Source organism: Fictibacillus sp. BK138, assembly GCF_004216955.1.
Lineage (GTDB): Bacteria > Bacillota > Bacilli > Bacillales > Fictibacillaceae > Fictibacillus.
In genome coordinates this window covers 2,269,019-2,499,704 of sequence record NZ_SGXL01000001.1, presented here as the reverse complement: position 1 = coordinate 2,499,704, position 230,686 = coordinate 2,269,019, and the positions used below count along the sequence as shown (strand labels likewise).

Below are 230,686 nucleotides of genomic sequence, written 5' to 3'. Positions count from 1 at the left end.
TTACTTATACTATGGCTTGGGGATGGATGATGGTTCCGCTTCCGAAAGATATCATTCTAGCCGTTTGCGCAGCACTTATCGCTCCACGTATTAATATCGCGCGAAAAAAAGTAATGTCACATCAAACAAAACACGCATCATAAAAGGGGAGACGCAAAATGACTTGGAATCTGCTAGCTGAGAAGGTTTTGCAAGGTGAGGAGGTCACGAACGAAGAAGCACTTTCCATTTTAGAATGTCCAGATGAAGACTTGCTACTGCTGCTTCACGGTGCTTATCAGGTTCGTAAACACTATTATGGGAATCTCGTAAAATTAAACATGATCATCAATACGAAATCCGGTGCATGTCCTGAGAACTGCGGCTATTGCTCGCAATCTATCGTTTCAACGGCTCCGATCGAAACGTACAGAATGATGGATAAAGACGAGATGGTGAAAGGTGCAGAAACGGCTTATAACCTGAACGTCGGAACCTACTGCATCGTAGCAAGCGGCCGAGGACCCACGAACCGGGATGTGGATAAAGTCGTAGAAGCTGTAAAAGAGATCAAAGATACATACGGATTAAAAGTTTGTGCTTGCCTAGGAATTCTAAAGCCAGAACAGGCGGCACGTCTAAAAGAAGCAGGAGTGGACCGCTACAACCATAACTTGAACACTTCAGCTCGAAACCATGAAAATATCACAACATCTCATACATACGATGACCGAGTGAACACAGTTAACGTAGTAAAAGACAGCGGAATCTCACCTTGCTCAGGGGTGATCGTCGGCATGAAGGAAACGAAACAGGATGTGATCGATATGGCACGAAGCCTTAAAGTACTTGATGCGGATTCCATTCCGGTTAACTTTTTGCATGCCATTGATGGAACACCGCTCGAAGGAACGGATGAACTGGATCCGCGCTATTGCTTAAAGGTTCTGGCATTATTCCGCTACATCAATCCAACAAAAGAAATTCGAATTTCAGGCGGACGAGAAGTGAATTTACGAAGCCTTCAGCCACTCGGGCTATATGCAGCCAACTCCATCTTTGTTGGTGATTACCTTACAACAGCAGGGCAGGAATCAACGGCAGATCACAAAATGCTGGAAGATATGGGATTTGAAATCGATAGAACGCCTGTAACCGCGCAATAAAAATAGTAATTTGATTGAAAAGCCGCTCCAAGCCTTGTTACAATAGGAACTATTCTATTGAAGACAAGTGGGAGTGGTTTTTTTGGAGAATTGGGAAAAATGGATGGGAAAGATAAATTGGGCTGAAATCATGCTAGGAGCAGGATTATGGGCTGCGAAATTTTTATTGATCATCGTCATGTTTATCATCATCCGATCGATCGGAAGACGAATCATTAACCGAATGTTTGATAGAGCGGCATCTCACCGCAAGATGTCGAGCGGTCGGATCATCACATTGCAAAAGTTAGTTGTGAACTTATTTTCTTATGTTTTAATATTTGTTTTTGCAGGTATCGTGTTTAAACAGTTCGGACTTGAGATTGGTACCCTGATCGCAGGAGCTGGTGTCGTTGGCCTCGCTATCGGATTCGGTGCACAAGGACTTGTAAGTGATGTGGTAACAGGTTTCTTTATTTTGCTCGAGAAACAGATGGAAGTTGGCGACTATGTAACAATTGGCGGTGTTGATGGTATCGTTGAAGAAGTTGGTCTGAGAACGACGCATATCAGAGCGTTTGACGGAACACTCTCGTACATGCCCAACCGTGAGATCAGTACGATACAAAACCATTCCCGTGGCAACATGCGTGCATTGGTGGACATCGGAATCGCTTATGAGGAAAACATTGATCAAGCTGTAAAAGTACTTCAAGAAGCTTGTGACCGTGTGAAAGCAAACAATGAGAACATTGTGGAAGGTCCGAATGTACTTGGTGTTCAGGCGCTAGGTTCATCAGATGTTATAATTCGTATTATCTCAAAAACACATAATGGGGAACAGTGGGCAGTAGAGCGCGAATTGCGTCAGGCTTTGAAAGAGGCATTGGATGCAAACGGTATCGAAATTCCATACCCTCATCAAGTGAACGTAGAAAAAGGTGCATAAGAAAGCCGGGAGGTTCCCGGCTTTTTCATATTTATATTTAGCATTTTTCACTCAGAGTTCTGCTTCACTCTTTGTTCGGAAAGATAATCAGTCAGTGTCTTCAACCTGTTTTTATTAGCCATGATATATAGAATGTCATTTGCGTGGATCTCTGTTTTTCCAGTCGGTGTAATGAGTTCATCACCGCGAATCATTGCACTCACTATTGAATCCTGTGGCAATGTGATTTCTTCTAGCGTCTGTCCGATGATCTTTGCATTCTCAGGAACAAAGAACTCTACAATCTCTGCATTGGCCTTACCGATCGAAACGAGTTCCAGAACGTGTGGAGAAGTGGGTTTTTCTTTCTCCGTAAGCTTTAGTTTCTGAGCGACCCATGGAATCGTTGAACCTTGAATGAGTGCAGAGGTCAGCACGACGAAGAATACAAGATTAAAGAATAGCTGGCTGTTTTCTACTCCTTCAATTAAAGGGAACGTAGCCAGCACGATAGGAACCGCGCCTCTTAATCCTGACCATGATAAAAATACTTTTTCCTTAAAATCAAAAGGAGAAAAATAAGTACTTAAGAAAACACCGATCGGTCTTGCGATAAAGATAAGGATCAGTGAGATAATCATACCTTTCACGATAATTCCAATGTGGAACAATTCACTCGGGAAGACAAGAAGACCTAGGATCGCGAACATTAAAATTTGCATCATCCAGGCAAAACCTTCGTTAAAACGAACGATCGAGTTTTTATAAGTTAGGTGGTTGTTGCCCATTAATACAGCGGCTACATAAACCGCAAGCAGTCCGCTCGCACCGGCAAGCATCGTCACCCCATAGCAGAGGATTGCAAATGATAAGGCGAATACCGGATACAGACCGCTTGATTCAAGCTGTATGCGATTGATGGCATAAACGGCTAGCTTGCCAAAAAGGTACCCGAATACTAACCCCATTCCCATCTGCCAAAAGAAGGAGAAGATCAGACTAAAGATGGAACTTGTTTCTCTTGTTAACAATTCGATAAACGTAATCGTCAAGAACACAGCCATCGGGTCATTAGATCCTGATTCAGCTTCTAGCGTTGAGGATAGCTTATCTTTTACGTTTTTACCTGATAACACAGAGAATACAGCTGCAGCATCGGTTGAACCTACGATTGATCCAAAAAGAAATGCCTCTAGCCAAGTGACATCGAGTAAAAATTTTACCGCAACAGCAACAACTGCTGTTGTTAGAAATACACCGAATGTTGCGAGAGAGAGAGAAGGGTACAAGATGGGTTTAACATTGTTCCATTTTGTCTGCAATCCTCCTTCGAATAAAATAATGATAAGTGCAACTACACCGACCAGCTGGGTAAGGTGAGGATCATCAAAGTATATAAAGTTTAGTCCGTCACTTCCTGCAAGCATACCGATTCCGATAAAAAGTACGAGGGCCGGTACGCCGAATCTTGATGAGAACTTAGTGGTAATAACACCAAGCAATAAAAGAACTGCCAATAATAAAATAAAATAATCTACGTTAAGACCGCCTTCGAACATCTCAGCTCTCCTTTTTAGTTAATTTCAATGCTGTTTTTGAAAGATGTTGATTGTCCAGATGTCGCTTTCCGGGGGGCGTGCGGTGAGCCTCCTGGCGCTTTGCGCCGTTAGGAGTCTCACCTGTCACATTCGTCACCCAGGAGGCTCGCATCTTGCACTTCAATCAACTTATTAATGAAGCAAAAGAATTATAAGCAAGTCATTTTGAAAAGAGCCTTTTTCTAACATGCCTATACAGTATTGACGACAAATATTGTCTAGAAACAATTGACAATTTATCCAAAAGAGGGTAGTGTTGACCCATAAAGAAACGAGAAATGAGCATCACCTTACAAGGTTTAGAACATAAACTATTAATGTAAAGTTTTTTCTCCTTCATTTGCGGGTAAGGTTAGTTGAAGAGATTTTCAGGAGGGATTGAACGTGTCAGCGGACCATCAAAAAAGAGAGAACTTAATTGCTGATCTATTGCTACATAACATATATAAAACAAAAGATGGACGTCATCTATACGAGCTTTCTTTGCAGGATCTTGAACAACAATTTCAGGATATTCTTTCACCGCCTGCACAAGAAAAACCACTTAATAATATATGAGAAATAGATTTTAAAAAACTGGTTAATATAAGCCAGTTTTTTTGTATGATTTGTAATTAATGATTAAAACCGCCGACCAGAAACTTTGTATCCCAAACAAATAATACGGACCTAATCGATAAAAGTTTCAAAGAAAAAGAAGACTTCCTGTGTTTTGGAAGTCTTCTTTCTTTCGTGCTGATTATTTGTCTTCTGTTTTTTCTCCCCAAACTTCGGTGTTTTTAAGACCGATGCTCGATGGATAGAATACAGGATTTTTGCCTTCTTTTTTCTGCTTCATATAATCTCCGAGAGCATCAAACGCAATTTTTCCTAACAAGGAGATTGCAATAAGGTTGATGATCGCCATTAATCCCATGAACATATCCGCTAAACTCCAAACGAAGTCAAGGGATGCGATTGCACCGAATCCTACCATTCCAACAACTGCAATTCGATATAAGAATAGCCACATTTTGTTTTGGCTGATGAATTCAATATTGGATTCACCGTAATAATAGTTGCCGACAACTGAACTGAATGCAAACAGTAGAACGATAATAGCTAGGAACGGGCCGCCCCATGATCCAAGGAGGTTGTTCAATGCTTGCTGAGTAAGGATGATACCGTCAGCTTCTTCAGATGTATACATACCAGAAAGAAGAATGATGAATGCTGTAGAAGAACAGATCAACAATGTGTCTACGAATACACCTAGCGATTGAATCAAACCTTGTTTTACAGGGTGACTGACATCAGCTGTTGCTGCTGCGTTTGGCGCACTACCCATACCCGCTTCATTAGAGAAAAGTCCGCGTTTGATCCCATTCATCATCGCAGCACCAAGTGCTCCACCCGCTACTTCTTCTAATCCGAAGGCACTTTTAAAGATTAAGCTGAATACTCCTGGAAGTTCTCCGATATTCGTAATCATCAAAAATAGAGCGATTAAAATGTAAAGCACAGCCATGATCGGTACGATGATTTCAGAGACTTTTGCAATTCTCTTTATACCACCAAAGATAATAACAGCTGTAACAACAGCAAGGAAAATACTTACGTAAACAGGCTTAATATCAAACGACTGTCCAAAAGCGCTTGCGATCGTGTTTGACTGAACAGAGTTGAATGCAAGTCCGAACGTGATTGAGATCAAGACTGCGAAAATTACCCCCATCCAGCGAGCGTTTAAAGCTTTATCCATGTAATACGCAGGACCGCCTCGGAAAGCGACTCCATCACGTACTTTGTAGATCTGAGCCAAAGTACTTTCAACAAATGCCGATGCAGAACCGATCAATGCGATCAGCCACATCCAAAAAACTGCTCCAGGTCCGCCAGCTGTGATAGCAAGTGCTACCCCGGCTAAGTTACCTGTACCAACTCGCGAAGCGGTACTGATACAGAATGCCTGGAAAGATGAAACGCCTTTTTTATCAGCAGTTGCCCCTTCACCTAATAAGCGAATCATCTCGCCAATCATCCGGAATTGAACAAATTTCGTTCGAACCGTGAAATAAAGACCTAATCCGATTAACATGACAATCAGGATATAAGACCATAAAACCGTGTTAACATCACCAATAATATTGTTAAGCAAATCCATTTAAATACACCTCAATTAGTCTAATGTCTCTCTCAGCTGTACACCGTTTTCAAATGTAGCAAAACCTCACATGTTTTTCAATTAAAATTTTTTCCATTACAAATTTATTCCAATTAGAATGTTCCCAAATCTATTAATAAATAAACTAGAAATTCTAAATAGAATCAGTGAATTTTCTTTCACCTTACGATTTCGAATGAATAATATAGATAAAGTCGATTGATTTAATCGGAATTAGAAACGAGGTAGAGAGAATGGAAGGCGGAACATCCTTATTCCTGCAAAAATTTATACAATCTCCTTTACAGATAGGCAGCCTGTTTCCAAGTTCTGCTGCCTTAGCGGAGAAAATGACATCAAATTTAAATTGGGAAAATATAAACCAAGCAGCGGAATTAGGTGCAGGAACCGGGGTCATCACTCGTTCGATCGTGAAGAACATGCTTCCCAACACCAGACTGCATATATTTGAAAAAGACAGCGAAATGAGGAAAGGACTTCAAGTGAAGTTTCCTGAAGCCTTTTTTTATGAGGATGCGTGTGAAATCATCAAGAGCTTAGGAAATAGCGAAGGGACACTAGATGCTGTTTTTTCTGGCCTGCCATTTACTAATTTTAATAAAACTCTCCGGACAAAAATCGTTGATGAAGTTTATCGATCCTTAAGACCTGGCGGAATACTCGTTGCGTTCCAATATTCCACACAAATGAAGAAGTCCTTCCAGGCAGTATTTAAAGAAGTGGATATCTCTTTCGTTCCGAAAAACTTTCCTCCAGCATTTGTGTATATTTGTGAAAAATAAAAAAACCGGCACCCCATGCAAAAGGGTACCGGTATAGATCTTAACGGTAAGAATGGTCTAAATGATCAGATATGAGATGCTTATGAACCATTGCTTCCATTCCTGTAATGATTAAAGCCACCAAGATCGAGCCCCATATTGAGATTGTCACAGCTGGCAGAATGAGCGCCAGCAGATAGACAAGGATAAATGTCGCTGCAAAATCAATCATCAGCTGCTTCCCATATGAGATTCTTGAGATCATGATATATTCCATAAGCACGCCGATTGGAGCAAGTACTGCCGTGATCCAGATGATGGGCTGGACAAGCTCAAAGTCAACACTTTTAAAAAGGAAGTTGGCTAGAATAAGAACTAGCGGAATTCCTAGAAATTTAATCATCAAGCTTTGCATGATGAATCACTCCTTATAAGTTATTGTTTTGCTGGCTGATCTCGCCTTCATCCAAGTACAGGTTGGCATCTTCAAGTTTTTGATGCTGATCCAAAGATTCACCGCGAAAATTTTTATTTTCTGCTGTTTTTAGTTCTCTTTTTTCTCTGTTTTTGTCGCTCTTCATCATTTTTAGCTCCTTACGTTTTTAGTACGACTTTGATGCAGTCTTCCTTGTGGTCATTAAATAAATCATAGCCCTTTGCTGCTTCATCCAAAGGCAGAGTATGTGTAATGATCTCGCGAGGATCGAATTCTTCAGCCATAATCTTATCCATTATCGTGCTCATGAGATGGATGACAGGAGCCTGTCCCATTTTTAGCGTGACGTTTCTTGAAAAGAATGCTCCAAGCGGGAAGCTGTTATAGAGACCGCCATATACACCTGTTATCTGTACCGTTCCAAATTTACGAACGGCTTTTGTTGCGATCTGAATGGGTCCAAGTGTACCGCCTTGAAGTTTCAGCGTTTGTCCCACTTTTTCCATCGGTGATTTTTTACCGTCCATTCCAACACAATCAATTACAACATCCGCACCGCCAAGCGTCATTTCTTTCAGGTGCTCACCAGTATCTGCAAACTTTGAAAAATTAACAGTCTCTACATTGTTCATCTTTTTTGCTTTAAGTAGTCGGTAATCCAGATGATCAACTGCGATTACACGGTTTGCGCCAAGCATCCATGCGAATTTTTGAGCATAAAGACCAACAGGTCCGCAACCAAGAACAATAACCGAATCTCCTTTTTTCATGCCGCTGTTCAGCACACTCCAGTACGCTGTTGGAAGTACGTCAGATAGGAATAAAAAATATTCATCTTCCATTTCAGCTGTATCTGGGATCTTAAAAGGAGTAAAGTTTGCAAATGGTACTCTTAAACACTCGGCCTGACCTCCAGGATAATTACCGAATTTTTCGGAGTACCCTAAATATGCACCAGAGTCGTAATGCGGATTTGCGTTGTCACACTGGCTTTCCATCTGATGCGTGCAGAAGTGGCAGCTTCCGCAAGCTACGTTAAACGGAATGACAACACGGTCGCCTTTCTTTACAGAAGTTACGTCGGTCCCAATCTCCTCGACAATGCCCATCGGTTCATGCCCGATAATATATCCTTTCGGGAGAGGGAAGTTCCCTTGATAAAGATGCAGATCAGAGCCGCAAATCGTAGTAGACGTGATCCGCACGATAATATCATCCTTTTTCAACAGCTTCGGATCCTCGACCGACTTCACTTGTATATCTCGTTTTCCTTGATACGTAACAGCTTTCATCTTCTTTCCTCCAATTCAACAATCCCTATAAGAATGAACGTTGAGGCAGTGTTTTATACCTATTTTCAAAAGATATCGTTTAGAGTGTCATAAAAAGGCAAGAGAGTGGGTATTACTTCAATAAGAAAGTATTATAAGGAGGCGGGAGAGGTGGAATATTCGCTGTACAAAAAAGACGGCAAGTTTCCATGTGATGTTACAGTTGATTATGAAAACATGGTCTTTACAGTGCGGGACAGCGATACGACCGGCGAAGTGTTCAACAGTGCGAGTGAAGTTGCCGAATGGATCAAACAGCATTGGTCTGTGGAACAGTTTCAAAAACCTGATGATTATTATGATTTGATGAAGCATCTCGAAAGTTCTCTGCAGGAAGAAATTAAATACGAATAACGAGTCAAGCCAGGTGTTATTCACTTGGCTTTTTTTATGGTCGTAAATGGAGAATTCTGGCATAATGATAAAAACAAGATGGGGGAATTCACCAATGAAAACGCGGGACTTTGAGCACCTCTTGCCTTCATTATTCGGGTCGTGGCTAAAGACTTTTGAAGATGAAGGAGAGTATGGTTTTACATACCGAATCGAAAAGGATAATAAAAGAGTAGCTTACGCAACAAATTTAACTCCTGAAACGGTAGAGAAAGCAGTACAAAGCAATGCTGATCTGCTTCTCACCCATCATGATGCATGGGATTTTCTTTACGGTATGAGAGAAGAGTGTGTAGCTGAATTAAAAAAACACGACATCTCCCATTTTTTTATCCATTTGCCACTCGACTTTGTGGAATTTGGGACATGCACATCATTATTCAAGCAGTTAGAAATTGATGAGATCGCTAACTATTCTTCTTTTAAAAATGATGAAGAGATTCCAGGAATCGGAACCTTCCATCAAGCCCTATCGTTCACAGAGCTGAAAAGCCGACTGGAATCTAAACTGGATGAACCCGTCAGGGCTTGGCAAAACCATGACCGGCCAATAAAAAACGTGGCTATCTTAACAGGGGCAGGGAATAACTCACGATTAATAAAGTTTGCGAAAGAAAATGACTGCGATGCCTTTATTACAGGAGAAAGAACCTTGTATTCTGTGCTGTATGCTAAGTTTGCTGGAATAAATTTATATGTTGGCAGCCATACGTTTACGGAGATTTTTGGTGTAGAGAGTTTTGGAAGAAAAGTTAAAGAATCTTACCCTAATATTGAACTTATACGAATAAAAGAAGATCACATCGAATCTGTTGAGGATTTTATTTAATCTTGGACATCAATCAACAAGCCTCTATTTGATTAGAGGTTTTTTTGTACCATTCATAAATTCAGTTCTTCTAATCCGAGAAAATCCGTACATATTAATAGAAGTGCTTTTTACTTAAAAGCATATTCATTTAATGTTACATAACAGTATGGTAAACTAGTATTAAGTGACATAGAATCAGGTGATGATTAGGTGGAATACGTTGAAGCGTTAAGGGATATTAAACAAATTAATGCCATAAAGCGATATTTAAAGAGACAATCAGAACGTGATTATGTTCTTTTTGTATTTGGTATTAACACAGGATTGAAGATTACGGAATTGCTCACCATTAAAGTTGAAGATCTCATGACTGAACTCAATGGAATAAAAGACTATTATTCCTGGATTCCTAAAGAAGGTGAGTCCAAAAAAGAGATCTTTTTGAATGAAACCGTTCAAAAAATATTGCATCAATATATACTGAATGCCAATTTGAAAAGCGACGATTTTCTTTTTTTATCTAAAAAAACAAAGCTTCCGATTACAAGACAGCAGGCATATCGCATTATCAGCTGTGCGGCAGATCAAGTGGGAATCCAAGGTAAGATCGGTACCAATTCTTTGCGTAAAACCTTTGGTTTTCATGCCTATAAAAGAGGCGTCGCGATATCTCTTCTTCAAAAGCACTTTAATCATTCAAATCCTTCTGAAACACTTAAATATCTGGGAATATCAAAAGATGAAAATATTAAAACCCAGATTGATGTACGGCTCTAAGATTTTGTTTACTAAAATCCAAAGGAGGTATTCTTTATGTGTAGAAATAGAGAAATACCAGCTTGGATGCACGCTAATTGGAGGTTGAAATATGACAGAAGAAACAGTATTGAATCATCAGATAACCGAGCAAATGAATAAGCAGCATCGCAAATTAACAAAGGGAAAACTGGCCTTTCGTACAATTCTAATTACATTTGGAGCGATCCTGATGGCGGTTGGGCTTGAAATTTTCTTAGTACCCAATCATGTTATTGATGGCGGGATTGCTGGTATTTCAATCATGGCTTCCCATCTATCCGGTTTAAGTCTGGGAATCTTCCTATTCGCACTCAACTTGCCTTTTATTTTTATCGGATATAAACAAATTGGAAAAACCTTTGCTATTTCTACTTTGTATGGAATTATTATTCTTTCTGTCGCAACAACACTTTTACACCCCGTACCGCCTTTTACAGATGACTTGTTGCTAGCGACCGTTTTTGGCGGGATTTTTATCGGAGTTGGGATCGGTATGGTTATCCGAAGCGGGGGTTCGTTGGACGGTACAGAAATATTAGCGATCTTGTCCAACAGCAAACTGCCTTTCTCTGTTGGTGAAATTATCATGTTCTTTAATATCTTTATCCTTGGAGCTGCAGGTTTTGTGTTTACGTGGGACAGAGCAATGTACTCATTGATTGCTTATTTTATCGCATACAAAACGATTGATTTAACGATCACAGGTCTTGAGGAATCGAAGTCTGCGTGGATCATTAGTGAGAACCATAAAGACATCGGTGACGCGATCCTTCATAGACTCGGACGCGGAGTGACGTATTTAAAAGGTGAAGGAGCTTATACGGGCGACGAAAAGGGCGTTGTGTTCTGTGTAATCACTCGTTTGGAAGAAGCAAAACTAAAAGACATCGTGGATGAATTTGATACCAGCGCATTCCTTGCTATTGCAGACATAGCAGAGGTAAAGGGCGGAAGGTTTAAAAAGAGAGGAATCCACTAACGAAAAAAAGAGGGAGTCTCTTATTAGGTAACGGATTCTCTTTTAGAATCGTAAATCACAAGCTTTGTAGCATATGAAAAATTAAAAGTAGCCAAAAAGCTCGGAAAAGGAAAAAAGGTACTCGCTGTAATTCCAAGCAACGGTGAAAGATACTTAAGCACACCGCTTTACCAATTCGAAGACTAGCATAACCGCTCCCTTATGGGGGCTTTTTTTATGCGAGAGATAAAGACCAAAAGTGAAAATGACATTATAAACGACCAGATTTGTTCTGGTCGTTTTTTAGAGAGTTAAAATTATTAAAAAATCAAAACAAATTAAGAGGTTCTTTTCATTTCTTTTGTTTTCTTTCCCTGTGTTTCCGTACGTTCATTAAGTTTCCGCAATTACTATGATAACACCAGACCCGGCTTCGGTTTTTGCTCACATCAAAAAAGACCCATCCACATTTTTCGTTTTTACATATCTTTAAGCGTCCAATCTGATGGTTTGAGAGTAGATGGGCAAAGGATTCTACAATCTTTGCCATTACCCAGTTCCAATCAGGGTTAACTGGCTTTTCTGTTAAACGAAGATTTCCTGACTCATTCCTGATCTCCTGTAGAAAAAGAGAGCAATATAAATAATCATTCAGTTGATTCACATCATTATCGGTCAGTTGTTGGTTGTGAGTTACATCTATCACAAGTTTCCGTAATAGAGCTCGAAGGGTTTTCAGTCTTTTAATCTTTTCTTCTGTCATGCCTTCATTGATTGTTAACTCCCAGGGAGTTAACAATTCATTCATCCATTTTGTGTCATCCAGTCTGTCTATATAAGAGTCATCATGGATGCCATCTCTCCATTCACTATTTAAAAAATCGATAAACAAAAAATCCACAAAAAGTCCTCCTTGCTACATTAATAAATTCTATGATAAATTGTATGTAATCAGTATAATCGTTTTAGACTATTACATTCAAACTTTTTACATCACGATTACATTTCCTTTTGAAAGGGTGTTTAGGATGGAAAAGTACAATCCTCAAATTAACCACACTTCACTTTCGCTTCGAAAACATCATGACTTCAATAAACTCTGGTTTGGAGAGACTGTCTCTTTATTTGGAGCAAAAATTTCCGAGTTAGCTTTTCCGCTATTGGCAATTTCCGTGCTAGAAGCCAATCCGTTCCAAGTAGGGCTGCTTGGTACACTTCGTTTTCTTCCGTTTCTGCTTGTTACTTTGTTCTTTGGCGCATACCTGGACCGCAGAGCCCGCCGTCCGGTTATGATTTTTTCAAATCTAGCAAGAGGGGCTATACTGCTGCTTATCCCACTCTTATATATAATGGGAGAACTCCGTATAGAATACCTCTATGTAAGTGTGTTCCTGATTGGCTTGCTGGATGTGAGTTTTGATCTTGCTTACTTTGCTTATCTGCCAAGTTTGATTAAACGGGAGCAACTAAATGAAGGGAACAGCAAGCTGCAAGCAACCGCATCTATTGCAAATGTTGGAGGAGGAGGAATTGCCGGGATAATCATTCAAACTTTCACAGCCCCCATCGCTATTTTCATAGATGCTTTGTCTTACATGGTTTCTGCCATAAGTATTTTATTCATTAAAAAGAAAGAAACACCTCCTGTTATCAAGAAATCTCAGCAATCCATCTTCAAAGAAATTAGAGAAGGATTAAGCCTTGTTTTTTCTAATCCATACATCAGCAAGATGGCTGGGGAAGCGGGTACGTACAATCTTTTGTCAAACATCATTTCAACGGTTTTTATCATATATGCTGTAGAAGAGATCAAACTGCAGCCGGGTATTCTAGGAATCATTTTAGCAAGCGGGGGAGCTGGAGCATTTGTAGGATCTTTTTTTGCTGCTAGAATTACGGAAAAACTTGAAATAGGACCTGCTATCATTTGGGGAACTGCTGTTGCGTGCTTTGCACCTATGATTCTTTTAATGGTACATGAAGCTTCTTTATTCGGTTTAATACTGTTAATTCTATCTTATATTTTAAGTGGATTTGGAGTTGCAATCTGCAACGTAAATATCATAACCATCCGTCAGTCTGTTACTCCTGACAATATGCTGAGTAAGGTGAATGCGAGTTATCGTTTAATTGGCTATGGAGGAATCCCGATAGGCGCATTTTTAGGAGGTTATTTTGGAGAGGTATTAGGCTTATATCCAGCACTAATGATAGGTGTTTTGGGTATGCCATTATGTATCTTGTGGCTATGGTTTTCGCCTATGAAGACATTAAAGAGGGACCTTCCCGCTACTGGAACCAGTGTATCTTAAAAAACGCTGTTTTCGCAAAACCTTGCTGTTTTTGAAAGTAGTTAATTTCCGTGCATTGTGGCTCGCTTTTCGCAGGGGCCTTTCTGAGTATATGGAGTGCGCTCACCTGCTCCGCTCCACTGATGGTTTTAAAACCCAATCTGCTCCTGCTTTCAGATTTTCTGCTACGTGATCAGGCTGTACGTCTGATGTTAAGTGATTTTGTTCATAAGCAGCAGCTCCTGATCCAGTAAGCACTAATATGGCAATACATCCTGCAGATTTTGCAGCCATTATATCTGTCCAGCGGTCTCCGAATACGGCGCATTTTAATAAATTTAAAGAATGCTCTTTTGCCGCTTTTTCGAGCATTCCGGTGGACGGTTTTCTGCAATGGCAGCCTTCTTTATGGTGATGAGGACAAAGATAGATTTCGTCAAAACCAAAAGCTTTAAGTTCTCTGACAAAGTCGTCCTCCGCTGCTTCTGATCTGCTGATTCCAGGCTGATTCGTAAAAGAAAACACTTTAATTCCTTTACCATTGAATCGTTCAATAACTTCAGCTGTATAAGGAAATAACTTAAATTCTCCGGGATATTCAACGATATCTGATCCGCCGATTGTTCCGTCACGGTCTAAGAAAACAGCTTGAAGACCATCATTCAAAATGAATCAGCTCCTAATCAAATTTAATGTCTGCATGCGGGCAGCGCTCTTTTAGCAAGCGAAGGAACTTATCTCGGTCTTTCGGTGAAATAAGCGCCATTCCGAATTGGTATTTTATATGTATTCGTTTTAGTGATAACGCCGGACTGGAAAGGGGGTTCCATGTTTTGTGTGCAGAAGTGATCTCACGGTAAGGAATTCTTTTGTTTATAGGTCCGCAGCGGATCATTAATTCTTTATCGTCTAATACATAGTAAGTGGAAAACCAAAGCCAGCAGATGAAAAGGATGATCACAAGATTCAGGAGAATAGCAAAAATGGATTCTCCTATTTCTGCTTTCTCTGAAATAAGCGCAGAGTAGCTAAGGAACGTTCCATAGCCGATGCTGCCAAACAGAATAAGTCCTAGCCAAACATCTCTCTTTGATGTGAATTTCAAGGTAAATTACCCCCTAAAAAGTGAAATTGTAATAACCGAAAGCTGAAGGAGCAGGAACAAGCAAACTGTAATCACTGCTGTGTTTTTCTTTTTATAAGCGTACCTGAAAAAGTAAACGACAATAAAGATAACCACAATATTCAGGCTAAACAATATAGGTAAATGAAAGGCTTCTGGTAAGTATGAACGAACCAGCTTTGGGAGGAAATCCGGTAAAAAGATAAAAAATAATAACAGAAAGCCTATTAAGCTATGTTTCAAAATAACACGTCCAGTCAGGAGTATACCTTTTCCTTCCATTATACGGTAAAATAGGTGGGGCTTGCAGATAAATTTCAAAGGGGGCAGGACATGGAAATCTTATTGATAAGACATGGAGAATCAGAGGCTGATATTTTACAAGTTCACGAGGGAAGAGCGGATTTTGAACTGACGGATCGAGGACGGAAGCAAGTAAAAGCGATGGCTGAAAAAGTGAAACATGATTTTCCGCCAGACTTCATTTATGCCAGCACGCTGAAAAGAGCGAGTGAAACAGCTCGAGTTTTGGCTGATACGATCGGATGTCCGCTTCAGTATGAGGAAGAACTGATGGAACATAATAACGGAGTACAGGCGGGGTTGAGTTTTGAAGAAGCGAAAAGTCTGAAAGCTCCGGTATACATGCATGACCGGTTTGATGAAGGTGAATCACATATCGAGTTTCGAATGAGGATCGAGACCATCTTTTCTAAGATATTAGCGGACTCCGTACATAAAAGAATTGCGATCGTTGCTCATGGCGGTGTTATCAATTGTCTTCTCCGGTCATTTTTTGACATGCCGATCTCGAAGAATTTTTATTTCAAAAATGGAGATACAGGAATCAGCCTCTTAGAAATCAGTGAAAAAAGTAAAGTTGTTCACTTTTTGAATAATACGAGCCACCTCGATACGAATGAAGAGCTTAAGTCCTTTTAAGCTCTTTTTTTTATGCTGAGAAACACTTCTCTGTAACTTTTTACATATTCATCCGTATTGACTAATAGGGTAAAGAAACACAAGAAAAAGGGGACAGTTTATGAATATCTTATTATTTTCAATAGTTGTGGGGCTGGCGGCAGCGCTTGTGGTCCTGCCGATCTCACCAATTAAAAAGCCGTCAAAAAAAGAAACGAAATACAATATGACTTACGCGATCATTGGGACGGTTATTTGCACTGTACCAATCGTGTTTGCTTTCTATTATGTTACGAATCTAGACCGCAACTTTTCTTCTATCTGGATGCTTGCAATCATCATGACAGGATTAGGAGCATTTTTTGCGACAGGGAAAGAGCGGATGATCAAATTGCTGCTTTTCACCCTGAGTCTTTTTATCGGCGTATATTTTTTAACGGCCGGTCTATTCAATGCTGACGAAAAATATCAATCGGCAAAAATGCAGCAGAAGACTGAGATTGATACGTTCGATGAAAAAGAAACGCCAGCGAGTGTTCCCCCAAAGTTTGCGCGCAACAAGATGAGAAAGTCATTTGGGCAAGTACCGAACACGAGCTATTATGAGCTTGGCAACCTCCAGATTCAAAAAGTAGATGGAAAGTACGTGTATATTGCACCTGTAGAGTTTTCCGGTTTCTTTAAATGGTGGAACGGCGATGTGACGCCTGGTTACTTTACGCTTAGTGCAACTGATTCTTCAGCTAATCCGAAGTTTATTAAATCCGATATGCTGTATACTCCATCGTCTTATTTTAACAAAAACATGGAACGCCACATGCGGTCGGCATATCCTGAATACATCTTTTATGGCGATCCGCAGCTGGAGATCGATGATAACGGAAAACCTTATTATGTCCGTTCATATGGAGAGTTTGTCTCTGCGCGAAATGGGTTTGAAGTAAAGGGAAGTATTGTCGTCGATCCGAAGAACGGAGACACAAAAGATTATAAATTAAAAGAGGTGCCAGCCTTCATTGACGGAGCTGTTTCACCAGAGACGGTTAGTCTGCAGAACAGTTATTTTGGAAATTATGTTCATGGGTTCTTGAACAGCAAGTTCGGCAAGAAAGATGTTAAGCTTCCTTCTGATGAAGGTACGGAAGCTAATGTAAGTCCGATCTTTGATGAAAACGGAGATATGTATTACTTTACAGACTTCACGAGTCCAAAAGAGGGAGTGGATTCCATGCTGGGCTACTCGCTTACGAACGCGAGAACCGGCAAGGCTACCTACTATACTGGTAATCTAGAGGTATCGTATATGGATTCGCAAGGTGCACTGCAGATTATCCAGAAGAAATTCATCGAAAAGAAATGGGACGGTGAAATGCCTGTTCTTTATAATTTTTATGGAGAAGCTAGCTGGTTGACGCCGGTACTTGATTCGAATGGATTTTTACAGAATTATTTTATCGTTTCTGCATCAAATCCAGAAATCTCTGTATACGGAAACACGCCGAACAATGCGCTGAAACAATATAAAACAGCTCTGCAGCGCGGCGGGGGAAGTGTGGACGGAAGTTCTGATGCTGAAGAAAAGCAAATTGGCGGCACCGTTCTTCGTGTGTACAAAGAAAAAACAGGTAACTATACGATCGTGTCTTTCTTATTAGACAATCGTCAAAGCTATATTGTTTCTTCGGAAAGCAATCCGCTCTCTATCTATCTTAAAGAAGGCGATAAAGTGGACGTAACGTATCAAGATACAGGAGAATCCTTTTTGCCTGTAACTGAGATCGCGATTAAAGGACTCAATTAAACAAAAAAAAGCAGTGCATTTCAAGATTGAAATGACACTGCTTTTTCTTATATTTTATTGCTCCGGTACATAGCGTCTTGCCCCAGAGAACTCAACAGCATAAGCAGGTGTTGAGATCGGATCCATGCGAACGGTAGAAGCTGTGTTCGGTGAATGGATCATCATTCCGTTTCCAGCATACATCGCAACGTGATGCACGCGGCCTTTTCCTTCATCATAAGCAAAGAACATGAGATCTCCAGGCTGAAGCTGATCTTTATCTACGATCAGTCCTTCTTTTGATTGTGGTCCTGAGTCTCGTGGAATCGTAATGCCGTTTGCTTTATGAACGGTGTGGGTAAAACCTGAACAGTCAAATCCGAACCCTGCCGCTCCTGCCCAAAGATATGGAAGTCCAAGAAACTTTTTCGCTTCTTCTACAAGCTGTTCACCTGTCGGAACAGGAATATCTTTTTCGCTCTTATAAACCTTTGCATCCTCCGCTTCCAGCCAGCGTACTTTACCTTCTGGCGTTAAAACGGCAATCGTATGACGGAAAGCTTTTAAAACTGGCAATCTTGTATTGTAGCTTAGTTCTAATTCTTGTTTATGGCCGAAAGGTGCTTTTGAAAGCCATGCCGTCGGACTTGTAATGAGAGCAAACGGTTTACCATCTGCACGCTCAAATCGGTCTGAGGTTGTAAGTTGTCTTAACGGCATCCAACCTGGATATCCAAGCTCGTTTCTTGGAGTGGGCTGCCCATAAACCGCAACTTTTACCCATTCGCCTTGCTGTTCTAAAACTCGGACCTTTTGTCCGTAAAGAGCTTGGGTCTCAAGTTCTCCAACAAGCCAAAGCTTTTGTTCATACGACATACTTGTTGTCCATCCTCTAAGATCAACAGGATTCGAGAGGGAAGGTCCATCAACATCATCACGTGCTGCATCTGGATTTGACCATAATGTAGCAGCTGCTACATCCACATACAGATCTTTACCGATTACATTTGTGTCAGCTGTTCCTTTTTCAGCAGAAGCGGTGTTTGTGAACATGCCCATTAACATCGCAAGCGAAAAAAGAACCTTCATAAGTTTTCGCATTTTTTGTCGCTCCTTTTTCTCTTTTTCCTCACCATTCGAGTTTTCTCTAACCTTTTCCTCTAAGGAGAACGAAAGATAAGCCAAATATCCTTTTGTTGAAGCTTCATAACATGAAACTAAGGTACTAAAAAAGGGGAATTTCGGGTCAAAAGAAGGGGAGGAGAATACGCGAGATGAAAATAAAAAAAGACTTAACTCAAAAGGATCAATTTCTCTTGAGCAAGCCTCTCTTGCTTAACTAATCAGAAAACGATTTATATCCATCAAGTGGTTTCCGTAAACGACAAAAGCGGATAATACTCCTGCCAGAAGAAGGTACAAAGCAAGGACTACGATCTTCGTTTTCATGTTTGATACATAATAATTTTTTTGCTGATCGTATACTTTTTTGGTTTCTGCTTTTTCAGCAAGCAGACTCTTTTCATAAGCTTCAAAATAAGCGGCAGTGTTGAAGTCTGGTAACACTGGAAGAGTAGCGATTCCTTCAGGATCTGACTCGTGATAAGCCTGTGCCAGAGCTTCTCTTTTATTGCGGTCTTTTTCAAATTCTTCCCGCAGCGTTTTCAGGAAACGCTCACGGTTATTGAGCATCTCAAGCTCTACAATGATCTTATGCTTCTCAATCTTCTTTTTATCCTGCAGGATGGGAAAAGTAAATCCTGTCGGAACACTGTCCTTTAAGCGGTTTTTAGCAACACGAACATCTTCTATATAAGTTCCGATGATATGAGAAAAGTTTGGCATATCGCGGTATTCGTTTAGCTCTTGCTGGATGTGTGAAAGCTTTTGCTGTTCAGCTTCAAAAGCTTCTAAAGTGAGCTCTGTTTTTTTATGCTCAAAATCTTCACGAACACGTTTCCACCAAGTCATAATTCCAAAAAGAAAGACTAAGAAGATAATCGGGTCTGGTGATAGGAACAAGTACGGAATAACGATAAGAAGCCCGACAAACCAAATCTTTGTCGATAACACACCAACGATTCTTCCGCCATCCAGCGGAGAGACAGGAAACAGGTTGAACAAGTTGATCATAGCTCCTAAAAAGATAACAAGACCCCAGAACGGCTGCCCGGTAGATTCGTATAAAAAGACCGCAGGCAAGAAGGACATAAGGCCGAATAAAGGACCTGCATATGCGATATAAGCTTCGTCTTTTGCATTCTTAGGCATTTCCTTCATGCCGATCGCTGCACCCATAAATGGTATGAATATAGCGGGTGATGTCTTTATCCCTTTTTGTTTCGCTGCGACCAGATGTCCCATCTCATGAACAAATATGAGATAGACGATCGCTACTGCAAATTTCCAGCCGTAAAAGACGGCATAAGCACCCATCGAAATGAACATGGATATGAGCGTTGCGAATTTACCAAGTTTTAATAAACCAAACACCCATTTTAATTTACTCATTAAGAACAAACCAATACCCGCAAGAATCGTCCATAAACGGGACTGGTTTTGCTTTTCTGCTTTTTCAGCCATGTATGAATCCCCCAAATGATTTCTTAATTCTATCTTAAATGATATACGTTTGAAGTGGAAGGAAGTTTCTTTTACGGCGGTTTTCGCAAATTGTGATTCATTACTAACGGAAATTCGGCTCATACGGGCTCACACGTTGGTACATTCTGCCTGACATACACAATTTATTTGGAACTTCTAAAGAATGGGAAGTGACCGAACAAAAATCAAACCCCACCGCACAAAAATTCTGATGAACCGAACAATTTTTCTGTTTAACCGAACAAAAAAAGACTGTTGCTCAAATAGTGTCCGCCTCAAAAAGACTCCCGTAAGTCTAAAGAAGTAGGGCTTGTCTTTCGGAAGTCTTCATAAAGAAATTTTGCTGTTTTTTTACCAAATAATGCGGGTATACGAATTAAAGTACCCCTGTAATGTTAAATGATTGATTCGAATGATGTGTAAAGATGAGAAGGAGGGATCGGTTTGCCTGTACAAAATGAACAATTGATCCAAGCAGACCCTTTTGTGTTGAGCAAATCGGAAGTTGTTGACGCTGTTAAGAGGTACTTGAACAATGAAGGCTATGAAACAAGAAACCTTGAAGATCTTTTCGGTATTGATCTGGCAGCAGCAAATGAATACCATACGCTGTTAATTGAAGCGCAAGGAAATCATGCAGAACACCACGAGAAAGAAACTGTATTTACAGGCAGTCAGCTGGATAAACATATGAGCTGTCAGCTTGTAAAACTGCTGAAAAACTATGAAAAAAATCCAGCGAGAACGCTAGTCATGGCAAATCCAGATACCCCTCGAATACGAAAGATGGCAGAAAATATAAAGCAAGCGCTTGATGATCTAGGTGTTGTCCGATTTTGGGTAAAAGCAGATGGAAGTATTGAGTGGGAGTAGAAGAGTATAAAAGGAAAGCACCGGAGCTATCTTTCCGGTGCTATTTTACTTTTTCGATTGTATCGTGGCTTTGTTCATATAGCTCAGGGAGTACGTTCATTTCTTCAATATCACGTTTCGTTTTTTCTGTACCAAGCAAGTAGAGATAACGGAAAACTTCATAAACGAGCTTGCTGTCTTTACCGCGGTGGTATTCTGCGTTAGATTCTTCAAAATGGCGCTTTGGCGAAAAGATATCAAGCCCTTCTTGTTTGCTGTTGGCATGCATCTCATGGAATAAATGCTCAAGCTGCATTTTCTCATCATAAGTAGCCTGTATTTCAAAATAGTGAATATGATCATCTGTTGGAAGCGGCTGAATATCACCTTTAGCTGTAACAAAATAAGCTTCTTTTTGTACCATATCAAAAACCTCCTTTTTCTTTTCATTCCTCATAAAAGAGATTTCAAAACATGGAGGAACTAACCATTCTAAATAATTAAAGAAGGCTGTTATCTTTAACTTTGTTGCTATTGGAAGTGGTTGACGTCCGTTCCAGGATGCTCGCCTTCTGCGGGGCGGGCGGTGAGCTTCCTGGCGCTTTGCGACTTTAGGAGTCTCACCTGTCCCACTTGTCCCGCAGGACAAGGAAGGCATCGACAGCGAAACATCGCACGAAGAAAATTGATTTTCATTTTCGAGAAGTCTCGAACCTTGCACTCCAGTCGACTCGTCAATGGAGAAGAAAGATATTCAAAATAATATCTTATAGATAAGAGCCAACAAAAAAGAAGCTATTTGTAGACATAGCTTCTTTAATATAGATCTGCATTTCGTTTTAATAGGGAATACACATACATATCGTAATATTCACCGTCTGCTTTTTGGTACTCTTTTAATAGTGCCTCTTGATTAAACCCGAGCTTCTCAACAAGTGCTCTTGATGAGGAATTCTCTGGTCTGATCGTAGCTGCGATACGGTTAAATTCCATTCCGTTAAAGCCATAATGGATAATTGCTCTTAATGCTTCATTCATAAAGCCTTTATGCCAATATTCCCGGTTGAGTTCATAGCCGACTTCTGTACGCTGATCCGACTTGCTCCAGTTATGAAAGCCGCATGTTCCGATCAGTTTATCTTCTCCTTGGAGAACGATCCCCCATCGAATAGCACTTCCAGATTTAAAACCTTTCTCAAACGCTTCAATGAGTGAAAAGGCATCTTCTTCTGACTTCAAAGGTTCCATTCCGTAAAATTGCATGGCTCCTGCGTCTGAAAAAGTAGAGAAAATCTCGGTGATATCAGACTGCAGGACGGGCCGAAGCTTCAGCCTTTCTGTTTCAATAACGGGGAAATTATCATACGTGTTCAAAAAAGCACCTCCTTTTTATGAAATAGATTTAAGATTCATTTCATCTATAAAAAGCTGAGTTAAATATGGATCCCACTGTGTACCTTTTCCGTCTTCCAAGATCGCCAGAGCTTTTTCATGTGTCATGCCTTTTCGGTATGGACGATCGGAAGTCATAGCATCATACGCATCTGCAACCGCAATAATTCTTCCGAAAATAGGGATATCCTCACCTGCAAGCTGCTCGGGATAGCCGTTCCCATCATACCTTTCATGATGATAACGCACACCAGGTAGCAACGGCTTCATCGCATCAAACGGCTGAACTTGTGCAAGGATATCTGCCCCGATTACAGGGTGCTTTTTTATCTGTTCAAATTCCTCAGGGGTCAGTTTTTCTTCTTTTAATAGTACGATATCGGGTATTCCGATTTTGCCTATATCATGAAGCAATGCTGCTTTCCTGAGCTGCAAAAGCTGCTGAAAAGGAAGTCCAGCCATCTGGCCGATTTTCATTGCATAATCTGCCACACGAAGGCTATGCCCTGCTGTGTATGGATCTCTAGCATCTAATGTAGCCGCCATCGTCGCAAAAAAGCTCTCAAGCAATTGTTTGTTCTCGTGTTCACGCGATTGTATCGCTCGTGCCATATGGTTGAATCCTTTTATAAGCTTTGAAAACTCATCCGAATAAAGATCATCTACTCTTGCATTTGAGTTGCCTGTGCGAACTTCATACATCCCAGCTTGAAGTTCGTTCATGGGCTGTTGGATATCCTTAAAAAGGAGATAAGCACCAAAGATGGCAAAAGAGATGCCAATAAGAAGCACGAAGAATGCCCAGCTCCAGTAGGAACCGTTAACAGGTGAGTCTAGCTGATACAGCCTTACCTGATTTGCCAAAGCAAACAATAACAGTGGAAATGTCCCGATAAAAAGTGTGCTCCACTGAATTTTACGCTGGATAGAAATATGTCTGGAAGTTGCTAAAGATAAAATGACGCCATGGTCTTTCAACGTTTTCTCTTGAATGTTTCTTAAAACAGGCTGAACAGCTTTTGTTGTTAGAAAGAATTCAATGATCGCATGCATTCCAGCAACTAAGATCGCTCCAAGTGAAGCAAGATATATGTAGTAATAAGGTAATGTTAAGTATTCAAAGTAAATAGCTGCAGCTGTTAAACACACCGCCGGAATAGATAGACCAAAAAGATGGGGACCCAGGATCCGCTTCACCGTCCGAATAGGGAAATGATGCGCATGAAAATAAGCTTTTTCTGCTAGCGGCAGAGCGGGCGTTTTTTTACTGAAATAAGTACGAAATACAGAAGTATGCATACGAAAGAACAAGTATTCTAATAAAAACATGATGATGCAGGAAGATACAAGGATACCGCATAATACAAAGATTTCTTTGACCGAAAAACGGAGTGTGGTGAATAGAAAGACGCCGCCAACTCCTAGAACCGCAGCAGTTGAGCCAATTACATAATTCTTTAATAATCGTCTTTCAAACTGTTCGTGTATAGTCAATTCTCCACCCGCCTTTCTTACTATTACTTTTAAAAAGATACTAATAGCATACCTTACAAAAACTTGGAAAAAAAGCTATTTTTCTACACTTTCTTACATTTTTTGTGGGATTAAGGATTTTCTTATTATGAATATCGTATTTTTTTCCTTTTCTTTTAGCGAAAAGGTAGAAGTAAAGGCTGATGCGGACTCACAAGGGGGAGAATTCTTTAAAGTATAGCATGAGTGTGAAATGTACAAAATACACGGGATGGATAATTTCTGAGGAAAACGGGTATGAAATGGTATACGGATGCAGGAAGGGAGCTAGAATAATGTCATTAACTACACAAGAAATGGACCATTTTAAACAAATTTTAGTTGCAAGAAAAAAAGAGATAAAAGATATGAGAGAGAGAAACGACTCTTTTGGAAGTGATTCTGAATTCCCTAAAGAATCCACGGGGGAGTTATCCAACTATGATAATCATCCAGGAGATCTTGGAACAGAGTTGTTTGAAAAAGAAAAAGACATCGCATTAAACGACCTTCATGAAAAAGAGCTGGAGGATATTGATGCAGCGCTTAATAGTATAGAAAGAGGCAAGTACGGAATTTGTAAAACGTGCGGAAAAGATATCATAAAAGAACGATTGGAAGCTATTCCGTCTACACTCTACTGCAAGGAACACAGCCCAGGTCAGCATTCCTCAGATGACAGACCAGTAGAGGAAGCAGTTTCTGGTCCGGATTATTCGAGAAGAAGCAATGACGGAAAAGATGCTACTTTCTTTGACGGGGAAGATGCATGGCAATCCGTAGCAAAGTACGGTACGAGTGAAACTCCGTCAGACTTCACAGATCCTGAAAAACAGGATTATAACGAGATGTATGAAGACTCTGATGATGATGATGGCTATGTAGAAAACTATGAAGGTTTTGTAACAACAGATATAACAGGTAATGAGAGAAATGTTGTACAAAACCGTAAACATGAAGAGTACGAGGAAGAGTTGGATCGAGAAGAAGAAAGACAGTTAGACCGGGATAAGTACGATAAATAAACAGGACGAACAGCCTATGTGAATGATACATAGGCTGTTTTTATATGTTTTTAAATAACTGAATAAGTAGATGACAAGCGAAACCAAGTAAACCTGCCCCTGCTAATCCTGTCATTACTCTAATGGTTATATCATTAATGAATGTGCGAAAAAAGTGAAGGGTAAAAGCAACATTAATATTCCATAAAATAATGCCAGCGATAATAAACAAACTTAATAAAGCATTAATCCACCACGCTGAGCCATTGGGGATATTTTGAAGCGTACCTCCATATATGCCAAACCAAAACAAGAAATTAAAAGGGTTCATTAATGCGAGTACAAAACCTGTCCAATAAGGCTTATGTTCGGGTTTCTCCTCATTCATCGAAAGAAATCTTTTTTCTGACCAAGCTTTTCTTATGGTTGAAATACCTAAGAACAAAAGCATAATAATGCCGGTAACCAACATGGCGATTTGTACGAAGTTGTTCTGAAGGAAGGGGGAAAGCCCCAAAAAAATGATTAGCATGAAGATGAAATCTGCGCTTACTGCTCCTAACCCTACGAGCCAAGATGGCCAGAAACCTCCTGATAATCCACGTTTGATCATCTCAAGTTTAATCGGACCTACCGGAACTGCTAGACTGATCCCAAGCATCATGAAATGAAAACTCAAAACCCAAAACTCGCTCAAACTTATTCCTCCTGAGGGTTGTGCTTGTCTATCTTTTCTTCAAGGATATGAGTATATGAAATAGATTATTACGGCAGGAAATGTAAAACCTTTAACGAACAGTACATTAAAGGTTGTAACTATCATCTGCTAAAGGAGCCAAGTCCGTGAAAAAAGCGTGTTTGCTTATCATTGATGTTCAAAAAGGTTTTGAGGATGTAGATTTTTGGGGAGAACGAAACAACCCGAATGCCGAAGTTAATATGCTTACATTAATAGATGCATTTAGAAATACGAACCTACCTGTTTTTCATGTTCAGCACCAGTCGGAAAATGAGAATGCTCCATTGCATCCGACGAAATTAGGTTATCAGCTGAAAACAGGATTTGAACCTAAAGAACATGAACCCCTTTTTATTAAGAGTGTAAACAGTGCATTTATTGGAACATCGCTAAAGGAAGAGTTAGACAAACAAGGAATTCATCATCTTATTATTGTGGGGTTAACAACAAATCATTGTGTATCTACAACAGTAAGGATGGCTGCTAACTATGGATATAGCGTTTCTCTCGTGCAAGATGCAACAGCGGCTTTTGCTGTAACCTCCTATAATGGCAGAAAATTTTCAGCTCAAGATGTACATGAGTCAGCTTTGTCGCATTTGCACGGGGAATTTGCTGAAATTTTAAGTACAGAAGAAGTTTTGGCGAAATGGGTAAGATCATCGCACTATATACAATAAAACGTAGACAATATTCCCCAGGAAATGTCGGATACTGTTAATGGTTTAGAGGTTTTGTTTTAAGGGAAAAATGAAAAAACATTCATAATAAGATAATTTAGAGGTGTCATAAAAACATGGTGAAAAATCAAATAGAACAGCTGATGAGAGAACCAGAACAAGAATTAGAGTTTTGGAGAGAAGAGGATCAGCAAAAAGAACTTGTTAGAATGCGTTATGTTCCCCAAGGTGAGGGAGGATATTTTCAAGTTACCTATTTAGATGAAGAAGAAGGCATCATCGGATCCCAAGTTCTTGATGAAGTGGAAGACGCAGAACGATTCTTACAAAAGAATCAGCCAGCTATATAAATAAACCAGAGGATTAATCCTCTGGTTTTTTATTGTATGAATTTCTTCTCGCGCAGCCATTCTGCAGAGTGTTTTTCACATATCTGAAGGTCTTCAAATTGATCAACTTTATATTGAGAAATTATTTCTTCAGCCGTTTTATGAGCAAGTTTCATCTCTTCTTTTGTTATGTCTCCATTATCAAAGGCTGCCATTAATTCATTATCATCAAGTACGAAAATCTCTTTATCGGGCAAGATTACGATATCCAGATCAAGGTCTAAAAACCAAGGGATCCCTTCTTCGTCCACACCGTGCTCTTTGCACATGTCAATGTAGAATTGAACCGTGTCTCCATTTTGGTCCAGAACAGTAGTTATCGTATATTTCTTGCCTTCTGGAAAGTGCTGGAGCCATGTATAGCCATTGTCAGCAATACACACCTCATGATTCTTGTACTGAACAACGAGTGGTTCAGACACTGCTTTTAGATGAATCGCAGTAACTTTACCTTTGAAACAACCGTCTTCTTTATGAACGACCTCAAAGTTTCGGTCTGTAACTCTTTTCCAATCGGGTCGGTCAGCTCTTTTATGTTCCATACGCACCTCCATGTTTTGTAAAATTATAGCAAATTTTGTTTGAGAAGGGAAGGAACCGGATGGGATATGAAGAAGTGAGTAATAAGTATGGAATCATGTGTTTTCAATTAGAAATAGGAGAGTAAGAAACTTCATCTCCAAAAATGAAAGAAGGAAGAGGTAAAATAATGAACATTAAAGCGGATAAATATGAGTTAACGTCGCATGATGGAACAAAGATTACGGCATATGATCATGGTGGATCAGGAGAGACTTTGATTTTTCTTCATTATTTAGGTGGAAGTGCACATTTATGGCATCCAATTATCCCGCAATTTTCAGAGGAATATCGGATTGTGACCTATGATCTGCGGGGACACGGACTCTCTGATCAGCCAGAGAACGGCTATACCTTTGAAGATACCGCGAAAGATCTTGAGGCAGTAATGGATTTCTTTTCGATTAAAAGCGCCCATCTTGTTGGAAGTTCTTATGGAAGTATGGTGGGGGCTTATTTTGCTTCAACACGTACTAATCGGGTATTATCACTCGTGGCTTCCGAAGGTGCACTTGTAAATGATACAGGGGAAGATGGCAAGTACGAGGAATCTTTCGAAGAGCATATCTCACAGTTTAGAGATCAATTAGATCCAGAGTATGATTCTGTAGAAGCTTATAAGGATTACTACAAAGAGAACTGGAAACCATGGAACGAAGCACGTGCTTATTATGTGGAGCATTATGTACCCCGGGTAAAAGAAAACGGGAAAGTCGGGCCACGCACAACAGGTGCGACGATGGAAAAAATTATCGCGGAAATTTATTACACGAACTTTTTAACCTGGTATGAGAAAGTAAAGTGTCCTGTTTTGTTCTTGCCTGCTGAAACGGAAGGAGATCTGGCTAAAAAAGAGAGATTCATTGAAAGAGCTTCAAAGGTTCTTCCTTTTTGCAGAAAGGTCATCATTCCGGGAACGACTCATTTAATGATGTACGATCATGAAAGGGAGCTTGTTCAAACGATTAAAGATTTCTATGCTGAAATACCTGTTTCGGCCAAATAAGAAAGGGCTCCTCTAAAAAAGGAGCCCTGATTTTATGAATGCTGCTTTTTCTTTGCGTTTTTTTGTTTGTAAAACTGTTCTAAAGCCATACAGGTCAGCATTCCCATAATCAGTCCGTTGCTCAGAAGAGTTACGATGATACTTGGCCATTCTTTTAGTGCCGCAGCAGGAATGAACAGGCTGCCGATCCCGACCATGAGGGATGTGCTGATTATAAATAGGTTTGTATCTGATTTAAGCTCTGATTTATATTCTCTGAACACAAGGCCGATCATACTGGAAAAAGGAAGGAATATGGTCGCATATCCTACCGGTGCTGGAATACCTGCAAAGAAAAATGTGAGCGGCGGAAAAAAGCTGATGACGATGATGAACGCATTTCCCAAAATGAAAGCTAGTCGGCTAAACATCTTAGTAGTTAAAATGAATCCTGAAGCACCAGATATCGGTACACTGGCTACGGCCGAGAACAGACCTGCGATCCACGTATTCAGCCCCATCATGATAGAAGAGCGGTTATAGTTGATCGGTTCGTACTCTTCATTTTCAGACTCATACGCTTTTTCCACCACGTTGATGCTGGCTACCATATTTGTCAGAAGTAATAGTCCTACAAAAAGAGAAGTAAGAATGGCTCCTCCTGATAACTCAGGCATTCCCCACGCCAGCCATTCAGGAAAGGCGATAACCTTCGCAGAATGCATGTTTTCTTTCGTTAAGTCTAATAGTTTAAACAGCCCCCATCCCAATATCAGTGAGATAAGAATGGAATAGCTCCTGAGCCATCGCACTTTCGATTTTCCAAGAACGATCGATAATACAAGGATAAAAAGTGATGCGGCTGCAACTTTTGCATCGGCACTTTCCTGCAGATACCCGATCCCAAGCATTCCTTTTATAAAAGAACCACTTAATTGTGAAACGAGTAATATAAGATATGTTCCTGTTACAAGAGGAGTAAAGAGTGCTCTGACCGAAGTGATGACACGAAAAGCACCTAGAAGAAAAAATAGAATTCCGCTTATCAGCATACCAGCTGTTAGCTGCTGTAATCCATCGGCTGCGGTCAATGCCCCTGATGCAACGATCCCTGCGTAGACGGTAAAAACTCCCCACCATAATCCAGCTGGTCCTTCGTTAATCGGGAGTTTATGACCGAACAAAACTTGTAGAATAGCAGAGAGTCCGATGATAAAAAAGGAGCGCTGCAGAAGGTCTGCTGTTTCCGCTTGTGTCATACCGAATGCATCCCCGATCGCAATCGGTGCGACAAGACTTCCAGCCAATATAAAGACCATCCATTGAAGTGAGGAAAATGTTAATTTCATAAGAACACCTTCTGTTATGTATTTCTATTAAGCTATTTTCGTATACATTGTTGTTTTTAAAAGTAGTTGATCTCCGTTTCAGGATGCTCGCTTTCCGGGGGGCGTGCGGTGAGCCTCCTCTGCGCTTTGCACCGGCAGGAGTCTCACCTGTCCCGATTCATAGAAGTATCCTTGCTCCTGCGTCTACAAGTAAATGCTACCGATGTTAGCTTCCTCGTCGCATGCCTTGCGAGAAGTTTCTCATGTGGTAGGCACGCACCTTGCACTCCTATCAACTTGTCAATGAAGAATTGATTTGAAAGCATCAATCTTAAGAAAATAGCCTTCTTTTATTATAAACCTTTAACTAGTTTAGCAGAAGGAAAGAGGTTTAGAGGGAAGTAGAGTAAGGGTAATTTTCTGTAAGATACAAAAACAACAAGAGGTTCGAATTTTCTGTAAATATTTTTTCGGGCTATCCTCATAAAAGATATGACATACCCGAAACATATAGACACAGGTAATGACGAACCATAAACAAAGGACGATCTAAGATGCAGAAACTTACACACGATGATGTTATTCAATGGTTAGAGAAACATCTATTGGACTTTGAACAGTTTACGCCTTACTTGTTTACTTCCCAATGGATTCATTCCTTTTGCAAGGATAAAGAAAATGGAAATGAATTCGAAGTGAAATTGGATACTTCGGGTCAAGAGTTGTTCTGTCGATTGCTGGACAACCTCGATCAAGATGGTACTTGGAAATGGCTTGGGACTTTTAATCACACAGGAGAGGTGAAATCATGAGAATTGATGGACAACAACCGGTACAAAGAAAATACGATGTTAACAAAATGTATCAGCAGCCTTCTGTTAAGCCTCCGTCATTTGCCAAAGACGAACTTTACATATCAAACGAAGCAAAAGCATTGAATGATCATGCTCAGCTGAACATAAGAGAAAAGAAACTTTTGGATATAAAAAAACGCATCGATGCTGGTGAGTACCAGATCAATGCGAATGAAATTGCAAAAAAGATTTCACAGTTCTACTCCATTTAATTATTTTTTGTTTTTCGTGCCGCTTCTCTGTCTTAATAGAGAAACGGCATTTTTTATGAAAGGCGGTATGGGAACATTCAACCTGCCTGCATTTTCAATCATGGATAATAATTCATTTGATAGATAAAAAAAGATGGTGGCGGATTGGATATATAAACCGCCTAATAATTGATCGAGAGAGTGGGCTACTGCAACTATGGCAAATACCATCACCTTCTTTAATATTCCTTTAAAGCCAACCTTACTGTTCAGTTTTCCCTCATATGCTGATGCTGCCATACCCGTGATATAATCCAGTACAACGAATAGAACTAATGTTTTGAATAAAAGGCTTGGTGTTCCAAACAAGAAGCTTGAAAACGCTCCTAAAGAAACAACGGCCATGTGGTAAAACATCGACCATCTTTCCACTCTAAATTCCTCCCTTATCTCCCAATAATGTAGTATATGCTTGTTTCTCATCACCTGAAATGGCGGATGCCTAATGCTTGTCCTCCTATTTTTTAGAAGCTTTATTTCAAATGTGTTAAATAGTCAAAAAATTTAAAAAATAGCGAGTCAGACGCGCACTATATCTGTTACAATGAAACAAATCCGGAAAGGGAGGAAAGAAATGCAATGAACAAAATTACGTTAGGCTTGCCTCCACATTGCCACAAAGTATCTTGTGACGGAAGAATGATCAAAATTAAAGACTCAGGGAACAACAAATGGGCTTTTCCGCTCTCTGGAACAGAAAATGCAGTTGTCGAAGAAGTTAATGATGAAACAGGACTGCTTACCATTCATGGAAAGGATCAGATACTGGCAACCCTTGAAATGCCGATTCGTTTTTGTGAAGTGGGAAGAGGCTGGCTTCTCGATAAGTTACCTAAAAAGAAACGTGTAAAATTAAAATAAAATTGCCGCACAGCTGGGTTCGTCCTGGCTGTGCGTTTTCATTCTATAAATCGTTTTGTTATCAGAAAAAGAGACACGAACGATAAAATATTTTTATATCAACAACAACAGACTTGAAGGAAAATAATGTTATAATGATGATGTAACCGTGTAGATGGGGTGAATGAATTGGGAATAGCACGCCTGCCTGCACACTTAAATCACATCGCTTGGAACCGGAAAATCATTAACGTTTTTTGGGTGATTGTCTTTGTGTCAGTGTGCGTTGAGGTAATCAACAGCTTTTTTACAGAACGGCCATTAAAGGAATTTTATTTAGAATTCGTATTATTACCTACGCTTCTTCTATCACTTGCGGCTTTCTTCGCCGAATGGGGCTATAGAAAGCAGGGGAAATACACTGACTATATCATTATAGGTTCAGCTAATTTAATCTCTGGAATCTTAGTGGGTGTACACTCAGAGATGTATGTCATGTATGCTTGCTTTTTCTTCCCCATGCTGATTTCAACTATATACTTTGATAAAAAGAAGATCTGGCTTTCTTTTGGAATCAGTCTGATGATTTACTTAGTATTATCGACATTTCATCCTATTGTAAGAGAACTAAATGATGTAATGGCACAGCTCTCGATGGCGTGCATCTTGCTGACATCCACTACGATCTGTATCGGCATCATGAGCAGAGGGTACGAAATTGGACAGCATTTAATAAAGACCCAAGCTGAACACCAGGAGCTGATGGTTAAGTCTACGATCATGGAAAAACAAGTGAAGACAGATGCGCTAACGGGTCTGTACAATCATATGGCATTCTATGAGTACATGGATGTGTTGCTTCTGCAAGCAGACACGTATCATTATCCGCTTCACTTAGCGGTTATCGATATTGATAATTTTAAAAAAGTAAACGATACATATGGTCACGGAATAGGGGATATTGTTCTAAAAAGAATTGCATCTGCCATAAAGGAAAATGTATCAACAGATGACTTTGTCGCCCGATATGGCGGGGAAGAGTTTGTCGTCATATTAAATGATGTAGATGAAGATAAGGCTTTTAGAATTCTTGAGAATATTAGAGCCGTTGTACAAGGTCTGGAGCATTCCGAAATCTTAGAGGAAAGTGTCACAATCAGTGCTGGGTTGCAAACGTACCGGACAGGCATGCACAAACAGGCATTTTTTGAAGGTGCAGATAACAGTCTGTATGTTGCTAAACGTCAAGGGAAGAATCGTGTGATCATTCAGGAGTGCAGCGAGGCATTGCAAATTTAATAAGCAGTATTTCAAACAGTAGGGGAATATCCTTGCTGTTTTTCTTTTTCTTCTAAAACTCTTGTCCATGCATATGTTTGTAAAGATATAGCATGGAGGTGAGGGCATGAGTGGACGGAAGAAACAAATATTGCAGATTGCCGCCACTTACATCGGCACTGTTGTTGGTGCCGGATTTGCTACCGGAAGAGAGATCGTCGAGTTCTTTACGAAATACGGATCAGCTGGTTTTGCCGGCATTGTGATAAGCGGGTTCCTTTTTATCGTAATTGGGACAAAGCTGATGATTATGGCGAGAAGGATCGGAGCATCTTCATTCGATGAAATGAATCATCACCTGTTTGGAACAGCAGCATCTCGAGTTGTAAATATCTTAATGCTCATCATGCTTTTTGGGGTAACAGGTGTCATGCTATCAGGAACAGGGGCATTGTTTCGCGAACAGCTTCATCTGCCATTTCAGGCGGGAGTCATCTTAACACTTATCGTGACGTATTTAGTAATGAAAAAAGGAATAGATGGGATATTGTGGACCAACTCGCTAATCGTTCCAATCATGATTCTGTTTTCGTTAATATTATCTTTTTCGATGTTTGATTCTGGTGGACGGCAGCTTTTTGTTGCCGATGATTTTACTGGCGGATGGAAATGGCTTGTCAGTCCGTTTACTTACGCCGCTTTTAACTTAACATTGGCCCAGGCAGTGCTTGTTCCTCTTTCAAGGGAAGCAGCTGACGAATCAGTTATCAAATGGGGAGGATTCATAGGCGGGTTAGGTCTGACGTTTATCTTGTTAAACAGCCAGTATGTCCTTTATTCTGTCCCGCGTGTGCTAAGCTACGAGATACCGATCGCAGAAATAGTGGGCGGACTCGGAATCATGGTCCATTACTTTTTTGTACTCGTAATCTATGGTGAGATCTTCTCTACACTAATCGGGAATCTATTTGGCCTTGCAGGCTCACTTAGAAAGAATATAAGACTATCAAGCAATGCAATACTTATTCCCTTGATGCTGGGAAGCTATTTGCTGAGCCAGGTTGGCTATGCAGAATTGCTGCATTATTTGTATCCAGTCTTCGGGCTGATCGCATTAATATTTTTAACAGTTGTTTCTGCTAAAAAGCTGAATTGATGAATACATTGAAATATAGATAAACAAATTGATGTTTAGATGAACTGAAATTGCTGGAAGGGAAAAAAGGAAATGGCGTATTACAATAAATTAGTCCGTGATAAAATACCAGAATTGCTTGAACTCGCGGGAAAAAAGGGGACGTTCCGCATTCTGGGAGATAAAGAGTTTGAAAGTGAGTTAAAGAAAAAGCTCGCTGAGGGTGTGAAAGAGTACCGAGAAGCGGTGAATGAGAGTGATGCTGCAGAAGAGCTGGCAGGATTGTTTGAAATTTTGATTTCGCTTACGAAAGTGCACCATCTCACATTAAGGGAGCTGGATGAAATAAGGCAGGAAAAGGCGAAGAAGCATGGGCGGTTTCATGAGCGTCTCTTCCTGATCAAGGTGGAAGACTAAGGCAGGGGGTCTGACCCCAGACAAATACAAATCGTCGATTTGTATTTGTCAGAAAGACATAATGTATGATTTTGGAAAATTATATGATGATGCTACATTTTTATGTGATTAACTCAATTTTTTATGTGATGATCTTCACTTTTTATGTGATGAAGGTTAAAAATTATGTGATTATTTTATTTGAACATATCCATCTTATAAAAAAGCAAAAACAAGCACGCTCATACTGCTTGTTTTTGCTTTTTTTCATTATAAAACAGATAAAACAAGAAAAAACATGCAGAAAATATTTGACAAACAAGCATAATGCCGCATATGATTAGAGTACCACGTGGAAATAATAGGTAATGGAGGAAAATTAGTATGTTTTCTGAAGAAAGAAGAGAAAAGATCTTAGAAGTGTTAAAAAATGAAGGTCGTGTTCTTGCAAAAGAGTTATCAGATGTCCTCCAAGTTTCAATTGATTCAATTCGCCGTGATCTTTCAACATTAGAAGATAAAGGGCTTGTTAAACGTACACATGGCGGTGCAATACCTGTGACGGAAGTGAAGAAAGGTCCTGCTGCACCGGCAAAACGCTATACCGAAGGATCACAACATGAGAACGCCATTGCGAAAGAAGCTGCAAAATGGATTCAAGCGGGGGATACACTTTTTATCGGTGGAGCGTCGATCCATTATGTCTTACTCAAATATTTACCTTCCGTTCCACTCACGATCGTTACAAATTCCTTGAAAATTGCGGATGCCCTGCGTGAGCGTGAGAACATCGATTTATATCTAATCGGTGGAAAAGTGAAGAATTCCGGCAATATGACAGATGCTCTTGCAACACAGCTTGTCAGTCAATATTCATTTGATCTCACATTCGCAACGGGAGGCGGAATATCAGAACGCGGAATGAGTACTGCTACACCTGAAGCTGCTGCTTTTATGAAAGCTGTCGGATCCGTATCGAGAAAGAGTGTTGGTCTTTTTCCGCACCATAAAATCGGAGTTAATGCCTTTGCGAAAGTTGGACCTGTTTCAAACCTTGAAGCCGTTATAACTGACGACGAATCAGTACGAGAGCATCTGCACGCAATCGAACAGCAAGGTGTTAAAGTTATCATCTCAAACTCAGAAAAAACAGAATGATAATTTCATAACAAACAAAAGGACCCCCGAGTGGAGGTCTTTTTTTATTCATTATGCATCATTAAGGCTAGGTCGCCTACATCTGATTTTAGGAACACTAACGGTCCGCCGTTTCCGATCGAACCGTTTTTTAAATTGGGCAGTTTGATAATTTCTTCACCGATTGAATTGCTCATTTGTGTTCGCAAGTGTTGCGGCTGTTCTTTTGTAGTGACTGTAATATCTCCTACGTCAGACTTTGCAGTAATGTCTTTCTCGATGTTTTGCACTTGAACGTCGATGTCTCCAACATCTGACTTAGCTGAAACAGCTGCCACTACATCTTTAATAAAGATATCTCCCATGTCAGTAGTTAACTCGACATGCTCCGCTTTTATATCATTTAAAGTGATGGAAGCTGCATCTGAACTTACTTGCAGCAGTTGGAATTCTTTCTTTGGCAATTTTACGATTAAATTATAATCGCCTGAAAAAATGGAAAAGAGATGTACGGTTTTCTTTTCTGAAACATCGACTGTGAGTGTGTTATTTTCATCGGTTACAGAAAGATACAGATTATCTGCGTACTTTTTTTCAATATTGCCTTCCAATCGTACTTCGATCTCATCACTTTCATGCGGCATAACCGTGACATCTCCTATATTGGATGAGACTTCAATATCCTTTATCTTGTTAGCAGAGAATAAGTGCTTCTCTTCGACTTTCGCAAGATTAAATGGAGATTCCCCCATTACATACAACACAGCATTTCCCGCAATTGAAAAAACAATCAGTATAAGTGCAATACGCACGATCCGTTTAATATTCATGTATATTTCCTCCTAATAATCCTGAGGTTAAAAGATAGATAGCTTAAGGTCATTTTGTATACTACACGTGAGGCTTTTAAAGCGCCCGCAAAAAAGAGAAGCCCTAATCCGATTAGACCGAGAATCAAAAATACTTCTTTCAAAAAGGTTGCTGTAAGTCCGTCTTGAAACAGTAGGAGGAAAGGGGAGACGAGAAGTGCTCCCGATACGATAACGAGTACAACTGGTATTAGTATTAAAACGATAAATGGTGCGAGTACAAAAATTAAATTGAACAAACCTAATCCGAGAGTCGCAAAAACGGCGCGTGTAACGGAGCTTAAAGATGGATCTTCTTCTGCTCTTGTAATTTCAGAATGAGCAAGAAGTTCCTTTGCTATTTTTCTCGGACTGCCAAGCCCTGAGATAATATCCTCATCCGATCTGCCGCTTTCTTGTGCCATGTTAAAATGCTCCTCATAATCTTCAAGAACTTCTTTCTGTTCATGAAGAGGAAGCGATTTTATTTCTTTTGCTAGTTCATTTAAGTACGTTTTTTTATCCACTTGTTATTCCTCCTCCAGCATTTCGTTAACACCTTTAGTGAACTGCTGCCAGTCTTGTAAAAGTTCATTCTTCAGCTCAATGCCTTTTTCCGTTATTCTGTAATACTTTCTAGGCGGCCCTTCGTTTGATTCCATAAGATAGGTTGAAAAGAGACCTTCTTTTGTAAGCCTTCTTACAAGAGGGTAGATGGTACCTTCAGAGATCTCGAACTTTTTTGATATCTCCTCCACTAACTCATAACCATAACGGTCTTTTTTTGAGGTAAGAACAAGTACACATAGTTCAAGAACACCTTTTTTAAATTGGACATTCATCTTTATACATCACCACTTTACTCAGTACTGTTTATTGCAAGGTACTGTTAAGTAAGATATTACCATCTTGTTTTAAAATACGCAAGCTTAAGTTTGGGAATTTTTTCATAAAAAAAGATTGTGAGATTTGCTTACACATATCCTTTCTTTTAATAATCTTTCATTTACCCTATAAAAATACCGCGTAATTTCTACTGGAATTGAGGTGACGACATTGCTTCATTCTTCTCATTTCACGGCTGAGGAAAAATTAATGATCAAAGAACTGAAAAACAAGATCAGAACAGTTAACATCCCTGATGAAAAAAAGAAACTTGAACAGCAGCTGAATGCGATGATGGAAAAAGCATTCATTAAAAAGCAGCTTAGACGAAGAAATGAATTAAATTGATCTGGAATCCACTTCAACTAAAAAAGAAAACCTTTGCAAAAAACTGAATTGCATGTCTATTTTGGAAAGCAGTGACAGTCATAACTTGTTTATGTTAAAGTGACACTAGTCTTTTTCAGATGGACAAACGTTTTCTAAGGAGTGGACACAGCATGAATCAAGAAGCAGCATTGAAAAAAGACATCGGGCTTTCTGTAGCCATGTCCATCGTTATTGGAACGGTAATCGGTTCGGGTATTTTTATGAAGCCTGGAAGTGTGCTCGAATACACTGGGAATTCGAATCTGGCTTTATTAGCATGGGCTCTTGGAGGTCTCATTACACTCGCTGGGGGGCTTACGATCGCTGAAGTAGCGACACAGATCCCAAAAACGGGCGGTCTTTATGTATATATGGAAGAAGTATACGGCAAGCTTTGGGGTTATTTGAGCGGCTGGGTTCAAACAGTCATCTATGGTCCTGCAGTAATCGGAGCGCTTGGCTTGTACTTTGGTTCATTAATAGCTAATCTTTTTTCTTGGGAAAAATCGTATGGTCCTTGGATTGGCATCGCGACTGTACTTTTTCTTACGATTGTAAATAACTTTGGAACAAAATATGGCGGATTCGTACAAAACCTGTTCACGATCGGCAAGCTTGTCCCTATAGCATTGATTATTGTGTTTGGGATTACGGAGGGGAACGAGCAAATCCTAAATTCTTCAAGCGGATCTGTAGTCGAAATCAGTATGGGGGCAGCTATTTTAGCAACTCTTTTTGCCTATGATGGGTGGCTGATGGTTGGATTTGTAGCAGGGGAGATGAAGAACCCAGGGAAGACATTGCCTAAAGCAATTATTGGAGGCATTTTGATCGTAATGGCGGCTTATCTTCTCGTTAATATCGCATTGCTGCATATTCTCCCAGCTTCTGAAATCGTGAGACTTGGTGAAAACTCAGCTGCAACTGCGGCCACTATTCTTTTCGGTCCATTAGGCGGTAAACTAATCGCGGTCGGAATAGCCGTATCGATCTTTGGCTGTTTAAACGGTAAAATCTTAACGATTCCTCGTGTGCCGTTTGCGATGGCAGAGCGAAATCAGCTTCCTATGGCAAAAACGTTCAGCAAGGTTAGCGAAAAGTACGGTACACCAATCGCTGCAACATACTTGCAGGTTGTAATTGCCATCATCATGATGATCCTGACAGATCCGGATTATCTATCAGAGATGGCGATCTTTGCTGTTTATATCTTCTATATCTTTGCCTTTTATGCGGTGTTTAAGCTTCGTAAACGAAATAAAGGAGCTGCACGCGTATACAGTGTTCCGCTGTTCCCGGTCGTTCCGATCTTTGCGATAATCGGTTCAGTGTATATTGTGGGTGCAACGATCATGAATGACCCGTTTGATAGTTTGACTGCCATATTTATAACAATAGCTGGACTGCCAGTCTATTATTTGCTGCAGCGCAAGAATCAAGATTCATTATAAAATTGAAAAAGACCCTCGCTGGGGTCTTTTTTATTGTGCGATATTATTTGAACGACTGGATTTATAATTTGACTCTAGCCAATGGGATATCACATCTAATCCATCCGGGTTCAATGGCCTTGAAGGAAGGATCTTCAACAGCTTCTTTACTCTTACCATAGTTTTGTCTTCCTGCTGAAAACGGAAGCCATGCTCCATATTCTTAATCATATGAGTGTCAGAAGGTCCCTGTACTAGTGTGTGAAGCTCATCTAAGAGGGCTGGATCAACAAGTGCATCTTTGTCACCACAAATTGCTATAACAGGATAGTTTATCTTCTTCAAGCCATCTCTTGGATTATAGGCAAAGTGCTCTCTGAACCACTTTGCAGGCTGTTTTAATAGGTAATAAACTTTGTAAACATCTTTATTAGATCCTATAATTTTCTGTATTTGCTTCCGTGTTTTAAGTTCTGCTTTCTTTTCATTAATGAGTAACCTCATAAGGAATCCTTTTAAACCTTTAGAGCTCTTTAATTCTTGGTAGGTAAATAAACGCTGATGTGTTGTGAATTCATCTAAATTACCAACTCCGCCAGATAAGAGCATCAATCCATTGAGTGATTGTCTTTCCGATAATGCTGTGCCGATTATTGTGCCTTCACTATGACCTGCAACGATAATTTTATCTGGATCAACAAGAGGATGTTCTTTTAGGACTTGAAGTGCTAGTTCCGAATCCTCGACGAGATCCCAAAAGCCGGTTGATAACCAGTCTCCTTCACTTTTGCCTGTTCCTCTTTTATCGTATCGAAACGTGATAAAACCTAAATTTGTTATGTGCTCAGCAAGTTCACTATAAACATTTAGCTGATATTTTCCCTTCGGACCATTTCCGTTGCGATCCAGAGGGCCAGACCCAGAGATAAGCAGAACGGCTGGATATTTTTCATTGCTGTCGATCGTTTCGGGGATTGTAAGAGTGCCATACAATTTTTTTTGCCCTGCAACTTCAATTTCTTTTTCTGTGAATAATGGAATCACATTGAAAACCTCCGCCTCAAAATGGAAAATACTTCTTAATATTGATATTAGTACAAAGGTTTACAATTGCAAATATTTATTTTTCTTTAGTGATTCATAATAAAACCCGCCAGGAGAGTCCTGACGGGAGAATATGAGATATATGATAGCTTATACGCTTAATAGTTCTTTCATTTCACGATAGCGAGATGAAAGGCTTGCTGGTGATACACCGTATTTCTTGGCTGTTTCAGCTTGTGTGGAGTTAATGCCTCTAATATCTTTAGATACGAGGTAGTCCAAAGCTGCAGCATAGATTTCTTCTTTACGGATGGCTGGTTTGGATTCGTTGATATATTCATCCCAAAGTTTTTCAGCCTCTTCAACCACTTCGGTTTCCGCATTGGCTTTAACAAGTTCTGTTACAGCTGTGTACTTCTCATCCTTCTCATCTGATGTCGCAGAACCTTCTGCATTTGCCTCAGCTGCAGGCTTTTCAGTGCTAGCTTGCGTTTGATCTGCTTTAGGCTTCGGAACTCCTGCCGATATATCAATTAAAGAAAGCTGCAGTACAGCCGGGAACTGATTTTTGAAAATCTCTTTAGCATCTGCTAATGGCTGCAGTTTCTCGATTGCTTCTTTTAATGGCGGCAATTCAGAAATTGGCATCTCTACATAACCGACATAAAATTCGTAATTGATGCCGTTCGATACGAGTGTTCCAAGCAATGCGCTGTCTGCTTTTGGCTTATCAGCTGCGTTGATCGTCACATCGTACACTTTGTCTGTCCAGATGTCTTTCACTGTAAAAATAAAGCCAGTTTTTTGTTCAACCACTTTATAAAGGGAAGGAACTGTATGGGTCCAGCCTGCTAAGATCTCAGCAACTTCAGGCTTCACTGAGTTCTTCACCTTTTCAACATAAAGCTCAACAGGTGTTCTGCCGTCTTTTATCTCAGAACAGAAAACTTCCCAGCAAACAGCGATGTTCGCATACGTTTGCTCCTGGTCCTTGCCAACCGGATATTTCTTCACATACTCAGACGTACGCGCTGCTAGATCTTGCTGATAGTTCTCAAGTGCATATTTGATGAGTCCTTCCTGATGAAAGGATACTTCACGTGTCTGCTCTTCTTTATGTAAGCAACATTTCTTATATTTTTTTCCGCTGCCACAATAGCACGGATCGTTTCTTCCTATCATTGACATGCTATTCCTCCAGTTAAACCACTTACTTATCCTGTACATACTAGCATAAATCGGATTTTTTTCAAACAACTAATCACCAGACAACATTTTATCATAAAAAAGGATAAGAAAAAATCATTCAATAGGTTGGTTTTTCGTGTCCTGAAACCTTTTTTTAGTAAAAAGCGTCTAAGCCAAAAAGGGGGATTTACGATATGTGGAAATTTTGGAAAGTGTGGGTATTGATCTGTGTCTTATTATTAGGTGCCTGCAGCAGTACTGGGGGTAGTAAAAAAGAAGCTTCACATGACATGGCAGGAGGCGAAAGTTCTGAAGCGAAGACGGAAGTTTCTAACTCATCTGCTGATGAAGGAACAGCTTCGCCAGAGAAAAGTGACAAAAAGCAATCGATTCGAGATCAGCGGAAAGTGATCTATAACGCGGATCTGCGGATTACCGTAGACAAACTGCAGAGCGCGATGGAAACGGTTCGAAAGATGGTTGAAGATAAAGGCGGTTATATCGTTGAATCTACTACGAATATCGGTGAGGAAGGTTATGAGGACGGGATGATGGCCGTACGAGTTCCGATGAATGGTTTCCGGCCCTTTTTGCAGGAAGTAAAGGATTTAAGTGAAGGTTCTCCTCATGAAAGTGTGCGAGGAGAAGATGTTACAGAAGAATATGTGGATCTGTCTTCTCGCTTAAAGGCGAAGCAACAGGTGAGAGATCGTCTCGAATCCTTTATGAAAGAGGCTGAAAGGACGGAAGACTTATTAAAAATCTCTGCAGATCTTGCCAGAGTTCAAGAAGAGATCGAACAAATAGAAGGAAGACTTAACTTTTTAAAAAATCAAAGCGATTATTCGACCGTTACGATACAGTTTGAAGTAAAGAATTTGAAAGCAGAGAAGCTGCAGACAGGTGACCTGAACACTTGGAAAAAAACGAAGATGCTATTCATGGAAACGGTGAATTTCTTTGTTTCTGCAATTTCGATTATCGTCGTCGCACTAATTGGATTAGCACCTTTGTGGCTTGTGTTGATTCCCGTTGTATTCTGGTTGTGGAGAAGGAAAAAAGGGCAAAAGAAAAAGCCGGGTTCTCCGACATCCATGTAAGAAGTCATTAAGTTGTGTTCATGTCAGATTTGTTAGTTGACAGTTACGTCAGAAACACCCTCTGCAGCACGGATTATAGTCCGGAAGCTGAAAGGGTGTTTTGGCTTTTACGGCACCTTTATGGTGAACCGTTACCAAAAGCCTTAGCCGAGAAATGCTTTGTATTCTTCAGTCAGTTTCATAAAACGTTCTTTATCTTTTTGACCCAAGGCGTTGTCGATTTCTTTTTCATAATATTCCTTGTAATAGCTGTGCAGAGCTTCATCCAGAACCATTTGGGCAATAAGGCTGAAGGCAAATGGGTCTCTTTTTTGTTGTTTGTACTGCACCATCTCATTTTGATTTTTGTTAAAAGAAGTGTTTTTGTCTTTCATCCTGTTTTCCCTCCTTGAAATTATCTCCCTATCCAATTTAACCTTTTATGTTTCTAGGTTTCTACTAGTATACTGAGCAAGGTGCCCAATGACAACCATTTTATTTGAAAATTCTGAAAAAATTTTTGATAATCATTCCAATGTACTGTGTTTTCACCACCTTTTGGTAATTTTGTTAACGAATTGACTCGTTTTGTCAGTAGGATTTCTCATTTGTTACAAGTGTTATAATTTAGTGTTATTTATGTGTTTATTTTGTGTTACTTACTATTTCCCCGTATTTTGGAAGGCTTAAACACTGAGAAACACATATTTTAAAAAAACGTTGACTTTTCGTCTGGTATGTGAGTAGGATTGTGTTAAATCAATATCGTCATTTCCGCTAGGGGTGCTTATGTTTGTAAGCTGAGAGAAGGTGCTAGCCTTCGACCCTTTGAACCTGATCCGGTTAATACTGGCGTAGGGAAGCGGCGTGGTCCATTACTATCTATAATCGTAATAGCCACCCGCTTATTATTTGCGGGTGGCTTTTTGTGTTTATAGTTTTAGGAGGGGAACGTGATGGGACAATTGATCAAAGTTTGCAAAGCACTGACAATCGCAGGTTCTGACAGTGGAGGAGGAGCAGGTATTCAGGCTGACTTGAAGACATTCCAGGAATTTGGTGTATACGGAATGTCGGTTCTGACTGCCGTTACGGCTCAAAATACGATGGGTGTACAAGGGGTGTATCCAGTGCCTCTGGCAGGGTTGGAACAGCAATTACAATCGATAGGAAGCGACCTTAAGCCTGATGCGGTAAAAACAGGGATGTTGTTTTCGGGTGAATTTATTGAAAGAGTTGGCTATTTTATTAAAAAGTTTGGGTGGAGCAACCTCGTCGTCGATCCTGTGATGGTTGCAAAAGGCGGAGCGACCCTTTTGGGGAACGAAGCTCTAGAAGCGATGAAAAAGTACATGCTCCCCCTCGCAAAAGTGATCACACCTAATATTCCTGAAGCTGAAGCGCTGACAGGAGTTGGGATTACAAGTGATGAAGCAAGGCGTGAAGCGGCTCGCATTCTGTGTGGTATGGGTGCCGGATGTGTAGTGATAAAAGGCGGACATATGGATGAAGAGTTTGTCTCAGACCTCATCTACAACGGTAATGAGATGTGGGAACTAGTTGATAAACGGGTTTACACAAAAAATACACACGGCACGGGCTGTACATTCTCAGCTGCAGTTACAGCTGAATTGGCTTACGGAAAAACGATGGAAAATGCCGTTCGGAATGCTAAAAACTTTATACAGACAGCGATCGAACATGGTATCGATGTCGGTTCTGGACATGGACCGGTCAATCACTTTGCTTATAGGAGGATTCTTCATGAACAGCACTAGATTACAAGTATGGAAAGCATTTGTGGAACAAATCAGGAAAGAGCGCCCATTAGTTCACCATATTACAAATCACGTAACGATGAACTTTCTTGCTAATGGTGTTTTAGCTGCAGGTGGAAGTCCTATCATGGTCCATGACGCACGGGAAGTTGAAGACGCAGTTGCGGTGGCTGATGCTTTGGTCCTTAATATAGGAACTTTGGAAGAAGCTTCAGCTAAGTCTATGAGACTTGCATTTCGTAAGGCCATGCACTGTGGAGTGCCTGTCGTCCTCGATCCTGTAGGTGTAGGACTCTCTTCGTTCCGCCAGGAAACCATTAAAGACTTGTTGTCAGAATATTCACAATTGAAGGGGGTCAGTCCCCAAACAATTCTGACAATTTGCGGGAATGCAGCAGAGATGAAGTTTCTTGCTGGTCTTGGCTGGGATGGCCGAGGTGCAGACGGTGAGCTCGGCAGGTCTGAAGATGATCTACACCAGCTTGCTATAGCTGCTGCAAAACAGACGGGGTGCTTAATTGCGCTGACTGGAGAAAAGGATATTGTTTCCGATGGAGAAAGGGTTATCGAACTTTCACATGGACATCCGATGCTCTCACTTGTGACAGGAACTGGCTGTTTTGCAACTTCAATGATCGCGCTGTATCAGGCTGATCAAAAAGAGGAAGCCGTACACAATCTACCTTTATTAGAGCGCACAGCTCTTGCACTTCTGATGCTCACGAAAGCAGCAGAGGAAGCTGTGAAAACTTCGAGAGGACCTGGAAGCTTTCAAACAAAGCTCTTAGATGAACTCTTTTTATTAGAAAGTACGACGTCCATTTGGGAGGATGACATCAATTGGTTAGAGCTCCCAGCAGCAGTTGTTGAAAGAGGTGCACACACATGACGACACTCTCACAAGTGAACCTGGCTCATAAGCTATCACTCTATTTTGTGGCAGGAACGATGAACTGTCAGTCTCCAGAGTCTTTCCGTGAAATCCTGCTTCACGCTGTTAAAGGCGGCATCACAGCTTTTCAATACCGTGAAAAAGGTGCCCATTCCTTAATAGGTGAAAAACGGTTGGAAATTGCAAAGATGGCTAAAGAAATCTGCAGGGATCACGGTGTTCTTTTTATCGTGAACGATGATCTGGAATTGATGAAAGCTGTGGATGCTGATGGTCTTCACGTTGGGCAGACAGATGGCAGTTTAGCTTTCATCCGCAAAGAGACAGAAGGGAAGATTCTCGGCGTTTCCGCGCATACCCTTGCTGAAGCAAAAGATGCTGTTGAACATGGAGCTGATTATATCGGAGCAGGCCCGATCTACGCAACTGTTACAAAACCTGATGCGAAGGAGCCTGTAGGAACAGGAATCTTCCGAGAGTTTCGAACAAACGGGATCACGGTTCCTGTTGTTGGAATTGGTGGAATCTCTCTCGGAAATGCCGCATCCGTTATAAGAGCGGGTGCAGATGGAGCGGCAATCATTTCAGCGATCAGTCAGTCAGAAGACCCAGGTAAAGCATCTCGTGAATTGTTACTAGATATATTAAACGCAAAGAGGGGATTGTAAGTGAAGATTTCAGTTCAGAAGCTGACGGTTATGGCCATGTTTGTTGCTATAGGGACTCTGGCTTCACATGTATTTTGGATTCCAGCTGGTGTTGCAAAAGCCTTTCCTGTTCAGCATGCGATAAATGTCATCGCTGGTGTAACATTAGGTCCGATACCAGCTGTGATTGTAGCATTTGCCATCGGACTTTTGCGTAATTTATTTGGTGTAGGCTCGCTGCTTGCTTTTCCAGGGGGGATGATTGGAGCATTGTTAGCGGGGTATTTTTATAGAAAACTTAAAACGTTTGGAGCAGCAGCGGCAGGTGAGTGGATTGGAACAGGTGTTATTGGAGCGGTTGTTGCAGTTCCAATCGCAGCCCTCTTCTTAGGATCGAAGACAGGCGCATTCTTCTTCGTGCTTCCGTTTCTCACAAGCTCTGTCGCGGGCGGTGTCATTGGATGGGTGATTCTCCGATTGATTGGAAAAAGCTCATACGTAAAACTGAATGCAGAGCAGCAGCCTGAAAAATCTATGTAAGATCATGCACCGAATAGGCCTTCAAATCGTACACTGAGTACTATCACCCGGTGAAAAGGGGGCCTTTTATCAGATGAAAAAACGACCAAAACAGTGGGTTTATGCCGAAATGCTGCTTATGTTCCTGGGGCTGCTGCTCGCGATCTATAACGGCAAGTATTGGGAGAGCCCTTCTGTATTGTTTTCGATCTTAATGACGGTATTTATATTCCGCGCAGTGGAACGAAGAATATTTAAACAAAAAACAGAATTTTGGTTTAACGTCGGGATGGCTGGGATCTTCCTTATCCTTGGCGTCATACCGCTTTTATAAAATGATTCAGAATGCAGACTGTTATAGATAGGCAGTCTGTTTTTTATGTTTTTAGGCAAGTGTATATTTTGAGTAAATCTTTGACATAATGAAGCCTATCGTAATAAAATAACTTTACGTAAAGTATTTTTTTTACGTGAGGAATGAATTTAAAAAAGTGAGGTGATGTGAGTGAACAGGAATCAACCCGTACCAGAAACATTTGTCGTCACAGAGCCAGAACAGGCTGCGGCACTTCTGCATCCTGTCAGGTCAGAGATCATAAGCTTATTGAAGGAGCCGAGATCGGCAACAGAACTATCAAAAGTGATGAATGATTCCGCTCAAAAGGTGAACTATCATCTGAAGACACTGGAAAAAGTCGGGCTTGTTATGCGGGCAGGCGCAAGGAATGTAAGAAACCTTGTAGAAGTTCTTTATAGAAGTGCGGGAAAGACTTTTCTGTTATCTGATTCACTCGGTCTGTCACAAGAAACCATCCGAAAGCTGAAGGATCAGACTACACTCGCTCATGTATTGTCTCTGACGGAAAAAATAAAACGAGACGCGGTATCCCTGATGGAAGAGGCTGAGAATGAGGAAATTCCGAGTGCGGTCATGGAGATGGAGCTCTCACTTTTAGGCGTTGAAGAACGGCAAGCTTTTCTGCAAGATTACACAAACATGCTATCAGAACTGATCAAAAAACATCATGATCCAAAACAAGGAAAATCCAGAACGTTTCATGTCTCAATGGCGATGTACCCAAAACCTGAAGGAGGCGGCACAGCGTGAAAGAAGAACAGAAGAGTACAATTACACCAATAAAAACAGATCATGTCTCAGAAGAAACAAATGTGATCCCGATGAAAAAAGAAGTGCAGGTTGAGGGCGCTGACAGTCAGCAACAGCCAGCGAAGATTATTTTTATAACATCAGGATTCGGTAAAATAAATGTACCACACACAACGAGCACAAGCCCGATGGCAATCGCGGCATAATTAGGAGGAAAACAGATGAACTTAATCCCAATGGTTGTTGAATCCACGAACCGCGGCGAGCGTTCGTATGATATTTACTCAAGGCTGCTAAAAGACCGTATCATCATGCTCGGAAGTGCCATTGATGATAATGTGGCGAATTCGATCGTAGCACAGCTTCTTTTCCTCGCAGCTGAAGATCCTGATAAAGACATTTCCATCTACATCAATTCACCTGGGGGCTCAGTGACTGCAGGTCTTGCGATTTATGACACGATCCAGTTTATCAAACCAGATGTATCCACGATCTGTATCGGCATGGCAGCATCGATGGGTGCCGTTCTATTAGTAGCAGGCGCAAAAGGAAAGCGGTATGCGCTTCCGAACGCCGAAGTCATGATCCATCAGCCGCTCGGCGGAACACAAGGGCAGGCATCTGACATGGCCATCCACGCTAAACGTATTCTGCAAACACGCGAGCTCTTGAATAAAATCATCTCAGAACGCTCTGGACAGCCGATTGAAAAAGTAGAAAAAGACACAGACCGCGATTACTTCATGTCAGCAGAAGAAGCATTAAAATATGGAATCATCGATAAAGTAATCGAAAAGATCTGAGCTGGTTTGTAAGTCCGTTTATTCTGGGAAGTGAAAAGTAAAAGATGAAGAGAAGCCAGCCCGAGCGGGGCTGGCTTCTCTATTTGGGAAATGGGGTCTGACCCCAAACAATTTATTTCCCGCTTGCCATATTCTTTTCTTCTCTAGAAGGAATGCTTGATTTTACGTGTCGAAAATCACTATTTTCGTAATGGACTTGTTTGTTGTGTTAATCTATTGAAAAGATACATAGTCTGGAAGTTTATGAGTAGATAAAGAAAGAAGGAATGCAGCATGGCCACTTCAACAGGAAAGACGCCAAGCTTAGCGTCTTCACAGCAGAAGACCATTTATTCAATTTTATTTGCTATTAGTTTTGTTCACTTGTTAAATGACTCGATGCAGGCGGTAATCCCTGCAATTTTTCCAATTTTAGAGAAATCGATGGGGCTTACTTTCACACAGCTTGGGTGGATTGCCTTTACGCTCAATATTACTTCATCTGTCATGCAGCCGATCGTAGGCTGGTATACAGATAAAACCACTTCTCCCTATTTATTGCCATTTGGAATGATGGCTAGTTTAATAGGTATGTTAGGGATTGCTTTTGCTGATTCATTTTATATGATTATCATCTCTGTTATTGGGATCGGACTCGGATCCGCGGTATTTCATCCAGAAGGTTCACGTGTTGCTTATATGGCAGCCGGGAATCGGCGTGGTCTTGCACAGTCCATCTATCAGGTTGGAGGAAACTCTGGGAGTTCATTGGCACCTGTGATGACTGCTCTTGTGTTTGTTCCGCTTGGTCAGTTTGGTGCGGTGTGGTTCACATCGTTTGCAGCAGTTGCTATTTTTGTTCTGTTTTATGTATCAGGCTGGTACGCAAAACAGCTTGCTCATTTTCCTCGTGTAAAAAAACAGACCGGTGAGAAAAAAGCGATCGATAAAAAACGTAAAAATCAAGTCATTCTGGCGATGGCTCTTCTTGTATTCCTTGTGTTCGGCCGGTCATGGTATTTCTCAGGAATCAGCAACTATTATCAGTTTTATCTGATTCATGATTACGGCTTAACGATTCGCCAGGCACAAATCTATTTATTTGTATTCATGGCGTCAGGGGTGCTCGGTACATTCTTCGGCGGACCGATTGCAGACCGTTTAGGGAAGAGGAACATGATCTTTTGGTCGATGGTCGGAACAGCACCACTCGCACTTCTTTTACCGCATGTCGGATTATGGGCAATAGCACCGCTGTTTTTCATGATCGGTTTTATTTTAAACACCAGCTTCTCGGTAACAGTGGTTTATGCGCAAGAATTAGTTCCTGGAAGGATCGGAATGGTTTCAGGATTAATTGTAGGTCTTGCGTTCGGAATGGGAGCACTCGGTTCAGTTGTACTCGGTAAGGTAGCGGATGTTACAAGCATTTCCTACACCATGCTGCTCATCAGCTTTTTGCCTTTGTTAGGTCTTTTGACCGTGATGCTGCCAACGGACCGCACATTAGAAAAGTGGTCTAGAGAGTGAAAAAGGGATGGGGGTCTGTCCCGGGGACAGACCCCCATACATAAAACAAAAATCCTTGCCGGCATGTCGGCAAGGATTTTTATTCATTATTGGTTATTCAATCTGCGATATCTGGCACTTGCAAACATAAACACGCCATAAGCGATAAAGCCAAGGGCAACGATTGCAAGGAGTACCGGACCGAATGGCTGCTTCGAAAGCTCTAGAAGTGCACCGTCCAGCCCTTTTGTTTCTTCAGGATTTGCAAGGATAGCGGTGCGTATGAGAAAGAAGCCGATAATCATAAATACGATCCCTCGGGCTATCATCCCGAACGTGCCGATGTAGCCGCTCCATTTCCATTCCTTCTTGTTCATCTCGTTTTTCTTTAAATCTTTTTTAAACTTGCGGGAAATCGCTCTGAACAGGAAAATAACTCCGATTATGCCAAAAATCAGTCCTCCGATCGCAACCAACAACTGTCCGAAAGGCTGTGCAAGCATCTGTGCCGACAAAGTCTGATAGGTTTTATCCGACGATTCGCCTCTTGCCCGAAATAGAATCCGCAAAGCACTGATGCACATCGCTGTATAAACACCTGCAATAAATAAATAGCTCAGTCTGCTGAACCACCTTTTCCAGCTATGGTTGACGCATTCGGGATCAAAGACTGCTTTCGTGATCTGCCAGAAAGCATAGGCGCTTAATCCAACGGCAAGTACAATCAATAAGACAGGTCCGAAAGGCTGCTGAGCAATCGTATAAAGTGCCCCTTGCGAGCTTGCTTCATATAGATGTGTACCGGTGGAAGTGATCAGGGCAAGAATTCCAATTACAACATACACAATGCCCTTTGACAGGTATCCAATTCTGGCAAAACGATGTATCCATGGACGGAAAGATTCAAAATGGTTCTTAATCTTATCCTTATACGTTTCTTTTTTTACGAATGGCTGTTTTACAGTCAAAATCGGCTCTCCTTTCAGAGCAAATCACTTCTCGTTTCTGGTGGGTTGTATAACAAATAGATTCGGTACAGGTTACTTATGATGGTTTTGGTAACTGCATAAGCCGGAATAGCGAGCAGCAGACCGATAAAGCCAAAAGCAGCACCAGACATCAGTACGACTAATATGATGGTTAGCGGGTGAATACGAAGCTTTCTTCCCATGATCTGAGGAGATAGGATGTTACCTTCAACCTGCTGTACAACAAGAGTTACAAAAGCTACTTTAATCGCCATCACCGGGTCTTGAATGAGCCCTACCAAAAGAGCAGGGAACACCCCGATAAATGGTCCAAGAAAAGGAATAACATTGGTCAACACAGCAAAAAGAGCCAGTACGAGTGCAAACTTAAGGCCGATGATCATATAGCCGGCATACATAAATACTCCGACAAATATGGCCACCAATATTTGTCCTTTTATATAAGAAGACAGTGTTGAATCGATATCACGCAGAATGGCAGCGACATCATGTTCCATGTGGTGAGGAACAAGTCTTAGAAAATAATTAAAGAACTTTTTGTCGTCCAGTAATAAATAAAATAGGATAAACGGTACCACCAACAGAACGAGTGCGATATTCGTTAAAGTAGTAACGAGAGCGATAACGTCTTTGGAGATGGAGCTTGTGAACTTTTCGAGGCGTTCAGTAGCAAGCTTAGCAACCTGTGTGCTGTCAATGAATGATTTGTTTTCACCTGTGACCATTTTCCCGGTTTTTTCAGTAGCCTCACCAATTTTTTTAGGGAAGTCATCTGTAAGGTTTGTCACCTGATCCGCGACAATAGGAATGGCAACACCTGAAATTCCGGTGAATGCTAAAATTAATCCCAGCATGACCAGGAAGATAGCAAGAAATTTTGGCACCTTCTTTTGGATCAAAAAACGAATGAGCGGGCGAAGCAAGTAATATAACAATCCTGCGATAAACACCGGAAAGAAAACGCTCGAGATCACAAGATACAGGAAGTCAATAAGATAGTCGATTTTCCCTAGTAAGAATAGAATCGTGAGTACGAGTACGGCACCTGCCCCGTACTTAAAGAATGAGTGCTGATACCACATAAGACGTGACCTCCATTTCATATTAGTATTCTTTTCCCTTTTTCAAAAACTGTAATCTTTTTTACAGAAAATATAATTGACTTTTTTAAAGAGCGCTGATAGATTGAAAGGGTAAATGTAAACGTTTACGTAACAAGAAAGCAGGTAGATGTTTTGAATCCGACAATTAAAGATGTAGCCAAGTATGCAAACGTTTCAATTGCGACGGTATCCCGAATCGTTAACGGGCTGCCAGGCTATTCGGAGGACACGAAGAAAAAAGTTCAAGAAGCTATTGAAGCTTTAGGCTATCAGCCGAACGCCATTGCTCGGGGACTGATCAACAAACGGACGCAGACGATCGGAGTCCTGTTTCCAGAAGTGTCCGGAATGCTTTCTTCAGAAGTGTTAGAAGGTGTCGAGAATGCTGCTCATGACGGCGGATTCAGTGTCATCGTCTGCAATACGACTTCCAGCGGGAAGCGGACAGTCAAATATTTGCGATTATTGCAGGAAAAAAGGGTAGATGGCATCATCTTTGCCTCAGAAGACGTGAAGGAAGAGTACTACAAGATTTTTCAAGAGATGAAAGTTCCAGTTCTACTCGTATCAACTGCATCATCAAACTATGATCTTCCTTTCGTCCGAGTAAACGATTTTGAAGGAGCTTTCCAGGCAACTGAGCACCTTATAAAAAAAGGGCACAAACAGATCGGGATGATAGGCGGCAGCAAGAATGATCCGATTGCGGGAGTTCCCCGTATGAAAGGTTTCAAGGAAGCACTTCAAAAGTATTCCCTCGCCTTTTCAGTAGCTCACATCACAACGAATGAAGGCTATCGTTTTCAAAATGGAAAAGAGTCATTGCCTGTGCTGCTGAAACAGCTGCCGAATATGACCGCTCTGTTTGCTGCGAGTGACGAGATGGCCATCGGAGCGATGTCCGCAGCGCATCAGCTAGGCATTAAAGTACCAGAAGAACTGTCGATCATCGGATACGATAATCTGAAGATCGCAGAAATGTGTTACCCTGCGCTGACAACTGTCTCACAGCCATTAAAAGATATGGGACAGACCGCAGGCGAGATTTTAGTTAAATTGATTAAAGGTGAAGAAAAAGAAGCAAAAAGCCGTTACATGCCATTTACAATCGTAGAGAGGCAGTCAGTCTGTGATTTACGCGACAAGTAAAAAACGGAGGCAACATTCGCTTCATTTTTATTTAAGAAAGACGTAAACGTTTACGTAAAACGCTTACACATATATAGGAGGCATACACAAATGATTAAAGTAACCGTATGGAACGAGAACCGCCACGAGCAGAAGAATCCGACAGTGCAAGAAATCTATCCAAAAGGAATTCATGGTGCGATCGCTGAATTTTTAGAGAACGCAGGCCACGATGTGAAGACAGCAACACTTGATGAGCCAGAGCACGGCTTAACAGAGGAAGTGTTAAACAACACAGATGTACTGGTATGGTGGGGACATCTTGCACATGACGAAGTGGATGATGAGATCGTGAACAAAGTCCAGCAGCGTGTATTAGAAGGAATGGGTCTATTAGTACTTCATTCAGGTCATTTTTCTAAAATCTTTAAAAAGCTAATGGGCACGTCTTGTGACTTGAAATGGCGTGAAGCTGACGAAAAGGAACGCATTTGGATCGTGAATCCTAGCCATCCGGTAGCAAACGGTCTTGGTGAGTATATCGAACTTGAAAAAGAAGAGATGTATGGCGAGCACTTTGATATTCCAGCTCCAGATGACCTTGTTTTTGTGAGCTGGTTTGAAGGCGGAGAAGTGTTCCGCTCAGGTTGTGCTTACAACCGTGGTAAAGGGAAGGTCTTCTATTTCCGTCCAGGGCACGAGACTTACCCGACTTACTACAACAAAGATGTTCAAACCGTAATCACGAATGCTGTGTCTTTCCTAGCTCCGTCTGGAAGCCAGGCTCCTGTATACGGAAACGCAAAACCGCTTGAAGCAATTGGTGCAAAATAAATTAAAGGTTTTTACGCAAACACTTTGTTGTTTTGAAAGTAGTTGATTTGCGTTCCAGGTCGCTCGCTTTCCGCGGGACGATCGGTGAGTCTCCTTCCGCTACGCGCCATTAGGAGTCTCCACCTGACGACTCGTTCCGCAGGAGTCTCGCACCTTGCACTCCAATCAATTTTTCAATGAAGTGAAAGAAAATGAACAAATTATCAAGAAGGAAATAAAATAACCAATCATGAGGAGGAAGTTATTATGACAGTAAAAGTTGGAATTATCGGATGTGGCAGTATCGCCAATCACCGCCACTTGCCGGAGTATGCGGCAAACCAGGATGTTGAGATCGTTGCTGTATGTGATGTTGTAAAAGAACGTGCTGAAGCGGCTCAAGCTGTTTACGGCGGGAAGATCTTTACGGACTATAACGAGCTGCTTGCTCTTGAGGAAGTAGAAGCCGTAAGTGTTTGTACACCAAACTACCTGCACGCACCCGTTTCAGTTGCTGCATTAAAAGCAGGGAAGCACGTATTATGTGAGAAACCGATGGCAACTTCACTAAAAGAAGCTGAAGAGATGATTGAAGCAGCTGAAAAAAGCGGCAAGACTCTCATGATTGGACACAATCAGCGTTTCGTTCCTGCACATCAAAAAGCGCGTGAGATTATTGCGAGCGGAGAGCTTGGAAAAGTGTACAGCTTCCGCACGGCGTTCGGCCACCCAGGACCTGAGGCATGGAGTGTGGACGGGAAGAACAGCTGGTTCTTTAAGAAGGATGAAGCATTTATCGGTGCGATGGGAGACCTTGGCGTTCATAAAACGGACTTGATCCGTTATATCCTTGGGGAAGAGATCGCTGAAGTTGGAGCTTTTGTAGAAACAAGTGCGAAGGAATTTGCTTCCGTTGATGACACAGCGGTTTGTGTATTAAAAACAGACAGCGGCATTATCGGAACTCTCGCTGCGAGCTGGTCATACACGGCGAAAGAAGACAATTCAACAATCATCTATGGAGAAAAAGGCATTCTTCGCTTAGAAGACGACCCTCAATACTCACTTGTAGCACAATATACAAATGGGTCGATTGTTCGTTATGAGCTGGGTGCGATCCAGACGAATGAAAATCAATCAAACTCTCATGTTGTTGATCATTTTATTGAAGCGGTTGAATCAGGTGAGGCACCGCTCATCACTGGCGAAGAAGGCAAGCGTTCACTTGCAGTCATCCTTGCAGCGTTAGAGTCAAACGAGAAGAAGACAATCGAAAAAGTTAAAACAGGAGTACACGCATGAAATTAAGAATCGGCATAATCGGGGCTGGCGGCATCGCACAGGGCCGTCATATCCCCGCATTTCAACAACTTGGAGATCAAGCAGAAATTACTGCGATCAGTGATGTGAACGTAGATGTAGCTAAATCAGTTGCTGAAAAATTTCACGTACCGAACTTTTTTACAACCTATCAAGAGATGTGGCCGCATGTGGATGCCGTTGTCATCTGCACGCCAAACAAGTTTCATAGAGAAATAACGGTTGCGGCTCTTGATGCAGGTAAACACGTACTCTGTGAAAAACCGATGGCGATGACTGTAGAAGAATGCGCCGAGATGGTTGAGGCTGAAAAGCGTTCTGGAAAAGTACTTTCCATCGCATATCATTATCGTTACATGAAAGAATCCCAAGCCGCAAAGCGTGTAATTGAGGCAGGTGAAGTGGGCAATCCTTTCGTCGTTCGTGTTCAGGCTCTGAGAAGACGCAAGGTTCCAGGCTGGGGCGTTTTTACGAACAAAGAGCTTCAAGGCGGAGGTAGTTTAATAGATTATGGGTGCCATCTGCTGGATTTAACGTTGTGGCTTCTGGATAATCCCGCGATCAGTGAAGTTTCAGGACAAACGTATAATACGATTAGCCGTGAAGCGGAGCAGGTAAACCAATGGGGTTCTTTTGATGCAGAAACGTTTGAAGTGGATGACCATGTTACGGCATATATCCGTTTAGCGAACGGCGGAACGATCCTGTTTGAAACATCATGGGCTGCAAACATTCCAGATGATGCAGAAATGGTTCGGATCTCAGGTGACCGCGGCGGGCTAGATGTGTTTCCTTTTTCGGTCAATAAAGCAGAAAACGGTATGATGACGACTACAAAAGCAGACTGGATCCTTGGAGAAGATGATCCGGGACTTCCACAGGCTAAGAATTTTATTGACAGCTGTCTAGGGAAAGCTGAGCCATTAGTAAAAGCGGAAGAAGCGATGGACACGTCTCGTGTCATTGAAGCAATCTATGCAAGCAGTTTGATGGGGAAAAGCGTCCCTGTTGAGAATGGAAAAGGAGTGGAGAAAGCATGAAACTAGGAGTATTTACAGTTCTTTTTTCGCAAAAGTCATTCACTGAAATGCTTGATTATGTAAAAGAGGCAGGCGTTCAAGCGGTTGAGATCGGAACAGGTAACTACCCTGGCAATGCGCACTGTCCGCTGGATGAATTATTAGCGAGTGAAGACAAGCGCAATGAATATCTGCATGAAGTAGAAAAGTGCGGTTTAACCATTTCGGCATTTAGCTGCCACGGGAATCCGTTGTCTCCTGATGAGGCGTTCGCGAAAGAATCTCATGATACTTTTGTAAAAACAGTAGAGCTTGCAGGGCTGATGAACATCCCTGTTGTGAACTGTTTCTCAGGAGTTCCTGGGGATTCTGAAAGCGCAAAGTATCCGAACTGGCCGGTATCACCGTGGCCGAACGAGTATAGCGACGTACTAAAGTGGCAATGGGAAGAGAAGCTCATTCCTTATTGGCGTACATGGGGTCAGTTCGCTAAAGAACATGGTGTTAAAATCGGTTTAGAGCTTCACGGCGGTTTCTTAGTCCACACGCCATACACGCTGTTAAAACTGCGTGAAGAAACATGTGACGCGATCGGCGCCAACCTTGATCCATCTCACTTATGGTGGCAGGGAATCGATCCGGTCGCTGCAATCAAGATCTTAGGAAAAGCTGGAGCGATCCACCATTTCCATGCGAAAGACACATACTTAGATCAAGACAACATCAACATGTACGGCTTAACAGACATGCAGCCATACGGCGCTGTTCAGAACCGTGCATGGAGCTTCCGTTCAGTAGGCTGCGGCCACTCTGTTCAGGATTGGTCTGATATGATGAGTGCACTTCGTACGTACGGCTATGACTATGTGGTGAGCATCGAGCATGAAGATCCGATCATGTCGATTGAGGAAGGCTTCTCTCGTGCTGTGAAGAACCTGCAGTCGATCCTCATCTCTGAGCAGCCAGCCGAGATGTGGTGGGTCTAGTACAAAAGTAGGGGTCTGACCCCAGACAAATACAAATCGCCGATTTGTATTTTTGGGGCGCACACCCCTTTGATTAAGAAAGCCTAAAATCCATACTACGGATTTTAGGCTTTTTTCATTCACTCATTCACTTATTCCAACGAACCGAACCAATAAAGAACCAGCTAAATCTTCCTTACACGCATCGTATCGCGAACGACTGGCCAGTTCTGTGGGAAAGGAATACCCAATACCCAGAAGCTGACTCCGCGGAGGCCGTAATCGATGGCAGTTCGGTATTTTGCCTGAACGCTCCTGGCGTCCTCAAACCAGACTTCATGCTCTTTGCCTTGGTCATCAATATATTTAAAGAAAGGGGATTGATCATCCTCATCAAATTCAATAGCTACATTCTCTTGGGCTGCCAAATTAACCGCTGCAACTGGACTTAATGTTCGTGCAAAAGTTCCTTGAACAAATGGCAATGTCCAGTCGTATCCATAGGTAGGGACTCCCATCATGATTTTCTGCCGTGGTATTGCAGTAACGGCATAATCTAGTACTTTTTTAACCTCGTCTAATGGTGCAACTGCCATCGCTCGACCTCCTGACCAGCCCCATTCATAGGTCATAACGACAACGAAATCTGCAATTTCCCCGTGTGCTTTGTAATCATGTCCCTCATATAATAATCCAGGTTGTTCTTCCGTATATTTAGGAGCAACAGCTGTTGAAACAGAATATCCTAATGGTTTAAATTTGGAGACTGCGTGTCTTAAGAAATTGTTATAGTCTTCCTTGTTTTCGGGATACACATATTCCAAATCAAAATTAACACCACGATATCCCTTCGTCTGCATCGTATTCAAAATATTATTCAAAACGGTTTCTTGCAACGTTTCACTTTCAAGAATTGTTTTTGCTAAATCAGAATCGAATGCTCCATTTTCTATATTGGTGATTCCCATTAACGGAGCAGCACGATTGATTCTGGCTGCTGCAAGAACTCCTTCATCCTGAAGCGAAGTCAATCCTCCCGTCTCGGTTAAAGAATAGCTAAAAGGTGTAATATACGTTAGATAAGAACCGACATTACGAACTTCGGTTTGAGCAGCAGCTCCCATATTGGTTATATAAGCATTCACTTCTTTTACTGGCCGTTTATAAGGAATGGAAAGCCGAGTCCCCGTATAGATCAAAGCAGGATTGGCAATATTGTTCTCCCTTTGTAAATCTGCCACTGAAGTGCCGTAGCGATTTGCGATCGCATAAAGGGACTCACCTTGTTTCACGACATGTACAGGTATATCTATTACTTGCCCCGTATAAATGACGGAAGCAAGAGGTATGTTGTTCCAGCCTATTAAACTTTCAACAGTCGTTCCGAAGCGGCTTGAAATCTTGTAGAGTGTATCTCCTGACTGAATCGTATAAGTGGGGAAAGCATTAGGTATAACAAGTGCCTGACCAACTACTAAAACATTCTGATTCTCAATTCCGTTAACCTTGACGATTGATGCTATCTGAACACCGTAGCGCTGAGAGATCTGCCAAAGAGAATCACCCCTTTGAACCACATGAATGTACATAAACACAACGCCTCCTTTTACTCTGTAACTAATGTATTAAAAAAAGCCCCACTTTATGAAGAGGACAGAAGGGGGGACAGACCCGGGTCTGTCCCCCTTTTCGCTTTAAAGCTATAAAGAGACAATAAGCAAAGAGACGTAAATCTTTAATTGACAGTTCATGGCAGTATCAACTATAATTTTAAAAAAACAACCAGAAACATCGATGAGGGTTAGTACATTGATCTTGTCTTCTTTAGAGAGGGAGCCGCTTGCTGAAAGGTTCCTGCTGACAGCCAATCGAACCTGCCTCTAAGTTCTGATTCCGATACTAGTTGAAGATATCAGCGGTTCAACACCGTTATCATGAAAGAGTGTAAAGCTATGCTTTGAATTAGGGTGGTACCGCCATGTCAATGGTCCCTAATAACAAGCATAGCTTTTTATATTTACTAAAAAGCGGGGTGCATCTAATGGCAAAGGATTATGTAAGAGACGTAACAAGTATGGATGACGATTTTGCACAGTGGTATACAGATGTCGTAACAAAAGCTGAACTGATCGATTATTCGAGCGTCCGCGGGTCTATGATTTTAAGACCTTACGGATATGCGATCTGGGAAAACATTCAGAAGCAGCTGGATAAACGGATTAAAGAGACGGGGCATGAGAATGTCTACATGCCGCTCTTTATACCAGAGAGTCTGCTGCAAAAAGAAAAAGACCACATAGAAGGTTTTGCACCTGAAGTTGCGTGGGTAACACATGGCGGTGAGGAGAAGCTGACAGAGCGTCTTTGCGTCCGACCTACTTCTGAAGTACTTTTTGCTGAGCATTTTAAAAGCATCATCCACTCATACCGTGATCTGCCTAAGCTGTATAACCAGTGGTCGAACGTTGTACGGTGGGAAAAAACAACGCGTCCTTTCCTTCGTACATTGGAATTCCTTTGGCAGGAAGGGCATACGTGCCATGAAACAGATGAGGACGCCCATGAGGAAACGGTGCGTATGCTTCATGTTTACGCGGAACTTTGTGAAGAGTATTTGGCAGTACCGGTCATTAAAGGACAAAAAACGGAAAAAGAAAAGTTCGCGGGAGCTAAATATACCTACACAATCGAAAGTCTTATGCATGACGGGAAAGCTTTGCAATCCGGAACTTCCCACCATTTGGGAGATGGATTCGCAAAAGCATTTGGCATCGAGTTCACAAACAGAGAAGGCAAACTGCAGACGGTGCAGCAAACTTCATGGGGCTTTACAACACGTATTATTGGAGCAATGATTATGGTCCATGGTGATGACAGAGGACTGGTCGTACCGCCAAAGATTGCGCCAATTCAATTAATGATCGTGCCGATCGCTCAGCATAAAGAGGGTGTACTTGATTTTGCATACGATCTCAAAGAAAAGCTTTCAGCGACAATTCGTACAGGAATTGATGCGAGCGATAAAAAACCAGGCTGGAAGTTCAATGAGTATGAGATGAAAGGAATTCCGCTCCGTCTTGAAGTGGGACCGCGTGACATCGAAAAGCAGCAAGTTGTACTCGTCCGCCGAGATACAGGAGAGAAACATACGGTCTCAATCGAAAACTTACAATCGCAAATTCAAGAAATCTTAGCTGCAATCCAACAAAGCCTATTTGAAAAAGCGAAAAAACACCGCGAAGAGAAAACGTCGGTTGCTGTTACTTTCGATGAATTTAAAGAAAGTCTTACAAACAATGGTGGTTTCATAAAGGCTATGTGGTGCGGGGAAGAGGCATGCGAGAACTTCATTAAAGATGAAACAGGTGCAACATCACGCTGCATGCCGTTTGAACAAGAAAAGCTCTCGGACAAATGCGTGTGCTGCGAACAAGAAGGAAAGCATCTTGTCTACTGGGCGAAGGCTTATTAATTCAACGTCTATCGTACAAAAAAAAGGGGGGACAGACCCGGGTCTGTCCCCCTCTTTTTTTTCGCTTCCCTCTATGCAAAAAATTATTTCTGTATAAAATAGATAGAGTGACAATGAATCTAGTAAGGGGAGTAGTTTTATGAAAAATACGTGGAAAGCTTATCGTTCTCCGATCATTTTGCTCATTGCGATAATAATCGGAAGTGTGATCGGTTCAGTGATGGGCAAGGATGCGGCGGTTCTTAAGCCGTTCGGGGACTTATTTTTAAATGTTATGTTCATGATCGTTGTTCCGCTTGTTTTCTTTTCGATCTCAGCGAGCGTCGCGAACATGGCTGGAGCAAAACGATTTGGCAAGATCATAAGCTCAATGCTGATCGTTTTTACGTTAACAGGTACGATCGCTGCCGTTACAAGTATGGCTGGAATCAAGCTGTTTCCTCCATCTGAAGGTGTTAATATCGATCTCGTTAAACCTGATGCGGCAAATGAAGATATTTCGATCGGTGATCAATTAGTCAGCACAGTTACGGTGCCTGATTTCGTTGATCTTTTGAGCCGTGCGAACATGCTTGCACTTATTCTTTTTTCTGTATTATTAGGACTTGCAACATCAAAAGTAGGAGAGAAGGCTAAGCCTCTAGCAAATTTCCTCACAGCGGGAAGTGAAGTAACTCTTCAGATGGTGAAATACGTGATGTATTATGCGCCAATTGGTCTTGGGGCTTACTTCGCGGCACTCGTTGGAGAATTCGGACCTACGTTGCTAGGTTCCTATTTTAAAGCAGTACTATTCTATTATCCATTTTCCATTCTGTACTTCTTTGGTTTCTTTACGCTTTATGCTTGGATGGCACACGGCAAGCTTGGTATTCGAGTGTTCTGGAAAAACATGCTTTCACCGTCAGTTACAAGTCTTGCAACATGCAGTTCAGCTGCAAGTATACCGGTTAACTTAGAAGCGACGAAAAAGATGGGTGTTCCTGATGATATTGCAGAAACAACAATTCCGCTTGGTGCAACGCTTCATAAGGATGGATCAGTCATTGGCGGCGTGCTTAAAATCACTTTCCTTTTTGGGATTTTCGGGATGGATTTTTCGGGGATCGACACATACTTCCTTGTTGGTGCGGTAGCGCTTTTAGTAGGTATGGTAATGGGAGCGATTCCTCAAGGCGGACTGATCGCTGAGATGCTGATTCTGTCGTTGTTTGGTTTCCCGGTTGAGGCACTCCCGATTATTGCTGCGATTTCTGCTATTATTGATCCTCCCGCAACATTGCTGAACGCAACGGGTGACAATGTAGCAAGCATGATGACAGCGCGTTTAGTGGAAGGCAAGAACTGGCTTGCAAAGAAAGTTTCTCCTCTTAAAGAACAAAAAGGCGCATAAGAGATTATAACCACACAACAAAGCCCTTCAACTCAGAAAATGAGTGAAGGGCTTTCTTTATAATATTCTCTCTTCCACAGTGATGCCTCTTAAGTGTCCGGCATCACCATATTTGCAGATACGCAGGTACTCACCCCACACACGAGATCTTCCTTCGTGTGTAAGATGCCAGTTATCCCGCGTTATGCCCTCGTCACTGTAAACAGCAGGAAATCCAAAGGGAGCAAACCGGACTGTCTCAGGCAGATGTTTCTGCAGCGTACGAATCTGCCTTCCAGCTACATGTTCTTTCGTGACCACAAGCAATGACTTCACTTTTGTAAAATCGAATACCTCAAGCGCATATATAACATTTTCCATCGAGTTCCTGGAACTATCTTCGTACAAAATACATTCTTCAGGCACGCCAGCTTCCATGATCTTTCTCCTGATCACGTGTGATTCCGGCGTTGTTCGTTCTTCCCAACCTGCATGCTTTTTTCCAGTAGGACTGACTCCTCCCGTTACAATAAACAAGCTGCTCAGTTCGGAACGATAAGCTTCAATCGCTTTTTCCCAATGACCTGGATGTGTTCCCCCAAATACAAAAACAGCGTCACATGGTTCTGGTTTGTCATCATAATAAAAAACGATGTCAGTCAGCCAATCGATCTGCGTCTTCGTTAATTCAGGTACATTTTCAGGTTCTTTCGCAATGAGTGGTTTCAAGCTGATTCCTCCTAAGCCGTTGCTTTTACAGCAGTTTTAGTAGCAGAGAACCGGGTGAATGCCATCTGGAACAGAAACATACCCATAACGCCTGACAATAGATATAAACTTCCCATCGTCCAAGACGGTAAAAACGCTCCGATTGTAAGACCGAGTGATCCAGCGATCTTTGCCGCTTGAAAAACCAGACCGTTCATCGCCATATACGAACTTCTCTTCGTCTCATCTGCCAAATCTGCCAAAAATGCCTGCCGGATCGGAACGTAAAGCAGTTCGCCGATCGTGTACAGAAGAACTGCACTCATCAGAATACCCATAGAGTTGGAGGCTCCAACGATAGCGTAGCCTACAGAATACAGAGACAACCCAATAAAAAAGACTTTCATATCATTGAACCGTTTCATCTTTTTAGTGAGCCATATGGTTAATAAAACGACAAGCACTGTGTTTTCGGTAGATAGCCAGCTCAGCATTCGAATACCTGTCATCTCGAACGAAAAGCCATTCCAGAAGGTTAGAGTACGTACCGCAAACTCTTGGTCCAACCGTACACCGATGTAGTTAGACATTTGGAACTCTAAAGACAGGATGCAGATGCTGCCCGCTACATAGAGCATGAAGGTTTTATCATGCATAACAGAACGATAGTTTTCAATCACTTCACGCAAAACGTTTCTTTTTTCTGAACTGACCGCAGCACGTTTTGATTCAAACGACTCGGTCATCCAATACGTAACAAGGATCCATGTGAATACCGAAACAATAGTAAGAACTGAAAACAGTTCGAAGCGGTGAGATTTAAACAGCAATCCGCCAATGATAGCTCCTAAAGCAATCGATAGATTGATAGACCAATAGTTTAAACTGTACATAAATTTCCGGTTTTCCGGTGTACTCACATCAATAAGCATCGCTTCAGCTGCCGGATTCATCAGTCCAGAGCTGACGCTCGAAACCAACATCATGGAAAATGTCAGCCAGACAGAATCAAGAATCGGCGAATTCGCCAGTGTCATAACAGCGAATGCAGCGACCTGTATACCTTGTGCTGTTACCATCACTTTTTTCCTGCCGACCCTATCAGCGATATATCCTCCATAAAAACTAACAAATAGTGAAACTAACACGTTTACGATCAAAAGAATACCAGCCAATACTTGGCCGACCTTCATAGAAAAGTAGATCGCCATGAACGGAAATATCATCGTGCCAACAATCCGTGTCAGAAAAGATGTTATGATCCGGATCTTTATATTCCGGTGTAATTCTCTAAACCCCATTTAAAGTCACTCTCCTTGTTTCCAATTTTATCTAGAAAAAGGAGAAGAAAAAGGGTAAACTTTTTATTATTATTTCCCCTTTTAATAAATTGGAGGTAACCCTATGAAACTGCTCGATTATTATGTGAGTCTCCGGCTGCATCAAAAAGAGAACGACTACACAGATTCAATGAAGATAACCGTCCAAGAACTTGCTGATGTTTTGTGCTGTACGGAACGAAATATTAAAATCCTTTTGAAACGTATGGCAGCAGAAAACTGGCTCACTTGGAAACCTGGAAGAGGGAGGGGAAACACCTCAACGCTAACTTTCCATCATGATATACGTTCCGGCATTCTGGAGATCTTCCATCAAATGCTGCAGAAAGAGGATTTGAACGCGGCTATTAATCTATTAAAAGAAAATCTTCCAGAGGATATTAAAGAAGAACTTCATCACACGCTCAACACTTACTTTGGCTATCAGGAGAAAGGGCGAGAAACCGCGAAAGATGTTCTCAAGATTCCGATGACACGAAAGCTATCCACACTGGATCCAGCCTTTGTATCTGTCTCCTCTGAATCACATTTTGCCCGGCAGATCTATGATACGCTTCTGCAATATGATGAGAACGAAAAAAGATTTGACGCGCATCTAGCTCATGATTACGACGTATCAGCGGACGGGCGGACGATCACCTTTTATTTGAGAAAAGGTGTTATGTTTCACCATGGCAAACATATGTCTTCTAAAGATGTACGGTATACCTTTCAACGGTTAAAAGACCAGAACGCGAACTCGCCGTGTCAATGGCAGACAGCACTTGTATCAGATGTTAGGTGTATGGGACCATACACGATTCAATTTTTCTTAAAAAGAAAGACGAGGATGTTCCTTCATTTTGTAAGTTCGATCTCAATGGCTGTCCAGCCGGAAGATGAAACAGCTTTGATTGGAACCGGTCCGTTCTCTGTCACGGACTTTCGTGAGGATGTACTCGTATTAGAAGCGAACACTCATTATTTTAAAGAAAGAGCATGGCTTGACCGGATTGAGATCTGGCAGATTCCCGAGAACTCAAAAGTAGCTCTTCATTATGAACTGCCGGAATCGGCAAATGAACAGGCAGGTGAAGGGGTCGACCTCTTGCAGGTAGGCTGCAACTATATCACGTTCAACTTAAACAAAGATTCCATCGTCCATAACTGGCACTTTAGAGATGCAATCTATCATTTGTTTGATATTAAGCTGATGATCAAAGAGCTAAAGAAAGACAAACTGTTGGCTGCAACCAGTCTTTTTCCTGAAAAGAGCCTTGAGAATCCGCCTGGTGAAAAAACATTGAAACAGGCTGAAGAATCCCTAAAAGCATCAGGTTACAACGGTGAGATTCTTAAATTAAGTTTTTTTGATATGAAATACAGCAATGAAGATGCAACTTGGCTGAAGAAGAGAGCGGAATCCATTGGTCTGAATCTGATGCTTCATCCTTTTCCACTGACGGAATATTACAATGAGGAAGTGACTAGAGACTCAGATATGATCATTATGGGCGAAATGTTCGAGAACAACATTGTCCTTGCTTTTATAAACTTTTTTAAACATAAAGCAAGTTTCGTTAATCGTTTTTTGGCAGGGAAAGAAGGGGAGCATGTCCAGCGAATCGTGAACCATCTTATGGATGAAGAGGATGAGGAGAAGCAAAAGAAGTACATGGACGAAATAGAACATTATCTGCATGAGATGAGACTTGTACTGAACAGTTATCATACATACCGGAAAAAGAATTTCCCTGCGAGCCTTAAGAATGTTTCGATGAACACGTTCGGTTGGGCGGATTTCCGAAAGATCTGGATCAAGCCTGCTGTAAAATAGAAAATCGCTTCAAAAATCAGGTCAAGTCAGATGAATTCAGCTGGCTTCTTCTTCTAAAAGCAATTTATCACATAAAAAAGGATGCTCATCACATAAAAATTGCTCCTCATCACATAAAAAATCGTGTTGATCACATAATTAACCATTTTATGGAAACGAGATGACGAATAAAGTTCCCAAAACGATTCAAAAAAAGAAGCTCGGTTTCCCGGGCTTCTTCTCTTATTTAGAAAAATAAATTTAAAACAAAATAGGATAATGCAGCAAGTGTTGCTGAGATCGGTAATGTTATACACCAAGTGATCAACATGGTCTTAGCAGTGCCCCACTTAACACCTCTTAAACGGTGAGAGGCACCTACGCCAAGGATAGAAGATGTAATAACGTGCGTTGTACTAACAGGAATCCCTAGAACTGAGGCACCAAGGATTACGGAAGCACCCGTTAGATCAGCAGAAACACCGTTAACCGGACGAATCTTCATAATCTTTCCGCCGACTGTTTTGATGATCTTCCATCCACCTACTGAAGTTCCAAGTCCCATTGCAAGAGCACAGGAAACCTGAACCCATAATTGAATATCTGTACTATCTGTATAGCCGTTCGCGATTAAAGCCATCGTGATGATACCCATCGCTTTTTGAGCATCGTTCGTACCATGTGAATAGGCTTGGAATGCAGCCGTTACCACTTGAACTTTTCGGAAATTATTATTTGTTTTTGTTAAATTAGCATTTTTGAAGATACGTTTGATCAAATGATAGAATACAAACCCAACTGCAAATGCCAGAATTGGAGAAAGCAATAATCCGTAGATAATTTTCAGGAACCCGGAATAGTGCAAAGCCTCAAATCCTGCAGCAGCAATTGCTGCACCAGCGATCGATCCGATGATCGCATGTGATGAAGAACTTGGGATACCGTAGTACCACGTAATTAAATTCCATGCAATCGCTGCGATTAATGCAGCTAAAATGACGACTGACCCGTTTTGAAGTGTAAATGGATCAACAATGTCTTTTGAGATTGTTTTTGCAACACCTGTAAATGTCATAGCTCCGACAAAGTTCATGACAGCAGCCAAAAGAATGGCTTTTCTAGGTGATAAAGCTTTTGTTGAGACCGATGTTGCAATGGCGTTTGCTGTATCATGGAATCCATTGATAAAATCAAACACTAATGCTCCGATCACAACTAGTATGGTAAGAATTAATATAGAATCAAATTCCATTGCAATTACCCGTTACGCGTTTTTCATGATAATGGATTCTAGTGTATTTGCAACGTTCTGGCAGCTGTCGGCGATGCCTTCAAGTACATCGTACATTTCTTTGTACTTGATTACTTTGATTGGATCCGTTTCAGTAGCGAACAATTGACGCTGTGCCTCACGATACAAATCGTCACATTTTGATTCATAATCTTTGATCTTAATAGCATGTTCGCGCATATCAAGAAGTTTTTTATCAGCAAGAAGATTCACAGTCAGCAAAATCTCGTCTGCACTTAATTTGATGTTTTCAACAAACTTAACCATATATTCATCAGGGTTTGTGATGGCATAGATATCGAAAAGGGCAGAAGCCTGTTCTATTCCATCTAGAATATCATCCATGCTCATAGCAAGTGATAAGATGTCTTCTCTTTCGATAGGTGTAATAAATACTTTGTTCAATTCCATGATAACGGTATGAACATAAGAATCGCCCTTTGACTCAAGTTCTTTCAAATGATCAGCAAACTCACGCAGATCATCTTCATTATTGATCTTGAAATCGTAGAAATAACCAGCAGATTCTTTAAGGTTGCTTGCAATGTCAGTAAGCATTACAGCAAACTTATCCTTTTTCTTTGTAAACATAAGTACCCTCCAAAAGAAATGTCTTTAAGTCTTTTTCTTTAACCCTTTATATCCAGCAGTTATTTATGTCTTTTTTAACCACCCAACACATTATACAAAATAATTGTCGAAAAAGAATGAATTGTAATCAAAAATTTACAAAACTTTTATTCAATCTTTGTTTCTTTTTACTTTTCCCTAACAAAAATAATATAAGCAAATAAAAAAGCTTCCTGGTTGAAAGCTTCTTTGAATGACCTTTTATGCAAACGTTGTTTTATATCGTAAGCTCTTTTTCACTTCGGTCTATTCCTTTGGTTTGGATAATCCATAGAAGAACATTTGAAAGATATCTGACGCTAATTTTTTTCCGTTCTCACCAGTAATCATGGAGATCAGCATATCGTTATTAAAAAGCTGGATGTATAACATGATCGATTGCTCAGAAAGTTCTGGATTGATTTCACCCGTTTTTTGCGCGTCTTTAATTAATTTTATAATCATTGGGATGGCATAAGACGATTGAAATTCAGTTAAATAACCCCTCAATTCTTCGTCAACTAACATCATTTCTCGTATAACTTCTGGATGAATATTAGCTACCTGCTTCGTTTTATGAAGGATGCTTGTCGTCATTTTTTCATGAAATGAGATGTCTTTATCAAACAGTTCTTTATGAAATTCATATTGTTCAATGGTGTAATCTTTGATAACTTCCCTAAACAATGCTTCTTTGCTACCAAAATGGTTGTAGATCGTAACTTGTGAAACACCAGCTTCTTTGGCGATGTCTTCGATTTTTATATCTTTAACCCCTTGCTGCTGAAATAGAATAAAGGCGGCTTTTTTTATATCTGTTTTCTTTTGTTCTTTTCGGCGTTCATATCCGTTCAAAACACTTCACCTCAATAATAGGATAAAACATTTTTTGAAAAATAACAAACGCCATATTTCAAAAACTTCTTGCCAAAATATTGATATGGGTTTATGATAATTTTGAAATATACGAATATAAATATTTCAAAAAGAAGGTGTGCTTTATGATAAATGTTAAAAAGCTTACTAAACGTTTTACACCTGAAAAAGGTTTGTTTGATTTAAATTTCGAAGTAAAAAAAGGGGAAGTCTTTGGCTATATCGGACCAAACGGAGCAGGCAAGTCTACAACGATACGCCATTTGATGGGTTTTATGAAACCGGACGATGGAGGTTCTACTATCAATGATCTGGATTGTTGGGCAAAGTCAGCAGAAGTTCAAAAGCTGATCGGATATCTCCCTGGTGAGATCGTCTTTTTAGAAGGAATGAATGGTCTGGATTTTTTAAACCTAATGCAAAAAATGAGAAAACAAAACGTGCCTCAAAAGAGAGATGAGCTGATTGAGCGGTTTCAGCTGGATGTAAAAACCCCTATCCGCAAAATGTCAAAAGGGATGAAACAAAAGGTAGGGATTATTGCAGCCTTCATGCATGATCCAGAGGTACTGATCTTAGACGAACCAACCTCAGGGCTTGACCCGCTCATGCAGCGTGTATTCATTGATTTAATTTTAGAAGAAAAACAGAGAAACAAGACGATTCTGATGTCATCCCACAGCTTTCAGGAAATTGAGCGCACGTGTGATTCAGCGGGAATCATTAAAGATGGCAGGCTTGTAGCACTAGAAGATATCCATTCATTAAGAACCGTGCAAAGACGTGTATTCGAGGTAAAAGTTAAAAAAGAATCGGATGTTGAAACCATTCGTCAATCCCAGCTCCAAACGGAGGTCATGGGGAAAAAGACCGTTCATATTACCGTGCAAGGAAATGATCAGGAGTTTGTTCAGTTACTTAGCCATTGTGAAGTGGAACACGTCGATACGAGACCGCAGGATTTAGAAGATATCTTCATGCACTATTATGACAGAAAGGAAGTGGTGAAATGAGCTGGCCACTATACTCTTCCATGATGAAGAGCCATGCGAAAATGCTGGGTGGATTCATATACGGAGCAGTTGCATATATCGTATTGATCATCTGGATCTATCCTTCTATAGCCGACATGAAGGGATTCAACGACATGATTAACGCACTGCCAGAAGGTATGCGCAAGCTGATCGGCATGGAAAATGGGATCAACTCACTGGCTGATTATATTGCAGGCGAATTTTACGGCATGTTATTTTTAATCATTCTTATGGTTTATGTCATCTTAACCTCTACCCGGTTAATGGCGCGCCTAGTGGATCAAGGTTCTATGGCATATCTGCTTGCTACACCAAATTCAAGGCTGAAAATTGCTGCTACTCAAGCTGCAGTAATCATTACAGGGCTAGCGTTGATTGTTGCTTTTACTACACTTAGCGGAATTGCCGCAAGTGAATGGCTCATTTCAGGTTATGAGCTTGATGTTGCATCATTTGTAACACTAAATGTATTAACGTTCCTCATTTTTCTCGTGATTGCCGGATATTGTTTCTTCATTTCATCATCATTTAATGATGAGAAAAAGGCGCTTGGTATTTCTGCCGGGCTAACCCTTTTCTTCTACATGCTGAACATGGCAGGAAAGCTGAGTGAAGATACAGAATGGCTATTGAACTTTACGATATTCAAATTGTATGACCCCATTAAAATGATTAATAACGAAACAGATGCCCTGTTAACCGGCACGATGCTCGTAATGGCTGCACTCGTTTTATTCGGCGGAAGTTTAGTTGTCTTTAAGAAAAGAAATCTTCCTTTGTAGATTAGCTTTTTGTATTGACTAAAGCATCAGTTTTTTCTGCTACATTGAAAGTTGGTTGGAGCGAAAGGGTGCGAGACTCCGGCGGGATCAGCGGGACAGGTGAGACTCCTAATGACACATAGTGTCAAGGAGGCTCACCGCACGCCCCGCGGAAAGCGAGCATCCTGAAACGGAGATCAACACTTTCAAATTTTTTGAAAACCTGAAGCGGAAATCAACTACTTTCAGTTAACGACTTTCATTCCATTCTTTGAAACAAAGATGTATAATAAAAATAACATTTGACGTGTCACTTTTTTTAAAGGTCCCACATAGAATAGTAGGGCTAGGAACCGAATATTGGATAGTTTTCAGGCTGCTGTCGTTTAGACGGCAGCATTTCTGCTTTTATAAGGGTAATGAGGATGATTGTTATTATCAATACGTAGGAGGGAAGTTTAAATGGAACTCTCTGCACGGACCCAGCTTATACTTGCTACCACGGCGGGTTGTTTAATTCTATCCGCTTGGCTCGTTGAAACGTATTCCCAGTCACCATTTTATGTGCTGTTCTATATACTGGCGTTTATTGTAGGCGGTTACGCAAAGGCAGTTGAAGGCATACAAGGCAGTATCGAGGAAAAGCAGCTGAATGTAGAACTATTAATGATGTTTGCCGCGATTGGATCGGCTGCCATCGGCTATTGGGGAGAAGGTGCTGTCCTCATACTGATTTTTGCCTATTCTGGTGCGCTCGAAAGTTACACCCTTCAAAAAAGTGATAAAGAAATCAAATCGCTCATTTCTCTCCAGCCTGAAGAAGCATGGCTAATCTCAGGTGACCAAGAAATTCGGGTAAATGCTTCCAGTCTAGAACCTGGTAATTTGATAAAAGTAAAACCTGGTGAAAGAATTCCAGCAGATGGCATCGTAATGAAGGGAAAGTCTTTTGTGAACGAATCAGCTTTAACAGGTGAATCCTTTGCAAGAGAGATCGAGCTCTCTTCAGAAGTATTAGCAGGTACCCTAAATCAAACTGGACTTCTCGAAGTTTCCGTAACGAAGCATATGAAAGATTCCGTTTTTCAAAGAATGATAGACCTTGTGAACAGGGCTCAGAGTGAAGCACCGCCGGTTCAGAGGAAGATAGAAGAGTTTGAAGCGAAGTATGTGTTGTTTGTTCTATTAGCTGCAGCATTAACGGTGCTGGTACCTGGTTCCACAGGTATGTGGAGTTATTCAGAATCGTTATACCGTGCGTGTGTTTTACTGGTTGTAGCATCGCCCTGTGCGCTTGTTGCCTCGACTATGCCAGCATTGCTTGCTTCACTTTCAAATGCAGCCAAGCAAGGGATCCTTTTTAAAAGCGGTGTTTTCCTTGAGAAGCTAAGTATGGTAAATGTGATTGCCTTTGATAAAACAGGAACACTCACAGAAGGTAATCCATCTGTAACAGAGGTAAAGTACGTTCATCCTTCAATCAAAGAAGAAATTCTGGTTCCGATCATCTATACGATAGAAAAAAACAGTACCCATCCCTTAGCAAAGGCGATCTTAAATAAATTGGAGCCGGATTATAAAGATAACCAGAAAGAACTCATCTCTTATGAAGATATTCCTGGATTAGGGGTTAAAGCCGAAGCTGCGGGTATTCAATGGAAGATCGGCAGCAGGGAACTGACGGGTATAACTGAAAAAAGAGAGTCAAAATTAATCGAAGATCTAACAAGAGATAATGAAGTTACAGGACAGACGGTAGTATATGTCACTGCTGATCATGAGCTCGCAGCTTATTTTTTAATAGGTGATACAGTACGTGATGAGACAATCGATGCTATTGAGGCTTTGAAACAAAAGCAAATATTAACGCTGATGCTGACCGGAGATTCAAAGCGCGGAGCCGAAATGATCGGCAGGCTTGCCAAAGTAGATGAAGTGGGCTACTCCTGCATGCCTGAAGATAAAGTGAATACAGTCAAGAGATGGAAAGAACGCCAAGCTGTTGTGGCTATGATCGGGGATGGTGTGAATGATGCTCCGGCCCTGGCAGTTGCGGATGTTGGCGTTGCGATGGGAATGGGAAGTGACGCTGCGATTGAAACAGCGGATGTTGTGCTAGTTAAAAATGATCTAAGCAAGCTGCTATATGCTATGCGTTTATCAGAACGGTTATCAAAAATCGTTAAACAGAATATCATTTTTTCAATTGGTGTTATTCTTTTCTTGCTGTTGGCAAATTTCTTTCAGGTTCTGACACTGCCTTTTGGGGTGATCGGACATGAAGGGAGTACAATACTTGTCATTTTAAATGGGCTCAGGCTGTTGAAAGGATAAAGAGGGGAAGTTGATCTCAGCTCTAAGGGTTCGCTTTCCGCGGGGCGGTCGGTGAGCCCTCAAGGCGATGAATGCCTGCCAGAGGCTCACCTGTCCCCCTAATCTCGCCGGAGTCTCGCCCTCTCCACTGCAATCAACTTGGCAATGAAGAAACCTCAGAAAATCCATCCAAAAACAAAAGTCTTAGGAATAAACCCAAACACAATAGGAAAAAGCCGGACATCGCGTCCGGCTTTTTCCTTACAATCATCAATATTTATTATTTACATCACTTTGCTTTTTCTCATAGGACGTGGAATCTGTTCCTGTCATTGTACGGGGTTTTACTACAGCAGTAGTATTTGTTGAAGATTGCGTGCTGTAACCGTCTCTTTCAGCTTCCTTTTTTGCTTCATCGATCGCTGTTTTTGTTTCACTTTTAGCTTCTTTAACTGTATTTTTTGCTTCCTGCAGTTTTTGACGGGCGGAAACTGACATGCTGCTGGATTTATCTTTCATAGACTCAACAGCATCTTTTGCGTCCATCTGGCCAAGCTTGGCTTTTAGCATTGTCTCATCTTTCTTTTGCATGGTACGCTCTTTAAGCTGGATAGATTTATCACGCAAATCGTTTCTGAACTCATTGCCTTTTTTTGGTGCATATAAAAGTGCTGCAGCAGCACCTACTAAACTCCCGACTACAAGTCCAGTTGTGAACCTAGATCCAGAACCTTTTTTATTATCATATGTTTCACGTGTTTGGAAATCTGAATGCGTAAATACCGGTTCCGCTGTTGTAGTGTGTGATGTGTAATTATTTTCGTTATGCATGATCAATTCCTCCTTTTTTGCTTGTATACAAATCGTACCCGGATGTGCAAAAAGTTAAACACTCACGCTGTTTATGTATAAGCTAAAAAGAAGGAGTCTGTCCAAATCGAGGCATAGAAAAAGCCGGGATATACCCGGCAGGTTTTCTATTTATTTCATTAACTCTTAAGTTCAGGAAGCATCCGGATTTCCTCATTCATGGATGATTTACAAATGGGGCATTGAGGTTCTTTTTGCAAAGAAAAGTCAGCACGCATCCAGCATGAGCAGCCGTCACTCGAACAAGCCCACACCTTCGTTTCTACGTCTGGAATCGGCTCTGCAGGTTGTTTTGAAAAAAAAGCCATAGATATCCCCCTTTTCTGTTCTACTTATAGTATACGCTTAATAGAGGAAAAATATGTATCATTTTGATTACATATTTAAAATAAGTTCATTTTTCGCCGAGATCTCTTTTGCCCAGCGAGCGTGAATCACCTTTATTTCATTGGGGGAATGAATGGTTATGTCAGATTTTAAGAACCATAAATAGTCTGCTATTTTATTGATGTGATTTAACAAAACCCTACCCTTGAGCATGATCGTTCCATCATCAAGTTTGACGATAAACTGTTTAAGAAAGGGATGCGAGAAGCAGTAATCTGTTTTTTTAGGTGCAATTTCAGCTACGAGCTCCAAATAGGAACGCGGAGTTATTTTCGCTGCCCAGTTATGTATGGTGATATCAGTAAAGTCTTTTGTATCCATAGGTTCATAATTGATTACTGCTTGTTGGATATCGGAAAGTTTAAACACATGAAAATCTGTCAGTGAGTAGCAATAAGCTGGACAGAACCACTCTCCATCTTCATTGTAGATTCCGATTGGCTGGATGTTGCAGTATGTTTTAGAATCTTGAATATGATAAAGAACTGTCACGATTTTTTGTTTTATTGCCGCTTCAAGCATTACTGGTGCATGCAAATTTTGCTCAGGAAGGGGGAATTGTAAATATAGGCGTTTTTGAACGTGCTCCCAACTTTCTTTAGCATCCGCTGGCAAGTATTGAAGAAGTTTATGAGAGACAGATCTGCTTTGGATTTGATAAGGAAAACTTTCTGCCTCATAGGAGTGAAGACTAAATAAAATTGCGGAAGCTTCCATCTCAGTGAACCCAATTGGTGGAAGTATCCGGTCGTTTTCTATCCGGTATCCGCCATGTGGACCAAACTCCGATATGATGGGCAAACCCATTTCCATAAGTCTTAATAGGTCACGCTGTATCGTACGAGTAGAAACCTGAAATTCTACCGCTAATTCTTTTAAGGTAAATTGTTTTTTAGTATTAATTGATAGTAATAGTCTTTCTAATCTTTTTATCTTTGACATGTTTGACCCCTAATTGTTGTATTCAAACTTTTGTACTATTCGGTTGTATTTTATATCGTACATAATTACTGAATTGTTAGTGTTTTAAAGAATATAATAGAAATAAAAGGTGTAAAAAAAAATAACACGCTATCCGTTCGAGATAGCGTGTTAATTGTATAGTATGAAAAGTAGTAAGACTAAGCTGCGATTATTAGTAAGGGCAGGGTGGTTGGAATATTAGTTTTTAACGATCGAAGAAAGGTGTTCGATACATTCAACCATATCAGCCAGCTGTTTGTCTGTTAGCTGTGACATGTATTTTGATAGAACACCATTTCTTTTTTCCTGAATCATCCCGAAGGCATCTAAACCAGTATGGTTCAGCTGTACATAGACGATTCGGCGATCCAATTCCGAACGATAACGGTCCACTAACCCTCTTTTTACAAGTCTGTCAATGATGACAGTAGTAGCACTTGCACGAACTTTCATAGCGTCGGCAATTTCAGAAACGGTCCACTTTTCACGAGTAGAAAGTGTTTTCAAAATTTGAAACTGAGTAGAGGTAATTTCTTCTTCTTCCCAAATTTCTGGTTTTAGCACGTCCATGATTTCTACAAATGCCTTCTCTATCCGCTCTACTTCTATCAAAACATTTCTACTATCTGCTACCACTTTCACAGTACTGCCTCCTTAGCTTACATTACTCCTATTTTAATATAAATTTCCGATAAGTTCCATTAATATGTAGTATAAAGTATCTAGTTACCAATGTGTATCTCTGCGCTAGTATTTAAACTATTGAAATATAGATTTAATTTAGCAATAAAAATATATTGCGGGCATAATAGAGGATTTCTTTCACGAATATCTAATAGAAAACAGAGAGAAAAAAGGGGGAAGAAAGATGGCACGTATTGCTTGGATTACAGACAGTACAAGCTGTATTACACAAGAGGAAGCGAAGCAGCTTGGCATACATATTATACCGGTATCGGTCATTATGGGAGAAGAGGTATACAAAGATGGTGTTGATATTACACCAGATGAATTTTATACAAAATTGGAAACAATTACCGAACTTCCGAAAACAAGTCAGCCGACTGTTGGTGAGTTTTCTGATTTCTATGAAGTGCTTAAGCACGACTATGACTGCGGTATCGCTGTACATGTATCAGAGAAATTCAGTGGCACCATTAACGGATCCAGGCTAGGAGCAGATATGGCAGATTTTCCTGTGCATATCGTTGATTCGAAAATTACTTCTGAAGCAATGAAGCAGCTGGTTTTAAAAGGAAAGAGGTTAGAAGAAGAAGGGATTGCACCAGAAGAAATCGCTTCAAGATTGAGAGGATCTGCGGATCAAGTGAAAGGATATGTATGCATCGGAAGCTTAGAGCAGCTGAGACGTGGAGGAAGATTATCAGGTGCAAGTTTCTTGGTTGGAAACCTCCTGCAGATCAAACCAATCCTTACATTTGATGATGGATCACTTGTCCCATTTGAAAAAATAAGAACGTTAAAAAAAGCAGAGTCGCGTGTTCTTGCTCTTTTTGAGGAGGCTGCGGCACGAACCTCTGTAAATGGAGTGAGTGTCGTTTATAGCGGTTCATCTGAAAAAGCCGAAGATTGGCTGCACCTATTAAAAGAAAAATATCCAGACATAACAATTAATCTTGGTCAGCTGAGTCCGGCGATCGGAGTACATGTGGGGGCAGGTACTCTAGGCATCCTCTGGTTTGAAGACTAAGATGTAAGAACAAGCGAAAAGAATAGTGTAAAAAGTAACAGGGGACAGACCCGGGTCTGTCCCCTGTTACTTTTTTAAGTTTTTTTGCGAACAGCCACGATGATCAGTAGGAACCAAACAAGCAGCAAGGGAAACAGATAATGCATTTCCTGAAACAGCTCCAAAGAAAAAAACTCTTTTAAAATGGTACGCAGGTTTGTCAGGATGATAACCCCGCCGGCGAGCACTCCTAATAATGCAGGTTTTAAATGTTTTACAAGCCATGCGGCAAACGGAGCAGCGATGACCCCGCCGACCATCATGGCCAATACGATTTGCCAGTAAAGGGTATCCCAGCCGATGAATAAAAAGAAGCCGATAGATGCTGATAAAGATACAGCAAATTCGCTGAAATTCACAGATCCGATAACTATATTTGGTTTTAAATGTCGTTGTGTAAGAAGCAGTGGTGTCGTCAAAGGACCCCAGCCTCCGCCGCCTGTTGCATCTAAAAACCCGGCAGCTAAACCTACAGGTCTATAAAGTTTTACTTTTTTTTCGGACTCTATTTTATCAACAGGCATCGCTGCAATTTTTAACAGTAAGAATCGGAATATCACATAGATGCCTAATCCAAGTAGGAATAAAGAGATGTAAGGTTTGATGAGTACAGCTGGTATATAGCTCAAAAAGGCTGCTCCTGTAAAAGCACCAATCGCTCCAGGAAGCACTAGCTTTTTAACAATATTGATATCGACATTTCCAAACTTGAAATGAGAGTACCCAGAAGCAGCTGATGTCACAACTTCAGCCAAATGAACAGAAGCGGATGCGATCGCTGGGGTAAGTCCAACCATTAACAGGAGAGTTGTAGAAGTTACACCGTAGGCCATGCCGAGTGATCCATCGATCAACTGAGCCATAAGACCGATCACGGCAAGCACTATAATTTTTTTCACGTATTGTCCTCCAATAAACCGATATCCTATAGATTATGTGGACAAACGTGAATCTGTTTAGGCAAAACCCTGTGAGTCTTCAGATTCCTTGTAAAATAGATAAAACACCCGCAAAACATGATTAAATAATTGTTTTTTTGATCATTTTTCGATAAGGTAGTAGACAGTGTTGCATGTAAAGGTTAAGAGCCTTTATTTTGTGGAATAATACAAAAAAGTACGAAATACATAAAATGGAGTGATTTGAACAATGGAAATCGGATTGATCGGCCTTGGTAAAATGGGCTTTAATATGGCATTGAACATGAACGATAAAGGTTATACCGTTATCGCTACAGATGTTAACAAAGACACAGTAAAAGAGATTTCTGAACAAGGCGTAAAAGGTGTAGAATCCGTAGAAGAATTAGCAAATTCATTCTCTGGAAGAAAAGCAGTTATTCTTCTTGTACCTGCAGGTGAAATCGTTGACCAAGTAATCAACGAACTTAAACCGCACCTTACTGAAGGAGATATTATAGTTGATGCCGGAAACTCCATGTACAAGCATACACTTCGCCGCTACGAAGAGTTAAAGGCTGATGGTATTCATTTTGTGGATGTTGGTACTAGCGGCGGAACGGACGGAGCTCGCTATGGTCTTTGCGCGATGATGGGCGGAGATGATGATGCAGTAAATTATCTTGCTCCTTTATATGAGAAAATCTGTGTTGAAAAAGGTTTCTTAATTACAGGCCGTGCTGGATCTGGTCATTTCTTGAAGATGGTTCATAACGGCATCGAGTACGGAATGATGCAAGCGATCGGAGAAGGATTTGAAATCTTGGACAAGAGTGATTTCGATTATGACTATGAGGCTGTTTCGAGAGTATGGAACAATGGTTCTGTCATCCGAAGCTGGCTCATCGAATTGATGGAGAACGCGTTCAGCAAGCAGCCTAACCTGGAAGATATCCGCGGCGTTATGAACTCTTCAGGAGAAGGGATCTGGACAATTGAAGCTGCACTTGATTATCAGGCGTCAGCTCCAGTTATCGCACTTTCACAATTCATGCGTTTCCGTTCATTAGAAGATGACACGTTCCACGGCAAGGTAGTCGCTGCTCTGCGTAATGAGTTCGGCGGACATGCAGTCGTGAAAAAATAATACGTTGTTTAAAGACCTCTGTGCCCGGGTAAAAAAGCAGAGGTCTTTTACTATGGCTATTTACGCAAACTTTGTTGCTTTTGCATGTGGTTTACTTTCGTTCCAGGATGGTCGCTTTCCGCGGGGCTGGCGGTGAGCCTCCTGCCGCTCCGCTCCAATAGGAATCTCACCTGTCCCACTGGAGTCTCCCACCTTGCACTCTAGTCAACATGTCAATGAAGAAAAGATCGAAAAAAAACCATCTTTTAGAAAAGAGCCTTTACTATTTAGAATGAGAGAAGTTGACTTCGGCTTAAGATGCTTGCTTTCTGCGGCACACCAAAAGTTAAAATTTCACAGAAAAGATCTTAAAAATAAACATATACTATCAATGACCTGAAAGGGATAGGAGTTTAGATTATGGAAAACAAATATGTACGCGAGTCACGCACTGTTAAATCTTCAGTTGTCCTGCCACCTGATACAAACAATCATGGAACGCTCTTCGGCGGCAAGCTTATGGCTTATATTGATGATGTTGCTGCTATTTCTGCTATTCGTCATGCACGTAAACATGTTGTTACCGCTTCGACGGATTCGGTTGACTTTCTGCAGCCAATTAAAGAAGGATATTCCGTTTGTTTAGAGTCGTTCGTGACTTGGACGAAAACCACTTCGATGGAGGTTTTCGTGAAAGTGATTGCAGAGAACTTGTTAACAGGAGAGCGCAAAGTGTGCGCGGTTTCTTTTTTAACGTTTGTAGCCATGGGGGAGGATGGGAAGCCGACACCAGTGCCAAAAGTCATACCTGAAACAGAAGAGGAAAAATGGCTGCATGAACATGCACCAGAACGGGCGATTGCCAGAAAGAAACGCCGAGAAGAAAGCAAAAAATTAGCAAAAGAATTCGGTGTGAAAAAGCCATGGGATTCAATTTGAGCATAAAGATATATTTTTAAAAATTATAGATGTTAAGATTCGCAAAATGAGAATAAGGTGATATAATAAAGTTAACCTTTTTCCAGCCAGGGATACAGAACCCTGGCATTAATCTTGTTAAATTGTTTGAAGCCCCTAATTTGTTGGTAAAACGAATTAGGGGCTTTTTTGTGCTGTAAATTTACATATCCAAGGACCGTTCCGCAAATGCTAAGAAAAGATTGGAAAAAAGGCGGATGGTTATGCGGAATAGAAGAAAACGCCCAGTTATCAAAACCCATAAAAAATTATCAGATATGATTGCGGATAAAAAAGCAGGCGAAAGTTCTTCTCTTCAAACGAAGTCAGGTTCTTCAGTAGTTGGAGAATCAAATGATGAGCAGCAACAAGTAAAAGTAGGAGAACTTAGCCCATCATTACATATCAATGTTGATCGAATTAAAAAACGTCTTGGGAATCCGACTGACCTTATTATCCGGGAATTTGAGTTCGAACTTGAACAAAAAGTAACAGCAACTCTCATATTCCTAGAAGAAATGAACGATACACAGCTCTTGAGTGAATTTATTTTGGATCCGTTGATGAAACTTACATCTGATAAGCAATCATCTCCAGTCCCTGTTGAGCATGCACTTCATTACATTAAGCAGAATGCATTAGCTTTAGGCAGAGTTCTAGATGTCGAGACTGAAGAAGAAATGCTTGAGGCGCTCCTCGCTGGATTAAGTGTTTTATTAGTTGAAGGTAACACGAAGGGCCTTAAGATGGGCACTAATGGCGGGAAGATGAGGAACATCGAAGAGCCGACATCTGAAGTTGTCATTCGCGGTCCGAAAGAAGCCTTCACGGAATCCATGAAAACAAACATTTCATTGATCCGAAGAAAAGTAAGATCTCCGGATTTACGGATTGAAAAGTTCGTGGTGGGTGATATCACGAGGACAGATCTAGCGATCGTTTATATGGATAACATCGTTAATCCTTTAATCGTGCAGGAGATAAAAGAAAGAATCGAACAAGTGAAAACAGATGGATTACTTGAAACGGGACAGCTCGAAGAATTTATACAAGACGAGACTGTTACTGTTTTTCCGCAATTGATGAGCACTGAAAGACCAGATGTGGTTATCGGAAACATCTTAGAAGGACGTGTCGGCATTATTGTAAACGGAACGCCCTTCTCTCTTATCGCACCTACTCAATTCATACAGTTCTTTCAATCGTCAGAAGACTATTACATGAGATATGACATTAGTACATTTTTGAGATTACTTCGTTTTTCTGTCTTCATTATCTCATTGATCGCACCATCCATTTATATCGCGCTTACAACCTTTCATCAGGCAATGATCCCGACCACATTGCTTTTCGGGCTCGCTGCTCAGCGTGAAGGTGTTCCTTTCCCGGCTATAGCGGAAGCAATGGTTATGGAGATTACTTTTGAGATACTGCGTGAAGCGGGTATTCGTATGCCGCGTGCTGTTGGGGTAGCCGTATCGATCGTTGGAGCACTTGTATTAGGGCAAGCTGCTGTTCAGGCAGGACTCGTATCACCTGCTATGGTTATCGTTGTTGGGATTACAGCTGTTGCGAGTTTTGCGATCCCATCGTTTGCTGTTGCAACATCAGCCCGATTACTTCGATTTCCTCTGATGATTATCTCTTCTGTGTTTGGATTTTATGGAATAACTCTGGCGCTGATCGTGATCGTTGCTCATTTAACGAGTCTGCGTTCATTTGGAATTCCATATTTAAGTCCGTTTGCACCGATACAAACACAGGACTTAAAAGACAGTTTATTCCGTTTTCCAGTCTCTCATTTATTTAAACGACCAGAAAATCTGGCAAAGAAAAATCCAACACGTACACTGCCTTATCAAGTTAAGAAAAAGAGAGAGGAGGAAACAACACGATGAGTTTCTTGAGATGTTTCATTCCTTTTTCTTTATGTCTCCTTATTCTGACAGGCTGCTGGGATCAGAATGAGCTGGATGAGCTATCGATCGTGATGGGAATCGGTATCAATTTAGATGAAAAAGGGAATCTGATCGTTACTTATCAGATAGTGAACCCAACCGAAGTCGCACCTGGGGTTTCAGGCGGAGGCGGTGGGAAACAGCCTGTATTTACGGTTTATGAAACAAGAGGTAAGAACTTGATGGAGGCTACCCGAAAAGCGACTAAACAAACTTCACGCCGTTTGTTTTTTGCGCATGCACGAATGGTTGTATTCAGCGAGAAACTGGCAAAAAAAAATATTTATGAAGCACTTGATATGATGTCACGTGATCCTGAAGTGCGTTCTACTATACAAGTTTTGATCGCAAGAAATACAACACCATCAAAAATTTTAAGAACGTTTACAGCGATTGATAAAGTGACTTCAGATGAAGTGGCTGCGATCTTGAAGATCTCGGAAAAGAATTGGGGAGAGAACGTTCAGCAAGATATAAATGAAGTGCTCCAATCGATTATTAACGAAGGCGGAGAGCCTTTAATAAATGGGATTGAATTAACGGGTGATAAAGAACTCGCGGTTACAGCTAAGAACTATGAAGTTGGTGATCCCGCAAGAGTGAAAGTATCAGGAATGGGTGTTTTTAAAAATGGAAAATTAAAAGGATGGCTCGATGGACCAGAAGCAAGAGGCATTCTCTGGCTAAGAGGAAAAATCGCAAGTTCGGTTGTAACAGTACCTTGCAATGGCAATAAAAAAGGGTATGCAATTGAAGTAGTCCGATCTAATACGGAGCTCTCTGCCTCCACAAAAGGAGATGTTCCTACAATAAATGTAGAGGTTTTTCCTGAAGCGAATATCGCAGAAACGAATTGTTCAGTAAACCTTGAAAAACCATCGGAGATATATAAGGTTGAATCAAAGTTTAACGATGTGATTGAAAAAGAAATAAAGAAAACCATAAGGACTGCTCAAGGGTACAATAGTGATGTGATCGGATTCGGTGAACTTCTTTACAGGGAAAACCCTAAAAAGTGGAACAGTATTTATAAAAAGAACTACAAACGGATTTTTCCTGAGATTAAAGTCAAAGTGAAAGTGGATTCAAGAATCAGAAGGTCAGGAATTCGAACTTCTCCATTTTTGTTTGAACAGAAGATAGTAAATAAGGAAGAGGTTGAGTCCTCATGAAAACATATAAAATCGATCTTCAACAGTATTTTATTCTTATCGTATTGTTTGAACTGGGGAGCGCCATACTTGTCGGACTCGGGATGGATGCTGGAAGAGATGCATGGATCGCCATATTATTTGGTATGTTTGCAGGCATGATTTTGTTTACAGGGTATTTCTTTCTGTATAAACAGTTTCCTGAGATGTCCTTGACTCAATATGTACAAGTGTTATGCGGCAAGTTCTTGGGAAAGGTTTTTGGATTCTGCTATATGCTGTACTTTTTATATTTGGCTTCGAGAGTTTTGCGCGACTTTGGTAGTCTTCTCTTATCGGCTGTTTTTGTACAAACGCCTATCATCGTCGTGAATACCTTAATGATTGCAACGATCGTGTATGTTTTAAAGCTGGGTTTTGAAGTCCTAGTTCGGACAGGAGAAATATTTTTCATGCTGGTGGCTCTGTTAGGAATAACCCTGACGGTTTTGGTGTTATCGGCAGACCTTATGGAATACAACTACTTGCTCCCGATTTTTGGAGAAGGAGTTATTCCAGTAATTAAAGCCGCTTTTCCAGTTACGCCGACCTTTCCATTCGGAGAGATGGTTGTTTTTACAATGCTGCTGCCATATTTAAAAGTTAAGAACAAAAATAAAGCTTTTAAGATAGGGTTATTAGGGATGGGAGTGAGCGGTGTTGTATTAAGCACAACGATCGCAATGGATATAGCGGTTCTTGGCGGGCACGTGGCAACCCATGTATACTTTCCTCTTCTAGCGGCAGTTGCGAAGATCAATCTTGGAGAATTTATACAGAGGCTCGATGCATTGGTTGTTTTTACATTAATCATCGGTGGATTTTTCAAGGTTGCAGTTTTCCTATATGTATCGATAAAAGCGGCGCAGGACGTATTTGGAGTAAAAGAAGAAACATCAATCATCGGTCCGATGGGAGTTGTAGTCATATTATCTTCCATCGCGATTGCATCTAATTATGTAGAACACATTAATGAAGGATTGAATGTGGTGCCTCATTTTATCCACATTCCATTTCAGGTTGTTTTACCTGCGATCTTTATTGTTGTATTCTTAATTAGAAAAAAACAGCTCAAGCATTTTGCTTCTTCTTCATCCAGCTAGACCACATGAATGTCAGGACTGGAAGAATGAACAAAAAAATCACCAGGAAAAACTCGACTTTATCCACATACTTGAAGAATGAGAAAAATGATCGTTGTAGGATGGATAAAGGCGGTGTGCCCATAAACCAATCAATGCCAATTAATAAGGCTATCATGGCAGTTAGAGTTATTAAATAGATGGATAAGGGGTTGTTCATTACAATCGCCTCCTGAAGAATAGTTTTTACAATATTCTTCCTCTTATCCATCACTAAAAGGGAGAGGGGAACATGTGCGGCAGGTATTTCCTTTATTATGACAAGGATTTTATCATTGATGCTTTTAATATTGTTAATGAGTTCGATTATGAAGACCGATTTAACATCGCTCCCACCCAGGATGTGCTGGCCGTTATTAAAGGTAGCACAGGTAATCGTGCAGGGTACATGAAATGGGGGCTAATCCCAAAGTGGGCGAAAGATCCAAAGGTCGGCAACAAGCTCATCAATGCCAGAAGCGAAACAATCGAAGAAAAACCAAGCTTTAAAGAATCTTTCTATCAAAAAAGATGCCTGATTCCTGCTAGCGGTTTTTACGAGTGGGTAAAAGAAGGCGATAAAAAACAGCCTTATCAGTTTACGATGGAAGATAAAAAGCCTTTTGCATTTGCTGGGATCTGGTCCAGGTGGAATCAAGGACCTGCTGGTGAAGATACTGAGAAAATAACGTGTTCGATATTAACAAAGGAATCCAATTCGTTCATGAGCAACTATCATCACAGAATGCCGGTGATGCTGCGGCCACATGAAGGGGAACTATGGCTAGAGCGTGGAACCGATAAAGACATTCTCCTGGAATTGCTAAGTGAAAATAACCCAGAACTTACAGCAGAACCAGTGACAAGAGATTTAAATACGAGATAATATCGGCTTCTTAAAGGCTTAACTAGCTTTAGGCTGCCGGTTTTTTTATTTGGAAGTCCCAAATTCGGGACTGTGATTTTGGTAAAACAGAACTATATCGTAAATTCTTTGTAAGTCTTTCTGACTGTTTTAACATAAAACTAACAATTGAACCGACAAATCTGTGTTATATTCTTCATGGATTTACTAAGTTTTACATAATAAAACATAGGCAGGTGGACGGTTGTGTTCAAAAGAAAGACGAAAAAACTCACAAATATAAGTATCATATTTGCAATGGTAATCAGTTTAATTTTACCTATGCAGACAGCATCAGCCGCTGACGTTTTGACGGTTAGTGAAGCGATTGCTAAACAAGATAAGACAATACAAACAGTAGAAGGTTATATAGTTGGGACTGTCAAAAGTACGAATAGTTATCAATTTGAAGGACCATTTACAACAGCAACAAATTTAGCCCTTGCTGACTCACCAGATGAAAGAGATCCAAAAAAGATACTACCTGTTCAGTTACCACAAAATGCAGTGAGAACAGCATTAAACTTGGTTGACCATCCAGAAAATTCAGGAAAAAAAGTTCACATTAAAGGTACTGTAGAAGCTTATTTTTCTGTTCCCGGATTAAAAAATGCAAGTGAATATCAATTTGTCGATGGAACACCTCCGGAACCACAAGCAGAAGAAGTTACAACTTCTGTTGAAGGACAAGTTGTTTCTAAAGGAACTCAGGTAACACTTTCAACTGCAACACCCGATGCAGCAATCTATTACACGATAGATGGCTCAAATCCAACTACGGATAGCACGCTTTACACTGCTCCAATCACGATTAATGAAGATGTAACCATTAAGGCGATTGCTGTAAAAGAAGGTCTGAAAAACAGCAGCATTGCTGAATTTAAATATCAAGTAGCACTTTCAGGACTTCGCATTCATGATATTCAAGGTGCTGGTCACAATTCACCGGTGGCAAATAAAGTGGTGGAAGGTGTAGAAGGTATCGTAACAAAAGTAGTCGATGAAAGAAACTTCTACATGCAAGATCTACAACCAGATAACGATTCGAATACATCTGAAGGGGTCCTTGTATATCAGCCAAATCATGGACAAACCGAAGGCAATGTCGTTTCTGTAAATGGACAAGTTAAAGAATGGGTGCTTGAAGGATATTCAGATAAATTGAAAACTGATTTAGCAATGACTGAAATTAATGCTCAATATGGAAGTATCTCAATTTTAGAAGAAGACCATGTACTTCCAAGTGCTTTAGTAATCGGCATGTTCGGTCTGCAGCCACCGACAAAAGTTATTGATAACGATGAATTTGCCGAGTTTGATCCTCAAGAAGATGGAATCGACTTTTATGAAAGTTTAGAAGGAATGCTTGTAGAGATTAATAACCCTGCTGTTATTGCGCCGCAAAAATATGGTGAGCTAGTTGTTCTTCCAGATCGCGGTGAATACAGCAGACTTAATTCTGCTGGCGGATTAAACATTACAGAATTTGATTACAACCCTGAACGTATTTTCGTTGATATGGGAGATGAAAGTTTTGTTGCTAAATCAGGAGATTACTTTAATGGGGCTATCACTGGTGTTGTAAGTTACGGTTTCAGCAACTATAAAGTGTTAACAGATGCAGAAGATCTGCCAACTTTTGTTGAAGGCAAAACAAAACCAGAAGTTACTCGTATTCACGAAAAACATAAAGAACTGACAATTGCGAGTTTCAATGTTGAGAACTTCTCGGCAAATGAAGAGGGCAGAGATGGTACATCTGATGAAAAAGCAGAACGTATTGCTGAATCAATCGTTCATAATTTAAATGCACCTGATATCGTAGGGTTGGTAGAAATGCAAGATGGAAACGGCCCGACGAAAGATGGGACTACCGATGCAAAAGAAAGTGCTGATCGTTTAATTGCAGAAATCACTGCACAAGGTGGACCAGAGTATGTTTACACTGATATTGCACCTGTTGATGGAGAAGATGGTGGAATTCCAGGGGGGAATATTCGTGTAGGTTTCATCTATAACCCTGAGCGCGTTTCACTTGTTGAAGGAACAAAAGGGACGGCAACAGAAGCTGTAGGTTACGAGAATGGAAAACTTACACTTAACCCAGGGCGTATCGATCCAATGAATCCTGCGTTCGAGGACAGCCGTAAACCTGTAGCTGCACAATTTGAGTTTAACGGTGAAGATGTGATCGTAGTTGCAAACCACTTTAACTCAAAAGGTGGAGACCAGCCGCTTTTCGGTAAGAACCAGCCTCCATACTTAGGAAGTGAAGTTCAGCGTAAAGAAATCGCAGCAATCGTAAACGGTTTTGTTAAAGATGTAAAAGAAGAGGACAAGAATGCAAAAGTAGTTCTTCTTGGAGACTTTAACGATTTTGAATTCACAGATTCACTTGAAATATTAAAAGGCAATGAGCTTACGAATATGATTGAAAAAGTGCCGTTTAATGAGCGCTACACATACTCGTACCAAGGTAACGCACAAGTACTAGATCATATTTTAGTAACGAACAACATGGCTAAGAAAACAAAGGTTGATATTGTTCATATCAATTCACAATTCATGGAAGAACACGGACGTGCGAGTGACCATGATCCAGTTCTAATCCAAGTTAAGCTAGACAAAGTAAAATAACAAAGAAACTGGCCAAACAGGTAGGAAAATTGCCTGTGGGTCAGTTTTTTTTGTACCGCCCAAAATTCAACTATCCTAATATATGAAAAGGACTGACTCAGAGGAGTACAGTCCCGTTTTAATCAAAAACTAACGATTAGCGACGGTATCCGCCACCTAATTGCTGCTCAGCCATTTGAACAAGACGTTTAGTGATTTCACCACCAACAGATCCATTCGCACGGGATGTTGTGTCTGGTCCTAGTTGAACACCAAACTCAGAAGCGATTTCATACTTCATTTGATCCAAAGCTGCTTGTGCTCCAGCTACTACTAATTCATTAGAGTTGTTGTTACGTGCCATATGTATCACCTCCTTGTAATACTAGTTTGTATATCTTTTACAAAAATATGCATCTATTGGAAAATATTTTTATATGTTATCGATTAGATAGGTATTCGCATATTTTTTGAATTACCGACACAAATCCCCTAGGATTTCGTATGATAAATCATCCCCCTATTTTTATTTTCAAGAAGAGCACTGTACTGGGTTCCAGTCAGTGTTTTTCTTTTTTATTTTGCACATGCTATTTTAAGGTTTTGGATTTATAATAGAGAAGGAATTTTACAGATAATCATAGAATATCGATGCAATCAAAGAGAGCGGGTGGAGATATGGGGCTTAAGAATAGAGAAAACATCACGAAATGGAAAGGAATTGCATTAGCTTTAACCGGTGCTTCACTTTGGGGATTTTCTGGAAATGCTGCAGAGTGGATCTTCTCCCATACCGCAGTAACTGCGACATGGCTTGTATCTGTTCGAATGGTGATGGCAGGATTGCTGCTTTTAATCTTAGTTTCCATAAATAATAATATTTTTTCAGTTTGGAAGAACAAAAGAGATCGTCTGGATTTGCTTGTTTTTTCATTAACCGGAATGGTTGGCGCACAGCTGACGTTTTTCTTAAGCATTGAGGCTGGAAACGCACCAACAGCGACTCTTCTTCAGTTCTTAGGTCCTGTATTTATTACGATCTATTTTGCATTAAAGTTTTTGAAATGGCCGAAGCGTAAAGAATGGATCGCAGTATTGATGGCACTGACAGGAACATTTTTGTTATTAACAAATGGAAAGCTGGATTACATAACGGTTTCTAAAGAGGCGATTTTCTGGGGTGTGCTTTCCGGTGTTTCAGTTGCCGTGTATACGGTATATCCAGTCAGATTACTAAAACTTTATTCGTCAGCAGCAATTACGGGCTGGGCGATGCTTTTAGGCGGTTTAGCTGTTTCGGTAGGGGCACAGCCTTGGCAAGCGGGATTCATTGATTGGACGCCATCGCTTTTTTGGATGCTTGGGTTTGTCGTTATTTTTGGAACGTTATTGCCTTTTTATTTGTATCTAGATAGTCTGAAATATATTTCTTCAACCGAAACAAGCTTGCTTGGAAGTGCTGAACCATTAGTAGCCACCATTGTTTCAGTTGTCTGGCTCGGTACCGCTTTTGGCAGCTTCCAGTCAGCAGGAGGGATGTTGATCATATTAACGGTGTTTCTGTTATCTATGCCGGAAAAAGGAATACTCAAAATCAATCAAACGGTCAATAAATAGCTTTTTTGTGGCGCTTCATTTGACTTTTTTTCTGAATCGTACCACTATGATAAGGTACGACTTACAACAGGAGTAGATGCAAAATGAACGATAAGATTGTATTTTTTGATATAGACGGAACACTGGTAAACGATGAAAAGAAGATTCCGGAAAGCACGAAAGAAAGCATTAGTCAGCTACAGAAAAATGGTGTACATGTGGCTATTGCTACCGGCCGCGGGCCATTCATGTTCGAGCCTATCCGTGAGGAACTAGGTGTTGATTCTTTTGTAAGCTTTAACGGTTCATATGTTGTTTTTAAGGATGAAGTGATCCATAAGACACCACTGCCCGCAGAATTTATCACTAAAATTGAAAAAGAAGCAGATCGTGCTGGACATCCGCTTGTATATCTAGATCATCAAAAAGCAACCTGCAACGCGGATGACCATGAAATTATTAGAAGCTGTACATTCAACCTGATGCCGAATTATCCGCTCTATCAACCTGGCTTTTATAAAGACAATGAAGTCTATCAAGTACTATTATTCTGTCAGGAGCAGCATGAGAAAGCATATCGTGAAAGCTATAAAGGAACATTTGATTTCATTCGCTGGCATGAAGATGCATTGGATATTTTACCAACTGGCGGATCCAAAGCAAAAGGAATCGAAGCCTTTATCAAACAGATGAACATGAAACCTGAAAATGTATTTGCATTCGGTGATGCATTGAATGATATCGAGATGCTGAATGCTGCAGGAACAGGTATTGCGATGGGGAATGGAATGAAAGAAGCGAAAGAAGCAGCTGACTTTGTAACAAAATCAGTTGATGATGATGGAATCTATCACGGACTCAAACATTTTGGACTCATTTGATAATAGATCAAACCTTTGCAGATGCAAGGGTTTTTTTCTTTTGTCTAATGATGATGAAATATATAAAAAAAGATATAAAATTTGGTAAAAATGTTGAAGGGTTTTCTCCAATATTGGCGAAAAAAGGCTTTATAGAAGCTGGAACAGTGTCGATATAAGCTATACAGCAAGTAAAGACGTCCATATAGGAGTTGAAACAAGTGAAAGCAAAGAGTAAACTGGTTAACTTGATTTTGTGTTCTTTTCTTATATTTTCATTGGTTCCGGCCATTTCGGCATCTGCTGAAAGTACGGCAACTGTAAATGCTACGAGCTTAAACGTTCGTTCAGAACCAGCTCTTTCCGCTAAAAAGATAGGTTCACTGAAAAACGGCGACACTGTAACCGTGTTAAAAACGGAAAAGGGATGGGCAAACATAAAATTCGAAAGTAAAAAAGCATGGGTTAGCGCTGAATATTTGAAGACGCAAAAGGCTACAACACCGGCAACGCAGGCGCCAAAGACAGAGAAACCTGCTGCTAAGCTAGCTAAAGTTACAGCTACTTCATTAAATGTAAGAAAAGGTCCAAGTCTTCAGCATGCTGTTGTAGGATCTCTTAAGAATGGAACAGTTGTATCGATTCAAAAGCAAGACGGAAAATGGTCATCTATTATATATGGAAAAGTATCTGGCTGGGTAAGCAGTGCATATCTTTTAGAGCAAACCTCACAACCTCCTGCTGCACAGAAACCGGTCAACAATCATTCAGGAAATACAGGCAATAGTAAAAATGGGAAGTGGGGGACGGTTACCGCAACCTATTTAAATTTCCGATCTTCTGGAAACTTAAATGCACCCATTATTGGTTCATTAAAGTATGGGACAGCGGTTCAAATTTTATCTGAATCAAACGGATGGTCTTCTGTTCAAACGTCAGATGGAAAAAAAGGATGGGTATCCTCTAAATATATTTCTGTCCAAAGTGATAGCTCTCCAATTATTACAGCACCTAAGCCAGAAGCAAAACCGACTTCCGCACCACCGGCTTCCGTGCTTAAAAAAGTAGTGGTAATGACTGACGGAGTAAACATTCGACAAGGTCCATCGACTGCTTATCTCATTGTTGGAAAAGCCAACCAAGGGGATGAGTATGCATATATTCAATCAAAGAATGATTGGGTACAACTGAAAATGCCTAATGGGAATAACGCATGGATAGCAGGCTGGCTCGTTGCGATTCAGCAGAATGCATCATCATCTAACGGCAATTCAGGAACAACCGCTCCTAAACCTTCAACTAACGGATTAAAAGGAAAACGCATCGTTATCGACCCAGGTCATGGCGGGCATGATCCAGGTGCTCTTGGGAAAGTTCATGGAACACATGAATCAGAGCTAACACTCATGAGTGCAAGACTATTAGCAACAGAACTGAGTAAAGCGGGTGCAGTTGTTATTCTTACGCGCAGTGACAGCAATTATATTTCACTTAATAAACGCGTTGAGATCAGTCATTATCATTTCGCAGACGCTTTTGTTAGTCTTCATTATAATTCAGCACTAGATACAAGAGCTTCTGGACTTTTAACGTTCTATTACGGCCAAAAAGATATCAAACTTGCAGATTCCGTTCATTCTGGACTCCTAAAAGCAGGCACCGGGCTTCCAGGCGGGAATGTTAGATTTGGAAACTTCCATGTACTGCGAGAAAATAAACAGCCAGCTGTACTAGTTGAACTAGGATTTCTTTCAAATTCATTTGACGAAATGACAGTGAGGACGGATTCCTTTCAATCCAAGGCTGCTTCAGGTATTACGAACGGACTAGCAAATTATTTTCAATAATATATAGAGCTGTCTCCAAATTTGGAGTCGGCTTTTTTACATTCAAACTTATCACTGGATTTTACAGGTGGATATTTTCTATAATTAAAAGCACAAATAATAAACTTTGTTAACAATAGGTGGTGCAGGTTTTGGAAAACTCCGGATTAATTCTTGAAGGTGGGGGAATGCGCGGCGTTTATACAGCTGGTGTTCTCGATGTATTTATGGAAAACGATCTTTATTTCCCTTATGTGATCGGGGCTTCCGCAGGAGCTTGTAATGCGGTGTCCTATTTATCAAGACAGCACGGAAGAAATCGAACGGTGAACCTGGAGTATAGCTCGCATCCAGAGTATATTTCGTATAAGAACTGGCTGTTTAAGAAAAAAGGTCTGTTCGGTATGGATTTTATTTTCAATGAGCTTCCGAACCGTCTTGTTCCATTTGATTATGAAGCGTTCAAAAAATCACAAGAAAGATTTGTGGTCGTTGTTACGGACTGCAGAACAGGTGAACCAGTTTACTTGAACAGAGAAGACTACAGTAAAATGGACATCTCAATGGTGCTTAGAGCATCCTCTTCCATTCCTTTTATTGCCCCTATGGTTGAGCTGGAAGGCAAACATGTGATGGATGGCGGCATCGCTGATCCGATCCCTGTTCATAAAGCGATGAAAGATGGTGTTAGAAAAGGTGTCGTCGTTCTTACTCAAAATCATGGCTACCGAAAGAAAAAGCCAAAAATGACGTGGGTAACAAAGCGCTTTTATCCAGATTACACGGGTTTGGATGAAAGTTTGCGAGGACGGTACATCAAATACAATGCCACATTGGATTATATTGAAGAAGAAGAGAAAAAAGGAAACCTGTTTGTACTACGACCTTTAGAAAAGATGAAAGTAAAACGGATTGAACGTGACCCGAAAAGACTTGGCGTTCTTTATGAACATGGCAGAAAAGACGCGATCGATCAGTTGGACAACTTAAGAAATTGGTTAAACAATTAATGCTCATGTTCGTGGTTGATTTCCGTTCCAGGGTGCTCGCTTTCCGCGGGGCGGGCGGTGAGCCTCCTCTGCGCCATATGCCGGTAGAGTCTCACCTGTCCCACTTCAAAGATATATCCTTGTTCCTGCGTCTACAAGTTATAGCTACCGATGCGAGCTTCCTCGTCGCATGCCTAACAAGAAGCTTCTCAAGTGGTAGGCACGCACCTTGCACTCCAATCAACTTGTCAAACAAGCAAGTTCAAAATACTCAGAGGTAATATCCTTTATATACATTAAAAAAAGCTGGCATGCCGTGTTCACACAGAACCTAGCAGCCAGCTCTTGCTTTTTTTAATATATTTTTTGTATCACTTCTTCTATATCCGGTTCTTTCATCTGAATATCAACCGGTTCGCCCCACTTTGAAACCTCTTGAAGCAAAGAAGGTGAAGAAAGGACAGAGCGGTCATACATGAGTATAAGTTTGTCATCTTCCCAACGTATCTTTTCAATACCGTCAAATTCAGCCGGCAAATGCTGAGGCTTTTCTCTGTATTGCACTTCTATCACACTTGGCAGTCCGATATTATGCCTTAGATCTGTAATAGAGCCATCAAGCACAATCTGTCCATGATTGATTACAATTACCCGGCTGCAGAGCTGTTCGATATCATCCATATCATGTGTTGTTAATAGGATAGTTTTCTTTTCCTTTGTGTTGAGTTCTTTCAAGAAAGACCGGATGCTTGTTTTGGCATTTACATCAAGACCGATCGTCGGTTCGTCCAAAAACAGAACGTCTGGATCGTGAATCATCGCCGCAGCAAGATCTCCCCTCATACGCTGTCCCAGTGAAAGCTTACGCACAGGTGTGTTCATAAACTGTCCGATCTGAAGCATATCATCATATAGCTTTAAAAACGCTTGATATTTTGCATCAGGTACTTTGTACATCTCTTTTAAAATATCAAAAGAATCCCTTAGCGGAAGATCCCACCATAGCTGTGTCCGCTGTCCGAATACGATTCCGATCTTTTTTGCGACTTCTTTTCTTCGTTTTTGAGGGCTAAGTCCAGCTACCTTGATGCTTCCACCAGTCGGATGCAGAATCCCTGACAGCATTTTAATCGTTGTTGATTTTCCTGCACCGTTCGGTCCGATGTAGCCGACAAATTCTCCTTCTCCAATGTTAAAAGAAATATCGTTTACGGCTTTTACAACATGATGCTTAGTAGATAGAAGGGAAGTAAATGATCCGATAAATCCTTTTTTTGTTTCATAGATTTTAAAGTGCTTGTTCAATTGATCTGCAACTATCATAGTTTCCTCCTTAACTGCCTGTACTGTGGTAGTGCCGAATTCCGAAATACCAGAAGCGGAGCGATAAGAACAAAAAAACGAGAGCAACTGCCGGAGGCCATGCCAGGTTCCATATGCTGCCGCCTTTATCTAAAAGGTAAAGGATAGGCGTGTAGTTCATAAACCCAACCGGAATAACGGTGAAGAAAATTATCTTTAACCATCCGGGATAGATATTCATCGGATAGTTTGCTGCATTAAAGGGTGCATAAAGTGTAAATGTCTGAAAATCCTTTATCCTTTGTGTCCAAAATGCCAGAGTTGCCGTCAACAGTCCAAGTGAAAAACAGATCACGACACCTGATGCAATTGAAATAGGCAAGTAAAGCAGCAAAAGAAACCTATCAAAATTATCGATACTGAGTCCGATAATAGAAATAACTAGAATGATAACCCCTTGAGCGGTTCCTCCGATTCGTGACAGGTCAAGGTTCTTGGTTAAGAGCAGTGAAAGTGGAGAGACTGGCCGGATGAGGAGGCTATCAAACTCTCCTTCTACCATGTATCTTTCGAAGTTATGAATCTCTACACCAAACACTCTATAAAGTGTTATTGCGACTGAAGAAATGCCGTAAAGTAAGCCCACTTCATAAAGATTCCAGCCTTTTACATCATCAAAACGCTGCAAGATTGCCGCGAGCAAAACGAAATCAACGGCCATGATCAATCCATATGAAAGGGAGGATACGAGAAAATTCATTTTATATTGCATGCGCGAACGCAAGCTTCCTGATAACAACTTCAAATAAAGATTCATAGCTTAGCCTCCTTGAATCTCTAATTTCTGGCGTGCTCTTTCTGTGATCCATAGATTCACCAAAGTTAGTGTTATGGCCCAGAAAAGCTGAATCCAGATGACATCATTTGTCGCCTTTTCAAGGAAAATCATGACTGGATAATAGATGGCTCCTGCAAAAGGCAAGTACTGTGTCAGGGTTGATAAAGGTGCCGGAAGAAAATCGATAGGTACCATCTGTCCGCCAAGACCAGCCAATAAGGTGAAGTTTACGAAATGTGCCCAGGCGACTTCCGTTGTCCAGCAAGCACTAATTCCTACCAGATAGTGTAAATTAACAGATATAATAATAGCGAGAAGTACTGAAATACATATGAAAAGATAGCTTGAAAAATGTTGAGGTACATAAAAGCCTACGGTTAATGCAAAGACCAGTCCGATCGGAACCGAACGAAAGAAGAAGTTATAAACGAGCCGGCCGGCTTCTTGTGAGGTAACGTATAGAAAAAAGTTTGATGGTCTGGCAAGTTCAAAAGAGATGGCTCCATTCCGTACGCCGGTTTGAATATTGAGTCCAGCTGTTAAAAATCCAGAAAGCCACAGAATGCATTGTGAAGCAGCTATGTAGTATGTCATGTCCATTACATCATAGGGACTGCTTTGTTCTTTTCCTTGCAAAACACCAGCCCAGATCGCAATGAATACAAAGCCAAAGATTGCACTGGCCGCATTGTTGATGAGATGGGCAACCTTATATTGCAAATTCGTCATAAAGCTTTTTTGTAAAAGAATCCAATAAACCATAAGTCCCCCTTTATCAAGTCGTAATTTCAGAGCGCAGAATTATAAAATAGCAAATTTTACAAAAGTTTGCAATTCTTTTTTTGGAGGTTTTTTTTATGTCGTGTTCACAATGTCGTCCCGCAGGTGTATTTCCTAGTGAAGGTACATTTCACATTCGGACAGATCATCCAGTACTCTTACAAAGTTTGCAGCAATGTTTAGCATCACATGGATTTAACGTTAACGTAAATCTAGAAATTGTGTCTGCAGACTATAACAATCTATCTAGCTTGCAGTCTCTTTTTGAGGAACTTAAGAAAGAGTTTAACAAACAAGCATTGCATTCTTTCTTTTGTTCTTTAGAAAGTGCATCAGTAGAATCAAATCCATTCAAAACCTGGATTCCTTTTAGTCATCTTTATGAAAGAATTGCGCACCCTGAACTTTACCAAGTGATTCAAGAGCAATTATTTACCACCTATTCACAGCCGATCATTCATTTAGCTGCCAATGAGATTTACGGATACGAATTTTTGCTTCGTCCTTTGGAAGATGGCCATGACTTCAAACCTTATGAACTTTTTCAGATGGCAGAACGTGCAGGTCTTCAAGCACTGTTAGATGGAAAAGCACGTATCACTTCGATCCAAAATAGTGCAGATGCCGTACCTCGTGGTGTAAAACGGTTCATCAATTTCTTGCCGTCATCGATCTATGATCCAAAGCATTGTCTGGCGACGACGTTTAAAGCAGCTGCAGAAGCAGGTGTCGATTCACAGGATCTGGTGTTTGAAGTAGTAGAGACGGAAGAGATTGCAGATATCGATCATTTAAAAAGTATCCTTACTGCGTATCAGGAACAAGGGATGAAAGTGGCTCTTGATGATTTAGGGGCAGGACATTCGACACTATCTGTATTAAAGGAATTGCGTCCAGATTATGTGAAGATTGACCGGAAGATCGTTTCGTTCTGTGATGAAGATAAAGAAAAACAACATATGATCAAACAAATTGTGGAGGTGGCAAATGAGATAGGGGCGATCGTTTTAGCAGAAGGTATCGAGAGAAAAGAAGAGGCAGACATGGCTCGTCATTTTGGAGTACAGCTTGCACAAGGCTACTATTTCGGTAAACCTGTCCCAACGGAAAAGTTAATGATTTCAGCTAGATAAAGCACGCCAAAACCTTATCAAAAAAAGATAAGGTTTTTTTCATGAATATGTTGGAATTTCGGTCAACATCTAGTAATCTATACATAGATGCTTTTGTAATATAATTGTAAAATTAACGGGAAAATTTCCAAAAGGAGCGGAATGATGGTAACGAAAGCGGATCCGGAAAGAAAGAAGAAAAAAACGCAAGTACCCTTTCGTTTGAATGTCTTGTTTTTAGTCGTATTTTTTCTATTTTCAATTCTTATTCTAAGACTTGGTGTACTCCAGATCGTGAACGGAGAAGAAAAACGATTGGAGTCTGAGGCTGTAGAAGAAGTTATTGCTAGAAAGGAAGCCCCACGCGGCAAGCTGCTGGACAGCAACTTTCGTGAAGTCGTAGGCAACAAGCCATTTTTCTCTCTTACGTATACCAAGACCGTAGATACCAAAGCCGACGACACCATGCGTATCGCAAAGTGGCTAGCTAAAAGACTAGGTGTAACAGAAGAGCAGGAGAAAAAGATTACTGAGCGCGATAAAAAAGATTACTTTATCGCACAGCATGATATAAAAGAATTAATGGAAGAACGTTTAACGAAGAAAGAAAAGAAGTTAACCGATAAAGAGCAATACAAAGCCCTTGTTGATAAGATTACTGAAGAAGAAATCGAGAATCTTTCAGCAGAAGATTTAAAAGTACTAGCTTATAAACGGGCAATGGATTCAGGCTATGCCTACTCAGCTCAAAGAATTAAAACAAATTTAACAAATGAGGAAGTTTCCATCATATCCGAGAACCTTGGGGATCTGCCAGGTATCGATATCATGGCTGACTCTAAACGAATTTATCCTTATGGAGAATCAGCGATATTTGGTGCCGTGAAACAAATTCCTAAAAGCAAAATGCAGTATTTCTCGAGTCGCGGCTATGACAGAAGTGACCAAGTAGGAGTCAGTGGTCTTGAAGTTCAGTATGAACAAGTGCTTCGAGGAATGAAGGAGAAGTCTGTTTATCTGACAAACCCTAAAACGGGGCAAACGATTGGTGAACCGAAATCAATCGCTGGTCAACGAGGAAAAGACATTGTTCTGACGTTGGACATGGAACTTCAATTTCGATTGGAGCGTATTTTAGAAGAAGAAATCTTACGAGCTAAACCATTGCCAGGCAATGAGTTACTTAAATCAGCATATATCGTTATGATCAATCCGAAAACCGGTGAAGTGAAAGGTATAGCTGGAAAAAAATACGAAAATGGTAAATTCACCAATGATGAATACGGTGCATTTTATAATTCTTATGAAATGGGCTCGACAGTAAAGGGAGCAACTGTATTATCAGGGCTGCAAAAGGGCCTGATCGGCATGGGAGATACAATTTATGATACAACATATACAAAATATGGCATGAACAAATCTTCTTGGAAAAACATGGGCACAATCAATGATTTAGATGCCTTAAGAATGTCCTCCAACGTATATATGTTTAACATTATGGACCGAATGATCGGCCCGGAGCATTATTCAGAAACATATGCAGAAGCACGGTATATGTATAGTCAATTCGGTTTAGGTATAAAAACTGGAATTGACTTTCCAAATGAAGCAACCGGCTATGAAGGGAAACCGCCAGAAGGGGAAATGGGTACCCTTTTTGACCTTGGAATCGGACAGTTTGACACGTACACGACCATGCAGCTTGTACAATATGTATCAACGATTGCAAATGGGGGGTATCGTGTTAAACCGCAGCTTGTAAGAGAAATTCGTGAACCTGCATCAAATGAAGAAAATGGCGGGAAGTTGCTAAAACGTTTTGAGCCAGTCATTTTAAACAAACTCGATGTTGATGAAAAATACATCAAGCGCGTGCAGCAAGGTTTCTGGCAAGTTATGCATGCTCCAGGAGGAACGGCAAAAGGATATTTTGATGATGTTGAAAAATATCATAACCCTGCCGGAAAAACAGGAACCGCCCAGCGTATTATCAAACACCCTCAAACAGGGCAGCTGACAGAGAAACATAACTTAACACTGGTTGGTTACGCACCTTTTGAGAATCCCGAGATTGCATTCGCAGTCGTGGTTCCAGAGGGTACACCTCGTAACGGTAATCAGCGAATCAATAAATTTATCGGTCAGCGTGCGTTAGAAGCTTATTGGGATTTAAAGAAAGAATACGGTGAAAACGCAGCTACCGTGAACGGAAACATGGAAAAAGAAAAAGAAGAAGCAGAGGGCTCAGCACAATAATGCTGAGTTTTCTTTTATAAACAAAAAAGCCGGACGAATCCGGCTTTTTTTCCTGTTTGCTATTTCTTATTAGCAGAAGCAAGCTGCCCCTACAATAATCAATAGAATAAACAACACTACTACCAACGCAAAAGAATTGCCATGAGCAAAACCCATCGATTTTTCCTCCTTTAATTCTTGCAATTGTTAATTCCATACATTCTATGCCTGTTTTTATTTTCGAAGTGGGCAGGAGCGGAGAATACAGTAAAATAGGCTGAAAATGTATGTTTATCACTGAAAATGTCAACGATTTGTAAAGAATGAATACTTGTGAGGGTATTCTTTCTTTGTTTAAATGTAAATAGAAAGAAAATATTGAAACAGGGAGCCAATTATGAAAAAAACGGTATTATCCTTTCTTTTATTATTTGTGATTGCATTTAATCTGCCTTCATCCGTATTAGCTCACTCAGATCTTGAATCTGCGACCCCAGCAAAAGGGGAGAAGGTTACGACAGATCTTGAAGCAGTGGTTTTGACGTTTTCAACGAAAATTGAATCGTTGAGCACCATGAAATTGAAAAACGAAAATGAAGAAATTCCCCTCCAGATTAGTATTGAAGATAATCAAATGACGGGGAAGATGAACAATCGGCTTGAAAATGGTAATTATACAGTTGAATACAAAATAATTGGTGCAGATGGTCATGTGATTGAGGGGAACTACTCGTTCTCGGTAGATCGGCCAGAACAAGCCCAGCCAAAAGAAGAACCAGAAGAAAATCAAGATAATACTGAACAAGTCCTGCCTGAGCAAGATAAGAAAGAACAGCCTGGAAACCCGAGCTATTTTGGTCCATTGACGATTGGTTTAGTTATTATAATTGCGATTGTTTCTTTCTTTGCATTCAGAAGAAAAAGATAAGCTGTTAGACATGGTTAATTTCCGCTTCAGGATGCTACTTTGAGCGGAAAAGGAAGATTTTGAGCGTAACTCAAGGCAGTTTGAGCGCAGCAAGAAGATCTTGAGCGTAACTCGACGTTTTTGAGCGAAACCTCAATGAGTCTGAGCGAACGTGTAATAATTATAAAAACATGTACCGTAAAAAAATCTAAACAAAAGATAAGCAAAAAGCCTCGAATAATTCGGGGCTTTTTTGTATAAGTTAAAAGATTGAAATTAATTAACAAAGTTTATTGTTAACAAATGGATTTTTTTTATAAAACTCGAGCAAATGTATAGTTTTTTCTAACTATTCTGTTATATGATGTATATTGTCTTTTATTTTTACAGAAGGGGGAAGGTGAAGATTTGGATACGTTTAAAAGATTAAAAGACTTTTATTGGCCTTATAAAAAATACTTTTACTGGTCGATTCTGACTTTGATTCTCGTATCAGCCATTACGGTTGTGTATCCGATGGTGCTGCAGTTTACCATCGATGAAATTATTATAAAAGGAGAATATTCATTCGTTCCTTATGTGGCAATCGGCTTTATCGTACTAATGGGAATAAAAGGAGCAGCTACATATTGTCATCAATATTTTGGAGATTTGTTTGGTATCAGCTCTGTTTTCCAGCTCCGCGAATCTCTGTATGAAAAGCTTCAATTTTTGCCTTTCAGTTATTATGATAACGCTAAGACGGGAGACCTCATGTCCCGGTTAACTGCAGATGTAGAGGGTTTTCGGTTCTTTCTCTCATTTGGATTTTCACAGCTTATCAATTTCGTTCTAATCATTGCATTCAGTCTTTCCGTCATGTTCTTCTATTCGATCCCGCTGGCGATCATCACACTTTGTATGATGCCATTCCTCGCAATCGTTGTTTACAAGTTTGATAAAGAAGTGCATCCCGCATTCAGGGGAATACGAAAATCAATGGCTAACCTTAACACAAAAGTTCAAGAAAACATCAGTGGAATCAACACGGTGAAGTCATTATCGAGAGAAGATTTTGAGATTGGTAAATTCGATACGTCGAATGAAGACTACAAATCTCAGTTTTTGAACACATCACATATTTGGGCGCGATATTTTCCCATCATGGAGCTGATCGGGAACCTGTCAGTCGTTCTTTTGCTTGCATATGGCGGATATCTGGTTATTAACGGGGATCTTACTGCAGGAGAGCTTGTCGCTTTCTTTAGTCTTGTATGGTACATCATGGGTCCTATCATGAATCTTGGGTTTATCATGAATACGTTCTCACAGTCAAAAGCTTCTGGGGAGCGCCTGCTTGAAGTCTTAGATGAACCTCTTGAGTTAGAAGGTGAAGATCTTGATACCGGCTTTACTCGTCTGAATGGAGAAGTAACCTTTGAACATGTGACACATCGTTATAAAAATGAAAAGAAGGATGCCTTAACAGATATTACTTTTACAGTAAAACAAGGGCATACGATAGGACTGATCGGGGCGACCGGTTCTGGAAAGACATCGATCACCCAGCTGTTATCTCGGTTTTATAAGCCGGAATCGGGAAGAATTTTAATCGATGGCAAGCCGTTAGAAAAGTACTCGCTTAATACGTTAAGAAAAAATATCGGAACTGTACTTCAGGAGTCATTCTTGTTTTCATCAACGATCAGGGACAATATTTCCTACGGCAACCCTGATGCTGATATGGATGAGATTGTGGATGCTGCTAAACGAGCACAGGCTCACGATTTCATCATGGAACTCCCAGATGGATATGATACGATCCTTGGTGAGAGAGGACTTGGTCTTTCTGGAGGACAAAAGCAGAGGATATCCATCGCAAGAGCTATTCTTATCGACCCTGCAATCCTCATTTTAGATGATGCAACAAGTGCGGTTGACATGGAAACAGAGTTTAAGATTCAGCGTGCTTTAAAAGAGGTCATGGATGATCGTACAACTTTTATTATCGCTCACCGAATTTCATCATTAAAACATGCGGATGAGATACTGGTCCTTCATGAAGGAGCGGTAGTAGAGCGAGGAACTCATGATGAACTTATCCAGAAGGAATCAGGAAACTATCGCAGAATCTATGACATCCAATATCAAGATAGAAATAAAGTGTTTCAAAACAACGGGCAGGGGGTGTAGGAATGGATAAGAGAAAAAAATCAGCCCGTTTCCGTTATTCCTCTGAGCAGGTGATCGACAAACCGTTTAACTGGAGTCAGATCATAAGACTGTTCGGCTATATGAAACCATACAGCAAGAACCTGCTTCCTAAAGCGTTTTTAGCGATGATGGTCACAACGGCTGTCAGACTTGCGGTTCCCGTATTCATAGGGGTTCTGACGTTTGATCACGCGATTAAGAACAAAGATACATCACTTCTTATTCAATTGATTATTGCTATATCGGCTCTATATCTCGTTTCATGGGGAGCGAATACACTCCGCATACGATGGATGAATTATCTGGGCCAATACGTGATCTATGATATTCGACAGCATCTATTCAAACACATTCAGCGTCTGTCCCATCGTTTCTTTGATCAGCGTTCGGCAGGGTCGATACTAGTCCGTATCATAAACGATGTTAACTCCCTGCAGGATCTTTTTACAAACGGTGTAATCAACGTACTCATGGATGTAATCATGCTGTTTGGTATCATCGTCATCATGTTTGTTTACAGTCCAGAGCTCACGTTGGCAATAATGGTGATTCTACCGCTGATGTTCTTCATTTCTACAAGCTTAAGAAAGAAGATAAGACGGTCGTGGCAGGTTGTCCGCATTAAGCAGGCAAAGCTGAACTCGCACTTGAACGAAAGTATTCAGGGTATAAGAGTTACAAAGTCTTATACACAAGAAAAAGAGAACATGAACTTTTTTAACGGAGTAAATAATGAGACATATGATAGCTGGAAGACGGCAACACAGCAGAACGCTCTGTTCCGTCCATTCGTAGAGATGTCTAACGCGATTGGTACAGCGATATTATTATGGTTTGGTGCATACTTGATCCAAGGTGAAGCACTTGAAATCGGTGTTTTTGTAACCTTTGCATTTTACCTAGGAATGTTCTGGGAGCCGATCTCCCGTTTAGGTCAAGTTTACAATCAGCTTTTAGTAGGGATGGCGTCATCTGAGAGAATCTTTGAATTCTTAGATGAGCAGCCGAACGTACACGAGAAAAAAGGTGCCTTTGAGTTTTCAAGAATTAAAGGAGAAATTGAGTTCAAAAACGTTGAATTCTCTTATGATGACAAGCGAAAAGCTTTAAAAGGAATCGACCTGACGATTGGAGCAGGCCAGACGGTAGCTCTTGTGGGTCATACAGGGTCAGGTAAAACAACAATCGCAAACCTTGTGAGCAGGTTCTACGATCCTACATCAGGTGAAGTCTTGATTGACGGGGTGAACTTAAAAGATGCCAGCTTAGGCAGCCTGCGTGAAAAGGTAAGTGTTGTTCTTCAAGATACGTTCATCTTCTCTGGAACGATCATGGAGAATATCCGGTTCGGCAGACCTGATGCGACAGATGAAGAAGTTCAGAACGCTTCAAAAGCAGTAGGAGCACATGCTTTTATAGAAAAATTATCTAATGGTTATGAAACTGAGGTTGAAGAGCGAGGGAATGTTTTATCAGTAGGAGAGAGACAGTTGCTTTCCTTTGCACGTGCTTTACTCGCAGACCCTGATATTCTCATTCTGGATGAAGCGACCGCAAGCATCGATACCGAGTCTGAACAAAAAATCCAAACGGCTCTAAAGACCTTGCTGAATGGAAGAACAGCGATCATTATCGCTCACAGACTTTCCACGATCAGGGAGGCGGATAACATCGTAGTCCTGGATCATGGAGAAATCATTGAGCAAGGAAACCATAATCAGCTCATGGATGCTGAAGGAGTCTATTATCACCTTGTAGTATCACAATTTAAAATGCTTGATGCGATATAAAAAAAACGCCTGGGAAATGATTCCCAGGCGTTTACTAGTTATTGAAGTGCTTTGGATAAGGTATCGATGTTTTCTTTCATGATCGAAAGATAATCACGGTCTTTCTTTATATCCTCTTTGGTTAGTGTTTCTAAGTTGTGCAACGTCAAAGTCTTCGCTCCAACTTCTTTATTGATCATTTCAGCCACTTTGTTATTAACGTTTTCCTCGAATAGGATATATTGAATCTTATCTTTCTTTGCACTTTGAATGATGTTTTCGATCTGATGTTGGCTCGGCTCATGAGATGGTGATAGTCCACTGATCGCAATCTGTTCTAAATTATAACGCTCAGCCCAATAACCATAAGCTGCATGAGATACGATAAAAGAGTTCTTTGGAGCTTCTTCAACTTTACTCTTAAATGAGGCGTTTAGCTCTTTTAAATCTTTAATCAATGCATCATGATTCTTTTTGAAATCATCTTTTGCGTCAGGTTTAATTTTCACTAGGCCATTATAGATATTTTCCGCCATTTTTTGAGCAAGAACCGGGTCTAGCCAGATGTGAGGATCCTGAGAGCCATGTTCGTGATGCTCTTCTTCATTCCCGTGTGCGTCTTCACCTTCTTCATGTGCACCTTCTTCTTCATGCTCTTCCATGTGTGCAAGCTCAACACCTTTAGCAGCATCCACAGTTGGTACATTTTCTTCTTTTAACGTATCCGCAACAGAAGAGGAGAATTCATCGGATTCCATCTTGTTGTAAACAAACGCATCTCCTTCTGAGATCTCAACCATTTTTTTAGTTGAAGGCTCATACGTATGCGCATCCGCTCCTGGTGGTATAATGGATGAAACTTCAACATGCTTTCCGCCAATTCTTTCTGTAAAGTATTCTAAAGGATACATCGTTGTATATATATTTAATGTTCCATCTTTTTTATCAGCACTTTTGTTACCGCAAGCAGCTGTTGCGATCAAAAGAAAAATTATGACTATCAAGCCAAGTCTTTTCATCGGTTTTTCTCTCCTTTCAAATAATCCTTTTTCATTATAAACGGAATCATTACGATTTGCAAAAGAATCTTTTTATGTTCATTTCTAAAATGTCGTTTGAACTTTTTTTGTGGTGAACGCATCTTTGATTAGTTGGAGCGCAAGGTGCGTGCCTACCACATGAGAAGCATCTCGCTAGGCATGCGACGAGGAAGCTCGCTTCGGTAGCAAATACTTGTAGACGCAGGAGCAAGGAACCTTCCGTGAAGCGGTCAGGTGGACACTCCTAATGGCGCAAAGCGGCAGGAGGCTCACCGCACGCCCCGTGGATAGCGAGCAACCTGGAGCGGACATCAACTTCCTTTAAAAAACAGCATTGTATGGCAAAATAGCTTTTTTAAAAGCTTTACACTAAGAAATGTGATGCATGACAGAGAAGTTTTTAAAATAAGACAATGGTTTAATAAAGCAGACCAAGTTCCTTTTTGATATAATGGAGTAGGTGTTAGAAAAAGCGTTTAAATAAGCGTGAATCATGCTTACAAAGGAGAGCGCGTACCAACATGAATATTGCTTTTTATTTGTTGCCGAAAGATGAAGTGAAATACTTGAACCCTGAAGCAACTATGAGGCAGGCATTAGAGAAGTTATCTTATCACAAGTATACTTCAGTGCCGCTTGTATCTGAAGATGGACGCTATATTGGAACGCTGACTGAAGGCGATCTTCTATGGAAGCTTAGGGAAGCATTTGAAAAGGGTTATGATGAAGTTTTAAAGACAAAGTTAACTGATGTGCCACAGCGTATCAATAATATCTCTGTATCGATCAACTCAAATATGGAAGATCTTATTACTTTGTCTACTGACCAGAACTTTATTCCTGTTACCGATGATGATGGGCATTTCATCGGTATCATAAGAAGAAGAGATATTATCAAGTATTGTGCAAATTTAATCTGGAAAAAAGAACTGACAAAAGATTAAGGCATGTGTCTTAATCTTTTTGTACATATAGGAGGAATAATATAGGGTGAAAATCGCAGCGATAGCAGCCGGTGGAATGATTGGAGCTGTTCTCCGGTTCTGGATCGGTATTCTCCTTTATCAGCCGCATGCCCAGTTTCCATTTCCCACCTTGGTGATAAACCTCATCGGCAGTTTTATTCTAGGCTGGTTTGTTGTTCACGGATCTCAGCTGGTAAAAAATAACACACTCGTCTTAGGAATTCAAACAGGCTTTTTAGGATCTTTTACAACGTTCTCAACTTTTAATGCTGAGATTGTTCTGCTATTGGACCAAGGATTGTATTCGATAGCTATTCAGTATTTCTTAATCAGTGCCGCAATGGGTATTGGATTGGTCTTACTCGGGATGAAGAGCGGTTCAGCACTTCTAAGGAAAGAAGGTGCTGAACAATGATTTTAAGTTCGATAGCTGTAGCTGCAGGCGGTGCCTGTGGTGCACTCGCTCGATATTTCGTAAGTCAGCGGTTAAATGGAAAATTTCCATGGGGCACTTTTTTTGTAAATAGTATAGGATCGTTTCTATTAGGCTTTTATGTCATGAATGAAGGACGGGAAATACTAGATTCACTGTACGCAGCAGGTTTTCTAGGTGCCCTAACGACATTCTCGACTCTTCAATTCGAAATGGTTACACTTTATAAAAAAGATAAAAGAAAAGTTCTTTTTTATATTGTTCTGACATACACATTAGGATTGATAGCTGCATGGACAGGCTTTTTGATAGCAGCAAAAATATAAGTAGAGGTTAAGGAGATACAATGAAAGAATTAGTGATTTCACTGCTTGAATGGATTATGAGTTTAGGTCATTTAGGAATTGCACTTGGATTGATGATTGAAGTTATCCCAAGTGAGCTCGTTCTGTCTTATGGCGGATACATGGTTGCCAAAGGACATCTGAATTTCGCATTAGCTGTAATCGCCGGTACGATCGGCGGGACGCTGGCACAGCTTTTCTTATATTGGATGGGCTATTATGGAGGACGTCCGTTCTTAGAAAAGTATGGAAAATACATTCTAATCTCTAAGAAGCAAATCGATCTATCTGAAAAGTGGTTCAATAAATATGGAACAGGTGTTATTTTCTTCGCACGATTTATTCCAGTTGTCAGACATGCGATCAGCATTCCGGCAGGTATTGCAAAAATGTCGTTTGCAAAGTTCACGTTATTTACAACACTTGCGGTTATTCCTTGGTCGATCTTCTTCATTGAATTAGGCAGCCGTTTGGGGAGCAACTGGGAAGACATCAAAACAATCGCTGCCCCGTACACAAGAGGAATTATGATTGCAGCAGTCGTGATCATCTTCTTATTTATCTTGTATAAAGTAAAAAAGAAATAAGAATATTGAAGTCAATGTGCCCGCTCATGATAGCGGGCTTTTATTTTATTTAATGGACATATTCTAAGCCGATTCGTCCAAATCATATATATCCCTACTGCAAATAAATTTCAAAAGGAGGGAAGGGAGATGGATACTTTTATAAAGAATTATCATGAAACCTATAATGCAGCAAAAGTTAACGAACTTTTGCTGCGGATAAAAGCTCATAATGAAAGATCCGATATGACAGCAAAAGTCTCGGAAGCTATGCGGATCTGCGGTTTCAACAGCGGAGACATCGAGCAGGTGCTCAAACAGCTGAGGGGGGACAGTCCCGGGGACAGACCCCAGACAAATACACTTTAGCTGATTTTGTTTGTTTGGCGTGGACACTCGCAGCCAAGGCTCATAAATATTTTTGAAGGATCATAAGAAATTTTGAAGGCTTATAAAAAAATGTAAAGGCTCATAAAATTTTCTGAAGGCTCATAAATCTTCACGAAGGACCATAAAAAGTAACAATGCCGCTTCACATTAGTTATTCCACTAATGAAAGCGGCTTTTCCTGATGGGTTAGAATGAAATTCCCGCTTAGGACAAGCATTTTCTTCACGATTTAGGCAAAAATACGATATACTACACATGAAGAGGTGATGGTTGTGGAAATTACATTAAGCGCAAAAAAGTATATTGAAGAAGTGCTTGAAATGAATAACGCAAACGGAATCCGAGTTTATTTTGCAGGCATGGGCTGAGGCGGTCCAAAGCTTGGCCTGGCTCTGGATGAGCCGGAAAACTCAGATGTTATTGAAGAAATTAACGGAATTCGTGTTGCTTTTGACCAAAGAATTAAAGATCAGACAACTGCTTTGAAGCTTGATTTTGAAGATTCTCAGCACGGCTCTGGACTAATCATGGTCGGGCAGGATGAATGCTGCTAAAACAAAAACCGCTGTGACAGGAATTCCCTGCCTTACAGCGGTTTTACTATTATCCATTATTGCTGAGACTTCCTAAATCCCGCATCGATTGCTTCTTGCTCCGTGCAGAACCATTCTTCTGGTTTAGTAATCTTATAATACCGGCCACTTTCGACATGATAGATCTTTTCACCTGAAGAGTTAACGTTCCCTTTTATCGTACATTTTGAGTCAGCAGTCTCGTTGACTCGATCTTGTGATTCTTTAGGAATATATCCATCTTCTTGTGTATAGTTCTCCAAACTCCAAATGCCTACCCCTTCTTTTTGGGCTTGTTTTTGGATCTTCTCATAGTCATCCACATATTTTGTGTTTGGCTCAAAAACATACGCTACTCGCGCTAATCCTTTTTCAAGAAGTGATTTCTGAACGCTCTTACCATCTGCATACACGTATGCTAAAAGCCTTCCGTACTTGTCCCGTTCACCTATCCCTAGCTCGAGTTCAACATCCGATCCACTCAGCAATTCCTCAGTATATTTGCTCGCTTCTTTACTGAAAGGCTGAACGGGTTTATTTGGATGGACGCTCTCTGGGGTGTCCACTAATAAGAAACGAACGGTTTCACTTTTTCCGTCAACCTCCACTTTTATCGTGTCACCGTCGACTACGTCCAAAACCTGAACTGGGATTCTATCACGATCAGCCGGTTGCAAAAGGCTGCATCCTGAGAGGATCAAGAGGATTGAAGAGAGAAGCACCCAAACTTTAAAGCTGAATTTCATATGTATCATCCTTTAATAAGCCGATTTATTGTATATGAGTTACCCGTATCTATTATAATAAAAGATAGATTGAAGAAATTATAGAATATCACATTACATGAAAAAAGTGGCGTATTCTAGAAAGGAGATTGCCTTGAAAAAGATACATAAATTAGTTGCGGTCTGTTTTGCAGTGATTTTAACATTGGCAGCAGCTGGCTGTGGAAATGACTCTAAGCTAAAAGAAGCGAAATTGGAGAACCAGAGTGGTGAACCGGTATCTGTATTTCCTTCAGATAAACCGTCATTAATATTCTTATTTACAACAGCTGGCTGAGGACTCTGTCAAGCTCAGCTGGTTCAGCTGAAAGAGAATGTAAATAAGTTTGAAGATATGGATGTTAATATGTATGCCGTTAGTTCGGATACCGTAGAACATTTGTCTGCTCTTCATCAAGAAATGCAGCCGCCGTTCCCATTTCTGTCCGATCCTGAGTTTAAATTGATCGATCATCTGGATATGAAAGGCGAGGGAGTAGCCAAACGAGGTTATGCCCTAGTCGATAAAAAAGGGAAAGTCATATTTACAAAAGTAAACGACCACTGGGGAGAGCAGATCGACCAGACGTCGAAAGAAATACATGAAGAATATAAGAAGATGGAAAAGTAGTCTGGTGAACATCACCGGGCTTTTTTCTTTGTGACATCTGTCACAGATTCTCCATACTAGATGCCTTAAAATAGGGTTATAATTAAATTAGAAAGAATCAAGGAGGCAACTCAAATGTTGAAAAAATCATTGTGGCTTGCAGCAATCGCAGTTCTTGCTATCGGTATCCTGGCAGCTTGCGGTGGAGGTAAGGATAAAGAAGAAGGGTCAAAAAAAGCAGAAGAAACAGTAACGATTGAAGCGAAGAATTTTGAGTTCGATCAAAAAGAATACAAAATTCCAGCAAATAAAGATGTTGCTCTAAAACTAGAAAACGTTGACGGAAATCATGCCCTTATGATTGAAGGGGAAGATGTAAACATTGCAGGCGGATCGTCTGATGTAGTTAACTTAAAACCAGGTGAATACACACTTCGCTGCAGCATTCCATGCGGAAATGGACATGCAGATATGGTTTCAAAGCTTGTAGTAGAATAAAAAATTTAGCCCTCCTTTAAGTTGGAGGGCTTTTTTGTACTTAAGAAAGGGGCTGAATTCGCAGAAGTTCTTTGTTATACGGGAGTTCTTTCATGGTGGAAGCCCATAAATTCCCGAGCAACCGTGGCATCATCTGATCTGAGGGAATGGTACCATTGTGATCGAGAAAATAAGAAAAATATAATAAATACAGCCAAGAGGAAACAGGCATCAATATATGATCTGCAAATTCACTGCTCTCTGTAATCGTAGCAAAAGAGTGAGATTCCCAGCCAGAAATAAAACGGGACCGCTTGCCACCAAGTTTCGACTCAATAAAATGAAGTGAATGAGCCACCTGAGGGTCATCATCTCCATCCGCATGAGCTAATCTAGATTGCATTTCTAAAGAAATTTCCTCGAGGTTATCTACTTCTGCAACCACATGGCATAAGGCCTTATCATAATGAGGATTCACGGGTACCCAATCATTCTTCTCTAATAACTCCACAAACGATAGTTCTTCATTAGAAATCTCCTTATAAGGTGGCCGGAATGTTTGTCTCCCGTATTTAACGGTATGCAAAGAATCTTTTACAAAATGAGCAGCGGCATACCATTGGTCGTTCTGATCTTTAAAAAGCCTTTCTCCCGAAGTTAGGGAATAGGCGGTAAATAAATCTGTTTTATTAAATTCATAATCAGGAAGCTTTTCCTGTTCCAGTGACTCAATTACGTGATCCTCTGGGGTTTCTATGGCCGTCAGCACAAATGTATGAATACGCAATAATGTCACGATCCTCTAGTTTTTTATTTTGTGAATGGTGTCCTTTACTTCAGAAAAACCTTCTTTAACAGCCAAAAAGCTATTCTTCTTTTGATATAGATCATAACGAAGGTAGTCTTTCTTATCCTGCAGAAGCTGCTGCTGTGTTTTAACATCATTCATACGGGCAGTGATGCTATCTCCTGTACTTTTCATTTGTTGGACCGTAGTCATTGATTCTTTTATCGCTTTAAATCCTGGAACCAAAAAGAAAACAGCAACACCTGCACACACTGCTAAAAATAAAAATAACCACATCATCATCAAACGCCTCCAATCATCTTTTCTTTACTAAAGTACCCGGAATTAATTAAGAAAAAACAAAAAACCAGGATATCTTTCATCCTGGTTTTATCTCTTAGGACAAGTTGAACAGCAAGTCCCGTTTTCGGTTTTGTAGTAAAGGCAGCACGTTTTGCGGACTTTCGTTGGTCCACAGCCTACAGGTGCCATAAAACGGTGGAATGGATTCTTTGTTAATCCGAAATGATAAGCTTCTGCATCCATGAAAAATGCATAGTCTTCCTGAATGCGCTGCTTCACCTCAACGGGATGATCTTCACTAAGCCATGTCTCATAAATCCAGCGTATGTAGATCCAAGCATTTTCCCATAGTGTTGCTTTAGATATCCGAGCTGATTTTGCCACGTGGTTAAGCATCACTGAAATGTTTTCTTTAAAAAGAGTTTCAATCAAACTTGATCGCCAGTCTTCTCTAGATTCTGAGGAGAGCTGAGCAGAAGCGTCTTTCAACGTGAATGATGGAAGCCACATGGCATCAGAGTTATGGTCGATCAAGTAGACGTTCTCAATATTCATGTCGAACGATTTATTTAACATAGTCATTCCGTACAGAGAAGAAGTAAGGCTGCAGAAAGCATAGCGTTTAAAAAATAAAGAAGCCGTAACAGGGCGCTTATTAGAACCAATTCGCGGACCTGTTTGATCCAAGAAATCCAGCAAATTGTCTACGTTCAATAACTGTCCTGCAGAAATGACAGCTTCATTCTCAAATGGTGCCTGAAAAGAGAACCGATAGTTTGAGCTGATATGCTTTTTTTCATCTGCCGTCCAGCCGTTAGACTTAGGCGTACTGAGGAGTATTGACATGTCGGACAACTCGCCCCTTTCCATAAGGAATACACATTGGCGTTCCGAATACGGGATCCGGCATCACGGTACTGGCCATTTGAAAAACATCTTCTACTAACTGTTCGGTCATGATTTCTTCAGGTGCACCTTGCGCGTAAACTGATTTATCCTGGATCGCTACAATATGGTGTGCATATCTGCAAGCTAAGTTCAGGTCATGAAGTACCATCACTATTGTGCGCTTTTCCTTTTCATTTAACTCGAATAAAAGATCGAGAATTTCTACCTGGTGTGTCATATCCAAATAGGTAGTAGGCTCATCCAGCAAAATTGTGTCAGTGCCTTGCGCGAGTGTCATCGCAATCCATGCACGCTGGCGCTGTCCGCCTGAAAGAGAGTCTACAGGTGTTTCCATAAAAGGAAGCAGGTTCGTTGCTCTCAATGCATGCATGACCGCTTTTTCATCCTCAGGTGACCATTGATGCAGCCAAGACTGATAAGGGAAACGACCTTGTTTCACGAGCTGCAGAACAGTCAACCCTTCAGGTGCCACCGGTCCTTGAGGAAGGATGGCAAGTTCTTTTGCTACTTGTTTAGTGGAGCGCTTCGCGATGTCTTTTCCGTTTAACAGTACGTTTCCTGATTTGGGATTCAATAGACGTGCCATAGAACGTAACAGGGTGGATTTCCCGCATCCGTTGCTTCCGATAAAGACGGTGATCTTACCCTTTGGAATCTGAAGGTTCAATCCATCAATGATCGGTTCTTTTCCATAAGCTAACGTAAGGTTTGAGGTTGTTAATACAGCCATCTGTCATCCACTCCTGTTATTGGTTTTTAAATAAAAGATAAATGAAGTAAGGTGCACCGATTGCAGCTGTGAAAACGCCAGCCGGCACTTCTAATGGTGAGAAAAGAGTCCTGCCCGCTAAGTCCGCTAACACAACCATGATTCCGCCGATTAATGCTGAAGCAGGGAATAATCCGCCAAATGATGATCCCGTGATTCTCCTGGCGATATGCGGTCCGATCAGTCCGACAAACCCCATCGCTCCTGCAAAGGCGACTGCGGATCCAGCTAGGGCAGTACATACCATTAAAAGCATGAAGCGTTCACGGTGAACCGAAATACCTGCACCAGTTGTAAGGTCATCTCCAAATCCTTGAATGTTTAATCGTCTTACAAGAAAAATAAGAATGGGCAGCATCCCTAAAAACCAGGGCAGCATCGCTTTTACTTCTTTCCATGATGTCCCGTATACCGTTCCTGTCAGCCAGACAGTTGCTTGGCTTGCACGGTAGATCGGTCCCATCAGCATCATTAACGTTGTTAATGCTTGAAAGAGAGCCATCAAACCGATACCGATCAATATGAGTCTTATCGGTGTAACACCGTCTTTCCATGCCAATCCGTAAATTAAAAAGGCAACGCTCGTTGCCCCGACAAAAGCAAACAAAGGCAGATAATTAATACTTAATAACAAATTGTTGCTGTCGTCACTGAACATGGTCAAAAACGCAACTGCGGCAAATCCAGCTCCGCCTGTAATTCCAATCATATCAGGTGAAGCGAGCGGGTTCCGGATTACCCCTTGCAGGATAGCTCCTGATAGTGCAAGAGACGCTCCGGCAATAAATGCGACCAAAACTCTCGGAAGTCTAAACTCAGTGATGATCAGCTGATTCATTTCAAGGCCAGATCCGATTAAAGCTGTAAATACACCGAATGGCGGGATGTACAATTCACCGACGCCTATACTGACCATCATCGAAAACAGAGCGATCAATGCTAAAACGATAATCGCAAATGTTGTTTTTTTATCAATTAAGTATGAAAATGATTTTCGCTGTATTACCCAATACTTTCTCATCTTTGAAATATTCCTTTACGAACAATGTAAATAAAGAACGGAGTACCGAGTAAAGCGGTAACTACTCCAACAGGAGCTTCTTCCGGCATAATAATGTAACGTGCGCCAATGTCGGCAAGTACAAGCATGATTCCGCCTGTGAGTGCTGAAAAAGGAACGATCCATCGATGATCGCTGCCGACTAGGTATCTTGCAAAATGAGGAACGACTATTCCTATAAAGCTGATCGGTCCTGCGATAGCGACCGAACCACCCGCAAGTAGAACAACCATAAGTGCTGCTACGAATTTAAAGATCACAGTCTTCTGTCCTAAGCTGACTGCCACATCTTCACCTAGAGCAAAAGCATTCAACTGGCGCGATAGGAGCAGGGAAACAATCCAAGCTAATAACAATGCCGGCATAACAGCTGCTAGCATGGAAAGCTTTCTGCCTTCTACTGAACCTGCCAGCCAAAATAAAACTTCATCTAGTGCTTTTTCGTTCGTTACTAGCATCCCTTGTGTAAGGGAGGAAAAAAGCGCTGCCATAACGGCTCCAGCTAATGTTAGTTTAACAGGAGTTAAACCGCCTCTTCCTGCAGAGCCAAGAGCGTAAGCAAGACCGGATGCCACTGCAGCTCCTAGAAAACCAATCCACATAAATTGCTGGATGGAAGTGATGCCTAAAAATGTAACACCAAAAACAATGAAAAATCCTGCACCGGCATTCACCCCGAAAATATCAGGTGATGCGATTGGATTACGGGTAAGTGCTTGCATAAGAACGCCCGCAATTCCTAAGCTGATTCCTACAGCCATTCCGACAAGTGCACGAGGTACTCGGGAAAGCTGAATGATTAAATGTTCATTTGAGCCGTTAAAAGCGGTGTAAGCTTCAATCGCCATTGATAGCGAAGTGTCTGTATATCCTAATACAACACTCAATACCATCACGACAAAAGATAAAATTATACCTAAGATTAATGCGGCTGTTCTTATTTTGCTTCCATGTAATATTCCGTTCATCAGAGCCTCTTTTAATAATGAAAAATATTCTCATTTACAGTTTAAAAGTAAAATAGATATCTGTCAATGACTTTGAAAATCATTATCAATTAGTTGTTGACAACGTATACAACCACGTATTATGATACGAATTGTAATTGATTCTCATTATCATTTACATAAAAGAGAAGGGGAGAGACATCAGAATGAAAAAGACTACATACAAATGGCTAGCTCTTGCAGCCGTACTTACATTAATGCTTGCTCTAGCAGCATGCGGCGGGAAAGATAAAGCGAAAGAAGAAGAAAAATCAGGCGGATCTGATACTTCATATAAAGTAGAACACGCAATGGGGACTACAGAAGTGAAAAGCAACAAACGTGTTGTTGTTCTGACAAATGAAGGAACAGAAGCGGTTCTATCACTTGGCGTTAAACCAGTCGGAGCAGTTAAGTCATGGTTAGGCGATCCTTGGTATGACCATATTAAAGACGATATGGACGGTGTTGAAGTAGTTGGTGACGAGAGCGCGGTTAACGTTGAGAAAATTGCTGCTTTAAAACCAGACTTGATTATCGGAAACAAGATGCGTCAAGAAAAGCAGTACGATGAGCTTAAAAAAATCGCACCAACAGTATTTGCAGAAGATCTTCGCGGTGACTGGAAGATTAACTTTGAACTCTATTCAAAAGCCCTTAATAAAGAAGAAAAAGGGAAAGAAGTACTAGCAGCATTCGATAAGCGTATTGAAGATTTTAAAGCAGACGCTGGCGACAAGCTAAAAACAGAAGTATCTATGGTTCGCTTCATGCCTGGTAAGTCCCGTATCTACCATCAAGATTCTTTCTCTGGTGTAATTCTTAAGCAGATCGGATTTGCCCGTCCGGGTGATCAAAACAATCCAGACTTCGCAGAAGAGGTTACACAAGAACGCATTCCTGATATGGATGGTGACATGCTGTTCTACTTCACCTATGAAACTGGAGACGGAAAAGCAACTGAAACAGAAAAAGAATGGACAAACAACCCACTTTGGAAAAACCTTGGCGCTGTAAAAGAAGGAAATGCACATAAAGTAAGTGATGCGATCTGGAATACAGCAGGCGGAGTAAAAGCTGCTAACCTAATGATAGATGATCTTGAGAAGTACTTTCTAGAAAAATAATAACCAGAAATAGAGGGAGCAACTTGCTTCCTCTATTATTTTGTTACTTTATATCTTTTGCTCCTTTTTAATAGATTACGGCAGAGAGATCTTCTAAAATTCTTCATCGAATAGTTCATTGGAGCGGAAGGGCGAGACTCCTGCAGGACGAGCGGGGCAGGTGAGACCACTCGATGTACACAGTACGGAGGGGGCTCACCGCACGCCCTGCGGAAAGCGAGCCCTGCAGCGGAAATGAACCACATTCAAAAGCAATTTGTCTACGGTAGCAGCCTTAACTTTTTTGCGAATAAATAAAAAATATTAAACCAATGATCGTTTTCCTGTCTGAATTTTCCTATAATGAGTTTAGATAGAAAAAAAGTCAGGAGATTAATGGATATGAAGCTTTCAGGGGAGATTTTTCGTAATCGAAGTTTTTTATATTTTTGGTTTAGTTCAATCTTAACAGCTATGGGCGACAGCATTTTTATGATCACATTAATGTGGCTGCTCGTTCAGATTTCAGGCTCACCTGTCATTGTTGGTACGTACATATTGCTTGTTACTCTGACGAAATTCTCATTTGTTCTATTTGGGGGAGCAATTGTAGACCGTTTCTCAGTAAAAAGACTGCTGATCGGATCAGCTATTGGAAGAGGCAGTATCTTGCTGCTGTTATTCGCTGTTATTGCAACAGGAGATCCATCCATTTATTTCTTTTATATAACAGGCGTAATTTTCGGGCTGATTGATGCGGTTAGTGAGCCTGCAGGTATAACCTTCCGGACACGGCTCGTTCCAGAAAAACATTACACACAGTCTATGAGTCTTCTCATGATGGCCGGACAGGCAGCAAGTGTTGTAGGTCCAGCTCTTGGTGCACTGCTTTATGCCATGTACGGGGCAAAAATAGCATTCTTGTTAAATGGTATAGCATTCTTCACAGCTGCGGGGTTATTTATTTTTATTAAAATGAATGAAGAGGAGCCAGAAGAAAGAACAACTTCCTTTTTTGCCGGTATTAAAGAAGGATTTTCGTTCTTCGTTGGTGCTCCTGTTCTTGCCACCATGGCAGTGTTCGCTTTTTTTGCAAATGCAGCGGTAGGTGCTGTTATGGTAAGTCTGCCTTTTCTAATGAAGGATTTGGAATTTGGAATTAAAGGGTACGGCTGGGCACATACGTCACTTGCGGTTGGAAGTGTTGTGGCGGCAGTCATTTTTTCTTTATTCGTGATTCATAAACCTAAACCATACATGACATTGTTAACCTGTTTCCTGCAGGGTACAAGTATTTTCCTGATCGGTTTCTTTTCAAAAGAGCTGGCTGTTCTTCTGTTTTTGCTTTCTATGGTAGGTTTTCTTGAAGCAGCGGTTAATGTCATAGCTCCTAGCGTAAACCATGCTTTGATTCCTCCAAAGCTGTTCGGCAGAGTGATCGGAATCATGGTCATTATTATGGGGATTTCTGAACCCATTGCGGCAGGAACCGCTGGACTTCTTATTGAAAAGATAGGAGCGTCAGATGTATTTGTGTGGGGAGGTTCTATGGAGATGCTGGTGGCTTTAATCGTCTTCTCGCTACCGTTCATCAGGAATTTTACAGGTGATGAAAAGAGTTCGTAATTTTTTCACAATTTTGCTACGAATCTGACATAACTTGCACAAGGCGAATGGAAAAGTTTACATAAACTATATAGTAGAAGTAAATTTATTCCTGGAGGTTTTTACAATGAATAAAAAACCGTCTTATGAAAAGGAACTGCAGAAGCGAGAAATCTTAATGAAGGACGAGCAGACAAACGCGTGGTACTATGAAGACCATATTACCGCAATCGTGAATCGTGCACGCAAGGAAGGGGCTTTTGATGATCTCGAAGGTATGGGCAAACCGCTTAATATTGATGAAGATCTTGTCTACAATCCCGAAAAAAGACTGCACAAAGTAATGAAAGATAATAATGTTTTGCCCAATTGGGTGAAACTTGGCAAAGAAATAGACGTATTAAAAGAAGAGCTAAAATCGTACACAGTAGAATATAACATCAAAAAAACAGTAGAGTCCATTAACCAAAAAGTGTTTCAGCATAACTTAACATGTCCGCCCACTGCACAGCGGATGAAAGTGAATCTGGAGGACGTTTTGAAGAAGTAATCGGAGGATGTATGTCTAAAATAAGCACGTTAAATGCTGAACATTATCAATGGGGAAATGCCTGTGACGGCTGGCATCTCCTAAAACAGGATGAGCTTAGCATCATCCATGAGAAAATGCCGCCGCAGACAGCAGAGGTAAGACATTACCATGTATTTTCCCGTCAGTTTTTCTTTATTTTAAACGGAGAAATCGTCATTGAAAAAGACGGTGAAGAATGCGTGCTGAGCGCTCATCAAGGAATAGAAATTCCTGCTGGCACACCTCATCAAGTTCGAAACGAAAGCGATTTTCCTGCTGAGTTTTTGGTTACTTCCCAGCCACCTGCACATGGAGATCGTGTCGTCGTAAAAAAAGTAAAAAGCATCAGTCACGTGACCCTTTAGCAAACCTTGCTTAAGGGTCTTTTCTTTATGTAGAACCTTTTGTTATGCAGACTCGATTCAAAGGGAAAGCTACTGAAAAACGGACTGGAGCAGATGTAATGCTTAAATACAATAAAAACACGAACGAAACGGTCAGGCTCAAGCATTTTGAAGTTCCTGACCACGGTGAAACCATTTGGATATTTTATGATTCTCCTGAAGACATGCAGCAAGACTCTATTCTTGAAAAAATTGAACTTCATCATCTAGCAGTTTCTGCATTTACCAATTTTCCAGAACATCCGAGTATAAACGTGTATGCAAAACACGCTGTTGTTTCTACCTTTTATTTGGAGACAGAAAGCCTGGAACCAATCAGGATCAACCTTTTAATTGGAGAACAATATTTGATTGTGATGTCTGAACGGAAGATTCCGTTTCGAGAAGCGCTCGTAAAGGACTTTACAGAAAATCCGGAGCATATGCAGGACGTCAGCTATATGCTTTATTATTTTATGAAAGACATCGTCAATTCTTATTTGGAAGTGGTCGATCAGCTTTCTAATGAATTTTTAGAGCTAGAAAAAAGTGTGTTTGTTGATCCGTTAAAGCGTGAGATCGGTCATAAAGTATATCGGTGGAAAACACGATTGCACAAGTTAAGACAATACGTCGAGGCTGAAGAGAGTATCATTCAAAAGATGGGACATGATGATTTTGAATATGCAAATGAGGAATCAGGCTTTTACTTCAAGGATCTGCTCTCAGCGTTCTCAAGAGTGACAACTGCATTTGACAGCTTTAAAGAGAACTTAAAAGGTGTTCTAGATCTACAGATGTCATTAAAATCGGATCACATGAATCGGATAATGAAGACACTTACCCTGGTTAGTGCAGTTTTCGTACCACTTACGTTTATTGCCGGTCTATATGGAATGAACTTTGAATATATTCCTGAACTGAAATGGCGTTACGGTTATTTTTATGTACTAACGCTATGTCTTGCGCTAGCTGTAATGATCATGGGCTATTTTAAGAAAAAAAGATGGTGGTGAGTTTTACATAAGGCTTTGTTGCTTGTAAGTCGTTAATTTCCGCTGCAGGAGTCTCGCCCTTCCGCTCCAATTAACTATTCGATGAAGAGATTATAATAATTCTTTCTTTAGCAACAATCTTTTAGAAAAGAGCCTTACATAAAAATAAGCGTGTAGCGGAAAATATAGAAAAAAGGAGGGCGTTCCATTGGAGAAAAGACCTTATTATGTGAATGTGGAGAGCGGAGAAATCTTGCCGATAAAGACAGCATCAACTTTTCAGTTTGAGATATCAGCTTCAGATGAAGACGTAAGAAAACTCGAAAAAAAGTTCAGTGAACTGGAAAGTACAGCGAATGACACCTTTGTAAGAACCCATTTACCTTATGTCCCTTACTCGAATGACTCTGACAACGACAGATATGATCAAAAATTAAAAGAAGCTTACCAAATCATCCATGATCTCGGTCAGGAAGAAACCAGACAATTTATTGAAACGATGAGCTTTTGGAATCCCGAAAAACCCCAAGACCTTGAAAAACGGCCTAAAGACGAATAGTCTTTAGGCCGTTTCATTGATTAATAAACGAAGAATGCGATGTAAATAATGACAATGACTACTGCTGTAAACCCGATGTACGTAATAAAAACAGGGTTAAGAACCGCTGGATGTCTTGAAACGGCAGGGTTTACTTCGTCTTCTGTGTAGACTTTTTGTTTTTTTGCAACTTTCATTGTCCACCACAATCCAGCAGCAACTACAAGGACAGCCAGTGAAATAAAGAATAGTGTAAACAAAATGTTCACTCCTTAAAGCTTGTTTGTCCATATAGTGTTTGTGAATTTAACGGGTTTCATGCATAACAGCAGAACGCTGTTCAACGGAATCGAGCCGCTTAAGCTCATTTCTAACAAGTGCTATAATTTTATTTTGATCATTTTTGTCAAAGATATTGTACTGGTCACTCTCGATCATCAGTACAGGAGTTTTATCGTATGCTTTGATCCAATCTTTATATTTCGAGTGAAGAGTTTTGTAATAAGCTAATAGTTCAGGGTTCTCTTCAATCTGCTCATAAGAACGGCCTCTTTGTTTAATCCGGTTTAGAACGGTTTCCAGATCACTGTCTAAATAAACAAGAAGATCTTGACGCGACTTTGGTGTTTTGTCGATTTCGTTCATCATCGTTTCAAGCAGATCTTTGTAAGTATCAAATTCAAGCTGTGTCATATTGCCAGAGTCAAAATTCAGTTCAGCGAAAATCAAGTCTTCATATAAACTGCGATCCAGTACGTTGTCGGAACTAGTTCTAGCTTGGCGAATCGTTTTAAAACGTGTATTTAAAAAATAAATCTGAAGCGGGAAAGCCCATCGCTTCGGGTTTTTGTAATAATCGGGTAAAATAGGGTTATCAACGACGCTTTCGTAAAAAATCTCGCTGCCTAGCTGTTCGCTCAGAAATTCAGCATACGTAGATTTGCCTGTTCCGATCATACCTGCCATTAAAATCACGGTATATCCTCCTAAAATGAAATGCTAAAACACTATCGTGCTAAAGCGATGAGTGGTTCATATGTATGTATATCAATATATGGTATGTATGGCTTGTAAGCCCTTCTAAATATATCACGTATTGCAAAAGGTGAACAGAGGGTGTTTGTCGGAATATGGAGAATCACGCTTAAGGGTTACTAAATATAAAGGAATGGGAGGGAAGATGGGATATGACAATAAAGATTAAAGTTTATTCAGATTTCGTTTGACCATATTGTTTTTTAGCGGAGGTTCCGCTTTTAGAAGCAACGAAAGATAAAGATGTTGAAATAGAATGGATGCCATTTGAATTGCATCCCTACCCAGAAGAGACTTTGAAACCCGAAGGAAATTATATTCAGCGTGCATGGCAGGAATCTGTACTTCCACTTGCACAAAAAATGGGAATAAAAATGATTCTGCCTGATGTATCACCTCAGCCTCATACACACTTGGCACATGAAGGTCTCCTGTTTTCAAAAAAGCATAACAAAGAGAAAGAATATGCACATCGTGTTTTTACCAGCTTCTATCAAGAAGGAAAAGACATCGGACAAATGGACGTCCTTCGCGGTATTGCTGAAGAGGTTGGACTCGACGGAGAATCGTTCGAGCAGGCACTCGCTTCCAGAGAATTCAGCAACGAGAGAGAAGAATGCTTACGGGAAGCGTTTGAAGAAGTGCAGATTACAGCTGTTCCAACAATGTTTATCGGGGACAGAGTATTAAAAGGACTGCATCCTCAGGCTAATATTGAGCGCGCTCTAAGAGGAGCGATCCGGGACGAGAAGATGGAATTTTGCGAAGGCGATGAATGTGAATAAAGCACAAAAAAAGAGCGCTTAGAAGGATTTCCTTCTTCGCGCTCTTTTTCGTTCTTAACAATGAAAAAAGGGGGTTGTTGATAGGGATGTCTATAATATAGCAAGTCTCAAAAAGTTTATGGTGAATATGTGATTTTTTTGATAATCGTTATCACTTTGTGACAAAGTCGCGTTGACGGACTAAAGAAAAGCTATTATACAAAAAATCTCTCACGTCTCGCTCAATGCGTTGTAGCTTTTGAATGAGGTTAATTTTCGCTTCAGGACTCCCTTTCCGCAGGGTGTGCGGTGAGCCCATTCGCCGCTTTGCGCCATTGAATGGTCTCACCTGTCCCACTCATCCTGCTGGAGTCTCGTCCTTCCGCTTCAATTAACTATTCATGGAAGGAGGTTCAAAAAAACTCTTTGTAAACAAATCTCTTAGAAAAGAGCGTTTATTTTAGAAAATAACCAATAAAAAACCAAAAGAAAAAAGCCCATGTAAGGGGAGGGCTCTTTTCCGGGAAAGGGGGGTACACCTATATCAGACGAATCAAAAATAAGAAAGTTTCAAAATATGTAAATTTTCTTTTCTATCTTTTTTAAAAAAGTGATAAAGTTATAAAACAGAATAGATGAGAGAAGGAATGGAGATGAACGGATTTTTTTCAAAATGGCATCCGGCTGTTATTGTAATCATAACCGGGACACTTTTCACACGCGCAGCATTTTTCATGACGATGCCATTTCTAGCGATTTATTTGTATAGTGAAAAAGGAATCGAACCTGCTATGGTAGGATTAATTATCGGTATCAGTGCACTTACTGGAACGTTCGGAGGATTCTTTGGAGGATATCTATCTGACCGAATAGGGAGACTTCCGGTGATGACAGCTGCTATTTTAACATGGAGTGCGGTCTTTGCAGGGTTTGCGATTGCTGAACAGGTTTGGCACTTCTTTTTGCTGAATATGCTAAACGGTCTCTGCCGATCATGGTTCGAGCCGATTTCTAGAGCATTGCTTGCAGATGTTACTTCTAAAGAAAACCGCCTGCGAGTTTTTAATGCCCGCTATTTTGCTATCAATGTTGGAGCGGCGATTGGGCCAGTTGCAGGGACTTACCTTGGAACGAGTTCTTCAACGAGTGCATTCTATATCACTGCAGCAGCATATCTCGTATACGGATTATTGATCATCGTTACACTAAAAGGTTATTCAGCAGAACTAAAAGGAAGTGAAGAAAGGAAATTTTCTATCAGATCTGCACTGACGGTACTGTCAAAAGATAGGATCTTGGCGTTTTTCTTAATAGGAAACACAATAGTGATGATGGCACAGTCACAAATGGATACAACACTTGCGCAATATATAGGGAATGCCCCGCAATTTGAAAACGGTGTAAAGCTGTTCGCGTATCTGGTCGTTACAAATGCCGTAACCGTTCTAATATTACAGTTTCCGGTTACGAATTATGTTCAAAGGTTTCAGCCGATGAACGCACTACGGTTTGGAAGCATTGCCTTTAGTCTTGCTTTACTGGGATTCGGGTTATCAACGAACTGGATTTTCCTCGTAATCAGCATGGTGTTTTTAACTATAGGAGAAATCATCGTTTTCGTAATGAGTGACGTATTATTAGACGACCTTGCGCCAGACCATATGAGAGGTACATATTTTGGAGCGATGTCATTCCGCTCTATCGGCTTCAGCGCAGGACCATGGATCGGCGGTCTCCTTTTAGGTGCTTTCGGTTTTGAACACGGATTCTATGTGTTCGGGAGCCTTACACTGATTTCATTGTTGTCTCTGCCGTTTTTTCAATATGGGGAATCTATTCGTAAGAACTTAGCAGGTGAACATTCGGTTTCAACATAAGAGAGGAGTTTACACACATGATTACAGGTATTGAACATACGGGGATTATGGTAACGAACATGGAAAAATCACTTTCGTTTTATACGGAAGTTTTAGGATTGAAACTGCTGGACCGTTTTGATCATACAAGTGTTCCAGTAGAACTTGCTTTTTTAGGATTAGAAGATAAGGTGCTCGTTGAACTGATCGCTGGTTATCCAGGAGAAGTAACGAATGAAGGGAAAGTTCACCATCTTGCTTTCTCTGTTACAAACATCGAAGAAAAGTTCGAAATCTTAAAAGAAAAAGGTGTTCAGCTTAAAGACAAAGAAATTACTGAACTTCCCAATGGAAAATACTTTTTCTTTTACGGTCCTGATGAAGAGTCGCTTGAATTCTTCGAAGGAAAATAAGTGGAGGCTGCGGAGAGATTCTCTGCAGTCTCTTTTTTAATTTTTTGTAAAGGTTATTGGGTTCTAGAGGGAGGATAGTTAAACAGAACGAATTCTTTAGTTTAAATACCAGGGAGTGTTTCTTTTAAATATTGGTTAGAGCAGTATTCCACTCCGTATTTGTACCGCCGTTCTCTTACATTCCTAGCTTTTTTAGGATCGATGGGAATTCGTTTTATTTCTGGATAAGCTTCCATGATCTTTTTGGCGATTTTGTCACCAGGTTCATCAGGGTCTGTCAAAACGTACACTTCGCTACATATGATCAGCGCTTCCTCAATCGCTCTTCTTTCTTTATGACGAAATGAAATGCCATTCAAAATAACGAAATGTGCATGCGGATCTACACTTTGTACTCTCAGTTGATCACTTTTGCCTTCAACAATGTATCCGGTCATAGCGCCTCCTGTAAAACTTGGATTCACTATGATTTTATGGAGTGCATATTGATAATAGTACAACTTCTAGAAATTACTCATCAAAAAGGGGCTTATACATTTTGAACAGGCTTTATCTGATCACGAAAACTTTTGGTCACTGCATTTGTTTGTTGTTACTGATTTATGGTTTATTTTTATTGACGGATCAAACATTAGGGTTATTGCTCGGTGTGATCTTGATTCTTTCAAGTATTAAATATTATTTGGTTAAGAGGTTCACTCGATCTAAAGCGGAGAGAATCGGTTTAATATGTATCGTTACAACCGTTGTTTTATCCTCAGCTCTTTTGTCTTCATTCAATTTTTTCCTTCATCAAACCTTGACTCCAGATTTACCTGCACGTGCTAAAAATCAGTTTTATACAAAATCACTTTTGTACGATAATCAATTCTTATTTAAGAGAATCGATTTCCTTAAAACCCTCAGCGTAAAATCATCGAAAGAGGCGGTTGTATTTTATAGACCGGAAGATGAGCACTTCGCAAACCTCGCCATAAAGCATATACGAAAAGTTATCACAATGAATGAAAAGTTGATTGATGTCCATCAACCTGTTCCGGTAACAGTCATTCTATACCGAAAGCCAGAGAATTTTCAAAAACAGCTTCCCGTTCATTCCTATGAAAATTTACATGGCATGTATGTTCCGACAGAAGAAACGATACACATCTTACTTACAGAACAAATGGAAGAGAATGATGAACCTTTTTTAGAACTGACCGCTCATGAGTATACCCATCATTGGATTGTGAGTTATCTGGGACAAAGGGGACTTGTTAATGGCCATTTACCTCGATGGTTTGAAGAAGGGATAGCTGAGTATGCTGGATTGAAAAGTATTGAAAAAACCCCTAGATTTTTACCGCTTCATTTCATTCCTTTTATAAGGATCCAAAGTGTCAATGAATGGGCAAATGAAAATCGCAGAAATTCCCCTCATCTTCCTTACCGCCAAAGCTATTATGCGATCGATCAGCTAGTAAGAGACGGTAAACAGTCAAAAATTAAGAACTTACTTCTGGAAAACGATCAAAACTTCTATAGCACGTTCCAAAATGAACTCGGTGAATCCATGATAGAGTTTGAGGTACGGTTCTTAAGGGATGAACTGAGAGAATACAGAGAGAACAACGACTGATAGAGACTTGCAAACAGTTGAAACACTGGTTAATCGGAATCAATCCTAATAAAATACTTGTTATTCCACGGAATCAGGTTATGAATCCAAAAGTTTTAGCACTTAATCCACGAGTTTTGGCCACATATCCACGAGTCTGAAATCCAGTTTATTCACCATTTCACTACCCAATGAACTCCATAAAAAAAGACCCAGTGAATATGGGTCTTTTTATTATCTGCTTTTAAGCTTTCGTTTTATAATTGGCAGCAATCTCTTTTTCCCTTGCTTAATTAAATAGGCAACGGCCATTCCTTTTATACCTTTGCTAATGCGTCCCATGATATCAGCCTCCTTATAACAAAGATGTTTCATGTAATATACCCTAAATCATAGAACAGCAATCCTATTTATTTAGACTTACGAGATACTTGTCTATACGGTTGAGTTACTAGATGAATAAACTACAACGAGCACAAAAATATAAACAGGAGATGAATATTTTGACGCAAAGATATTTTCCTTTCTTTCCGGGTCAAGGCGGGGGCCAAGGGTTTGGACCTCCAGGAGGCGGACAGGGATTCGGACCACCTCCAGGCGGACCAGGCGGTAAAGGACCAGGTGGTAAAGGCGGACCTCCAAGCGGTGGGGGAGGCGGAACGGCGCCAACATCACCTCCTCCAGGTTTTACACCTTCACAATCCCAGGCTTACAGCTTACATGGCGGAGGCGGCGGAGGAGGCCAAGTTGGGGCTTACGCAGTTGCACCAGTTACACTCAGATATTGCCTGTTTCGTTACGTTTACATCTGGCCATCATGGGGACCAGGTTTCTGGGCATGGCTTATTTTTGTAGGCAGAGGGACTGCAGCAGGATTCCGCTGGACAGGACGCCGCTGGGTATACTTCGGAATGGACACTCGCCAGATCAGTGCATTTTATTGCTATTAAAAAAGCCGCCTTTGGCGGTTTTTTTATTTTTATCTCGTCTGGTGCAGAACTTCCCATGTATGATAAGTCTTTCTTTCGGCAGGTATCTTTTTTTCTGATAAGTAGTGTATAGCTTCACTAACAAGCGGCGAACACCAATCTTCTTTTAAAGATCCAATATCCACCCATAAAAAACCATTTGAATCTTGATCCGAAATATCAGCTAAAGAACTCTTATTGATTTCATCTACCGTACATAAATAATAGACTGCAGTATGCTGAGAATGCGTCCACTGCTTGTATGTCCACGGAAGTTCATAACATCTTTCTCCGATTTTTACAGCGCTAAGAACTTGATAACCGGTTTCTTCTAAAACCTCCCGCACAACGGTTTCACTCTCTGTTTCACCACTTTCAGGGGTACCGCCAGGAAGGTCAAGCCGGTTTTTATACGGCCCGCCATTCTTTTCTACAGTGAGCAGGTGACCATCGTCATTTGTGCAGATACAATAGATACCTTTATGTTTATGCATAATAATCTCCTAAAAAAAACCTTTTCACTCATGTATGAAAAGGTTTTTCCACGTTTTATTCTTTTACAAGTTCATTTAATTCGGCCGTTAACGATTCAAATTTGTTGAAACTTGCAACAACTTCTTCCACACATCTGTGCTGCTCTTCAACACTTGCTAAAATTTCTTCAACAGCACCGCTCGAAGTTTCTGCAGTCCCTGAAACAGACTGGATTTCTCCAACTATGTAACCTGTTGATTCATAAAGCTGATTGATCAATGTTTGCACTTGAGAAGATTGAGATGCTACTTGATCGGTGTTTATTAAAATGCGTCCGAAGTTGTCTGCTGTTTTCTGGGTTGCTTCAAGGCTTGAGCTAACAACTCCTTGAGAGCCGTCCACAAATTGTGCAGCCTGCTTTGCTTTATTTCGTATTTCACCAAGGATGCTGGCGATTTGTTTAGTAGAGTTTTGTGAATCCTCTGCTAGTCTGCGAACTTCATCTGCGACCACTGCAAAACCACGGCCCTGTTCACCAGCACGGGCTGCTTCAATGGCTGCATTCAGTGCAAGAAGATTTGTCTGTGAAGAGATTTCTTCAATCGTTGTCAGGATCCCTTCAATAGATTCACTTTGATCGTTCAGTTCGTGCATTAATGAGTTAGTTTGATGCATGAGTTCGCTGACTTCTTCCATCTTGGCAGACAGTTCTGAAACCTGGCTTTCTCCTGCTTTCGTTACTTGTGCTGTTTCTTCAGATAATTTTTTCATGTCGCTAGAGTGCTGATAAAGTCCTTTTGCAACATCGTTTGTGTTCGTCACAGATTCGTTCATCCCGCCAACACTAACTGCTTGGGACTCAACACCTTTAGCTACCTCGGTAAAGGCATAGGTGATGTTGCTCGAGATCTCACCGGTTCTTGTAACGTTTTCTCTAACAGACTGGCTGAAGATGTGCAGATTTTGAGTTGCATCTTTTATTTTAGCCAATAGATGTTCAAGCTTTGATTTATCATCTTCAGCCTGCTTTTCAGCTGTTAGAATATTTTCTTGCATTCGCTGACCTATCCTTGCTTGGGCAACGAGAGCACCTGTAATGACAATCAGAAAAACATTCAGTGAAATGATTATTTTCGGATCTTGTCCAGCAAACATCGTATCTTTATATTGGAAAAAGAAAAAATTGGTTAACAATACTCCGCTTACACCCGATAGTAAGATAGAAATGTAATTATGGTATAGCGTTATAACGGCAAGGGATACATATGTCATTAAATAAGTGGAGATTTTTGGATTCGAGTGTGCCATAACAACGGTTAAGATGGTTAGACCAAAAACGACGTAATATTGAACAGCATGAGGCGCCCATTTTCGGTAAGTCCAGATCGTAAGTGAGAGAAGAATCACTAACCCTGATAAACCGTAAAACATAACACTGTTAATAGTTTTAGTACTCGCGTATGTACTTCCGAGACCAAGAATGTACATTCCCCATAGCATTTTTGCTACAAGCTTGTTCGTTTGTGAATTTGAGGCAAATGATGGATTCAAAATTATTCATCTCCGTTTTAAAATGGTTAAGTACTATCTTTATATCGACATATTTTTTTAACTATTAAAGTCGTTATTGCCAGTATGTAACAATTTTTTTATAAGTATCGTCTAAATTAATGAGGTGATGAGTCATGACAACAAAGACATGGTTGAAGAGCTCTATATTTGCGCTTGCGCTATTATTATCGGCTTGCAGCGGTGATGCAAAGGATACGGAAAAAAAGGAAGCGACTAAGCAATCAGCAGAACAGGACCAAGCTGCAGATCAAAAGGAAGAACCAGCAGTAGAACCAGCTGCATCCATTGAAGAGGAAGGGACTTACATCGGACAGATCGACAATAATTCTATTGAAGTAGAAGCGTCGGGAGATACGCTTGTTCTCCGATTGTCTGATGAAGTACGAGACACAGTAGCACATTTAGAAGATGGTTCAAAAGTTTCGATCGTTTATAAGAAAAACGAAAATGATCAATGGGTCCTCGAAAAGATTACAGCTGCTGAATCCGGGACAGGTGAACCGGCTGCCTCACAAACTCTTAAATACTCTGTAAATGGAAACCCGGTTGAAAAGGAAGCTGCTCTGACAGAGAGTGAACAAGATTACTACTTTTATAAAATAGATGATTTTGAGTTTACTGCTGAAGAACCGCGAAAAGACGTAATGTTTGCAACAGAGTTTGCGGAAACGTTCGTTAGAATAGAGCCTCTCACAGAAGATGCATCTATCGAAGACCTTAAAAAATGGGCGCACGATGAGCTTGAAGCTGTTGGAGAAGTAAAAGAGGTAAACGGAGTCGAAACGGCTGGTCCAACTTTTGGATCAACAGAACTTTTTATCACGGCTTCAAAAGATTCTTTTAAGAAATATATCGTTATTCAGGAGCTCGAGAGCGGAGATAAAGTGAAGTACACAATCAATCTTCCTAAACATAAAAAAACAGCTGAGTGGGAGCAAGCAATTTGGGCAATGCTTTCCACTTTAAAAACAAAATAATGAAATAAAAGCGTTCTTATATGAGCGCTTTTTTTATTTTTCTTAGCCCAGTTATCAGTAGAGGATTTTTGTAAAAGGAAAAGAATTTAAAGAATATAAACATTAAAAAAATTAAAGAACGGGGAGGGTAAACTCTTGAAAACTAAATTAAATGAACTTTTAGTAGATAATAAATGTGCACATTTGCTCTATGCCTTTAAAAGTATGGATAATTACATGAAAACGGTCGTCGGTTATATCCTGGATGGGGTTGCAAAAGATCAATCTATTATTCTGATTGAAAATGAGAAGTATTTACCATATGTAATGAAAGAATTGAAGATTCATTTGACTGACAATGAACTAGAGAAAATTTATCTTGTAAATAATTTCGACTTTTATTTTTCTACCGGGAGTTATCACCCTCCAGCTATTCTTGGTCATATTGAAAAAATGTACAAGCCTTTAATGGATCAAAAGAAGTCCATTCGTACTTGGACACATGTAGAATGGAGCACGATAGAGGGGCCCCTCGATATTGTTGAAGAACTTGAAAAAGTGGTCGACAAACTTTCAGCCGACATGGGATTAACTATAATGTGTGCGTATGAAGAAGATGGAATGCCAGAATCACTGAAATTGTCATTGCTTCGAACGCACAAATTTTTATTGACTGATGATGGAGTGGTTTACTCAGATTATTATGACGTGGAAAATAAAATTGAGATTTAGAATCATTAAAGTGGCATATGGCATATAATATTTGCAAAGGGTAAAAAAGTTTCCTTAAGGAAAGATGGGTGAATGCCATGTGGTACAAAGAAAGTTCTTTGTTTAAACTGCAGCAATATACACTGATTCTCCATAAACTCGGTATATTTTCACAGGAAGATAAGGTAGACATACTAGGTAAGATCGAAAGTTACAAATCAAAAATTGGATTTAAAGAGTAGAGGTCCTGATCCGAGGAGCCTCTTCTTTTATTGCAGGGGCTGAAAGTGGTTAATTTCCGCTCTTTGTGGCTCGCTTTCCGCAGGGCGTGCGGTGAGCCCACTCCGTACTTCGTACATTGAGTGGTCTCACCTTCAGGGATGTATATGTGCTCCTCCGTCTACACGCAAATCCTGACGCTGCGTATTCCTCGTCGCATGCCTTGCAAGAAGTTTATTCAGGTGGATGGCATGCAGGAGTCTCGCCCTTACGCTCCAATTAACTATTCGAAGAAGATTTTTTGAAAACCACTCAGAAGCATAACCTTTCAGAACCGAGCTAAATAAAAAATTAACAAAGAAAAAAACCGGCACCAATATGCCGGTTTCATATATAAGTTAGACTTATTTTTTAGTTACGTTAGCTGCTTGTGGTCCGCGAGCTCCGTCAACGATTTCGAATTCTACTTCTTGACCTTCGTCAAGAGATTTGAATCCTTCAGATTGGATAGCTGAAAAGTGTACGAATACGTCGTCTCCACCTTCAACTTCGATAAAACCAAAACCTTTTTCTGCGTTAAACCATTTTACTTTACCTGTTTGCATGTGAATGCCTCCTAGAACGTTTGCACATTTGTGCCGTAATTACCAAACAACTTTCAAACTCTTAATTAAGATGTAATCCAGTCCGGAATGGTTGTCACAAATATATCATAAAGCGGTTTGTCCCGCAAGGAACTATTCTGAAAAATAGGAATAAAGAGACACGTCATTTTATTAAAAAACCAAAGAAAAAACCATCTTCTACTCTTGAGAGGAAGATGGTTTTAAATCATGTGAAGGACGCGTTGCTACGATGCCGGTTGCTTTAACGATCTGGTTCAGAATATTCACCCGTGATTGGTCATCAAAGTTTTGTGCTTTAACGTATGCATAGCCATCTTCGTTTGATATATACCGGGGAGGCAAGTTGTTGAGTGTAATGGCAAAAACGTCTGCTTTACAAATCTCACATTTGCATGGAAGCTGAAGTTGGCCCCAATAATTACGTAATGCTTCATCTACTAGTATTTCCATTGCATTTTTTACATTCATGGGTTGTTTACCCCTTTATACACAATCTATATGAATAGAATAGCTTATTCTTACTATATGTGTAAACTTTTTAATGAAGTAACATGACCTTATAACTAGTAAATATTTTATTATATCCCGAAAACATTACTTTTTTACTAAATTGACAATAATATATGATTTTTCTGAAAATATACTTGTAATCATATATGATTTGAGATTAACATAGAAATATGAATACTCTACACAAACCCAACAAACAGCAATATGCTTATCAAGTCATCCGTTCCCGCATCTTAGATGGAAGATATCCGCCTGGACACAAGCTTGTCATTGATCAACTGGCAAGGGAGCTTCAAACGAGTGCCATTCCTGTTCGTGAAGCGATTCGGCAGCTCGAAGCTGATTCTCTTATATCTTTCAAACCCTATTCAGGAGCGATTGTTACCCCCTTTGATGAAGAAGCATATCTAGAGACGTTGTCTGTACTAGCCGTACTAGAAGGTTTTGCAACAGCAGAATCGTCTAGATCCTTTCCTCACGAAAAACTCGACGAACTAAGAGCGTACACCAAGTTAATGGAAGAAGCACTTGATTCACTTGATTTTTCTCTTTTCTCCAACTACAACAAAGAATTTCACAAATTAACCTACAAGTATTGCTCAAACCAGTTTTTGAAGGAACAAATTCATTCAACTTGGGAGAGACTTGGCACGGTCCGAAAGAGCGGAATGACCATGAAACCCTCCAGAATGAAACGATCCATTGCTGAACATTACCTGCTTATTGAAATGATTGAAAAAAGAGAAGATCCTGTGAAAATTGAGTCTTTTACACGCAATCATAAGTTGAACACGCTGAAAGCTTTTCTTGAGGACAAATCAAGTCAGCCAAAAACGATCAATTATTAAGGAGGAAAAAAATGAATATTGAAGAAGCAAAAAAAACACTGCGCGGATCCATCGCGCCGATTATTACCCCTTTTCACGATGATGAGTCATTGGATCTTGATACCCTTAAAAGTTTAATAGACTGGCATATCCAGTCAGGAAGTCATGGTATTTCAGTAACCGGAACAACAGGAGAACCCTCTTCACTAACGCTGAAAGAACGCGAACAAGTGATGGAAACAGCGATTAAGGCTGTAAACAAACGTGTACCGATCGTTCCCGGAACAGGCTCAACCAACCACCAAGAATCACTTCACCTAACAAAACTCGCACAAGAAATGGGAGCAGATGCTGCGATGGTAATCGTCCCATACTACAACAAGCCTTCACAGCATGCACTTTACAAACACTTCAAGACCATTGCAGACAGCGTGGATATTCCGCTAATCATCTATAACATCCCTGGGAGAACAGCCGTTAACCTTGAAGTGAATACACTTGCCCGTCTTAACGAAGATTGCCCGAACATTATCGGTGTAAAAGAATCCAACAAAGACTTTGAACATATTAATCGTGTGCTATTAAACTGCGGACGTGACTTTTTGCTGTATTCAGGAATCGAACTGCTTTGTTATCCAATGCTTGCAATCGGTGGGGCTGGATACATATCTGCTACAGCAAACGTACTGCCGTCAAAAGTCGCTGAAGTATATAACGCATGGGAAGCAGGAAATGTAGAAGAAGCAATGAAGCTTCATTATGATCTTATGCCATTAAACGATGTTCTTTTTAAAGACACGAACCCAGCACCTTTGAAAGCTGCACTTGGAATGATGGGTAAAATCAATCCAACTTTGAGAATGCCGATGGACTTGCCGTCAGATTCTTTGCAGAAGGAAATCAGATCTGTACTAGCTGATTATGGTTTAGTAGAAAAAATAGGGAGTGAAGCGTAAATGAAACATGCAAGAGTGATATATGAAGGAAGAGAACAAAAGGGTACGGTAACTGATGATGTAATTACTTTTTCGTCTGGAAAAAGTGCAAATATAAAGGACATTGAAACATGGCTACCGCCTTTTCACCCAAATAAGATGATTGGTCTTGCTCTGAACTTTGCTGACCACGCAGATGAGCTGGGTCTGGAAAAGCCTGCTGAACCTGTTCTTTTTATCAAACCCAATTCATCTCTAGTCGGCCATAAGGGGCAAGTGTTCTATCCAGACGGTGCGACTTACATGCATTATGAAAACGAACTTGCCGTTGTGATCGGTAAAGAAGGAAGAAATATTAAAGCAGAAAATGCGATGGATTTTGTAAGCGGTTACACCATTGCGAATGATGTAACGGTACGAGACTTCGTCAACAACTGGTACCGTCCGCCGGTACGAGCAAAGGGACACGATACGTTTGGTCCGATGGGTCCTTTTTATGTGGATGCTGCAGATATTCCTGATGTTACAAACCTTGAACTCCGCACATATGTGAACGGTGAACTGAGACAGCAAGGCAACACAAAAGACCTGATGTATTCCATTCCTGAAATCATAGAGTTCGTGTCTTCCTTCATGATGCTTGAGCCGAACGATGTGATCTGGACTGGAACTCCGAAAGGAATCTCACACGTGCATCCAGGAGATGTTGTAAGACTTGAAATCGACTATCTTGGCACATTGGAAAACACGATTGTTGATGGCCGTTCAGAAAAGGTGCCAACGGGAGGGAAGGACAATGAAGCCAGAAGTTAACGAGACGATCCGTCATTATATTAACGGACAATTCGTTTCAGGTCACACGGGTGAATTCTTTGTAAACTTGAATCCTTTTACAAATGAAAAAATCAATACAGTCAGTGAAGGCACAAAGGAAGATATCAATCAAGCTGCAAAAGCAGCAAAAGAAGCTTTCAAGCAAGGACCATGGGGCAAGATGAAGCAAGAAAAGCGTCTTCAGTACATCTATAAGATAGCTGAATTAATTGACCGTGATATTGAAGAGATCGCCTTGCTGGAGTCCTATGATACAGGTCTGCCGATCGCGCAAACAAGAAAGATGGTCGGCCGTGCAGCAGATAACTTTAGATTTTATGCTGAGATGGTAAAAAACCGCATGTCTGGTGAAGCGTATCATGTGGATGACGAGTTCATGAACTACACCATCCAAAAACCGGTTGGAGTTGCGGGGCTTATCACACCATGGAATGCACCTTTCATGCTTGAAACGTGGAAGATTGCACCTGCTCTAGCGACGGGGAACACGGTTATATTAAAACCTGCCGAGTGGTCGCCGCTGACCGCTAACAAACTAGCAGAACTGGTTGATGAAGCAGGATTGCCGCAAGGTGTCTTCAACGTTGTTCACGGTTTTGGTGAAAAAGCAGGAGCTTCTCTTGTCGCACATCCTGATGTTCAGCTCATCTCTTTTACAGGAGAGACGAAAACAGGATCAGAAATTATGAAGAACGGAGCGGATTCATTAAAACGCTTCTCAATGGAACTTGGAGGCAAATCTCCAATTATCGTATTTGAGGACTGTGACATGGAACGTGCGATGGATGCTTGTGTGTGGGGAATCTTCTCTTTTAACGGTGAAAGATGCACAGCTAACTCACGATTGTTTGTGCAGGAATCTATTAAAGATGAATTCGTTGCCAAACTAAAAGAAAGAGTAAATAACATCATCGTTGGTGACCCATCAGATCCAGATACAGAAGTAGGACCGCTCATCCATAATGATCACTATGAAAATGTGAAACGCTATTTGAAGATTGCAGAAGATGAAGGAGCTGAAGTCTATAGCCAGCAGCTCTCTGAATCTCATAAAAAAGGAAACTTCGTAGCGCCTACTCTTTTATTGAATGTGAAGAATGATATGACCGTTGCACAAGAAGAAATCTTTGGTCCGGTGCTCTCCGTTATGACGTTTAAAGATGAAGCTGAAGTGATCGAATACGCAAATGACATCAAGTACGGTCTCGCCGGCTACGTCTGGACAAACGATATGAAAAAAGGACTTCGTGTGGCAAACGCTGTTGAAGCAGGCATGCTTTGGGTGAATTCACAAAACGTACGTGATCTTCGCATTCCGTTCGGCGGATCTAAAAACTCAGGGATCGGCCGTGAAGGAGGGCACTATGCATTTGAATTCTACACGGAAATGAAAGTGGTGCATGTGGCACTCGCTGATCATCACATCCAGCAGTTCGGAAAGAAAAAACAATCGCTTCAGACCGAAGCAAAACACTAAGGAGGGATTTCTTTGCCTGCACGTACGGGGGAACAATATATCCAAGGGATAACCAAGGCAAAAAACAACGTTTGGATTCACGGTAAAAAAGTAGATGATGTACCATCTCATCCAGCATTCAGAAACATTGTTAGATCCATTGCCAATCTGTATGACCTCCAGCATGAAAAAGCAGACAAGATGTTATATACCTCAGAGAAAACAGGTGATCAGGTAGGACTATCATTCATCGCGCCAAAAACGGTTGAGGATCTGATCCGCCGCCGCGAGATGATTTCCGAATGGGCAGGATATACAGGCGGAATGATGGGACGCACGCCTGATTACCTGAATACAAGTGTGATGGCGTTCGGTACATCGGGAAGCTTCTTTGCTCAAGATGATCCGATGTTCGCTGAAAACGCGAAAAAGTATTATGAATATTGCAGAGAGAATGACATCAGCTTAACGCATACACTCATTCATCCGCAAACAAACCGTTCGAAAAAGCAGTCCGAGCAAAAAGACCCATATTTATCAGCGCGTATCGTTGAAAAGAACAAAGATGGAATCGTTGTTAAAGGAGCTAGATTGTTAGCAACTCTTGGCGGCGTGACAGATGAGATCGTTGTATTCCCATCCACGTTAAACAAGGCTTCTTCTGAGGATGATCCATACGCAATGGCATTTGCGATTCCGAACAATACAGAAGGTCTTAAGTTCCTATGCCGAGAGTCATTCGACCAAGGCAGAAGCCAATGGGATCACCCGCTTAGTTCTCGTTTTGAAGAGAGTGACGCTATCGTTGTTTTTGATAACGTACTGGTTCCTTGGGAGCGTGTATTTGTCAGTGGAAATTCTGACATCTGCAACCGGACTTATGTGGAGACGAACGCGATCGTTCACATGGCACATCAGGTTATTGCGAAGAATACAGTTAAAACCGAATTCGTCCTTGGTGTGATTTTAAACATGATGGAATCCATCGGAATCGATGTGTTCCCGCATGTTAAAGAAAAAGCGTCTGAAGTGATGCTGATCTTAGAGACAATGCGTTCTCATCTTTATCGCGCAGAGCACAATGCGTCGATTGATAAGTACGGCAACATGACACCTGATTTCGCTCCGTTAAACGCAGCGCGTAACTGGTACCCGAAGATGTATCAGCGCATTGTGGAGATCGTAAAAATTCTTGGTGCATCTGGCTTGATGGGGATACCGACTGAAGCAGACTTTAATGCTGATGATATCGGCGAACTCGTTCACCGCTATACACAAGGTGCGAACATTGATGGCTATGAGCGTACTCAATTATTCCGGTTGGCATGGGATATTTCAATCAGTACGTTCGGCGGACGCCAAGCTCTTTATGAATATTATTTCTTTGGCGACCCGGCGCGTATGTCGAATATCTATTATGATCAGTTCAACAAAGAGCCTTATAAAGCAATGGTAAAGGACTTTTTGAGCCGTGTGAAATCCTCAAATCATAATTATACAAGTGTATAAGGAGGTGCAGACATTGGATTTTAACATTATTCGAATCGCGCGAGTGGTTATGAACGTGACTGACCTTAACGCTTCCCGTGATTTTTATGTTAACGCTCTAGGATTCATTGAAACAGCTTCCTCTTCAGAATGGATGGCTTTAAGGGGATTAGAAGAACATTGCCACCATAGTCTTCTTTTGAAAAAAGCGGATAAGCCTGGCGTGCATGCCGTGAGCTATAAGGTTTGGGAAGATGGTCATCTGGATGCTTTAGAATCCTTTTTTAAAGGAAAAGGAGCAAAAGTACTTTGGAAAGAAGCCGATAAGTCGGTTGGAATCGGCAAAACGCTGTGTGTAGAAGACCCTTCAGGCATTCCGCTGGAGTTTTTTGTGGAGATGGAAGGGGCTGAGCGCTGTATTCAGAAGTATGATCTGTATCGCGGCGCAAGGGTCCAGCGTATTGATCATATCAACTGTATGGTACCTGATGTGGAAGCAGCTGTCGCATTCTATACGGATGAACTCGGATTCAGAGTTTCAGAGTACACAGCAACAGAAGACGATAAGACGTGGGCTGCGTGGCTGCATAGAAAACCAACCGTTCACGACGTTGCATTCATGAACGGTGAAGGTCCACGTTTACATCATGTAGGCTTCTGGCTTTCAGATCCGATGAGCCTCATACACTGCTGTGATGTGATGGCAAGTATGGGCTATGCCGATAATATCGAACGCGGTCCTGGCCGCCACGGATTATCCAATGCATTTTTCCTTTATGTGCGTGACCCAGACGGAAACCGCATCGAACTGTATAATGGAGATTACTTAACGAGTGATCCGGACTTTAAGCCAGTTAAGTGGGATATCAATGATCCCCGCAGACAAACGTTCTGGGGACACAAAGCGCCCGATAGCTGGTTTAACGAGGCTACGTCATTTTTAGATATGGAAACAGCAGAGCCCGTAAAGCAAAAAAGCCCGACTTTGGCACAGCGTAAGCCTGACTTTGTAACGTGATCTTAAAAAAATGAAAGCTGACACAGGATTTATAGATCCTGGAGTCAGCTTTTTGCTCGTCCAGCGAGATTAATACTCGCTGGACGAGCGTCATATGGAATTTATGCTCGCCATACGGAATTTACGAGCACCATATGAAATTTATGAGCACGATACAAATTTTGAGTCCACTAGAAAGAAGTAAACTTTACATTTCCCTTTCTGAACGGTTTCATTGATAATAGATTTATTATAGAAATCGTGCATTTTAAGATATGTGTAAGAAAAAGGACTGATATCATGTTTACTCTGGTTAAATGCGGAGAGGTATATGCACCTCATCATCTAGGAAAAAAAGACATTTTAATAGCTGCTGGAAAAATTGCGAAAATTTCAGATCACATCGAATGGCCATCATCTAATATTGACATCCAAATAATTGATGCAGCAAACAAGATTGTAACACCAGGATTCATCGATGCTCACGTTCATATTACTGGCGGCGGAGGAGAAGGCGGATACAAAACAAGGACGCCTGAGATTTATTTGTCTGACGTAACGCTTGCGGGTGTCACGACCATCGTCGGTGTCATTGGTACGGATGGAACTGCCCGAACGATGACAAATTTAATCGCAAAAGCAAAAGCACTTAAAGAAGAGGGAATCTCCTGTTTTGTACACACTGGCTCATATCAAGTACCTGTAAAAACACTGACTGGAAGCATCGAAACAGATATCATGATGATCGATGAAGTTGTCGGAGTTGGAGAGATTGCTATTGCTGACCATCGATCTTCACAGCCTCAGGCTCACGAACTGGCAAGACTCGCTTCACAAGCACGTGTGGCAGGAATGTTGTCAGGGAAAGCGGGGGTAGTAAACATCCACCTCGGTGATTCAAGAAACATGCTTTCGTTAATTGAAGAAGTAATAGAGAAAACAGATCTCCCGGTTTCTCAATTTTATCCTACGCATATCAATCGAAATTCTTATGTGTTTGAAGCCGGAATTGAATACGCCAAAAAGGGCGGCTATGTAGATTTTACAACCAGTACAACAAAACAGTTCATAGAAGAAGGCGAAGTAAAATGCAGTGCGGGCTTAAAACGGATGCTTGACGATGGAGTGCCTGTTGAACGCATTACATTCACATCTGATGCACAAGGAAGTTTGCCTGCATTTAATGAGCGGGGAGAATTTACAGGACTTCGCATTGGTAAAGTGAATTCTCTATATAAGGAAGTAAGAGATGCCGTCCTCCAAGAGGGAATACCTCTCGAAACTGCCCTGCAGACGATTACAAGCAACCCTGCGCGAGTATTAAAGCTTAAAGAAAAAGGAATCCTTGCAGAGGGACTTCATGCAGATCTTGTTCTTCTGAATAAGGAAAACTTGAACATCGATTCTGTAATTGCGCTCGGGCAAGTGATGGTTCAAGATGGAAGAGCTGTAATAAAAGGAACATTTGAGTAAAGGAAGCTTTTTTAGCTTCCTTTTTCATGTTTCTGCTGAGAAATATATGGTAAAATAAACAGCATACATATAAAAAAAATTAAGGTGGCGATCACATGGCGAAACAGGAAACACCAACAAAGTTAAGTCCTGAATTGTTTGAACACCTCCAAGGCGAGCAGCTTGTATTACTTGGAACAGTTGACGCTGAATCCAACGCTCCATCCGTGAATGCAATTTCCTGGGTAAAGAGTTTATCTGAAGAAAAAATCCGTTTTACCGTAACGAACAATTCTCGAATTGTTACTAACATTCAAGCCAATCCTCATGTAGTGATGACAGTTGTCGGACTTGAAACCGTGTATTCGATTAACGGAAAAGCAAATATTTTGGAAAACGCTATGGCAGATGTACCTCTTAAGCTTGCAAAAATTGAAGTAGATATTGAACACGTATTTGAGAGCATGTTCTGGGGAGCTAAGATCGTCCAAGAACCCGTTTATGAAAAAACGTATAACGAAAAGAAAGCAAAAGAGCTGGATGAGCAGGTATACGCTGCTCTTATGAAGTAACTATACAATAATGAGGAATCAGCAGAAACCGTCTTACAGCATGTTAAGGCGGTTTTTATTATACCAAAAAGAGGGTGAGGGGTATGACATCTGCCTGGCGTATGCTGCTTTTATCGGGATTGATATCTGTTTTTACCGGTATCTTCTTTGTAACGGACTTATTAAAAACGAAGTCAGCGGCAGGGATGGGATTATGGGGCTATTTTCTTTTGTTCTGGGGAATAGTTGCTGTCATGGTCTCGTTTAAACAGATGCCAGTTTTTTGGCTGATGAAAGTTTTAGCGGGAGCAGGTATTCTGCTTCATGGATCACTTTTTTTATATTGGCTCCTGTTTCCAGAGGGTCTTGGAGAGGAATTGGGTAAGGGGAACTCATTCTATGGAATTACCTCAGGGCTTTCAGTTGTTTTCTGCATCATTATCATTGGAAAAAAGACGAAGAAAAAATTTCGTTCGCATTCCATTTCTAAATAGTGTGCTTATTTAAATTATGCTAAAATTATTGGAATGAAAGACTCCTTGTTTTTCCTCAGCTTCGTTTTAAAAGTGTTAACGATGGCAACGATGAGGGTATGAGGAAGAAAAGGGTGAGCGAACGATGGATTGGAAAAATTGGCAGCAATACTTTACAGAAGAAAACATACTTAAATTACTTGATCAATATCGTGATCTTGGCTTTTTGCCAGGTATTCTACTACCGATGCTTGAATCATTCATTCCAATCTTGCCATTGTTCCTTTTTGTAGCAGGGAATGCCGCTGCATACGGATTTTGGCTAGGGTTTCTCTATTCATGGATCGGGGTTTGTCTGGGATCAGCAATTGTCTTTTTGTTGGTTCGCAGATATGGCCAAAAAAGGTTCTTAAACTTTTTAAACAGGCATACCAACACAACACGGATGCTGAACTGGGTGGAACGCCACGGATTTGGCATGCTATTCTTGATCTATTGTTTCCCATTCACGCCATCAGCACTAGTAAATGTAGTTGGAGGGCTTTCGCGTATTAATATAAAAACGTTCTTTTTAGCCTTAGCACTCGGTAAGCTAGTCATGATCGCGATCGTATCATTCATTGGCTACGACTTTGTAGATGTTTTAAAAAGCCCGCTAAAATTAGGTTTGATCGTCTTTGGTATCTTTGTATTATGGCTTGGCGGCAAAGTAGTTGAATCCCGATTAAAACAATCAGAACATCAGGCTTGATTATAGCCTGGTGTTTTTTACTGCTGTTTTTTAAAAAAAATGATGACCTTTGAGCGAAAAAGGGGAATTTTGAGCGAAACTTAAGACAGTTTGAGCGCAGCTGATGAATTTTGAGCGTAACTCGGCTTTTTTGAGCGAATCTCGATAATTCTGAGCGAACGTGTAACAAATATAGAAACACGTACCGTGAAATTATAGCTGTAAAGTTCATGGTATACCATCAACCATAATATTCACGCAGAACTTTTCCTCTGAATATAGTTAAAAAATAGAGGAAGGGAGAGGGCGGTTTGGTTGAGATTAAATCCGATAAACAAATAGAAAAGATGAAACTTGCGGGAACGATCCTTGCTGAATGTCATAGAGCTTTAAGCAAAATGGTTTTGCCAGGTATCACAACGCTAGAGCTTGATCGATTTGTGGAACGCTTTCTTCACGATAGAGGAGCGAAGCCTGCGCAAAAAGGGTATATGGGCTATCCTTTCGCAACGTGTTCATCTGTGAATAATGAAGTGTGCCATGGTCTGCCTAACCGAAAACCTTTAAAAAGTGGTGATATCCTAACCGTTGATTTTGTTGTGAATCTTAATGGCTGGCTTGCTGACTCTGCATGGACGTACGGAGTTGGGAAAATCGCGCCAGAGGCACAACGATTAATGAATGCCACAAAAAAAGCATTGTATAAAGGGATCGAACAGGCGCAGCCGGGTAACCGTTTAGGAGATATAGGGTACGCGATTGAATCCTATGCTGATAGAAAAGGCTATTCAATTGTGAGAGAATTCATAGGTCATGGGATTGGCCGGAAAATTCATGAGGAACCACAAGTACATCATGTTGGCGAACGGGATTCAGGCATTCGATTAAAAGAAGGTATGGTTATTACGATAGAGCCTATTCTCAATCAAGGGCTGCCTTATATAACGATGGGATCTGATGGATGGACGGCATTGACCTTCGATGGAAGCCTGTCTGCCCAATATGAACATACAGTTGCCATAACAAGAAATGGTCCAATTATTTTAACGGATCAAGCTTAAATCTGAATCTGCCGCATATTCTTTTAAAAAGGAATGCGGTATTTTTTTTGGATTTGTAATTATTTTTTTAAAGTTACTTGACATAGACAAGTTACATATCGTAATATACTAACGTAAAGTAAGTAAAATAAACTTAAGAAAGAGGGGATTATATTATGCTATCTTTAGGATTACTCATTATTCGTCTCGTTGTGGGTCTGGCTCTTGCAGCACATGGTGCGCAAAAGTTGTTTGGCTGGTTTGGGGGCTATGGTTTAAAGGGAACAGGAGGCTGGCTGGAGTCAATTGGAATAAAGCCTGGCTATACGATGGCACTGCTAGCAGGTCTTGCAGAATTTGGCGGAGGATTACTTTTCGCAGCAGGACTTTTTACAGAAATAGGAGCGATTTTAATCGCAGCTACAATGCTTGTAGCTATCCTTAAAGTTCACTTGCAGAATGGCTTTTGGGTAACAGCTAACGGATACGAATTCAATCTTATCCTTATTGCGGTAGTAGTGGGAGTAGCCTTAACGGGTGCAGGTACTTATTCACTGGATTATTTATGGTTGAAATAGGGAAATAGAATAAAAAAAGTGAGGAAACCATCTATTTAAGATGGTTTTTTCTTTTTGAAAAGCGATATGCTATGAATAAGGTTAGAAAGCTTACTATTCCATCATTTCTTTCATAGTCAGACATGAATAAATCACTTATAATGAATGAGTATTTTATAAGGAGGTGACGTTCCTTGTTTAAAGAGATGTCAGAGAACCAGATTTTATTGTATGTTATTAAAAACCTGAAAGAGCTTCGAAAAAAAGAATTTCAGCTGCTTATTGATGAACTTCATCCTTATGATATTGCTAATGTGTATAAGAACCTGCCTGATAAGCACAGGCATAAGTTTGTAACGTTTTTAACAACCAGACAGATCGCCTCATTGATTCAAGAATTAGAGAGTGACCTGCAGATGGAGATCCTGCACAAATTAGGCATCGAACGGTCATCTCATATCATGAACTTGATGGAAAATGATGACCTTGCTGACTTGCTTGGTAATTTGGATGTAAATGAAATTCAGGACTTCTTATCTTCAATGAAAGCAGACGAATCCAAAACAGTTCAGAGCTTGATGCAATATGACTCTGATACTGCCGGCGGAATTATGACAAACCGTTTTGTCTGGATTCCGAAAGTATATACGGTTCGGGATGCAGTCGAAAAACTCAAAACGTTCGCTGGTTTTGCTGAGAATATTTATTATCTATATGTTATTGATGAAGACAAAAAGCTTGTAGGAGTTGTTTCGTACAGAGACCTTCTGCTGGCTGAAATGGATGAAAAGATCGAAGAGATCATGTATAGCAGGGTCATCGCAGTACCTGCAGAAACGGATCAGGAAGAAGTAGCCAGAACGATAGAGCGCTATGACTTTATCGCGGTACCGGTTATTGATGAACAGGAGCGGCTGATCGGGATTGTAACTGTCGATGATGTTCTAGATGTCTTAATTGAAGAAGCGAATGAAGACATTGAAAAACTATCCGCAACCGGTAAGTCGATTGATTTTCAAACAAGCGCGATTGTAGCATCCTATCGCCGTCTACCGTGGCTGATACTGCTGCTTTTTATTGGAATATTATCAGGAAGTATCATTAGCACCTTTGAAGGGACCATTGAAAAAGCGGTTGCCTTGACCTATTTTATGCCGATGATTGCTGGGATGACGGGGAACACAGGTACACAATCACTTGCCGTTGTTGTTCGAGGATTGGTATCTCATGATATTGACCGGGCAACGATTGCAAAGCTGATCATGCGTGAGTTTGGTGTAGGATTTATTATCGGGATCACATGCGGGATCTTAATTGCGATTGTCGCTTTCTTATGGAAAGGCAACCTCATTTTAGGTCTGGTTGTCGGAAGCTCTCTATTTTTTACATTAATTATTGGGACGCTAGCTGGCACCTTAATTCCTTTACTGCTGTATCGCTTTAAGGTGGACCCAGCTGTGGCATCGGGACCCCTGATTACAACACTGAATGATATTTTCTCGTTATTTGTTTATTTTGGAACAGCAACAATGTTTTTATCTCATCTATTATAAAATGCCCTTTAGCATCCTTGAACGGAAATCAGCCATTTTAAGGGCAATAAAGACAGCGAAAATATTCTTTATAAACGGTATAGTTATTTGGTACTATGTGAATTTACGTCTTTCGTTCAATAGAAACCCTTTTAATGAAGTGCGATAATATGTAAAAACATTTTGGTTTTTCCGGAATTGGTCAGCGACGGATGTCATTCGACTAATTTCGGTTTTTTTACGCTCTATTTATTGTGGCACACTCCCAAAATTTTGGAGGAGAATGTATGCTAAATAGCTATGTTATAATAAAATAACTGAATTTTTATAAAAATGAGGTGGAAAAATGGGCTTGAATCGGGAGGCAGCAGCAAGCAAGTTTGTGTCAACCATTATCGTAATAGGAATAATTATTTGGGTTTATAGCGCATTATCTATTACAAAATTTCCAGAATTGCTTATTTTTTTCACATTATTATTGTTTCTGTTTATCACTGAATTTTATCCCATTCCAATCTGGAAAGGACTTAGTGCACTTAGTTTTCCTTTGCTTTATACAATAGAAATTCTTTATGGTTGGGGAATTGCAATATTTGTGTTTGGAGGAATGGCAGGACTTGTACAAGTTTTAAACCATCGGCCGCTTCGAATCGTTCTTTTTAATCCATCTCAGCTTCTGATCAGTTTTTTTGCTGCAGTTCATATCGCAGACCTTATCATGACACTATTCGAACCAGGAATGAGTGAGATATGGCATGCAGAGATTAGGATGATACTAGTTGTTATTTTGTATTCTGTTTTCAATAATATAATTGTAGATGCAGTTTTACTTATACGGCCGCAACTATACTCGTTTAAGATATGGAAAATAAAAACGATTTCAGAGCTGGCAGTAACACTCTTTTCCATTTTGTATATCACGCTGATGTTTATGTTAGGCAGCCAAAACCGTGGTGTAGTAGATGTGTTTTCTTATATCTTCTTCTTTTCTCCACTTGTGGCGATCGCTCTCATTTCTTCTTTTATTGCCAAATTGCACCAAGAGCAGAACCGACTAAAAGCTTTATACCAAATTAGTACAACCTTTAATGCACAGCTTCCATCAAAAAATTGGCTCGAGCAAGTAGAACTGCCTTTTTTAGAGTTTTTAGGGACAGATGCCGTTTTGTTATTTCTGAACGATGGACGTTCATGGAGAATCGCATATGAAAACGGTGGGTACTCGTTTGTAAAAGATATGTCTGCGGATTTCATTGAACAACTTGAATCCGATCCAGTCATGCACTTATTTAATAAAAAAAATGAGGTTGATTCCTGGGCATTTTCTTATTTTAACAAAGCTATTAAATCAGTGATGCTTGCACCATTAATGGCAGAAGATGAAGTTATAGGCGTATTGATTACAGGAAGAACAAGGGCGCATTCCTTTTCTGCAGTGGAGACACAATCAATGGCGACCCTCGTAAATCAGCTTGCTGTTGCATGGAAAACGAAACTGCTTCTATCAGAACGAGAAAAAAGGGTACTATTGGAAGAACGAAACCGCATAGCACGTGAAATTCATGACGGTATTGCACAGACTCTTGCGGGATCAGTCATGCAGCTTGAGACAGCACAACGTATTTTTTCTGATAAACCAGAGAAGACAAAACAATTGGTAGCCTTTAGTACAGAAAAATTAAGAGGCAGCTTAAAGGAATTGCGGGAATCCATTTATGCATTGCGCCCCTATCCAACTGAGCGTATAGGTCTTCATCATGCGATCAAATCAAAAGTAAAGTCCATAGAAAAAGAGGGTCACAATATTCAAATTCGTTTTCAGGAAAGAGGAACTCGGAGAACTCTTAGCACAATGGTGGAAAAAGTCATTTTCGACGTATTTCAGGAAAGCCTCCAGAACGTTTTAAAACATGCTGAGGCAACAAAAGTGGACATCCTTTTAAGCTATTCAAATGATCAGGTCTTTTTTAGAATCAAAGATGATGGAAAAGGTTTTTCTTTATATGAATCTATGATCAAAGCCCGACAAGAACCGCATTACGGGATTTTAAACATGAATGAACAGTCTGACAGTCTGGGTGCATCGCTTCATATTGATTCAGCTAAAGGGAAAGGAACGGAAATAAAGCTTCAGATACCCCAAATAGAATCTAAGGAGGCAAATATAACATGATTACAATTTTGCTTGTGGATGACCATGCTATTTTAAGAGACGGATTGAAGAATATACTGTCATTTGAAGATGACATGAAAGTTATTGGTGAAGCGATTTCAGGAGAAGAAGCAATAAAACTCGCTGATGAATTGGCACCAGACGTTATCATCATGGATATTAATCTTCCCGGTATTAACGGGGTAGAGACAACAGCGATTATTAAATCGAAAAATCCTAATGCGCGCATCCTTGTTCTAACGATGTACACACATGATGAATATTTGCTGTCTGCACTAAAAGCAGGTGCAGATGGATATTTATTAAAAGATGCACCATCAGAGCATGTCGTTGATGCCATTAATACCGTGTTCCGTGGAGAATCTATGATTACTCCGAGGATGACAAAGAAACTGGTAAATATTCATCTACAGCAAACTCAATTTAAAAAAGACGAGTCGAACCTCACAGACCGTGAACAGGAAGTACTAATTGGACTCGTTGAAGGACTTAGCAATAAAGAGATTGCTGAGAAATTATTTATCAGTGACAAAACTGTAAAAATTCATGTCAGTAAGATTTTTAAGAAATTAGAAGTAAAGAGCAGATCACAGGCCGTTATTTATGCAGTCCAAAATCAGCTTGTACCTATGAGATAATGGGAAAAACACTCTACGGAGTGTTTTTTTAATACAAAAGCACTATAAAAATAAAACTTATCGTGAATAGAAATGTTTCAGAACAGCTGAGATAATAACAAGAACTGTTAGAAAATTCTATTAATAGGAGTGTGAACCCATGAATTTTAAGAGAATAATAATTTCTGTTATTATTGCAGCAAGCTTAATTTTGCCTTCTGTATTGCCAACACATGCTGAACCGATTCATCGTTCTCCTGCATTAGACAAAAGACTTTTACAAAGATTAACAACGGATACAGCTGTTGAAGCGATTGTCACTTTCGATAAAGAAATGAGCCAAACGGAGATTAAAGCCTCATTAAAAGAAGCAGGTGTTCAAAATGGAATCATTATGAATGCTTTGCCGATTGCTGGTGTAGTGATTTCTGTAACGCAATTAGAATTATTAAATGATAATTCGAAAGTACTTTCCGTTTATTATAACGCACCTTTAACATATGATAATGAAGATTCTACTGATTTAACTGGTGTTGACCGAGTTAGAGAAGATGCGGATTTTCAGAAAAAAAATGGCGGGCTTCCTGTATCCGGTAAAGGAGTAGGAGTCGTTATTAACGATAGCGGTGTTGACGGATCACATAAAGATCACGAATTTGGAAAAAATTTAGTTCAGAATGTTGCTGGACAAGTTAACCTGCATGCGGTACATGAGATATTACCTATACAGTATATTGAAAATGTCCCTGCAACAGATAACAACTCTGGTCATGGAACCCATGTTGCAGGTATCGTTGGTGGAACTGGCGTAATGTCTAGCGGGAAATATGAAGGAGTAGCACCAGGCGCTGATTTAATCGGATATGGGAGCGGTGCAGGTCTAGCTATTTTAGACACAATCGGTGCATTTGATTATGCTCTAACACATCAAGCGCAATATGGTATACGAGTAATTACAAATTCATGGGGTGATACTGGAGACATGGGAACACCATTTGATCCTGATCACCCAGTAAATATAGCTACTAAATTGTTGTATGACCGAAATATTGTAACTGTGTTCTCTGCAGGTAATTCAGGTCCAGGGGAAAATACAATAACCGGAAATTATAAAAAAGCACCATGGGTTATTACCGTGGCTGCAGGTGTAAAAGATGGTACATTAGCAGATTTTTCATCAAGAGGAAATCGAGGTGTTGGTGGTTCAGCAATCGTTGATGGAATGGAATTTTTATGGCGTGACCAACCGACAATTACTGCACCGGGAAAAGATATTGTTTCAACACGTGTTGCTTCTCCTGTAGGAGTTCTGGGAACACCACAAGATATTCAAACAATCGATCCAGCTCATTTGCCCTATTACACAACACTAAGCGGAACCTCTATGGCTGCACCCCATGCTGCTGGGGTTGTGGCACTAATGCTGGATGCAAATCCTTTATTAACACCAAGTGATGTTAAACAAATTCTAGTAAACTCAGCAACTTCTATGAATAGTTATGAATCATGGGAAACGGGAGCCGGTTATATAAACGCATACGATGCTGTCACGGCTTCCTTTCTAGCAAAATAAACGAAAGAGCTAAACTAGTTACTCATGCTGGTTTAGCTTCTTTTGCTTCATGTAATATAGTTGCCTATCATGCTTAACTCTTTTGTACTATATGCAAATAGTTCCAGTTTTATAGAGTTTTACAACCGATGGTGAATAGTTTTCATATTTTACTTTTGAGATAATTTGACTAAGCGGAAAATTCAGAAAATGAAAGGAGAATTCACCTTGAGAAAAAGTATAAAAGTATGGTTTGCTTTACTTATGGTATTATCGCTTGCTCTGCCTATGAATCATCCTGGGAAGGCATCTGCACAAACGTACTCTGCGGTAATTGGAAAGTCACTTCAGCATAAATTAGTCTCAGGTATAAACTCATTGGAGGTTATCGTAACGTTTCATGGGACAGGTGCCCCAAAACTAGAACAGCTCGCATTATTAAAAGGAGTTGGCATTAATAATGCGGTTACCCTAAAAACACTTCCAATGGCAGGGGTAAAAGCAACTCCAGATCAGATTCAGCAACTTGCTAAGTCAAGCCAAGTTCGTTCTTTGTTTTTAAATGAAAAATTAAGTTACTTCAATGCTGATGCAACTGCACTGACAGGCGTTGATAAGGTGAGAACAGATAGCTCAATGACGAAGAAAAATGGCGGTCTTCCTTTTACAGGAAAAGGTATTGGGGTTGTCGTAAATGATAGTGGTGTTGACGGTACGCACAAAGACCATGAATTAGGTAAGAATTTGGTGCAAAATGTAATGGCTTCAGCAAACCTTCACTCTATCTCTGGCGTATTACCAATCAGCTATCAAGAGAACGTTCCGAACACAGATACGAATTCAGGACATGGTACACATGTTGCCGGAACAGTTGGTGGTACTGGGGCTATGTCTGGTGGAAGATATGAAGGAGCAGCACCAGGAGCTGACTTAATTGGATATGGTTCTGGCGCAGCACTGTTCGTTTTGGATGGTATTGGTGGATTTGATTATGCGATTTCACACCAGGCCAAATATAATATACGAGTCATTACGAATTCCTGGGGGTCCTCAGGTGATTTTGAACCTGAGCATCCGATCAACATTGCTAGTAAATCCGCATATGACCGTGGCATTACCGTCTTGTTCGCAGCAGGAAATTCTGGTCCTGGTGAAAATACTCATAATCCATATTCAAAAGCACCTTGGGTTATTTCCGTAGCTGCCGGTGAAAAATCAGGAAAGCTTGCAGACTTTTCCTCTCGAGGAACAAAAAATACTGGCGGAACATTTGAAATGGATGGAAAAACATGGACATGGAAAGACGAACCATCTATAACTGCTCCTGGAGTGGATATCGTTTCAACACGTGTTATTGCTCCAGTTTCTTCATTAGGTGCAGGAGAGGATGCAGAAGGAATTGAGCCTGCTTATGTTCCTTATTACACAACGATGAGCGGAACATCCATGGCAACACCTCATGTAGCAGGTATTACAGCGCTGTTGCTTGAAGCTGATCCAACCCTCTCTCCTCAAGAAATCAAAGATGTTCTTCAGCAAACGGCAACAAACATACCGGGTATGGAACCTTGGGAAGTTGGCGCAGGATATGTAAACGCATATGCAGCGATGGATGCGATCGTACATTCTGGCCAATATGGACAAACCGTTAATGCTGTCAGAACATTTAACAGCAATATTGAGATGTCATCTTCTAAGGAAAAATTCGCCTTAACGTATGACCCTGCAAAGTTAACGTCAACGAACCAGCATAGTTTTACGGTTAACGAAAACTTAACAACGCTCGTTGCACAAATTCATGCAAATGGAATTGACGAAGAGACAGGAAATCCGATCAATCTTGTTTTAATTGATCCTGCAGGCAATGAATTCAGTTCAGGCATTTCATTATTGTTTCCGTTAGAAGCGGATCGGACGGTTGTTGTAGAAGCACCGAAAGCAGGAGAGTGGAAGCTTGAAATCCGAGGTCTGCGAGGCGCACAAGAAAACCCTACTGGTGGAGCAGGACTGCCGGAAGAAGTAGATGGAACCATTACGTATAAAACAGCAGGCGGATATACAGGCTTGTCTGATATTAACGGACATCCAGCAGCAAATGCGATTCAAACTGCAGTTAGTGAAAGGCTCGTAGATGGGTATGCAGATGGAACATTTAAACCTGACCAGATATTAACTCGCTCTGAACTTGCCAAATTTTTAGTAGCAGGTGCGGAAATTCGTCAAAGCATCGATTCTAAGACAAATGACTACACAGATGTAACAGCTTCTGACGCGCCTTTTATCAATGCAGCAACTGCACGAGGCGGAGCATTTAGAGATGCTCTACAAACTTCAAAAGGAGTTGTTTTGCCTAAAACTACTGCCGAGTTTGATCCATACGGATCAGTGAACCGTGCTGAAATAGCGTATTCACTTGTTCAAGCACTCGGTTTAGAAAAGCAAGCAGGGGAAGTTCAAACAGCAACATTGTCTGTACAATATGGAGATGCACGAATTCCGCTTGATGATGCGGACAATATTCCTCAAGAGTTAAAAGGATACGTACAGCTCGCATTAGATTTAAACATGATGAATGCATATTTCTCTGTGGAACAAGGACCTTACGATTTAGAACCTGTTGTACATGCAACATTTAAGCCGGCGAAAGCAGTTTCCCGAGGCGATTATGCGGTTGCGGCAGTTCGCTATCATCACGCTTTCTTAAAATAAAACAATTCGGAGATCGTTCGAATCCTGCAGGTTCTGCAGGATTTTTTTGTTTTTGATTGGAATAAGATTGTTGTATTTTTCCATTTTTGAGCTAAAATTAATAGAAACATAGGAGAGGTGACAGGCAGATGGTTGTTAAAGTAAATCAGACAATGCATAAGAAAGTAATGAATTATTTGAGTGATGAACCTGCTCTTAATCTATTTATCATTGCGGATATTGAGAATTTTGGCTATGAAACTGATTTTCAAGAAATCTGGATAGACCAGGATGATGCAGGAGAAATAAAAGGGATTCTACTCCGCTATATGGGGAACTATTTGCCATATGCAAAAGGAACCATTAACGCAAAAGGTTTTTCAGAGATCATAAATAAAGACACCACATATGAAATGCTCTCAGGAAAAAAGGAGATTACTGAACAGTTCCGTCCTTATGTTAAGTTTGAACGAACAAAAGAAACGTACTTTGCTGAGCTAAAAGATGACGACTTGTTAAATAAAAACATCAGCAGAGAGGGAATTGAGCAAGCAGGGATTCAAGATGTGGATTCATTAATAGAGCTGAAACAGCAAATTAAAGAATTCACGATTAGAGCGACTGCAAGACAAAGTTTGGAGCAGGCGCTGAAAACAAAAACGGGACGTACCTATTTTATGAAGGAAGGTAACATTGTCGTTTCATGCGCCTCAACCACTGCTGAAAATTCACTATCTGCTATGATTGTTGGTGTATGTTCACATCCCGAAAAAAGAAACCAAGGTCTCGCAACCCGATGCATGGAGGCACTTTGTCAGGATGTTCTATCAGAAGGAAAAGCACTATGCCTTTTCTACGATAACCCAAAAGCAGGTTCCATCTATAAAAGACTTGGATTTAAAGATATTGGCATGTGGAGTATGAATTTTCCTGTTCATATGACTGGTTCTGAGAACGATACAAAACAAGAACCGTTAGTAAAATAATAAGCTCATTTCTGAATAGAAGTTGCCTTAAGAATATTTTTGTGGAATACGCTTCTGAGACTAGTTGATTGGAGCGCAAGGTGCGAGACTCCTGCGGGATCAGCGGGACAGATGAGACCATTCAATGTCGCAACGCGACGAGGGGGCTCATCGCACGCCCCGCGGAAAGCGAGCATCCTAGAGCGGAAATCAACATCTTCTAATAACAACAAAGCATAGGGGAACACCTAAAATAAAAAGACGGCAAATTCCTGCCGTCTTTTCTTTATGCAGATTGATCTTTTAATTCTTCTTTGTTTTCATTTGATGTTCTCAGCGGTATTTCTTTTAAGAAGAAGAACGTAAGCAGCCAGGCGGTTCCAATCACGAGCGCTCCTGTCAGGAAAACACCATTTAAGGCATAGCTTAATGATTCGCGCAGAATCTCCATGACTTGTTTTAAGAAAACAACAGATTCTGGAGGCAAGTTGCTGAACTTTGCCATCACCGCTTCTTGATTCAACAGTACTTGAGGATTCGCCAGTTCCTTAATTTGTTCGCTCATCTGAGGAGTAACATTTTGAGTGGAAGCGATTAGTTTTTGAGAATTTTTACTAAAATGATCTGCCAGTGTATTGTTCATGACACTTCCCATGATCGAAACACCGATTGTTCCTCCTAATTGACGGAACAGCTGTACAGAGGAAGTGGAAACCCCTAAATATTTATGTTCGACTGCATTTTGTACAGTTAATGTAAAGATAGGGAAGGTGACTCCAAGGCCTGTTCCAACTAGGATCATGTTGAGTGTAGCTGTCATATTCGTAGTTTCCGTGTCCATGAAATGCATACTCGTCATTCCGCTAGCCATAATGAACAATCCAAGCAATGCAAGTTTTTTATACTTGCCGGTCTTTGTAATGATCTGGCCGCTGATTGTACTTCCCGCTACCATCGCAAGTGTCAGGGGCATCATGACAAATCCGGATTTCGTAGCTGATGTGCCCATTACGCCTTGGATAAAGAACGGCATATACATGATTGACCCAAACATTCCAGCACCTAAGAATAGTCCGATAATATTTGAGATTGTAAATACTTTATTTTTAAACATATCAAGCGGAAGTACGGGGCTCTTGACACGTTTTTCTGTACGGATAAACAAAAAGAATGCAACGATTGTTACGCCAAAAAGGCCGATGATCTCAGGCGATAGCCATTCATATTGATTTCCAGCCCATGTGAACGAAAGTAGAAGCGGTACTACTGTGATCGTTAAAAGCAAAGACCCGGTATAATCAATGGATTCCTTTTCTTTTCTTTGTACAGATGGAAAAAGAAAATAAATAGCTGCAAACGCTACTAAACCAAACGGAAGGAAAATCCAGAATACCCAATGCCAATGAAAATGATCCACGATATAGCCGCCAAGAGTTGGGCCAAAGACACTTGCCAATCCGAAAACACTGCTCATGATTCCTTGCCATTTGCCGCGTTCACGTGGAGAGAAGAGATCTCCTACAGCCGTAAAAGCGGTAGACATGATCATCCCTCCGCCAAAACCTTGAATCCCGCGGTATAGTATAAGTTCGAGGATGCTGTCTGAAACACCGCAGAGCAGTGAACCAACAGTGAAAACTCCAATACCTATAAGTATAAAGGGTTTTCGGCCATATATATCAGATAGTTTTCCTACAAGAATAGCTGTAATACTGGATGTTAACATGAAAATCGTAAATACCCAGCTATAATATTCGATGCCTCCAAGATCGGCGATTATTCTTGGAAGCGAAGTTCCTACAATCGTTTGATTTAAAGCTGCAAAAAGCATGGCAGCCATAATAGAAATCATGATTATGATTTTCCGCCGAAGTTCAAGGTGTTCCATAATCTGTTTCCTCCTATTCATCTAGCAAATAATTAATAAAGTGAAGTATCTAAAAAAAGCAAAACTGCCTAATCAATCAAGCAGTTTTGTAGAAGCAGCGACCATGAATTTCATTTCTTCTTCTGATAAATTCGTAAATTTCTTAGCTAAATACTCGTTTTTAATCTGATCCATTTCATTTGCAATCTTTTTGCCGTCTTCAGTAATTTCCAGATATACAATCCTGCGGTCAGAATCTGAACGTACCCTCTGAATATAGTTCTTTCCAACAAGCCGGTCCGTTACAGCTGTGATATGACTGGATGAAACCTTTAATTCATTGGCGATCTCAGAAGCCATTAATGGACTGTTCTTGTGAAGAGTCTGCAGAACTGCAAATTCATTGCTTGGAATATAATCGGTATAAACTTCATTCAAACCTTTTCGGAGAGTCCGAAAAAGTCTGCGTAAACTCATTTCCAATTCGCGTTCTAAATTATTTCTTGATTGGGATTGCTCATTATTTTCCATATTAACACCCTTGCTTTTTGTTTCTTCTCTAAGTATATGATAATTTATATTTAATAAGAAAGAAAGTAAAAGGGTTAAGGGGAATGTTAGATGAAGAATTCAACATTGTTTTTTGTGCTTCTTGGTTTTGGTTTTTTAGTAGGCATCGCCTATTGGATCTGGGCAATCACAACTCAATCGCCGCCTGGTGGAATGTAAAAAAAGGCTGTTTCGCAAACTATGTTTCTCTTGTAAGTAGTTGATTTCCGCTCCAGGTTGCTTCGCTTTCCGCGGGGCGTGCGGTGAGCCCCTTCGCCGCTTTGCGCCTTTGAGTGGTCTCACCTGACCGCTCGTCCCGCAGGACTAGGAAGGCTACGACAGCAATGCATCGCACGAAGAAAATTGATTTTCATTTTCGAGGAGTCTTGCACCTTGCGCTCCAATCAACTTTGTCATTCGAAGGGAATGAACAAAATTACTTTAAAGCAACAAACTTTTGAAAGAGCAAAAAAATGAGCCGCTATGGCTCTTTTTTTATGCAGAAAAACATTTATAAATGAGGTTATTAATTGGGAGGTGTTACTTTGAAGGAGAAATACTTGATTACGAACCAGCCTATCAAAAAGGAACTTAAGCAGCGTCCAGGCGGAAACCGGGTTCCTCGATATGCAGTCGCACATGATACTGGAAACCCAGGTTCAACAGCCAGGCAGAATTTTAATTATTTTAACAGCAGACAACTAGAAGCGTCAGCTCATGTTTTTATTGATGATAAAGAAATACTTGTCATCATTCCATTGCATGAAAAAGCCTGGCATGTTCGATCAAATGTCTCAGATGCGAATGATTGGGCGATCGGGGTAGAGCTCTGTTATGGACCTTCAATTAATTTTTCGGAAGCCTACAATCGCTACGTTTGGTTCTTTGCTTATTTGTGTGAGAAATTCCACTGGAATCCAGAGACTCATATTAAAGGACACTTTCAGCTGGATCCGAAGAGAAGAACAGATCCGCTGAACTGTTTTCATCAATATGATAAAAGTTTTCCATTCTTTATAGAAGATGTTACATATGAATTTAAAAAAATGCTGGTTAATCTTGAAGAATTCAAAGATTCAGCAACTTCACCACACAACCTTTTTAAAGTGCAGATCGGGGCGTTTTCATCCAGAGATAACGCACAAAAACTTGCAGCAAAAGCAAAAGCTGCTGGTTTTGCCGTTTACATTGAACACGACTAGATGATCTGCCGTTCTTTTTTCCACGTGTAAAACACCAAGCCGATCCCTGCTATAACAAATAAAGGTTCCAGCACATTTGCTTCAGGTCCGCTCGTTACTCTGTGCAGCTGAAATACCCAATGAAACAAGATGTTGTCTACTGTTAAAAATAATCCGATCGCAGCAATAAAACCGTGAAAAAATGAAGAATGGTACCGTTTATAGATGAACAGTAAAATGAATAATAAAATAACAACGCCCAAAGAAACAGCCCCGATACGTTCACCCATAGTGTCCGCCTTTAATTCCCAGGCAAAAGCATTGATGGACCAGTGAGACATTGCAAAAATGCCTAAAATAAACCCAAACCAAATCTTCATAGTACCTCCTTACTAGTAAAAGAACAAAAATCGACATGAAATTCTAAAAAACAGGTTTAGCTTATGTATAATAATGGTATATAGATAAGTGGTATGCAATCATTTTTATTTCTATAGGGGGATTATAGACAAGATGGAACGTCAATTGCACGAATTGGGGCAAAAGATCCTTACACACAAATACGATCTTGCCAGAAAAATTGATGAAGTGAGAGCTGAGTATGGCGAACCTGTATCAGAGCTTACTGACCAGGTTTTGAAGCTCCGCGGAGATTTATTTAGTTACTTTGGAGAGGCACTTTATCAAAAAATGGAGGATGTTGAACCTCGGTTTATCGAATGGGGAAAGATGAGTGGCGAACTTGCGGTTCAATACGAAGTGCCTTTAGACATGGCGTTAAAAAGCACCCGATTCTTTCGGATCGTATTGTGGGATTTCATCCGTAACGAGATACATAATGAAAGTTTTTCAGTAGAGACGGTACTAAAAGCAGCTTCTGTTATTGATCCTTTATTAGATATGACGGTTCATGCTTTCAGTGTTGCTTATGTTGAAAACAACAACAAAGTCCTTGGTCTAGCACGTGAAGCGATTGAGGAGCTTTCTGTTCCTGTTGTCAGACTAACAAGAACTGTTGCGGTATTGCCGCTTGTCGGTACAATTGATACACACCGTTCTAAGTTAATTATGGAGACTTCACTTCAGAAGTGTACTGAATTGCAAGTTGAACATTTATTTATCGACTTATCAGGTGTGCCAGTCATTGATACGATGGTGGCTCACAACCTGTTTAAGGTCATCAATTCGCTCAAACTTTTAGGGGTAAAAGTTACATTGAGCGGAATGCGCCCAGAATTAGCGCAAACAGTTGTTTCTTTAGGAATCAGCTTTGAAGGAATCTCAATTTCAGGGAATCTTTATCAGGAGCTTGAAGCAATGGGAATCGCTCAACAACCGAATTAAAGGATAAATATCTGCCATTTTATGGGCAGGTATTTTTTTCTTGTATAAAAAGAACGTTTGTTCGCATATAATAAAAAAAAGGAGGTTTTTTTAATGACGAACATGTTGTTAAGATGCATCCAGGAGAGGGCAGCCATCGAAATGATCTATTTATCAGAGAAAGGTGTAATCAGCCACAGACTTATTAGGCCATACTCCTTTGACGGTAATTTGATAACCGCCTATTGCGCAGTCCGCAAACAAATAAGAACATTCGAGCTGAAAAATATTTTATCTGTGCAGTTCAGGTTTTTGCCTTCGTAGAATGGGGGGATAGACGTGCAATATGGAAATGAAGAAGAACGTTCACTTATTGAAAAATTTGTGATGTATCCGATTATGCTTACTCTATTCGACAGAGATTTAAAAGTTGTGAATCGTTCTCCCTTTAAATTAAAACGGCCTTATATTGCATTGTTGGAACAAATCATGAATCAAGTAAGCAAGGACCTTCATGATGTCCGCATCGAACTTAGAAAAAGAAAAATAAAAGTGATGGATGGACGAAGAGATCATGATATTACTGAATATGAGATATTTATCAGGGGGTATCGTGAAATTATGCGATTTCCAAACGTCCACTTAAAAAACAAAGCAGAAACCCTCATGCTGTCCTATCTTCGAGTAGCATCAAAATAATCAGTCCTACTTTTGTTTCCTTTTTGACTCTGTCTGTATACAATGAACGTAATGCAGAATGATATTATGACTGAAGAATATCAGAAATTGAGGAAACACCATGGAACGTTTTATCCAACTGGCACGACAATTGAATAGAGAGATTATGATCGAAAGCCGCAACCCGTTTGACCCTGTATGTCCAGTGAATATCCCTTTCCCATGGAAGATACTCGGATGCGGCAATTATGCCGCTGTACTTTATCATCCTGACTATCCTTCTTATGTCGTGAAGATCTATGGCAGGGATGAGCATGGGCTTCTTGAAGAAAAAAAAGTCTATGAACGGTTAGGAGAACATCCGGGCTATTCTGTTTGCTATTATACAGAAAAAAGATTTTTGATTTTAAAGAGAATAGAGGGAATCACCCTCTATGATTGTGTTCATAAAGGGGTCAAAATCCCCGAAAGTGTCATCCAGGATATTGATGAGGCTTTGCATTATGCTAAAAATAGAGGACTATTTCCGAGCGATGTACATGGCAAGAACGTCATGATTTCAAAAGGAAAAGGTATAATAGTAGATGTCTCTGACTTTTATAAGAAAATTCCTTGCCGAAAGTGGAAGGATTTACGAAGGGCTTATTTCAAGATTTATAAGCCTGTTTTTTATCGTTTTCCCATTCGTATTCCGTATTTTGTTTTGAATATGATCAGAATTGGGTATAGATACTATCGTAAGTTAAAATTATCCATAAATAAGGGTAATAAATAATGGTATTAAAGTCCTATAAAAAATATTGGCACAATTTACCTGCATAGGATATAATATCTATAAACGAATAGAAACCTTTGTTTAAAGGCAAACCAGTTGAAAAACTGGGACGCAAAGCTATGGGCCTAAAGTATGAAGAAACATACAATGGCAGCCGGTTGCCAAAGGGGAACGGATTTATTGATGTTTTAAAGGTGATAAGATTTACTCAGAAGGGACAGATCGAGATTTCACGAAAAGTGCACCTGAATTAATCGGTACAACAGCAGTCTTCGTGCAAACTCCGCTGTCAATGATGTTTGAGATCCGACACTTACAAAACATTAAATGAATATTTTAATGTTATCAAACGTTAAAAGCCATTTCCCTTTATTTAAGGGTAATGGCTTTTTGTATGCAAATTTTTAAGATTTGAGGGGTTGCAATAATGGAAAAATTCCAACTAGAATTACGCACACTCAAAAAAAACTTGTTTAAGGAATACATGAAGTCGATTCCTGCGATGATACATACACATAAAGTACACTTAAGCCAGTTTGATGACTTCAGCTCGTTCATGAACGGTTTTGTTGAACAATATGAAAAGATATTAGAGAAATTTTTGCGTGGAATCGTACATGCTGTATTTTTGCGGGAAGAACGTTTTCAGCATTTCTTGAAACAAGCGGAACAGAAAGCATTCCGCTCAGGTATTCATTTCTTAAGACACCAGAGAATTCCTCATCAAGCGCTAGCTTGTTTCTCAACAAGTATAAGAGAATCAGTTCTGCATGAAATGAAAAGAATAACCGTTTCAGACTCACTGCAGGTTCAGCTGTTTATGCTGGACCGCTGGAACATGGTCGCGCATCGTGCGATAACAGGTTTTTTAAGCGGGTTTTCATCCCAACAATTTAAAGATTTAAAAGAGATCAGTATCCGTGATCCGCTTACAAATCTATATAATCGCCGTTATTTTTATGATTGCCTTGAAAAAGAAATTAACAAAGCTCAAAAACAAGATGTGCCTATAACACTCGTTATGTTTGATATAAATAACTTCAAACATATCAATGATGAATATGGCCATCATGCTGGAGATGAACTCTTACAACAGATTGCGGAGTTATCTAAACGGTTAAAACTTTTATCTGGTTTCCGGTTTGGCGGCGATGAATTTGTCTTTTTACTGCCAGGGATAAAAGAGGATGCCGCTTACAAACTGGTTGAAAAGATGGAAAGCCAGCTGATGGCTTGGAACAAATCTATTTCATTAGCTTACGGTGCGATCGAACTATTAGGTGATGCATGTGAAAATATTGACTATTACCTGCAGCTTGCTGATGAACGGATGTACAGCAATAAAAGAGAAGTTAAAGCATAACTTCTGAGAATTAAGTATGTTTTTTGTTAAATGGAAGTTTAAGTAATATTAAACAGGAAAGACCATGTGCTATAATTTCCTGATTATAGCAACTAAATGCAAAGGAAGATGGCAGCATGAAAGACTTTTTTGTGATCACTGAACATCGATCTGAGACCATCTCTTCACTATTGCGATGGTTCTTTCTTATCATTTGTATACCGCTTTTTTATTACAAGCCGGTCGCAGATGTTTTGAATTTTGACAAAGAAACATTCCCGACCCTTTTTACAATAGGGATCCTTTATATGACATCCACTCAAATCGTTTTAAACCGAGCACCTGAAAAATCTTTTTATTACCTTGTTTTTACTAGAGGCGGAATCCTATTTGATTATATTGCATATGTTTGGCTCATGCAGCTGACTGGAGGCTCGGGAAGTCCTTTCATGCCAGTAGGATATTTGATTGTTATTCATGCGGCTCTTTACTGGAGGTTAAAAGGTTCTTTTATTCTAGGTGGTGCCAGTTTTATAGCGATTCTATACTTCTTTTTAAGAGATGGAGGATATCAGAACACCACAGATTTCTTTCAGTTCTTTATGAATACGTCATTTTTATGGCTGATCGCTCTGTATGGAGGAGTAATCGCATCTAAAGAAAGACAATATTATTTCGAAAAAAATATGTATCAGCTGCAGTCTCTCCAAGATTATCTTACAGGGTTACTGAACCACCGGAAGTTCCAGGAAGATGTTTTAGAGAAAACGAAAAAGAATGAACCTTTTGCGTTAGTTCTATGCGATATTGATCATTTCAAAGATTTTAACGATAAACATGGACATGTGATAGGTGATGAAGTCCTTAAACTTGTTGCTGCAGCATTTGAGCGATATTTGCCGGCAAAAGAAGGTAAAGCTTATCGGTATGGCGGTGAAGAATTTGCCTGGATCATGGAAACGGCAGAAGAATATGAAGTGACAAAAACGATCCAGCAAGTTAATACTCATCTTCAAGTGTATCCCTATACACTCAAGGAAGGAGCACTGCCTGTTACGTTAAGTTATGGGATTGCTTTTTATCAAATTGGAGAACGTCCAGCAGATATTATCCAGCGAGCAGATACGCTCCTTTACGAAGCAAAAGCAGCAGGGAGAAACACATTAAAATTAGAACATCAAACAAGCGAGGAAAAGCAGCTTACCATTTAGCTGTTTTTTTTGTTTTTATGCTCATATCTAATAGATCGATTGATGCTTTTGATTTTTTCTATCTCATCTTTTGTGCAAGTTGATTGAAGCGCAAGATACGAGACTCCTCGAAAATGAAAAGTCACATTTACTTCGTGCGATGTAAAGCTGCCGGTGCCTTCCTTGTCCTACGGGACGAGCGGTCAGGTGGAGATACCTTAACGGCGCAAAGCGGCAGGAGGCTCACCGCACACCCCGTGGAAAGCGAGCAACCTGGAGCGGAAATCAACTACTTTCAAGAGCTGCCAGATTCACTGAAAAGCCTTTTCTTTAGGTATCCTTTAAATACCAGCCGTATTTGATGGGTTTTGAGCATACTAGCCTTTGCCCTGCTAGTAGATTGTGAGATAATAAAAGCAGAATTAGTGTTCGGAACAGGGGATGAAAAATATGAGTTTGCAATTTATTCTGGGACGATCCGGCAGCGGAAAGTCCCACTCTGTCTTTCAAGAGATACGTGAAAAACTTGCAGAGAACCCAACGGGGAGTCCTATCATTTATTTAGTGCCAGATCAGATGACCTTTCAATCTGAGTATAAGCTTGCATCAACTCCCGGATTAAATGGGATGATTCGTGCTCAAGTTTATAGTTTTTCACGCTTGGCTTGGCGCATTCTTGGTGAAACAGGCGGGATGACAAGAATGCACATCACAAGCACTGGTGTGAGGATGATGCTTCGTAAAATAATTGAAAGCAAAAAAGAAGAACTGAAGATCTTTAAGAAAGCTTCTGAACAGAGTGGCTTTTATGAATTACTCGAGCTTATGACAACAGAATTAAAGCGGTATTGTGTGTCATCAGAAGATCTTTCATATAATGCAGAAACGCTGCTTTCACTTGGTCAAAAAGAAAACAACAAAAAAGTGCTAAAAGACAAGCTGTCTGACTTAAGTATCATAACTGGCGCTCTTGAAAAAGCTCTTGCCGGAAAATATTTAGATTCTGAAGATTATTTGAAACTGCTGCAGGAGAAAATACCTTATTCAGATACGATAAAGGACTGCGAGATTTACATAGACGGTTTCCATTCATTTACACCGCAAGAACTTGAAGCGGCCGCTGGACTCATGGCGCATGCAAAAAAAGTAACGATTGCCTTGACCTCAGAGGAATCGTATCAGCCGGACTCTGATCCGCATGAGTTGGATCTCTTTTATATGACAAAGAAGACAGCACAAGTTCTTACACAAAAAGCGAAAGAGATGAATGTGGAGATTGAAGAGCCAATCGTGCTCTCTCATACGCCAAAATTCACTTCTCCTGCGATTGCACATATTGAAAAACAATACGATGCGAGACCTGCGATCAGCTATTCAAATCCTGAGGGGATCCACTTAGCAGCCGGAGTCAACTTAAGGTCAGAAGTTGAAGGTGCAGCCAGAAGAATTATTGAACTTGTCCGTGATGAAGGATACAGATACCGGGATATTGCGGTAACGGTCAGAAATGCCGGCAGTTATCAGCCTCTTATTGAGACGGTATTTTCCGATTATGGGATACCTGTTTTCCTAGACCAAAAAAAATCAATGCTTCATCATCCGCTCATCGAACTGATTCGTTCTTCATTGGACGTAGTGTTAAAGAACTGGCGGTATGAAGCTGTATTTCGTGCTGTAAAAACAGACATGCTCTATCCGCTTGATGAGATGAGAAAAACTACATCAGAGATTAGAAAATGTATGGATGAACTGGAAAACTATGTCTTGGCCCTCGGCATCCAAGGCAGCAGGTGGACAGATTCAAAACCTTGGAAGTATAAGAGATTCAGAGGATTTGAAGCTGATGATTTCGGAAAAACGAGCCGTGATGACGAAAAAGAACAGCTGATCAATGATCTTAGAGATATGATCGTGTCACCTCTCAAAAGACTATCTAGAGATCTATCTAAGAGCGAAACGGTAGCAGATTTGTGTACATCACTCTACAAATATTTAGAAGACCTCTCTGTTCCTATGAAACTTGAACGCTTAAAGCTTCATGCTGAATCTGAAGGGAAACTTAGAGCAGCGCGTGAACATGGGCAGGTGTGGAATGCAGTGCTGGGTCTTTTAGATGAAATGGTAGAGCTGACTGGAAGCGAGAAGCTTTCCAAAGAAACATGGATGCAGATGCTTGAGACGGGGCTTGAAAGTATGAAGTTTGCTCTTGTTCCGCCATCGCTGGATCAGGTGCTGGCAGGAACTTTGGAGCGATCCCGTTTCACAGATGTGAAAGTTAACTTTTTATTAGGGGTCAACGATGGCATCATACCACTTAAACCAAAAGATGATGGTCTGTTGTCTGAAGATGAGAGAGAAGCGCTTGAAAGAAACGGTGTTCTGCTGGCACCTTCTGCAAGAAGAAAGCTGCTGGACGAACAATTTATGATCTATCTGGCATTGACGAACGGCAGCGACCGGCTGTTCGTATCTTATGCGCTGGCTGATGAAGAAGGAAAGACATTGCAGCCATCCATGGTCATCCAAAGGATGCGTGACCTGTTTCCTGATCTGAAAGAGCATCTCTATCAAAATGAACCTGGTGTTGAAGATGATCTATCATTTGTTCAGCATCCTCTGAAAAGTGTGTCCTATTTAAGTGCACAGCTTCGGGAATGGAAGAAGGGATATCCGATCTCATCCGTTTGGTGGGATGTCTATAATTGGATCATTACCGATGATCAGTATGACCACTATGCAAAAAAAGCGATATCGAGTTTGTTTTACTTTAACCGTGAAGCACCTTTAAGCGCTTCTGTATCAAAAGAACTCTATGGAGAGAGCATCTTAACGAGTATTTCGCGCATGGAGTTATTTCAGTCTTGTCCGTTTTCACAGTTCATGTCGTACGGGCTGAAACTGAAGGAGCGTCAGATGTACAAATTGGAAGCGCCTGATATCGGACAGCTGTTTCATGCTGCGTTGAAACAGATGAACGATGCACTGCAGCAGAGGAGAGTCCAGTGGAGCGATCTTTCAAAAGGAGACTGCTACCGGATGGCAGGAGATATCGTCGATCTCTTGGCTCCTCAGCTTCAGCATGAGATCCTGTTAAGCTCTAACCGCCATCTTTATATAAAAAAGAAGCTGAAAGAAGTTGTGGGCAAGGCTTCGCATATTTTAAGCGAACATGCAAAAGCGAGCGGATTTACTCCAGCAGGCCTTGAGCTGGCATTCGGAACAGGCGGGACGCTGCCGCCATTAGTCTACAAGCTGCCGAACGGCACAACGATGGAAGTAGTTGGTCGTATCGATAGAGTGGATACTGCCGCTAGTTCCAAAGGGCTCTTAATGCGTGTTATCGACTACAAGTCGAGTTCAACAGGATTAAATCTTGCTGAGCTGTATCATGGCATCGCACTGCAGATGCTCACATATCTGGATGTTGCAGTCGCACATTCTGAGAAATGGCTTGGACAAGAATCCATTCCTGCAGGTGTGCTATATTTCCATGTTCATAACCCTCTTCTAAATCAAAAGAAGCTGTTGACTGCTGACGAGATTGAAAAAGAAGTGCTGAAAAAATTCAAGATGAAAGGTCTCGTATTAGCAGAAGAAGAGGCCGTGCAATTAATGGACAGCACGATGGATAAGCGTTCTAACATTATTCCAGTTGCCCTTACGAATAACGGATTTCATAAGTCGCACTCGTCCGTTGCTTCGGCTTCTAATTTTGAAACGATGAGACATCATGCGCGTAAAATGGCTGTCAGCTCTGGAACAGGTATTACCGACGGCGTGATCGATATTGCGCCTTATGAAATGAAAAAGAAGGTGCCTTGCACGTTCTGTTCCTATAAACCGGTCTGCCAGTTTGATCAGACACTTGAAGAAAATCAATACCGTCAGCTGAAACCAGAAAAAGATGAAATCATTTTAGAAAAAATGCAAGAGGAAGGAGGCAGCCTCATTTGAAAACATTAATTCCAAAACCAGAAGGGTCAACCTGGACGGATGAACAATGGCAAGCTATTCAGGCACGAGGTGAAAATATACTCGTAGCGGCAGCGGCAGGTTCTGGGAAAACAGCCGTTCTCGTTGAAAGAATTATTACGATGATAAGAGAGCAGTCTGCAGATGTAGACAGATTGCTCATCGTTACATTCACAAATGCGGCAGCTGCAGAAATGCGCAAGCGTATTGGGGAAGCGATCGATAAGGAGCTGACTCATCACCCTTCTTCTCTGCATCTTAGAAGACAATTGAATTTGTTGAACAAAGCTTCCATCTCTACCCTTCATTCCTTTTGTATTGAAGTCTTAAGAAAGTATTATTACGAAACAGATCTCGATCCAGGGTTCAGGGTTGCTGAAGAAACAGAAGCAGAACTTATCCGTCAGGAAGTGATCGAGGAACTTTTTGAAGAAGAGTACAGCAAGGGAGAAGACCATACTTTTTATCAAGTGGTTGACGCCTACAGTTCAGATCGGAATGATATGGACCTTCAGAAGCTCGTTCTTACCCTTTATGACTTTTCAAGAAGTCATCCAGACCCTGAAGGATGGCTCGATCAAATGGCAGAAACTTACGAGATCAATGCATCGTCGATCGATGAACTTCCGTGGACAAAAGAGCTGCTTACGGATATTTCCCTGCAGTTAGAAGGACTGCAAGCGATGGCAGTACGTGCGCGTGACCTTGCAGAAATTCCAGGAGGTCCGCTCCCTTATGCAGCGACTCTTGAAGTAGATCTAGAATTTTTGAAGTCGCTGAATCAAGTGAAAGAGAGCTGGAGTCAACTATACGAAGTTTTCCAAACGTATGAACCGCCAAAGCTAAAAGCGGTCAGAGGAAAAGATGTTGATGAAGAACTAAAGAATAAAGTAAAAGCAATGAGAGACACCATAAAAAAGAAAACGGTCAGTTTGAAAGAGGAATTCTTTGAACGCCACCCTGATTCGTATGTTGCGCATATTGAAGAGATGGCACCGATCGTAAGAGAGCTATCTTCACTTGTAAAAGCATTCGGTCGCAGATACTCATCGGCAAAGCGGGAAAAATCACTCGTCGATTTTGGAGATCTTGAGCATTATTGTTTGCAAGTACTAAAAGGTGAAGGTTCAACGATGGAAAATCCAATTCCTTCTGATGCAGCAGCTGAATACCGCGAGCGTTTCGTCGAAGTTTTAGTGGATGAATATCAAGATACAAACTTTGTTCAGGAATCCATTGTCCGTCTCGTTTCAAAGGACGCTGATTCAGGAAACATGTTCATGGTTGGTGATGTGAAGCAGTCTATCTACCGCTTCAGGCTTGCTGAACCGCTTCTCTTTTTATCAAAGTATAAGCAGTTCACAAAAGAAGGCGGGAACGGACTTCGAATCGACCTTGCTAAGAACTTCAGAAGCAGAAACGGCGTTCTACAGGCTACGAACTATTTGTTCAGGCAGATTATGAACGAAACAGTCGGAGAGATTGAATACAGTGAAGACGCTGAACTTAAATTAGGTGCAGACTATTACCCAGATCAGCCAGGAAACGAACCTGAACTGATCTTGATTAATAAAAGTCAGCCTGTCATGGATGAAGAAGGACTTGAGAGCGGTGAACTGGAAAAGTCGGACCTTGAGACCGTTCAGCTCGAAGCGCGTGTAATTGCTGAAAGAATTAAAGAAATCGTCGGGACAACGGGGGATACGCCGCATCTTGTTCTTGATAAAAAAACAAAGATGATGCGACCTGCAAAGTACAAAGACATCGTCTTGCTTTTTAGAGCGACTTCTCAATGGGCACCTGTTATCTTGGAAGAATTTAAACAGCAGGGAATTCCTGCTCATGCGGAACTTTCGACTGGATATTTTGATGCGACAGAAATCCATGTGATGATGTCGCTGCTGAAAGTAATCGATAACCCGCTTCAAGATATACCGCTTGCAGCGGTTCTCCGGTCTCCTGTAGTAGGCCTGACAGGTGAAGAGCTTGCAATCGTCCGGCTCATTCAAAAAAAGGACAACTATCTTGGAGCAGTCGAGCTGTACAGTCAAGAAGGAGAAAATACAGAAATTAAAGAGAAACTTTTCTTATTCTTAAAACAGCTCGAATCATGGCGTCATCAGGCTCGTCAAGGATCACTGGCAGATCTGATCTGGGACATTTATAGGGAAACGGGTTACTTTGATTATGTTGGCGGTCTTGCTGGAGGTAAACAAAGACAGGCCAACTTAAGGGCGTTATACGATCGGGCAAAAATGTATGAAAGCACTTCATTCCGCGGGCTGTTTCGTTTCCTTCGTTTTATCGAAAGGATGCAGGAACGCGGCAAAGATCTTGGAGCAGCAAGAGCACTCGGTGAACAAGAAGACGTTGTACGCATCATGACCATTCATAAAAGTAAAGGTCTCGAATTTCCGATCGTTTTTGTCGGAGGCTTGAATAAGCAGTTCAACACGAGAGACCTAAAAGAAAAAGTACTGCTTCATAAAGAGCTCGGTCTTGGAACGCAATATATTAATCCGGTATACCGTGTAACCTATCCGACACTTCCCCGATTGGCGATCATCGGCAGAAAGAAGATGGAGCTTATCGCAGAAGAAATGCGCGTCCTTTATGTTGCATTGACTCGTGCGAAAGAAAAATTGTATCTGGTCGGAACGGTGAATGACATAGAAAAGTCTGCTGAAAGCTGGAGTGATTCTCTTTATGTAGAGAACTGGCTGCTTCCTGATCATGAACGTGCAGGAGTAAAAAGTTATCTGGATTGGATCGGGCGTGCGGTGATTCGGCATAAAAATGCTGGCCCTCTATTATCTGTACTTGGTACTGGTGAACGAGGAAGAGGAGAAGTTTTCATAGATGAAACAGATTGGAAGATTACGATTCTTCCAGCGAGTGATTACGAAGAACTTGAGACAGCACAAGAGCAGAAACAAGAAGAGCTCCTTTTGAAACTGCAGCAATCCGAGCCGGTTGAGATCTCGAGCGAAGCAAAAGAGGAGATCGCCAACCGCCTAGCGTGGCAATATGAACATAAATCTTCCACTGTAACGCGCTCGAAGCAATCTGTTACAGAATTAAAAAAGCAGTTTCAGACAGCAGATGAATACAGCAGTACTGATCTTGTAAAAGCAGCCCAGCCCGTTATCCATGAACGGCCACGATTCATGCAGGAGTCTCAGTTGAATGCTGCTGAAGCCGGTACAGCTATGCATATGGTTATGCAGCATGTGGAATTTAAGAAATCTCAAACTCTAGAAGACTTGCAAGAACAGGTTGCCATGATGGAATCAAGAGAGCTTCTGACCTCAGAACAAGCCCGTTATATCCAGTTAGAGCAAATAAAAGAATTTATAGATAGTCCCCTCGGACAGAGAGTGATAGAGAACGTAAACATAAAGCGGGAAATTCCGTTCAGCATGGCACTTCCCCTTTCTGAAACGAGGGATAACTGGAGCGGGGAAGAGGAGCATGTACTTGTTCAGGGTGTTATCGACTGTCTGATAGAAGATGACGATGGATTTATTTTAATCGACTATAAAACAGATAAGATACAGAACAGATTTACCAATGGATTTTCAGGAGCGAAAGAAACACTCTTAAACAGATATGAAATGCAGCTGACATTGTACGCAAAAGCAATTGAAAGAATTTTAAAGAAACCGGTAAAAGAGAGTTATCTCTATTTCTTTGACGGTGGACACATTCTGCAAGTGAAATAGGGGGGATACGATGCGATTGCTTCACACCGCTGACTGGCATTTGGGACGTTCTTTGGAAGGGCGCAGCAGGCTTGAAGAACAGCAAGCTTTTTTAGATGAACTAGTAGAGATTGTTTCCAGAGAAAAAATTGATGCAGTTCTCATGGCAGGGGATGTTTTCGATACGGTGAATCCCCCTGCAGCTGCTGAACAGATGTTCTATGAAACACTCGCCCGGATCAGCCGAAAAGGTGAATGTCCTTTTATCGCGATAGCTGGAAACCATGATCATCCAGACAGACTCGCGGCTTCTTTTCCGCTAGCGAAGGAGCTGGGCATTACGCTTGTCGGGCTTCCGACTTTAGAGCTGCAGAGGGTTCCGATCAGCAGGACTGGAGAGATGCTGGAGATCGCGGCACTTCCTTATCCGTCTGAATCCCGTTTGAAGATGCTGTTGAGTGAATCAGCTGAAGAACTTGACGTTCGCAGCCAGTATGATGATTGGGTAGATTCCTACTTTAAGGAAATAACGTCTAGATACACACCTGGAAATGTACACCTCGCAATGAGTCATCTATATGTTGCAGGAAGCAAGGAGAGCGATTCAGAGCGTCCCGTACATATTGGCGGAGCTTACACGGTGGCAGCAGAAAGTCTTCCAGCTGCTGCTCAATACGTAGCACTTGGCCATCTGCACAGGCCACAAATTATCAAGCGGGCTAAAACAGAAGCACGTTATTCAGGATCTCCGCTATCGTACAGCTTTTCTGAGAGCGGTCAATCTAAATCTGTAACGATTATTGATGTTGAACCAAATCAAAAAGCAAAAGTAGAAGAGATCCACTTAACATGCGGCAAACCTCTAGTAGCATGGGAAGCAAAGAATGGTGTTTCAGAAGTCTTTCAAGGCATTCAGGATGGTCTGCATCACAATTGCTGGATTGATCTGTCGGTTCATGTACAGGATGCTCTATCCATGGAGGAGATTCAAAGACTCAGAAAAGCACATGATGGTATTGTTCATATCAAGCCGGTTTTTACAGAAAAGTTAGGTGAAGAGATCAGCGTTTCTACACAAAAGCTTCCGGTAGATGAGCTTTTTACGACTTTTTATAAACGTCAGACTGGCGGAGCTGTACCTGATCCAGAACTGATTTCACTTTTCCTCGATCTCGTAGGCGAAGAGGATGGGGAAGGAGAGAGTGCGGGATGAGACCACTACATTTAAATGTTTCTGGACTCCAAAGCTTTCGTGAACCACAGACTATACCTTTTAGTGAGCTTTGTTCGGGTGGAGTCTTTGGGATTTTTGGACCAACAGGTAGCGGAAAATCAACGATTCTGGATGCCGTAACACTAGCGCTTTACGGTAAAGTGGAGCGTGCTGCTGGCGGAACACATGGAATCATGAATCAGGCTGAAGATAAGCTCTCTGTCTCTTTTTCGTTTCAGTTAGGTCAAGGTGATGCCGAAAAAAACTACACGGTTGAACGTTCCTACAAAAGAACAGGTGAACATACGATTCGTACGAGCACTTCTAGATTGATCGAGTCCGTTAATGGTGAATCTGTTGTACACGCTGACAAAGAAAGGGATGTCACAAAGCTCGTTCAAGAACTTTTAGGCCTTACGATAGAAGACTTTACTCGTGCAGTTGTACTTCCACAAGGAAAATTTGCTGAATTTTTATCGTTAAAAGGTGCAGACAGAAGACAGATGCTTCAGCGTCTTTTTCAGTTAGAAAAATATGGCGATGTTTTAAATCAAAAGCTTAAGAAGAGAGCTGATGAACAAAAGAACCGTCTGAATGAGATTACAGCAGAACAATCTGGATTAGGCGATGCTTCACATGAAGCCTTACAGGAAGCGGAGTCGCAGCTCAAGGAAAAAGAACGAGCTCTGGTTAACATTTCAGAACTTTTAAAAGCAGAAGAAGAAACATATAAACTAAAAAAAACATTTTGGGAAACACAATCAGAAAATGAAAAACTTCTTTTAAGGCAAAAAGAGCTGGACTTGCAATTGCCTGAAATGGAACAGCTGAAGCAATTTCATAAAAAAGCAGTAATGGCTGACCGTCTTACACCATATGCAGAAGAATGGCTTGAATCCAACAGGGTTAAAAAGGAACTTGGCACGGAAAAAGAACAGCTTGAACAAAATGCCGAAAAGCTCAAAAAGCTTTTTGTTGAACATGAGAAACAGTACGAACAAACGAAAGAAACAAAAGAAAAAGAAGAGCCAGAATTAATTAGAAGACTCAGTGTATTAGAAGAAGCTTTTCAGTGGGAAAAAGATCTCAATGAAAAGGAAGCAGAGCTTCAGAAAGAAACCATAAAACTTTCTGAAATGGAAAGCTCTTATTCCATTGGAAAAAAATCTGAAGAAGATGCGATTGGCTTGCTTGAAAAAGGAAAGAACAAACAAAGTTCTTTAAAAGAAGAATTAACGGCGATTGAGATCAATCATAAAGAACGATCGGTATTGCAGTCTGCTCTATTGCTCTCACAGCGTTTTCAAAGCTTACAAAATGAAGAACAAAGTATTCAAAACGAGCTTAAACAAGCAGTAGAAAACCTGGAAAAGATGAACCAAAACATAAAACATGTAAAGGGCACGATCAGCACTAGCATCGAAAATTGGAAAGCTCTATCAAGTGACGTTTTGTCTTTATATAATGAAGCACAAAATGCGATGAGAGAAAACGAAAGTCTGTCTCTTTCATTACACGAAACACTTAAACGGGAAAAAGAGCACCAGGAAAAATGTAAGATTAAGCATCTGGCTGCCCAGCTATCTTCGCAGTTGGAAGAGAACGAGCCATGTTCGGTTTGCGGCTCGACTGTTCACCCTTATCCGTTTAATGAATCAAAAGATGACTTTGAAAGTAACGATGACAAAATAGAGTTCTTAGAAGCTGCAAAAGTTACTTTGCAAAATAAGCACCGTGATTTATTGCATCTTTCAGAAACGCTTGAAAAATTGTCAGATAAAATCTGGTCAAAGATGAATATACCAAGCGAGGAAACAGCTGCAGCCAGTGATGCTGCAGTAACTGAGAGTATCAAATTTGCCAAAACATTTGATGATGAGAAACTGAAAGAGCACTCAACGAAAGTAAAAGGGACAGTTCAAGATCAGCTTTCACTCGAAAACAGATTTGATGCACTTTCAACCCGATTTGACGAACAGCAAAAGCAGTTTGAGCATCTCATGTTTAACTATGAATATGCTGACAAGCAGGTGAATGAGCTTCAACAAAAACTAACAGCTAATAAAAAGTCTAAAGAAGAGATTTCAACTGAATGGAAAGAGGCAGAAATATCTTTTGAGTTAGATAACCTGAATGAAGTAAAAGAAGAGTTTGAACAGCGTGAAACAAGGCAGAGTGAGATTCAAGAAAGCCTTAAAGTAGCTATGGATTTTCTTGAAAAACAAATCAGTAAAATAGAAAAACGAAAAGAAGAGAACAGAAAACTTGAGTTCTCCATAAACACAAGTAAGAATCAGATCAAAATGTTGAATAAAGATATTCAGCATCTTAAAGAAAAGCTATTGGACCGTTTAGGTGATAACAAAGCAAGTGAACAATATGAAGCCGTCGATAAACAGCTGAAAACAGTTGCGACCGCATATAAGGATACTGTAGAACAATATGAACGTTCACGAAAACTATTTTTGGAAGCTGACAAAGCATTTCATTCCATTCTGCAGCGTTTTGAAGATGCTCTCAAAAGAAGCGAGAAAGCTCATGCCCAATGGAATGAGAAGCTGCAAAATTCAATTTTCAACAGTTTTGAAGAGTATTCAGAGTCTGTTAGAGATGAAGCTTCTCAACAAAAATGGGAAGATCAGCTCACGATCTATTCTGATCAGTGCAAAGAGGTAAAAGCAGCTATTGAAGCATTAAAAGCAAAACTTCCTGACAGCCCGATTACTGAAGAAGAGATGCTTCAACAGCAAACAGCTTTAAATGAACGGAAGCTAGAAGCAGATGCGACGAGGGAAGCTGTAGGTCAGGCAAAACAGAACTGGATTACAATCGAAAAAAATCACGCTCGATTCAAAGAGCTGGAAGAAGAAAAGCAAAAAGTATCAGCACTGCTGGAGAGACTTGGAAAGCTTCAAAGCGTATTTAGAGGAAACGCGTTTGTTGAATTCATGGCTGAAGAGCAGCTCATTCATGTCACGCGTGATGCTTCAAGCAGGCTTTCTAAGCTCACAAGAGGTCGTTATGCGATCGAAGTTGATTCCAACAGCGGTTTTGTTATTCGGGATGATGCAAATGGAGGAATCAAGAGGCCGGTTACTTCTCTATCTGGAGGAGAGACGTTCTTGACTTCACTCGCATTAGCACTATCCTTATCCGCACAAATACAGTTAAGAGGTAAGTTCCCGCTTCAATTCTTCTTCTTAGATGAAGGATTTGGAACGCTCGATCAAGATCTTCTTGATACGGTTGTAACAGCACTTGAAAAAGTTCAGATGGAAAACTTTGCGATTGGTGTTATATCACACGTACCTGAGTTAAAGGCCAGATTGACAAAGCGTCTTATAGTAGAACCAGCTGAACACTCTGGTAATGGGACTAAGGTAAGACTGGATCAGCTATAATAGAAAGGGTTCAAGGTAATCATGCCTTGAACCCTTTCTTTATTCGATAATACCATGTCCGATCACATCAACATCTATCGAAGCTTTAAAATCAATTTTCGGATATACTTCTTTCCAGTTTAACTTCTCCCAGACTGGATAATGATAGGCCATCACATGTCTTCCGACTCCATACGGATCGCTGTTCATCTTTTGAAGTTTTTGTATTACTTTGTTCGCATCTTTTGTAAGCTTTTTTGAAAGCCGTTTTTCAACATTTTCCACTTCGCCAGGTGTAGCCAAGTTATCTCTAGGATACTCCGTTACTACAACTTTCATTTTTAATTTTATTTCTGCAGAAACCTTCCCTTCTGGTGTTACATCAATATTAAAAGAACGCTTATTCTTTTTAACCTTAAACGTTACATAATTCATTAATTCTGGTTTTTTGTTGGTGAAGATTTTTTTCGTTGTGCTCATGGCGATCGTATGTTTTTCTCCGGTAAGCATTGTATATGTCACAGATAAAGGTTCTCTTATGGTTCCCACCATTTTATGTTCATGAAATAAAGCTACACCACGGATACTGACTGTTTTTTTTAAAGGCTCTAGATAGGGGAGTGCGAAATCTTGTCCTGGATCAAACATGACGGGACAAACCGTCTGTATATTTTCTTTTGGAACGGTAGCAGATTCTTCGGCACTGCGAATGGAATCTCTTAAGTATTCCCCAACGCCTGAGGACATTTTAGGTTCCTCAAACCTTGTGCTGATGACATCAGAGGCTTTTCCTTTTGCAACGGCTAACTTCGCATTCAAAGCTGATTTGGGGTCACGGTAAAAAACATCTAAAAGCTGATAAATATCTTTTTTTGCAGCAGCTTCTCCGAAAAGAATGATTTGGTTTTTAGAAGCATCAAGTCGTTCTGCTACTCTTCTATCAAGTCGTAACCGGCTCTGTCGAGCAGTGTTGCCTGAAGCTGAGAATATTTGATTAACAATGTTTCCTTGTCCAGCTTCTGCTGCAACAGATTGAGGAACAGCTGCTGTAGTTAACACTTTTCCATCCTTTGTATAATCAAAGCCGCCAGCAGTAATAAGCTTCGTTTGGTTAAGCATCGCTTGATCCCAGCAGCCAGTTAAAAGAAGCAGAACGGGAAGAAGAGATAGAATTTTTCTCATGAAGATGCCGCTCCTTTCTCCTGTTTTTTCCTTAGTACAGCTATTAGTAATAGAACAATTGGGAATAGAGCGGAAAAAATAAGAGATGTAAGGCTTATATACTTATTCCACATCAATACTTCAAGCTTTTCATTTGGAATGATGGCAATTACGGCACAAAAAATAGCAACATATGGCGCACCTTTTTGATGATCATTTAGTCCAAATAGTGTTTGAACACCTTTTGCAGCAATAAATAAATAACTGATGAACGAAGTAGCCACAGAGATGATCCATATTGAAAGGAAAACCAAGTCGGTTCTTTCAATAATCGAGAATGAAAAAGCTTTAAGCATATATAATACAGGTTCTGGCACAATTATGATTTCTGCAGGGTTAAAAAAAATATAAGTGGTAAAAACGATAAATGCATAAAGGACTGTTATACAAAAAGACGCGAACGAGATGACTTTTATATTTTTTGCCGGTGTCCCGTTCGAGTAAGCTAAAAATACAAGTGATGCATCAAATCCGAGCAATGCAACGACAGCATCTGATGAGCTCTTAATAATCGTAAGCATTCCAGTCTGCCCAACTGGAAAGATATACAGAAGGTGAACATCTGTATAAGCGTATAAGATAAAAACGAACAATACGATTAATAGCGGAGTAACGATTACAAAAAATCTAGCAATTTCCCTAGGCGAACTAGTAATAAAATAATATCCAACAGCAGTCATAATAAAAATAATCACCCAATGCGGTGTTTCAAATAGAATCCATTTACCAACAATGCTGTTATACATGATTAAGATTAAAATTGAAATGAACGCGAAATGCAGGGTGTAGATAAAGTTGAACACAAGACCTAAGTTCTTCCCCATTAATTTTGGAAGTATCTCATAAATCGTGTTGTGCGGAAATCTGTCACATAATTTCCAAATCGCCAAAATAGAAAATTGGATGAACAAGCCTGCAATAATCAGCGAAATCCATCCATCAATTTTTGCCTTAGTAAATAATGAAAAAGGCAAAGATAATACACCGACACCGATTTGTGTCTGAACAATCAAAAAGAATAGTTGTCTATGTGTGATCGTGTGACTATTCATGATTTATCCCACTTTCGAGTATGGTTAGCATTATCCACTTTTTGTGCAGTCACATCTTTAGGCCGAGTGTTTTGTTTCCAGAAGGGAGCACGTATGAACGCATCTTTTAAATCTGCTAGGTTCAGCGGTGCGATTGGTGCAAAATAAGGCGACCCAAACGTATAAAGTTTGCATAAATGAAAGATAAGAATCAGAAAACCAAATACGATTCCTAAAAAGCCTAAAGTAGCAGCCGCCACCATGAACGGAAAACGTAATATACGAACTGCGGCACTCATCTCGTTTGACGGAACGATGTAAGCCGCAATGGCGGTAATCGCCACAACGATAATCATTAAATTTGATACAAGTCCTGCTTTTACGACTGCATCACCGATTACGAGACCACCAACGATAGCAATGGTGGAACCGATCCTTGTTGGAAGTCTGATAGAAGCTTCTCGGATTAATTCAATCGTCAGCTCCATCAGAAGTGCTTCGAATAAAGGTGGATAAGGAATATCCTCAAGTGAGCTTTTTATCAGTAAAATGAGACCGAACGGTATGACCTCAAAATGAAATGAAACGATTGCGATATATACTGCAGGCAAACCCATAGCGATAAAAAATCCCATGATTCGAACAAAACGGAAGAATGAACCAATATGCCATCTTTTATTGTAATCATCTACGGATTGATAAAACGAAAAGAAATTTACAGGCATGACGTGCGCTGTAGGTGATGTGTCGTATACAAGAGCTACTCTGCCTTCCATTAAATTTGCCGCCACACGGTCTGGGCGTTCGGTACTGAGCATCTGCGGAAAAAAACTGAATGGCTTGTCTTCGATGCTCTCCTCAATATTTCCAGGAGTATAAACCGCATCAGCCTCAATGGATTTAATTCTTTTTTCCACTTCCTTTACATGTTCAGGATTTGCAATATTATCAACATATAATAAAGCAATGGTGGTATGAGTCTCTTTACCAACTTGGAGGTATTTAACAGTCAGTCTTGGCGTTTTTAACCGTTTACGTACCAGTGCCAGATTCATTGACAGGTTTTCTATGAAACCTTCATGGGCGCCACGAATGATGGTTTCATTATCTGGTTCTGTTATATCTCTTTGGGTCTTCACAGGTGTTGACATGGCATAAAAACAAGTTGTGTCATCAGTAAATATAAGCGTGTTTGATTGCAGGAGCAGCTCCTGTACTTGTTTCATTTCAGTGTGCTTCTTTAGATCAATACTCGCCATCTGTTTAAAAGAATTAAAGTTGATTTCTTTATCTGTCACAAACAATGGATTTAAGATCATGCTCTGTACAAGCTGTTTATCGACAATGGATTCAATATAAAGAAGAGCTATCCGGCTTTTATCAGATGGAAGCTCAATCTCATGTGTCAATAAATCTTCAGTTGCAGAGAAAGGTTCTTTAACCTTCGTTAAAATTTCATTTAGACTAAGATTTTGAACCCCGCCAGGCTGGCTTTCCTGTGAATGGGTCTGTTGAGAACTATCTTGTGAATTGGTCTCATGAGAACTATCTTGATTTTCCGGTGCATTTTTTGTTTGTACTAGCTTTTTAGGTTTCTTAAAAAAAGTCATATAGACCTCATCCCGATTCTGTTGTAGTTTGCCTTAGTTTTTGCGGAATAAAGGCATTTATACGGAGAAGTGCCTATTTTTGAAAAAATGAGTCAGAAATTGTCATTATGAGTAAAAAATTGTGTTACGATAGACAGATAAACAGAGAGAGAAGGGGGAGGCCGTATGACAGGAAGAGCTCAATTTATTCCTGCTTTAACAAAGCCTTATACATATTTTTCATCTTATAAAGAGTGGAAAGAAAAAGAAGGATTCTGGATCAGGTTTATTGCGATTTTAGCGGTCAGCGGATTGCTTCATGCGCTATCCTTTTTTGCAGCATATCCATCTTTTAAAACCATTTCATTCGTAGAAGCAGCAAAACTTTCAGGAGCCGAGCAAGAACTCCTCAGATTTTTAATTTCTTTAGCCGGAGGAGTTTGGGGCATTATTGTACCGTTTCTTATTCTGCAGGCTGGAACTTTATTTTTATATGCATTCTTTCGAGATATAGGCTACAAAGCTCTTTTTTATGTGATGAGCGTTGTCTATGTGCTTTTTTTAATTGGATTAGCATTCGAGCTTCCGTTTCAATTTGCAATAGGTGCTGAAGAAGTTGTTCAGCCGTTAGGTTTTGGATTCGCAGGTGTATTATTTTTTAAGCATGGTTTTTGGCAGGAGTTTTTGAATCTGATCAATGTATTTAACGTATGGGGTGCAGTTGTCATCTACTTTGCGTTAAGACAGTTATCATTTAAAGCAAAAAGCTATTGTCTAGCCGTTACAATCGGTGGATCTGTTTTCTGGATTCTTTTATATTCCTTATATGCTGCATTAGTCAGCGGACAATTGGTCTAAGGGGGCTGGCATATGAATAAATTGAAGTGGATAGCGGCTGGCATAATGATTGTCCTCCTGCTTGTTATGAATTTATTAATATTTGATAAAAAAGAGTCTTCAGCAGTTGTAGCACCAAGACTTGAGACCACACTTTCCAAAGAAAGAGATTTCTTGAAAAAGCATGAAGTAACAGGGATTGCTTATTCCAAAAACACTTTTGATATTTATCAAAATGACTCATTAGGATCGATAAAAGAAATAATGGTGAATCCTGGTGATACGGTTTCCTCCGGTCAAACACTTGTTACATACGAAAACAACGAGATAGAACAAGAACTTCGAACGCTAAAAAGGGAAAAAGAAGCTGCAGATGTGCGTTCCGATCATTATTCTAGTCAGATAAGTGAATGGGAAAGTGAACTATCAAGCTTCGACGAAGAGAAAGATAGTGCTGATGCAAAAGTCAGAATTCAAGAGCAATTGAGCAATGCTGAACTTCAAGAAGAGCTTGCAGAAAATGAAAGCTCAGTATTATCCGATGAGATCAGTGAATTGGAAGATCGTCTTGATGCTCTTTCTGTTAAAAGTCCTGCAGATGGTGTCGTTTCAGAAGTTAATGGCATTCAAGATCAAAAGCCTGTTATGACAATTGTTGGTCAAGGAAATTTTGAATTAAAAGCTGAAGTCAAACAAGAGATTGCGGGTTTCGTAAAAACAGGAGATTCTGTCCAGATTGAGTCACCAGCCCTTAAGGAAAAGCTGGATGGGACGGTTCAAACTGTTCTGCCATCAGAAGAGGGTCAGACGTTTACGTTGACAGTGCTCGTAGAGGATGAAGCTGCGTGGACAGAAGGCCAGACAGCGAAAATCATCGTTTCTGAAAAATTAGCAGAAAAAGCAATAAGCGTTCCTAAGAAAGCTGTTTTGAAAGATGATGGTAATCAATATGTGCTAATTATCGTTAAAGATAAGCTGTACAAGATGAAAGTCGAAACAGGGGTTGAGCAAAACGGATTCGTTCAGATAAAGAAAGGTCTTAAAAAGGACCAAACGGCCGTATTAAATCCTTCACCAGTATTTGTTTCAGGGCAGCCGGTAATTAAAGATTAAAGGCAATTTGTTTTTAGCGAAAACTTCATTGATAAGTTGATTGGAACGCAAGGTGCGAGACTCCTGCGGGATCAGCGGGACAGGTGAGACTCCTAAGGGTGCGAAGCGCCGAGGAGGCTCACCGCACGCCCCGCGGAAAGCGAGTGCCTGGAGTGGAAATCAACCCTTTCAAATAGCATCAAAGTTTACGTAAACAACAAAAATATATAACAAAAAAAGGGATGCGGTTACGCGTCCCTTTTTGCATGTATAAGTGATTTTGATGCTGTGAAAATCTGTGTGTTTTGCTGTTTTGGGTCAAACAGAGCAATCAGCAAATATGATTTTTCTGAATGATGTTCAATCTGCTCTGATAAAGGATCAATGGCGGTATCTGTAACAAAAGCATGCTTATAAATTTCTTTTTCAGAAAGTGCAGGGAAACCTTCAATCACTTCAGGTGACTGAGCTAGCATAGATAAAACCTTTGATGTCTCTTCTTTGTTTTGTGTGTTTTCCCACCATGGCTTGCGTGGCTTAAACTGCTGACGCTCTAGATAGTCAAGCTTCATAAGACTTTCAGCTGCAGGTAAAGCGTGCGGTGCGGATTCTTTTAAGAACGCGATCAGACGTTTAAATAGATCTTCAAGCTGATGTCCGATTCTGGACCATCCTCTAGTCTCCCAATACGTTCCGAACTCTTGGAAGAAATCAAAAGGCGATTCAAACACATGGTTGATCAAATATTTTACCGTGTGATCCATTCGATGGTCGTTCCAGTATTTTTCCAAAACGTCTTCTACTTGCTTAATGCGGATAATTTCGTCAAACGTAAGGACATTGTTTCCTAAGATTTCATATGGAGAATGATCCATATAAATGTAATCGTGCTTTTCAGCTGTCAGACGAAGGCCTGTACCGCGAAGCATTTTCAGGAAACCTAACTGCACTTCCTCAATCCCAAACGCAAAAACATCGTTAAATGTTTTACGGAACGAACTGTAATCTTCTTCAGGCAATCCAGCAATCAAGTCTAAATGCTGAACGATCTTGCCGCCGTCACGCACTGTAGTAACGGTACGAGTAAGTTTCTCGAAATTTTGCCTGCGCTGAACAAGCTCGTTAACCGCATCATTCGTAGATTGAACACCGATCTCAAATCGGAACAATCCTTTTGGAGCATGTTCATTTAAATAATCGATCACTTCTGGTCTCATAATATCTGCTGTGATCTCGAACTGGAACACGACACCAGGCCTGCGGTTCTCGATTAAAAAGGAGAACATTTCAAGCGCATAATCGCGGCGAATATTGAAGGTTCTATCTACGAACTTAATAATTTTCGCTCCGTTATCCATCAAGAAAATCAAGTCATCTTTAACAAGATCAGGATTAAAATAACGGACACCTACTTCGATTGAAGATAAGCAGAATGCACATGAATAAGGACAGCCGCGGCTCGTTTCAAAATAAGTGATGCGCTTAGAAAGAGATTCAACGTCTTCCTCAAACCGAAATGGTGAAGGGACAGTTTTTAAATCCAGCTTTTCACGCGGTCCATTAATTTTCGGTTTACCATCTTTTCTGTATGCTAGACCAGCGACAGTATCGAACGACCCTTTATTCTGAATCTGACCAAGCAAGTGTTTGAATGTTTCTTCACCTTCATTCACAACGATAAAATCGACTTCTGGAATACGATCTAGCCAGTATGCAACATCATAAGAAACCTCTGGACCGCCAAGAACAATTTTCGTTTCCGGCTTGATCTTCTTAAACATCTGAATAACCTTGATCGTTTCTTCAATGTTCCAGATATAACAGCTGAAACCAAGGACATCTGGCTGTTGGCTGTAGAGGTCTGTCACGATGTTCAATGACGGGTCCTTAATCGTGAACTCCCGAATCGTTACAGGAAATTCAGGTTCGCTGTATGCTTTTAAATATCTTAAAGCAAGGCAAGTGTGTATATATTTTGCATTTAACGTACTTAGTACAGTTTTCATGGTTTCATTACCTCATTACGTTTACCCAAACTATTGGGTGATTTAGATGACACACTATTTTACCATATTTTAAAACGAAGAAAAAACCCGATATGGCTGGAATTATTAACAGCAAATTTCTTTACGGTACAAAGCTCTAGACTATATAGTAGAACTAATAATCATGTAAGCGCTTTTTAAGAGGAGGAATTGATACGAAATGAAATTTGTTTCTGCAGTTCGAAAGGGAGATCAATTTATAGGAATGGTTAAAGATGATGCTGTTATCAATGTTTCAGCTCTGGCAGCTTCAGCTGGAAAAAAGATAGCTCAAACTTTATTGGAAGGCATACAGCAAGGGGAAGAGTTTACTTCTGTTGCTGAAGATCTACTGAATTCTGCAAAAGTCGCAGAATATACCTATCCTTTGGAAGAACTTCAGCTATTAGCACCGATTCCACGTCCTTCTAAAAATGTTTTTTGTATCGGTAAAAATTATCGTGACCATGCAATAGAAATGGGGAGCGAAGCAGATATTCCAGAAAACATCATGGTGTTCTCAAAAGCACCAACAGCAGTTATTGGACATGGGGAGGGGATTCCGAGCCATTCGAATATTACGGATCAATTGGATTACGAAGGAGAACTAGCTGTTATTATCGGGAAAACCGGAACAGGAATCAGTGAGGCTGATGCTATGGATTACGTGTTTGGCTATACAATCATCAACGACATTACAGCACGTGATCTGCAGCAGAAGCATAAACAATTTTTGCTCGGCAAAAGCTTAAACGGTACTTGTCCGATGGGCCCTTGGATAGTCCATCATTCTGAGATTTCAAATCCAGAGAATCTTATGATTGAAACGAAAGTAAACGGGGAAGTGCGTCAGAAAGGGAATACATCTGATTTTATTTTTGACATACGAACGATGATCGCTGAACTTTCAAAAGGCATGACGCTTGAAGCAGGAGACATTATCGCAACAGGGACGCCAGCTGGTGTAGGAAAAGGGATGAAACCGCCTGTATTTCTGAAAGCTGGAGATACGATTGAAATCACAATAGAAGGAATCGGGACACTTCGTAATGAAATAGTAGAATGAGGTCGAATTTTACTAGTTACATAGAGGAGGAATTCACATGGAAAAGCTGCTTTATATTAACGGTTCATGGACAGGAGATTCTCTTGAGAAAATAGAGGTATTTAACCCTGCTAATGGCGAGGTTGTCGGTACTGTGCCATCTTGCGGAAAAGAAGAGACAGATGCGGCAATTGATGCGGCACATGACGCATTTGCCGGATGGTCGAAACTGACTGCTTATGAGCGCGCTGAATACCTCATGAAACTTCATGACTTGATGATTGAAGAAAAAGAAGAAATCGCAGAACTGATGACGTTAGAAATGGGAAAACCATTAAAAGAATCTGTTGGTGAAGTAATGTATGCCGCTTCTTTTATCAAATGGTACGCTGAGGAAGGCAAGCGTGTTTACGGCAGAACGATTCCTTCAAGTGCTGGAAATAAAAGAATGCAAGTGTTGCGTCAGCCCGTTGGGGTAGTAGCAGCGATCACGCCGTGGAACTTTCCCGCTGCCATGATTACGAGAAAGCTTGGTCCAGCTCTTGCAGCCGGTTGCACATTTATTGTGAAGCCGCCAAAGGAAACACCTCTAACAGCTATAAAACTAGTAGAACTCGCAGATAAAGCAGGCTTCCCAAAAGGGGTTATAAACCTTGTAACAGGCTCATCCTCTATTATAGGGAAAGCCATCATGGATTCTGAAAAAGTAAGGAAAGTAACATTTACAGGCTCAACGGAAATCGGCAAAAAGCTGATTGAACAGAGCGCAGCGACGGTTAAAAATGTATCGATGGAGTTGGGTGGTCATGCACCTGCAGTAGTACTTGATGATGCGGATCTGAAAAAGGCTGTGGCAGGAATCGTAGCTTCGAAGTTTCGTAATGCAGGTCAAACGTGTATCTGTATCAATAGAGTCTATGTCCAGGAAAACGTATACGATGAATTTGTAGAACTTGTTGCCGCTGAAGCGAAAAAGCTAAAAGTAGGAAACGGGCTGGAAGAAGGAACAGATATCGGACCGATCATCAATAAAGACGGGTACGAAAAAATATCTGAGCATGTAGAAAACGCTGTTAACGCCGGAGCTGAATGTGTAACTGGCGGAAATGGAAAAGCAGAGAACGGGGCGTACTATTACGAACCGACTGTACTGAAAAACGTAACACAAGATATGCTTATTATGAACGAAGAGACGTTCGGGCCGGTGATACCAATCCATAAGATCAGCACGGTTGATGAAGGAATTCGACTCGCTAATACGAGTCCGTTCGGCTTAGCAGCTTATGTGTACACTGAAAACATGTCAAAAGGAACCCAAATAGTTGAAGGATTAGACTACGGAATCATCGGTTGGAATGATGGTGTACCATCAGCCGCTCAAGCACCATTTGGCGGCATGAAAGAAAGCGGTCTTGGACGTGAAGGCGGAGTCGAAGGAATGGAAGCTTATCTTGAAACGAAATATGTGAGTTTTGTTCTATAAATCTGTGTAGAAATCAGGTGATATTTATGGATTTAGGATTAAGAGGTAAAAATGTGTTAGTCCTTGCTTCAAGTAAAGGACTGGGAAAAGCGTGCGCCTTGCAGTTTGCCAGAGAAGGTGCGAACGTCATGCTCACAAGCAGAGATGAACAGCAGTTATCACAAACCGCTGAAGAAATAAAAAGCGAAACAGGAGCAGATGTACACTATAAAAAGTGTGATATCACACAGCGGAATGAGATCGATGAACTCATTGCAGAAACCGTAGAGAAGCTCGGAAGCATCGATGTTTTGGTGAACAATGCCGGAGGTCCTCCAGCTGGTAACTTTAACGACTTTGAAGATGAACACTGGCAGGGTGCGTTCGAGCTGACACTCTTGAGCCTGGTGCGGACAGTGCGTGCGGTTACACCTAATATGAGAAAAAATGGCGGCGGACGCATCGTGAACATCGCCTCATCTTCTTTTAAACAGCCGATTGACGGCTTAATTTTGTCTAACACATTTCGTACAGCGATCAATGGATTATCGAAGAGTCTTTCCCAAGAACTTGGCAAAGACGGTATATTGATCAATACGATTGGACCAGGGCGAATCGGAACAGACCGTGTAGGTGAACTGGATCAGATGGCTGCTGAGAAGAAGGGTGTTTCTGCAGAAGAAGTGAAAGCAACAATGGAAAGCGGAATTCCGCTAGGACGCTATGGTGAGCCTGAAGAGTTTGCAAAGATGGTCGTGTTCTTGTGCTCTGGCGCTAACACGTATGTTACAGGGCAATCGCTGCTGATTGACGGCGGTATGGTTAAAGCATTATAAAATGGAAAGAAGCAGCGACTGCTGCTTCTTTTTTGTCCATTTGAGGGGTATACAGCATGTTGAAAATGTCGAGGATTGTAGACTCGTGGGTAAATGGCCAAAACTTTTTGATTGAGGGTCAAAACTCGTGGATAAACAGGTGAAACTTTTGGATTGGACCCCATTTTTTGTGGATTCAACTACTCAGTTAACGCTTAATACCCCATGCGGTATAGTTGCAGAACCGTTTCGGCACCCGAAACGGAACCATTTAATGGATTTTCATCCAGAAAATGAAGAAGCTGACTCCAAAAGAGTCAGCTTCCCACAATTCTTTAAACAGAAAGTACGTTTTTAATGCGCTCGATCGCCCAATCTAAGTCTTCTTCAGAAATGATCAGCGGCGGTGCAAAGCGAATTACGTTTTCATGTGTTTCTTTACATAACAAGCCTTGTTCTTTTAATTTTTCACAATAAGAACGGGCTGGTTCGTTTAGTTCAACTCCGATAAATAACCCTTTTCCGCGAACTTCTTTGATCGCTGGATTATTAATCTTCTTTAGTTCGCCTAGGAAATACTCTCCGAGCTTTAATGAACGCTCAACCAAGTTCTCCTCAACCAGCACTTCAAGAGATGCTACAGAAACTGCGCAAGAAAGCGGGTTTCCTCCGAATGTTGATCCGTGTGAACCAGGGTTGAATACACCAAGGATATCACGGTTAGCAGCCACACAAGAGATCGGCATTACGCCTCCGCCAAGTGCTTTTCCTAAAATGTACATGTCTGGCTCAACTTCTTCCCAGTCACATGCAAACATTTTACCAGAACGGCCAAGGCCTGATTGGATTTCATCAGCTACGAAAAGAACATTTTCAGACTTACACACTTCAAGAGCTTCTTTCAAGAATCCTTCACGCGGGATAACGATTCCAGCTTCACCTTGGATCGGCTCTAAAACAAAAGCAGCAGTGTTAGGAGTAATAGCTGACTTCAGTGCTTCTAGATCGCCGTAAGGAATTACTTTGATTCCTGGAAGCATCGGTCCAAATCCGCGCTGATAATCAGGGTCAGAGCTCATGGATACAGCAGTCATCGTACGTCCGTGGAAGTTACCTTCACATACGATGATTTCCGCTTGGTTATCAGCAACGCCTTTTACATCATATGCCCAGCGGCGAACAGTTTTGATTGCTGTTTCAACTGCTTCAGCACCAGTGTTCATAGGAAGAACCATGTCTTTTTTCGTTAGGCTTGACACTCTTTCATAAAAATCACCGAGTTGATCATTGTGGAACGCACGTGAAGTAAGTGTTACTCTGTCCGCTTGATCTTTAAGAGCCTGGATGATTTTAGGGTGGCGATGTCCTTGGTTAACCGCGGAATATGCACTAAGCATATCCATGTAACGGTTTCCTTCAGGGTCAGTTACCCATGCCCCTTCAGCTTTTGAAATGACGATCGGGAGTGGATGATAGTTTTGTGCACCATACTGCTCCGTTTTAGAAATAACAGTTTCCGTGTTCTTAGTCTGTGTCTGTTTCATAGGAAACACCTCTATTCTGCAAGATTTCTCACAGTGCTATTATACCAATGAAAGTGCTTTCTTTACAGGGGGAACTCATTTAGTTGTCTTGTTGGGCTGGCTTCATGGTATATTAATATGGAGAATTATACATAGGAGGATATATTTATGATTCATGTGCATGTTACATCTTGGTTTCTGGCTCTCATTTTGTTTTTTATAACGTATATGCTATACAAAAAAAATGCCGGAAAAAAATCTAAAATTTTTCATATGATTCTGCGAGTTTTGTATCTAGCAATACTTGCAACAGGGGGGCACTTGCTAGCTGGCTACCTTACGGACCCGGGCATTGTGAATAAAGGCCCGCTTATTATTAAAGGTACTTTAGGTTTAGTTATGATTGGATTGATGGAAATTATTCTGGTTCAGCGTAAACGCGGAGAAGGCCGTTTAATGAACTGGGTGTTTTTCTGGGTATCACTGGTATTAGTATTATTCTATGGTTATATCGTACTTGGATAAATGGTATAGAGAAAAATCGCCTGATCGTATATCGGGCGATTTTTTATATGGTAAAAATAACTACCAATAGTCCTGTTAAAATATTGAACGTTGCACCGATATTAATAGTGGCATTATGCCCAAAGCAATAGGATTGTTCTTTTAGCAGATGAGGTGTAATCATGAGAACTATCAATTATCTAGATAAAGAAGAAATTGAAATAAAATTAAAAATGCCAGAGCAATCACAAGAAATAGATGACCTCTTAGCGATGTCACATTTGGTTCAAGCGAGCGCGAGAGAAATGGAGCAGCTGAACATTACACTCCTTGAGTCAGAACAGCGGTACAAATCACTTTTTGAACACAATCCGGATATGATCTATTCAATGGATATGAAGGGATATATTACGAGTGTGAATCCAGCGCTTGTACATACATTAGGATTTTCCGAGACAGATATGCTCCAAGCTCATGCGTTAAATTTCGTATGCAAGAAAGATCATAAGCGTGTTGTTGAACATTTTCGTCTTGCCATACATGACAAACCGCAGACTTTTGTTACGAGTATCAGGAAAAAAGACGGCAGCGAAATCGATTGCAGCATAACGAACATACCGATCGTAGTAAATCAGGCTGTTGTTGGCGTGTACGGAATAAGCAAAAATATAACATGGCAGAAGAATGCAGAAGAAAAGATTGAAAGACTTGCTTTTCATGACTCTCTTACGGGTTTGCCGAACAGAAGTCTGTTTGAGAAAAGACTTCGTGAGCTAGTAGAAGAAAACCAACACACCAAGAATAAACTAGCTGTCATGTTTATAGATATTGACCATTTTAAAATAATTAATGAAAGCCTAGGTCATCATATCGGCGATGTAGTATTGAAGCATGTTAGCAAGCAACTCAGACAAACGATTAAGGGTGACGACCTTTTATGCCGTTTTGCAGGAGATGTGTTTACGCTTATCCTGCCAACACTTGATAAGCCTGGAGAAGTGATCGACACAGCAAACAGAATTGCAGATGCTTTAAAAATGCCAATTTATTTAGACGGACAGGAATATACAGTCAGCGCATCGATCGGAATCAGTATCTATCCAGATGATAGTATGGAAGCGGATGTACTCATAAAAAATGCTGACATTGCTCTTCATAAGGCAAAAGAAAAAGGACGCGGCAAGCGAGAGTTTTTCACAGGTGAAATGAACGCATTTACACTGGACCGCCTCAAGCTCGAAGGGTATTTAAGAAAGGCGATTCAAAAAGAGGAGCTCCAGCCTTACTTTCAGCCTCAGCTTTGCATGAAGACGGATAGAATTACAGGTTTCGAAGCCCTTGTACGCTGGAACCACCCGGAACTTGGTCTTGTTTCACCGATGCAGTTTGTTCCGCTTGCAGAAGAAATTGGACTGATAGATGACATTGGAAGATTTGTTCTCTTTGAATCTTGTAAACAGCTTAAGAGATGGCACGATGAAGGTGCACACCATCTTTCTATATCTGTAAATGTTTCAGGAAGGCAGTTTCAGAGATTGTCCTTTGTATATGAAGTAAAAGAAGCGCTGCAAACGTCAGGTATACCTGCTGAGTGTCTTCAACTGGAACTAACCGAAAGCACGATGATTCACAATGTGCAATACAGTATTAGCATTATGCAGGAATTAAGAGAACTAGGTGTTAAGCTGTCGATCGATGATTTTGGCACGGGATACAGTTCACTTAGCTACTTAAAAGATTTTCCTGTTGATTCACTTAAAATCGATCAGAGCTTTATCCGGCACTTAAGCGATGATTTTTTTAATACAAGTGATGCCGCAATCATCAAGGCTATTATAATGATGTGTGAAGGTTTGTCGTTAACTACTGTGGCAGAAGGCGTTGAAACGTACGAACAGATGAAGCTTCTCCGTGAATATGGCTGCCATACCGCACAGGGATATATCATCAGTAAACCGATGCCAGCTAATGAGGCTCAACTTTTTTTAAATGAATTTTTAACAATAAAGAACAGCACATCCTGAACACGGGGTGTGCTGTTTGTTATGATTCTTTTCTAAAGGACTGCTGTGGAAAATCCTTTCAAATGTATCCTTCAATGCATAGTTGATTGGAACGCAAGGTGCGAGACTCCTGGGGGACCAGCGGGACAGGTGAGACTCCTAATGGCGCAAAGCGCAGAGGAGGCTCACCGCACGCCCCCCGGAAAGCGAGCATCCTGGAGTGGAAATCAACCACTTCAAGTAACAGCATTGATTATCTAAACAGTCCCTTCTTAAGCTCAAAAAGTGAATCTTTGTAATTACCGCTCACAATACCCTTTTCCGTAATGATGGCTGATATATACTCAGCGGGTGTTACATCAAAAGCAGGGTTGAACACTTTAATGCCTTCAGGTGCAATACGGACACCGTTTAAATGTGTGACTTCTTCTTCAGGACGCTCCTCGATCGGAATATCTTCCCCGCTTGCCGTTCCTAGATCTAAAGTAGACAAAGGACAAGCGACATAAAAGGGAATACCCAGTGCTTTTGCTTGGAGAGCTAATCCGAATGTTCCAATTTTGTTCGCGGTATCTCCATTGGCAGCAACCCGGTCACAACCGACGATGACGGCTTTAATATTTTTTGTTTTAAGAGTATGTGCTGCCATATTGTCAGTGATGAGCGTTACATCTATATCATTTGCCTGCAGCTCCCAGGCTGTTAGACGAGATCCTTGAAGAACTGGGCGTGTTTCGTTCGCATAAACGGAGAGATGCAAGCCTCTTTCTTTTGCCAGGTGAAAGGGAGCAAGTGCTGTTCCGTATTTACTCGTTGCAATCGCTCCAGCATTACAGATCGTCATCACTGCATCTCCATCCTGTAAAAGTGAAAGAGCATACTCACCAATCTTGCGGCACGTGTTTTCATCTTCAACCTGAATATTGATGGCTTCTTGCTCGATCTTTTCTTTAGCATCTTCTACCGAAACAGCTTTAGATGCCGCAAGAACTACCCGGTCGAGTGCCCAAAATAAGTTAACAGCTGTCGGCCGGGAAGAGGCAAGATAATCCCGCTGAACCTGAAGGGTAGATAAAAATGATCCAAGGTTATTATCTTTCTCACTGTTGCTCCAAAGCACTAGGCCAAAAGCGGCCGCGATTCCGATTGCAGGTGCACCACGCACCTTAAGTTTTGAAATAGCATCCCACACATGTTCAATGCTTGTCACATTCAAGTAAACAGTGTGATGTGGAAGCTGCTGCTGATCTAATATAAGAAGATGGTCCCTGCGGTATCGAACAGAAGGGACCCACTTTTCAGCTACGGTCATTCTTTATGCACCTCTAATCCAGTCCTTTAATTGAGTGATACTCGTAAACTTTCTTTGGTTTTTTATGAGATAACTTCCTAATTCAAGCGCCTTTTTCTTATAAAAAAGCTCAATATCTTTCTGCTCAATGGAATCAAGATCAGCAACATGTGCAAGACCGATCGTTCTTCGGATCATTTCACAGCCGGCAAATCCGATCACTTCCTGAAAGGTGTTCTGAAGGAAACTCTCAAGGACTCCTTCTATTTTTGTAAAAGGATCAGATGACTTTCCGTGCCATAGTTCTTTAAAAGTTTCCGTGTATGTCTCCCAAGTTTTTTCAATCGTTTGAAGCAGGAAAGACTGTACAGATTCACGATGGAATGGTTCTTTTGCATGTGCGTTTTGTGAAAGGTGGTTTAGTGCCAGATTCGCAAAAAAGTGTGCAAGATCAAAACCAGCCGGACCATAGAAAGCAAACTCCGGATCAATCACTTTTGTTGAATCTTCTTTTACAAAAATACTGCCTGTATGAAGGTCGCCATGAAGGAGAACTTCAGCTCTTGTTAAGAAAGAGAATCGGAGTTGAGCGACTTCACGAAGCAAATCTTGATCTGCCCAGATTTTTTCAACATCTTTTTGGAGTTCATCAGGAAAATCATTTGTGTCATGGTTAAAAAATGGGTCTGTAAATACTAAGTCTTCTGTAATCTTACAAAGCTCAGGATTAGAAAACTGCTTCACCTGTTCTTTTTTATCAAAAGGGTGAAGATAAAAATCACTGGAATAAAAAGCGGTGTTTGCTGCAAATGTTCCGATATCTTCTGCAAGCTGCTGGTACGTTTTCCCTTCAATCAAACCTTTTCGCAAAATGACATGGTCTGAAAGATCTTCCATCACTGTTACGGCTAATTGTGAATCAGAGTAATAAACTTTTGGTACGAGGTGGGGTACAGACCCAGCTTCTTGAGATAAAGCATCACTTTCGATTCTGGCTCTGTCTAGGGTAAGCGGCCAGCTTTCTCCGACTACTTTTGCATAAGGTAATGCTTGTTTTACGATTAACGCTTTTTTGGATAATGGATCTTCGATATGAAAAACAAGATTTAAGTTGCCATCGCCTATTTCTTTTACAATGAGATCATTTGCTGTTGATTCATCGAAAAAATTCAAAGGCTTTACAACATCTATAACTGTTAGTTCGTTCAACGGTTCATACACAGATTTTACTTTTACGCTCATTTTTGTTCCCCCCGGAATGTTTGAAAAATAAAAAGGGCCTCTTTTCGTATAAGAAAAGAGGCCCGGAAAGACAGTTGTCCCGTGCCTCTTATCTTAGCAAAACGATCTGTTTTGCTGGAATTAGCACCGTGCCATACGCTGATTCAAGTTAAAAAATTCAGCGGCTCCCCTTAATAATGCGGGCGCCCCATCTTACAATGGTATTACGGTCGGTTGCTGGGTTTCATCGGGCCATATCCCTCCACCTGCTCTTGATAAGAGACCAATTATTCAGTTCGTTAAAAGCGAAATAATATTCGCGCAATTCATAATCGTTATACTACAATGTTTGGAAAGGATTTGTCAAACTTTTTTTGTGAACCTCATTTAAGTCGAATGTTGGTTAAGAAAACTTTGCAGCCCTTGGAAGTGGTTGATCTCCGCTTCAGGTGCTCGCTTTCCGCGGGGCGGGCGGTGAGCCTCCTAGCGCTCTGCGCTGTTAGGAGTCTCACCTGTCCCACTGATCCCGCTGGAGTCTCGCACCTTATGCTCCAATCAACTTGTCAACGAAGGAATGTAGAAAATCTTTCCGAAAGTGAAAAGGTGAGCTAGCTAACTAGTAGAGATCCACACGGCGGTCATTAAAAACAGGAACCTTCGCGCGCACTTCATCAACCAATTCAGGAGAGATCTCAGCAGAAAGAATCTCTTCTTCAGTAACGGATGCCTCTGCTACAATATCCCCCCAAGGATCGATAATCATAGATTGACCAGCGAATGTATTGTTCGGATCGCTTCCAACACGGTTACAAGCTACAATATAACACTGATTTTCTATAGCCCGGGCAATCAAAAGAGCGCGCCAGTGAGTCTGCCGCTGTATCGGCCATTGAGCAGGAACAAATAAAATTTTTGCCCCTTTTATAAAAGGCATGCGTATCCACTCTGGAAAACGGATATCATAGCAGATCGCAGCTGAAGATAATATATCATCAACTGTGAAGGTACAGCTTTCTTTGCCTGGAGCGATATATTTTTCTTCGTCCATAAGCGTAATAAGGTGTGCCTTAGAGTACGTTCCAGTATGTTTGCCGTTTCTATCAAAGCTCAGCATCGTATTATAAACATCATTCCCTTTTCGAAACGCTACTGATCCGCCAACAATGTTAATTCCAAATTCTTTGGCAAGTGAACCGAGCCATTTTTTTGCTTTTTCGCCGTTTTCATCACTAATCTCATCTAGGCGCGTCAGATCATAGCCTGTATCCCAAAGTTCAGGAAGTACGATGGTGTCTGGGTTTTGAAGACGAACCGCCTCTCGAATTTTTTTCTCGATATGAGTCATATTTTTTTCAGGATCTCCGAAGTGAACATCCACTTGTAGACATACTATTTTCACAAAAAACACTCCTATCTGGCATGGGAATTCCAAAAAAAGACTTTACAGAATTTCTTTAAGCGTATAACATAACTGATTAGAATTTCAAGAACATTCAAATTAGACTGGAAGTGATCGTTTGAAACGTTTTGAACAGGCAGAGGTCATGAGTAAACTGCCGGAACAATTTTTCGCTAAACTTGTAAAAAAAGTATCCCATTATGTGGAGCAAGGCTATGACGTTATTAATCTGGGTCAAGGGAACCCAGACCAGCCCACACCAAATCATATTGTTGAAGCTCTAAAAGAAGGAGCAAACAATCCTGTATATCACAAATACTCGCCGTTTCGAGGACATTCTTTTTTAAAGCAGGCGGCAGCAGATTTTTATAAAAGAGAATACGGAGTTACGCTGGATCCGGAAAAAGAAGTGGCCGTATTGTTCGGAGGTAAAACAGGTTTAGTAGAATTATCACAATGTTACTTAAACGCTGGAGATACTGCACTTGTTCCAGATCCCGGCTATCCAGATTACTGGTCAGGAATCGCAATGGCAGGGGCGAAGATGGAGACAATGCCACTGTTAGCAGAAAATGATTTTTTACCCGATTATGATTCTTTAGATGACAATGTGCTGCAAGATGCTAAACTTATGTTCCTCAACTATCCGAACAATCCGACGGCAGGTGTGGCTACGAAGGACTTTTTTGATGAAACCATTAAGCTTGCAAAAAAGCATGACATTCTAGTTTGTCACGATTTTGCGTACGGTGCGATTGGATTTGAAGGCAAAAAGCCTGTCAGCTTCTTAGAGGCTGCTGGAGCGAAAGAAGTTGGCATTGAAATCTATACACTGTCCAAAACTTACAACATGGCGGGCTGGCGTGTTGGTTTCGCAGTCGGAAACGAACAAGTTATCGAATCTATCAACCTTCTTCAGGATCATTTTTATGTCAGCTTATTTGGAGCCGTGCAGCATGCAGCTGCAGCGGCACTTAATGAATCGCAAGAATGCGTGGATGAGCTGGTAACGACCTATGAAAAAAGACGCGACGCTTTTATCGGCAGGTTAAAAGAAAACGGGTGGAACGTTCAAGCTCCAAAGGGATCGTTCTTCTGCTGGCTTTCGGTACCTGAAGGCTATACTTCAGAAAGTTTTGCAGATCATCTGCTAGAAAAAGCGCATGTTGTTGTTGCACCAGGTATCGGTTTTGGGAAAGAAGGAGACAAATACGTGCGTGCTGGATTGCTTACTTCAGAAGAGAGGCTGATTGAAGCAGCAGACAGGATCGCAAAGGTCATATAAAAAAATGGGTTGACAGATTCTTCAAGCGCTGTCATAATCACAATTAATATTATATTCTAACAATTTGCACTCTTATTAAGAGCAGGTGGAGGGACTAGCCCGATGAAACCCGGCAACCATTCAGCTAATGTATTAGCTGAAAACGGTGCTAATTCTTGCAGTCTATTTATTGACTGAGAGATGAGAGGAAGCGGAACTAACGTTTATTAGCGCCCCTTCCTTTTGGATGGGGCCTTTTTATGTGTTTGAAAGGAGTTTTTCAAGGTATGGGAAAAGTAACTGCGACCTATTCGGTTCATGACAAAAAAGGAAATTTAAATAAAAAAGCGGAAGGCATTGCACTGGGATTGACAGTAGGATCTTGGACGGATCTGCCGTTGCTTGAGCAAGAACAGCTTCGCAAACATAAAGGTGTTGTAGAAAGCGTCGTTGAATTGGAGCGTGACGATGCAGCTGATCGGTTCTTAGGAAGTCAGCGTACGAGAGGATTGCTGAAGATCTCTTATCCTTCTGCAAATTTTTCTAACGATATTCCAGCGATTTTAACGACTGTATTCGGCAAACTGTCTCTTGATGGAGAGATTAAGCTCGTAGATTTGGAGTTTGATAAGCAGCTTGAATCGAGTTTTCCAGGACCGAAGTACGGAATATCTGGAATACGTGAGATTCTAGGCGTCCATAACCGTCCGCTCGTGATGAGTATTTTTAAAGGAGTACTGGGTAAAGATCTCACATTCTTTAAACAGCAGCTTCATGAACAGGCGCTCGGCGGCGTCGACCTTGTGAAGGATGATGAGATTCTTTTTGATAATCCGCTTACACCTTTTAATGACCGCATTAAAGCTGCCAAAGAAGTACTGCAGCAGGTGGAAGATCGAACTGGTGAAAAAACGCTGTACGCTGTGAACTTAACAGGGAGAACAAGTGAACTGCGTGATAAAGCGAGGCGTGCTGCAGAATTAGGTGCAAATGCATTGCTGTTCAATGTGCTGTCATATGGACCTGATGTGCTTCAGGAGCTGTCAGAAGATAAAGAAGTACCTCTTCCAATCATGGCACATCCGGCGTTATCAGGAGCAATCGGTTCATCTTCTCTGTATGGAATCGGCTACTCGGTATTACTCGGAAAACTTTTACGCTATGCAGGAGCAGATCTGGTGCTGTTCCCATCACCATATGGAAGTGTAGCGCTAGATCGAAATGAAACACTAAACATTGCAGAAGCTTTAACGACAGAAGATATTGGGCTAAAAAAATCTTTCCCAGTACCATCAGCTGGAATTCATCCTGGATTAACGCCTGTATTGTTTAATGATTTTGGTTTGAATAGTGTTATCAATGCTGGTGGAGGGATTCACGGTCATCCTGACGGAGCTGCAGGCGGGGCACGAGCATTCCGTCAGGCTGTAGATGCAGCAGTTTTAGGAGAGGATCTTGAAAATTATGCCGAGAAACATCCTGAACTTCAAAAAGCTTTGGAGTTATGGGGCGGAGTGCCCGTCACATGACACGCAAAGTGATCTTCTGCGATTTCGACGGAACTGTGACGGAGAAAGACAACATTGTAGCCATTATGGAAGAGTTTGCTCCAGATGGTTGGCAGCCAATCGTAAACGATATTTTAAATGAAAAAATTTCAATTCGGGAAGGAGTAGGGAAGCTGTTCTCAATGATTCCTTCAGACAAGAAGGAAGAAATCATTGAGTTCGTTCTAACCCGTTCCAAAATCCGAGATGGCTTTCAAGAATTTATCGATTTTACGAAGCAGGAAAACATTCCGCTTTATATCGTTAGCGGAGGCATTGATTTTTTTGTTCATCCAGTGCTTAAGGATAAACTGAACCCTGAACAAATCATCTGCAATCATAGTGATTTTTCCGATGAACAAATTAAAATTACATGGCCAAACAAATGTGATGAACTTTGCCAGAATGATTGCGGTTGCTGCAAGCCTTCGTTTATCAGAAAGGTAGATAATCAGTTTTCAGATTATCAAAAAATAGTCATCGGTGATTCCATTACAGATCTTCAAGCATCTAAGCTTGCTGATGTGGTTTTTGCAAGAGACTATTTAATTGAAAAATGTGAAGAAAACAATATTCGATATACACCTTTTAAGTCATTCTTTGATGTGATCCATGCATTGGAAAAAGAGGAGGTAAGAAGTTGACGATACATGAACAACGATGGAACGAACTGGCCGATGTGAAAGAAGAATTAGCTGCAAGAAACTGGTTTCCTGGAACCAGTGGAAACGTATCAATAAAAGTTGAAGAGAACCCGGTTACCTTTTATGTCTCTGCAAGCGGCAAAGATAAAACGAAGCGTACATCAGAAGATTTTTTACTTGTTGATGGAGAAGGGAATGCAGTCGAGCAGACCTCGCTTAAAGCTTCTGCAGAAACCGGCATTCACTGTGAAGTATATCGTTTAACAGATGCAGGCTGCTGTCTGCACGTTCATACCGTCGACAACAACTTGATCTCCGAGCTGTATGGAAACGAAGGCGAAATCACATTTCAAAGACAAGAACTTATTAAAGCATTTGGTATATGGGAAGAAGACGGAAGTATATCAGTGCCGATCGTTGAGAACTATGCAGATTTGACGAAGCTTTCTAAAGCCGTTGCAGATGTAATTAAACCGGATACGAAAGCAGTGCTGATCCGCAATCACGGAATCACAGTTTGGGGAAAGAATGCATTTGAAGCGAAAAAGCATCTTGAAGCATTTGAGTTTCTTTTTTCTTATCATTTAAAACTTCAAACATTATCTTTTTTAAGCAATAAAACAAAAAATAAATCATTTGGGGGCGTCAAACATGGCACAATTAAGATTTCATGACAACAACGAGAGAATCGAAAACCAAAGTGAAGTAGAAGCATACTTAAATTCACAGGAAGTCATCTATGAAAAATGGGACATCGAAAAACTCCCTCAAAACCTTCGTGAAAACTATTCATTAACGGATGAAGAAAAAGAAGAAGTACTTCAGACGTTCCAAAGTGAAATTAATGATATTTCAGAGCGCCGAGGCTACGTAACATCAGACGTTATCTCATTGTCTGATGAAACACCAAACCTCGATGAACTATTGAAGAATTTCTTAGCTGAACACCATCACACAGATGATGAAGTGCGGTTTATTGTATCTGGTCATGGAATCTTTGCAATCGAAGGACCGAACGGCAGATTCTTTGATGTAGAGCTAGAGCCTGGCGATCTAATATCTGTCCCAGAAAATTACCGTCATTACTTTACACTGCAGGAAGATCGAAAGGTAGTAGCTGTACGAATCTTCAAATCAAAAGAGGGCTGGGTGCCGATTTACGATAAAGAACCTCAGGAAGCAAAATAACTTAATAAAAACACACCATTCAAGATGAGATGGTGTGTTTTTTCTATGTTTGGTGTTAGCAGAAGTGAGATGATGCGCGTTCGAGAGGTTTTATGCGCGCTTAGGAAGACTTATGTGCGTCCGGGAAAATTTATGCGTGCTCGAGAAAGATTTATGCTCCCCGAAAAGATTTAAACAGTTAAACAAACACTATCCAAGAATTACCAGATACAAAAAAGAGCACCCGGACCCAACCGGTGCTCTTTCTCATCCCTCTATCTTCTTTTCTCTTCTTAAGTTAATCAATCTGTACGTATGCAGTACGATTACTTTTAATACCGCATAGACAGGAACCGCTAAGATTAAACCGAGCAGTCCGCCAAGACTTCCTGCAACGAGCAAGATGGAAATGATCGTAAGCGGATGAATATCAAGCTTTTTACCCATAACTTGCGGCGAGATGACATTTCCTTCGATCTGCTGTGCAATAACCATGACAACAAGCACTTTGATGACCATAGCAGGTGAATCAACTACTGCAACAATCAACGCAGGTACAACTCCGATAATCGGCCCCAAGAAAGGTATCACGTTCGTAAACATGGCAATGATAGCAAGAATCAGCGAATACTCGATACCAATGATTAAGTATCCGATATAAAGCATCGTTCCTACACATACACTGACCAAAATCTGTCCCTGAATATATGAGCTTAGCGCGATATCCATATCTTTTAAAATTTTTGTGCCGTTATTACGCTGTTTTTCAGGAAGTGTCTGCAGCACCATCTGAGGTGCTTTTTCCCCTTCTTTTAGCATGTAGTAAAGAATAAATGGTACGGTCACGAAAATCATGATGATATTGGTAATGATTCCGATAAAGTTCGCAATGTTCGTTCCAATCGTTTGAACACTATTTGATAAGTAAGCTGTAACTTTATCAGAGATTTCTTTCACATCAAATTGTTCACTTTCCTGGAATCGGTTCACCCATTCGTTCTGCTGCAGATCGTTAAGCTTTGAACGAATCGCATCAATTAACGCTGGTGTGTTCTCTACCAGGTTGCTGACCTGTCTTTGCAATACAGGACCGATGGAATAGAACAATAGTACAAACAATCCTATTGCAAGTAAGTAAATTAACAAGATCGATAATACCTTAGGAACATTGCGTTTATGTAAAAACTGAACAACGGGTCTAAACAAATAGTACAACACTCCGCCTAACAAGAAAGGGAAAAAGAGTGTTTGTACAAGAACAACAATCGGTCTGAAAATAAAATCAATCTTTGTTCCTATTAAAATAATGAGAAAAATGAGGAGCAATCCGTAAGCGATACGAAAAAACTTCGACTGTGGCATTCAATGATCACCTTTATCTTCTGAAATATAGATTCATTATAAACAAATTGGAAGAACTTGCACAAATATTTCATAACACCCGTACAAGGATAAAAGCATATGTTAAGTATTGGGCATACGCACTATACTCGGAGTTTGCATAGAAAGGATGAAACCAATGTGCGGAATAACAGGTTGGGCAGATTGGAATCGAAACCTCATCAATGAAAAAAATGTACTGTTAAAAATGGCCACAACTTTATCCAAAAGAGGACCTGATGCATTGAATGTCTGGAGCACAACACATGCAGGATTTGGTCACGCCCGGCTTGCTGTAGTCGATATTGAAGGCGGCGTACAGCCGATGAGCAGAAAAAAGAACAACAACAATTATACACTTTGCTATAACGGAGAACTTTACAACACAGAGGACATTCGAAAAGAGCTCTTGCAGCGAGGTTACACATTTGAAGGACATTCTGATACAGAAGTTCTCCTCGTTTCATATATAGAGTGGGGAGAAGCCTGCATCGAAAAGTTTAACGGGATTTTTGCCTTCGGAATATGGGATGAAGAGAAGGAGAGTTTGTTTGTCGCAAGAGATCGTTTAGGTGTTAAACCATTCTTTTATTCTGAAAAAGGGGGCCGTTTTCTTTTTGGATCAGAACTGAAAGCTATTCTGGCTCATCCTGAGATGAAGGCAGAGGTTGACCGGGAAGGACTTCAAGAAGTATTTGGCCTCGGTCCATCTAGAACACCAGGTAACGGGGTGTATAAAGGAATTAAAGAGCTTCGACCGGCACATGCAGCGACCTACACAAAGAATGGATTGAAGATCTGGCGTTATTGGAACGTGGAGAGCAAACCTCACGAGCATTCGCTCGAAGAAACGATTGAGAACGTTGGGACGCTTGTAAAAGATGCTGTAACCCGTCAGCTTGTAGCCGACGTACCAGTTTGTACCTTTTTATCAGGTGGTTTGGATTCAAGTGCGATCACTGCAATCGCGTCCAAGTATTTTAAGGAAGAAAACAAAGGCGAACTTCACACGTTCAGTATTGATTATGAAGACAATGACAAGTATTTTAAAGCTAGCGATTACCAGCCAAATTCAGATGGTTTCTGGATTAATAAAATGATAGAAGCAACAGGATCTACCCATCATAGCTGTGTGATAGATAACGAACTATTAATCAACCATTTGCGGGAAGCTGTCACGGTGCGAGATCTTCCGGGAATGGCAGATGTGGATTCATCACTACTGTGGTTCTGCCGGCAGATTAAGCCGCAGTCTACAGTTGCTCTGTCAGGTGAATGTGCAGATGAAATTTTTGGTGGATATCCATGGTTTCATAAGGAAGAACTCATGAACCGTGATATGTTTCCTTGGATGCGCTCAACAAAAGCTAGGCAGAATCTTCTTCAGGATTCATGGGCAGAAAAACTGAATCTCGCATCCTATGTCCAGCAAAGATATGAAGAAACAATAAAAGAAACACCTGTCCTTGAAGGAGAAACGAGAGTAGAAGCGAGAAGAAGAGAAATTTTTTATTTAAATATGCTATGGTTTATGACTACACTTCTTGACCGTAAGGATCGCATGAGTATGGGAGCAAGTTTAGAAGTGAGGGTGCCTTTTGCTGATCATAGAATCGTAGAGTATGCATGGAATATCCCTTGGGAAATGAAGATGCTTGCTGGAAGAGAGAAGGGGATTCTTAGAAAAGCTTTAACCGGTATGCTACCCGATGACGTGTTATATCGAAAGAAAAGTCCATATCCGAAAACCTTTCACCCCGAGTATACGGACGGCGTAAAAGACTGGCTGCAATGTATTGTAAATAAAAAGAATTCACCGCTTTTTGAAGTGCTGAACCGAGAGAAAGTACAGAAAATCATTGATACGAACGGGGAAACATTTAAAGAACCTTGGTTCGGACAGTTGATGACGGGTCCACAGCTTATGGCCCATTTGGCTCAGATCGATAGCTGGCTGAGTGATTATAATGTAAACATCATAGATTAATAAAAAAAAGCGGGCAAACTCAGAAACCTATATTGAGTGACCGCTTTTTTTATATTTGTATTCGTATGAAAGACAGAATCAGCTTACTGTCCGTGTGGAATATTCATGATAAAATAATCCCACGGAAAATCGGTTTTATCCCACGTTAATTTTTCCCACGAAAAGTGGAGAAAATCCCACGGAAAATAACTTTAATCCCACGATAAGTTCTTTCCACCATTTTAAGCAGTAGCTTCCTTCGTGTTCACCATATATTTCTTCTGCCATTTTCGTTTCTTCCATCTTGCCAGCATGAAGAGACCTCGTAGCCATTCATCCGCAATAAAGGCGATCCAAATACCTGCCAATCCAAGTTCAAAGACAATCCCAAGGAGGTAGGCGAGGGTTACACTTACACCCCACATTGATATAACACCCATCACAACCGGGAACTTAACATCACCTGCAGCTCTTAAGCTTGAAATAATAACAAGATTAAACGAGCGGCCGGGTTCCAGTAAAAGAGTCAAATACAACAATATCGTTCCATCTCTTATTATCTCCGGATTATCAGTGAAAATGGAAAGGAGAGGTTTTGCGAAAAGAGAAGCAACTCCAGCCATTAAAAAACTGATGATCATAGCGTACGTCTGGCTTTTTATACACGTTTTATAAGCAGAGTCATATGATTTCGCACCTATCATATGGCCAATTAAGATTTGTGTCCCCTGACCGATTGCAACAGCGAAAAGGAAGATAAACATCATAATGTTAAACGTATACACCTTTGTAGTAAGGGCGGAAGTCCCGAGCAGTGTAATGAAAAAAGTAATCACCATTTGAGAACCGCTGTACGAAAGGTGTTCACCTGCAGATGGAAGTCCAATTTTCAATACGCTTTTTATATGAAGAGGAATCAGCTTGATTGAACTTGCAAAAGGCAGCGGAATAGAAGAGCGTTTAAATAATAGATACAAAATGACAACCAATCCTAAAAAACGGCTGAAAACAGTAGAGATGGCGACACCTTCAACACCAAGAACAGGGAATCCAAATGCTCCAAAAATGAATAAGTAGTTTCCGATCACATTTAAGATATTCATCCCGATCGTTACATACATCGCATCCTTCGTGAACCCGTAGCTTCGAATAGCCGCACCAATGGTCATAATGACAGATTGGATAAAAGAAAAACCGCCTACGATCAGAAGATAGCTGTTCGCCTCTTTCATCAATTCGTGCGGAGTATTCATCCACTTTAGGAAAGTGTCACCCCAAATAAACAATGCTGCGCTTAACAGCAATCCGAAAAATAAATTAGCCATGATCGAAACAACCGCAACTTCGGCTGCCGTTTTTTCAAGCTTCGCACCTATCGCTTGTGCAATGACCACACTGGCCCCAGTGGCAACAAAACCGAACATAACAATTACGACTGATAACAGCTGATTTGTCAGACCGACAGCTGCGACCGAGTGATCTGAATATTGGCTCAGCATAAGGGTATCAGCGTTTCCCATCAGCATGTGAAGCAAAATCTCTATAAAAATGGGCCATGTTATGGCAAAAAGGGAAAGCTTAGCGGCTTTACTTCCATTCATGTACATCCCTCTCCATCTATGTGTTTAGAATATTTTCCTATTGTAGCAGAAAATTGAACGCGTGAAAGAAAATCCCCTTACATTTTTAGTAAGGGGACGGCTTTATTTCTTTTTATACATGCTGAAGCCATAAGGCATCATTTCTTCAGATGCATCATTTCCGAAAAGTAACTCATAGCCTTCTGGGACAATAAATGCTTTCTCAACAGGTTGATCTCCAGCGTTTAAAAGAATCATGATACTATCATCATAAGAAGATTTTTCATAAACGAGTGTTTTGTCATTTGCCGAGATGAATGACAGCTTTCCTTCATTCGCTAAAACGTTGTGTTCTTTGCGAAGAGAAAGGAGGGACTGAATATGATTAAATAAATCTAGATCTTGTTTTTCTTCATCCCACTCCATACATTTTCTGCACCCAGGATCTATCTCCCCAGTCATTCCTATTTCGTCTCCATAATAAATACAAGGAGTACCTTTAAAAGTCAGCATAAGAAGGAAGAGGAGTTTCATTTTGTCTTTATTGCCTTCACAGAAGTTTAAAACACGTTTAGTATCATGTGAGCCAAGAAGGTTAAATGCCGCTTCATTTACATTTTCCGGATACATATGCATGACAGCGGTAATTTTTTCAGCAAACACTTTGGCATCAATTGTCTCTTTTGCAACAAATTCAAGAGCAGCATTTGTAAAAGGATAGTTCATCACTGCGTCGAACTGATCTCCTTGAAGCCAGTCCATCGAATCATGCCAGATTTCTCCTAAAATATATGCTTCAGGTTTAGCACTCTTTACCGCCGTTCTAAACTCTCTCCAGAAGGAGTGGTCTACTTCGTTAGCTACATCGAGTCTCCAGCCATCGATATCGAACTCTTCAATCCAATACCGTGCTACCTTCAGCAGATATTCGCGAACTTCAGGGTTTTCGGTATTCAGCTTAGGCATCGTTTTTTCAAAAGCAAATGTATCATAATTTGGACGCGGTTCTGTCACGATTGGGAATTCTCTTAGGTGAAACCAATTCTTATAGCGGGATTTCTCTTCATTCTTAAGAACATCCTGAAATGGTTCAAAATAATATCCACTATGATTAAAAACGGCGTCGAGCATCACCTTAATGCCATTCTCATGACAAACTTTCACGAGTTTTTTAAATGTTTCCTTGTCACCAAATTGAGGATCGATTTCCAAATAATCGATCGTATCGTATTTGTGATTAGACTTTGCCTTGAAAATGGGGGTGAAATAGATGCCTGTTATACCTAGTTTAACAAGATGATCGATGTGATCGATCACACCTTGAAAATCCCCGCCAAAGAAGTTGTTCAACTTTGGCTCCTCGCTGCCCCAAGCTACTGCACCTTCTGGATCATTACTTGTGTCACCATTCGCAAAACGTTCAGGGAATATCTGATACCAGACTGTATCCTTTACCCAGGACGGAGCACGAAACACATCAATCGCATTTAAAAAAGGAAAACAGAAGTAATAGGCAGTATCATCAAACGGTGCTTCCTCATAAAACCCTTTTTCTGTATACACGACAGTCTCATCACCACTTGAAATTTCAAAGCCATAACGCAATCTGCGAAAAGGCGGCTGAATCTCGATAAGGTAATAATCAAACCATTCATCTGTTCCGCTTAGAGTCATAGGTGAAGAAGAAGTTTGCCAGCCTTCTTTCGTCCAGTCGTACGGATCTCCATAAATTAACGAAACTTTATCAGCATCTCCTTTTTTTGTGCGTAGACGGATATGAAGAGTCTTTTCATCATAAGCATACGCATAATTGTTTCCTGCTCTGTGGTAGATCGCTTCTTTTAACATATCTTTTCTCCCTTCATTTTATAAAAGATTGTCGTTTTAGATTTCTGAAAACATCATTGTCAAGTTGATTGGAGCAGAAGGTGCGAGACTCCTGGGGGATCAGCGGGACAGGTGAGACTCCTAACGGCGCAAAGCGCAGAGGAGGCTCACCGCACGCCACCCGGAAAGCGAGCACCTGGAGCGGAAATCAACCACAATAACAACATTGATTACGAAAAAAGGGCACAACCTATAAACTACCTAGGTTGTACCCCCTAAAACTGTACATTGCCTTCATATTGTTGAAAGTAGTATAAACCGCTAACAACATGTAAATCAAGCAAAATGAAAGCGAATCCAAAAAAAAATAAAAAACTATTGTAAAAATTTAAAGCCGAGGTATAATGAAATTGAGCAGGTAATGCAATCGTTTTCATAAACGACAAAAAAGTACATAATTCAACAGAGTTATATTTTTTTGTCAGTCTGTGCAAACGTTTGTATGCTTTGAATTTTTATATCTTATGGGGGGTACAATTCATGAAAAAGTTATTAGCATTGCCTTTAACTTTTGCTCTAGCTGCAAGTGCTCTAGCTGCTTGCGGACCGCAAGAAGACAGCACTTCAACTGGCGGTAAGAAAGAAAAGGCGGCAGACAAGCCTGAAAAATTAGTGATCTGGGAAGACCAAGAAAAAGGTACTGGTACTCAAGACGCTATCAAAAAGTTTGAAGAGAAATACGGTATCAAAGTTGAGATGAAAGAAATCCCAATGCTTGACCAGCAAGAAAAGCTTCGTCTTGATGGACCAGCTAAAAAAGGACCAGACGTTATCACAACTCCACATGACCGTATTGGACCTTTAGCAATTGAAGGATTAATTGCACCAATCGAAGTTTCTGATGATGTTACAAAGCTTTACACTGAATCTTCAATTAACGCATTAACATATGACGGAAACCTTTATGGTCTTCCAAAGTCTACTGAAACACCAGTTTTCATTTATAACAAAAAGCAAATGCCTGAAGCACCAGAATCTTTAGACGATGTACTTGCTTTCTCTAAAGGTGACAAAGGTGGAGCACAATACGGGTTCCTAGCAAACTGGACTGACTTCTACTTTGCAAACGGTGTTCTTTCTGGATATGGCAGCTATGTATTTAAAGACGACAACGGTACTCTAGATCCACAAGACCTTGGTCTTGCTAATGAAGGTGCTGTAGAAGGATTAAGTTACATCACTAGCTGGTACAAGGATGGATTATTCCCTAAAGGTATCATTGGTGAAAAAGCAGGACAAACAATCGACGGACTTTTCCAAGAAGGTAAAGTTGCTTCTGTCATGAACGGTCCTTGGTCATTCCAAGGCTACAAAGATGCTGGTATCGATATCGGTGTTGCGCCAATGCCTAAGCTTCCAAACGGTGAGTATGTAAAAACATTCATCGGAGTTAAAGGTTACAATGTAAGCCAATTCTCTGAAAACAAAGAGTGGGCTTCAAAGCTTGTTGAGTTTATCACAAACGAAGAGAATGCTAAGACTCGTTTCGAGAAAACAGCAGAAATCCCTCCAGTTGTATCTCTTATGGAGGACCCAATCATTGCAGACAACGAAGCAGCTAAAGCTGTAGCTGTTCAATCAGAACGTGGAGTTCCAATGCCGAACATTCCTGAAATGGCAGAAGTTTGGGCTCCAGCTGCAAACGCACTTCAATTATCTGCAACTGGTAAGTCTGAGCCAAAAGCTGCTCTAGACAGTGCAGTAAAAACAATTGGGCAAAACATTAAAGCAAACCACAGCAAGTAATAAATAATTAGAGGAAAGCGGTACCCAAAACTCTCGGGTACTGCTTTCTCTAACTATTGTGTTTGTTGGAAAGATTTTGCTTATGAATGGGTCCTAAGATCTTTCGAACAAAACACAAAACAGTTAGTGGGCAAATGAAAGGGGAACCCTGTAATGACACATCGTAAGACGGCAGCTCTGCTGTCCATCATTCCAGGAATGGGGCAATTTTATAACAAACAATTTGTTAAAGGTTTTGCATTCTTAATTTTAGCAGCATGTTATTTTATTGCGTTTCTGGATTTTCTAAATATTGGACTTTGGGGAATTGTAACTCTTGGTACTGAAGTGCCGCGCGATCACTCCATTTTCTTACTAGTAAACGGGGTTATATCCATACTCGTTGTAGGGATCGGATTAGGTTTTTATTCTTTTAACATTTATGATGCTTTCCAGAATGGGAAAAAGCGTGATAACGGCTTGAAACTAAGCACGCTGAAAGAGCAATATCATAATGTAGTCGATAAAGGATTCCCATACTTAATGGTTGGTCCTGGATTCCTATTATTAATCTTCGTAGTCATTTTTCCTATTATTTTTATGTTGCTACTTGCCTTTACGAACTATAACCTATATAACTCTCCACCAGCAAAACTAGTGGATTGGGTAGGATTTAAGAACTTTATTGAGATATTCTCATTAGATATTTGGCGTGAAACATTCATATCTGTATTTGCATGGACGATCATCTGGACTTTCACTGCAACAACGCTCCAAGTATCGGTAGGTATTTTCTTAGCGGTGGTTTTAAACCAAAAGGAAATCAAGTTTAAAGGCCTTATTAGAACACTCTTGATCTTGCCATGGGCAGTACCGGCATTCGTATCTATTTTAATTTTTTCAGGATTGTTTAATGACACATTTGGGGCGATTAACCAATCTATTTTAGCACCATTTGGAATCGATTCCATACCTTGGATGACAGATCCTTTTTACACAAAGATCGCTTTAATCTTTATTCAATCATGGCTAGGTTTCCCGTTCATCATGGCGATGACGACTGGTGTACTTCAATCTATTCCTGGTGAATTGTATGAAGCAGCAACAGTAGATGGCGCATCGAACTTGGATAAGTTCCGCAAAATCACTCTGCCAATGATTCTATTTACAACAGCACCAATCTTGATTACACAATACACGTTTAACTTTAATAACTTTAACGTTATCTATCTCTTTAACAACGGTGGTCCTGCAGTAGCTGATCAAAATGCAGGAGGAACAGATATCCTTATCTCATGGATCTATAACTTAACGATGACTTCAGCTCAATATAGTAAAGCTGCAGCTGTAACGGTTTTACTATCGTTAATTATCGTTTCACTTGCCCTGTGGCAGTTTAGAAAAACGAAATCATTTAAGGACGAAGGAATGATTTAATATGAGTATAAAAACAGCAAGAAGAATTCGTTTAACTCTGTCCTATCTAGTATTATTGTCGGCTATTGCAATTGTTATCTATCCGATTCTCTGGGTTATTGGATCTTCCTTCAACCCAGGTAACACTTTATCGAGCTCAACGATCATTCCTGAGAATGCAACATTGACTCATTATAAAAAGCTTTTCGCTGAAACGGACTACCTGATTTGGTACTGGAACACGCTGAAAATTTGCTTTATAACGATGGTCCTTTCTGTAATCTTTATTGGCCTTACAGCTTATGCATTTTCAAGATACAAGTTTGTCGGACGTAAGAACGGACTTCTGCTTTTCTTGATTTTGCAGATGATTCCACAATTCGTAGCAATCTTGGCAATCTATATCCTTGCATACCAAGTAGGTTTGCTTGATACACACTTTGCATTAATTCTTGTTTACGTGGGTGGATTAATTCCGATGAACACGTACTTAGCGAAAAACTATTATGATACGATTCCAAAAGAATTAGATGAATCTGCACGTATTGATGGTGCTGGACACTTCCGTATCTTTTGGCAGATCATTCTTCCGCTATCAAAACCAATTCTTGCGGTAATTGCACTCTTTAGTTTCATCTCACCGTTCGCTGATTTTATCTTAGCGTCTATTCTAATCAGTTCTGATGAAAAGATGACGCTTGCGGTTGGTTTGTTTAATATGATTAAGAATGAATTTGGAAACAGCTTTACACTTTTTGCAGCAGGTTCTGTTTTAGTAGCAATTCCGATTGGTCTGCTTTTCTTATCACTGCAGCGTTACTTCATCTCTGGATTAACAGCAGGCGGAACAAAAGGTTAAAAAGTATGCAATCAGGAGGAACGGCGATGGGCAAAAGATTTATTTTCTTGGCTATGTCGTTTCTTCTTTTTTTATCTGTTCAAAATAAAGCGCTTGCAGAAAAAAAGGAAGAGCGGTCATGGAAAGACGAAACCATCTATTTTATTATGGTAGACCGGTTTCATAATGGTGATAAAAAGAATGATTTTGAAGTGGATCCATCAGACCCTGCAGCCTACCATGGCGGAGATTTTAAAGGGATTACTGAAAAGCTTGATTATCTCAAAAACCTTGGTGTAACAGCCATTTGGATGACTCCCGTTGTAAAAAATGAGGAACGAGGCTATCATGGCTATTGGACAGAAGATTTTTATGAAACCGAAGAACATTTTGGAACAAAGGAAGAACTGAAGCAACTTGTAAAGGAAGCCCATGATCGTGATATTAAAGTAATATTGGATCTGGTTGTAAATCATACAGGCTACAAACATGCTTGGCAGAATGACCCTGTAAAAAAAGACTGGTTTCATCCGCAGGTAGAGATCAGCAATTGGGACAATCAGCAAAATGTAGAGAACGGATGGCTAGCAGGATTGCCGGATTTAAATACAGAAAATCCTGAAACGAGAAACTACCTGCTGGACATGGCTGAATATTGGATAAAAGAAACTGATATTGACGGCTATAGACTAGATACGGTAAAGCATGTTCCAAAAGATTTCTGGATAGAGTTTTCCGAAAGAGTAAATGAAGCAAAGTCTGATTTTTATTTGATCGGTGAAGTATGGCACAACGATCCTCGGTATATTGCAGAGTATAACAAAGCGGGGATTCAGTCCTTTGTAGATTATCCTTTTTTTAATGAGATGGTGAGGATTTTCAGACAAAGTGGCCAATCTCTTTCAGAACTGCACTCTGTGTGGGAGAGAAACAAATACTATTACGAAGATCCCTACATGTTAGGCAATTTCATCGATAATCATGACAACATCCGTTTTGTAAGAGAATCGCTTCTCAAACAAGAAGATCCCGAGAAAAGACTTAAGATGGCTTTGACCTATCTTTATACCGCTCCAGGAATTCCAATTATATATCAAGGCACAGAACATATGATGGACGGTGCGAAGGATCCTGACAACCGTCGTATGATGGACTTCAGGCAGAACAAAAAGATGGAAAAATTCACAGCGAATCTTGGCAGTTTGAGACAAAAGCATCCATCACTTCGCCGCGGAGATTTTTCCATGATAAAAGATGACGGAGCAAAAGCAGTATTTAAGAGAAAGTATAAAGATGAAACGATCTTTATTGTATATAACAACGATAAAAAAGATTCGGAGATCACTTTTAAAGATAAGGATTTAAAGGGGCAAAAGCTTGTTGATCTATTAAACGAAGAAGAATCAAAAGTAGACGGTGACAAGGTGAAACTTCAAGTAAAAGGAGAGACGGCACATATTTTCCTTATACAGAAAGATACTTCACATCCTTATCTCTACGCTGCAATAGCAGCAGGTGCTATTCTAGTTTTCTTGGTATTTGGATTCTTATTTAAAAGACGAAAGAAATTATAGAATTCTTTGATCTCTTAAGAAGCATCTCTTGCCTTAGGGTTATTTTCATTCTCTTCATTGTCAAGTTGAATGGAGCGCAAGGTGCGAGACTCCAGTGGGATGAGTGGGACAGGTGAGACTCCTAACAGCGCAGAGCGCTAGGAGGCTCACCGCACACCCCACGGAAAGCGAGCACCTGGAGCGGAAGTCAACTACTCACAAGAGCTACAAAGAAAACAGCCCAATATAGAAACTTGACCAAGAATCATATATCTTTTTTCCTAAGGATTCTATACAATTATGTTGGATTAAGAAAGCGTATACAGCCAGAGTATTAGTCTGAAAGGAGGACTCCCATTATGTCAGTTACCATTAAAGATGTAGCGAAATTAGCAGATGTTGCTCCTTCAACGGTATCAAGGGTTATTGCTAACAACCCCCGAATATCTGAAAAAACAAAACGAAAAGTGAAAGAAGCAATGGATTACCTTGGCTATCATCCTAACTTTAATGCAAGAAGCTTAGCTAACCGCAGCACTCAGGCAATCGGACTCGTTATGCCGAGTTCTGCAGATAAAGCTTTCCAAAACCCATTCTTTCCCGAAGTGATCAGAGGAATCAGCACGATGGCGCACGAGCAGGAGTATGCGCTATATATGTCCACTGGGAAAACGGAGGATGAAATATTTGATGGTGTTGTCCGAATGGTGCAGGGAAGGCGTGTTGACGGTATCGTGATGCTGTATTCCCGAGTAGACGATCGAATCATGTGTTATTTGCAAGAACAGAATTTTCCTTTTACCGTAATCGGAAAGCCTTTTAAGAATGCAGAAACGATAACACATATCGATAACGACAACTTCAGAGCAGGTCAGGAAATGACAGAGCATCTGCTTTCCCTCGGACATGAACGAATCGGTTTTGTTGGAGGGGACTTAAATCTCGTCGTAACGATCGACCGGTTATTAGGTTATGAAAAAGCGATACGTAATGCAGGGCTGCCTCATAAGGATGAATACATCGTACACGAGGAGTTCTTAAAAGAAGGCGGGCAGGAAGCGGTAAAAGAACTTCTGGCATTGCAAAATCCGCCAACGGCATTGCTTGTGATGGATGATCTTATGTCTTTCGGTGTATTAAGTACATTAAATGATTTAGGATTAAGTGTTCCCGAGGATATTTCCTTACTTAGCTTTAACAACGTGATGCTGTCAGAACTTTCATCACCAGCATTAACTTCTGTTGATATTAATATTTTTCAGCTCGGTTATGAAGCAGCAAAAGGATTGCTGGAATGTATTCAGACACCAGGAAAACCAGCAAAACGGGTTGCAGTGCCATTCGAGCTCGTTGAAAGACAATCTTGTAAAAAAGTGAATTAGCTTTTAAAAAAGCCTCTATCTGATGGATTTCATTCTATCAGTTAAAGGCTTTTTTCTTTTAATGCATGAATAACAGGGGAAATAGGCTGCTTAGTTTTTGCGGAGAAAAACTCTTCAAAAGGATCGCCAACTTCTTTAATTCGGTCTTGAATTACAGTTAACGGGAATAATTCTGGACGCAGCTCTCGGGTGACTTCATGCCAATAAAGCGGGGCCGCAACGAGTGCATCTTCATTTCCTCTTACTGAATAAGGTGCAATGATGGTTTTACCTTCCGCATGCTGGATATAATCGATATAACATTTGTTGCCTCTGTTCTTTTTTAACCGTTCGATTGTGAACCAGCGAGGTTCTTTTTCAATTAAAAAATGTGCAAGAAATTCAGTGAATAGCCGTGACTCATCAAATGTAACTTGGTTATCAGGCAAGGGAATATAGATCTGCATTCCTTTATTTCCGCTTGTTTTAATAAATGTTGTAAGGCGAAGGTTATCGCAAACTTCTTTGATCATCAGTGCGGCTTCGATCGAAAGCTTGAATTCATCCCTGGAAGGCGGGTCCAGATCCATAACGATCTCTGACGGGTATGAAGTATCAGATGTGCGATAAGGAATATGGAATTCAAAAGCAAGCTGGTTCCCAAGCCATAAAAGGGTTGGCAGGTTATTGCAAACAATATAATTGATATCCTCTTCTTGAACCGTTTGTATAAATGCTGGAGCATAATCCGGACAGTTCTTTTGATAGAATCGTTCATCGCCAACTCCGTGAGGATATCTGATTACCGTTAGTGCACGGTTCTTAAGGAAGGGAAGCATGTACGGTGCTATATGTGTTAAATAGTTGATGAATTCAACTTTAACGATATTTTGTTTTGGCCAAAGAGGCTTATCAGGGCTTGTCAGTGTGACTATCTCCCCATTCACTTGTAGGTTCAGCTGTTCTTTTGCAGGTTTTCCCATGTGCAATCCTCCCAGTCAGCGTCAAAACGAAAACGAACAAAGCGTGGCTGTCTTAACTGATCTTTGTAGACCTCTAGAAAAGAGAGCTCTACACACAGAGACGGTTCTATCAAAATGATCGACCCTGATCTGCCGTTTTGGTTTTTCTTGACGATTTGAATTAGAGCTTCCTTCTCTTCAGGTGAGATGCCGTGTGAAAACAATCCAACAAACATGATCAGATCATCTTTTATTACACCCACATGGAAAAAACCATTTTCCGTATCGTAACCCGTCAATATCAACGTACTATATTTCAGGTTTTTTACCTTTATCCAGTGATTTGTTCGAGTTCCTGATGACCACTTGCTCTTCAATTTTTTAGCTACGATACCTTCGCTTTTGTTGTTGCGAACAGTTTGCTCAATATATTCTATATCATCTGTAAAGGCCACATAGTTCAAAAAAGATGAAGGAATTACCTTCTGGGTATCGATTTCTAATGCTTCCATAAAACTCGAAAGCCTTTCTTTTCTTTTTAAAAAGTGCTCGTGATAGATGTATTGCCCTTCAACTGCTAGCAAATCAAAAGCACAAAAAGAGGAGGGATACAGCTTAACAGCTTGTTTAACTCTCTCACTTTGTTTTAGCCTGCCTCTTTTTTGAATCTGTTCAAAGTTTGCTTTAAAAGAATTTTCTAATATGCACAATTCTCCATCGATCAAAAGGGGAAACAAATGATCCACCATATTTTCAATACTCTTTAAAAAATCAGGGATTTCCGGAAAAATGGTATGCAGGTGATGACCATTCCTGGATGTCATAATAATACTGGAATGGTCCCAATAAAGAAGACACCGGAACCCATCGTACTTTACTTCATAGACCCAATCTTCGCCAACCGGAAGTTTATCAGAAAGAGAAGGGAGCATGGGTTTTAGAAACGCAGAGATCATGAACTTGAAGCTTTCTTCTTAGCTGTTGATTTTTTCTTCTTTGTTTTCTTATCTTCGTCTGATACTTTCTCAGCTGTTTCTTTTTGTTTCTTCGTTTCTTTTTTCTTAGGTTCTTTACCTTTACTCTCGTTGATTGAGGCCTGTAAAGCTTCCATTAGATCAACTACATTTGTCTTTGGTTTTTCTTTTGCAACTTTAACTTCATCACCAGAAATCTTACTGTTGATCAGTTCAAGAACGGCTTCACGATATTCGTCTTCGTATTTTTCCGGCTCAAATGGTGCAGTTAGTTGTTCGATTAATTGTTTCGCCATCTCGAGTTCTTTTTCGTTCAGTGAAACTTCGTCCGTTATTCCAGGGACATGATCAACATTGCGTACTTCATCAGGGTAAAAGATGGTCTCTAGAACTAAGCCGTTTTTATAAACACGGACTGCAGCAAGGTGCTCTTTAGACCGAAGCGTGAACTTTGCAAGACCGATCTTGCCTGTGTCTTCCATCGCTTTCTTTAATAGAGCAAATGATTTGGTTCCGTTTTCTCCGGGGCCAACGAAATAAGAACGGTTGTAAAAAATCGGATCAATCTCTTCTAATTGGATAAAATCAATAATTTCTATCGATTTATCAGACACACCTGCCAGTTCATCCAGCTCATCTTTTTCAACTACTACAAACTTTCCTGGCTCATATTCATAACCTTTAACAATCTCTTTTGAATCAACTGTTTCTTCACATACCGGACATATCTTTTCATATTGAACAGGGCTGTGGCACTTTTCGTGTAAATATCTCATCTTAATATCTTTATTTTCTGTGGCAGCAAACAGTTTTATTGGGATATTTACAAGCCCGAAACTGATTGCACCTTTCCACATCGTATGCATGGAAACCATCCTTTCACGAATCGTTTACTATATAGTGTTTGATTTCCATTAAAATAAACATCATGTATATTTTTCCAACTTTTATACACATTTCGACAATGCATTGTAGAATCATGTAAAATCCTTCATAATGGATGGCAGAGATTGATTTTTTAAAGGGTGATTACAAAATGGATAGCAGTACACATGAGCAAATAAATAAAAAGCTGGCTTCTTTCCTTAGCGAGCAGAAATCAAGCATCGTTGAAAAATGGCTTGAAAATGTACTGTTGCCGCAGAATGATCCTTTTTATGAGGAAGTCAAAAAGAACGGCTATCAAACGATCGTAGAACTGATCTATTATTTGGAAACTGGGTCACTCGACAGAGTAAGCAAACTTACAAACAAAATGGCCATGGAGCGAATTGAAGCAAAGGCGAACATCGGGGACTTTGTACATAATATAAACATCGGACGAAGCATTGTTTACGAGCTTTTAATGTGTTCTTTATTGAACGAACATGAAAAAGGCGAAGGTGTCCTTATGATGCAGCGTTATTTTGACCACCTTCTTTTTTTAAGTGTGAAAGACTATACAGCACTGAAGGACTCTATCATTGATAGGAAAAATCAGTTCATCCAGGAAATGCACCATGACAGACTAACAATGCTTGGACAGATCGCTGCAAGCTTCGCACACGAGTTTAGAAATCCGCTGACATCTGTAAAAGGATTCATTTATTTACTTCAAAGAGAACTGGAGAAAACGGAACAATCAGATTATTATTTTGAGATCATCCAGAATGAGATGCAAAGTCTTGAGGAAAAAATCACTCAGTTTCTTTATCTATCCAAAATGAGAGGTCTTGAAGATAAGCTTGTGAATGTACCTTTAACCACCCTCTTAAAAGAGATGCTCGAATTTATGTATCCTCGGTTTACAGAAACGAATATCATCATTCATTCAGAATTAAGCGATGATATATATATTGAGGGAGATAGCTCACAGATTAAACAAGTCTTATTGAATATTCTTGTGAACGCGGTTGAAGAATTAAGTGAGTGGAATGGTGAACGTAATATTGAAGTTAAGTTGAAAAAGGCTTCAGATGAAATTGCTGAGCTTTCTATATGCAACAACGGAAATCCAATCCCTGAATATTTGCTGGAGAACGTTTTCGAGCCGTTTGTAACAACAAAATCCCTTGGAACGGGTCTCGGATTATCGGTTTGTAAACAGATTGTAGAAAAGCATAACGGCACGATCGAAGTGAATTCCAAGGAAGATTTCACATGTTTTACAATTAAATTCCCAACCATATAAAAAAGCTCCCGAAACATTCGGGAGCTTTTTTCATGCTAGAGATGATCGGGCTTTTTTGAGTAAGGCTGTTTGCCTTTTTGTTTAATCTCTTGTTCAGCTTCGTTCTTAAGCTGGTTCATCGCCTGATTGTCTTCTGGCCTTTTATTATCGTCTTTTGTATAGCGGTGTGTCATGTAGAATCCCTCCTGTCTCTAACATCTGTCAGAAGGAAATCGATTATACATCATGTTTCAATAAACTTTTTTAGGTGTATTTAAAAAGAATAACGCGATTGTTCCAGGTCCTGCATGTGCCCCAATCGCACAGCCGATCATCGTGATCAAAATGTTCCGGTTTCCCGTTTCTGCGATAATCAATTCTTTAAGTGCTTGTGCCGTTTCTGTATCATCAGCATGGCTGATTCCGATCGTCATATCATCCAGTGTCTCAGCGCGTTCCTTCATGAGTTCGACCATACGGCCTAAAACTTTCTTTTTTCCTCGCAATTTTTCAAGCGGGAATAGCTTGCCGTCTTCCATATGCAGTACAGGTTTAATCTTTAGAAGAGCACCCATGACTGCGGCTGTTTTACTAACCCGGCCGCCGCGTAATAAATATTCAAGGTCATCAACGGTAAAAATAGATTCAAGATGAGTTTGATAATGCTGCAGGGTGCTAATGATTTCGTTCATTGTTTTTCCTGCTTTTGCTTCTTTGGCTGCCTCATAGACCATGAGACCATAGCCGAGTGAAGCTGCCTGACTGTCAAAAACTTCAATCTGTGCTTCAGGATATTCTTCAAGCACTTCATTTTTCATGAGGACTGCGGTCTGATAGGTACCGCTAATTCCTGAAGATAAGGTTATGTATATCGCAGGTTTTCCATTCTTTGCATAAGAACTTAATGTTTCTTTTATAAGTGCAGGGGGTACTTGTGCCGTTTTTGGCGCGGCTCCATCTTTCATGTATGTATATAGCTGTTTTGGTTCAATGTTTGACCGGTCTAAAAATTCTTCGTTATTTATCTGTACAACTAATGGAAGCATAGAGATATCGTATTCTTCTAAAAGTTGTTTGGGCAGATCTGAACCTGTATCCGTTATAATTTGAATCATTTCATTTCACCTGCTTGGCTTTTTCTATAGTTTAACGTGTGATGGAATGAAAAGGCAATCATGATCTTTATAAAAAAAGTTAATTGGCTATTGACGGTGTTCTGCTTTTTCTGTTAAAAATGAATCTTGGACTATGAAAGGAGGGGCTTCACATGATCAAAGAACGTTTTCGTATCTCTGAACTAGGGATAAATGAAATGAAAACAATCTTTTTTATAATAGTAGGGGCAATATTAAACGCAATATCATTAAATATGTTTTTGATTCCTGCAAAAGTATACGCAAGCGGATTCACGGGAGTATCTCAGCTTATTTCCTCACTGCTTGAAAATACGGCATTTCCTATCTCAACAGGTATCTTATATCTAATTTTTAATATTCCAGTTACGGTTCTCGGCTGGATGAAAGTAGGAAAGTCGTTTACGATTTACAGTTTCTTAAGCGTAATCATGATTACCTTTTTCTTAGAGATTATCCCTATTACAGTAGTATCAACAGACATCTTGCTTAACGCCGTTTTCGGAGGTGTTATTGCAGCATTAGGAGTTGGGGTCACATTAAAATACGGTGCATCAACTGGTGGATTGGACATCATCGCCATGGTTCTATCACGAATGAAAAACAAACCGATCGGCGGCTACTTTTTCATATTAAACGGATTGATCATTATGGCAGCAGGTTTCTTATTCGGCTGGGAAAAGGCATTGTATACGTTAGTTGCTCTCTATGTTTCTTCACGTGTTATCGATGCAGTACATACTCGTCATGAAAAGCTTACTGCAATGATCGTTACGAAAAAAGGAAAAGAGATACAAGAAGCGATTCATGGAAGAATGGTGCGAGGAATAACAATCATCCCTGCAAAAGGTGCTTTCTCAAATCATGATAAAGAAATGCTCATGATTGTAATAACTCGCTATGAATTATATGACCTTGAGCTGGTCCTTAAAGAAGTGGACCCTAATGCCTTTACGAATATTATTCACACTCAAGGCATCTATGGATTCTTCCGCAACGACTAGGGGACAGACCCCATAAAAAAACAAACCTTATGATTTTGTACACACGGCACGGACATTATTCGTGCCGTGTTTTATTTATGAATCTTTTCGTTAAAATCACCATATAACGGTAAAAATGAATGAGAAGGTGGTGATTTGCTTGGCGCTAAAATCAAAAAAGGCTTTGTTAATAATTATTGCATCATTTATTATTTTTTCTATGGCATCTGGCTGCTCCAAAGATAAAGTGAAGAAGGGTAAAGGTAATGAAAGCATTAGTTCGCAGCTTAATCCCGTATTATCTATTCAACAGACAAACGATGGAATCGACTTTTTGGTAGCTCTAGAGAACCAAAGCAATCATACAGTAACCCTAACCTTTGACAGCTCTAAGATGTTTGATATTACGGTAAAAGATACAACAGGAAATGAAAGTTATAGGCATTCTAAAGGGAAGAAGTACAGTCAGCAAACAGAGAAAGTCCAGATCAAAGCAGGAGCAAGCCATTTATGGAAGGCAAAGTGGAAGCTTTCACCAGAGGACAGAAAAGCTGGAATATACAAAGTAAAAGCAATATTCACTCCGAGCAAAGTCACACCAGGATCTATTAAAACAGAAGAGCTGGCTATTACCGAGAACTTGACCTTGCAATCAGGGATAGCTGATTTGAAGAATAACTCATTTAGAAATATTCACTTCACAGGAACCGATGGGAAATATAAGGTATCTGGTGAAGCAAGAGTGTTTGAAGCATCATTTGCCTACTTAGTTACAGATGGGCATGAAGTTTTTGTTGAAAATCATGCACAAACTGCAGAAGGAGCACCTGCATGGGCGCCTTTTTCAGTCGAGATCAAGATTTCTGAGGAAGACTTGCCGATCAATGGTACATTGATGCTCGAACTGTTCTATTTTAGTCCGAAAGACGGCGAGAAAACAGATGTATTAGCTGTGCCTCTCGAGACCTTTAAATAAAAATATTTAGAATTTGAGCTTAGTGCATGTATTATTGCGTGGTCGTGAAGGTTTATGTGCGCTCAGGAGGATTTATGTGCGTTCACGGAGATTTAGCTGGTTCACGGAGGTTTTTGCGCGCTCAGGAAGGCTCACATGCGGTTCATAAATTTATACTCGGCCAACGAGACACATGACTACAAAACGACTATAATCAAAAAAACAAAAAACCAGCCCATCACACGTAGGCTGGTTTTTCAGATTATATATTAAGCATTTTCGTTTAAAGCTTTTTCGATTTCAGGCATCAGTTGATTCCAGTCGCTGTCTACTGTTTTGTTGACTGTGATGAAATTTTCAAAGCCAAAGATTGATTCTACACCGTCGATAGAGAGCAGCGCTTTTGCTAGAGGTGAATCAGTATCATCACCAACACGTGCAGATAATCTTCCTTCTAGAAACTTTTCAGATGCGTCAAACTTTAGTGCGTTCGGATTTGGTGTTGGCTGGATCGAAAATTCAATTGCCATAAATAACACTCCTTCTTTTATTAAAAATTAAATGCGTATCTCTTTGAGATGATATCATGAAAATCGAGTGAGTTATACAAATGCTTCGTTACAGAGTTGTTGATTCCTGTTTCTAATTCAATTGATTTAATTCCATCACGTTCAGCCCAGTAGATCAAATGAAGAAGCAGCTTGCGGGCAATACCCTTATTTCGGTACTCTTCATGTACATAAAGTTCATTAAGCCATAAATAAGGACCACCGATGCGAATGCTTATTCCCAAATTAAAAAAAGCAAGTCCGATAATTCTATCTTCTTCCTGGGCAACAATGATTCCGCTCTTATCGGGATTTTCCAAAGCAAGCTTAACACCTGCAAGGGTTCGGAAATGTTCCTCAGGCTCACCATCCATTGTGCGTTGCTGGATAAAAAGGTGCGCAATTTCTTCGATTATATGGGATTCAGCTTCATTCGTTACTCGATATATTTTCATTAAAATGCCCCCAAATTACTCGTAAAAACATTAAATTTAAACATAACATAACACATTATAACAAATTTATTGAGGCTATGACGTTTGATAAATGGAAATTTCTTTCGAATAACTATAAAAATAGACAATAAAAGGAGATGGGTGGGATTGAAGACTCTTGTTTGTTTTGGGGACAGCATTACATCAAAAGAAAAGAGTAAAGACGGTTCTTTGCGTCTGACCTCCCGGCTGAGACAGGAATTAACAGAATGGGTAGTTATGAACGCGGGTATTCCTGCTGAAACAACCAGGGCTGCTTTAGTCAGACTGCAAGATGATGTTTTGAGGCATCAGCCCGACTTTGTAACGATCTTGTTTGGCGCAAATGATTCGAGTGACCACAGGCTCATCCCTTTAAAAGAATACGAAAAAAACCTCACGTACATGGTAAATAAAATCGGAGCAAAAAAAGTAATTCTGATCAGTCCTGCGCCCGTTTTTGAAGAAAAACAGAAAGCTAGAACGAACGAAAGAATGAAAACATATGCTCAAACTGTCAAAAAGGTGGCAAAGCATGAGGGAACCGCATATGTACCTCTTTTTGAAATACTTAACGAAATGGATATTGAAAAGTTCGTTATTGAAGACGGTCTTCATTTTAATAAATATGGATATGAAGAATTAAGTGATCTGGTCCTAAGAAAAATTAAAACATTGACCGCCATATCATTTCCAAAAAAACAGCTTTCTCCATAAAAGAGAAAGCTGTTTATTGTGTTATTGCAAGTTATTTTGGTTTGAGTCATCTTCTAAAAGATTTTGAGCATCTTCTAAGCTTAAGCCAGTTGCCTGAGAGAAGGATGGAGGCTGCCCCGTTTGAGAAGTAGTTTGATTTGAATGAGCATCAAGTTCTTGCTGAAGTTCAGCAAGCTGAGCACGTTCTGCATCAGAAGAATTCGCCATAGCTGAGGATAAAGCATTCTGAGCAACTTCCATATCATGGCTCGAAAGGTTCGTGTGTGTAGTATGGCTATTCGTATAATTTTGGTTATGCATCATCTCATTAGCTGAGTTTTGGAATTTTCCAACAGCCTGTTGAACAGCATTTCTTGCCATTTGAAATAATTTATTTGCCATCCCTATATGCCTCCTAAAGAATTTCTTTCTTCTTTATCACGCTTGCGGTCTTCTTGTTCATTCTTGCTGAATGCCATGGTTGTTTCTTGGCTCACCATATCAGCACCTTGTTTGATTGTTCGTTTTGAACGGCTTTTTTTACTCATTTAAAATACCTCCTTTTCTCCCGTATGCTTAGTTTTAACCGTGAAGATGACATTATGTAAAAAGAAGATGAAACAGCATATAAAAGAAATGGAAATAAAAAAACCTCTGGAATTCCAGAGGTTATTAAAGTGAACTACACAAGTTCTAATACATTTTTCAAATAATGCGCAATTCCTTCTTCTTCATTTGTTTTCGTTACATAATTTGCCCGTTCTTTAAGTTCTTCGATGGCATTGCCCATCGCTACACCATGACCTGCATATTCGATCATTTCAAAATCGTTGTCCTCATCACCAAAAGCAATGATACGTTCTTGTGGAATATTATAATATGCTGCAACTTTTTCAAGCCCAGTCGCTTTATTTATTCCTGAACGAATGACTTCGATGATGTTCCAAGGAGCTGCCCAAACACGCTGATCAACGACTTCTGCATGCTCCAGTTCCAGCATTTTTCTTAGATCACCAATATGATGATCTTCAGGATGAACGAGGATTGCTGTTGGATCCTCGGTTAACGTTTTTTGAAGGTCTCCAATTTGGAGAGGATTTTCATTCATTATGAACGTATTAACAATAACTTCATCGTGTTTTCTTAAATAGACCTCATCAAGAACTTCGACCATGATGTTTTTCACCTTAAAAGTTTCACATGCTTTAATAATCCTTTGTGCGACGTCGAGCTCCAGAGGTGAATGGTGAATACCGAAAGAAGCATCATGCGGATGGTGAACAAAAGCACCGTTAAAATTTACAATAGGGGTTTTCAATCCAAGCTCTTCATAATACATGTTTGATGAACGATAAGGTCTGCCAGTTGAAATGCAAACATGGTGGCCTTTTTCGATCAGTTCAAAAAGCAATGCTTTTGTCTTGCGGGGAATTTTCTTTTCATCTGTCAACAAAGTTCCATCAAGATCAAGTGCAATTAAGTATGGTTGTGTCACAAAAGTACCTGCCTTTTTATTATGCTTTACGTAAAGTGTAATATTTTCCCTTGAAAAAGTCTATTCATATAGGTCTTCATTCATGAAAATGATGCATGTCTCATGATAAGATGGAAAAAAAGAGAAAGAGGAGATACATTTGGTTTCAATTCAAAATGGAACGATAGGGGATATCCCTTTTTTAATGGCTGAAAAAGAAGAGAATAAAGGGATGCCGCTGCCGCTCTTTATTTTTATACACGGTTACACGAGTGCAAAAGAACACAATCTGCATTTTGCATATACGCTTGCTGAAAAAGGTTTTCGGGTCATTTTGCCAGATGCTCTTCATCATGGTGAACGAATTTCTCCCAACCCTCCAAAAGTGATGGAATATGAATTTTGGAACATTGTTCATCAAGGTATTAAAGATGTGGATGCTATTATAGATTGGGCACACGAAAATAATTTTACTTCTGATGGAGAGGTCGCTGTTGGCGGGACTTCAATGGGAGCAATAATAACGTATGGTTCACTTGTAAACAATCAGGATATTAAAGCGGGTTGTGCCTTAATGGGAACTCCTTCGCATGAAGATTTCGCAAGATGGCAAATCGAAAGAATCGAAAAGGCTGGGCATAAGCTGCCTCTTTCAATAGAAGAATTAAATCATTCATATGAATTAATCAGTAAATATGATCTAGTTCAACATATGGATAAATTGAATAACCGTCCATTATTCATTTGGCATAGTGAGATCGATGCAGTTATCCCATATGAATTTGCAAAACCTTTCGTGGATCGACTTACTGAAAATAACAACAGATCTGTGTACATGAATGACAAAACATCTGGTCATAAAGTTTCGCGTTCTGCCTATTTGAACGCAGTGGAGTGGATCACTCAAAATATAAAATCAAAAAAAGAAACGGTGTAGTCATTACCCCGTTTCTTCTAACTTAAGTCGATATGTTCTTTTTGGCTGGTACATATGATCAATTTCGTCAATTTGCTTTTGAAGTGAATGCATGATGCGGAGCGTCCAAACACCCTTCTCGTTAAATTCTTCTGGGATGTCGGTAATGGTTACTTTATTGCCGCTTCGGTGGTAATATTCATAAGAAACCTTCATAAATCAACATCCTTTCTATAATTTAAAAAAATAATAACAAATTTAAACACAAAAGTAAACTGAAAAGTGTTTATTTTCTGATAATTTAAGGAGGTCCTATTTTGCCGGTTGCAAAAAGAAATCCGATTCCTGTTTCAGAAGCTATAAAAACGATCATGAACCATACCTCATTATGGGGAACTGAAGAAGTTCCGTTAACAGAAGCCGATAATCGTATACTTGCACAAGGCCTTTCTGCCACGCATGATGTACCGCCTTTTAACCGTTCACCATATGATGGATTTGCAATTCTTTCAAAAGACACGGCAGATGCAGCTGAAACTCATCCCGTTAAACTTCAAGTGTTAGAAACGATTGGTGCAGGTCATGTTGCAGTTAATCAAGTGAAAAGCGGAACGGCTATAAGAATCATGACTGGCGCACAGATACCAGTTGGTGCAGATGCTGTGATCATGCTTGAACTAGTAAAAGAAATGAATGAAAATGAAGAGTCCTTCATTGAAATTAAGCGTACCGTTAAATCAAATGATAATATATCGTTTCAAGGTGAAGATACAAAAAAAGGAGCAGTGATTGCTGATGCAGGCACTCGCATAACACCAGGTTTAATCGCAGTACTTGCAACGTTTGGACATCATACAGTCTCTGTTTTCAAAAAGCCTGTCGTGGGTATTTTATCTACTGGAACTGAACTGCTAGACATTAGCGAACCATTGCAGCCTGGAAAAATCCGAAATAGTAATGCGTATATGGTGGCTGCACAAGCGAGAGCAATGGGGGCAGCGGTGAAATTGTATCAGCATCGGGAAGATGACTTCAAATCCCTATATGAGAATGTAAAAGAATGCTTGAAAGAATCAGATCTCTTAATTACAACGGGCGGAGTATCTGTTGGTGATTACGACTTTCTTCCAGCGATTTATGAAAAATTAGGGGCTGAAGTACTTTTTAATAAGATTGCGATGAGACCAGGAAGTGTTACAACAGTTGCCTTGCATGAAGGTAAATGGCTCTTTGGTCTTTCTGGAAATCCTTCTGCATGTTTCGTTGGATGTGAGCTTTTTGTAAGACCTGTCGTGTTATCAGGGATGAAAGTAAAGAAACCGCACTGTAAAGCAGTGAAAGCTGTCCTTGGTGCGGATTTTCCAAAGCCTAATCCCTTTACCCGTTTTGTTAGAGCCGTTTTGACAGAAGGATTTGATGGGAACGTTGTAACTCCGGCTGGTCTTGATAAATCAGGATCGGTTTCATCACTTCTTGCAGCTAACTCACTCATTGTTCTGCCTGGTGGAACAAGAGGATGGGAGAAAGGAAGTGAGGTTGGCGTACTATCCTGGAACGGTGAAGGGAGTGAGTGGCCATGGGATTCCCCGTTATTCTTCAAGTCGCAGGGTACCAAAACAGCGGTAAAACAACAGTCATAACAAAACTGCTGAAACAGCTGTCCCAACAAAGAATAAAAACCGCTGTCATAAAGCATCACGGACATGATAATACCCTTGATTTTCAGGATGCTGGCAAAGATACTGAAAGTCACAGAAATTCAGGAGCATTCATTGCCGGAATATCTTCTTCAGGAGGCACTATATTTTCAATGAATCATGAATTGCCTCTTGAAAAAGCAATTGAGATATATAAAGTATTGGATATAGAGTGCGTATTAATTGAAGGCTATAAAAAAATTCAATACCCACGAGTTCTTCTTTGCCGGAATCAAAATGACAGTGATCTTATCATTAACTCCAGTAAGCTTGTTGCGATAATTAGTAAGGAACAGCTAACTAGCCAAGACAAGGTTCCGCAATTTATTAGAACCGAAGAAGATAAGTGGGTAAAATTTTTAATGGACTATATAACAAGCCGGGTCATTGAGGAGAGGGCTTATCATGAAACTGTTTAATATCACAAAAGAACCGATCAATAATCAAGAAGTTATTGATAAAGTGATACATCATAACGCAGGTGCAGTATCAGTTTTTATTGGTACCGTTAGGGAAATGACTGGGGAAAAACAGACACGTTATTTGGAATATGAAGCATATGTACCTATGGCAGAAAAACAGCTACAAAAAATTGGGGAAGAAATTCAAGAAAAGTGGCCAAATGCAAGAACTGCAATCACACATAGGATTGGAACACTTCAAATTTCTGATGTTGCAGTTACGATTGCAGTTTCAACTCCTCACAGGCAGGATGCTTTTGAAGCTAGCCGTTATGCAATTGAACGAATCAAAGAAATCGTACCGATCTGGAAAAAAGAACATTACACAGATGGGGAAGAATGGGTAGGAAATCAAAAAGGAACGGAAGAGTATCCAGAGGGCCGTCCGGAAAGGATTGAGAAATAGATGGTGCATATTTTGCTGTTCGCAAGTCTCGCACAACAAGCGGGTACTCAAAAAATAACAATAGATCTAGAGTCACCAGTTACCGTTGAACAGGTTAAAGACCATCTTCAAAATCAGCTTGGAGAACTTAATGGGATAGAAAATGCGCTCGTTGCTGTAAATGAAGAGTATGTTGATTTGACAGTTGAAATAAAAAACGGTGACACAATCGCCTTTATCCCTCCTGTAAGTGGAGGCTAATAAATAGTTAATGAAGGAATTTTAACGATAGATTATTCGTTTGATTCCTTTTTTTCTTCTATATAACATGTAAAACAAAAAAGCTTCCCTGACGAGTCAATTTCACCTTGGAAAAATCCATCCATACAGAATAAATCTTTATTGCAGATCTCACACGATCCTACATGTTCCTTCATTTTTATTTTCGCCTCCGTTTAAGCCGGTTTGATTTTTTCATACGTGGCATTGACGTTGCGGGTTGTTTTCTTAACCAGCTGATAAATTTCTTCATTTCGGGTGCATGCTTTAATGAATCCACAGTTGAATAGAGCGTGGCTAGTTCAGTATTCGTATATAAAAAGTGAATCTGTTTATGACAAGATATACATATATGTGCGGTATCTGAAAAACGGCCGCCTTCTTCTTTAGGGATTAAATGATGTACGGTTAGATCAACGGGCTGCCTTTTGCAAAGTTCACAAATACCTTTCTCCATAATCTTATCAAACCCTTCTTAATTGTAGATAGTTTGCGTAAACTTTGCTGATTTTGAAAGTAGTTGACTTCCGCTCCAGGTGCTCGCTTTCCGGGGGGCGTGCGGTGAGCCTCCTCTGCGCTTCACGCCGATAGGAGTCTCACCTGTCCCGCTAATCCCCCAGGAGTCTCGCACCTTACGCTCCAATCAACTTGCAAAGAGGAGAAGCAAAAAACTTAATCTTTTGAAAGTAATCCTTATTGTATAAACGGTACATTGAACCAACTTCTTTTTCTTTGAATAGGATGAGTTAAAAGGAGGGCGTATTATGTATCCAAATCAATTTGAAGGACAGAATCCCATTCAGCAGGCACTTGGCATAAACAGAAATCCATATAAAAAGATGTATAAAACTTGTATGAAGAACAGAAATCAGCATGTACAGCTGATGCTTATTGATGGAATGACATACTCAGGGTTTATAGAGTACGTTGATCAGCAAAATGTTTATTTTGCGATTCCTTATGTAGAAAATAATCAGAACGAATCCCGAAGCACGCAGTCGCAATATAACGTTGCCGGTTATCAATTATACCGATGTATGTTTCCGCTTCAGGCCGTGGCAGGAGTTTCAGGGGCATTTTAAACTTTATCCAGGATGTGAATCTTTTCTTTTTTTTAGCAAGTGTTATCACGCAAACCGCGGGTAACCTATAAAAGAAAGGAGGTTCATTTAATGGGACAGCATAAGCATTTTACACATGGTCAAAAAGCTCCGAATAACGGTATTTATGTCGAGATTGGCGAGACTGGAAGCATGGTCAATGATCCTCAGCAGATTCACTTGTCAGCAGGTGACCGTTTTCCAGAAACAACAAATCACAACCGTGTATGGACATATAAAAGAAAACCATAAACATAAACAAAAACCCGGCCATTCGCCGGGTTTTCATTTTTATATCTCTTCGCTTTGTGCTGGTAATAATTCACCAAGTACTGAAATTACGACTGTAAAGATAACGCCGAAGATTGATGCTTTTACAAAATCGAATGTTCCGCCTTGCATAGAGACCAATACATAGAAAATCATATTACTTAACAATAAAGACCAGATCAACGTCCAAATATAACGCATGCTACATTCACCTCTTTATGTAAACGAATTCTTTACCCTACTGTATAGTAACAAAAGTTGAGGCAAAGGAAAAGATTCTTTACAAGAATTTATATAGCCTGAGTAAAAAACAGCAAAAATTTTCATAAAATGTTCATGCTTAACAGGATTGACTGTCATAAATAAAGAAAGGAATACGTATACGTGCACTAGTGAAATTTTAAATAATTTTTAAAGAGGGGGCCGCGATATGGAGCAAAAATGGGAAGAACTTAAAGCGTTGGAAGAACAAGATGAGAAGAACCTTACTCCGGAAGGAAAAGAGGCTCTTGAACAGCTGAAAAAAGAACTCAATTCATAAAAACATAGGCAGATAACTTTAGCTATTTTTTTTCCCTTGCATACATTAGTTAAGAAAAGCTAATGCGAGGGGAGAAATGTGAGTATCGATAAACGCACTTTCCAAATAGACAATCAATGGAATATCATCCATCTGCCAGAGCGCCCAAATGGATTTGCAGTTATGATCATCGGTGATTGCAGCCATTACGTTGACTCTCACACCAGTCTTTGGAAACAAAGCACTGAACGCGCCTATCTAATTCAATCCCTCAAAGAACAAGGCTATACGATCTTCTATTCGAACCTTTACGGACGGCATTGGGGAAGCCCGAAAGCCGTAACTCTTGCGAAAAGGCTGTACCATTATGTTATGAAACACGAAATTTTAAATCCAAACATTCATCTAATTGCAGAAGGCATGGGAACTTTGGTTGCACTGCGGTTAATGGAGGAAATGGAACCTCATATACGCTCTGCCATCTTTATTAATCCTTGTTTTGACCTGAAGCATCACTTTAACCATGAAATGCAAAATCGTCTTTTCTTTAAGCGGCTAGTCAGAGAAATAAGCTCAGCTTACAATATAGAAGTACTTAAAGTCGTTCCGCTTATTGATCAACTTCCAGAAATTAAAGATTTACATGCTAAAACACCTGTGAAAATATGGCATGCTGCAAGAGGGGTCTCTTTTAATTTTCGTGACCATAGCAGAATTTATGAAAAAAGAAGACTAGAAATTTTGGCGCCCATCTCACTTTTAATCCATGTACCTGAAAATACATTCAATCCCGCCAAAGCTTTTAGGGAATTTTTTAGAGAAAATGAAAAAGTGCTTTAACCCCATTGTTTCCTTTATTTAAGGGCAATGGGGTTTTTAAATACAAAAAAAGTATCGTATTCCTGGCTTTCCTCCCATAGGATAATAAGAGTAGAAAATTGAAACTGGAGGCTCATACATGAAAAAGGCATTTGTGACAGGCGCAGCAGGATTTATCGGTTTTCATTTGTGCAGCCGTTTGTTAGATGAAGAAGTTGATGTGGTCGGAATCGATATGGCAGAGTCGCCAGACCGTATCGATTATATTGCGCGCCATGCTGGTTTTCAATTTCTTCCGCACGATATAAATGAAACAGATCTGCATCCATATACAAAAGACTGTGATGTTATCTTTCACCTTGCTTGTTCCATTAAACCTGCGGCACCGTGGACAAATATTGAAGATGAAGTTCAAAGGCATGTTTCCGTTCTAAAAAAAGTCGCTTCGTTTGCTAACCCGCAAACAAAGCTCATATATGTTTCTTCGTATGATGTCTATGGAAAGAGACAAGGAGAAGTGCTCGAAAATTCTCCAAAGAATCCAGAAACGCTGTTTGGTCTCATAAAATTGACAGAAGAAAATATGATCAAACAATTGGCTGAAAAAAATGACTTTCCATTTGTCATTATGCGTTTGCCTACAGTATACGGACCAGGGCAACCGGAACATCACACCTATCAGCAAGTGATTTCCAAAGAGGATAAAAGACAAGAACAAATATCAAAAGATACAGTTACTGAAGATGTTTTATTTGTAGAAGACGCTGCAGAAGCCTTATTCTTAGCTGGGAAAGCACCCGCAAAAAACGAAATCTACAATATTTCAAGCGGCAAACCAAATCATTGGCTCGAGGGGCTTACAGAATTAAAAGCAGAAAAGCTGACTTTCACAGAGAAAAGAAAAATGCGCATCAAGGGAGAGAAAGCTGAGCTTGAACTCGGCTTTCGAGCTAAAACGAAGATCAAAGAAGGCATACAAAAACAAATTATGCATTTTAAAAACAAGAAATCCAAGCCAAAATCAAATGAAATTTAATTTAAAGGTGGTTCCAGACATATATGAAGTCTGGACCATTTTTTATTGGGAAAAAATTTAGAATCGATATAAGAGGTCTAAAAGTTGTTGATTTCTGCTCCAAGTTGCTACCTTTCCACGGGGCGCGCGGTGAGCCTCCTACCGCTTTGCGCCAATAGGAGTCTCGTACCTTGCGCTCCAATCAACCTGCAGTGAAAGCATCTATGCAAATCAGTGTAAAAAAAGAATGTATTAAAGAGTTTCTGGAATTTCATTTTTTCTTTATACTTAGAAGGGGCTAACATATGCCTATTTTTACATAATGAGGAGGCAACTAACAATGAACAACGAACTGAACATGAAATTTATGCAGATTGCTATGTCTCATATGCCAGAGGCGAAAGCTTTTTTAGAGCAAAAGGGAATTGAGCTGGGAATGGAAGATATTCAGCCTATGCTCCAGCTTTTATTGAACGTGATGAATGATGCATATGAACTCGGAAAAGAAGAAAACCAATAAGTTATGTAAGCAAAAAGCCAACCTGAGCGGGTTGGCTTTTTTTATTTCTTTTTAAACGCAGAGAATATTGGAGATATCTGCTGAGCAACTTTCACGGATTGATCGATTACGGCAAAAATCTTATTGTAGTCCAGAGATCCTTCCTGCGTTCTGAAAGAATGTAAAAATGGGCGCGGCGGAAACGGCTGCTGAAACGGTGCAGGCATTCCTCTAAATCCAGGCCCGCCAAAGGCTTGAGGAGGCATTCCCTGTCGCATATGAAGGGGCTGCTGCTGCCCATGATTCATCGGATAACGTCCAGGAAACTGCGGAGGATACATTGGCTGTTGTTGATGCAGAGGATTGTGCATTTTGAACCACTCCTAATATCAATTTCACCAAACTTACATTTTTCTTCATTACAGGATATGCCCTAAGCCCTGTATTGGTGAAAGAAAACAACATTAACTAGACAAAATACCGGAATTGGCATAAAATTAGTACCAGGTCATAATATTTGTTATTAATTTTATAAATCTAAAACTAAAGGGGTAATGTTATGAATGCAGGAATCATTGGGATGGGCAGTTATATCCCGGAAAAAATTCTGGCGAACTCCGACCTTGAAAAAATGGTAGATACGAATGATGAGTGGATAAGAACTCGTACCGGAATCGTAGAACGCAGAATTGCAGAAGAATCTGTGAAAACGTCTCATATGGCAAAACATGCTGCTGAAGAAGCAATTCAGGATGCGGGAATTACTGCTGAAGAGATTGATATGATTGTTGTAGCAACAGTTACACCTGATAATCCTTTTCCGTCGGTTGCTTGTCAGCTGCAAGATTATTTAGGAGCGAAAAATGCAGTTGCAATGGATGTCAGTGCAGCTTGTGCAGGATTTATTTATGGGTTAGTCGTTGCAAAGCAATTTATTGAAACCGGAACGTATAAAAATGTATTAGTAGTTGGGGCTGAAAAGCTATCCAAAATTACGGACTGGAAAGATCGAAATACGGCTGTATTGTTTGGTGATGGAGCAGGTGCGGCCATCTTGTCACCAGTAAGTGAAGGAAGAGGAATTCTTTCATTTGAACTTGGTTCTGATGGTACGGGAGCAAAGCACCTTTATCAAAATGAATTTATCCATATGAATGGCCGTGAAGTCTTCAAATTTGCAGTCAGACAAATGGGAGAATCATCTTTAAATGTTGTTCATAAAGCTGGATTAACGAAGGAAGATGTAGACTTTCTGATTCCTCATCAAGCAAACATAAGAATCATGGAAGCATCCAGGGAAAGGCTAGAACTCCCGAGAGATAAAATGATCATGACCATCGATAGATTTGGTAATACATCATCTGCCTCAATCCCGATGGCATTAAAAGAAGCACTGAAAGATGGTAAGATAAAAGAAGATCATACAATCGTACTTGTTGGTTTTGGCGGAGGTTTGACCTGGGGTGCAGTTGCACTTAGGTGGGGACGATAATTCAAAATCATCAATGCTGAATAAAGGAGAGTAGGTTTTACAATGAAAAAAAGAGTCGTCGTAACTGGTTTGGGAGCCGTAAC

General features: G+C 40.5%; 233 protein-coding genes, 3 pseudogenes, 4 riboswitches and 1 other annotated feature (2 of these 241 cut by a window edge). Of the genes and pseudogenes, 151 read left to right on the top strand and 85 right to left on the bottom strand.

The window, feature by feature from the left end:
- From EV282_RS12400 to EV282_RS12390, 3 genes are all read left to right on the top strand, one after another.
- Positions 1-143 carry the 3' portion of a biotin transporter BioY gene (locus tag EV282_RS12400; protein WP_130296104.1) on the top strand. 460 nt of this gene lie to the left of the window's left edge, so 143 of the gene's 603 nt are visible here — the last part of the coding sequence; the start codon falls outside the window, past its left edge; the stop codon is at positions 141-143.
- A gap of 15 nt (positions 144-158) precedes the next feature.
- Positions 159-1,145 carry a biotin synthase BioB gene (gene bioB / locus EV282_RS12395; protein WP_130296103.1) on the top strand — a complete coding sequence of 329 codons (987 nt, stop codon included), beginning with the start codon at positions 159-161 and terminating at the stop codon, positions 1,143-1,145.
- 103 nt (positions 1,146-1,248) lie between these two features.
- On the top strand, positions 1,249-2,073 hold the full coding sequence (locus EV282_RS12390) for a mechanosensitive ion channel family protein (RefSeq protein ID WP_130296977.1): 825 nt from the start codon (positions 1,249-1,251) through the stop codon (positions 2,071-2,073).
- 47 nt (positions 2,074-2,120) lie between these two features.
- Here the strand turns inward: EV282_RS12390 and EV282_RS12385 are convergent, their stop codons facing one another.
- The gene (locus EV282_RS12385) at positions 2,121-3,611 is read right to left on the bottom strand and encodes a potassium/proton antiporter (protein WP_130296102.1); all 1,491 of its coding nucleotides are present in this window, start codon (positions 3,609-3,611) and stop codon (positions 2,121-2,123) included.
- 423 nt (positions 3,612-4,034) lie between these two features.
- Between EV282_RS12385 and EV282_RS12380 the strand changes: the two genes are divergently transcribed.
- Complete coding sequence (locus EV282_RS12380) at positions 4,035-4,208, top strand: Fur-regulated basic protein FbpA (RefSeq protein ID WP_165389450.1); 174 nt, start codon at positions 4,035-4,037, stop codon at positions 4,206-4,208.
- 181 nt (positions 4,209-4,389) lie between these two features.
- Here the strand turns inward: EV282_RS12380 and EV282_RS12375 are convergent, their stop codons facing one another.
- A complete protein-coding gene (locus EV282_RS12375; protein ID WP_130296100.1) occupies positions 4,390-5,793 on the bottom strand; it encodes an alanine/glycine:cation symporter family protein in 1,404 nt (467 codons plus the stop codon).
- 254 nt (positions 5,794-6,047) lie between these two features.
- Here EV282_RS12375 and EV282_RS12370 point away from each other — a divergent pair, with 254 nt between their 5' ends.
- Entirely contained in the window at positions 6,048-6,596 is a 549-nt protein-coding gene (locus EV282_RS12370; protein WP_130296099.1) for a class I SAM-dependent methyltransferase, read from the top strand.
- 40 nt (positions 6,597-6,636) lie between these two features.
- Here the strand turns inward: EV282_RS12370 and EV282_RS12365 are convergent, their stop codons facing one another.
- Genes EV282_RS12365 through EV282_RS12360 form a run of 3 tightly spaced genes read right to left on the bottom strand, consistent with a single transcriptional unit; the run spans position 6,637 to position 8,303 of the window.
- Positions 6,637-6,990: a DUF2512 family protein gene (locus EV282_RS12365; RefSeq protein WP_130296098.1), complete on the bottom strand. Its 354-nt coding sequence runs from the start codon at positions 6,988-6,990 to the stop codon at positions 6,637-6,639.
- 13 nt (positions 6,991-7,003) lie between these two features.
- The gene (locus tag EV282_RS20265; protein WP_165389302.1) at positions 7,004-7,156 is read right to left on the bottom strand and encodes a hypothetical protein; all 153 of its coding nucleotides are present in this window, start codon (positions 7,154-7,156) and stop codon (positions 7,004-7,006) included.
- 13 nt (positions 7,157-7,169) lie between these two features.
- Positions 7,170-8,303 (bottom strand): zinc-dependent alcohol dehydrogenase, encoded by a 1,134-nt coding sequence (locus EV282_RS12360; protein WP_130296097.1) that lies wholly within the window; start codon positions 8,301-8,303, stop codon positions 7,170-7,172.
- Between the two features lie 150 nt (positions 8,304-8,453).
- Here EV282_RS12360 and EV282_RS12355 point away from each other — a divergent pair, with 150 nt between their 5' ends.
- The 5 genes and pseudogenes from EV282_RS12355 to EV282_RS12335 all read left to right on the top strand — a co-directional run.
- On the top strand, positions 8,454-8,696 hold the full coding sequence (locus EV282_RS12355; RefSeq protein WP_077362128.1) for a hypothetical protein: 243 nt from the start codon (positions 8,454-8,456) through the stop codon (positions 8,694-8,696).
- A 94-nt stretch (positions 8,697-8,790) separates the two neighbouring features.
- On the top strand, positions 8,791-9,564 hold the full coding sequence (locus tag EV282_RS12350) for a Nif3-like dinuclear metal center hexameric protein (protein WP_130296096.1): 774 nt from the start codon (positions 8,791-8,793) through the stop codon (positions 9,562-9,564).
- A gap of 192 nt (positions 9,565-9,756) precedes the next feature.
- On the top strand, positions 9,757-10,323 hold the full coding sequence (locus EV282_RS12345; RefSeq protein WP_130296095.1) for a tyrosine-type recombinase/integrase: 567 nt from the start codon (positions 9,757-9,759) through the stop codon (positions 10,321-10,323).
- A gap of 91 nt (positions 10,324-10,414) precedes the next feature.
- A complete protein-coding gene (locus EV282_RS12340) occupies positions 10,415-11,323 on the top strand; it encodes a YitT family protein (RefSeq protein ID WP_207224294.1) in 909 nt (302 codons plus the stop codon).
- Positions 11,324-11,395: 72 nt separating this feature from the next.
- A pseudogene (locus EV282_RS12335) lies at positions 11,396-11,509 on the top strand (cysteine synthase A); the annotation flags it as partial.
- 145 nt (positions 11,510-11,654) lie between these two features.
- Here the strand turns inward: EV282_RS12335 and EV282_RS12330 are convergent.
- Complete coding sequence (locus EV282_RS12330) at positions 11,655-12,203, bottom strand: CGNR zinc finger domain-containing protein (protein ID WP_130296094.1); 549 nt, start codon at positions 12,201-12,203, stop codon at positions 11,655-11,657.
- A 127-nt stretch (positions 12,204-12,330) separates the two neighbouring features.
- Between EV282_RS12330 and EV282_RS12325 the strand changes: the two genes are divergently transcribed.
- A complete protein-coding gene (locus tag EV282_RS12325; protein ID WP_165389449.1) occupies positions 12,331-13,614 on the top strand; it encodes an MFS transporter in 1,284 nt (427 codons plus the stop codon).
- Between the two features lie 102 nt (positions 13,615-13,716).
- On the opposite strand, the gene EV282_RS12320 is transcribed toward EV282_RS12325, so the two are convergent.
- Positions 13,717-14,259: an HAD-IIIA family hydrolase gene (locus EV282_RS12320; protein ID WP_130296092.1), complete on the bottom strand. Its 543-nt coding sequence runs from the start codon at positions 14,257-14,259 to the stop codon at positions 13,717-13,719.
- Between the two features lie 13 nt (positions 14,260-14,272).
- Positions 14,273-14,698, bottom strand: a complete 426-nt coding sequence (locus EV282_RS12315; RefSeq protein ID WP_130296091.1) for a PH domain-containing protein — start codon at positions 14,696-14,698, stop codon at positions 14,273-14,275.
- Positions 14,699-15,049: 351 nt separating this feature from the next.
- Here EV282_RS12315 and EV282_RS12310 point away from each other — a divergent pair, with 351 nt between their 5' ends.
- Positions 15,050-15,658 carry a histidine phosphatase family protein gene (locus tag EV282_RS12310; protein ID WP_130296090.1) on the top strand — a complete coding sequence of 203 codons (609 nt, stop codon included), beginning with the start codon at positions 15,050-15,052 and terminating at the stop codon, positions 15,656-15,658.
- Between the two features lie 100 nt (positions 15,659-15,758).
- Entirely contained in the window at positions 15,759-17,438 is a 1,680-nt protein-coding gene (locus EV282_RS12305) for a DMT family transporter (RefSeq protein WP_130296089.1), read from the top strand.
- A gap of 54 nt (positions 17,439-17,492) precedes the next feature.
- Here EV282_RS12305 and EV282_RS12300 read toward each other — a convergent pair whose 3' ends face one another.
- Together EV282_RS12300 and EV282_RS12295 are read right to left on the bottom strand one after the other, a co-directional pair.
- Positions 17,493-18,518 (bottom strand): C40 family peptidase, encoded by a 1,026-nt coding sequence (locus EV282_RS12300; protein WP_130296088.1) that lies wholly within the window; start codon positions 18,516-18,518, stop codon positions 17,493-17,495.
- Between the two features lie 234 nt (positions 18,519-18,752).
- Positions 18,753-20,000: a site-2 protease family protein gene (locus tag EV282_RS12295; protein WP_130296087.1), complete on the bottom strand. Its 1,248-nt coding sequence runs from the start codon at positions 19,998-20,000 to the stop codon at positions 18,753-18,755.
- A gap of 465 nt (positions 20,001-20,465) precedes the next feature.
- On the opposite strand from EV282_RS12295, the gene EV282_RS12290 reads away from it, so the two are divergent.
- Positions 20,466-20,894 (top strand): hypothetical protein, encoded by a 429-nt coding sequence (locus EV282_RS12290; protein ID WP_130296086.1) that lies wholly within the window; start codon positions 20,466-20,468, stop codon positions 20,892-20,894.
- 40 nt (positions 20,895-20,934) lie between these two features.
- On the opposite strand, the gene EV282_RS20260 is transcribed toward EV282_RS12290, so the two are convergent.
- The 3 genes from EV282_RS20260 to EV282_RS12275 form a co-directional block, all read right to left on the bottom strand.
- Complete coding sequence (locus EV282_RS20260; RefSeq protein WP_165389448.1) at positions 20,935-21,297, bottom strand: hypothetical protein; 363 nt, start codon at positions 21,295-21,297, stop codon at positions 20,935-20,937.
- A 392-nt stretch (positions 21,298-21,689) separates the two neighbouring features.
- Positions 21,690-22,247, bottom strand: coding sequence for a GNAT family N-acetyltransferase (locus tag EV282_RS12280; protein ID WP_130296084.1), 558 nt, complete (start codon positions 22,245-22,247; stop codon positions 21,690-21,692).
- A gap of 15 nt (positions 22,248-22,262) precedes the next feature.
- Positions 22,263-23,759 carry an HD-GYP domain-containing protein gene (locus EV282_RS12275; RefSeq protein ID WP_130296083.1) on the bottom strand — a complete coding sequence of 499 codons (1,497 nt, stop codon included), beginning with the start codon at positions 23,757-23,759 and terminating at the stop codon, positions 22,263-22,265.
- Positions 23,760-24,073: 314 nt separating this feature from the next.
- Between EV282_RS12275 and EV282_RS12270 the strand changes: the two genes are divergently transcribed.
- Positions 24,074-24,802, top strand: a complete 729-nt coding sequence (locus EV282_RS12270; RefSeq protein WP_165389447.1) for a TraR/DksA C4-type zinc finger protein — start codon at positions 24,074-24,076, stop codon at positions 24,800-24,802.
- A 40-nt stretch (positions 24,803-24,842) separates the two neighbouring features.
- On the opposite strand, the gene EV282_RS12265 is transcribed toward EV282_RS12270, so the two are convergent.
- A complete protein-coding gene (locus tag EV282_RS12265) occupies positions 24,843-25,478 on the bottom strand; it encodes a LysE family transporter (RefSeq protein WP_130296081.1) in 636 nt (211 codons plus the stop codon).
- Between the two features lie 146 nt (positions 25,479-25,624).
- On the opposite strand from EV282_RS12265, the gene EV282_RS12260 reads away from it, so the two are divergent.
- Together EV282_RS12260 and EV282_RS12255 are read left to right on the top strand one after the other, a co-directional pair.
- Positions 25,625-26,200, top strand: coding sequence for a cysteine hydrolase family protein (locus EV282_RS12260; protein ID WP_130296080.1), 576 nt, complete (start codon positions 25,625-25,627; stop codon positions 26,198-26,200).
- Between the two features lie 116 nt (positions 26,201-26,316).
- Positions 26,317-26,550, top strand: coding sequence for a hypothetical protein (locus EV282_RS12255; protein WP_130296079.1), 234 nt, complete (start codon positions 26,317-26,319; stop codon positions 26,548-26,550).
- Between the two features lie 29 nt (positions 26,551-26,579).
- Here the strand turns inward: EV282_RS12255 and EV282_RS12250 are convergent, their stop codons facing one another.
- The gene (locus EV282_RS12250; RefSeq protein ID WP_165389446.1) at positions 26,580-27,131 is read right to left on the bottom strand and encodes a DUF402 domain-containing protein; all 552 of its coding nucleotides are present in this window, start codon (positions 27,129-27,131) and stop codon (positions 26,580-26,582) included.
- Positions 27,132-27,298: 167 nt separating this feature from the next.
- Here EV282_RS12250 and EV282_RS12245 point away from each other — a divergent pair, with 167 nt between their 5' ends.
- The gene (locus EV282_RS12245) at positions 27,299-28,174 is read left to right on the top strand and encodes an alpha/beta fold hydrolase (protein ID WP_165389445.1); all 876 of its coding nucleotides are present in this window, start codon (positions 27,299-27,301) and stop codon (positions 28,172-28,174) included.
- A gap of 32 nt (positions 28,175-28,206) precedes the next feature.
- Here EV282_RS12245 and EV282_RS12240 read toward each other — a convergent pair whose 3' ends face one another.
- Positions 28,207-29,502 carry a purine/pyrimidine permease gene (locus EV282_RS12240; RefSeq protein ID WP_130296076.1) on the bottom strand — a complete coding sequence of 432 codons (1,296 nt, stop codon included), beginning with the start codon at positions 29,500-29,502 and terminating at the stop codon, positions 28,207-28,209.
- A gap of 533 nt (positions 29,503-30,035) precedes the next feature.
- Between EV282_RS12240 and EV282_RS12235 the strand changes: the two genes are divergently transcribed.
- Together EV282_RS12235 and EV282_RS12230 are read left to right on the top strand one after the other, a co-directional pair.
- Positions 30,036-30,293 carry a hypothetical protein gene (locus EV282_RS12235; protein WP_130296075.1) on the top strand — a complete coding sequence of 86 codons (258 nt, stop codon included), beginning with the start codon at positions 30,036-30,038 and terminating at the stop codon, positions 30,291-30,293.
- Complete coding sequence (locus EV282_RS12230) at positions 30,290-30,547, top strand: flagellar biosynthesis anti-sigma factor FlgM (protein WP_066288333.1); 258 nt, start codon at positions 30,290-30,292, stop codon at positions 30,545-30,547. The genes EV282_RS12235 and EV282_RS12230 overlap by 4 nt, the downstream gene beginning before the upstream one ends.
- Here the strand turns inward: EV282_RS12230 and EV282_RS12225 are convergent, their stop codons facing one another.
- Positions 30,548-30,958 (bottom strand): phage holin family protein, encoded by a 411-nt coding sequence (locus tag EV282_RS12225; protein WP_242611863.1) that lies wholly within the window; start codon positions 30,956-30,958, stop codon positions 30,548-30,550.
- 207 nt (positions 30,959-31,165) lie between these two features.
- Between EV282_RS12225 and EV282_RS12220 the strand changes: the two genes are divergently transcribed.
- The 5 genes from EV282_RS12220 to EV282_RS12200 all read left to right on the top strand — a co-directional run bounded on the left by EV282_RS12220 (position 31,166) and on the right by EV282_RS12200 (position 35,393).
- Entirely contained in the window at positions 31,166-31,447 is a 282-nt protein-coding gene (locus tag EV282_RS12220) for a hypothetical protein (RefSeq protein ID WP_130296074.1), read from the top strand.
- Positions 31,448-31,615: 168 nt separating this feature from the next.
- Complete coding sequence (locus EV282_RS12215) at positions 31,616-32,725, top strand: GGDEF domain-containing protein (RefSeq protein ID WP_130296073.1); 1,110 nt, start codon at positions 31,616-31,618, stop codon at positions 32,723-32,725.
- A 106-nt stretch (positions 32,726-32,831) separates the two neighbouring features.
- Positions 32,832-33,860, top strand: a complete 1,029-nt coding sequence (locus EV282_RS12210) for a YkvI family membrane protein (protein ID WP_130296072.1) — start codon at positions 32,832-32,834, stop codon at positions 33,858-33,860.
- Positions 33,861-33,932: 72 nt separating this feature from the next.
- Entirely contained in the window at positions 33,933-34,256 is a 324-nt protein-coding gene (locus tag EV282_RS12205) for a nucleoside triphosphate pyrophosphohydrolase (RefSeq protein WP_077362078.1), read from the top strand.
- Positions 34,257-34,619: 363 nt separating this feature from the next.
- The gene (locus tag EV282_RS12200; protein WP_130296071.1) at positions 34,620-35,393 is read left to right on the top strand and encodes a DeoR/GlpR family DNA-binding transcription regulator; all 774 of its coding nucleotides are present in this window, start codon (positions 34,620-34,622) and stop codon (positions 35,391-35,393) included.
- Positions 35,394-35,437: 44 nt separating this feature from the next.
- On the opposite strand, the gene EV282_RS12195 is transcribed toward EV282_RS12200, so the two are convergent.
- Genes EV282_RS12195 through EV282_RS12185 form a run of 3 tightly spaced genes read right to left on the bottom strand, consistent with a single transcriptional unit; the run spans position 35,438 to position 37,062 of the window.
- Positions 35,438-36,202: a DUF4097 family beta strand repeat-containing protein gene (locus EV282_RS12195; protein ID WP_130296070.1), complete on the bottom strand. Its 765-nt coding sequence runs from the start codon at positions 36,200-36,202 to the stop codon at positions 35,438-35,440.
- The gene (locus EV282_RS12190; protein ID WP_130296069.1) at positions 36,199-36,747 is read right to left on the bottom strand and encodes an HAAS signaling domain-containing protein; all 549 of its coding nucleotides are present in this window, start codon (positions 36,745-36,747) and stop codon (positions 36,199-36,201) included. Before EV282_RS12190 ends, EV282_RS12195 begins: the two co-directional genes overlap by 4 nt.
- A 3-nt stretch (positions 36,748-36,750) precedes the next feature.
- Complete coding sequence (locus EV282_RS12185; RefSeq protein ID WP_130296068.1) at positions 36,751-37,062, bottom strand: PadR family transcriptional regulator; 312 nt, start codon at positions 37,060-37,062, stop codon at positions 36,751-36,753.
- Between the two features lie 214 nt (positions 37,063-37,276).
- Between EV282_RS12185 and EV282_RS20255 the strand changes: the two genes are divergently transcribed.
- Together EV282_RS20255 and EV282_RS12180 are read left to right on the top strand one after the other, a co-directional pair.
- On the top strand, positions 37,277-37,453 hold the full coding sequence (locus EV282_RS20255; protein WP_165389444.1) for a hypothetical protein: 177 nt from the start codon (positions 37,277-37,279) through the stop codon (positions 37,451-37,453).
- Positions 37,454-37,605: 152 nt separating this feature from the next.
- A complete protein-coding gene (locus EV282_RS12180) occupies positions 37,606-38,925 on the top strand; it encodes an APC family permease (RefSeq protein WP_130296067.1) in 1,320 nt (439 codons plus the stop codon).
- Between the two features lie 30 nt (positions 38,926-38,955).
- Here EV282_RS12180 and EV282_RS12175 read toward each other — a convergent pair whose 3' ends face one another.
- Positions 38,956-39,948 carry an alpha/beta hydrolase family protein gene (locus EV282_RS12175; protein ID WP_165389443.1) on the bottom strand — a complete coding sequence of 331 codons (993 nt, stop codon included), beginning with the start codon at positions 39,946-39,948 and terminating at the stop codon, positions 38,956-38,958.
- Positions 39,949-40,098: 150 nt separating this feature from the next.
- A complete protein-coding gene (locus EV282_RS12170; RefSeq protein WP_165389442.1) occupies positions 40,099-41,136 on the bottom strand; it encodes an SEC-C domain-containing protein in 1,038 nt (345 codons plus the stop codon).
- Positions 41,137-41,330: 194 nt separating this feature from the next.
- Here EV282_RS12170 and EV282_RS12165 point away from each other — a divergent pair, with 194 nt between their 5' ends.
- A complete protein-coding gene (locus tag EV282_RS12165; RefSeq protein WP_130296064.1) occupies positions 41,331-42,236 on the top strand; it encodes a DUF4349 domain-containing protein in 906 nt (301 codons plus the stop codon).
- A 143-nt stretch (positions 42,237-42,379) separates the two neighbouring features.
- Here the strand turns inward: EV282_RS12165 and EV282_RS12160 are convergent, their stop codons facing one another.
- Entirely contained in the window at positions 42,380-42,610 is a 231-nt protein-coding gene (locus tag EV282_RS12160) for an IDEAL domain-containing protein (RefSeq protein ID WP_242611862.1), read from the bottom strand.
- 374 nt (positions 42,611-42,984) lie between these two features.
- Positions 42,985-43,093: riboswitch (TPP riboswitch) on the top strand.
- A gap of 78 nt (positions 43,094-43,171) precedes the next feature.
- Between EV282_RS12160 and thiD the strand changes: the two genes are divergently transcribed.
- The 9 genes from thiD (at position 43,172) to EV282_RS12115 (ending at position 49,471) form a co-directional block, all read left to right on the top strand.
- On the top strand, positions 43,172-43,993 hold the full coding sequence (gene thiD, locus EV282_RS12155) for a bifunctional hydroxymethylpyrimidine kinase/phosphomethylpyrimidine kinase (RefSeq protein ID WP_130296063.1): 822 nt from the start codon (positions 43,172-43,174) through the stop codon (positions 43,991-43,993).
- Positions 43,980-44,882: a hydroxyethylthiazole kinase gene (gene thiM / locus EV282_RS12150; RefSeq protein ID WP_130296062.1), complete on the top strand. Its 903-nt coding sequence runs from the start codon at positions 43,980-43,982 to the stop codon at positions 44,880-44,882. Before thiD ends, thiM begins: the two co-directional genes overlap by 14 nt.
- A complete protein-coding gene (thiE, locus tag EV282_RS12145) occupies positions 44,879-45,553 on the top strand; it encodes a thiamine phosphate synthase (RefSeq protein ID WP_130296061.1) in 675 nt (224 codons plus the stop codon). The genes thiM and thiE overlap by 4 nt, the downstream gene beginning before the upstream one ends.
- A 6-nt stretch (positions 45,554-45,559) precedes the next feature.
- A complete protein-coding gene (gene thiW, locus EV282_RS12140) occupies positions 45,560-46,072 on the top strand; it encodes an energy coupling factor transporter S component ThiW (RefSeq protein WP_278043785.1) in 513 nt (170 codons plus the stop codon).
- A 73-nt stretch (positions 46,073-46,145) separates the two neighbouring features.
- Entirely contained in the window at positions 46,146-46,385 is a 240-nt protein-coding gene (locus tag EV282_RS12135; RefSeq protein ID WP_130296060.1) for a hypothetical protein, read from the top strand.
- Positions 46,386-46,556: 171 nt separating this feature from the next.
- Positions 46,557-47,159 (top strand): winged helix-turn-helix domain-containing protein, encoded by a 603-nt coding sequence (locus tag EV282_RS12130; protein WP_130296059.1) that lies wholly within the window; start codon positions 46,557-46,559, stop codon positions 47,157-47,159.
- Entirely contained in the window at positions 47,156-47,365 is a 210-nt protein-coding gene (locus EV282_RS12125; RefSeq protein ID WP_130296058.1) for a hypothetical protein, read from the top strand. Before EV282_RS12130 ends, EV282_RS12125 begins: the two co-directional genes overlap by 4 nt.
- A 15-nt stretch (positions 47,366-47,380) precedes the next feature.
- Positions 47,381-47,962, top strand: a complete 582-nt coding sequence (clpP, locus tag EV282_RS12120) for an ATP-dependent Clp endopeptidase proteolytic subunit ClpP (RefSeq protein WP_130296057.1) — start codon at positions 47,381-47,383, stop codon at positions 47,960-47,962.
- A gap of 273 nt (positions 47,963-48,235) precedes the next feature.
- A complete protein-coding gene (locus tag EV282_RS12115) occupies positions 48,236-49,471 on the top strand; it encodes an MFS transporter (RefSeq protein WP_130296056.1) in 1,236 nt (411 codons plus the stop codon).
- Positions 49,472-49,557: 86 nt separating this feature from the next.
- Here the strand turns inward: EV282_RS12115 and EV282_RS12110 are convergent, their stop codons facing one another.
- Positions 49,558-50,418: a DUF1206 domain-containing protein gene (locus tag EV282_RS12110; RefSeq protein ID WP_130296055.1), complete on the bottom strand. Its 861-nt coding sequence runs from the start codon at positions 50,416-50,418 to the stop codon at positions 49,558-49,560.
- A 14-nt stretch (positions 50,419-50,432) separates the two neighbouring features.
- Positions 50,433-51,521 (bottom strand): AI-2E family transporter, encoded by a 1,089-nt coding sequence (locus EV282_RS12105; protein ID WP_165389441.1) that lies wholly within the window; start codon positions 51,519-51,521, stop codon positions 50,433-50,435.
- 153 nt (positions 51,522-51,674) lie between these two features.
- Here EV282_RS12105 and EV282_RS12100 point away from each other — a divergent pair, with 153 nt between their 5' ends.
- The 5 genes from EV282_RS12100 to EV282_RS12080 all read left to right on the top strand — a co-directional run bounded on the left by EV282_RS12100 (position 51,675) and on the right by EV282_RS12080 (position 56,808).
- A complete protein-coding gene (locus EV282_RS12100; RefSeq protein WP_130296053.1) occupies positions 51,675-52,691 on the top strand; it encodes a LacI family DNA-binding transcriptional regulator in 1,017 nt (338 codons plus the stop codon).
- Positions 52,692-52,781: 90 nt separating this feature from the next.
- On the top strand, positions 52,782-53,504 hold the full coding sequence (locus tag EV282_RS12095) for a ThuA domain-containing protein (RefSeq protein ID WP_130296052.1): 723 nt from the start codon (positions 52,782-52,784) through the stop codon (positions 53,502-53,504).
- Positions 53,505-53,747: 243 nt separating this feature from the next.
- A complete protein-coding gene (locus EV282_RS12090) occupies positions 53,748-54,785 on the top strand; it encodes a Gfo/Idh/MocA family protein (protein WP_130296051.1) in 1,038 nt (345 codons plus the stop codon).
- Positions 54,782-55,843 carry a Gfo/Idh/MocA family protein gene (locus EV282_RS12085; RefSeq protein WP_130296050.1) on the top strand — a complete coding sequence of 354 codons (1,062 nt, stop codon included), beginning with the start codon at positions 54,782-54,784 and terminating at the stop codon, positions 55,841-55,843. The genes EV282_RS12090 and EV282_RS12085 overlap by 4 nt, the downstream gene beginning before the upstream one ends.
- On the top strand, positions 55,840-56,808 hold the full coding sequence (locus EV282_RS12080; protein WP_130296049.1) for a sugar phosphate isomerase/epimerase family protein: 969 nt from the start codon (positions 55,840-55,842) through the stop codon (positions 56,806-56,808). The genes EV282_RS12085 and EV282_RS12080 overlap by 4 nt, the downstream gene beginning before the upstream one ends.
- Positions 56,809-56,972: 164 nt before the next feature.
- Here the strand turns inward: EV282_RS12080 and EV282_RS12075 are convergent, their stop codons facing one another.
- Entirely contained in the window at positions 56,973-58,376 is a 1,404-nt protein-coding gene (locus EV282_RS12075; RefSeq protein WP_130296048.1) for a LysM peptidoglycan-binding domain-containing protein, read from the bottom strand.
- Between the two features lie 193 nt (positions 58,377-58,569).
- Positions 58,570-58,783: a binding site (T-box leader), on the top strand.
- 45 nt (positions 58,784-58,828) lie between these two features.
- Between EV282_RS12075 and proS the strand changes: the two genes are divergently transcribed.
- Both proS and EV282_RS12065 read left to right on the top strand, forming a co-directional pair.
- On the top strand, positions 58,829-60,259 hold the full coding sequence (gene proS / locus EV282_RS12070; RefSeq protein ID WP_130296047.1) for a proline--tRNA ligase: 1,431 nt from the start codon (positions 58,829-58,831) through the stop codon (positions 60,257-60,259).
- Positions 60,260-60,398: 139 nt separating this feature from the next.
- Entirely contained in the window at positions 60,399-61,652 is a 1,254-nt protein-coding gene (locus EV282_RS12065; protein WP_130296046.1) for a dicarboxylate/amino acid:cation symporter, read from the top strand.
- Between the two features lie 57 nt (positions 61,653-61,709).
- Here the strand turns inward: EV282_RS12065 and EV282_RS12060 are convergent, their stop codons facing one another.
- A complete protein-coding gene (locus EV282_RS12060) occupies positions 61,710-62,360 on the bottom strand; it encodes a YdcF family protein (RefSeq protein ID WP_130296045.1) in 651 nt (216 codons plus the stop codon).
- An 11-nt stretch (positions 62,361-62,371) separates the two neighbouring features.
- A complete protein-coding gene (locus EV282_RS12055; RefSeq protein ID WP_130296044.1) occupies positions 62,372-63,640 on the bottom strand; it encodes an MDR family MFS transporter in 1,269 nt (422 codons plus the stop codon).
- Positions 63,641-63,743: 103 nt separating this feature from the next.
- Between EV282_RS12055 and EV282_RS12050 the strand changes: the two genes are divergently transcribed.
- On the top strand, positions 63,744-65,495 hold the full coding sequence (locus EV282_RS12050; RefSeq protein WP_130296043.1) for an ABC transporter substrate-binding protein: 1,752 nt from the start codon (positions 63,744-63,746) through the stop codon (positions 65,493-65,495).
- 226 nt (positions 65,496-65,721) lie between these two features.
- On the opposite strand, the gene EV282_RS12045 is transcribed toward EV282_RS12050, so the two are convergent.
- The 3 genes from EV282_RS12045 to EV282_RS12035 form a co-directional block, all read right to left on the bottom strand.
- Positions 65,722-66,726 carry an inorganic phosphate transporter gene (locus EV282_RS12045; protein ID WP_130296042.1) on the bottom strand — a complete coding sequence of 335 codons (1,005 nt, stop codon included), beginning with the start codon at positions 66,724-66,726 and terminating at the stop codon, positions 65,722-65,724.
- Between the two features lie 12 nt (positions 66,727-66,738).
- Positions 66,739-67,356 (bottom strand): DUF47 domain-containing protein, encoded by a 618-nt coding sequence (locus EV282_RS12040; RefSeq protein WP_130296041.1) that lies wholly within the window; start codon positions 67,354-67,356, stop codon positions 66,739-66,741.
- A 285-nt stretch (positions 67,357-67,641) separates the two neighbouring features.
- On the bottom strand, positions 67,642-68,229 hold the full coding sequence (locus tag EV282_RS12035; RefSeq protein WP_130296040.1) for a TetR/AcrR family transcriptional regulator: 588 nt from the start codon (positions 68,227-68,229) through the stop codon (positions 67,642-67,644).
- Positions 68,230-68,375: 146 nt separating this feature from the next.
- On the opposite strand from EV282_RS12035, the gene EV282_RS12030 reads away from it, so the two are divergent.
- The 3 genes from EV282_RS12030 to EV282_RS12015 all read left to right on the top strand — a co-directional run bounded on the left by EV282_RS12030 (position 68,376) and on the right by EV282_RS12015 (position 72,379).
- Positions 68,376-69,263 (top strand): ABC transporter ATP-binding protein, encoded by an 888-nt coding sequence (locus tag EV282_RS12030; RefSeq protein WP_130296039.1) that lies wholly within the window; start codon positions 68,376-68,378, stop codon positions 69,261-69,263.
- Positions 69,260-70,066: an ABC transporter permease gene (locus tag EV282_RS12025; protein WP_130296038.1), complete on the top strand. Its 807-nt coding sequence runs from the start codon at positions 69,260-69,262 to the stop codon at positions 70,064-70,066. The genes EV282_RS12030 and EV282_RS12025 overlap by 4 nt, the downstream gene beginning before the upstream one ends.
- Positions 70,067-70,507: 441 nt before the next feature.
- Positions 70,508-72,379, top strand: a complete 1,872-nt coding sequence (locus tag EV282_RS12015; RefSeq protein WP_130296037.1) for a heavy metal translocating P-type ATPase — start codon at positions 70,508-70,510, stop codon at positions 72,377-72,379.
- 249 nt (positions 72,380-72,628) lie between these two features.
- Here the strand turns inward: EV282_RS12015 and EV282_RS12010 are convergent, their stop codons facing one another.
- The 4 genes from EV282_RS12010 to EV282_RS11995 all read right to left on the bottom strand — a co-directional run bounded on the left by EV282_RS12010 (position 72,629) and on the right by EV282_RS11995 (position 75,220).
- Complete coding sequence (locus EV282_RS12010) at positions 72,629-73,189, bottom strand: YtxH domain-containing protein (protein WP_130296036.1); 561 nt, start codon at positions 73,187-73,189, stop codon at positions 72,629-72,631.
- Positions 73,190-73,347: 158 nt separating this feature from the next.
- On the bottom strand, positions 73,348-73,536 hold the full coding sequence (locus EV282_RS12005) for a cold-shock protein (protein WP_130296035.1): 189 nt from the start codon (positions 73,534-73,536) through the stop codon (positions 73,348-73,350).
- Between the two features lie 67 nt (positions 73,537-73,603).
- Positions 73,604-74,557, bottom strand: a complete 954-nt coding sequence (locus EV282_RS12000; protein WP_130296034.1) for a helix-turn-helix transcriptional regulator — start codon at positions 74,555-74,557, stop codon at positions 73,604-73,606.
- Between the two features lie 219 nt (positions 74,558-74,776).
- Positions 74,777-75,220 (bottom strand): MarR family winged helix-turn-helix transcriptional regulator, encoded by a 444-nt coding sequence (locus EV282_RS11995; protein WP_130296033.1) that lies wholly within the window; start codon positions 75,218-75,220, stop codon positions 74,777-74,779.
- Positions 75,221-75,446: 226 nt separating this feature from the next.
- On the opposite strand from EV282_RS11995, the gene EV282_RS11990 reads away from it, so the two are divergent.
- Positions 75,447-76,289, top strand: coding sequence for a DegV family protein (locus tag EV282_RS11990; protein WP_130296032.1), 843 nt, complete (start codon positions 75,447-75,449; stop codon positions 76,287-76,289).
- A 74-nt stretch (positions 76,290-76,363) separates the two neighbouring features.
- On the opposite strand, the gene EV282_RS11985 is transcribed toward EV282_RS11990, so the two are convergent.
- Positions 76,364-77,227 carry a sulfite exporter TauE/SafE family protein gene (locus EV282_RS11985; protein ID WP_130296031.1) on the bottom strand — a complete coding sequence of 288 codons (864 nt, stop codon included), beginning with the start codon at positions 77,225-77,227 and terminating at the stop codon, positions 76,364-76,366.
- Positions 77,228-77,477: 250 nt separating this feature from the next.
- On the opposite strand from EV282_RS11985, the gene gnd reads away from it, so the two are divergent.
- From gnd to EV282_RS11960, 5 genes are all read left to right on the top strand, one after another.
- Positions 77,478-78,374 carry a phosphogluconate dehydrogenase (NAD(+)-dependent, decarboxylating) gene (gene gnd, locus EV282_RS11980; RefSeq protein WP_130296030.1) on the top strand — a complete coding sequence of 299 codons (897 nt, stop codon included), beginning with the start codon at positions 77,478-77,480 and terminating at the stop codon, positions 78,372-78,374.
- A 399-nt stretch (positions 78,375-78,773) separates the two neighbouring features.
- The gene (locus EV282_RS11975) at positions 78,774-79,292 is read left to right on the top strand and encodes an acyl-CoA thioesterase (protein WP_077361996.1); all 519 of its coding nucleotides are present in this window, start codon (positions 78,774-78,776) and stop codon (positions 79,290-79,292) included.
- A gap of 242 nt (positions 79,293-79,534) precedes the next feature.
- Positions 79,535-81,208: a spore germination protein gene (locus EV282_RS11970; protein WP_165389440.1), complete on the top strand. Its 1,674-nt coding sequence runs from the start codon at positions 79,535-79,537 to the stop codon at positions 81,206-81,208.
- The gene (locus EV282_RS11965; RefSeq protein ID WP_130296028.1) at positions 81,205-82,440 is read left to right on the top strand and encodes a Ger(x)C family spore germination protein; all 1,236 of its coding nucleotides are present in this window, start codon (positions 81,205-81,207) and stop codon (positions 82,438-82,440) included. The genes EV282_RS11970 and EV282_RS11965 overlap by 4 nt, the downstream gene beginning before the upstream one ends.
- Entirely contained in the window at positions 82,437-83,561 is a 1,125-nt protein-coding gene (locus tag EV282_RS11960; protein WP_130296027.1) for a GerAB/ArcD/ProY family transporter, read from the top strand. The genes EV282_RS11965 and EV282_RS11960 overlap by 4 nt, the downstream gene beginning before the upstream one ends.
- Here the strand turns inward: EV282_RS11960 and EV282_RS11955 are convergent.
- Positions 83,530-83,760: a hypothetical protein gene (locus EV282_RS11955; protein ID WP_130296026.1), complete on the bottom strand. Its 231-nt coding sequence runs from the start codon at positions 83,758-83,760 to the stop codon at positions 83,530-83,532. The genes EV282_RS11960 and EV282_RS11955 overlap by 32 nt on opposite strands.
- A 72-nt stretch (positions 83,761-83,832) precedes the next feature.
- Here EV282_RS11955 and EV282_RS11950 point away from each other — a divergent pair, with 72 nt between their 5' ends.
- Positions 83,833-84,465 (top strand): SOS response-associated peptidase, encoded by a 633-nt coding sequence (locus EV282_RS11950; protein WP_130296025.1) that lies wholly within the window; start codon positions 83,833-83,835, stop codon positions 84,463-84,465.
- Between the two features lie 225 nt (positions 84,466-84,690).
- A complete protein-coding gene (locus tag EV282_RS11945) occupies positions 84,691-87,120 on the top strand; it encodes a DUF6359 domain-containing protein (RefSeq protein ID WP_130296024.1) in 2,430 nt (809 codons plus the stop codon).
- A 136-nt stretch (positions 87,121-87,256) separates the two neighbouring features.
- Here EV282_RS11945 and EV282_RS11940 read toward each other — a convergent pair whose 3' ends face one another.
- Positions 87,257-87,463, bottom strand: coding sequence for an alpha/beta-type small acid-soluble spore protein (locus EV282_RS11940; RefSeq protein WP_066288466.1), 207 nt, complete (start codon positions 87,461-87,463; stop codon positions 87,257-87,259).
- Positions 87,464-87,777: 314 nt separating this feature from the next.
- On the opposite strand from EV282_RS11940, the gene EV282_RS11935 reads away from it, so the two are divergent.
- The 4 genes from EV282_RS11935 to EV282_RS11920 all read left to right on the top strand — a co-directional run bounded on the left by EV282_RS11935 (position 87,778) and on the right by EV282_RS11920 (position 92,391).
- Positions 87,778-88,716 (top strand): EamA family transporter, encoded by a 939-nt coding sequence (locus EV282_RS11935; protein WP_165389439.1) that lies wholly within the window; start codon positions 87,778-87,780, stop codon positions 88,714-88,716.
- 83 nt (positions 88,717-88,799) lie between these two features.
- On the top strand, positions 88,800-89,576 hold the full coding sequence (locus tag EV282_RS11930; protein WP_130296022.1) for a Cof-type HAD-IIB family hydrolase: 777 nt from the start codon (positions 88,800-88,802) through the stop codon (positions 89,574-89,576).
- A 200-nt stretch (positions 89,577-89,776) separates the two neighbouring features.
- Positions 89,777-91,402: an SH3 domain-containing protein gene (locus EV282_RS11925; RefSeq protein ID WP_165389438.1), complete on the top strand. Its 1,626-nt coding sequence runs from the start codon at positions 89,777-89,779 to the stop codon at positions 91,400-91,402.
- Between the two features lie 122 nt (positions 91,403-91,524).
- On the top strand, positions 91,525-92,391 hold the full coding sequence (locus tag EV282_RS11920; RefSeq protein ID WP_278043784.1) for a patatin-like phospholipase family protein: 867 nt from the start codon (positions 91,525-91,527) through the stop codon (positions 92,389-92,391).
- 333 nt (positions 92,392-92,724) lie between these two features.
- Here the strand turns inward: EV282_RS11920 and EV282_RS11915 are convergent, their stop codons facing one another.
- Genes EV282_RS11915 through EV282_RS11905 form a run of 3 tightly spaced genes read right to left on the bottom strand, consistent with a single transcriptional unit; the run spans position 92,725 to position 95,272 of the window.
- Entirely contained in the window at positions 92,725-93,693 is a 969-nt protein-coding gene (locus EV282_RS11915; protein WP_130296019.1) for an ABC transporter ATP-binding protein, read from the bottom strand.
- A gap of 10 nt (positions 93,694-93,703) precedes the next feature.
- Positions 93,704-94,489, bottom strand: a complete 786-nt coding sequence (locus tag EV282_RS11910; protein WP_226537185.1) for an ABC transporter permease — start codon at positions 94,487-94,489, stop codon at positions 93,704-93,706.
- Between the two features lie 3 nt (positions 94,490-94,492).
- Positions 94,493-95,272, bottom strand: a complete 780-nt coding sequence (locus tag EV282_RS11905; protein WP_130296018.1) for an ABC transporter permease — start codon at positions 95,270-95,272, stop codon at positions 94,493-94,495.
- A gap of 95 nt (positions 95,273-95,367) precedes the next feature.
- Here EV282_RS11905 and EV282_RS11900 point away from each other — a divergent pair, with 95 nt between their 5' ends.
- Positions 95,368-96,423, top strand: a complete 1,056-nt coding sequence (locus EV282_RS11900; RefSeq protein ID WP_130296017.1) for an EAL domain-containing protein — start codon at positions 95,368-95,370, stop codon at positions 96,421-96,423.
- A 144-nt stretch (positions 96,424-96,567) separates the two neighbouring features.
- Positions 96,568-98,658: a peptidoglycan D,D-transpeptidase FtsI family protein gene (locus EV282_RS11895; RefSeq protein ID WP_165389437.1), complete on the top strand. Its 2,091-nt coding sequence runs from the start codon at positions 96,568-96,570 to the stop codon at positions 98,656-98,658.
- 69 nt (positions 98,659-98,727) lie between these two features.
- On the opposite strand, the gene EV282_RS11890 is transcribed toward EV282_RS11895, so the two are convergent.
- Entirely contained in the window at positions 98,728-98,814 is an 87-nt protein-coding gene (locus tag EV282_RS11890) for a YjcZ family sporulation protein (protein ID WP_077361959.1), read from the bottom strand.
- Between the two features lie 220 nt (positions 98,815-99,034).
- On the opposite strand from EV282_RS11890, the gene EV282_RS11885 reads away from it, so the two are divergent.
- From EV282_RS11885 to EV282_RS11875, 3 genes are all read left to right on the top strand, one after another.
- The gene (locus EV282_RS11885) at positions 99,035-99,565 is read left to right on the top strand and encodes a copper resistance CopC family protein (RefSeq protein ID WP_130296015.1); all 531 of its coding nucleotides are present in this window, start codon (positions 99,035-99,037) and stop codon (positions 99,563-99,565) included.
- 387 nt (positions 99,566-99,952) lie between these two features.
- Positions 99,953-101,716 (top strand): ABC transporter ATP-binding protein, encoded by a 1,764-nt coding sequence (locus EV282_RS11880; RefSeq protein ID WP_130296014.1) that lies wholly within the window; start codon positions 99,953-99,955, stop codon positions 101,714-101,716.
- A 2-nt stretch (positions 101,717-101,718) separates the two neighbouring features.
- Positions 101,719-103,527 carry an ABC transporter ATP-binding protein gene (locus EV282_RS11875; RefSeq protein ID WP_130296013.1) on the top strand — a complete coding sequence of 603 codons (1,809 nt, stop codon included), beginning with the start codon at positions 101,719-101,721 and terminating at the stop codon, positions 103,525-103,527.
- 38 nt (positions 103,528-103,565) lie between these two features.
- Here EV282_RS11875 and EV282_RS11870 read toward each other — a convergent pair whose 3' ends face one another.
- Positions 103,566-104,525 carry a metal ABC transporter solute-binding protein, Zn/Mn family gene (locus EV282_RS11870; RefSeq protein ID WP_130296012.1) on the bottom strand — a complete coding sequence of 320 codons (960 nt, stop codon included), beginning with the start codon at positions 104,523-104,525 and terminating at the stop codon, positions 103,566-103,568.
- 542 nt (positions 104,526-105,067) lie between these two features.
- Here EV282_RS11870 and EV282_RS11865 point away from each other — a divergent pair.
- From EV282_RS11865 to EV282_RS20645, 6 genes are all read left to right on the top strand, one after another.
- The gene (locus EV282_RS11865) at positions 105,068-105,490 is read left to right on the top strand and encodes a CBS domain-containing protein (protein WP_130296011.1); all 423 of its coding nucleotides are present in this window, start codon (positions 105,068-105,070) and stop codon (positions 105,488-105,490) included.
- Positions 105,491-105,536: 46 nt separating this feature from the next.
- On the top strand, positions 105,537-105,926 hold the full coding sequence (gene crcB, locus EV282_RS11860; RefSeq protein ID WP_130296010.1) for a fluoride efflux transporter CrcB: 390 nt from the start codon (positions 105,537-105,539) through the stop codon (positions 105,924-105,926).
- Positions 105,923-106,270 carry a fluoride efflux transporter FluC gene (locus tag EV282_RS11855; protein WP_130296009.1) on the top strand — a complete coding sequence of 116 codons (348 nt, stop codon included), beginning with the start codon at positions 105,923-105,925 and terminating at the stop codon, positions 106,268-106,270. Before crcB ends, EV282_RS11855 begins: the two co-directional genes overlap by 4 nt.
- A gap of 20 nt (positions 106,271-106,290) precedes the next feature.
- Positions 106,291-106,875, top strand: a complete 585-nt coding sequence (locus tag EV282_RS11850; protein WP_130296008.1) for a DedA family protein — start codon at positions 106,291-106,293, stop codon at positions 106,873-106,875.
- Between the two features lie 129 nt (positions 106,876-107,004).
- Positions 107,005-107,223, top strand: a complete 219-nt coding sequence (locus EV282_RS11845; protein WP_130296007.1) for a hypothetical protein — start codon at positions 107,005-107,007, stop codon at positions 107,221-107,223.
- 293 nt (positions 107,224-107,516) lie between these two features.
- Complete coding sequence (locus tag EV282_RS20645; protein WP_347400184.1) at positions 107,517-107,798, top strand: HesB-like (seleno)protein; 282 nt, start codon at positions 107,517-107,519, stop codon at positions 107,796-107,798.
- A 56-nt stretch (positions 107,799-107,854) separates the two neighbouring features.
- Here the strand turns inward: EV282_RS20645 and EV282_RS11840 are convergent, their stop codons facing one another.
- Positions 107,855-108,493, bottom strand: coding sequence for a thermonuclease family protein (locus EV282_RS11840; protein WP_242611861.1), 639 nt, complete (start codon positions 108,491-108,493; stop codon positions 107,855-107,857).
- Between the two features lie 202 nt (positions 108,494-108,695).
- On the opposite strand from EV282_RS11840, the gene EV282_RS11835 reads away from it, so the two are divergent.
- The 3 genes and pseudogenes from EV282_RS11835 (at position 108,696) to EV282_RS11825 (ending at position 109,688) form a co-directional block, all read left to right on the top strand.
- Entirely contained in the window at positions 108,696-108,878 is a 183-nt protein-coding gene (locus tag EV282_RS11835; RefSeq protein ID WP_130296005.1) for a hypothetical protein, read from the top strand.
- Between the two features lie 15 nt (positions 108,879-108,893).
- A pseudogene (locus EV282_RS11830) lies at positions 108,894-109,211 on the top strand (redoxin domain-containing protein); the annotation flags it as partial.
- 114 nt (positions 109,212-109,325) lie between these two features.
- A complete protein-coding gene (locus EV282_RS11825; RefSeq protein WP_130296003.1) occupies positions 109,326-109,688 on the top strand; it encodes a cupredoxin domain-containing protein in 363 nt (120 codons plus the stop codon).
- A 40-nt stretch (positions 109,689-109,728) separates the two neighbouring features.
- Here EV282_RS11825 and EV282_RS11820 read toward each other — a convergent pair whose 3' ends face one another.
- From EV282_RS11820 to EV282_RS11795, 6 genes are all read right to left on the bottom strand, one after another.
- Positions 109,729-110,454, bottom strand: coding sequence for a hypothetical protein (locus EV282_RS11820; protein WP_130296002.1), 726 nt, complete (start codon positions 110,452-110,454; stop codon positions 109,729-109,731).
- Between the two features lie 15 nt (positions 110,455-110,469).
- Positions 110,470-110,757, bottom strand: a complete 288-nt coding sequence (locus tag EV282_RS11815; RefSeq protein ID WP_130296001.1) for a hypothetical protein — start codon at positions 110,755-110,757, stop codon at positions 110,470-110,472.
- 87 nt (positions 110,758-110,844) lie between these two features.
- Positions 110,845-111,603, bottom strand: a complete 759-nt coding sequence (locus EV282_RS11810; RefSeq protein WP_165389436.1) for an IucA/IucC family C-terminal-domain containing protein — start codon at positions 111,601-111,603, stop codon at positions 110,845-110,847.
- The gene (locus EV282_RS11805; RefSeq protein WP_130295999.1) at positions 111,578-112,396 is read right to left on the bottom strand and encodes an ABC transporter ATP-binding protein; all 819 of its coding nucleotides are present in this window, start codon (positions 112,394-112,396) and stop codon (positions 111,578-111,580) included. Before EV282_RS11805 ends, EV282_RS11810 begins: the two co-directional genes overlap by 26 nt.
- Before the next feature lie 16 nt (positions 112,397-112,412).
- The gene (locus tag EV282_RS11800; RefSeq protein WP_130295998.1) at positions 112,413-113,456 is read right to left on the bottom strand and encodes a FecCD family ABC transporter permease; all 1,044 of its coding nucleotides are present in this window, start codon (positions 113,454-113,456) and stop codon (positions 112,413-112,415) included.
- The gene (locus EV282_RS11795; RefSeq protein WP_130295997.1) at positions 113,453-114,463 is read right to left on the bottom strand and encodes a FecCD family ABC transporter permease; all 1,011 of its coding nucleotides are present in this window, start codon (positions 114,461-114,463) and stop codon (positions 113,453-113,455) included. Before EV282_RS11795 ends, EV282_RS11800 begins: the two co-directional genes overlap by 4 nt.
- A gap of 185 nt (positions 114,464-114,648) precedes the next feature.
- Here EV282_RS11795 and EV282_RS11790 point away from each other — a divergent pair, with 185 nt between their 5' ends.
- The 6 genes from EV282_RS11790 (at position 114,649) to EV282_RS11760 (ending at position 119,700) form a co-directional block, all read left to right on the top strand.
- Entirely contained in the window at positions 114,649-115,608 is a 960-nt protein-coding gene (locus EV282_RS11790; protein WP_130295996.1) for an ABC transporter substrate-binding protein, read from the top strand.
- A gap of 381 nt (positions 115,609-115,989) precedes the next feature.
- On the top strand, positions 115,990-117,213 hold the full coding sequence (locus tag EV282_RS11780) for an MFS transporter (RefSeq protein WP_165389435.1): 1,224 nt from the start codon (positions 115,990-115,992) through the stop codon (positions 117,211-117,213).
- Between the two features lie 106 nt (positions 117,214-117,319).
- A complete protein-coding gene (locus EV282_RS11775; RefSeq protein ID WP_130295994.1) occupies positions 117,320-117,742 on the top strand; it encodes a DUF1992 domain-containing protein in 423 nt (140 codons plus the stop codon).
- Between the two features lie 11 nt (positions 117,743-117,753).
- On the top strand, positions 117,754-118,128 hold the full coding sequence (locus EV282_RS11770; protein ID WP_130295993.1) for a cupin domain-containing protein: 375 nt from the start codon (positions 117,754-117,756) through the stop codon (positions 118,126-118,128).
- Between the two features lie 98 nt (positions 118,129-118,226).
- Positions 118,227-119,162 (top strand): magnesium transporter CorA family protein, encoded by a 936-nt coding sequence (locus EV282_RS11765; protein ID WP_165389434.1) that lies wholly within the window; start codon positions 118,227-118,229, stop codon positions 119,160-119,162.
- A 187-nt stretch (positions 119,163-119,349) separates the two neighbouring features.
- Positions 119,350-119,700, top strand: a complete 351-nt coding sequence (locus tag EV282_RS11760; RefSeq protein WP_130295991.1) for a hydrolase — start codon at positions 119,350-119,352, stop codon at positions 119,698-119,700.
- A gap of 20 nt (positions 119,701-119,720) precedes the next feature.
- Here the strand turns inward: EV282_RS11760 and EV282_RS11755 are convergent, their stop codons facing one another.
- Both EV282_RS11755 and EV282_RS11750 read right to left on the bottom strand, forming a co-directional pair.
- Positions 119,721-119,939, bottom strand: a complete 219-nt coding sequence (locus tag EV282_RS11755; RefSeq protein WP_130295990.1) for a hypothetical protein — start codon at positions 119,937-119,939, stop codon at positions 119,721-119,723.
- A 46-nt stretch (positions 119,940-119,985) separates the two neighbouring features.
- Positions 119,986-120,645, bottom strand: a complete 660-nt coding sequence (locus EV282_RS11750) for a deoxynucleoside kinase (RefSeq protein WP_130296970.1) — start codon at positions 120,643-120,645, stop codon at positions 119,986-119,988.
- Between the two features lie 272 nt (positions 120,646-120,917).
- Between EV282_RS11750 and EV282_RS11745 the strand changes: the two are divergent.
- From EV282_RS11745 to EV282_RS11735, 3 genes and pseudogenes are all read left to right on the top strand, one after another.
- Positions 120,918-121,499: pseudogene (locus EV282_RS11745) on the top strand (DsbA family oxidoreductase); the annotation flags it as partial.
- Positions 121,500-122,131: 632 nt separating this feature from the next.
- Positions 122,132-123,355, top strand: a complete 1,224-nt coding sequence (locus tag EV282_RS11740) for an MDR family MFS transporter (protein ID WP_130295988.1) — start codon at positions 122,132-122,134, stop codon at positions 123,353-123,355.
- 17 nt (positions 123,356-123,372) lie between these two features.
- Positions 123,373-123,747: a VOC family protein gene (locus EV282_RS11735; RefSeq protein ID WP_130295987.1), complete on the top strand. Its 375-nt coding sequence runs from the start codon at positions 123,373-123,375 to the stop codon at positions 123,745-123,747.
- A gap of 101 nt (positions 123,748-123,848) precedes the next feature.
- Here EV282_RS11735 and EV282_RS11730 read toward each other — a convergent pair whose 3' ends face one another.
- The gene (locus EV282_RS11730) at positions 123,849-124,184 is read right to left on the bottom strand and encodes a toprim domain-containing protein (protein WP_130295986.1); all 336 of its coding nucleotides are present in this window, start codon (positions 124,182-124,184) and stop codon (positions 123,849-123,851) included.
- A gap of 101 nt (positions 124,185-124,285) precedes the next feature.
- Here EV282_RS11730 and EV282_RS11725 point away from each other — a divergent pair, with 101 nt between their 5' ends.
- Both EV282_RS11725 and EV282_RS11720 read left to right on the top strand, forming a co-directional pair.
- Positions 124,286-125,365 (top strand): hypothetical protein, encoded by a 1,080-nt coding sequence (locus tag EV282_RS11725; RefSeq protein WP_130295985.1) that lies wholly within the window; start codon positions 124,286-124,288, stop codon positions 125,363-125,365.
- Positions 125,366-125,838: 473 nt separating this feature from the next.
- A complete protein-coding gene (locus EV282_RS11720) occupies positions 125,839-126,294 on the top strand; it encodes a transporter (RefSeq protein WP_207224327.1) in 456 nt (151 codons plus the stop codon).
- A 29-nt stretch (positions 126,295-126,323) separates the two neighbouring features.
- Here EV282_RS11720 and EV282_RS11715 read toward each other — a convergent pair whose 3' ends face one another.
- Both EV282_RS11715 and EV282_RS11710 read right to left on the bottom strand, forming a co-directional pair.
- On the bottom strand, positions 126,324-126,806 hold the full coding sequence (locus EV282_RS11715; RefSeq protein WP_130295983.1) for an NUDIX domain-containing protein: 483 nt from the start codon (positions 126,804-126,806) through the stop codon (positions 126,324-126,326).
- Between the two features lie 55 nt (positions 126,807-126,861).
- Positions 126,862-128,337 carry a methyl-accepting chemotaxis protein gene (locus EV282_RS11710; RefSeq protein ID WP_130295982.1) on the bottom strand — a complete coding sequence of 492 codons (1,476 nt, stop codon included), beginning with the start codon at positions 128,335-128,337 and terminating at the stop codon, positions 126,862-126,864.
- A 134-nt stretch (positions 128,338-128,471) separates the two neighbouring features.
- Between EV282_RS11710 and EV282_RS11705 the strand changes: the two genes are divergently transcribed.
- The 3 genes from EV282_RS11705 to EV282_RS20250 all read left to right on the top strand — a co-directional run bounded on the left by EV282_RS11705 (position 128,472) and on the right by EV282_RS20250 (position 130,267).
- Positions 128,472-129,335, top strand: a complete 864-nt coding sequence (locus EV282_RS11705; protein WP_130295981.1) for a hypothetical protein — start codon at positions 128,472-128,474, stop codon at positions 129,333-129,335.
- A 135-nt stretch (positions 129,336-129,470) separates the two neighbouring features.
- On the top strand, positions 129,471-130,046 hold the full coding sequence (locus tag EV282_RS11700; protein ID WP_130295980.1) for an MEDS domain-containing protein: 576 nt from the start codon (positions 129,471-129,473) through the stop codon (positions 130,044-130,046).
- Positions 130,047-130,123: 77 nt separating this feature from the next.
- Positions 130,124-130,267, top strand: a complete 144-nt coding sequence (locus tag EV282_RS20250; protein WP_165389433.1) for a hypothetical protein — start codon at positions 130,124-130,126, stop codon at positions 130,265-130,267.
- A gap of 381 nt (positions 130,268-130,648) precedes the next feature.
- Here EV282_RS20250 and cspD read toward each other — a convergent pair whose 3' ends face one another.
- Both cspD and EV282_RS11690 read right to left on the bottom strand, forming a co-directional pair.
- A complete protein-coding gene (gene cspD / locus EV282_RS11695) occupies positions 130,649-130,849 on the bottom strand; it encodes a cold-shock protein CspD (RefSeq protein ID WP_066237152.1) in 201 nt (66 codons plus the stop codon).
- A gap of 198 nt (positions 130,850-131,047) precedes the next feature.
- Positions 131,048-131,338, bottom strand: coding sequence for a late competence development ComFB family protein (locus EV282_RS11690; protein WP_130295979.1), 291 nt, complete (start codon positions 131,336-131,338; stop codon positions 131,048-131,050).
- A gap of 212 nt (positions 131,339-131,550) precedes the next feature.
- Between EV282_RS11690 and EV282_RS11685 the strand changes: the two genes are divergently transcribed.
- The 18 genes from EV282_RS11685 to EV282_RS11600 all read left to right on the top strand — a co-directional run bounded on the left by EV282_RS11685 (position 131,551) and on the right by EV282_RS11600 (position 152,268).
- Entirely contained in the window at positions 131,551-132,228 is a 678-nt protein-coding gene (locus tag EV282_RS11685) for a GntR family transcriptional regulator (protein ID WP_130295978.1), read from the top strand.
- A gap of 11 nt (positions 132,229-132,239) precedes the next feature.
- Complete coding sequence (gene hpaI / locus EV282_RS11680) at positions 132,240-133,163, top strand: 2,4-dihydroxyhept-2-ene-1,7-dioic acid aldolase (protein ID WP_130295977.1); 924 nt, start codon at positions 132,240-132,242, stop codon at positions 133,161-133,163.
- Positions 133,164-133,955 (top strand): fumarylacetoacetate hydrolase family protein, encoded by a 792-nt coding sequence (locus EV282_RS11675; protein WP_130295976.1) that lies wholly within the window; start codon positions 133,164-133,166, stop codon positions 133,953-133,955.
- Complete coding sequence (gene hpaE, locus EV282_RS11670) at positions 133,939-135,453, top strand: 5-carboxymethyl-2-hydroxymuconate semialdehyde dehydrogenase (protein WP_130295975.1); 1,515 nt, start codon at positions 133,939-133,941, stop codon at positions 135,451-135,453. Before EV282_RS11675 ends, hpaE begins: the two co-directional genes overlap by 17 nt.
- A 12-nt stretch (positions 135,454-135,465) precedes the next feature.
- Positions 135,466-136,941, top strand: a complete 1,476-nt coding sequence (gene hpaB / locus EV282_RS11665) for a 4-hydroxyphenylacetate 3-monooxygenase, oxygenase component (RefSeq protein ID WP_130295974.1) — start codon at positions 135,466-135,468, stop codon at positions 136,939-136,941.
- 13 nt (positions 136,942-136,954) lie between these two features.
- Positions 136,955-137,938, top strand: a complete 984-nt coding sequence (hpaD, locus tag EV282_RS11660) for a 3,4-dihydroxyphenylacetate 2,3-dioxygenase (RefSeq protein WP_130295973.1) — start codon at positions 136,955-136,957, stop codon at positions 137,936-137,938.
- A gap of 279 nt (positions 137,939-138,217) precedes the next feature.
- On the top strand, positions 138,218-139,390 hold the full coding sequence (iadA, locus tag EV282_RS11655) for a beta-aspartyl-peptidase (RefSeq protein ID WP_130295972.1): 1,173 nt from the start codon (positions 138,218-138,220) through the stop codon (positions 139,388-139,390).
- A 95-nt stretch (positions 139,391-139,485) separates the two neighbouring features.
- Positions 139,486-139,941 (top strand): pyridoxamine 5'-phosphate oxidase family protein, encoded by a 456-nt coding sequence (locus EV282_RS11650; protein WP_130295971.1) that lies wholly within the window; start codon positions 139,486-139,488, stop codon positions 139,939-139,941.
- Positions 139,942-140,024: 83 nt separating this feature from the next.
- The gene (locus tag EV282_RS11645; protein WP_130295970.1) at positions 140,025-140,414 is read left to right on the top strand and encodes a hypothetical protein; all 390 of its coding nucleotides are present in this window, start codon (positions 140,025-140,027) and stop codon (positions 140,412-140,414) included.
- Positions 140,415-140,538: 124 nt separating this feature from the next.
- Positions 140,539-141,144, top strand: coding sequence for a TVP38/TMEM64 family protein (locus EV282_RS11640; protein WP_130295969.1), 606 nt, complete (start codon positions 140,539-140,541; stop codon positions 141,142-141,144).
- 290 nt (positions 141,145-141,434) lie between these two features.
- Positions 141,435-142,184 (top strand): type I methionyl aminopeptidase, encoded by a 750-nt coding sequence (map, locus tag EV282_RS11635; RefSeq protein ID WP_130295968.1) that lies wholly within the window; start codon positions 141,435-141,437, stop codon positions 142,182-142,184.
- A 155-nt stretch (positions 142,185-142,339) separates the two neighbouring features.
- Positions 142,340-142,741: a DoxX family protein gene (locus EV282_RS11630; RefSeq protein WP_130295967.1), complete on the top strand. Its 402-nt coding sequence runs from the start codon at positions 142,340-142,342 to the stop codon at positions 142,739-142,741.
- 173 nt (positions 142,742-142,914) lie between these two features.
- Entirely contained in the window at positions 142,915-144,273 is a 1,359-nt protein-coding gene (gene mgtE, locus EV282_RS11625; protein ID WP_207224293.1) for a magnesium transporter, read from the top strand.
- A gap of 325 nt (positions 144,274-144,598) precedes the next feature.
- A complete protein-coding gene (locus EV282_RS11620) occupies positions 144,599-146,425 on the top strand; it encodes a GAF domain-containing sensor histidine kinase (RefSeq protein ID WP_130295966.1) in 1,827 nt (608 codons plus the stop codon).
- Positions 146,422-147,063: a response regulator gene (locus EV282_RS11615; protein WP_130295965.1), complete on the top strand. Its 642-nt coding sequence runs from the start codon at positions 146,422-146,424 to the stop codon at positions 147,061-147,063. The genes EV282_RS11620 and EV282_RS11615 overlap by 4 nt, the downstream gene beginning before the upstream one ends.
- A 139-nt stretch (positions 147,064-147,202) precedes the next feature.
- The gene (locus EV282_RS11610) at positions 147,203-148,615 is read left to right on the top strand and encodes a S8 family serine peptidase (protein ID WP_130295964.1); all 1,413 of its coding nucleotides are present in this window, start codon (positions 147,203-147,205) and stop codon (positions 148,613-148,615) included.
- 207 nt (positions 148,616-148,822) lie between these two features.
- Entirely contained in the window at positions 148,823-151,303 is a 2,481-nt protein-coding gene (locus EV282_RS11605) for a S8 family serine peptidase (protein ID WP_242611859.1), read from the top strand.
- Positions 151,304-151,431: 128 nt separating this feature from the next.
- Positions 151,432-152,268 carry a GNAT family N-acetyltransferase gene (locus EV282_RS11600; protein ID WP_130295963.1) on the top strand — a complete coding sequence of 279 codons (837 nt, stop codon included), beginning with the start codon at positions 151,432-151,434 and terminating at the stop codon, positions 152,266-152,268.
- 265 nt (positions 152,269-152,533) lie between these two features.
- On the opposite strand, the gene EV282_RS11595 is transcribed toward EV282_RS11600, so the two are convergent.
- Both EV282_RS11595 and EV282_RS11590 read right to left on the bottom strand, forming a co-directional pair.
- Complete coding sequence (locus EV282_RS11595) at positions 152,534-154,135, bottom strand: MDR family MFS transporter (protein ID WP_130295962.1); 1,602 nt, start codon at positions 154,133-154,135, stop codon at positions 152,534-152,536.
- 72 nt (positions 154,136-154,207) lie between these two features.
- Positions 154,208-154,645 carry a MarR family winged helix-turn-helix transcriptional regulator gene (locus tag EV282_RS11590; RefSeq protein WP_226534463.1) on the bottom strand — a complete coding sequence of 146 codons (438 nt, stop codon included), beginning with the start codon at positions 154,643-154,645 and terminating at the stop codon, positions 154,208-154,210.
- 563 nt (positions 154,646-155,208) lie between these two features.
- Here EV282_RS11590 and EV282_RS20590 point away from each other — a divergent pair.
- The gene (locus tag EV282_RS20590) at positions 155,209-155,865 is read left to right on the top strand and encodes a peptidoglycan recognition protein family protein (RefSeq protein WP_130296966.1); all 657 of its coding nucleotides are present in this window, start codon (positions 155,209-155,211) and stop codon (positions 155,863-155,865) included.
- Here the strand turns inward: EV282_RS20590 and EV282_RS11580 are convergent.
- A complete protein-coding gene (locus tag EV282_RS11580; protein WP_130295961.1) occupies positions 155,862-156,224 on the bottom strand; it encodes a hypothetical protein in 363 nt (120 codons plus the stop codon). The two genes, EV282_RS20590 and EV282_RS11580, sit on opposite strands and share 4 nt — an antisense overlap.
- Before the next feature lie 133 nt (positions 156,225-156,357).
- On the opposite strand from EV282_RS11580, the gene EV282_RS20585 reads away from it, so the two are divergent.
- The 10 genes from EV282_RS20585 (at position 156,358) to EV282_RS11530 (ending at position 173,439) form a co-directional block, all read left to right on the top strand.
- Positions 156,358-157,188, top strand: coding sequence for an STAS domain-containing protein (locus EV282_RS20585; RefSeq protein ID WP_130295960.1), 831 nt, complete (start codon positions 156,358-156,360; stop codon positions 157,186-157,188).
- A gap of 93 nt (positions 157,189-157,281) precedes the next feature.
- Positions 157,282-157,491, top strand: coding sequence for a hypothetical protein (locus EV282_RS11570; RefSeq protein WP_130295959.1), 210 nt, complete (start codon positions 157,282-157,284; stop codon positions 157,489-157,491).
- A 15-nt stretch (positions 157,492-157,506) separates the two neighbouring features.
- Positions 157,507-157,866: a hypothetical protein gene (locus EV282_RS11565; protein ID WP_130295958.1), complete on the top strand. Its 360-nt coding sequence runs from the start codon at positions 157,507-157,509 to the stop codon at positions 157,864-157,866.
- A 100-nt stretch (positions 157,867-157,966) separates the two neighbouring features.
- Entirely contained in the window at positions 157,967-158,620 is a 654-nt protein-coding gene (locus EV282_RS11560; RefSeq protein WP_130295957.1) for a serine/threonine protein kinase, read from the top strand.
- Positions 158,621-158,696: 76 nt separating this feature from the next.
- Positions 158,697-158,786: riboswitch (cyclic di-GMP riboswitch) on the top strand.
- Between the two features lie 261 nt (positions 158,787-159,047).
- Positions 159,048-159,983, top strand: coding sequence for a GGDEF domain-containing protein (locus EV282_RS11555; protein ID WP_130295956.1), 936 nt, complete (start codon positions 159,048-159,050; stop codon positions 159,981-159,983).
- A gap of 116 nt (positions 159,984-160,099) precedes the next feature.
- Positions 160,100-161,173 (top strand): GGDEF domain-containing protein, encoded by a 1,074-nt coding sequence (locus EV282_RS11550; protein ID WP_130295955.1) that lies wholly within the window; start codon positions 160,100-160,102, stop codon positions 161,171-161,173.
- Between the two features lie 429 nt (positions 161,174-161,602).
- Complete coding sequence (addB, locus tag EV282_RS11545; protein WP_130295954.1) at positions 161,603-165,106, top strand: helicase-exonuclease AddAB subunit AddB; 3,504 nt, start codon at positions 161,603-161,605, stop codon at positions 165,104-165,106.
- A complete protein-coding gene (gene addA / locus EV282_RS11540; protein ID WP_130295953.1) occupies positions 165,103-168,846 on the top strand; it encodes a helicase-exonuclease AddAB subunit AddA in 3,744 nt (1,247 codons plus the stop codon). The genes addB and addA overlap by 4 nt, the downstream gene beginning before the upstream one ends.
- 10 nt (positions 168,847-168,856) lie before the next feature.
- Positions 168,857-170,038 carry a metallophosphoesterase family protein gene (locus EV282_RS11535; protein ID WP_130295952.1) on the top strand — a complete coding sequence of 394 codons (1,182 nt, stop codon included), beginning with the start codon at positions 168,857-168,859 and terminating at the stop codon, positions 170,036-170,038.
- A complete protein-coding gene (locus EV282_RS11530) occupies positions 170,035-173,439 on the top strand; it encodes an AAA family ATPase (RefSeq protein ID WP_130295951.1) in 3,405 nt (1,134 codons plus the stop codon). The genes EV282_RS11535 and EV282_RS11530 overlap by 4 nt, the downstream gene beginning before the upstream one ends.
- A 39-nt stretch (positions 173,440-173,478) precedes the next feature.
- On the opposite strand, the gene EV282_RS11525 is transcribed toward EV282_RS11530, so the two are convergent.
- The 3 genes from EV282_RS11525 to EV282_RS11515 are packed head-to-tail and all read right to left on the bottom strand — an operon-like array spanning position 173,479 to position 177,280.
- Positions 173,479-174,600 carry a Ger(x)C family spore germination protein gene (locus EV282_RS11525; protein WP_130295950.1) on the bottom strand — a complete coding sequence of 374 codons (1,122 nt, stop codon included), beginning with the start codon at positions 174,598-174,600 and terminating at the stop codon, positions 173,479-173,481.
- Entirely contained in the window at positions 174,597-175,691 is a 1,095-nt protein-coding gene (locus EV282_RS11520; protein ID WP_130295949.1) for a GerAB/ArcD/ProY family transporter, read from the bottom strand. Before EV282_RS11520 ends, EV282_RS11525 begins: the two co-directional genes overlap by 4 nt.
- A complete protein-coding gene (locus tag EV282_RS11515) occupies positions 175,688-177,280 on the bottom strand; it encodes a spore germination protein (protein WP_130295948.1) in 1,593 nt (530 codons plus the stop codon). Before EV282_RS11515 ends, EV282_RS11520 begins: the two co-directional genes overlap by 4 nt.
- Positions 177,281-177,445: 165 nt before the next feature.
- Here EV282_RS11515 and EV282_RS11510 point away from each other — a divergent pair, with 165 nt between their 5' ends.
- Both EV282_RS11510 and EV282_RS11505 read left to right on the top strand, forming a co-directional pair.
- Positions 177,446-178,117, top strand: a complete 672-nt coding sequence (locus EV282_RS11510; protein WP_130295947.1) for a hypothetical protein — start codon at positions 177,446-177,448, stop codon at positions 178,115-178,117.
- A gap of 12 nt (positions 178,118-178,129) precedes the next feature.
- Complete coding sequence (locus EV282_RS11505; protein ID WP_130295946.1) at positions 178,130-179,209, top strand: efflux RND transporter periplasmic adaptor subunit; 1,080 nt, start codon at positions 178,130-178,132, stop codon at positions 179,207-179,209.
- Positions 179,210-179,436: 227 nt separating this feature from the next.
- Here the strand turns inward: EV282_RS11505 and EV282_RS11500 are convergent, their stop codons facing one another.
- Positions 179,437-181,194 carry a B12-binding domain-containing radical SAM protein gene (locus tag EV282_RS11500; protein ID WP_130295945.1) on the bottom strand — a complete coding sequence of 586 codons (1,758 nt, stop codon included), beginning with the start codon at positions 181,192-181,194 and terminating at the stop codon, positions 179,437-179,439.
- Between the two features lie 199 nt (positions 181,195-181,393).
- Between EV282_RS11500 and EV282_RS11495 the strand changes: the two genes are divergently transcribed.
- The 3 genes from EV282_RS11495 to EV282_RS11485 are packed head-to-tail and all read left to right on the top strand — an operon-like array spanning position 181,394 to position 184,555.
- Positions 181,394-182,278 carry a fumarylacetoacetate hydrolase family protein gene (locus EV282_RS11495; protein WP_130295944.1) on the top strand — a complete coding sequence of 295 codons (885 nt, stop codon included), beginning with the start codon at positions 181,394-181,396 and terminating at the stop codon, positions 182,276-182,278.
- 37 nt (positions 182,279-182,315) lie between these two features.
- Entirely contained in the window at positions 182,316-183,740 is a 1,425-nt protein-coding gene (locus EV282_RS11490; protein ID WP_130295943.1) for an NAD-dependent succinate-semialdehyde dehydrogenase, read from the top strand.
- Between the two features lie 26 nt (positions 183,741-183,766).
- Positions 183,767-184,555, top strand: a complete 789-nt coding sequence (locus tag EV282_RS11485; protein ID WP_130295942.1) for an SDR family oxidoreductase — start codon at positions 183,767-183,769, stop codon at positions 184,553-184,555.
- A 314-nt stretch (positions 184,556-184,869) separates the two neighbouring features.
- On the opposite strand, the gene EV282_RS11480 is transcribed toward EV282_RS11485, so the two are convergent.
- Positions 184,870-186,078: an ornithine--oxo-acid transaminase gene (locus EV282_RS11480; RefSeq protein ID WP_130295941.1), complete on the bottom strand. Its 1,209-nt coding sequence runs from the start codon at positions 186,076-186,078 to the stop codon at positions 184,870-184,872.
- 147 nt (positions 186,079-186,225) lie between these two features.
- On the opposite strand from EV282_RS11480, the gene EV282_RS11475 reads away from it, so the two are divergent.
- Complete coding sequence (locus EV282_RS11475) at positions 186,226-186,582, top strand: YisL family protein (protein WP_130295940.1); 357 nt, start codon at positions 186,226-186,228, stop codon at positions 186,580-186,582.
- A gap of 161 nt (positions 186,583-186,743) precedes the next feature.
- Entirely contained in the window at positions 186,744-188,585 is a 1,842-nt protein-coding gene (locus tag EV282_RS11470; RefSeq protein WP_130295939.1) for a sensor domain-containing protein, read from the top strand.
- 232 nt (positions 188,586-188,817) lie between these two features.
- Here EV282_RS11470 and mtnA read toward each other — a convergent pair whose 3' ends face one another.
- The 3 genes from mtnA to EV282_RS11450 all read right to left on the bottom strand — a co-directional run bounded on the left by mtnA (position 188,818) and on the right by EV282_RS11450 (position 192,475).
- Positions 188,818-189,876 carry an S-methyl-5-thioribose-1-phosphate isomerase gene (gene mtnA / locus EV282_RS11460; RefSeq protein ID WP_130295937.1) on the bottom strand — a complete coding sequence of 353 codons (1,059 nt, stop codon included), beginning with the start codon at positions 189,874-189,876 and terminating at the stop codon, positions 188,818-188,820.
- Positions 189,877-189,879: 3 nt separating this feature from the next.
- Positions 189,880-191,097, bottom strand: coding sequence for an S-methyl-5-thioribose kinase (gene mtnK / locus EV282_RS11455; RefSeq protein WP_130295936.1), 1,218 nt, complete (start codon positions 191,095-191,097; stop codon positions 189,880-189,882).
- 85 nt (positions 191,098-191,182) lie between these two features.
- Positions 191,183-191,358: riboswitch (SAM riboswitch) on the bottom strand.
- A gap of 334 nt (positions 191,359-191,692) precedes the next feature.
- Entirely contained in the window at positions 191,693-192,475 is a 783-nt protein-coding gene (locus tag EV282_RS11450; protein WP_130295935.1) for a carbon-nitrogen family hydrolase, read from the bottom strand.
- A 118-nt stretch (positions 192,476-192,593) separates the two neighbouring features.
- Between EV282_RS11450 and EV282_RS11445 the strand changes: the two genes are divergently transcribed.
- From EV282_RS11445 to EV282_RS11425, 5 genes are all read left to right on the top strand, one after another.
- Entirely contained in the window at positions 192,594-193,760 is a 1,167-nt protein-coding gene (locus EV282_RS11445; RefSeq protein WP_130295934.1) for a pyridoxal phosphate-dependent aminotransferase, read from the top strand.
- Between the two features lie 69 nt (positions 193,761-193,829).
- Positions 193,830-193,947: riboswitch (SAM riboswitch) on the top strand.
- A gap of 79 nt (positions 193,948-194,026) precedes the next feature.
- On the top strand, positions 194,027-195,268 hold the full coding sequence (locus tag EV282_RS11440) for a 2,3-diketo-5-methylthiopentyl-1-phosphate enolase (RefSeq protein ID WP_130295933.1): 1,242 nt from the start codon (positions 194,027-194,029) through the stop codon (positions 195,266-195,268).
- Positions 195,265-195,930, top strand: coding sequence for a 2-hydroxy-3-keto-5-methylthiopentenyl-1-phosphate phosphatase (locus EV282_RS11435; protein ID WP_130295932.1), 666 nt, complete (start codon positions 195,265-195,267; stop codon positions 195,928-195,930). The genes EV282_RS11440 and EV282_RS11435 overlap by 4 nt, the downstream gene beginning before the upstream one ends.
- Entirely contained in the window at positions 195,927-196,604 is a 678-nt protein-coding gene (locus EV282_RS11430; protein ID WP_130295931.1) for a methylthioribulose 1-phosphate dehydratase, read from the top strand. The genes EV282_RS11435 and EV282_RS11430 overlap by 4 nt, the downstream gene beginning before the upstream one ends.
- Positions 196,582-197,118 carry a 1,2-dihydroxy-3-keto-5-methylthiopentene dioxygenase gene (locus EV282_RS11425; RefSeq protein WP_130295930.1) on the top strand — a complete coding sequence of 179 codons (537 nt, stop codon included), beginning with the start codon at positions 196,582-196,584 and terminating at the stop codon, positions 197,116-197,118. The genes EV282_RS11430 and EV282_RS11425 overlap by 23 nt, the downstream gene beginning before the upstream one ends.
- Before the next feature lie 246 nt (positions 197,119-197,364).
- On the opposite strand, the gene EV282_RS11420 is transcribed toward EV282_RS11425, so the two are convergent.
- Complete coding sequence (locus EV282_RS11420) at positions 197,365-198,459, bottom strand: AI-2E family transporter (protein ID WP_130295929.1); 1,095 nt, start codon at positions 198,457-198,459, stop codon at positions 197,365-197,367.
- Positions 198,460-198,616: 157 nt separating this feature from the next.
- On the opposite strand from EV282_RS11420, the gene asnB reads away from it, so the two are divergent.
- Positions 198,617-200,464, top strand: coding sequence for an asparagine synthase (glutamine-hydrolyzing) (gene asnB / locus EV282_RS11415; RefSeq protein WP_130295928.1), 1,848 nt, complete (start codon positions 198,617-198,619; stop codon positions 200,462-200,464).
- Between the two features lie 221 nt (positions 200,465-200,685).
- On the opposite strand, the gene EV282_RS11410 is transcribed toward asnB, so the two are convergent.
- Complete coding sequence (locus EV282_RS11410) at positions 200,686-202,044, bottom strand: MATE family efflux transporter (RefSeq protein WP_130295927.1); 1,359 nt, start codon at positions 202,042-202,044, stop codon at positions 200,686-200,688.
- Between the two features lie 102 nt (positions 202,045-202,146).
- The gene (locus EV282_RS11405; protein WP_130295926.1) at positions 202,147-203,871 is read right to left on the bottom strand and encodes a glycoside hydrolase family 13 protein; all 1,725 of its coding nucleotides are present in this window, start codon (positions 203,869-203,871) and stop codon (positions 202,147-202,149) included.
- Between the two features lie 519 nt (positions 203,872-204,390).
- Between EV282_RS11405 and EV282_RS11400 the strand changes: the two genes are divergently transcribed.
- The 5 genes from EV282_RS11400 (at position 204,391) to EV282_RS11380 (ending at position 210,824) form a co-directional block, all read left to right on the top strand.
- On the top strand, positions 204,391-205,656 hold the full coding sequence (locus EV282_RS11400) for an extracellular solute-binding protein (protein ID WP_130295925.1): 1,266 nt from the start codon (positions 204,391-204,393) through the stop codon (positions 205,654-205,656).
- Between the two features lie 153 nt (positions 205,657-205,809).
- Positions 205,810-207,072, top strand: coding sequence for a sugar ABC transporter permease (locus EV282_RS11395; RefSeq protein WP_165389432.1), 1,263 nt, complete (start codon positions 205,810-205,812; stop codon positions 207,070-207,072).
- Between the two features lies 1 nt (position 207,073).
- A complete protein-coding gene (locus EV282_RS11390) occupies positions 207,074-207,910 on the top strand; it encodes a sugar ABC transporter permease (RefSeq protein ID WP_066246030.1) in 837 nt (278 codons plus the stop codon).
- A 26-nt stretch (positions 207,911-207,936) separates the two neighbouring features.
- Positions 207,937-209,463, top strand: coding sequence for an alpha-amylase family glycosyl hydrolase (locus EV282_RS11385; RefSeq protein ID WP_130295924.1), 1,527 nt, complete (start codon positions 207,937-207,939; stop codon positions 209,461-209,463).
- A gap of 338 nt (positions 209,464-209,801) precedes the next feature.
- Positions 209,802-210,824 carry a LacI family DNA-binding transcriptional regulator gene (locus tag EV282_RS11380; protein WP_130295923.1) on the top strand — a complete coding sequence of 341 codons (1,023 nt, stop codon included), beginning with the start codon at positions 209,802-209,804 and terminating at the stop codon, positions 210,822-210,824.
- Between the two features lie 41 nt (positions 210,825-210,865).
- Here EV282_RS11380 and ligD (EV282_RS20495) read toward each other — a convergent pair whose 3' ends face one another.
- From ligD (EV282_RS20495) to EV282_RS11370, 3 genes are read right to left on the bottom strand one after another with little or no spacing between them, the layout of a single operon-like run.
- Positions 210,866-211,786, bottom strand: coding sequence for a non-homologous end-joining DNA ligase (gene ligD, locus EV282_RS20495; RefSeq protein ID WP_242611858.1), 921 nt, complete (start codon positions 211,784-211,786; stop codon positions 210,866-210,868).
- Positions 211,759-212,721 (bottom strand): non-homologous end-joining DNA ligase, encoded by a 963-nt coding sequence (gene ligD, locus EV282_RS20490; RefSeq protein ID WP_242611857.1) that lies wholly within the window; start codon positions 212,719-212,721, stop codon positions 211,759-211,761. The genes ligD (EV282_RS20495) and ligD (EV282_RS20490) overlap by 28 nt, the downstream gene beginning before the upstream one ends.
- Positions 212,718-213,605, bottom strand: a complete 888-nt coding sequence (locus tag EV282_RS11370; protein WP_130295922.1) for a Ku protein — start codon at positions 213,603-213,605, stop codon at positions 212,718-212,720. The genes ligD (EV282_RS20490) and EV282_RS11370 overlap by 4 nt, the downstream gene beginning before the upstream one ends.
- Before the next feature lie 170 nt (positions 213,606-213,775).
- On the opposite strand from EV282_RS11370, the gene EV282_RS11365 reads away from it, so the two are divergent.
- On the top strand, positions 213,776-214,909 hold the full coding sequence (locus EV282_RS11365; RefSeq protein ID WP_165389431.1) for a histidine kinase N-terminal domain-containing protein: 1,134 nt from the start codon (positions 213,776-213,778) through the stop codon (positions 214,907-214,909).
- 35 nt (positions 214,910-214,944) lie between these two features.
- On the opposite strand, the gene EV282_RS20245 is transcribed toward EV282_RS11365, so the two are convergent.
- Both EV282_RS20245 and EV282_RS11360 read right to left on the bottom strand, forming a co-directional pair.
- A complete protein-coding gene (locus EV282_RS20245; protein ID WP_165389430.1) occupies positions 214,945-215,082 on the bottom strand; it encodes a hypothetical protein in 138 nt (45 codons plus the stop codon).
- A gap of 57 nt (positions 215,083-215,139) precedes the next feature.
- The gene (locus EV282_RS11360) at positions 215,140-216,003 is read right to left on the bottom strand and encodes a DegV family protein (RefSeq protein WP_130295920.1); all 864 of its coding nucleotides are present in this window, start codon (positions 216,001-216,003) and stop codon (positions 215,140-215,142) included.
- 197 nt (positions 216,004-216,200) lie between these two features.
- Here EV282_RS11360 and EV282_RS11355 point away from each other — a divergent pair, with 197 nt between their 5' ends.
- A complete protein-coding gene (locus EV282_RS11355) occupies positions 216,201-217,025 on the top strand; it encodes a YitT family protein (protein ID WP_207224325.1) in 825 nt (274 codons plus the stop codon).
- Positions 217,026-217,164: 139 nt separating this feature from the next.
- Positions 217,165-217,980, top strand: a complete 816-nt coding sequence (locus EV282_RS11350; RefSeq protein ID WP_165389429.1) for a BsuPI-related putative proteinase inhibitor — start codon at positions 217,165-217,167, stop codon at positions 217,978-217,980.
- A gap of 248 nt (positions 217,981-218,228) precedes the next feature.
- On the opposite strand, the gene EV282_RS11345 is transcribed toward EV282_RS11350, so the two are convergent.
- Both EV282_RS11345 and EV282_RS11340 read right to left on the bottom strand, forming a co-directional pair.
- Positions 218,229-218,489 carry a NifU N-terminal domain-containing protein gene (locus EV282_RS11345; RefSeq protein WP_130295917.1) on the bottom strand — a complete coding sequence of 87 codons (261 nt, stop codon included), beginning with the start codon at positions 218,487-218,489 and terminating at the stop codon, positions 218,229-218,231.
- Positions 218,490-218,509: 20 nt separating this feature from the next.
- Positions 218,510-218,962 (bottom strand): GNAT family N-acetyltransferase, encoded by a 453-nt coding sequence (locus EV282_RS11340; protein ID WP_130295916.1) that lies wholly within the window; start codon positions 218,960-218,962, stop codon positions 218,510-218,512.
- Between the two features lie 147 nt (positions 218,963-219,109).
- Between EV282_RS11340 and EV282_RS11335 the strand changes: the two genes are divergently transcribed.
- Complete coding sequence (locus EV282_RS11335) at positions 219,110-219,697, top strand: GDSL-type esterase/lipase family protein (RefSeq protein WP_165389428.1); 588 nt, start codon at positions 219,110-219,112, stop codon at positions 219,695-219,697.
- Positions 219,698-219,718: 21 nt separating this feature from the next.
- Here EV282_RS11335 and EV282_RS11330 read toward each other — a convergent pair whose 3' ends face one another.
- From EV282_RS11330 to EV282_RS11325, 3 genes are all read right to left on the bottom strand, one after another.
- On the bottom strand, positions 219,719-220,078 hold the full coding sequence (locus EV282_RS11330) for a DUF3813 domain-containing protein (RefSeq protein ID WP_130295914.1): 360 nt from the start codon (positions 220,076-220,078) through the stop codon (positions 219,719-219,721).
- 2 nt (positions 220,079-220,080) lie between these two features.
- A complete protein-coding gene (locus tag EV282_RS20240; RefSeq protein WP_165389427.1) occupies positions 220,081-220,224 on the bottom strand; it encodes a hypothetical protein in 144 nt (47 codons plus the stop codon).
- 134 nt (positions 220,225-220,358) lie between these two features.
- The gene (locus EV282_RS11325; protein ID WP_130295913.1) at positions 220,359-221,171 is read right to left on the bottom strand and encodes a Cof-type HAD-IIB family hydrolase; all 813 of its coding nucleotides are present in this window, start codon (positions 221,169-221,171) and stop codon (positions 220,359-220,361) included.
- A gap of 139 nt (positions 221,172-221,310) precedes the next feature.
- Here EV282_RS11325 and EV282_RS11320 point away from each other — a divergent pair, with 139 nt between their 5' ends.
- Positions 221,311-222,087, top strand: coding sequence for an alpha/beta fold hydrolase (locus tag EV282_RS11320; RefSeq protein WP_130295912.1), 777 nt, complete (start codon positions 221,311-221,313; stop codon positions 222,085-222,087).
- Between the two features lie 3 nt (positions 222,088-222,090).
- Here the strand turns inward: EV282_RS11320 and EV282_RS11315 are convergent, their stop codons facing one another.
- Positions 222,091-222,282 carry a hypothetical protein gene (locus EV282_RS11315; protein ID WP_077361738.1) on the bottom strand — a complete coding sequence of 64 codons (192 nt, stop codon included), beginning with the start codon at positions 222,280-222,282 and terminating at the stop codon, positions 222,091-222,093.
- Between the two features lie 101 nt (positions 222,283-222,383).
- Between EV282_RS11315 and EV282_RS11310 the strand changes: the two genes are divergently transcribed.
- From EV282_RS11310 to moaD, 4 genes are read left to right on the top strand one after another with little or no spacing between them, the layout of a single operon-like run.
- Positions 222,384-223,706, top strand: a complete 1,323-nt coding sequence (locus EV282_RS11310) for a molybdopterin molybdotransferase MoeA (protein ID WP_130295911.1) — start codon at positions 222,384-222,386, stop codon at positions 223,704-223,706.
- Positions 223,643-224,182: a molybdopterin-guanine dinucleotide biosynthesis protein B gene (gene mobB / locus EV282_RS11305; RefSeq protein ID WP_130295910.1), complete on the top strand. Its 540-nt coding sequence runs from the start codon at positions 223,643-223,645 to the stop codon at positions 224,180-224,182. Before EV282_RS11310 ends, mobB begins: the two co-directional genes overlap by 64 nt.
- Positions 224,169-224,630, top strand: coding sequence for a molybdenum cofactor biosynthesis protein MoaE (locus tag EV282_RS11300; protein ID WP_130295909.1), 462 nt, complete (start codon positions 224,169-224,171; stop codon positions 224,628-224,630). Before mobB ends, EV282_RS11300 begins: the two co-directional genes overlap by 14 nt.
- Positions 224,631-224,870 (top strand): molybdopterin converting factor subunit 1, encoded by a 240-nt coding sequence (gene moaD, locus EV282_RS11295; protein ID WP_130295908.1) that lies wholly within the window; start codon positions 224,631-224,633, stop codon positions 224,868-224,870.
- A gap of 178 nt (positions 224,871-225,048) precedes the next feature.
- Here moaD and EV282_RS11290 read toward each other — a convergent pair whose 3' ends face one another.
- On the bottom strand, positions 225,049-225,345 hold the full coding sequence (locus tag EV282_RS11290; protein WP_130295907.1) for an HNH endonuclease: 297 nt from the start codon (positions 225,343-225,345) through the stop codon (positions 225,049-225,051).
- A 307-nt stretch (positions 225,346-225,652) separates the two neighbouring features.
- Here EV282_RS11290 and EV282_RS11285 point away from each other — a divergent pair, with 307 nt between their 5' ends.
- Positions 225,653-225,970, top strand: a complete 318-nt coding sequence (locus EV282_RS11285; protein WP_130295906.1) for a hypothetical protein — start codon at positions 225,653-225,655, stop codon at positions 225,968-225,970.
- Between the two features lie 90 nt (positions 225,971-226,060).
- Entirely contained in the window at positions 226,061-226,240 is a 180-nt protein-coding gene (locus EV282_RS11280) for a YjzC family protein (protein ID WP_077361726.1), read from the top strand.
- A gap of 39 nt (positions 226,241-226,279) precedes the next feature.
- On the opposite strand, the gene EV282_RS11275 is transcribed toward EV282_RS11280, so the two are convergent.
- Positions 226,280-226,459, bottom strand: a complete 180-nt coding sequence (locus EV282_RS11275) for a YjzD family protein (RefSeq protein WP_077361724.1) — start codon at positions 226,457-226,459, stop codon at positions 226,280-226,282.
- 418 nt (positions 226,460-226,877) lie between these two features.
- Between EV282_RS11275 and EV282_RS11270 the strand changes: the two genes are divergently transcribed.
- The 3 genes from EV282_RS11270 (at position 226,878) to EV282_RS11260 (ending at position 229,132) form a co-directional block, all read left to right on the top strand.
- On the top strand, positions 226,878-227,618 hold the full coding sequence (locus EV282_RS11270) for an alpha/beta hydrolase (RefSeq protein WP_130295905.1): 741 nt from the start codon (positions 226,878-226,880) through the stop codon (positions 227,616-227,618).
- A 118-nt stretch (positions 227,619-227,736) separates the two neighbouring features.
- Positions 227,737-228,633 carry an NAD-dependent epimerase/dehydratase family protein gene (locus EV282_RS11265; RefSeq protein ID WP_130295904.1) on the top strand — a complete coding sequence of 299 codons (897 nt, stop codon included), beginning with the start codon at positions 227,737-227,739 and terminating at the stop codon, positions 228,631-228,633.
- Between the two features lie 319 nt (positions 228,634-228,952).
- Entirely contained in the window at positions 228,953-229,132 is a 180-nt protein-coding gene (locus EV282_RS11260; protein WP_130295903.1) for a ComZ family protein, read from the top strand.
- A 41-nt stretch (positions 229,133-229,173) separates the two neighbouring features.
- On the opposite strand, the gene EV282_RS11255 is transcribed toward EV282_RS11260, so the two are convergent.
- Entirely contained in the window at positions 229,174-229,482 is a 309-nt protein-coding gene (locus EV282_RS11255) for a YppG family protein (protein ID WP_130295902.1), read from the bottom strand.
- Positions 229,483-229,670: 188 nt separating this feature from the next.
- On the opposite strand from EV282_RS11255, the gene EV282_RS11250 reads away from it, so the two are divergent.
- Positions 229,671-230,603, top strand: coding sequence for a beta-ketoacyl-ACP synthase III (locus EV282_RS11250; protein ID WP_130295901.1), 933 nt, complete (start codon positions 229,671-229,673; stop codon positions 230,601-230,603).
- Between the two features lie 42 nt (positions 230,604-230,645).
- Positions 230,646-230,686, top strand: the 5' end (the start) of a protein-coding gene (gene fabF, locus EV282_RS11245; RefSeq protein ID WP_130295900.1) for a beta-ketoacyl-ACP synthase II. The gene runs 1,198 nt beyond the window's last position; the window shows 41 of its 1,239 coding nt (coding positions 1-41); it begins with the start codon at positions 230,646-230,648; the stop codon falls past the right edge of the window.

Bases quoted from the DNA above. Each gene is read 5' to 3' on its own strand.
- bioB (WP_130296103.1), top strand. From the start codon at position 159: ATGACTTGGAATCTGCTAGCTGAGAAGGTTTTGCAAGGTGAGGAGGTC.
- EV282_RS12390 (WP_130296977.1), top strand. From the start codon at position 1,249: ATGGGAAAGATAAATTGGGCTGAAATCATGCTAGGAGCAGGATTATGG.
- EV282_RS12385 (WP_130296102.1), bottom strand. From the start codon at position 3,611: ATGTTCGAAGGCGGTCTTAACGTAGATTATTTTATTTTATTATTGGCA.
- EV282_RS12375 (WP_130296100.1), bottom strand. From the start codon at position 5,793: ATGGATTTGCTTAACAATATTATTGGTGATGTTAACACGGTTTTATGG.
- EV282_RS12370 (WP_130296099.1), top strand. From the start codon at position 6,048: ATGGAAGGCGGAACATCCTTATTCCTGCAAAAATTTATACAATCTCCT.
- EV282_RS12365 (WP_130296098.1), bottom strand. From the start codon at position 6,990: ATGCAAAGCTTGATGATTAAATTTCTAGGAATTCCGCTAGTTCTTATT.
- EV282_RS20265 (WP_165389302.1), bottom strand. From the start codon at position 7,156: ATGAAGAGCGACAAAAACAGAGAAAAAAGAGAACTAAAAACAGCAGAA.
- EV282_RS12360 (WP_130296097.1), bottom strand. From the start codon at position 8,303: ATGAAAGCTGTTACGTATCAAGGAAAACGAGATATACAAGTGAAGTCG.
- EV282_RS12350 (WP_130296096.1), top strand. From the start codon at position 8,791: ATGAAAACGCGGGACTTTGAGCACCTCTTGCCTTCATTATTCGGGTCG.
- EV282_RS12340 (WP_207224294.1), top strand. From the start codon at position 10,415: ATGACAGAAGAAACAGTATTGAATCATCAGATAACCGAGCAAATGAAT.
- EV282_RS12325 (WP_165389449.1), top strand. From the start codon at position 12,331: ATGGAAAAGTACAATCCTCAAATTAACCACACTTCACTTTCGCTTCGA.
- EV282_RS12310 (WP_130296090.1), top strand. From the start codon at position 15,050: ATGGAAATCTTATTGATAAGACATGGAGAATCAGAGGCTGATATTTTA.
- EV282_RS12305 (WP_130296089.1), top strand. From the start codon at position 15,759: ATGAATATCTTATTATTTTCAATAGTTGTGGGGCTGGCGGCAGCGCTT.
- EV282_RS12300 (WP_130296088.1), bottom strand. From the start codon at position 18,518: ATGCGAAAACTTATGAAGGTTCTTTTTTCGCTTGCGATGTTAATGGGC.
- EV282_RS12295 (WP_130296087.1), bottom strand. From the start codon at position 20,000: ATGGCTGAAAAAGCAGAAAAGCAAAACCAGTCCCGTTTATGGACGATT.
- EV282_RS20260 (WP_165389448.1), bottom strand. From the start codon at position 21,297: ATGGTACAAAAAGAAGCTTATTTTGTTACAGCTAAAGGTGATATTCAG.
- EV282_RS12270 (WP_165389447.1), top strand. From the start codon at position 24,074: ATGTCATTAACTACACAAGAAATGGACCATTTTAAACAAATTTTAGTT.
- EV282_RS12255 (WP_130296079.1), top strand. From the start codon at position 26,317: ATGGTGAAAAATCAAATAGAACAGCTGATGAGAGAACCAGAACAAGAA.
- EV282_RS12250 (WP_165389446.1), bottom strand. From the start codon at position 27,131: ATGGAACATAAAAGAGCTGACCGACCCGATTGGAAAAGAGTTACAGAC.
- EV282_RS12245 (WP_165389445.1), top strand. From the start codon at position 27,299: ATGAACATTAAAGCGGATAAATATGAGTTAACGTCGCATGATGGAACA.
- EV282_RS12240 (WP_130296076.1), bottom strand. From the start codon at position 29,502: ATGAAATTAACATTTTCCTCACTTCAATGGATGGTCTTTATATTGGCT.
- EV282_RS12235 (WP_130296075.1), top strand. From the start codon at position 30,036: ATGCAGAAACTTACACACGATGATGTTATTCAATGGTTAGAGAAACAT.
- EV282_RS12230 (WP_066288333.1), top strand. From the start codon at position 30,290: ATGAGAATTGATGGACAACAACCGGTACAAAGAAAATACGATGTTAAC.
- EV282_RS12220 (WP_130296074.1), top strand. From the start codon at position 31,166: ATGAACAAAATTACGTTAGGCTTGCCTCCACATTGCCACAAAGTATCT.
- EV282_RS12210 (WP_130296072.1), top strand. From the start codon at position 32,832: ATGAGTGGACGGAAGAAACAAATATTGCAGATTGCCGCCACTTACATC.
- EV282_RS12205 (WP_077362078.1), top strand. From the start codon at position 33,933: ATGGCGTATTACAATAAATTAGTCCGTGATAAAATACCAGAATTGCTT.
- EV282_RS12200 (WP_130296071.1), top strand. From the start codon at position 34,620: ATGTTTTCTGAAGAAAGAAGAGAAAAGATCTTAGAAGTGTTAAAAAAT.
- EV282_RS12195 (WP_130296070.1), bottom strand. From the start codon at position 36,202: ATGAATATTAAACGGATCGTGCGTATTGCACTTATACTGATTGTTTTT.
- EV282_RS12185 (WP_130296068.1), bottom strand. From the start codon at position 37,062: ATGAATGTCCAATTTAAAAAAGGTGTTCTTGAACTATGTGTACTTGTT.
- EV282_RS12180 (WP_130296067.1), top strand. From the start codon at position 37,606: ATGAATCAAGAAGCAGCATTGAAAAAAGACATCGGGCTTTCTGTAGCC.
- EV282_RS12170 (WP_165389442.1), bottom strand. From the start codon at position 41,136: ATGTCAATGATAGGAAGAAACGATCCGTGCTATTGTGGCAGCGGAAAA.
- EV282_RS12165 (WP_130296064.1), top strand. From the start codon at position 41,331: ATGTGGAAATTTTGGAAAGTGTGGGTATTGATCTGTGTCTTATTATTA.
- EV282_RS12160 (WP_242611862.1), bottom strand. From the start codon at position 42,610: ATGAAAGACAAAAACACTTCTTTTAACAAAAATCAAAATGAGATGGTG.
- thiD (WP_130296063.1), top strand. From the start codon at position 43,172: ATGGGACAATTGATCAAAGTTTGCAAAGCACTGACAATCGCAGGTTCT.
- thiM (WP_130296062.1), top strand. From the start codon at position 43,980: ATGAACAGCACTAGATTACAAGTATGGAAAGCATTTGTGGAACAAATC.
- thiE (WP_130296061.1), top strand. From the start codon at position 44,879: ATGACGACACTCTCACAAGTGAACCTGGCTCATAAGCTATCACTCTAT.
- EV282_RS12135 (WP_130296060.1), top strand. From the start codon at position 46,146: ATGAAAAAACGACCAAAACAGTGGGTTTATGCCGAAATGCTGCTTATG.
- clpP (WP_130296057.1), top strand. From the start codon at position 47,381: ATGAACTTAATCCCAATGGTTGTTGAATCCACGAACCGCGGCGAGCGT.
- EV282_RS12115 (WP_130296056.1), top strand. From the start codon at position 48,236: ATGGCCACTTCAACAGGAAAGACGCCAAGCTTAGCGTCTTCACAGCAG.
- EV282_RS12105 (WP_165389441.1), bottom strand. From the start codon at position 51,521: ATGTGGTATCAGCACTCATTCTTTAAGTACGGGGCAGGTGCCGTACTC.
- EV282_RS12095 (WP_130296052.1), top strand. From the start codon at position 52,782: ATGATTAAAGTAACCGTATGGAACGAGAACCGCCACGAGCAGAAGAAT.
- EV282_RS12085 (WP_130296050.1), top strand. From the start codon at position 54,782: ATGAAATTAAGAATCGGCATAATCGGGGCTGGCGGCATCGCACAGGGC.
- EV282_RS12080 (WP_130296049.1), top strand. From the start codon at position 55,840: ATGAAACTAGGAGTATTTACAGTTCTTTTTTCGCAAAAGTCATTCACT.
- EV282_RS12075 (WP_130296048.1), bottom strand. From the start codon at position 58,376: ATGTACATTCATGTGGTTCAAAGGGGTGATTCTCTTTGGCAGATCTCT.
- proS (WP_130296047.1), top strand. From the start codon at position 58,829: ATGGCAAAGGATTATGTAAGAGACGTAACAAGTATGGATGACGATTTT.
- EV282_RS12065 (WP_130296046.1), top strand. From the start codon at position 60,399: ATGAAAAATACGTGGAAAGCTTATCGTTCTCCGATCATTTTGCTCATT.
- EV282_RS12055 (WP_130296044.1), bottom strand. From the start codon at position 63,640: ATGGGGTTTAGAGAATTACACCGGAATATAAAGATCCGGATCATAACA.
- EV282_RS12050 (WP_130296043.1), top strand. From the start codon at position 63,744: ATGAAACTGCTCGATTATTATGTGAGTCTCCGGCTGCATCAAAAAGAG.
- EV282_RS12045 (WP_130296042.1), bottom strand. From the start codon at position 66,726: ATGGAATTTGATTCTATATTAATTCTTACCATACTAGTTGTGATCGGA.
- EV282_RS12040 (WP_130296041.1), bottom strand. From the start codon at position 67,356: ATGTTTACAAAGAAAAAGGATAAGTTTGCTGTAATGCTTACTGACATT.
- EV282_RS12030 (WP_130296039.1), top strand. From the start codon at position 68,376: ATGATAAATGTTAAAAAGCTTACTAAACGTTTTACACCTGAAAAAGGT.
- EV282_RS12025 (WP_130296038.1), top strand. From the start codon at position 69,260: ATGAGCTGGCCACTATACTCTTCCATGATGAAGAGCCATGCGAAAATG.
- EV282_RS12015 (WP_130296037.1), top strand. From the start codon at position 70,508: ATGGAACTCTCTGCACGGACCCAGCTTATACTTGCTACCACGGCGGGT.
- EV282_RS12010 (WP_130296036.1), bottom strand. From the start codon at position 73,189: ATGCATAACGAAAATAATTACACATCACACACTACAACAGCGGAACCG.
- EV282_RS12005 (WP_130296035.1), bottom strand. From the start codon at position 73,536: ATGGCTTTTTTTTCAAAACAACCTGCAGAGCCGATTCCAGACGTAGAA.
- EV282_RS12000 (WP_130296034.1), bottom strand. From the start codon at position 74,557: ATGTCAAAGATAAAAAGATTAGAAAGACTATTACTATCAATTAATACT.
- EV282_RS11990 (WP_130296032.1), top strand. From the start codon at position 75,447: ATGGCACGTATTGCTTGGATTACAGACAGTACAAGCTGTATTACACAA.
- gnd (WP_130296030.1), top strand. From the start codon at position 77,478: ATGGAAATCGGATTGATCGGCCTTGGTAAAATGGGCTTTAATATGGCA.
- EV282_RS11975 (WP_077361996.1), top strand. From the start codon at position 78,774: ATGGAAAACAAATATGTACGCGAGTCACGCACTGTTAAATCTTCAGTT.
- EV282_RS11970 (WP_165389440.1), top strand. From the start codon at position 79,535: ATGCGGAATAGAAGAAAACGCCCAGTTATCAAAACCCATAAAAAATTA.
- EV282_RS11965 (WP_130296028.1), top strand. From the start codon at position 81,205: ATGAGTTTCTTGAGATGTTTCATTCCTTTTTCTTTATGTCTCCTTATT.
- EV282_RS11960 (WP_130296027.1), top strand. From the start codon at position 82,437: ATGAAAACATATAAAATCGATCTTCAACAGTATTTTATTCTTATCGTA.
- EV282_RS11955 (WP_130296026.1), bottom strand. From the start codon at position 83,760: ATGAACAACCCCTTATCCATCTATTTAATAACTCTAACTGCCATGATA.
- EV282_RS11950 (WP_130296025.1), top strand. From the start codon at position 83,833: ATGTGCGGCAGGTATTTCCTTTATTATGACAAGGATTTTATCATTGAT.
- EV282_RS11940 (WP_066288466.1), bottom strand. From the start codon at position 87,463: ATGGCACGTAACAACAACTCTAATGAATTAGTAGTAGCTGGAGCACAA.
- EV282_RS11935 (WP_165389439.1), top strand. From the start codon at position 87,778: ATGGGGCTTAAGAATAGAGAAAACATCACGAAATGGAAAGGAATTGCA.
- EV282_RS11930 (WP_130296022.1), top strand. From the start codon at position 88,800: ATGAACGATAAGATTGTATTTTTTGATATAGACGGAACACTGGTAAAC.
- EV282_RS11915 (WP_130296019.1), bottom strand. From the start codon at position 93,693: ATGATAGTTGCAGATCAATTGAACAAGCACTTTAAAATCTATGAAACA.
- EV282_RS11910 (WP_226537185.1), bottom strand. From the start codon at position 94,489: ATGAATCTTTATTTGAAGTTGTTATCAGGAAGCTTGCGTTCGCGCATG.
- EV282_RS11905 (WP_130296018.1), bottom strand. From the start codon at position 95,272: ATGGTTTATTGGATTCTTTTACAAAAAAGCTTTATGACGAATTTGCAA.
- EV282_RS11900 (WP_130296017.1), top strand. From the start codon at position 95,368: ATGTCGTGTTCACAATGTCGTCCCGCAGGTGTATTTCCTAGTGAAGGT.
- EV282_RS11895 (WP_165389437.1), top strand. From the start codon at position 96,568: ATGGTAACGAAAGCGGATCCGGAAAGAAAGAAGAAAAAAACGCAAGTA.
- EV282_RS11890 (WP_077361959.1), bottom strand. From the start codon at position 98,814: ATGGGTTTTGCTCATGGCAATTCTTTTGCGTTGGTAGTAGTGTTGTTT.
- EV282_RS11885 (WP_130296015.1), top strand. From the start codon at position 99,035: ATGAAAAAAACGGTATTATCCTTTCTTTTATTATTTGTGATTGCATTT.
- EV282_RS11875 (WP_130296013.1), top strand. From the start codon at position 101,719: ATGGATAAGAGAAAAAAATCAGCCCGTTTCCGTTATTCCTCTGAGCAG.
- EV282_RS11870 (WP_130296012.1), bottom strand. From the start codon at position 104,525: ATGAAAAGACTTGGCTTGATAGTCATAATTTTTCTTTTGATCGCAACA.
- EV282_RS11865 (WP_130296011.1), top strand. From the start codon at position 105,068: ATGAATATTGCTTTTTATTTGTTGCCGAAAGATGAAGTGAAATACTTG.
- EV282_RS11855 (WP_130296009.1), top strand. From the start codon at position 105,923: ATGATTTTAAGTTCGATAGCTGTAGCTGCAGGCGGTGCCTGTGGTGCA.
- EV282_RS11850 (WP_130296008.1), top strand. From the start codon at position 106,291: ATGAAAGAATTAGTGATTTCACTGCTTGAATGGATTATGAGTTTAGGT.
- EV282_RS11845 (WP_130296007.1), top strand. From the start codon at position 107,005: ATGGATACTTTTATAAAGAATTATCATGAAACCTATAATGCAGCAAAA.
- EV282_RS11825 (WP_130296003.1), top strand. From the start codon at position 109,326: ATGTTGAAAAAATCATTGTGGCTTGCAGCAATCGCAGTTCTTGCTATC.
- EV282_RS11815 (WP_130296001.1), bottom strand. From the start codon at position 110,757: ATGATGATGTGGTTATTTTTATTTTTAGCAGTGTGTGCAGGTGTTGCT.
- EV282_RS11810 (WP_165389436.1), bottom strand. From the start codon at position 111,603: ATGTCAATACTCCTCAGTACGCCTAAGTCTAACGGCTGGACGGCAGAT.
- EV282_RS11805 (WP_130295999.1), bottom strand. From the start codon at position 112,396: ATGGCTGTATTAACAACCTCAAACCTTACGTTAGCTTATGGAAAAGAA.
- EV282_RS11800 (WP_130295998.1), bottom strand. From the start codon at position 113,456: ATGAGAAAGTATTGGGTAATACAGCGAAAATCATTTTCATACTTAATT.
- EV282_RS11795 (WP_130295997.1), bottom strand. From the start codon at position 114,463: ATGAACGGAATATTACATGGAAGCAAAATAAGAACAGCCGCATTAATC.
- EV282_RS11790 (WP_130295996.1), top strand. From the start codon at position 114,649: ATGAAAAAGACTACATACAAATGGCTAGCTCTTGCAGCCGTACTTACA.
- EV282_RS11780 (WP_165389435.1), top strand. From the start codon at position 115,990: ATGAAGCTTTCAGGGGAGATTTTTCGTAATCGAAGTTTTTTATATTTT.
- EV282_RS11775 (WP_130295994.1), top strand. From the start codon at position 117,320: ATGAATAAAAAACCGTCTTATGAAAAGGAACTGCAGAAGCGAGAAATC.
- EV282_RS11770 (WP_130295993.1), top strand. From the start codon at position 117,754: ATGTCTAAAATAAGCACGTTAAATGCTGAACATTATCAATGGGGAAAT.
- EV282_RS11765 (WP_165389434.1), top strand. From the start codon at position 118,227: ATGCTTAAATACAATAAAAACACGAACGAAACGGTCAGGCTCAAGCAT.
- EV282_RS11750 (WP_130296970.1), bottom strand. From the start codon at position 120,645: ATGGCAGGTATGATCGGAACAGGCAAATCTACGTATGCTGAATTTCTG.
- EV282_RS11740 (WP_130295988.1), top strand. From the start codon at position 122,132: ATGAACGGATTTTTTTCAAAATGGCATCCGGCTGTTATTGTAATCATA.
- EV282_RS11735 (WP_130295987.1), top strand. From the start codon at position 123,373: ATGATTACAGGTATTGAACATACGGGGATTATGGTAACGAACATGGAA.
- EV282_RS11730 (WP_130295986.1), bottom strand. From the start codon at position 124,184: ATGACCGGATACATTGTTGAAGGCAAAAGTGATCAACTGAGAGTACAA.
- EV282_RS11720 (WP_207224327.1), top strand. From the start codon at position 125,839: ATGAATATTTTGACGCAAAGATATTTTCCTTTCTTTCCGGGTCAAGGC.
- EV282_RS11715 (WP_130295983.1), bottom strand. From the start codon at position 126,806: ATGCATAAACATAAAGGTATCTATTGTATCTGCACAAATGACGATGGT.
- EV282_RS11705 (WP_130295981.1), top strand. From the start codon at position 128,472: ATGACAACAAAGACATGGTTGAAGAGCTCTATATTTGCGCTTGCGCTA.
- EV282_RS20250 (WP_165389433.1), top strand. From the start codon at position 130,124: ATGTGGTACAAAGAAAGTTCTTTGTTTAAACTGCAGCAATATACACTG.
- cspD (WP_066237152.1), bottom strand. From the start codon at position 130,849: ATGCAAACAGGTAAAGTAAAATGGTTTAACGCAGAAAAAGGTTTTGGT.
- EV282_RS11690 (WP_130295979.1), bottom strand. From the start codon at position 131,338: ATGAATGTAAAAAATGCAATGGAAATACTAGTAGATGAAGCATTACGT.
- EV282_RS11685 (WP_130295978.1), top strand. From the start codon at position 131,551: ATGAATACTCTACACAAACCCAACAAACAGCAATATGCTTATCAAGTC.
- hpaI (WP_130295977.1), top strand. From the start codon at position 132,240: ATGAATATTGAAGAAGCAAAAAAAACACTGCGCGGATCCATCGCGCCG.
- EV282_RS11675 (WP_130295976.1), top strand. From the start codon at position 133,164: ATGAAACATGCAAGAGTGATATATGAAGGAAGAGAACAAAAGGGTACG.
- hpaE (WP_130295975.1), top strand. From the start codon at position 133,939: ATGAAGCCAGAAGTTAACGAGACGATCCGTCATTATATTAACGGACAA.
- iadA (WP_130295972.1), top strand. From the start codon at position 138,218: ATGTTTACTCTGGTTAAATGCGGAGAGGTATATGCACCTCATCATCTA.
- EV282_RS11650 (WP_130295971.1), top strand. From the start codon at position 139,486: ATGGCGAAACAGGAAACACCAACAAAGTTAAGTCCTGAATTGTTTGAA.
- EV282_RS11645 (WP_130295970.1), top strand. From the start codon at position 140,025: ATGACATCTGCCTGGCGTATGCTGCTTTTATCGGGATTGATATCTGTT.
- EV282_RS11640 (WP_130295969.1), top strand. From the start codon at position 140,539: ATGGATTGGAAAAATTGGCAGCAATACTTTACAGAAGAAAACATACTT.
- EV282_RS11630 (WP_130295967.1), top strand. From the start codon at position 142,340: ATGCTATCTTTAGGATTACTCATTATTCGTCTCGTTGTGGGTCTGGCT.
- EV282_RS11620 (WP_130295966.1), top strand. From the start codon at position 144,599: ATGGGCTTGAATCGGGAGGCAGCAGCAAGCAAGTTTGTGTCAACCATT.
- EV282_RS11615 (WP_130295965.1), top strand. From the start codon at position 146,422: ATGATTACAATTTTGCTTGTGGATGACCATGCTATTTTAAGAGACGGA.
- EV282_RS11610 (WP_130295964.1), top strand. From the start codon at position 147,203: ATGAATTTTAAGAGAATAATAATTTCTGTTATTATTGCAGCAAGCTTA.
- EV282_RS11600 (WP_130295963.1), top strand. From the start codon at position 151,432: ATGGTTGTTAAAGTAAATCAGACAATGCATAAGAAAGTAATGAATTAT.
- EV282_RS11595 (WP_130295962.1), bottom strand. From the start codon at position 154,135: ATGGAACACCTTGAACTTCGGCGGAAAATCATAATCATGATTTCTATT.
- EV282_RS11590 (WP_226534463.1), bottom strand. From the start codon at position 154,645: ATGGAAAATAATGAGCAATCCCAATCAAGAAATAATTTAGAACGCGAA.
- EV282_RS11580 (WP_130295961.1), bottom strand. From the start codon at position 156,224: ATGAAGATTTGGTTTGGGTTTATTTTAGGCATTTTTGCAATGTCTCAC.
- EV282_RS20585 (WP_130295960.1), top strand. From the start codon at position 156,358: ATGGAACGTCAATTGCACGAATTGGGGCAAAAGATCCTTACACACAAA.
- EV282_RS11570 (WP_130295959.1), top strand. From the start codon at position 157,282: ATGACGAACATGTTGTTAAGATGCATCCAGGAGAGGGCAGCCATCGAA.
- EV282_RS11560 (WP_130295957.1), top strand. From the start codon at position 157,967: ATGGAACGTTTTATCCAACTGGCACGACAATTGAATAGAGAGATTATG.
- EV282_RS11555 (WP_130295956.1), top strand. From the start codon at position 159,048: ATGGAAAAATTCCAACTAGAATTACGCACACTCAAAAAAAACTTGTTT.
- EV282_RS11550 (WP_130295955.1), top strand. From the start codon at position 160,100: ATGAAAGACTTTTTTGTGATCACTGAACATCGATCTGAGACCATCTCT.
- addB (WP_130295954.1), top strand. From the start codon at position 161,603: ATGAGTTTGCAATTTATTCTGGGACGATCCGGCAGCGGAAAGTCCCAC.
- EV282_RS11535 (WP_130295952.1), top strand. From the start codon at position 168,857: ATGCGATTGCTTCACACCGCTGACTGGCATTTGGGACGTTCTTTGGAA.
- EV282_RS11530 (WP_130295951.1), top strand. From the start codon at position 170,035: ATGAGACCACTACATTTAAATGTTTCTGGACTCCAAAGCTTTCGTGAA.
- EV282_RS11525 (WP_130295950.1), bottom strand. From the start codon at position 174,600: ATGAGAAAAATTCTATCTCTTCTTCCCGTTCTGCTTCTTTTAACTGGC.
- EV282_RS11520 (WP_130295949.1), bottom strand. From the start codon at position 175,691: ATGAATAGTCACACGATCACACATAGACAACTATTCTTTTTGATTGTT.
- EV282_RS11515 (WP_130295948.1), bottom strand. From the start codon at position 177,280: ATGACTTTTTTTAAGAAACCTAAAAAGCTAGTACAAACAAAAAATGCA.
- EV282_RS11510 (WP_130295947.1), top strand. From the start codon at position 177,446: ATGACAGGAAGAGCTCAATTTATTCCTGCTTTAACAAAGCCTTATACA.
- EV282_RS11505 (WP_130295946.1), top strand. From the start codon at position 178,130: ATGAATAAATTGAAGTGGATAGCGGCTGGCATAATGATTGTCCTCCTG.
- EV282_RS11500 (WP_130295945.1), bottom strand. From the start codon at position 181,194: ATGAAAACTGTACTAAGTACGTTAAATGCAAAATATATACACACTTGC.
- EV282_RS11495 (WP_130295944.1), top strand. From the start codon at position 181,394: ATGAAATTTGTTTCTGCAGTTCGAAAGGGAGATCAATTTATAGGAATG.
- EV282_RS11490 (WP_130295943.1), top strand. From the start codon at position 182,316: ATGGAAAAGCTGCTTTATATTAACGGTTCATGGACAGGAGATTCTCTT.
- EV282_RS11485 (WP_130295942.1), top strand. From the start codon at position 183,767: ATGGATTTAGGATTAAGAGGTAAAAATGTGTTAGTCCTTGCTTCAAGT.
- EV282_RS11480 (WP_130295941.1), bottom strand. From the start codon at position 186,078: ATGAAACAGACACAGACTAAGAACACGGAAACTGTTATTTCTAAAACG.
- EV282_RS11475 (WP_130295940.1), top strand. From the start codon at position 186,226: ATGATTCATGTGCATGTTACATCTTGGTTTCTGGCTCTCATTTTGTTT.
- EV282_RS11470 (WP_130295939.1), top strand. From the start codon at position 186,744: ATGAGAACTATCAATTATCTAGATAAAGAAGAAATTGAAATAAAATTA.
- mtnA (WP_130295937.1), bottom strand. From the start codon at position 189,876: ATGACCGTAGCTGAAAAGTGGGTCCCTTCTGTTCGATACCGCAGGGAC.
- mtnK (WP_130295936.1), bottom strand. From the start codon at position 191,097: ATGAGCGTAAAAGTAAAATCTGTGTATGAACCGTTGAACGAACTAACA.
- EV282_RS11440 (WP_130295933.1), top strand. From the start codon at position 194,027: ATGGGAAAAGTAACTGCGACCTATTCGGTTCATGACAAAAAAGGAAAT.
- EV282_RS11435 (WP_130295932.1), top strand. From the start codon at position 195,265: ATGACACGCAAAGTGATCTTCTGCGATTTCGACGGAACTGTGACGGAG.
- EV282_RS11425 (WP_130295930.1), top strand. From the start codon at position 196,582: ATGGCACAATTAAGATTTCATGACAACAACGAGAGAATCGAAAACCAA.
- EV282_RS11420 (WP_130295929.1), bottom strand. From the start codon at position 198,459: ATGCCACAGTCGAAGTTTTTTCGTATCGCTTACGGATTGCTCCTCATT.
- asnB (WP_130295928.1), top strand. From the start codon at position 198,617: ATGTGCGGAATAACAGGTTGGGCAGATTGGAATCGAAACCTCATCAAT.
- EV282_RS11410 (WP_130295927.1), bottom strand. From the start codon at position 202,044: ATGAATGGAAGTAAAGCCGCTAAGCTTTCCCTTTTTGCCATAACATGG.
- EV282_RS11405 (WP_130295926.1), bottom strand. From the start codon at position 203,871: ATGTTAAAAGAAGCGATCTACCACAGAGCAGGAAACAATTATGCGTAT.
- EV282_RS11400 (WP_130295925.1), top strand. From the start codon at position 204,391: ATGAAAAAGTTATTAGCATTGCCTTTAACTTTTGCTCTAGCTGCAAGT.
- EV282_RS11395 (WP_165389432.1), top strand. From the start codon at position 205,810: ATGACACATCGTAAGACGGCAGCTCTGCTGTCCATCATTCCAGGAATG.
- EV282_RS11390 (WP_066246030.1), top strand. From the start codon at position 207,074: ATGAGTATAAAAACAGCAAGAAGAATTCGTTTAACTCTGTCCTATCTA.
- EV282_RS11385 (WP_130295924.1), top strand. From the start codon at position 207,937: ATGGGCAAAAGATTTATTTTCTTGGCTATGTCGTTTCTTCTTTTTTTA.
- EV282_RS11380 (WP_130295923.1), top strand. From the start codon at position 209,802: ATGTCAGTTACCATTAAAGATGTAGCGAAATTAGCAGATGTTGCTCCT.
- ligD (WP_242611858.1), bottom strand. From the start codon at position 211,786: ATGGGAAAACCTGCAAAAGAACAGCTGAACCTACAAGTGAATGGGGAG.
- ligD (WP_242611857.1), bottom strand. From the start codon at position 212,721: ATGATCTCTGCGTTTCTAAAACCCATGCTCCCTTCTCTTTCTGATAAA.
- EV282_RS11370 (WP_130295922.1), bottom strand. From the start codon at position 213,605: ATGCATACGATGTGGAAAGGTGCAATCAGTTTCGGGCTTGTAAATATC.
- EV282_RS11365 (WP_165389431.1), top strand. From the start codon at position 213,776: ATGGATAGCAGTACACATGAGCAAATAAATAAAAAGCTGGCTTCTTTC.
- EV282_RS20245 (WP_165389430.1), bottom strand. From the start codon at position 215,082: ATGACACACCGCTATACAAAAGACGATAATAAAAGGCCAGAAGACAAT.
- EV282_RS11360 (WP_130295920.1), bottom strand. From the start codon at position 216,003: ATGATTCAAATTATAACGGATACAGGTTCAGATCTGCCCAAACAACTT.
- EV282_RS11355 (WP_207224325.1), top strand. From the start codon at position 216,201: ATGAAAACAATCTTTTTTATAATAGTAGGGGCAATATTAAACGCAATA.
- EV282_RS11345 (WP_130295917.1), bottom strand. From the start codon at position 218,489: ATGGCAATTGAATTTTCGATCCAGCCAACACCAAATCCGAACGCACTA.
- EV282_RS11340 (WP_130295916.1), bottom strand. From the start codon at position 218,962: ATGAAAATATATCGAGTAACGAATGAAGCTGAATCCCATATAATCGAA.
- EV282_RS11330 (WP_130295914.1), bottom strand. From the start codon at position 220,078: ATGGCAAATAAATTATTTCAAATGGCAAGAAATGCTGTTCAACAGGCT.
- EV282_RS20240 (WP_165389427.1), bottom strand. From the start codon at position 220,224: ATGAGTAAAAAAAGCCGTTCAAAACGAACAATCAAACAAGGTGCTGAT.
- EV282_RS11315 (WP_077361738.1), bottom strand. From the start codon at position 222,282: ATGAAGGTTTCTTATGAATATTACCACCGAAGCGGCAATAAAGTAACC.
- mobB (WP_130295910.1), top strand. From the start codon at position 223,643: ATGGGATTCCCCGTTATTCTTCAAGTCGCAGGGTACCAAAACAGCGGT.
- EV282_RS11300 (WP_130295909.1), top strand. From the start codon at position 224,169: ATGAAACTGTTTAATATCACAAAAGAACCGATCAATAATCAAGAAGTT.
- moaD (WP_130295908.1), top strand. From the start codon at position 224,631: ATGGTGCATATTTTGCTGTTCGCAAGTCTCGCACAACAAGCGGGTACT.
- EV282_RS11290 (WP_130295907.1), bottom strand. From the start codon at position 225,345: ATGGAGAAAGGTATTTGTGAACTTTGCAAAAGGCAGCCCGTTGATCTA.
- EV282_RS11285 (WP_130295906.1), top strand. From the start codon at position 225,653: ATGTATCCAAATCAATTTGAAGGACAGAATCCCATTCAGCAGGCACTT.
- EV282_RS11280 (WP_077361726.1), top strand. From the start codon at position 226,061: ATGGGACAGCATAAGCATTTTACACATGGTCAAAAAGCTCCGAATAAC.
- EV282_RS11275 (WP_077361724.1), bottom strand. From the start codon at position 226,459: ATGCGTTATATTTGGACGTTGATCTGGTCTTTATTGTTAAGTAATATG.
- EV282_RS11265 (WP_130295904.1), top strand. From the start codon at position 227,737: ATGAAAAAGGCATTTGTGACAGGCGCAGCAGGATTTATCGGTTTTCAT.
- EV282_RS11260 (WP_130295903.1), top strand. From the start codon at position 228,953: ATGAACAACGAACTGAACATGAAATTTATGCAGATTGCTATGTCTCAT.
- EV282_RS11255 (WP_130295902.1), bottom strand. From the start codon at position 229,482: ATGCACAATCCTCTGCATCAACAACAGCCAATGTATCCTCCGCAGTTT.
- EV282_RS11250 (WP_130295901.1), top strand. From the start codon at position 229,671: ATGAATGCAGGAATCATTGGGATGGGCAGTTATATCCCGGAAAAAATT.